The 230686-nt window shown below is 37.5% G+C and carries 205 protein-coding genes, 2 tRNA genes, 2 pseudogenes, 2 riboswitches and 1 other annotated feature (1 of these 212 cut by a window edge); of the genes and pseudogenes, 167 read left to right on the top strand and 42 right to left on the bottom strand.

Annotated features, from left to right (window positions below; all coding sequences use genetic code 11):
• Positions 1 to 6 precede the first annotated feature (6 nt).
• Positions 7 to 183: a hypothetical protein gene (locus tag IGL80_RS08435; protein WP_002357816.1), complete on the bottom strand. Its 177-nt coding sequence runs from the start codon at positions 181 to 183 to the stop codon at positions 7 to 9.
• Between the two features lie 177 nt (positions 184 to 360).
• Between IGL80_RS08435 and IGL80_RS08430 the strand changes: the two genes are divergently transcribed.
• Both IGL80_RS08430 and nagA read left to right on the top strand, forming a co-directional pair.
• Complete coding sequence (locus IGL80_RS08430; protein WP_002381942.1) at positions 361 to 1188, top strand: helix-turn-helix domain-containing protein; 828 nt, start codon at positions 361 to 363, stop codon at positions 1186 to 1188.
• A gap of 100 nt (positions 1189 to 1288) precedes the next feature.
• On the top strand, positions 1289 to 2437 hold the full coding sequence (nagA, locus tag IGL80_RS08425) for an N-acetylglucosamine-6-phosphate deacetylase (protein ID WP_002357814.1): 1149 nt from the start codon (positions 1289 to 1291) through the stop codon (positions 2435 to 2437).
• 42 nt (positions 2438 to 2479) lie between these two features.
• On the opposite strand, the gene IGL80_RS08420 is transcribed toward nagA, so the two are convergent.
• Together IGL80_RS08420 and IGL80_RS08415 are read right to left on the bottom strand one after the other, a co-directional pair.
• Positions 2480 to 2866, bottom strand: a complete 387-nt coding sequence (locus IGL80_RS08420; protein WP_002360464.1) for a hypothetical protein — start codon at positions 2864 to 2866, stop codon at positions 2480 to 2482.
• Between the two features lie 13 nt (positions 2867 to 2879).
• Positions 2880 to 3539, bottom strand: coding sequence for a DNA/RNA non-specific endonuclease (locus IGL80_RS08415; RefSeq protein WP_002357812.1), 660 nt, complete (start codon positions 3537 to 3539; stop codon positions 2880 to 2882).
• Between the two features lie 160 nt (positions 3540 to 3699).
• On the opposite strand from IGL80_RS08415, the gene IGL80_RS08410 reads away from it, so the two are divergent.
• The 8 genes from IGL80_RS08410 (at position 3700) to IGL80_RS08375 (ending at position 10222) form a co-directional block, all read left to right on the top strand.
• A complete protein-coding gene (locus IGL80_RS08410) occupies positions 3700 to 4401 on the top strand; it encodes an ABC transporter ATP-binding protein (protein ID WP_002360463.1) in 702 nt (233 codons plus the stop codon).
• 9 nt (positions 4402 to 4410) lie between these two features.
• Positions 4411 to 7047, top strand: a complete 2637-nt coding sequence (locus IGL80_RS08405) for an FtsX-like permease family protein (protein ID WP_010708220.1) — start codon at positions 4411 to 4413, stop codon at positions 7045 to 7047.
• A 183-nt stretch (positions 7048 to 7230) separates the two neighbouring features.
• Complete coding sequence (locus IGL80_RS08400) at positions 7231 to 7764, top strand: hypothetical protein (protein ID WP_002360460.1); 534 nt, start codon at positions 7231 to 7233, stop codon at positions 7762 to 7764.
• 16 nt (positions 7765 to 7780) lie between these two features.
• Complete coding sequence (locus tag IGL80_RS08395) at positions 7781 to 9250, top strand: flotillin family protein (protein WP_002357808.1); 1470 nt, start codon at positions 7781 to 7783, stop codon at positions 9248 to 9250.
• A 146-nt stretch (positions 9251 to 9396) separates the two neighbouring features.
• Complete coding sequence (locus IGL80_RS08390) at positions 9397 to 9630, top strand: DUF2969 domain-containing protein (protein WP_002357806.1); 234 nt, start codon at positions 9397 to 9399, stop codon at positions 9628 to 9630.
• Positions 9631 to 9726: 96 nt separating this feature from the next.
• Positions 9727 to 9807 (top strand) — tRNA-Tyr (locus IGL80_RS08385).
• 9 nt (positions 9808 to 9816) lie between these two features.
• Positions 9817 to 9888: transfer RNA gene (locus IGL80_RS08380), tRNA-Gln, on the top strand.
• A gap of 154 nt (positions 9889 to 10042) precedes the next feature.
• Entirely contained in the window at positions 10043 to 10222 is a 180-nt protein-coding gene (locus IGL80_RS08375) for a hypothetical protein (RefSeq protein ID WP_002357804.1), read from the top strand.
• A 55-nt stretch (positions 10223 to 10277) separates the two neighbouring features.
• Here IGL80_RS08375 and IGL80_RS08370 read toward each other — a convergent pair whose 3' ends face one another.
• On the bottom strand, positions 10278 to 10889 hold the full coding sequence (locus IGL80_RS08370; RefSeq protein WP_002357803.1) for a TetR/AcrR family transcriptional regulator: 612 nt from the start codon (positions 10887 to 10889) through the stop codon (positions 10278 to 10280).
• A gap of 175 nt (positions 10890 to 11064) precedes the next feature.
• Between IGL80_RS08370 and IGL80_RS08365 the strand changes: the two genes are divergently transcribed.
• From IGL80_RS08365 to trxB, 4 genes are all read left to right on the top strand, one after another.
• On the top strand, positions 11065 to 15312 hold the full coding sequence (locus IGL80_RS08365; RefSeq protein ID WP_085366475.1) for a 2-hydroxyacyl-CoA dehydratase: 4248 nt from the start codon (positions 11065 to 11067) through the stop codon (positions 15310 to 15312).
• A 206-nt stretch (positions 15313 to 15518) separates the two neighbouring features.
• Positions 15519 to 16226 carry a GntR family transcriptional regulator gene (locus tag IGL80_RS08360; RefSeq protein WP_002357800.1) on the top strand — a complete coding sequence of 236 codons (708 nt, stop codon included), beginning with the start codon at positions 15519 to 15521 and terminating at the stop codon, positions 16224 to 16226.
• An 819-nt stretch (positions 16227 to 17045) separates the two neighbouring features.
• On the top strand, positions 17046 to 17477 hold the full coding sequence (locus tag IGL80_RS08355) for a cupin domain-containing protein (RefSeq protein ID WP_002360458.1): 432 nt from the start codon (positions 17046 to 17048) through the stop codon (positions 17475 to 17477).
• A 168-nt stretch (positions 17478 to 17645) separates the two neighbouring features.
• Positions 17646 to 18560: a thioredoxin-disulfide reductase gene (gene trxB / locus IGL80_RS08350; RefSeq protein WP_002404505.1), complete on the top strand. Its 915-nt coding sequence runs from the start codon at positions 17646 to 17648 to the stop codon at positions 18558 to 18560.
• A gap of 41 nt (positions 18561 to 18601) precedes the next feature.
• On the opposite strand, the gene IGL80_RS08345 is transcribed toward trxB, so the two are convergent.
• The 3 genes from IGL80_RS08345 to IGL80_RS08335 form a co-directional block, all read right to left on the bottom strand.
• Complete coding sequence (locus tag IGL80_RS08345; protein ID WP_002358932.1) at positions 18602 to 19063, bottom strand: hypothetical protein; 462 nt, start codon at positions 19061 to 19063, stop codon at positions 18602 to 18604.
• A gap of 196 nt (positions 19064 to 19259) precedes the next feature.
• Positions 19260 to 19760, bottom strand: coding sequence for a plasmid sex pheromone cAM373 precursor (gene camE, locus IGL80_RS08340; protein ID WP_002358931.1), 501 nt, complete (start codon positions 19758 to 19760; stop codon positions 19260 to 19262).
• Positions 19761 to 19878: 118 nt separating this feature from the next.
• Positions 19879 to 22218, bottom strand: a complete 2340-nt coding sequence (locus IGL80_RS08335; RefSeq protein WP_002360456.1) for an ATP-binding cassette domain-containing protein — start codon at positions 22216 to 22218, stop codon at positions 19879 to 19881.
• Positions 22219 to 22342: 124 nt separating this feature from the next.
• Between IGL80_RS08335 and IGL80_RS08330 the strand changes: the two genes are divergently transcribed.
• Positions 22343 to 22852 (top strand): MarR family winged helix-turn-helix transcriptional regulator, encoded by a 510-nt coding sequence (locus IGL80_RS08330; RefSeq protein WP_002365578.1) that lies wholly within the window; start codon positions 22343 to 22345, stop codon positions 22850 to 22852.
• Between the two features lie 37 nt (positions 22853 to 22889).
• Here IGL80_RS08330 and IGL80_RS08325 read toward each other — a convergent pair whose 3' ends face one another.
• From IGL80_RS08325 to IGL80_RS08315, 3 genes are all read right to left on the bottom strand, one after another.
• The gene (locus IGL80_RS08325) at positions 22890 to 23753 is read right to left on the bottom strand and encodes a sugar ABC transporter permease (RefSeq protein ID WP_002360454.1); all 864 of its coding nucleotides are present in this window, start codon (positions 23751 to 23753) and stop codon (positions 22890 to 22892) included.
• Between the two features lie 3 nt (positions 23754 to 23756).
• The gene (locus IGL80_RS08320) at positions 23757 to 25100 is read right to left on the bottom strand and encodes a carbohydrate ABC transporter permease (protein WP_002357775.1); all 1344 of its coding nucleotides are present in this window, start codon (positions 25098 to 25100) and stop codon (positions 23757 to 23759) included.
• 85 nt (positions 25101 to 25185) lie between these two features.
• Positions 25186 to 26436, bottom strand: coding sequence for an extracellular solute-binding protein (locus tag IGL80_RS08315; protein ID WP_002395113.1), 1251 nt, complete (start codon positions 26434 to 26436; stop codon positions 25186 to 25188).
• Positions 26437 to 26694: 258 nt separating this feature from the next.
• Between IGL80_RS08315 and IGL80_RS08310 the strand changes: the two genes are divergently transcribed.
• From IGL80_RS08310 to lpdA, 9 genes are all read left to right on the top strand, one after another.
• Positions 26695 to 28461, top strand: a complete 1767-nt coding sequence (locus IGL80_RS08310; protein ID WP_002360449.1) for a glycoside hydrolase family 13 protein — start codon at positions 26695 to 26697, stop codon at positions 28459 to 28461.
• A 27-nt stretch (positions 28462 to 28488) separates the two neighbouring features.
• Complete coding sequence (locus IGL80_RS08305; RefSeq protein ID WP_002360448.1) at positions 28489 to 30114, top strand: glycoside hydrolase family 13 protein; 1626 nt, start codon at positions 28489 to 28491, stop codon at positions 30112 to 30114.
• A gap of 1 nt (position 30115) precedes the next feature.
• Positions 30116 to 31729, top strand: coding sequence for a glycoside hydrolase family 13 protein (locus IGL80_RS08300; RefSeq protein WP_002360447.1), 1614 nt, complete (start codon positions 30116 to 30118; stop codon positions 31727 to 31729).
• A 170-nt stretch (positions 31730 to 31899) separates the two neighbouring features.
• Positions 31900 to 32481, top strand: coding sequence for a TMEM175 family protein (locus IGL80_RS08295; protein ID WP_002407466.1), 582 nt, complete (start codon positions 31900 to 31902; stop codon positions 32479 to 32481).
• Positions 32482 to 32562: 81 nt separating this feature from the next.
• Positions 32563 to 32730: riboswitch (M-box (ykoK) riboswitch) on the top strand.
• Between the two features lie 223 nt (positions 32731 to 32953).
• Entirely contained in the window at positions 32954 to 35566 is a 2613-nt protein-coding gene (gene mgtA, locus IGL80_RS08290; protein ID WP_010708217.1) for a magnesium-translocating P-type ATPase, read from the top strand.
• Between the two features lie 598 nt (positions 35567 to 36164).
• Positions 36165 to 37280, top strand: a complete 1116-nt coding sequence (gene pdhA / locus IGL80_RS08285) for a pyruvate dehydrogenase (acetyl-transferring) E1 component subunit alpha (RefSeq protein ID WP_002357768.1) — start codon at positions 36165 to 36167, stop codon at positions 37278 to 37280.
• A gap of 2 nt (positions 37281 to 37282) precedes the next feature.
• Positions 37283 to 38260, top strand: coding sequence for an alpha-ketoacid dehydrogenase subunit beta (locus tag IGL80_RS08280; RefSeq protein WP_002357767.1), 978 nt, complete (start codon positions 37283 to 37285; stop codon positions 38258 to 38260).
• A 142-nt stretch (positions 38261 to 38402) separates the two neighbouring features.
• Complete coding sequence (locus IGL80_RS08275) at positions 38403 to 40022, top strand: dihydrolipoyllysine-residue acetyltransferase (RefSeq protein ID WP_002357766.1); 1620 nt, start codon at positions 38403 to 38405, stop codon at positions 40020 to 40022.
• Between the two features lie 7 nt (positions 40023 to 40029).
• Positions 40030 to 41436: a dihydrolipoyl dehydrogenase gene (gene lpdA / locus IGL80_RS08270; RefSeq protein ID WP_002357765.1), complete on the top strand. Its 1407-nt coding sequence runs from the start codon at positions 40030 to 40032 to the stop codon at positions 41434 to 41436.
• 114 nt (positions 41437 to 41550) lie between these two features.
• Here lpdA and IGL80_RS08265 read toward each other — a convergent pair whose 3' ends face one another.
• Positions 41551 to 42537 carry a PocR ligand-binding domain-containing protein gene (locus IGL80_RS08265; protein ID WP_002404508.1) on the bottom strand — a complete coding sequence of 329 codons (987 nt, stop codon included), beginning with the start codon at positions 42535 to 42537 and terminating at the stop codon, positions 41551 to 41553.
• Positions 42538 to 42697: 160 nt separating this feature from the next.
• On the opposite strand from IGL80_RS08265, the gene IGL80_RS08260 reads away from it, so the two are divergent.
• From IGL80_RS08260 to IGL80_RS08240, 5 genes are all read left to right on the top strand, one after another.
• On the top strand, positions 42698 to 43837 hold the full coding sequence (locus IGL80_RS08260; RefSeq protein ID WP_002363858.1) for a glycerol dehydrogenase: 1140 nt from the start codon (positions 42698 to 42700) through the stop codon (positions 43835 to 43837).
• A 12-nt stretch (positions 43838 to 43849) separates the two neighbouring features.
• Entirely contained in the window at positions 43850 to 44248 is a 399-nt protein-coding gene (dhaM, locus tag IGL80_RS08255) for a dihydroxyacetone kinase phosphoryl donor subunit DhaM (protein ID WP_002357762.1), read from the top strand.
• Complete coding sequence (gene dhaK, locus IGL80_RS08250) at positions 44249 to 45232, top strand: dihydroxyacetone kinase subunit DhaK (protein WP_002360442.1); 984 nt, start codon at positions 44249 to 44251, stop codon at positions 45230 to 45232. It begins immediately after the preceding gene.
• A gap of 12 nt (positions 45233 to 45244) precedes the next feature.
• Positions 45245 to 45847 (top strand): dihydroxyacetone kinase subunit DhaL, encoded by a 603-nt coding sequence (dhaL, locus tag IGL80_RS08245; protein WP_002360441.1) that lies wholly within the window; start codon positions 45245 to 45247, stop codon positions 45845 to 45847.
• Positions 45848 to 45970: 123 nt separating this feature from the next.
• A complete protein-coding gene (locus IGL80_RS08240; protein ID WP_002404510.1) occupies positions 45971 to 46753 on the top strand; it encodes a hypothetical protein in 783 nt (260 codons plus the stop codon).
• A 72-nt stretch (positions 46754 to 46825) separates the two neighbouring features.
• Here the strand turns inward: IGL80_RS08240 and IGL80_RS08235 are convergent, their stop codons facing one another.
• A complete protein-coding gene (locus IGL80_RS08235) occupies positions 46826 to 47977 on the bottom strand; it encodes a hydroxymethylglutaryl-CoA synthase (RefSeq protein ID WP_002357756.1) in 1152 nt (383 codons plus the stop codon).
• A 185-nt stretch (positions 47978 to 48162) separates the two neighbouring features.
• Between IGL80_RS08235 and IGL80_RS08230 the strand changes: the two genes are divergently transcribed.
• Positions 48163 to 50574 (top strand): hydroxymethylglutaryl-CoA reductase, degradative, encoded by a 2412-nt coding sequence (locus tag IGL80_RS08230; RefSeq protein ID WP_002360439.1) that lies wholly within the window; start codon positions 48163 to 48165, stop codon positions 50572 to 50574.
• A 20-nt stretch (positions 50575 to 50594) separates the two neighbouring features.
• Here the strand turns inward: IGL80_RS08230 and IGL80_RS08225 are convergent, their stop codons facing one another.
• The 5 genes from IGL80_RS08225 to IGL80_RS08205 form a co-directional block, all read right to left on the bottom strand.
• A complete protein-coding gene (locus IGL80_RS08225; RefSeq protein ID WP_085366477.1) occupies positions 50595 to 51647 on the bottom strand; it encodes an AI-2E family transporter in 1053 nt (350 codons plus the stop codon).
• Positions 51648 to 51663: 16 nt separating this feature from the next.
• The gene (locus tag IGL80_RS08220; protein WP_173965587.1) at positions 51664 to 52869 is read right to left on the bottom strand and encodes a YdcF family protein; all 1206 of its coding nucleotides are present in this window, start codon (positions 52867 to 52869) and stop codon (positions 51664 to 51666) included.
• Between the two features lie 155 nt (positions 52870 to 53024).
• Positions 53025 to 53225: a cold-shock protein gene (locus IGL80_RS08215; protein ID WP_002357750.1), complete on the bottom strand. Its 201-nt coding sequence runs from the start codon at positions 53223 to 53225 to the stop codon at positions 53025 to 53027.
• Between the two features lie 297 nt (positions 53226 to 53522).
• On the bottom strand, positions 53523 to 54644 hold the full coding sequence (locus IGL80_RS08210) for a hypothetical protein (RefSeq protein WP_002360437.1): 1122 nt from the start codon (positions 54642 to 54644) through the stop codon (positions 53523 to 53525).
• A 338-nt stretch (positions 54645 to 54982) separates the two neighbouring features.
• Positions 54983 to 55333, bottom strand: coding sequence for a helix-turn-helix domain-containing protein (locus tag IGL80_RS08205; RefSeq protein ID WP_002357747.1), 351 nt, complete (start codon positions 55331 to 55333; stop codon positions 54983 to 54985).
• 191 nt (positions 55334 to 55524) lie between these two features.
• Here IGL80_RS08205 and IGL80_RS08200 point away from each other — a divergent pair, with 191 nt between their 5' ends.
• The 5 genes from IGL80_RS08200 (at position 55525) to IGL80_RS08180 (ending at position 60585) form a co-directional block, all read left to right on the top strand.
• Entirely contained in the window at positions 55525 to 56958 is a 1434-nt protein-coding gene (locus tag IGL80_RS08200; protein WP_002360436.1) for an MFS transporter, read from the top strand.
• Positions 56959 to 57162: 204 nt separating this feature from the next.
• Entirely contained in the window at positions 57163 to 57837 is a 675-nt protein-coding gene (locus tag IGL80_RS08195) for a metal-dependent hydrolase (protein ID WP_002361745.1), read from the top strand.
• Between the two features lie 9 nt (positions 57838 to 57846).
• Complete coding sequence (locus IGL80_RS08190; protein WP_002357743.1) at positions 57847 to 59166, top strand: DRTGG domain-containing protein; 1320 nt, start codon at positions 57847 to 57849, stop codon at positions 59164 to 59166.
• Between the two features lie 13 nt (positions 59167 to 59179).
• A complete protein-coding gene (locus IGL80_RS08185; protein WP_002357742.1) occupies positions 59180 to 60133 on the top strand; it encodes a DHH family phosphoesterase in 954 nt (317 codons plus the stop codon).
• Between the two features lie 113 nt (positions 60134 to 60246).
• Positions 60247 to 60585 (top strand): zinc ribbon domain-containing protein YjdM, encoded by a 339-nt coding sequence (locus IGL80_RS08180; protein ID WP_002357741.1) that lies wholly within the window; start codon positions 60247 to 60249, stop codon positions 60583 to 60585.
• A gap of 60 nt (positions 60586 to 60645) precedes the next feature.
• Here IGL80_RS08180 and IGL80_RS08175 read toward each other — a convergent pair whose 3' ends face one another.
• Entirely contained in the window at positions 60646 to 61044 is a 399-nt protein-coding gene (locus IGL80_RS08175; protein WP_002382283.1) for a hypothetical protein, read from the bottom strand.
• A 55-nt stretch (positions 61045 to 61099) separates the two neighbouring features.
• Between IGL80_RS08175 and IGL80_RS08170 the strand changes: the two genes are divergently transcribed.
• The 33 genes from IGL80_RS08170 to IGL80_RS08010 all read left to right on the top strand — a co-directional run bounded on the left by IGL80_RS08170 (position 61100) and on the right by IGL80_RS08010 (position 98086).
• A complete protein-coding gene (locus tag IGL80_RS08170) occupies positions 61100 to 62281 on the top strand; it encodes a VanZ family protein (RefSeq protein WP_085366479.1) in 1182 nt (393 codons plus the stop codon).
• A gap of 53 nt (positions 62282 to 62334) precedes the next feature.
• The gene (locus IGL80_RS08165; protein WP_002404513.1) at positions 62335 to 63693 is read left to right on the top strand and encodes a DEAD/DEAH box helicase; all 1359 of its coding nucleotides are present in this window, start codon (positions 62335 to 62337) and stop codon (positions 63691 to 63693) included.
• Between the two features lie 516 nt (positions 63694 to 64209).
• Positions 64210 to 64893: a helix-turn-helix domain-containing protein gene (locus IGL80_RS08160; RefSeq protein WP_002381934.1), complete on the top strand. Its 684-nt coding sequence runs from the start codon at positions 64210 to 64212 to the stop codon at positions 64891 to 64893.
• 345 nt (positions 64894 to 65238) lie between these two features.
• Complete coding sequence (gene alaS / locus IGL80_RS08155) at positions 65239 to 67881, top strand: alanine--tRNA ligase (RefSeq protein WP_002357736.1); 2643 nt, start codon at positions 65239 to 65241, stop codon at positions 67879 to 67881.
• A gap of 202 nt (positions 67882 to 68083) precedes the next feature.
• A complete protein-coding gene (locus tag IGL80_RS08150) occupies positions 68084 to 68800 on the top strand; it encodes a tRNA (adenine(22)-N(1))-methyltransferase (RefSeq protein ID WP_002360431.1) in 717 nt (238 codons plus the stop codon).
• The gene (locus IGL80_RS08145) at positions 68784 to 69902 is read left to right on the top strand and encodes a Nif3-like dinuclear metal center hexameric protein (protein ID WP_002360430.1); all 1119 of its coding nucleotides are present in this window, start codon (positions 68784 to 68786) and stop codon (positions 69900 to 69902) included. Before IGL80_RS08150 ends, IGL80_RS08145 begins: the two co-directional genes overlap by 17 nt.
• 29 nt (positions 69903 to 69931) lie before the next feature.
• A complete protein-coding gene (gene pepT, locus IGL80_RS08140; RefSeq protein ID WP_002360428.1) occupies positions 69932 to 71161 on the top strand; it encodes a peptidase T in 1230 nt (409 codons plus the stop codon).
• A gap of 146 nt (positions 71162 to 71307) precedes the next feature.
• Positions 71308 to 71574, top strand: a complete 267-nt coding sequence (locus IGL80_RS08135; RefSeq protein WP_002360427.1) for a DUF1294 domain-containing protein — start codon at positions 71308 to 71310, stop codon at positions 71572 to 71574.
• A 19-nt stretch (positions 71575 to 71593) separates the two neighbouring features.
• Positions 71594 to 72622, top strand: a complete 1029-nt coding sequence (locus IGL80_RS08130; RefSeq protein ID WP_002360426.1) for a lysylphosphatidylglycerol synthase transmembrane domain-containing protein — start codon at positions 71594 to 71596, stop codon at positions 72620 to 72622.
• 140 nt (positions 72623 to 72762) lie between these two features.
• Complete coding sequence (gene mobA / locus IGL80_RS08125) at positions 72763 to 73338, top strand: molybdenum cofactor guanylyltransferase (protein WP_002360425.1); 576 nt, start codon at positions 72763 to 72765, stop codon at positions 73336 to 73338.
• Positions 73339 to 73353: 15 nt separating this feature from the next.
• Entirely contained in the window at positions 73354 to 74178 is an 825-nt protein-coding gene (locus IGL80_RS08120) for a formate/nitrite transporter family protein (protein WP_002360424.1), read from the top strand.
• Positions 74168 to 74749, top strand: a complete 582-nt coding sequence (locus IGL80_RS08115; protein ID WP_002357724.1) for a hypothetical protein — start codon at positions 74168 to 74170, stop codon at positions 74747 to 74749. Before IGL80_RS08120 ends, IGL80_RS08115 begins: the two co-directional genes overlap by 11 nt.
• The gene (locus IGL80_RS08110; RefSeq protein ID WP_002357722.1) at positions 74737 to 75225 is read left to right on the top strand and encodes an NAD(P)H-dependent oxidoreductase subunit E; all 489 of its coding nucleotides are present in this window, start codon (positions 74737 to 74739) and stop codon (positions 75223 to 75225) included. The genes IGL80_RS08115 and IGL80_RS08110 overlap by 13 nt, the downstream gene beginning before the upstream one ends.
• A gap of 11 nt (positions 75226 to 75236) precedes the next feature.
• On the top strand, positions 75237 to 76535 hold the full coding sequence (locus tag IGL80_RS08105) for a complex I 51 kDa subunit family protein (RefSeq protein ID WP_002360423.1): 1299 nt from the start codon (positions 75237 to 75239) through the stop codon (positions 76533 to 76535).
• A 2-nt stretch (positions 76536 to 76537) separates the two neighbouring features.
• Positions 76538 to 79258 (top strand): formate dehydrogenase subunit alpha, encoded by a 2721-nt coding sequence (gene fdhF, locus IGL80_RS08100; RefSeq protein ID WP_002404516.1) that lies wholly within the window; start codon positions 76538 to 76540, stop codon positions 79256 to 79258.
• A 17-nt stretch (positions 79259 to 79275) separates the two neighbouring features.
• Positions 79276 to 80478 carry a molybdopterin molybdotransferase MoeA gene (locus IGL80_RS08095; protein ID WP_002360421.1) on the top strand — a complete coding sequence of 401 codons (1203 nt, stop codon included), beginning with the start codon at positions 79276 to 79278 and terminating at the stop codon, positions 80476 to 80478.
• A 718-nt stretch (positions 80479 to 81196) separates the two neighbouring features.
• Positions 81197 to 81706: a cyclic pyranopterin monophosphate synthase MoaC gene (moaC, locus tag IGL80_RS08090; protein WP_002360420.1), complete on the top strand. Its 510-nt coding sequence runs from the start codon at positions 81197 to 81199 to the stop codon at positions 81704 to 81706.
• Entirely contained in the window at positions 81703 to 82677 is a 975-nt protein-coding gene (moaA, locus tag IGL80_RS08085; protein WP_002360419.1) for a GTP 3',8-cyclase MoaA, read from the top strand. Before moaC ends, moaA begins: the two co-directional genes overlap by 4 nt.
• 2 nt (positions 82678 to 82679) lie before the next feature.
• A complete protein-coding gene (locus tag IGL80_RS08080; protein WP_002357714.1) occupies positions 82680 to 83114 on the top strand; it encodes an MOSC domain-containing protein in 435 nt (144 codons plus the stop codon).
• A complete protein-coding gene (locus tag IGL80_RS08075; protein ID WP_002360418.1) occupies positions 83107 to 83589 on the top strand; it encodes a MogA/MoaB family molybdenum cofactor biosynthesis protein in 483 nt (160 codons plus the stop codon). The genes IGL80_RS08080 and IGL80_RS08075 overlap by 8 nt, the downstream gene beginning before the upstream one ends.
• Before the next feature lie 3 nt (positions 83590 to 83592).
• On the top strand, positions 83593 to 84564 hold the full coding sequence (locus IGL80_RS08070; protein ID WP_002404375.1) for a molybdopterin-binding protein: 972 nt from the start codon (positions 83593 to 83595) through the stop codon (positions 84562 to 84564).
• Between the two features lie 18 nt (positions 84565 to 84582).
• Positions 84583 to 85383 (top strand): molybdate ABC transporter substrate-binding protein, encoded by an 801-nt coding sequence (modA, locus tag IGL80_RS08065; protein ID WP_002360416.1) that lies wholly within the window; start codon positions 84583 to 84585, stop codon positions 85381 to 85383.
• A gap of 8 nt (positions 85384 to 85391) precedes the next feature.
• On the top strand, positions 85392 to 86063 hold the full coding sequence (gene modB, locus IGL80_RS08060; RefSeq protein ID WP_002360415.1) for a molybdate ABC transporter permease subunit: 672 nt from the start codon (positions 85392 to 85394) through the stop codon (positions 86061 to 86063).
• Positions 86060 to 87064, top strand: coding sequence for an ATP-binding cassette domain-containing protein (locus IGL80_RS08055; protein ID WP_085366582.1), 1005 nt, complete (start codon positions 86060 to 86062; stop codon positions 87062 to 87064). Before modB ends, IGL80_RS08055 begins: the two co-directional genes overlap by 4 nt.
• A 121-nt stretch (positions 87065 to 87185) precedes the next feature.
• Positions 87186 to 89288 (top strand): heavy metal translocating P-type ATPase, encoded by a 2103-nt coding sequence (locus tag IGL80_RS08050; RefSeq protein ID WP_002360410.1) that lies wholly within the window; start codon positions 87186 to 87188, stop codon positions 89286 to 89288.
• 268 nt (positions 89289 to 89556) lie between these two features.
• Positions 89557 to 90000: a cell division protein ZapA gene (gene zapA, locus IGL80_RS08045; protein ID WP_002357706.1), complete on the top strand. Its 444-nt coding sequence runs from the start codon at positions 89557 to 89559 to the stop codon at positions 89998 to 90000.
• A 19-nt stretch (positions 90001 to 90019) separates the two neighbouring features.
• On the top strand, positions 90020 to 90568 hold the full coding sequence (locus tag IGL80_RS08040; protein WP_002357705.1) for a CvpA family protein: 549 nt from the start codon (positions 90020 to 90022) through the stop codon (positions 90566 to 90568).
• 110 nt (positions 90569 to 90678) lie between these two features.
• Positions 90679 to 93045 carry an endonuclease MutS2 gene (locus IGL80_RS08035; protein WP_002360409.1) on the top strand — a complete coding sequence of 789 codons (2367 nt, stop codon included), beginning with the start codon at positions 90679 to 90681 and terminating at the stop codon, positions 93043 to 93045.
• Positions 93046 to 93142: 97 nt separating this feature from the next.
• Positions 93143 to 93457, top strand: coding sequence for a thioredoxin (gene trxA, locus IGL80_RS08030; RefSeq protein WP_002360408.1), 315 nt, complete (start codon positions 93143 to 93145; stop codon positions 93455 to 93457).
• Positions 93458 to 93621: 164 nt separating this feature from the next.
• Positions 93622 to 95418 (top strand): excinuclease ABC subunit UvrC, encoded by a 1797-nt coding sequence (uvrC, locus tag IGL80_RS08025; RefSeq protein WP_002360407.1) that lies wholly within the window; start codon positions 93622 to 93624, stop codon positions 95416 to 95418.
• Between the two features lie 151 nt (positions 95419 to 95569).
• The gene (locus IGL80_RS08020; RefSeq protein ID WP_002360406.1) at positions 95570 to 95827 is read left to right on the top strand and encodes a DUF3884 family protein; all 258 of its coding nucleotides are present in this window, start codon (positions 95570 to 95572) and stop codon (positions 95825 to 95827) included.
• A 104-nt stretch (positions 95828 to 95931) separates the two neighbouring features.
• Entirely contained in the window at positions 95932 to 96831 is a 900-nt protein-coding gene (locus tag IGL80_RS08015; RefSeq protein WP_002357699.1) for an ABC transporter ATP-binding protein, read from the top strand.
• Entirely contained in the window at positions 96824 to 98086 is a 1263-nt protein-coding gene (locus tag IGL80_RS08010) for an ABC transporter permease (RefSeq protein ID WP_002357698.1), read from the top strand. The genes IGL80_RS08015 and IGL80_RS08010 overlap by 8 nt, the downstream gene beginning before the upstream one ends.
• Before the next feature lie 35 nt (positions 98087 to 98121).
• Here the strand turns inward: IGL80_RS08010 and IGL80_RS08005 are convergent, their stop codons facing one another.
• Positions 98122 to 99120 (bottom strand): LacI family DNA-binding transcriptional regulator, encoded by a 999-nt coding sequence (locus IGL80_RS08005; RefSeq protein WP_002360405.1) that lies wholly within the window; start codon positions 99118 to 99120, stop codon positions 98122 to 98124.
• Positions 99121 to 99261: 141 nt separating this feature from the next.
• Here IGL80_RS08005 and IGL80_RS08000 point away from each other — a divergent pair, with 141 nt between their 5' ends.
• Positions 99262 to 100656 carry a 6-phospho-beta-glucosidase gene (locus IGL80_RS08000; protein WP_002357694.1) on the top strand — a complete coding sequence of 465 codons (1395 nt, stop codon included), beginning with the start codon at positions 99262 to 99264 and terminating at the stop codon, positions 100654 to 100656.
• Between the two features lie 25 nt (positions 100657 to 100681).
• Here IGL80_RS08000 and IGL80_RS07995 read toward each other — a convergent pair whose 3' ends face one another.
• A complete protein-coding gene (locus tag IGL80_RS07995) occupies positions 100682 to 101188 on the bottom strand; it encodes a hypothetical protein (RefSeq protein ID WP_002357693.1) in 507 nt (168 codons plus the stop codon).
• Between the two features lie 245 nt (positions 101189 to 101433).
• Between IGL80_RS07995 and abc-f the strand changes: the two genes are divergently transcribed.
• Positions 101434 to 102900, top strand: a complete 1467-nt coding sequence (gene abc-f, locus IGL80_RS07990) for a ribosomal protection-like ABC-F family protein (protein WP_002360404.1) — start codon at positions 101434 to 101436, stop codon at positions 102898 to 102900.
• A 40-nt stretch (positions 102901 to 102940) separates the two neighbouring features.
• On the opposite strand, the gene IGL80_RS07985 is transcribed toward abc-f, so the two are convergent.
• Positions 102941 to 104227, bottom strand: a complete 1287-nt coding sequence (locus IGL80_RS07985; protein ID WP_002360403.1) for an NAD(P)/FAD-dependent oxidoreductase — start codon at positions 104225 to 104227, stop codon at positions 102941 to 102943.
• 137 nt (positions 104228 to 104364) lie between these two features.
• Here IGL80_RS07985 and gdhA point away from each other — a divergent pair, with 137 nt between their 5' ends.
• Both gdhA and IGL80_RS07975 read left to right on the top strand, forming a co-directional pair.
• Positions 104365 to 105711, top strand: a complete 1347-nt coding sequence (gene gdhA, locus IGL80_RS07980) for an NADP-specific glutamate dehydrogenase (RefSeq protein WP_002360402.1) — start codon at positions 104365 to 104367, stop codon at positions 105709 to 105711.
• 181 nt (positions 105712 to 105892) lie between these two features.
• Positions 105893 to 107242, top strand: a complete 1350-nt coding sequence (locus IGL80_RS07975) for a glucose-6-phosphate isomerase (protein WP_002357685.1) — start codon at positions 105893 to 105895, stop codon at positions 107240 to 107242.
• 65 nt (positions 107243 to 107307) lie between these two features.
• Here the strand turns inward: IGL80_RS07975 and IGL80_RS07970 are convergent, their stop codons facing one another.
• Positions 107308 to 107487 carry a hypothetical protein gene (locus IGL80_RS07970; protein WP_002357684.1) on the bottom strand — a complete coding sequence of 60 codons (180 nt, stop codon included), beginning with the start codon at positions 107485 to 107487 and terminating at the stop codon, positions 107308 to 107310.
• A gap of 58 nt (positions 107488 to 107545) precedes the next feature.
• Positions 107546 to 107989 carry a class Ib ribonucleoside-diphosphate reductase assembly flavoprotein NrdI gene (gene nrdI, locus IGL80_RS07965; RefSeq protein WP_002389303.1) on the bottom strand — a complete coding sequence of 148 codons (444 nt, stop codon included), beginning with the start codon at positions 107987 to 107989 and terminating at the stop codon, positions 107546 to 107548.
• A 208-nt stretch (positions 107990 to 108197) separates the two neighbouring features.
• Positions 108198 to 108245, top strand: a sequence feature (sodium ion sensor (DUF1646 type); this cis-regulatory element may regulate processes involved in with the transportation of sodium ions).
• Positions 108246 to 108361: 116 nt separating this feature from the next.
• Here nrdI and IGL80_RS07960 point away from each other — a divergent pair.
• The 12 genes from IGL80_RS07960 (at position 108362) to IGL80_RS07905 (ending at position 119090) form a co-directional block, all read left to right on the top strand.
• Positions 108362 to 108685, top strand: a complete 324-nt coding sequence (locus IGL80_RS07960) for a V-type ATPase subunit F (protein WP_002404376.1) — start codon at positions 108362 to 108364, stop codon at positions 108683 to 108685.
• A complete protein-coding gene (locus IGL80_RS07955) occupies positions 108675 to 110654 on the top strand; it encodes a V-type ATP synthase subunit I (RefSeq protein WP_002360399.1) in 1980 nt (659 codons plus the stop codon). Before IGL80_RS07960 ends, IGL80_RS07955 begins: the two co-directional genes overlap by 11 nt.
• 27 nt (positions 110655 to 110681) lie before the next feature.
• Complete coding sequence (locus tag IGL80_RS07950) at positions 110682 to 111155, top strand: V-type ATP synthase subunit K (protein WP_002363905.1); 474 nt, start codon at positions 110682 to 110684, stop codon at positions 111153 to 111155.
• Between the two features lie 16 nt (positions 111156 to 111171).
• The gene (locus IGL80_RS07945) at positions 111172 to 111753 is read left to right on the top strand and encodes a V-type ATP synthase subunit E (RefSeq protein ID WP_002360397.1); all 582 of its coding nucleotides are present in this window, start codon (positions 111172 to 111174) and stop codon (positions 111751 to 111753) included.
• A gap of 16 nt (positions 111754 to 111769) precedes the next feature.
• Positions 111770 to 112771 carry a V-type ATPase subunit gene (locus IGL80_RS07940; protein WP_002360396.1) on the top strand — a complete coding sequence of 334 codons (1002 nt, stop codon included), beginning with the start codon at positions 111770 to 111772 and terminating at the stop codon, positions 112769 to 112771.
• A complete protein-coding gene (locus tag IGL80_RS07935; protein WP_002357676.1) occupies positions 112761 to 113072 on the top strand; it encodes a V-type ATP synthase subunit F in 312 nt (103 codons plus the stop codon). The genes IGL80_RS07940 and IGL80_RS07935 overlap by 11 nt, the downstream gene beginning before the upstream one ends.
• Positions 113073 to 113089: 17 nt before the next feature.
• Positions 113090 to 114871, top strand: a complete 1782-nt coding sequence (locus tag IGL80_RS07930) for a V-type ATP synthase subunit A (RefSeq protein WP_002360395.1) — start codon at positions 113090 to 113092, stop codon at positions 114869 to 114871.
• Positions 114864 to 116240, top strand: coding sequence for a V-type ATP synthase subunit B (locus tag IGL80_RS07925; protein ID WP_002357674.1), 1377 nt, complete (start codon positions 114864 to 114866; stop codon positions 116238 to 116240). The genes IGL80_RS07930 and IGL80_RS07925 overlap by 8 nt, the downstream gene beginning before the upstream one ends.
• Positions 116241 to 116244: 4 nt before the next feature.
• Positions 116245 to 116880: a V-type ATP synthase subunit D gene (locus tag IGL80_RS07920; protein ID WP_002357673.1), complete on the top strand. Its 636-nt coding sequence runs from the start codon at positions 116245 to 116247 to the stop codon at positions 116878 to 116880.
• Between the two features lie 74 nt (positions 116881 to 116954).
• Positions 116955 to 117344: a hypothetical protein gene (locus IGL80_RS07915; RefSeq protein ID WP_002360394.1), complete on the top strand. Its 390-nt coding sequence runs from the start codon at positions 116955 to 116957 to the stop codon at positions 117342 to 117344.
• A 138-nt stretch (positions 117345 to 117482) separates the two neighbouring features.
• Entirely contained in the window at positions 117483 to 117992 is a 510-nt protein-coding gene (locus IGL80_RS07910; RefSeq protein WP_002360391.1) for an RNA polymerase sigma factor, read from the top strand.
• Positions 117993 to 119090, top strand: coding sequence for a hypothetical protein (locus IGL80_RS07905; protein WP_002360389.1), 1098 nt, complete (start codon positions 117993 to 117995; stop codon positions 119088 to 119090).
• Between the two features lie 110 nt (positions 119091 to 119200).
• On the opposite strand, the gene IGL80_RS07900 is transcribed toward IGL80_RS07905, so the two are convergent.
• Entirely contained in the window at positions 119201 to 120088 is an 888-nt protein-coding gene (locus IGL80_RS07900) for a serine hydrolase (RefSeq protein WP_002404379.1), read from the bottom strand.
• A gap of 157 nt (positions 120089 to 120245) precedes the next feature.
• Complete coding sequence (locus IGL80_RS07895) at positions 120246 to 122123, bottom strand: fructose-bisphosphatase class III (protein WP_002360387.1); 1878 nt, start codon at positions 122121 to 122123, stop codon at positions 120246 to 120248.
• A gap of 197 nt (positions 122124 to 122320) precedes the next feature.
• Here IGL80_RS07895 and lysA point away from each other — a divergent pair, with 197 nt between their 5' ends.
• Positions 122321 to 123631: a diaminopimelate decarboxylase gene (lysA, locus tag IGL80_RS07890; RefSeq protein ID WP_002360386.1), complete on the top strand. Its 1311-nt coding sequence runs from the start codon at positions 122321 to 122323 to the stop codon at positions 123629 to 123631.
• A 147-nt stretch (positions 123632 to 123778) separates the two neighbouring features.
• On the top strand, positions 123779 to 124771 hold the full coding sequence (locus tag IGL80_RS07885) for an alpha/beta hydrolase (RefSeq protein WP_173965590.1): 993 nt from the start codon (positions 123779 to 123781) through the stop codon (positions 124769 to 124771).
• 15 nt (positions 124772 to 124786) lie between these two features.
• Here the strand turns inward: IGL80_RS07885 and IGL80_RS07880 are convergent, their stop codons facing one another.
• Complete coding sequence (locus tag IGL80_RS07880; RefSeq protein ID WP_002360384.1) at positions 124787 to 125320, bottom strand: hypothetical protein; 534 nt, start codon at positions 125318 to 125320, stop codon at positions 124787 to 124789.
• A gap of 286 nt (positions 125321 to 125606) precedes the next feature.
• On the opposite strand from IGL80_RS07880, the gene IGL80_RS07875 reads away from it, so the two are divergent.
• Both IGL80_RS07875 and IGL80_RS07870 read left to right on the top strand, forming a co-directional pair.
• Positions 125607 to 126461 (top strand): hypothetical protein, encoded by an 855-nt coding sequence (locus IGL80_RS07875; protein ID WP_173965583.1) that lies wholly within the window; start codon positions 125607 to 125609, stop codon positions 126459 to 126461.
• A gap of 212 nt (positions 126462 to 126673) precedes the next feature.
• On the top strand, positions 126674 to 127213 hold the full coding sequence (locus IGL80_RS07870) for a GNAT family N-acetyltransferase (protein WP_002360382.1): 540 nt from the start codon (positions 126674 to 126676) through the stop codon (positions 127211 to 127213).
• Between the two features lie 97 nt (positions 127214 to 127310).
• On the opposite strand, the gene IGL80_RS07865 is transcribed toward IGL80_RS07870, so the two are convergent.
• Positions 127311 to 127655, bottom strand: coding sequence for a metal-sulfur cluster assembly factor (locus IGL80_RS07865; RefSeq protein ID WP_002357660.1), 345 nt, complete (start codon positions 127653 to 127655; stop codon positions 127311 to 127313).
• Between the two features lie 275 nt (positions 127656 to 127930).
• Between IGL80_RS07865 and IGL80_RS07860 the strand changes: the two genes are divergently transcribed.
• The 18 genes and pseudogenes from IGL80_RS07860 to IGL80_RS07775 all read left to right on the top strand — a co-directional run bounded on the left by IGL80_RS07860 (position 127931) and on the right by IGL80_RS07775 (position 151213).
• The gene (locus IGL80_RS07860; protein ID WP_430598220.1) at positions 127931 to 128995 is read left to right on the top strand and encodes a dipeptide epimerase; all 1065 of its coding nucleotides are present in this window, start codon (positions 127931 to 127933) and stop codon (positions 128993 to 128995) included.
• A gap of 16 nt (positions 128996 to 129011) precedes the next feature.
• The gene (locus tag IGL80_RS07855) at positions 129012 to 130388 is read left to right on the top strand and encodes a transglutaminase-like domain-containing protein (RefSeq protein WP_002360379.1); all 1377 of its coding nucleotides are present in this window, start codon (positions 129012 to 129014) and stop codon (positions 130386 to 130388) included.
• 17 nt (positions 130389 to 130405) lie between these two features.
• Positions 130406 to 132058, top strand: a complete 1653-nt coding sequence (locus tag IGL80_RS07850; protein ID WP_002360377.1) for a peptide ABC transporter substrate-binding protein — start codon at positions 130406 to 130408, stop codon at positions 132056 to 132058.
• Positions 132059 to 132820: 762 nt separating this feature from the next.
• Positions 132821 to 133654, top strand: a complete 834-nt coding sequence (locus IGL80_RS07845; RefSeq protein WP_002357655.1) for a PRD domain-containing protein — start codon at positions 132821 to 132823, stop codon at positions 133652 to 133654.
• 36 nt (positions 133655 to 133690) lie between these two features.
• Positions 133691 to 135688: an N-acetylglucosamine-specific PTS transporter subunit IIBC gene (gene nagE / locus IGL80_RS07840; protein ID WP_002404382.1), complete on the top strand. Its 1998-nt coding sequence runs from the start codon at positions 133691 to 133693 to the stop codon at positions 135686 to 135688.
• Positions 135689 to 135928: 240 nt separating this feature from the next.
• Entirely contained in the window at positions 135929 to 137410 is a 1482-nt protein-coding gene (locus IGL80_RS07835) for a BglG family transcription antiterminator (RefSeq protein WP_085366379.1), read from the top strand.
• Entirely contained in the window at positions 137400 to 137852 is a 453-nt protein-coding gene (locus IGL80_RS07830; RefSeq protein WP_002384546.1) for a PTS sugar transporter subunit IIA, read from the top strand. The genes IGL80_RS07835 and IGL80_RS07830 overlap by 11 nt, the downstream gene beginning before the upstream one ends.
• Positions 137852 to 138169, top strand: coding sequence for a PTS fructose transporter subunit IIB (locus tag IGL80_RS07825; RefSeq protein WP_002360370.1), 318 nt, complete (start codon positions 137852 to 137854; stop codon positions 138167 to 138169). The genes IGL80_RS07830 and IGL80_RS07825 overlap by 1 nt, the downstream gene beginning before the upstream one ends.
• Positions 138170 to 138188: 19 nt before the next feature.
• On the top strand, positions 138189 to 138638 hold the full coding sequence (locus tag IGL80_RS07820) for a PTS sugar transporter subunit IIA (RefSeq protein ID WP_085366381.1): 450 nt from the start codon (positions 138189 to 138191) through the stop codon (positions 138636 to 138638).
• Between the two features lie 109 nt (positions 138639 to 138747).
• Positions 138748 to 139848, top strand: a pseudogene (locus IGL80_RS07815) (PTS fructose transporter subunit IIC).
• Positions 139849 to 139985: 137 nt separating this feature from the next.
• Positions 139986 to 140675 (top strand): annotated as a pseudogene (gene alsE, locus IGL80_RS07810) (D-allulose 6-phosphate 3-epimerase).
• A 290-nt stretch (positions 140676 to 140965) separates the two neighbouring features.
• On the top strand, positions 140966 to 141583 hold the full coding sequence (locus IGL80_RS07805; protein ID WP_002357646.1) for a lysozyme family protein: 618 nt from the start codon (positions 140966 to 140968) through the stop codon (positions 141581 to 141583).
• Positions 141584 to 141711: 128 nt separating this feature from the next.
• Complete coding sequence (locus IGL80_RS07800) at positions 141712 to 144048, top strand: cation-translocating P-type ATPase (RefSeq protein ID WP_002357645.1); 2337 nt, start codon at positions 141712 to 141714, stop codon at positions 144046 to 144048.
• Positions 144049 to 144364: 316 nt separating this feature from the next.
• A complete protein-coding gene (dnaG, locus tag IGL80_RS07795; protein WP_002360366.1) occupies positions 144365 to 146251 on the top strand; it encodes a DNA primase in 1887 nt (628 codons plus the stop codon).
• Positions 146252 to 146359: 108 nt separating this feature from the next.
• Entirely contained in the window at positions 146360 to 147466 is a 1107-nt protein-coding gene (gene rpoD, locus IGL80_RS07790; RefSeq protein WP_002360364.1) for an RNA polymerase sigma factor RpoD, read from the top strand.
• Positions 147467 to 147617: 151 nt separating this feature from the next.
• Positions 147618 to 149693, top strand: coding sequence for a cell division site-positioning protein MapZ family protein (locus IGL80_RS07785; RefSeq protein ID WP_002404322.1), 2076 nt, complete (start codon positions 147618 to 147620; stop codon positions 149691 to 149693).
• Positions 149694 to 149766: 73 nt separating this feature from the next.
• Positions 149767 to 150648 carry a CvfB family protein gene (locus IGL80_RS07780; protein ID WP_002360362.1) on the top strand — a complete coding sequence of 294 codons (882 nt, stop codon included), beginning with the start codon at positions 149767 to 149769 and terminating at the stop codon, positions 150646 to 150648.
• A gap of 115 nt (positions 150649 to 150763) precedes the next feature.
• The gene (locus IGL80_RS07775; RefSeq protein WP_002357640.1) at positions 150764 to 151213 is read left to right on the top strand and encodes a Fur family transcriptional regulator; all 450 of its coding nucleotides are present in this window, start codon (positions 150764 to 150766) and stop codon (positions 151211 to 151213) included.
• A gap of 46 nt (positions 151214 to 151259) precedes the next feature.
• On the opposite strand, the gene gap is transcribed toward IGL80_RS07775, so the two are convergent.
• A complete protein-coding gene (gene gap / locus IGL80_RS07770; protein ID WP_002357638.1) occupies positions 151260 to 152270 on the bottom strand; it encodes a type I glyceraldehyde-3-phosphate dehydrogenase in 1011 nt (336 codons plus the stop codon).
• A 287-nt stretch (positions 152271 to 152557) separates the two neighbouring features.
• On the opposite strand from gap, the gene obgE reads away from it, so the two are divergent.
• From obgE to IGL80_RS07745, 5 genes are all read left to right on the top strand, one after another.
• The gene (gene obgE, locus IGL80_RS07765) at positions 152558 to 153874 is read left to right on the top strand and encodes a GTPase ObgE (protein ID WP_002384537.1); all 1317 of its coding nucleotides are present in this window, start codon (positions 152558 to 152560) and stop codon (positions 153872 to 153874) included.
• A 138-nt stretch (positions 153875 to 154012) separates the two neighbouring features.
• Positions 154013 to 154315: a hypothetical protein gene (locus tag IGL80_RS07760; protein WP_002357636.1), complete on the top strand. Its 303-nt coding sequence runs from the start codon at positions 154013 to 154015 to the stop codon at positions 154313 to 154315.
• 26 nt (positions 154316 to 154341) lie between these two features.
• The gene (locus IGL80_RS07755) at positions 154342 to 155640 is read left to right on the top strand and encodes a PTS sugar transporter subunit IIC (RefSeq protein WP_002363934.1); all 1299 of its coding nucleotides are present in this window, start codon (positions 154342 to 154344) and stop codon (positions 155638 to 155640) included.
• Positions 155641 to 155858: 218 nt separating this feature from the next.
• Positions 155859 to 156404, top strand: coding sequence for a TetR/AcrR family transcriptional regulator (locus IGL80_RS07750; RefSeq protein ID WP_002360361.1), 546 nt, complete (start codon positions 155859 to 155861; stop codon positions 156402 to 156404).
• A 142-nt stretch (positions 156405 to 156546) separates the two neighbouring features.
• Positions 156547 to 156921, top strand: a complete 375-nt coding sequence (locus IGL80_RS07745) for a YxeA family protein (protein ID WP_002357632.1) — start codon at positions 156547 to 156549, stop codon at positions 156919 to 156921.
• Positions 156922 to 156964: 43 nt separating this feature from the next.
• Here IGL80_RS07745 and IGL80_RS07740 read toward each other — a convergent pair whose 3' ends face one another.
• Entirely contained in the window at positions 156965 to 157714 is a 750-nt protein-coding gene (locus IGL80_RS07740; protein ID WP_010708185.1) for a peptidylprolyl isomerase, read from the bottom strand.
• 181 nt (positions 157715 to 157895) lie between these two features.
• On the opposite strand from IGL80_RS07740, the gene IGL80_RS07735 reads away from it, so the two are divergent.
• The 8 genes from IGL80_RS07735 to IGL80_RS07700 all read left to right on the top strand — a co-directional run bounded on the left by IGL80_RS07735 (position 157896) and on the right by IGL80_RS07700 (position 165947).
• Entirely contained in the window at positions 157896 to 158987 is a 1092-nt protein-coding gene (locus IGL80_RS07735) for a DUF871 domain-containing protein (RefSeq protein ID WP_002360357.1), read from the top strand.
• 194 nt (positions 158988 to 159181) lie between these two features.
• Entirely contained in the window at positions 159182 to 160111 is a 930-nt protein-coding gene (locus tag IGL80_RS07730) for an alpha/beta hydrolase (protein ID WP_002360356.1), read from the top strand.
• A 168-nt stretch (positions 160112 to 160279) separates the two neighbouring features.
• Complete coding sequence (gene xerD / locus IGL80_RS07725) at positions 160280 to 161170, top strand: site-specific tyrosine recombinase XerD (RefSeq protein ID WP_002360354.1); 891 nt, start codon at positions 160280 to 160282, stop codon at positions 161168 to 161170.
• A 64-nt stretch (positions 161171 to 161234) separates the two neighbouring features.
• Positions 161235 to 162029, top strand: a complete 795-nt coding sequence (locus IGL80_RS07720; RefSeq protein ID WP_002390627.1) for a segregation/condensation protein A — start codon at positions 161235 to 161237, stop codon at positions 162027 to 162029.
• A complete protein-coding gene (gene scpB / locus IGL80_RS07715; protein ID WP_002360351.1) occupies positions 162026 to 162631 on the top strand; it encodes an SMC-Scp complex subunit ScpB in 606 nt (201 codons plus the stop codon). The genes IGL80_RS07720 and scpB overlap by 4 nt, the downstream gene beginning before the upstream one ends.
• 3 nt (positions 162632 to 162634) lie before the next feature.
• Positions 162635 to 163351, top strand: coding sequence for a pseudouridine synthase (locus IGL80_RS07710; RefSeq protein ID WP_002357624.1), 717 nt, complete (start codon positions 162635 to 162637; stop codon positions 163349 to 163351).
• Between the two features lie 152 nt (positions 163352 to 163503).
• A riboswitch (FMN riboswitch) is annotated at positions 163504 to 163623 on the top strand.
• Positions 163624 to 163694: 71 nt separating this feature from the next.
• The gene (locus IGL80_RS07705; protein ID WP_002382314.1) at positions 163695 to 164360 is read left to right on the top strand and encodes an ECF transporter S component; all 666 of its coding nucleotides are present in this window, start codon (positions 163695 to 163697) and stop codon (positions 164358 to 164360) included.
• A gap of 255 nt (positions 164361 to 164615) precedes the next feature.
• Complete coding sequence (locus IGL80_RS07700) at positions 164616 to 165947, top strand: zinc ribbon domain-containing protein (protein ID WP_002404320.1); 1332 nt, start codon at positions 164616 to 164618, stop codon at positions 165945 to 165947.
• Positions 165948 to 165969: 22 nt separating this feature from the next.
• Here IGL80_RS07700 and IGL80_RS07695 read toward each other — a convergent pair whose 3' ends face one another.
• Entirely contained in the window at positions 165970 to 166188 is a 219-nt protein-coding gene (locus IGL80_RS07695) for a ferredoxin (RefSeq protein ID WP_002357617.1), read from the bottom strand.
• Positions 166189 to 166223: 35 nt separating this feature from the next.
• On the opposite strand from IGL80_RS07695, the gene IGL80_RS07690 reads away from it, so the two are divergent.
• The 10 genes from IGL80_RS07690 to IGL80_RS07645 all read left to right on the top strand — a co-directional run bounded on the left by IGL80_RS07690 (position 166224) and on the right by IGL80_RS07645 (position 176814).
• A complete protein-coding gene (locus IGL80_RS07690) occupies positions 166224 to 167258 on the top strand; it encodes a helix-turn-helix domain-containing protein (protein ID WP_002360348.1) in 1035 nt (344 codons plus the stop codon).
• On the top strand, positions 167259 to 168701 hold the full coding sequence (locus tag IGL80_RS07685; protein ID WP_002404319.1) for a RecQ family ATP-dependent DNA helicase: 1443 nt from the start codon (positions 167259 to 167261) through the stop codon (positions 168699 to 168701).
• 75 nt (positions 168702 to 168776) lie between these two features.
• A complete protein-coding gene (locus tag IGL80_RS07680; RefSeq protein WP_002360346.1) occupies positions 168777 to 169403 on the top strand; it encodes a LysM peptidoglycan-binding domain-containing protein in 627 nt (208 codons plus the stop codon).
• A gap of 236 nt (positions 169404 to 169639) precedes the next feature.
• A complete protein-coding gene (cmk, locus tag IGL80_RS07675) occupies positions 169640 to 170320 on the top strand; it encodes a (d)CMP kinase (RefSeq protein ID WP_002357612.1) in 681 nt (226 codons plus the stop codon).
• Positions 170321 to 170433: 113 nt separating this feature from the next.
• Positions 170434 to 171645: a 30S ribosomal protein S1 gene (rpsA, locus tag IGL80_RS07670; protein WP_002360341.1), complete on the top strand. Its 1212-nt coding sequence runs from the start codon at positions 170434 to 170436 to the stop codon at positions 171643 to 171645.
• A gap of 173 nt (positions 171646 to 171818) precedes the next feature.
• A complete protein-coding gene (gene der / locus IGL80_RS07665) occupies positions 171819 to 173129 on the top strand; it encodes a ribosome biogenesis GTPase Der (RefSeq protein WP_002360340.1) in 1311 nt (436 codons plus the stop codon).
• A gap of 247 nt (positions 173130 to 173376) precedes the next feature.
• The gene (locus IGL80_RS07660; RefSeq protein ID WP_002357604.1) at positions 173377 to 173652 is read left to right on the top strand and encodes an HU family DNA-binding protein; all 276 of its coding nucleotides are present in this window, start codon (positions 173377 to 173379) and stop codon (positions 173650 to 173652) included.
• A gap of 306 nt (positions 173653 to 173958) precedes the next feature.
• A complete protein-coding gene (locus IGL80_RS07655; RefSeq protein ID WP_002360338.1) occupies positions 173959 to 174999 on the top strand; it encodes a hypothetical protein in 1041 nt (346 codons plus the stop codon).
• Positions 175000 to 175008: 9 nt separating this feature from the next.
• Positions 175009 to 176265 (top strand): tetratricopeptide repeat protein, encoded by a 1257-nt coding sequence (locus IGL80_RS07650; protein WP_173965581.1) that lies wholly within the window; start codon positions 175009 to 175011, stop codon positions 176263 to 176265.
• Between the two features lie 9 nt (positions 176266 to 176274).
• Positions 176275 to 176814, top strand: a complete 540-nt coding sequence (locus IGL80_RS07645; RefSeq protein WP_002360333.1) for a ReoY family proteolytic degradation factor — start codon at positions 176275 to 176277, stop codon at positions 176812 to 176814.
• Positions 176815 to 176851: 37 nt separating this feature from the next.
• Here the strand turns inward: IGL80_RS07645 and IGL80_RS07640 are convergent, their stop codons facing one another.
• Complete coding sequence (locus IGL80_RS07640; RefSeq protein ID WP_002357595.1) at positions 176852 to 177736, bottom strand: YitT family protein; 885 nt, start codon at positions 177734 to 177736, stop codon at positions 176852 to 176854.
• A gap of 123 nt (positions 177737 to 177859) precedes the next feature.
• On the opposite strand from IGL80_RS07640, the gene IGL80_RS07635 reads away from it, so the two are divergent.
• From IGL80_RS07635 to queG, 23 genes are all read left to right on the top strand, one after another.
• A complete protein-coding gene (locus IGL80_RS07635; protein ID WP_002363944.1) occupies positions 177860 to 178210 on the top strand; it encodes a nucleotide pyrophosphohydrolase in 351 nt (116 codons plus the stop codon).
• Positions 178203 to 178982, top strand: a complete 780-nt coding sequence (dapB, locus tag IGL80_RS07630) for a 4-hydroxy-tetrahydrodipicolinate reductase (RefSeq protein WP_002360330.1) — start codon at positions 178203 to 178205, stop codon at positions 178980 to 178982. The genes IGL80_RS07635 and dapB overlap by 8 nt, the downstream gene beginning before the upstream one ends.
• Complete coding sequence (locus IGL80_RS07625; RefSeq protein ID WP_002404318.1) at positions 178979 to 180199, top strand: CCA tRNA nucleotidyltransferase; 1221 nt, start codon at positions 178979 to 178981, stop codon at positions 180197 to 180199. The genes dapB and IGL80_RS07625 overlap by 4 nt, the downstream gene beginning before the upstream one ends.
• Positions 180199 to 180573 (top strand): thioesterase family protein, encoded by a 375-nt coding sequence (locus IGL80_RS07620; RefSeq protein WP_002357588.1) that lies wholly within the window; start codon positions 180199 to 180201, stop codon positions 180571 to 180573. The genes IGL80_RS07625 and IGL80_RS07620 overlap by 1 nt, the downstream gene beginning before the upstream one ends.
• Positions 180574 to 180662: 89 nt before the next feature.
• Positions 180663 to 181118: a hypothetical protein gene (locus IGL80_RS07615; protein ID WP_002357586.1), complete on the top strand. Its 456-nt coding sequence runs from the start codon at positions 180663 to 180665 to the stop codon at positions 181116 to 181118.
• A 488-nt stretch (positions 181119 to 181606) separates the two neighbouring features.
• On the top strand, positions 181607 to 182473 hold the full coding sequence (gene aroE, locus IGL80_RS07610; RefSeq protein WP_002360326.1) for a shikimate dehydrogenase: 867 nt from the start codon (positions 181607 to 181609) through the stop codon (positions 182471 to 182473).
• A 36-nt stretch (positions 182474 to 182509) separates the two neighbouring features.
• Positions 182510 to 183535 carry a 3-deoxy-7-phosphoheptulonate synthase gene (gene aroF, locus IGL80_RS07605; RefSeq protein WP_002363948.1) on the top strand — a complete coding sequence of 342 codons (1026 nt, stop codon included), beginning with the start codon at positions 182510 to 182512 and terminating at the stop codon, positions 183533 to 183535.
• A 22-nt stretch (positions 183536 to 183557) separates the two neighbouring features.
• Positions 183558 to 184634, top strand: coding sequence for a 3-dehydroquinate synthase (gene aroB, locus IGL80_RS07600; protein ID WP_002357583.1), 1077 nt, complete (start codon positions 183558 to 183560; stop codon positions 184632 to 184634).
• 1 nt (position 184635) lies between these two features.
• Complete coding sequence (gene aroC / locus IGL80_RS07595) at positions 184636 to 185802, top strand: chorismate synthase (RefSeq protein ID WP_002360324.1); 1167 nt, start codon at positions 184636 to 184638, stop codon at positions 185800 to 185802.
• 33 nt (positions 185803 to 185835) lie between these two features.
• On the top strand, positions 185836 to 186930 hold the full coding sequence (locus IGL80_RS07590; RefSeq protein ID WP_002360323.1) for a prephenate dehydrogenase: 1095 nt from the start codon (positions 185836 to 185838) through the stop codon (positions 186928 to 186930).
• A 54-nt stretch (positions 186931 to 186984) separates the two neighbouring features.
• Positions 186985 to 188223 (top strand): 3-phosphoshikimate 1-carboxyvinyltransferase, encoded by a 1239-nt coding sequence (gene aroA, locus IGL80_RS07585; RefSeq protein ID WP_373879082.1) that lies wholly within the window; start codon positions 186985 to 186987, stop codon positions 188221 to 188223.
• 19 nt (positions 188224 to 188242) lie between these two features.
• Positions 188243 to 188749 carry a shikimate kinase gene (locus IGL80_RS07580; RefSeq protein ID WP_002360319.1) on the top strand — a complete coding sequence of 169 codons (507 nt, stop codon included), beginning with the start codon at positions 188243 to 188245 and terminating at the stop codon, positions 188747 to 188749.
• Between the two features lie 7 nt (positions 188750 to 188756).
• The gene (pheA, locus tag IGL80_RS07575; RefSeq protein WP_002360317.1) at positions 188757 to 189605 is read left to right on the top strand and encodes a prephenate dehydratase; all 849 of its coding nucleotides are present in this window, start codon (positions 188757 to 188759) and stop codon (positions 189603 to 189605) included.
• Positions 189606 to 189748: 143 nt separating this feature from the next.
• Positions 189749 to 190921: an LCP family protein gene (locus tag IGL80_RS07570; protein WP_002404317.1), complete on the top strand. Its 1173-nt coding sequence runs from the start codon at positions 189749 to 189751 to the stop codon at positions 190919 to 190921.
• Between the two features lie 75 nt (positions 190922 to 190996).
• Entirely contained in the window at positions 190997 to 191845 is an 849-nt protein-coding gene (locus IGL80_RS07565; RefSeq protein ID WP_002404316.1) for a DegV family protein, read from the top strand.
• Positions 191846 to 192038: 193 nt separating this feature from the next.
• Positions 192039 to 192233, top strand: a complete 195-nt coding sequence (locus tag IGL80_RS07560; RefSeq protein WP_002357574.1) for a hypothetical protein — start codon at positions 192039 to 192041, stop codon at positions 192231 to 192233.
• A gap of 11 nt (positions 192234 to 192244) precedes the next feature.
• Entirely contained in the window at positions 192245 to 192721 is a 477-nt protein-coding gene (locus tag IGL80_RS07555; protein WP_002360311.1) for a hypothetical protein, read from the top strand.
• A 77-nt stretch (positions 192722 to 192798) separates the two neighbouring features.
• Positions 192799 to 193131 carry an ACP phosphodiesterase gene (locus tag IGL80_RS07550; protein ID WP_002357572.1) on the top strand — a complete coding sequence of 111 codons (333 nt, stop codon included), beginning with the start codon at positions 192799 to 192801 and terminating at the stop codon, positions 193129 to 193131.
• A 35-nt stretch (positions 193132 to 193166) separates the two neighbouring features.
• Complete coding sequence (locus IGL80_RS07545; protein ID WP_002360309.1) at positions 193167 to 195221, top strand: cation:proton antiporter; 2055 nt, start codon at positions 193167 to 193169, stop codon at positions 195219 to 195221.
• 110 nt (positions 195222 to 195331) lie between these two features.
• The gene (locus IGL80_RS07540) at positions 195332 to 197221 is read left to right on the top strand and encodes an ABC-F family ATP-binding cassette domain-containing protein (protein ID WP_002360306.1); all 1890 of its coding nucleotides are present in this window, start codon (positions 195332 to 195334) and stop codon (positions 197219 to 197221) included.
• Positions 197222 to 197238: 17 nt separating this feature from the next.
• Positions 197239 to 198186 carry a thymidylate synthase gene (locus tag IGL80_RS07535; protein WP_002360304.1) on the top strand — a complete coding sequence of 316 codons (948 nt, stop codon included), beginning with the start codon at positions 197239 to 197241 and terminating at the stop codon, positions 198184 to 198186.
• 17 nt (positions 198187 to 198203) lie between these two features.
• Positions 198204 to 198698, top strand: coding sequence for a trimethoprim-sensitive dihydrofolate reductase (gene dfr, locus IGL80_RS07530; RefSeq protein ID WP_002360302.1), 495 nt, complete (start codon positions 198204 to 198206; stop codon positions 198696 to 198698).
• Positions 198699 to 198721: 23 nt separating this feature from the next.
• Complete coding sequence (gene queG / locus IGL80_RS07525) at positions 198722 to 199891, top strand: tRNA epoxyqueuosine(34) reductase QueG (protein ID WP_002366694.1); 1170 nt, start codon at positions 198722 to 198724, stop codon at positions 199889 to 199891.
• A 13-nt stretch (positions 199892 to 199904) separates the two neighbouring features.
• On the opposite strand, the gene lexA is transcribed toward queG, so the two are convergent.
• Complete coding sequence (gene lexA / locus IGL80_RS07520; RefSeq protein WP_002357566.1) at positions 199905 to 200525, bottom strand: transcriptional repressor LexA; 621 nt, start codon at positions 200523 to 200525, stop codon at positions 199905 to 199907.
• A gap of 150 nt (positions 200526 to 200675) precedes the next feature.
• Between lexA and IGL80_RS07515 the strand changes: the two genes are divergently transcribed.
• Together IGL80_RS07515 and tkt are read left to right on the top strand one after the other, a co-directional pair.
• Positions 200676 to 200918 carry a DUF896 family protein gene (locus IGL80_RS07515; RefSeq protein WP_002384502.1) on the top strand — a complete coding sequence of 81 codons (243 nt, stop codon included), beginning with the start codon at positions 200676 to 200678 and terminating at the stop codon, positions 200916 to 200918.
• A gap of 71 nt (positions 200919 to 200989) precedes the next feature.
• Complete coding sequence (tkt, locus tag IGL80_RS07510) at positions 200990 to 202984, top strand: transketolase (RefSeq protein ID WP_002360299.1); 1995 nt, start codon at positions 200990 to 200992, stop codon at positions 202982 to 202984.
• A 51-nt stretch (positions 202985 to 203035) separates the two neighbouring features.
• On the opposite strand, the gene IGL80_RS07505 is transcribed toward tkt, so the two are convergent.
• Entirely contained in the window at positions 203036 to 204226 is a 1191-nt protein-coding gene (locus tag IGL80_RS07505) for an MFS transporter (RefSeq protein ID WP_002357563.1), read from the bottom strand.
• Positions 204227 to 204580: 354 nt separating this feature from the next.
• On the opposite strand from IGL80_RS07505, the gene IGL80_RS07500 reads away from it, so the two are divergent.
• From IGL80_RS07500 to IGL80_RS07485, 4 genes are all read left to right on the top strand, one after another.
• Positions 204581 to 205441, top strand: a complete 861-nt coding sequence (locus tag IGL80_RS07500) for a glucosaminidase domain-containing protein (protein WP_002357562.1) — start codon at positions 204581 to 204583, stop codon at positions 205439 to 205441.
• A 228-nt stretch (positions 205442 to 205669) separates the two neighbouring features.
• Positions 205670 to 206602, top strand: a complete 933-nt coding sequence (gene cysK / locus IGL80_RS07495) for a cysteine synthase A (RefSeq protein ID WP_002360296.1) — start codon at positions 205670 to 205672, stop codon at positions 206600 to 206602.
• Between the two features lie 138 nt (positions 206603 to 206740).
• Complete coding sequence (locus tag IGL80_RS07490) at positions 206741 to 207184, top strand: Fur family transcriptional regulator (protein WP_002357560.1); 444 nt, start codon at positions 206741 to 206743, stop codon at positions 207182 to 207184.
• A gap of 297 nt (positions 207185 to 207481) precedes the next feature.
• Positions 207482 to 208822 (top strand): NADH oxidase, encoded by a 1341-nt coding sequence (locus IGL80_RS07485; RefSeq protein WP_002357559.1) that lies wholly within the window; start codon positions 207482 to 207484, stop codon positions 208820 to 208822.
• A 50-nt stretch (positions 208823 to 208872) separates the two neighbouring features.
• On the opposite strand, the gene IGL80_RS07480 is transcribed toward IGL80_RS07485, so the two are convergent.
• Positions 208873 to 209481, bottom strand: a complete 609-nt coding sequence (locus IGL80_RS07480) for an NUDIX hydrolase N-terminal domain-containing protein (protein ID WP_002360295.1) — start codon at positions 209479 to 209481, stop codon at positions 208873 to 208875.
• A gap of 224 nt (positions 209482 to 209705) precedes the next feature.
• Between IGL80_RS07480 and IGL80_RS07475 the strand changes: the two genes are divergently transcribed.
• Together IGL80_RS07475 and IGL80_RS07470 are read left to right on the top strand one after the other, a co-directional pair.
• Entirely contained in the window at positions 209706 to 210158 is a 453-nt protein-coding gene (locus tag IGL80_RS07475; protein ID WP_002357556.1) for a GNAT family N-acetyltransferase, read from the top strand.
• A 19-nt stretch (positions 210159 to 210177) separates the two neighbouring features.
• A complete protein-coding gene (locus IGL80_RS07470; RefSeq protein WP_002357555.1) occupies positions 210178 to 210705 on the top strand; it encodes a GNAT family N-acetyltransferase in 528 nt (175 codons plus the stop codon).
• A 54-nt stretch (positions 210706 to 210759) separates the two neighbouring features.
• On the opposite strand, the gene IGL80_RS07465 is transcribed toward IGL80_RS07470, so the two are convergent.
• Positions 210760 to 211578, bottom strand: coding sequence for a helix-turn-helix transcriptional regulator (locus IGL80_RS07465; protein WP_002357554.1), 819 nt, complete (start codon positions 211576 to 211578; stop codon positions 210760 to 210762).
• Positions 211579 to 211714: 136 nt separating this feature from the next.
• On the opposite strand from IGL80_RS07465, the gene IGL80_RS07460 reads away from it, so the two are divergent.
• From IGL80_RS07460 to IGL80_RS07440, 5 genes are all read left to right on the top strand, one after another.
• Complete coding sequence (locus tag IGL80_RS07460; protein WP_002360294.1) at positions 211715 to 213463, top strand: ABC transporter ATP-binding protein; 1749 nt, start codon at positions 211715 to 211717, stop codon at positions 213461 to 213463.
• Positions 213456 to 215234 carry an ABC transporter ATP-binding protein gene (locus IGL80_RS07455; RefSeq protein ID WP_002360293.1) on the top strand — a complete coding sequence of 593 codons (1779 nt, stop codon included), beginning with the start codon at positions 213456 to 213458 and terminating at the stop codon, positions 215232 to 215234. The genes IGL80_RS07460 and IGL80_RS07455 overlap by 8 nt, the downstream gene beginning before the upstream one ends.
• A gap of 88 nt (positions 215235 to 215322) precedes the next feature.
• Positions 215323 to 215748: an 8-oxo-dGTP diphosphatase gene (locus tag IGL80_RS07450; RefSeq protein ID WP_002394459.1), complete on the top strand. Its 426-nt coding sequence runs from the start codon at positions 215323 to 215325 to the stop codon at positions 215746 to 215748.
• Positions 215749 to 215887: 139 nt separating this feature from the next.
• Complete coding sequence (locus IGL80_RS07445) at positions 215888 to 216898, top strand: hypothetical protein (protein WP_002360290.1); 1011 nt, start codon at positions 215888 to 215890, stop codon at positions 216896 to 216898.
• 301 nt (positions 216899 to 217199) lie between these two features.
• Positions 217200 to 218636 carry a catalase gene (locus IGL80_RS07440; protein WP_085366383.1) on the top strand — a complete coding sequence of 479 codons (1437 nt, stop codon included), beginning with the start codon at positions 217200 to 217202 and terminating at the stop codon, positions 218634 to 218636.
• A 212-nt stretch (positions 218637 to 218848) separates the two neighbouring features.
• Here IGL80_RS07440 and IGL80_RS07435 read toward each other — a convergent pair whose 3' ends face one another.
• The 4 genes from IGL80_RS07435 to IGL80_RS07420 form a co-directional block, all read right to left on the bottom strand.
• Positions 218849 to 220282, bottom strand: coding sequence for a cryptochrome/photolyase family protein (locus tag IGL80_RS07435; RefSeq protein ID WP_002404312.1), 1434 nt, complete (start codon positions 220280 to 220282; stop codon positions 218849 to 218851).
• A 132-nt stretch (positions 220283 to 220414) separates the two neighbouring features.
• Positions 220415 to 221296 carry a helix-turn-helix domain-containing protein gene (locus IGL80_RS07430; RefSeq protein WP_002360286.1) on the bottom strand — a complete coding sequence of 294 codons (882 nt, stop codon included), beginning with the start codon at positions 221294 to 221296 and terminating at the stop codon, positions 220415 to 220417.
• A gap of 272 nt (positions 221297 to 221568) precedes the next feature.
• Positions 221569 to 223497: a sucrose-specific PTS transporter subunit IIBC gene (locus IGL80_RS07425; RefSeq protein WP_002360285.1), complete on the bottom strand. Its 1929-nt coding sequence runs from the start codon at positions 223495 to 223497 to the stop codon at positions 221569 to 221571.
• Positions 223498 to 223513: 16 nt separating this feature from the next.
• A complete protein-coding gene (locus IGL80_RS07420; RefSeq protein WP_085366385.1) occupies positions 223514 to 225187 on the bottom strand; it encodes a glycoside hydrolase family 13 protein in 1674 nt (557 codons plus the stop codon).
• Positions 225188 to 225430: 243 nt separating this feature from the next.
• On the opposite strand from IGL80_RS07420, the gene IGL80_RS07415 reads away from it, so the two are divergent.
• Both IGL80_RS07415 and IGL80_RS07410 read left to right on the top strand, forming a co-directional pair.
• Positions 225431 to 226891, top strand: coding sequence for a sucrose-6-phosphate hydrolase (locus tag IGL80_RS07415; protein WP_085366451.1), 1461 nt, complete (start codon positions 225431 to 225433; stop codon positions 226889 to 226891).
• A gap of 18 nt (positions 226892 to 226909) precedes the next feature.
• Positions 226910 to 227890 carry a LacI family DNA-binding transcriptional regulator gene (locus tag IGL80_RS07410; protein WP_002404309.1) on the top strand — a complete coding sequence of 327 codons (981 nt, stop codon included), beginning with the start codon at positions 226910 to 226912 and terminating at the stop codon, positions 227888 to 227890.
• Positions 227891 to 227949: 59 nt separating this feature from the next.
• Here IGL80_RS07410 and IGL80_RS07405 read toward each other — a convergent pair whose 3' ends face one another.
• The 3 genes from IGL80_RS07405 to IGL80_RS07395 all read right to left on the bottom strand — a co-directional run.
• The gene (locus IGL80_RS07405; RefSeq protein ID WP_002361843.1) at positions 227950 to 228111 is read right to left on the bottom strand and encodes a hypothetical protein; all 162 of its coding nucleotides are present in this window, start codon (positions 228109 to 228111) and stop codon (positions 227950 to 227952) included.
• Between the two features lie 108 nt (positions 228112 to 228219).
• Positions 228220 to 229629 (bottom strand): glycoside hydrolase family 1 protein, encoded by a 1410-nt coding sequence (locus IGL80_RS07400; RefSeq protein WP_002360277.1) that lies wholly within the window; start codon positions 229627 to 229629, stop codon positions 228220 to 228222.
• Positions 229629 to 230686: the 3' portion of a beta-glucoside-specific PTS transporter subunit IIABC gene (locus IGL80_RS07395; protein ID WP_002360276.1), read on the bottom strand. It continues 817 nt past the right edge of the window; only the last 1058 of its 1875 coding nucleotides appear in the window; its start codon lies off the right edge, out of view — the gene reads right to left on this strand; it ends in the stop codon at positions 229629 to 229631. The genes IGL80_RS07400 and IGL80_RS07395 overlap by 1 nt, the downstream gene beginning before the upstream one ends.

The following is a 230686-nucleotide window of genomic DNA, read 5'->3' as shown; positions in this document are numbered from 1 at the left end:
ACAATACTATTCTGCGGTTTCACATGCTTTTTTACTAATAATCATTCGGTTGGTATATTTTTCTTCCATATCAGGACTAGGATTTGCTACTACGATGAGATAAGAATTTTCATACTCCTTCTCCACAAAGCCTGAATAATTTGTTTTTTCCCAAATGAAGTGAACCTTTTTCTCTTCGGCCATACAATAACACTCCTTTTTAATAAAAATGAACCTATTTATTTTCTAAGAAAACCTTAGATAATGTTCTTGCAGTATATTATGCAATAAAGTACAATAAAAGCATAATGCGAATTCGCATATTTTGACAAAATCCCCATTTTGCAAGGAAAATGGCCGATATAAATAGGAGCTATTGTGATGAATTCTTTAGGTGCAGTTATTAAAGAAATTAGAAAAAATAGAAAATTGACACAGAAAATGTTATCAGAAGACATCTGTTCGCAAAGTGTTTTAAGTCGCATTGAAAACAATGAAGAGTTGCCAAACGTTCTCGTAATGCAACAACTTTGTGATCGTTTAGGTGTGACTGTTGACCAGATTATGCGTTATAAATCTGGTGATGTGCACGTTGTTACGTATTCATTTGAAAAAATGGCTGAATATTTTCGCCATAAAAAATATCAATTATTATTAAATTATTTAAAGGAAAATCGTATTGAAGAACAATTGTATTTAGATACGGACTGGCAAAAATATTATTATTATTTAGGTAGTTGTGAATTGTTTGTTCTAAATGATTATGAAAAAGCTATTGCTAGCTTGCGTAAAGGGTTATCTTTCACCTATAAAGCTGATAAGTTAAATGTTTCTGATTTAGAGATTCAATTAATTAGTTGTCTAGGTGCCACTTATGGTTACATGGGCAATCGAGTAGAAGCAGAACGATTTTTAAGTTTGAGTATTCATTATTTTAATCAATTGCCAAATGAACGCAGTAATGCAGAATTAACGAAAATATTTTTTAATTATGCTGATTTCTTATTTAAAAATTATACAGAAAAAGATGCCGAAATTTATGTGGATCAAGGAATTACTTGGGCCCGCAAAAAAAATAGTTATTATTATTTAAGTGAATTATTAAATCTAAAATATTTAGTTTTAATGAGAAAGAATAAACACGAAGAAGCAGAACGTTATCTGAACTTAGCGCAACAAATGAAAAATGTGGAAAGTGGCAATCTTTAAAAAATCCTCAGAATTGCTTAAAAGGTCTACACCATTTCTTGACTTTTGTACTGATTAAGAGTACTTTTGAAGTAAGTAAAATAAAGAAAGAAGGATGAAGATGAAAACATTTATCTTTGCAGACAAGTTCTTTTTAAAAAGCGATGTTAAAGGACCTGGTTATTTAGAAATCACGGATGGTATCTTTGGTAATTATACAAAAGATGAACCGCAAGGGGACGTAAAAATTATTCGTGAGGAAGGCAAATGGATTGCCCCAGGTTTAGTGGATACTCATATTCATGGTTACATGAATCATGACGTAATGGATAACGATGCAGAAGGCATTAAAGTGATGTCTGAAGGCTTATTATCTTGTGGTGTAACTTCATTTTTACCAACAACATTAACTTCAAGTAAAGAACGTTTAACAGACGTTGCACGTACGATTGGTCAAGTCTACCAAGAAGTACCTGGTGCAAAAATTCAAGGGATTTACTTTGAAGGACCTTTCTTTACTGAAGAACATAAAGGCGCACAAAATCCAAGTTATTTTGGAGATCCAGACCTTGATACATTCCACGAATGGCAAGAAGCTTCAGGCGGAATTATTAAGAAAATTGCGTTGGCACCAGAACGTAATGGTGTGAAAGAATTTGTTGAAACCGTTACAGATGAAGGTGTCGTTGTTGCTTTAGGCCATAGTAATGCGACCTTAGAAGAAGCTGATGTGGCAGTTGAAGCAGGCGCTAGCGTTTTTGTTCATGCATATAATGGGATGCGTGGCTTAAATCACCGTGAACCAGGGATGGTTGGTGCATTGTTAACGTTACAACACGTTTTCTCTGAATTAATTTGTGATGGACACCATGTACATCCGCAAGCGGCTGAAGTATTGATGGAAAAAGCGGGCCATGATCACGTTGCGTTAATTACAGACTGCATGATGGCTGGCGGTATGCCAGATGGCAACTACAATTTAGGTGAATTTCCTGTTGTGGTAGCAGAAGGAACGGCTCGTTTGGATACTGGGAACTTAGCAGGTAGTATTTTAAAACTAAAAGAAGCAATTAAAAATGTAGTTGATTGGGGTATTGCAACACCTGCACAAGCAATTATGATGGCTTCATTAGTTCCTGCGATCAGCTGTAAAATTGATGATCAATGCGGCATGATTGCAAATGGTCGTGATGCTGACTTTATCGTATTAGAACCAACAATGGAATTAGCAGCTACTTATTTAGATGGCGTTGAACGTTATCGAGCATAAGACACAAGAAAAAGCTTGCGGAAATTTATCCGCAAGCTTTTTTTATAATTCTTTTGGTAAAATCGCAGAAGTGATTTCTTTGTTCTCGTAGGCAATAAAAAAATCGATTAATTGCTTGTCAAATTGCTCAATATCCTCTTTGTAAAGGGAGCTAGGAATCACAAAAGTTTGCTCTAGGGTGCCTGCTAGATAATCGCCATCTAAACTTTGGGCGACAACTAAAAATTCTTGTTTGCGCCAATGTTCCACATCTGTTTCAGAAATGGTTTCTGGAGAGGCTAAAAATTTACAATTTTCGACAAACTGTTCATCAATTTCTTCACTGAAAGTTAATTCAGCATCCTCTTCTTGAGGTTGAGAGAGGATTGCTTGCAAAAATGTTTGTGGTTTTGCATCGGGTAATGTTTCTTTTAGCTGTTCAAAATCCAATGAAAGTTCCTCCTTATTGTTTGTTTAAAATAGTTACTGAAAAATCAATGGGTGAATTTGTTTTAAGGCTTTTGGCTTCTAAGATGATTTTTTCAGCCAACAAATCGTTTCCGTTATATACAGGTGTCACGCGATAGCGAACGGTTTCGCCGCGATCAAGAGCTGCCCGAATCTGATTTTCATATTTCGTCATATAAGGAGTGTTGACAGGATTCTGATACAAGGTGGTTAAGTTACGTGGATCATCACCACTGCCTCCCATTTGACGGCCGATTAGGTGGCCACGCGAATGATTAGCTTTTCCTGAAATGAAACCAGCTGGTCGAATATCTTTATTAGCGGAAGTTCCTGTATTGACCATTGCGGGTTTTAATAGCGCATCAGCGCCTGTCGCTCGTTTTAGACGATCTAGAGAATGATAAGTAATCCAGCCGTTTGAGTTATCCTTTAATTCCTCTGCTGAAAATGTGGCTTTACCATTTTCGATGGGTCCGGGATTATCTCCTTTTGGTGCTGGTGTGCTTGAGGGGGTGGTTGTTTGTGGTTGAACATTAAATAAATCTTGTAAAGCATCAGGAACTTTAACGCCAACCGCGCCTAAAATTAAAATGATTAATGCGCCAATCAGCATGATGGTTGAATTAAATGGTGGTTTCTTCTTTCTGTTTGCCATAACGTGCTCCTCTAATTTTATACTTGCAATAGTCCAAATTTAAGTGGACCATCTTTTCTATTATACGTAAATTTGCTAAAAAATCAAAAAAGGCTTTTCTTTGAAAGACTTGTTTTCTCAGATATGTTACTATTTTAATGTAGAAGGGAAGGGATAGTGGATGGCCTATATTGAAGTCAAAAATGAATACAAGCGTTACCAAATGGGAGAGACAACTATTACTGCGAATGACGGCATTTCTTTTGAAGTGGAAAAAGGAGAAGTAGCGGTTATTTTAGGCCCCAGCGGTGCTGGAAAATCAACTGTTTTAAATATTCTTGGTGGAATGGACAGCTGTGATGAAGGGGAAATTATTATTGATGGCACAGATATCGCTCAGTTTTCAGAGAAACAATTAACCACTTATCGACGCAATGATGTCGGGTTTGTTTTCCAATTTTACAATTTAGTCCCAAATTTAACGGCAAAAGAAAATGTCGAATTGGCTTCGCAAATCGTTGCGGATGCGTTGGATTCGACCACTGTTTTACAATCGGTGGGTTTAGGGGAACGTTTAGATAATTTTCCAGCGCAACTTTCTGGTGGTGAACAACAACGAGTAACCATCGCCCGTGCGATTGCTAAAAAGCCCAAGTTACTTTTATGTGATGAACCGACAGGAGCGCTGGATTATGAAACAGGGAAACAAATTTTAACCATTTTGCAAAACACTGCTCGTGAAACTGGAACGACCGTCTTAATTATTACCCACAATTCAGCCATTGCAGAAATGGCCGATCGGGTAATTCGAATTAATGATGCGAAAGTTCGCGAAATGACTGTGAATGATCAGCCTAAATTGGTTGCTGAAATTGAATGGTAGGTGCCTAAAATGAAGAAAACAGCGCTAATTAAAACAAGCTTACGTGAAATTAGACAATCTACTACACGATTTTTATCGATTATGGGGATTATTTTCCTTGGTGTAATGGTCTTTGTTGGTTTGAAAGCTACTGGACCAGATATGATTAAAACCGCGAATAATTATTACCAGAAAGAGCAGCTTCCAGATGCGCGAATAATTTCTACAATGGGACTGGAAAAGAAAGATTTAACAACACTACAGTCTTTAAAAGATGTCGAAACAGTTGTGCCGCGGTATACAATAGATGCCACGATTGGGCCGCAAAATAATGCAGTAAAATTGTTTGGCTATCGAAAAAATCAAGCAGGATCGGTTAACTATCAAGTAGTTGACGGTCGGTTACCTAAACAAACAAATGAAATTGCATTAGATACATTAGCGAAAACTAGATATGACTATAAAATGGGTGATAAAATCACTTTAAACGATGCAGCGATTAAAGAAAAAGGGCTGAAACAAACTCATTTTACTGTTGTTGGATTTATCAATTCACCAGAATATATTGATAATACATCCAGGGGAACCACAACGGTCGGGTCTGGAACGTTAAATTTTTTTGGCGTGGTTTCGGAAAAAGCCTTTGACAGTCAACGGTATCCAGAATTGCTAATCTCATTTCGTTCATTAAAACATCAAAATACGTATTCCTCTGATTATGAAAAGAAAAGAGAGCAGGCCTTAAATCAAGTAAAAGAGGCACTGAAAAATCGGCCAGAAGAACAGGTTGCGGCTCTGCGTGATTCGGCTCAGCCGGACATTAACCAAGGTCGGCAAGCGCTGGAAACGGGAAAACAAGCACTTGCGCAGTTGGAGCAACAACCAGGAATTCCAGCTGAGATGCTTGAAAAGCAAAAAGACGAATTGGCTAAACAAGAACAACTGTTGGCTGAAAAAGAAACAGAGCTAGCCAATTTGAAAGCCCCAACGTATTATTATTTTACTAGGGAAGACAATCCAGGATTTTCTGAATATCAAGATAACGCTGATCGGATTTCTTCTTTAGCCACGCTGTTCCCGTTGTTCTTTTTCCTAATTGCGGCATTAGTCAGCTTAACTACCATGACACGTATGGTTGAAGAAAAAAGAATGGAAATTGGTAGTTTGAAAGCTTTAGGTTATCGTAATCGTGAAATTGCTTCGATTTTTATTACCTATGCAACGGTTGCCAGCTTAACAGGTGCATTATTAGGATTGGCAGTTGGCTATTATCTATTCCCTAAAATAATTTTTGATGCCTACGGTCAAATGTACAATATTCCTGATTTAGTTACACCGTGGTACTTAAATTACAGTTTATGGGGCATCATTGTAGCCTTAGCTTGTACTGTGGGAGCGGCCTTAGTGACATTAAGAATCGATTTATTAAGTACCCCAGCTACCTTGCTAAGACCCAAAGCGCCGAAAGCAGGCCAACGGATTTTACTAGAACGAATCCGCCCTTTATGGCAACGCATGAGCTTTATTCAAAAAGTGACCGCTAGAAATCTGTTCCGCTATAAACGACGGATGCTGATGACCGTTATCGGAATAGCTGGTTGTATGGGGCTGTTAATTGTTGGTTTTGGTTTACGCGATTCAATTGTGGATGTCGCTACAATTCAATTTAATAAAATCTGGCATTACCAAGCAGTCGTGACTTTTAAAGAGCAAACAACACCTGAAGAGACAAAAGAGTATCAAGAAACGTTGCGCAAACTGGATGGTTTGAATAAAACAATTCCGTTATATTCAGAAATCTTTAAAACGAAGGGCAAAGGCGCACCAACTCAAAATATTACTCTTTATGTGCCACAAGATCCTTCGAAAATGGCTGATTTTCAGTTATTTAATGATCGAGTCACTGGAGAAAAATATTCCCTCAACGATGACGGTGTAATCATTAATGAAAAATTAGCTAAATTATTTGGCTATAAAGTCGGAGATCAATTAAATTTAGAAAATAGTGATAATCAAACCTATCACGTGAAAATTGCCGCGATTGCAGAGAACTACACGGGTCATTTTGTCTATATGACGCCGAAACTCTACCAGACGATGACGAAACAGAAGCCGGAGTATAATACAGAATTCCTACTTTTTGACAAAAAGTTATCCTCAAAACAAGAAACCTCAATCGGAGAGGCGTTGACAAAACAGCCGAAAGTGTTGAACATTACGTTTTTAACTGCGATGAAAGGTTCGTTTGATGATATGCTGAAAAGCCTTGATATTGTCATTTGGGTACTAATTGCTGTTTCTGGTTCTTTAGCGTTAATTGTGTTATATAATTTAACCAATATTAATGTTTCTGAACGGATTCGAGAACTTTCCACGATTAAGGTTTTAGGATTTTACGATCGTGAAGTCACTACCTATGTTTACCGTGAAAACATTATTTTAACGTTCATTGGTATTATTGTTGGCTGCTTCTTTGGGAAAATTTTGCATCAGTATATTTTAGCAACCGTTGAAGTTGATTTAATTATGTTTTCGCCAATTATTCATTGGCCAAGTTATCTATATTCCGCAGTCATCACCATGTGTTTCACGTTGTTTGTGATGGTCATTATGCATCGGAAATTGAAGAAAATCAATATGATTGAAGCGTTAAAATCAAATGAATAGCACATTTTAAAAAACGAGGAGTCCGTAGAAGTTCGATAATTCTAGGGCTGCTCGTTTATTGTTGCTTCTTTTATTAAGAAAAAATAGGTCTTAAGATGTATCTTTTGAGATTTATTTGGAAATTACTACTCTTTTTATTTAAAAATTGGTACACTATTACTAGGTTATAGCACAGAAAGGAGTGTGGGAAAAGTGTTAGAAGGTCTACCATTGGAAACGGTTTATTTTTATGCATTAGTGGGGAGCGCGGTCCTCACTTTTTTACTAATTATTTTTGGGGATGTTTTTAATTTTGATGGACCGGTGGACCCAATGCTGATTATTCCATGGATTGCTTTTACCTCGCTGTTTGGGTACCTTGGGGAAGAGTTAACAGCGGTGAATAGTTGGCTTATTTTAATTGTCAGTGGTATTCTTTCAACCATTATTGTTTTCTTCCTAAATTTTTATGTGTTGGTCCCTTTGAAAAATTCGGAGGCCACAATTTCTATTTCGGAAAAAGACATGGAGGGTCGTGTTGCTACTGTGATTACCCCAATTCCTGTCCGGGGAATGGGCGAGATTCAATTGAAGAGTGTCACAGGTTCGTTAAGTCGACCAGCAGCATTTTATGTGCCACAAGAAGTGGCTGCGCCAAGAGGTAGTGAGGTATTGATTATTGAATTGAAAGAACGGGTTTGTTATGTCATTCCTTACGAAGGCAGTCTAAAAATATAGAGTAGGAGAGAAGAAAATGGGGATTTTGTTACCGATTATTATTGCAGTTTTAGTATTATTAATGTTATTAATTGTGTTTGTTTCTAAATATCAGACAGCCAAACCTGATGAAGCGTTAATTATCAGCGGGAGCTATCTAGGCTCTAAAAATGTTCATGTAGACGAAGGTGGCAACAAAATTAAAATCGTTCGTGGCGGTGGTGCGTTTGTCTTACCAGTGTTCCAACGTTCAAATCGAATTAGTTTGCTTTCAAGTAAATTAGATGTTTCTACACCAGAAGTGTACACAGAACAAGGGGTTCCTGTGATGTGTGATGGGACATCAATCATTAAAATTGGTTCGTCAGTTGAAGAAATTGCGACAGCAGCGGAACAATTTTTAGGAAAAACAACAGAAGAATTAGAAAATGAAGCACGTGAAGTATTAGAAGGACATTTACGTTCGATTTTAGGTTCAATGACAGTGGAAGAAATTTACCAAAATCGTGATAAATTTAGCCAAAGTGTACAAGAAGTTGCCAGTGTTGACTTAGCTAAAATGGGCTTAGTTATTGTGTCGTTCACAATTAAAGAAGTTCGTGATAAAAATGGATACTTGGATTCATTAGGGAAACCAAGAATCGCTCAAGTTAAACGTGATGCAGATATTGCAGAAGCAGAAGCTTTGAAAGAAACTCGCATCAAAAAAGCGGAAGCAGAAAAAGAATCACAACAAGCGGAATTGCAACGTCAAACAGAAATTGCAGAAGCTTCAAAAGAAAAAGAATTGAAATTAGCGTTATACAAACAAGAACAAGATATTGCCAAAGCCAAAGCAGACCAAGCCTATAACTTGGAAAGCGCGCGTGCCCAACAACACGTGGTGGAACAAGAAATGGAAGTCAAAGTCGTTGAACGTCAAAAACAAATTGAGTTAGAAGAAAAAGAAATTACGCGTCGTGAAAAACAATACGACTCAGAAGTGAAGAAAAAAGCAGATGCAGATCGTTATGCACGCGAACAAGAAGCTCTTGCTCAAAAGGCACGCGAAGTGGCAGAAGCCGAAGCAGAACGCTTCAAAGTTGAAGCATTAGCCGAAGCGGAAGCCAACAAAACGCGTTTAACAGGTCAAGCGCAAGCCGAAGCTATTTTAGCTCGTGGTGCAGCGGAAGCCGAAGCCAAACAAAAGATTGCTGATGCCTTCAAAGAATATGGTGAAGCAGCTGTGTTAAGTATGGTGATGGAAATGTTGCCACAATTAATGAAAGAAGCAGCACAACCACTGGGCAACATCGACAAGATTTCAGTGGTAGATACAGGCGCAGGTGGCGAAAATTCTGGCGCCAACCGTATTACCAATTATGCAACAAACTTGTTGGCTGGTACACAAGAAACACTAAAAGAAACAACGGGCCTCGACGTGAAAGAGCTAATTGAAAACTTTTCTAAAAAAGGTACCTCAAATAGCGTGAACTATCATGCAACAGAAGGTTCAGAAAAAGAATAGAAATCAGCCTTTAAGGAGTAGCGAATCGCATTTCGTTACTCCTTAATGCTGTATTGAAACGATAAACGAACAATCTGACAGAGGAATAGCGAGTGCTTGTTTTGTTTCAAAGATTCTGATAACATAGAGTTCTTGGAGGGATAGAGATGTCAAAAAAGAATAAAGATATTGAAGTACGTGTTGAAGAAGAAAAAGCCCAATACAATGGAGCAAATGTTTTAATGAACAAATTATTTATTGGTAAAAAAGAAATCGGTCGTGTCATTCCGCAAAATGATAAAAAATTCATCATTGAAATTGATGGTAAGCAAGAAGGTACAGCAAAAAATCTGGACGAAGCCTTTGAAACAATTATTCGTCAATGGAATTTAAGTGAATAAAAAATAAATAACAATTTTTTTAAAAAAAGGGTTGCTTTTTTCTGGAAAAGATTGTATTATAACTAAGTCAGGTCGTTACAGCGACAATGACTTTTTGGAGGAATAGCGAAGTGGCTAAACGCGACGGACTGTAAATCCGTTCCTTAGGGTTCAGTGGTTCGAATCCACTTTCCTCCATTTTCTTTTTGGGGTATAGCCAAGCGGTAAGGCAACGGACTTTGACTCCGTCATGCGTTGGTTCGAATCCAGCTACCCCAGTTTTCAGAACATTTCTGGTAGAGAGATGTTCTTTTTTTGTATAATTATATAACAAAAATGAAGTAAGATTTTCCTCATGTACAGGCTAGAAAAGTTTTCATTTATATAAGAATATGCTAAAGTATTAAGAAAGAATAGTCTGGAGTTGATAAGAATGAACTTTAAAGAAAAAATTACAGAAATGGTTGAAAATGTTTACGATTTAGCACGCGATGGTAAGTATGATGTCAAAGTTGACTTAATTCCTCGTAAAAAAGGCAACATCAAAAGTGGTGTTAAAGTCACTTCTTCAAGAAATACAGCCCACAATATCAAATGGCGTTCAAAAAACTAATTCGTCTTTAACAGAAACACCGGAGCAGACAACATTATTGTCTACTCCGGTATTTTTATTTTTCTAATTCGATGCCTAAGACAGTTAAATGCCCATTACCAACTAATTTGATAACTAATTGGGCTAAGTGGTTGGGTGTCATATCCGTCTCGCTAGTAATCCACCAATGAAGGGTACCGATGAAGATAGAGGTCATGTATTCAATAACAAAATCTATCGGTACATCAATATCATTTTCGGTAATACGCAACTGCGAAAAAATCGTCGCATATTTTTCTTCGATAATTTCAGCTAAGCGTTTTCGAAAGTGTTCGTTGAAATTATTGTCCATGATAGTTAAGAAGAAAGATTTGTTCTCTTGAATATTAATATAGAGTTGCGTCAGAAGTTCTTCAATGTGCTTCACGCGGACACGGTTGCCATTAACCAGTTGTTGCGAATCAAGAATAGCGGTAAAAGCACTAAGCGTAAAGGTGAAGATTGCATCATATAAATGCTGTTTGTCTTTAAAATGAGCATAAAAAGTCGCACGATTAATCATAGCTTCATCAGCAATATCCTGAATCGTCACCGCTTCGTAGCCTTTCGTTTCTACAAGTTTAAAAAAAGCTTCAATAATCATTTTTCTGGTTCGTTGTACTCTAAGGTCTGTTTTCTTTGCCATCATAAATTCCTTTCGAGATAGTCAACATTCGCGGAAACTTTGTTGTTTATCTCACAAAATAGGGTAAATTGCTTGTTGCAAATCATTTAGAACCTTTCTAAAATAGGTATATCTATTATAACAAACAGTTTGTATAATAATCAACAAACTGTTGGGAAATGAAGGGGTATTTTAATTGATGGTTATGAGAGCAGGGATTGATGTTGGGTCAACGACAGTAAAATTAGTATTTTTAAATAAACAAAATCAGCCTATTTTTACAAAATATGAACGCCATTTTTCAGATGTCAAAGCAGCAACGGAACGCATTTTAAAAGAAGGGCTAGCAAGGATCGGTGCAGACCAACCTGTGACAATGAGCATAACTGGCTCTGGTGGTATGGGGCTGGCTGAGGTATTAGGGATTCCCTTTGTTCAAGAAGTTATCGCGTGTACACGAACTGTTGAAACAATAATCCCAGAAACGGATGTTGCTATTGAACTTGGCGGAGAAGATGCAAAAATCACTTTTTTTGATGGTGCTTTAGAGCAACGAATGAATGGTAGTTGTGCAGGTGGGACAGGCGCCTTCATCGATCAAATGGCTGTTTTACTTAAAACGGATGCCAATGGAGTGAATGAATTGGCGAAGAATTATCAAACTATTTATCCGATTGCTTCCCGCTGTGGGGTTTTTGCTAAAACGGATGTTCAACCTTTAATCAATGAAGGAGCAGCGAAAGAAGATATCGCGGCGAGTATTTTTCAAGCGGTAGTTAATCAAACAATCGCCGGGTTAGCTGCTGGTCGCAAAATTAAAGGTAAAGTAGCGTTTTTAGGGGGACCTTTATTTTTCATGTCAGAATTGAGAAAACGGTTTGTTGAAACCTTAGCAATTCAGCCAGAAGATGTTATTTTTCCAGAACAACCGCAACTGTTTGTAGCAATGGGTGCAGCACTTTATTCAGAAGATGCAGCCGAATGTACATTGGAAGAATTAATTCAGCGCTTAGTGAACAGCCAGGCTACTGATTTACAGCCGAGCGACACGTTACCACCGTTATTTAACAGCGCAGAAGATTTGGCAGATTTTCGAGAAAGACACGCGCAAGCTCAAGCAAAGGAGAAACCTTTATCTCAACATACTGGCGTGACCTTTTTAGGGATTGATGCAGGCTCTACAACGACAAAAGTCACATTGATTGATGAAGATGGTCATTTGTTGTTTTCTTTTTATGGTAATAACCAAGGGCAACCTTTAGAAACCACCATGACAGTACTGAAATCACTTTATCAACAACTGCCTGAAGAAGTTTTTATCGGAAAAGCGGCTGTTACAGGATATGGAGAACAGCTAATAAAAAATGCGTTAAAAGTCGATATTGGTGAAGTTGAAACGATGGCCCATTACAAAGCAGCCAACCATTTTCAGCCAGGTGTGGATTTTATTTTGGATATCGGAGGACAAGATATGAAAGCGATGACCATTAAAAATGGCGTGCTTTCCTCGATACAATTAAATGAAGCTTGTTCTTCTGGGTGCGGTTCCTTTATCGAAACCTTTGCGCAATCTTTAAAATATAATGTGAAGGATTTTGCTTTGGCGGCTTTAGAATCGCAAGCGCCTGTTGATTTAGGTTCTCGGTGTACTGTTTTTATGAACTCAAAAGTGAAACAGGTTCAAAAAGAAGGGGCCTCTGTCGGCGATATTTCTGCTGGACTATCTTATTCAGTCATCAAAAATGCCATTTATAAAGTCATTAAGGTTCGCCGACCTGAAGAGTTGGGAGAAAAGATTGTCTGCCAGGGAGGAACATTTTACAATGAAGCGGTCTTGAGAGCTTTTGAAAAAATTAGCGGTCGTGAAGTGGTTCGCCCTTCTATTGCTGGTTTGATGGGGGCCTATGGCGCAGCGCTGATTGCTTTGGACGCTTATGAAATTGGGGAAGAAACCACGCTTCTTTCTTTAGAAGAGTTAGCGGCATTTACCTCTGAAAAGGAATTTACTCATTGCGGCTTGTGTGAAAACAATTGTCAATTAACGGTCACAGTGTTTTCAGATGGGCGCCAATTTATTACGGGAAATCGCTGTGAACGTGGTGCACGAATTAAAATTAAACGAGAAGAACGCAAAGTGAATTTGGTTGATTATAAGTACCGCAAGTTATTTAAGTACCGACCTTTGCGGGAAATTAAAGCGTTTCGTGGGCGCGTGGGTATCCCTAGAGTCCTAAACATGTATGAAAATTATCCTTTGTGGCATACATTTTTTACTGACTTGGGCTTTCGGGTCGAATTATCGCCACGTTCTAATAAGCAAATCTATGAACAAGGCCTTGAAACGATTCCCAGTGATACGGTTTGTTACCCAGCGAAAATGGCGCATGGACATATTCAAGCATTAATTGATGCGCAAGTGCCAATTATCTTTTATCCTGGTGTCGTTTTTGAACAGCAAGAAACAGTGGAAGCGGATAATCATTTTAATTGTCCAATTGTGCAAAGCTACCCAGATGTCATTCGAAATAATGTGGATGCCATCAGAGAGGGCCAAGTAGATTATCGAAATCCCTATCTTAATTTAGCGAATGAAGCAGCAGTTGCCAAAGTTTTAGCTGAAAATTTTGCTGATTTAGGGATTTCCTTAGAAGAAATTCAAACAGCGCTGCATCATGGTTATCAAGAATTAGCAGCTTTTAAAAAAGAAATTCAAGAAAAAGGCGAAGAAACGTTAGCCATGTTAACTGAAAAAGGCCAGAGAGGAATTGTCTTATCGGGACGACCGTATCACTTGGATCCAGAAATTAATCACGGCATTGCCGAAGTCATTACACAGGAAGGATTCCATGTCTTGACAGAAGACAGTATCTCGCATCTTGGAGACGTGCAGAATTTACGTGTGGTGAATCAATGGGTCTATCATTCTCGCTTATATGCCGCGGCTAAAGTAGTGGCTAAGACGAAAAATTTAGAACTTGTCCAACTGAATTCCTTTGGTTGCGGCTTAGATGCTGTGACAACCGATCAAGTAGAAGAAATCATGGATCGGTCTGGCAAAATTTATACAGTCCTCAAAATCGATGAAGGTGCGAATTTGGGCGCAATTCGTATTCGGTTGCGCTCCTTGAAAGCGGCTGTCAATGAGCGGGAGAAGCAACAGTTTGTTCCGCATATGCAAATGGAAGAGCCGGAGAAAATTGTGTTTACAAAACAAATGAAAAAAACACATACCTTACTGTTACCAATGCTTAGCCCGATTCATCAATCTGGATTAGTCGATGTAGCATTACAAGCTTCTGGCTATCATGTCGTCTGTTTGCCTGCGCAAGACAAAGAAGCTGTGAATGTCGGGTTAAAATATGTCAATAATGATGCGTGTTACCCAGCAATTATTTCCATCGGACAACTAGTTGAAGCTTTGGAAAGTGGTCAATATGATTTGGATAATGTCAGTGTCTTAATGACGCAAACAGGGGGCGGTTGTCGCGCAACGAATTACATTCCATTATTACGAAAAGCCTTAAATGATGCTGGTTTTTCTCAAGTTCCTGTAGTTTCAGTTTCGATGGGCAATAAAGGAGTCGAATCCAATCCAGGATTTAAATTTACGTTGCCAATGATCAAGCGCTTAGTAGTTGCCTTTTTATATGGTGACTTATTCGAACGAGTAGTTTATCGAACAAGACCTTATGAAACAGAAAAAGGAATGGTGGATCAACTGCACCAAGATTGGCTAAAAAGAGTGGAAGCCAATGTCCGGAATGGTTCGCTGACACAATTTAATCACTTCATGAAAAAAATTATTCGGACGTTTGATGAAATTCCTTTACAAGAGATAAAAAAACCAAAAGTCGGTGTGGTCGGGGAAATTTTAGTGAAATATTCGCCGACAGCGAATAATGATATTGTGCGTTTGCTAGAAGAAGAAGGTGCTGAAGCAGTTGTGCCAGATATTGTTGGCTTTATGAACTATTCTTTGTACAATCAAATTTGGAAATACGAAAATATGGGCATGTCAAAACAAAGCAAACGTTTAGCAGAATTTGCGATAAAAATCATTGAATTGGTAGAAAAACCAATGGATAAGGCATTGAGAAAATCTGTCCGTTTTGATGGTATTCATTCCATTTATGATATGGCAGCAGATGCAAGTAAAATTTTATCAATTGGCAATCATACGGGTGAAGGTTGGTTTTTAACAGCTGAAATGATTGAGCTCTTAAAACACGAGGTGAATAACATCGTTTGTATGCAGCCGTTTGGATGTTTACCAAACCATATTGTTGGAAAAGGGATCGTGAAAGAGCTACGACGTCAATATCCGCAAGCAAACATTGCGGCGGTGGATTATGATCCAGGGGTATCTTTGGTCAATCAGTTGAACCGAATCCGTTTGATGATGGCCACAGCGAACAAGTTGTTGAAAGAAGAAAATGTAAAAAGATAATAACTAATAGAAATTCGTTTAAAAACATTTGGCTTGATCACTTTTTACTGACTAAGCCAAATGTTTTTGTTATAAAAAGAAAGCATACAACTAGACCAACTTTGATAAAAATTCCAATTCCTCTTTTATTTATCTTTTTTTGGTTGTTTACACGGTCTATACCAGTTATAATAGAAGAGGAGATGAATGAAGAGGAGGAAGCGTAAATGGTTCAAAATATACCAATTTATATTCAAATTCACGATAAAATCAAAGAAGATATTGAAAAAGGTGTCTGGAGTATCGGGGATCGTTTGCCCTCTGAGCGAGAATTAGCCTTGAAATTTGATGTTAGTCGAATGACCTTACGCCAAGCCATTCAGACTTTAGCAGACGAAGGGATTTTAGAACGAAAAATTGGTTCAGGAACGTATGTAGCACGTAAGAAAGTTCAAGAAACAATGACAGGTACCACTAGTTTTACAGAAATTACCTTGTCTCAAAATCGCGTTCCTTCTAGTCGGACGGTGTCTTATTTTGTAGCGAAACCTAGTTCTAGTGAGATGGAAAAATTACAACTAGGTCCAGAAGATTCAATTTTACGAATGGAAAGAATTCGTTTTGCGGATGACATTCCGATTTGTTTTGAGGTGGCGAGCATTCCTTATTCATTGGTCTCGCAATATGGCAAATCTGAAATCACGAACTCTTTTTATAAAACACTTGAAGCCAAATCTGGCCACAAAATTGGCCATTCTAACCAAACAATCTCTGCTGTTCAAGCATCGGAACAGATCGCAGAATATTTAGAGATTAAACGCGGCGATGCGATTCTGCGTGTGCGCCAAGTATCCTATTTTGAAAACGGACTACCTTTTGAATATGTTCGTACGCAGTATGCAGGAAGTCGATTTGAGTTTTATTTAGAGAAGTAGAGAAATGATAAGTATGGAAAAATGCCAAGAAATAGGCTGAGGTAAGATATTTTAACCTCCAAAAGTTGTATCTGAAAAATACAATTTTTGGAGGTTATTTTTTATGAACTTATCAGGTAGAATTCAAATTAAAATTAGTGAAAGCATCTCAATTCAAATAAATATTGAATAGAGTAGCAAGTCTGAATACCAAAAAAGTGAGATGGTTTGTCCCGCTATAAATATTGTTAAAAAATAAACTTATAATAGCTGCTAGTTTATTTGATTTATTCTTTTTTTGGCTGTAGTTCATTTTTGTCCATTTTTTACATTTCTTTTTTAAACTGATAAACCGACATAAGTAATCTGGATAAAAATATCAAAAATTCAGGTTACTGACAAACATTTAATTAGCATCTAAAAAATAATCATGTAAATTAAATGAGCAACGAAAACATCTGTTAGGGTGCTATCAATTTTTTTAAAATCTACATATGATTAAAACTTGATGCTATAATGTTACTAGTAAGGTTAATGTATACCATAGCAGTATTTGAGAAAAGTAGAAGTGTTTCTGATGTTAGATATGTGGGCTGTGTGTTGACTGATTTTCCTTTGAAGTTGAATAATAAGTTCGTGAATAATCGGAAATACTATATTTTTTCTGGTGAACAGATGGATTAGTGAAGATTGATACTGAACAGTCAATTGTTTTAAAAAAAGTGATTTTCAAATGGTAATAAAAGTATATTTAAAGGAACTCGAATTTTCAGAAAGTAGCTTCAAACTTAGTTTGAAAGAATAGCTTTCGGCTATAAAAAAAATTAAAAGGAGCCTGCCATGTTACAGAAATACATAGAAATTTTAACAAGAGACGAGGCCATCTTTCGTAAAAAGCCAGATGGAACAGAAGTAAATTATTTTCTATTTCCAGAGTTTGAAATACATATAAATAGCTTGCCAGGAAAAACTGTGCAAGGTTGGCATAAGCATCACAAAATCGAGGAAGTTTTACTTGTGCAGTCGGGAAAAGTGAAAATAGAAGAGCTAGAAAATCAGCAAATTGTTTCAAGAATTTGTGCAGAAGGAGAACTTATTCGGATGCATAATAGTCTTCATCGGATTAGTAATCCTGATACGTTATCTGCATCATTTACAGTATTTCGTTTTGTTCCACAAGGGCAAAATCAACAAGAATGCATAAAAAATGATAAAGAAGAATTCTCTGATGCGGCAGTACAACGGCTTCTAAAAATCAATGATTCGTTGTGATCGTTATTTTTAAACTTTTCTTTTCCCCCTCCTAGAAAACACAAAACCGTGGTACAATAACTTACGTAATAGACACACCTACTCCGAATGTCAAAAAAGGGCAGAAAAGTAGACAAGAAATTGTTTAAGGAGTAAAGTAAACTTACTTAAAATTTTGGGGGAAATAAAATGTATGATGTAATTATCATTGGTGCCGGTCCTGCTGGGATGACGGCAGCACTTTATGCATCACGGTCCAATCTTTCTGTATTGATGATTGAACGCGGTGCGCCTGGTGGGCAAATGAACAACACTGCTGAGGTAGAGAATTACCCAGGCTTTGATTCTATTATGGGTCCAGAATTGGCCTATAAAATGTATGAAAATGTAGAAAAATTTAGTACGGAAAATGCGTATGGCATTGTGATGGGCATCGAAGACCACGGATCCTATAAAGAAGTGATTTGTGATGACAAATCTTATGAAGCTATAGCGGTAATTATTGCAACAGGCTGTGAACACCGAAAATTGGGTGTAAAAGGCGAAGAAGAATTTGCTGGCCGTGGTGTTTCTTATTGTGCTGTTTGTGACGGTGCCTTCTTTAAAAATAAACGCTTAGTAGTTGTTGGTGGCGGCGATTCTGCAGTTGAAGAAGCAATCTATTTAACACAATTTGCTTCTGAAGTAGTGATTGTTCACCGTCGTGATGAATTGCGTGCGCAAAAAATCATTCAAGATCGTGCCTTTGCAAATGAAAAGATTTCCTTTGTTTGGGATACAGTTGTCGAAGAAATTGTTGGCAATGAAATGGTTGTGACAGGTGTGAAAGCACGGAATGTCAAAACAGATGAAGTTTCTGAAATTGAAGCAAACGGCGTGTTCATTTACGTGGGGCTAGATCCATTAACAGAACCATTTAAAAAAGCTGGTATTACGAATGAGGCTGGTTGGATTGAAACAGACCAAGAAATGAGAACAAAAATTCCTGGTGTTTATGCCATTGGTGATGTCCGTGAAAAAACATTGCGTCAAATCACGACAGCGGTCGGTGAAGGCGGTATTGCTGGACAACAAGTATTTAACTATATTGAAGAATTAAAATAAAAAAATGCTTTTGCCTTTAATAATAAGGGCAAAAGCATTTTTTAATAGGTTCCTTTAATGACAAAATAAGAGCCGCGAATGGTTCCAGCTAATTTTGATTTTTGACGAGCAAATTTGAATTTTCCTTCAAATTCTGCAGGGATTGCCATACCATCTGAAAGTTTAAACCCAACGGCACGTTTGCCTTCCTCGGCTAATGTGTACATCACGTTAACTGCTAAGCCGTTTTCATAAAATACATAGGCCATTTTTATGCCATCTAAAGTGAAAGAAGAAATTTCAAGTGGCTTGTAAGGGAAATGTAATTCTCGTTCTAATAAAATTTTTTCAATCCAGGCCAATGCTTCTGGAGCTTCAGAGGCAGGGACGGTCGTAAAGCGATGTTTGTATTTATTCCAAAAATAGCGAGCTTCATTCGCTCTTAGTCCAGCAAGGGCAGGTGCCACTGGTGAACTTTCTAAACCAATAGTGGCTACTTCTTTAAAATCAACTGTATAAACCATGAATTGATACTCCCATCTTTTCTTTTAAACTAAGTATAACGGTAGCATGGGTAACGAACAATTATTATTACTTAAAAGAATGAAATTGGGACAGAACGATCGGCTTCGGAAAATGTTAAGGTTTCCTAATGCGTAGTTTCTGTCCCAAAGAGTATTTTAAGATTTGGTTATTTCGTGATAAGTTATACGCTTGTGCTTATTTATTGGCATCTAAGGTAACTTTTTCATCTGCCGTAGTTGTTTTAACATCTACTGTATAAACAAGTTTATTGTTATTTTTGGTTAACTTCCAAGTCAAAATACGTGGAGAAAGTCCTCCAACTTCTTTTTTTGCTTTGGCTAAAACGTCGTTAACAGCGCCTAATTCTTTGACTTCAGCAGCTGAAAAGGCTGTCTCGTTTTCGCCAAGTTGATTTGCTTCAGTATTTTTGGTGACTTTTCCTGTTTCAGGATTCACGTAAAGTGTTTCTGTATCGTTAGTAAAGATATAGCTGTAGTCACTTGCTGGTTCTGTATCAAATTGGACATTTACTAATGGTTTGCTGTTGCCAGCTTCTTTTTCATAGATTTCAGCAGCTTGCTGCAAACTAACTTTGTACTTAGTATCTGTGACAGCATCTTTTCCTATGCCACAACTAGCTAAAATAAAAATAGCTCCTAAAAGTGAAAAAAATAGTAAAAATGGTTTTTTTAACATGAAATTACCTCGTTTCTTTTTATTAAGCATTCACAATCATTTAGTATACGGTGGTTTTATAAAAATTACAAACAAAAAATAATCCTTTAAGAGAAATTAAAGGATTATTTTTTGTTATTTATTCTGCACGTAAAGCAACTGCCGCATCTTTTTTCGCTGCCATTCGGGCAGGAATATGGCCACCAATCATGGTTAAGATTGTGCTAATTACAATCAAAATAATCCCGTGAATTGGATTTAAGGTGGCAACATTTTCTAAATCAGTCAGGTTATAGAGCACTGCATTGATCGGAAATGTTGCGAGAAAGGCAATCACAACACCAAGAATACCAGAGGCAACGCCTAAAATAGCAGTTTCGGCATCGAACACCCGGGTAATATCTTTTTTACGAGCTCCTAACGCTTTCAGAATACCGATTTCTTTGGTCCGCTCAATGACAGAAGTATAGGTGATAATCCCAATCATAATCATACTTGTAACAAGGGAAATCCCAGCAAATGCAATCAGCACATAGGTGATTGCATCCATTAAACCACCTGTTAAGCGGGTCATTGTTCCAGCTAAATCAGAATAGATGATTTGGTCTTTTTTATCTTTTCCTTTGTTATAAGCATCTAAATAATCAAGAATTTTATCTTTTGATTTGAAATCGTTTGGATAAATCATAATACTTGAAGGAATTTCATTCGCTCCTAAATAAGACAATAGGTTTTCTTTCGCGGAAGCATCTAATGTTTCGTTAGTCATAACGTTAGTGTTGCTGGCTTCTTGCGCTTTAACAATATCAGAGGTTTTGTTTTTGGCAATCATATTAGTTGAAAGTGCATCGCTATAAGCAATTCCAGGTGCTAATAGATTCATTGTTGAAGAATCTTTAATTCGCAAAATCCCTGAAATTGTTAATTCAGTATTTTCTGGGTTATCGTAAACAGCTTGCAAATCTTGGTTAGGAATGAAGTTGCCTGTCGGTAATTTGGTGTAAAATGCATTATTATTGGCTAATTTCATTTTTGTGCCAACAATGTCTGAAAAGGCAATCTTTTGATTATCTTTCACGTCAAAGCCAAGATTTTTTAAAGCATTAATATTGGTGGTATTGTTACTATCGACGATTAAAACGACATCGGTTTCTTTTTCTGGATAATTTCCTTCAAGCAACGAGTAATTGTCTTTTAAGAAATTGTTTTTTCCATTTTCTAGTTGTTTAGGAAAAGCAGAAACGCCGACGCCAGTTTGGGCAGCCATCATAGAAGCCATCGCGTTTGATTGGCCGTCGGGTGCATCGTTTGAAAATTTGACAGCTTGTGCTTTCCCGTTGATTTCTCTTAATAAGTTCATATTGACTAGACGAGTATAGCCGATATTATTACTTAATTCAGGATCAATGTGATTGACATAGTCAATAAACTTTTGATCAATTAAATTCGTGTGTTGCGCACGGTCCGCATCGCTAATTTTAGCAGTCACTTCTTTTTCTTTCGGGAAGGTACCTTTTTTGTCCTGATTATTGAAACTTTCTGGATCTTGATCTGTCGCTATTTTAGAAATGGTAATCGGAAATTGCGCTAACGTTTCCGACTGAGTTTTATCAATTTGTTTCTGGAATCCTGTTGAAAGAGAAAGGACAATCGCAATACTGATAATTCCGATACTTGAAGCAAAGGCGGTTAAAAAAGTTCGCCCTTTTTTAGTGCGGATATTATTAAAAGATAAACGCAGCGCAGTCGTGAATTTCATTTTGGTGCGTTTCAATTCGAAAGGTTCTTTTTTTTCATGTTCAATATGAGGACGCGAGTCATGACGAATTTGGCCATCTGAAAATTCAATAATTCGATCAGCGTATTCGTGAGCTAATTCAGGATTGTGGGTCACCATAATAACTAATTTTTCTTTCGAAAGTTCTTGGATAAGTGCCATAATTTGCAGACTGGTTTCTGAATCCAATGCACCAGTTGGTTCATCACAAAGTAAAATATCGGGATCATTAGCTAAAGCGCGAGCAATGGCAACCCGTTGCATTTGACCGCCAGATAATTGGGAAGGTTTTTTATGGATATGGTCCTTCAAACCGACACGGATGAGTGCATCTTCGGCTTTTTGGCGTCTTTCTGCTTTTGAAATACCACTCAGTGTCATACCAAGCTCGACATTATCCAAAATCCCTTGATGACTAATTAAGTTGTAACTTTGAAAAATAAAACCAATTGAGTTATTCCGATAAGCATCCCAGTCGGCTTCTTTAAAATTTTTTGTTGATTTGCCGTTAATGATTAAGTCACCAGAATCGTAATTGTCCAATCCGCCAATCACATTCAACATCGTCGTTTTACCAGATCCGCTGGGACCCAGAATGGCTACAAATTCTTGTTTTCGAAAAGCGACAGAGACGCCATCTAAAGCTTTAGTGGTCGTTCCGCCGACAGTATAATATTTTTTTATCTCTTTGAGTTCTAGCATATTTTTCGCATCCTTCTTCCAATTTATCAACAACACAACCTTAAGTTAGTGTATAACGTAACATAATAGTTAACAAAAATCAATCATTACCATTTGATAATCAAGTGAATTTAGTATACACTAGGTGGGAAACGAGGGAGAACATATGGATAAAGAGAAGCATTCATCAAATTTAGATATTAGTGTCTTTACTGAAATTTTTTCATATATGAGCCAATTGCTTTTTAAAGACCTAGACTTGGAGGATCTAAAATTAACCAAGTTAGACATGTTAATTTTATTAATTGTGGCAACGAATGAAGGAATCAGTATGACAGAGTTAGCCAATCAAGTAGGAACGTCGAAAGTTCAAGTGAGTCGCTCTATTGCGGGGTTAGAAGAACGAGCGATTGTTCAACGTCGCCATAATCAAGAAAATCGCCGCGTGGTTAATGTTTATACGACAAAAGAAGGCGAGAAGCTCTTTAAGCAAAAAGAAAATCAAGTAAAACAGCAACTATCTGAAACGCTTAGTGTTCTTTCCTTAGAGGATTATCAAGAGGTCAATCAACACTTTTTGGCGGTCATGAAAATTTTGTCCAATTATCAAGCGCTACGAAGAAAAACGTGTAAGGAAAACAACGCCAAAAAATAAAAAACATCGTTTGGCTATAAACCAAACGATGTTTTTTCTAGCCTTTGACAGAGCCAGAAGTCACGCCTTCTACATAGAAACGTTGCATTAATATAAATAAAATAGTAATTGGAATGGCAATTAGCACACATCCTGCTGTAAAAGCCATGAATAGTGAATTGGCTGTTGATTTGGTCATCATCGAAAAGAGACCAATCGCAACGGTGTAATTTTCAACTTTATCACCCATAATAACTTTTGCGAAAATAAAATCCATCCAAGGGCCCATGAAGGCGGTTAAAGAAGTATAGACAATAATTGGTTTCGACAATGGCAACGTAATTTTTGTGAAAATTTGCCACTTGTTGGCACCGTCAATCATAGCCGATTCGTCTAAAGCCATCGGAATGGTATCGAAGAACCCTTTGGCGATGTAAAAACCTAGCGCCGAGCCTGCAGAGTAAACCAGAATTAAAGCGAATAAACTTTCAGTTAAATTTAAGGCTTTTAAAATATAGTAAACGGCAATCATGCTCATAAAACCAGGGAACATATTTAAAACGAGCGCCACTTTTAAAAATGGTTTTCTTAAGCGGAAACGCAACCGTGACAGCGCATAAGCCATTGCAATCGTAATAAAAGTGGATAACAGACAGCTTGCGATGGAGACGAACAAGGTGTTCAAAAACCAACGGACAAAGGGGAAGTTGCCAGTCTGATTTGTTAATAATACTTTATAATTTTCTAAAGTGAATGTTTTGGGAATGATATAGGGAACAAATGCACCGCCTTCGCCACGAAAACTTGTTAAGATAATCCACACAATGGGGAACATCCAAAAAACTGCTAAAATGGTTAGAATGATGTAAACGCTGGTAAGTGCAGTGCGTTGTTTTTTCTGGTAACTTTTTGCTTTAGCCATAAGTTACGCCTCCTTAAATGAATTCGTCCGTGTATAGGCAATTAAACTGAAGACTGCGGAGAGAATGAAGATTAAAATACCAATCACAGAGGCTAAATTGTAATCCATTGTATCGACAGTCAATTTGTATAGCCAGGTAACTAAAAGGTCAGTTGAGCCTGCACCGTAGAAGTTAGAATTGGCTGGCCCACCGCCTGTTAATAGATAAATGACATTAAAGTTATTGATGTTGCCAATAAACTGTTGAATCAGCGCCGGGGTCATCACAAATAGAATTTGTGGAAATGTAATACTTTTAAAAATTTGCCATTTATTGGCACCGTCAATTCTAGCAGCTTCGATTTGATCTTCAGGAAGATTTTGGATAATCCCTGTAGAGATTAACATCGTAGCAGGAATACCAATCCACATATTGACAACAATAATGGTTAATTTTGCCCAATTCGGATCTGTTAAGAAGGGGATAGAAGAATCGATTAAGCCCCAATTTAACAACAGAGCATTGATAGGTCCAGAACCATTTAAGAGGTTTCGCATAATTAAAAGTGAAACAAACGGAGGTACGGCCATCGTGATGACAAAAATAGTCCGCCAAAACGCTTTATATTTTAAGCCTTTTGTATTGATAAGCAAGGCTAAAATGATTCCAAAAAAGAAACAAGTTGCGGTTGCGAAAACAGCCCAAATCAAGGTCCAGCCAAGTACTGGAAAGAACGTTGAAGCCATATCGCCTGTGATTACATTACCTAGATTTGCCAATCCAACCCAAGTAAAAAGGTTTTTCGGTGGCAAATGGTTATGGTCGTAGTTGGTAAAGGCAATTGAAATCATATATAACAACGGCAAGATGGTAAAGAAAAGAACGCCTAGTAAGGGGATCGTCATTAAAGTTGCATGGAAACGTTCGTTTAACAAGCTACGTAAATCATCCATAGTTGTTGGAATTTTTTTGCCGGCTGTCTTTAATTCATATAGGTGACGGGCGCTTTTTAAATTGATTACATATAAAATGATTAGCGATAAACAGACTAAAATTGCTGCAATTCCGAATAATAATAAGAGCATTGAATTATCGCCTTCTTTTAGAACTTCAATCCCTAAAGAATCATCATATACTAATCCTTGCTGTTGGGTCCCTAGTGTTCCTAGCATCATTAATGCATGGAAACCATTACGGATTAACCAATAGATAAAGCCAATTTCAGCTGTTAAAAAGATGATTCCCTTTAACCACTGCTTGTTGGCGAAGTTTGCAGCACCCATAACTAAAAAAGATAGTTTTGTAGCGAAGTCGCCTTTTTTAAAGACCTCTCGAAATGACGTCTGGGCTTTCTTTTTCTTGAACATCTTCGTTCACTCACTTTCTACTTAAATAAAAAAGATAGAGGAAATGGGACAGCAGATTGAAGCTCGTCCCATTTCTTTACTCTTTTTATTCTTTTGCTTCTTTTGATGTGTCTTGGACTAATTTATCTAATTTTGCTTGATAATCCGCAGGTTTGATATTGCCTTTGTACGTATCATTGATCACTGCATCCATCGCAGGCCAGAATGAAACGATTTCTGGGATTTTTGGCATTACCACAGAGTGGGTTGGTTGCGCCATTTCTAAGATAGCTTTTGCAACAGTATCTTGTGTAATTTCTTCGTTTGTTTGTAATTTTTTGTTTGAAGGGACAAAACCGATTTCTTTGAAGTAAGTCATTTGTGATTTTTCACTTGTTAAATAGTTTGCTAATGTCATTGCGGCCAATGGTGCTTGTGTTTGTTGGTTGACAGCAAAACTACGAACGCCCAAGAAAGCTTTCATTTGTTTTTCTCCATTGCCAAAATCAATGGTTGGATAGGCAGCAGCCCCCATTTTGTCGCCAAGAGCTTTTTCTACATCGTTTTTAGACCAAGGACCAGAAAGGAAGGCATCCGTTTTGCCAGAACCTAGATTAGACAATGCTTCTGTATTTGATTGGATCACACCAGGATTATTTTTTTGATCGGCAATCCATTGTAATACTTCTATACCTTGTTGGTTGTTAAAGTTGGTACCTTTTGGATCTTCGCCATTTTCACCATATAAGTAATCGCCGTTACTCATAAATAGAGGACCGAAGATATAATTTGCGCCATCTTCGCCAAAATTGGTACCGATTTTGCCTTTTTCAGTTAAAGACTTCCAAGTTTTGATTTCCTCTGGAGAATACGTATCTTTGTTATAATAAAGAACTTGTGACTCTACGGCATAAGGGTAGGCATAGACTTTGTCTTTCCAAGTGACTCCTGCTACTGCCGAATCGATATTGTTTTCTTTGACTTCTTTTTCATATTTTGTGTTAGGGTAAATCAGACCAGCTTCTGCCATTTGACCAATTTGATCATGCGGCATCATGAAAACATCTGCGGCAGCTTTAGGATCTTTTGCAATGTCTTTTTTAGCATCTGCCGAATTTCCAGCAGTTAAGTTAACTTTAATATCGGGGTTTTCTTTTTCAAAATCGGCGACAACTTTTTTAAAGACGCCCATATATTCAGTATCAACCCATAATTTTACGTCACCAGCTGCTTTATTTGCTGAACCGCTTTCATTTTCAGCTTTCGTTTTTTCTGCGCCACCACAGGCAGTAAGTAAAACCGCAGAAGCACTTAAAAGTATACCGCCCATTAAAATCTTTTTCCAATTCGCTTTCATTTTTGAACCCTCCAAAAATTATTTTTTACAAGTCTTATTATGCAACCGATTGCGGAAATAATCAAGTGTTTTTCATCGAGAAAGTTAAAAAAGTTTTTTGTTATAAATAACATACTGTTTGTTTAAAGTGGTGTATACCACTAATTAAGCATTTTAAATAAAAAAATAAAAAAGGGTATACAAATGCAATCGTTTGCGCTAAAATGTGTTCGAGTATTAGAAAATACACGAAAAGCGACAATTAAAGGAGAGAATTAAATGAACACTGCTGCAATCTACCATCGTCCAGAAAGTGAATTTGCTTATCTTTATACAGAAGAAACAATGCATATTCGTTTGCGTACGGCAAAAGGCGACATTGCCTCTGTCCAATTAGTGCAAGGAGATCCTTATCTTTTAGGAAAAGAAAAGTGGTACCAACAGTCGTTAACCATGGAGAAGTTAGTATCTACGGAGTTATATGATTACTGGTTTATTGCATTAAGTGCAAAATTTAAACGCCTTTCATATGCTTTTACTTTAGTAGGGACGGATGGTTTGAGGGCGTTTTATGGCGAACACGGCATTTATCCTTTAGAAGAAAAGTATTTAGCGATGGCGAATAATTATTTTCGGATGCCGTATTTTCATGAAATCGATCGTTTTAAAGCACCTGAATGGGTAAAAGAAACGGTTTGGTATCAAATATTTCCAGAGCGTTTTGCAAATGGTGATCCCGCCAATGATCCTGAAGGGACGTTGCCGTGGGGATCTAAAAGACCAGATCGACAAGATTTTTTTGGTGGGGATTTGCAAGGGGTGCTAGATCATCTTGATTACATTGAAGATTTAGGTGTTAACGGCTTATATTTTTGCCCAATTTTTGAAGCGTTTTCTAATCACAAATATGATACGATTGATTATTTAAAAATTGACCCAGCTTTTGGTGATGGCGCTACCTTTAAGCGCTTAGTCGAAGAGTGTCATCGACGGGGCATTAAGATTATGTTGGACGCCGTTTTTAATCATATGGGGGACACTTCGCCTCAATGGCAAGATGTGTTAAAAAATGGCCAGGACTCAATTTATGCCGATTGGTTCCACGTAAATGAGTTTCCAGCTAGCTATGAAGAAAGTGCTGATTTTGAAGAAGCAAGCAACATTACTTATGATACTTTTGCATTCACTCCGCATATGCCTAAATTAAATACAGCAAATCCAGAGGTGCAAGCCTATCTTTTAGAAATTGCTCGTTATTGGATTGAGGAATATGATATTGATGCCTGGCGTTTAGATGTGGCAAACGAAGTGGATCATGCGTTCTGGAAAAAATTCCGGCAAACATGTGATGACGCAAAAAAAGATTTTTATATTTTAGGAGAAATTTGGCACTCGTCGCAAAGCTGGCTCCAAGGAGACGAATTTCATGCAGTGATGAATTATGCATACACAGATGCGATTATGGGATACTTTGTCAAGCAAGAACTGTCCTTGGAAAAGATGCTTTCTGAAATGAACAACCAGTTAATGCTTTATCGACAACAAACGAATCAAATGCAGTTTAATGTTTTAGATTCCCACGATACACCACGCTTATTGCATGAAACGAAAGAGGATAAAGAGCTGATGCGCCAAGTATTAGCGTTTACGTATATTCAACCAGGCGTCCCTTGTCTTTACTATGGTGATGAAATTGGTATGACAGGTGATATGGATCCTGATTGTCGTCGTTGTATGGTTTGGGAGGAAAATCAGCAAGATTTGGATTTGAAGGAATTTGTAAAATCATTGATTGCCCTTCGCAAAAAGTATGCGGCTGTTTTTTCTGGTGGAACAATCGATTGGACAGGAACTTCTTTTGAAACGGGGTTGATTAGACTCGCTTGTCGTTTGGAGGAACAGACGATCTATGGGATTTTTAATACTGGCCAAGAGACACAATTTGTCGATAGAACTGATCGAGAAGTTTTGCTAAGTTCTTCTATCGAAATTGCTTCAGAACAGATAATGGTTTTACCAAAAGGTTTTCTTTTATATCAAGCATAATAATTAAGCAAAGGAATGTGAAGAAGGATGGAAAAACATTGGTGGCAAGAAGTCGTGGTTTATCAGATTTATCCTCGCAGTTTTAAGGATAGCAATGGAGATGGCATTGGAGATTTACCAGGAATTATTGAAAAATTGGATTATTTGGAAACGTTAGGCATTGGGGCTATTTGGTTATCACCAGTTTATCAATCACCCAATGATGACAATGGTTATGACATTTCTGATTATGAAGCGATTATGACAGAGTTTGGGACGATGGCGGATATGGATCGTCTAATTGAGGAAGCGAAAAAGCGAAAGATTGAAATTATTATGGACTTAGTGGTTAACCATACGTCAGATGAACATCGTTGGTTTATTGAAGCGAAAAAAAGCAAGGAGAACCCCTACCGAGACTATTATGTATGGGCTGATCCTGCTTCAGATGGCGGTGTGCCTAACCGATTGAAATCTGCCTTTTCGGGTTCGGCGTGGACGTTTGATGAAGCGAGTGGGCAATACTATTTGCATTTGTTTAGTAAAAAACAACCAGATTTAAATTGGGAAAACCAACAAATGCGTCAGTCGGTTTACGAGATGATGAATTTTTGGATTGATAAAGGAATTGGCGGTTTCCGTTTAGATGTAATTGACTTAGTGGGTAAAATTCCAGGAGAAGAGATCACCGCGAATGGGCCTCATTTACATCGTTATTTACAAGAAATGAACGCCGCGACATTTGGCGGCAAAGAGCTGTTAACTGTAGGTGAAACATGGGGGGCCACACCTGAGATTGCAAAAATGTACTCTAGTCCAGAGCGTCATGAATTATCTATGATTTTTCAGTTTGAACATATGAGCTTGGATCAACAACCAGGTAAAGAAAAATGGGACCTTCAGCCAATGGAAGTTGCCAAGTTGAAACAGGTTTTTGCAAAATGGCAAACAGAATTAGGAAATGATGGCTGGAATTCTTTGTTTTGGAATAACCATGATTTACCGAGAATGATTTCACGTTGGGGAAATGATCAGGAATATTGGTTGGAAAGTAGTAAGTTATTCGCTATTTTACTGCACATGATGAAAGGCACACCTTATATTTATCAAGGGGAAGAAATTGGTATGACCAATACGCCGATTACAGATATTCGTGAAGCGCGAGACATCGAAACGATTAACATGTACCATGAGTATCTAGAAAAAGGATATTCTAAAGAAGAAATTTTGCTGAAAATTAATACTAAAGGTCGTGATAATGCACGCCGGCCTATGCAGTGGACCGCTGAAAAAAATGCGGGCTTTACGACTGGTACACCTTGGATTGATGTTAATCCCAATTATCAAACGATTAACGTCGCTGCTGCTTTGGCAGATAAAAATTCACTATTCTATACGTACCAAGAAATGATTCGTTTGAGAAAAGAACATCCTTTAATTGTTTGGGGCAACTTTGAATTGCTAGAAACAGTGGACGAAGTGATCAGTTTTTATCGTACCTATGGTGAGGAACGCTGGCTTGTTGTAACAAACTTTTCTGACAAAGTTCAGCCATTTTCTGCAGACGTTTCTGTAGAACAAGTAATGATTGAAAATATGCCGACAGATGTCACTGCTTTAGCAGACTATTCGTTAGCGCCTTGGCAAGCATTTGTTGTGAAAGTGAGTCAATAAGATGGACCAATGGTGGAAAAATGCTGTCGGTTATCAAATTTATCCTCGGAGTTTTAAAGATAGCAATGGGGATGGCATTGGTGATTTGCAGGGAATTATTGAGAAATTACCGTATTTAAAAGAACTAGGGGTCGATTTTTTATGGTTAAATCCGATTTACACTTCGCCAAACGTTGACAATGGTTATGATATTGCGGATTATCAAGGGATTCAGCCAGAATTTGGTACGATGGAAGATTTTCAAGAACTTTTGGACCAAGCGCATCAATTAGGTTTGAAGATTATTCTTGATTTAGTGGTCAATCATACCAGTGATCAACATCCGTGGTTTGTTGAAGCGAAAAAAAGTTTAGATAATCCGTATCGTGAGTATTATTTATGGGCCGATGCGACACCAGATCGTATGCCGAATGAATGGCAAAGCTTTTTTGGTGGCTCGACTTGGACGTATGACGAAGGTACAAAGCAAGCATATTTTCATGTGTTTGCAAAAGAGCAACCTGATTTGAACTGGAAAAATCCTAAAGTTCGTGAAGAGATTTATGCGATGATTCGCTGGTGGTTAGATTTGGGAATTGATGGTTTCCGATTGGATGCGATTAGTCATATCCAAAAAGAACCTTGGGATTTTAAAATTACCACGAATCCGTGGGCTCCCTTTATGAATGTAAAAGGCATTGAAGACTATATGCTGGATTTGAAAGCTATTTTTGCTGAGTATGACATCATGACAGTGGGGGAAGCTAGCGGCGTTTCAAGTAAAAAAGCGGTGGAATGGACCAATGATGCGGGCTATCTGAATATGATTTTTGAATTAGAGCACAATGTTCGAGAAGGAAACCCAGGAGAAGAACGGTTAAATATTTTAGGCTATAAAAAAGTAATGGCTCGCTGGCAAAAGCATTTAGGGACAGAAGGCTGGAATGCATTATATGTAGAAAATCATGATAATCCCAGAATCAATTCAATTTTAGGCAATGAAACCTCTCATTCTGCTAAGGCGATTGGAACAATCGCCTTGCTCTTGCGAGGAACGCCGTTTATTTATCAAGGACAGGAAATCGGCATGGTTAATTATCCGTTTCAACAGATTGACGAGTTAGATGCTAAAGATTCTCATAACCATTATCGTTTGCTTATAGAAAGTGGCTACGATGCGAAACAAGCATTGAAAGAAGTGGCGCATTGGACGCGGGACCATTCGCGTACGCCTATGCAGTGGACGAGTCAAGAGGCAAGTTCATTCACCTCGGGGCATCCGTGGTTAGCAATTCATCCCAATTTCAAAGAAATAAATGTGGCTGACCAAGAAACGGATGCACAATCCGTGTTGAATTATTATAAAAAGTTAATTGCGCTGCGGAAAGAAAATCCAGTCTTTACAGATGGACAGTTTGAACTATTAGCGCCCAATCATCCGTCTGTTTTTGCTTTTTTAAGAAAAACAACTGAGGCAACAGCGTTAGTGATTGTCAATTTAAGTGGAGAAAAGTGCCAATTTGACTTGCCGAATAAATTACTAGGCAGAAAGTGGCAACAATTATTAGGGAATCAAGATTTTACGGTGAAGAAACGGATGCAGTTAGCACCTTATCAGGCAGGCGTATTCCAATAACTGATTTGTTCTATAACGAGTGCAAGAGGCTTACTTTTAAGTGGGGCTCTTGCACTCGTTTTTAGGAACTTCAACAACCGAGAGACTTCGTAAATAATTGAATTTTTACAGAAATGCGTTATACTTACTTTGAGTAAGTTATTTAATTTTTATGAAAGTAGGGGGAAATGATGCCGAAAACACGTGTAGAAGCATTTACAGATGCAGTGATTGCGATTATTTTAACGTTATTAATTTTAGAATTAAAAATTCCTGAAAAAGCAGATTGGTCTGCTCTGACTCAATCTGGACACAAAATCATTATTTATTTAATTAGTTTTGTTACTTTATTAATTTACTGGAACAATCATCATCATTTATTTCAAAGTGTCCGTAAAATTGATGGACGTGTCCTTTGGATGAATAATTTTTTAATTTTGACGTTGACGTTTTTCCCGTTTGTTACTGGTTGGGTAGGTGAACATCCGTTTTCTTGGCCGCCACAAGCTTTGTATGGCTTAGTAGTATTAGGAGCTGATGTTGCTTATTATCTAGTGGTGCGGGCATTGATTCAGGCAAATGGGCCCAAATCCGAAGTACAACGTTTGTTTGGCCACTATCCAAAATTAACGCTTTCGATTGTGTTGAATATTATTGCGTTGATTGTGGGTAAACTGGTAGCACCAATCGCTGTCCTGATTATTGATACGATTGTTTTAGTCATGTGGTTTATTCCTGAGCGAAAAGCAGAAATAAAGGAAATTTTAAAGTAGTTATTTTTTATTTATAACAAAAAAGTCATAAATCTTTTGACAAGAATGTCAAACTCCTCTATTATAAGAAGTGGATAAAAACTGAATAATTGTTAGGTGAGGCTCCTATTTGGACAAATGCTGCTGCCGCGAAAGGATCGAGAGACCCTTAGTTGGTTGAACAGGAATAATCGTGAAGGTTATTCATAATGTAGCTGATACATGTTATCTACGCCCTATAGTGCTAAAGCTCAACGATAGAGAATCTTATTTAAAGATGGTATTTTGGGACGTACTCTATTGTTGAGTAGGTCCTTTTTTGTGTGTTTGGCAAAAAAGCAATTATTCACTGGAAGTATAAATAAGAAAAAGAAAGGATGACTGTCATGGAAGACCCTGGAAGTGAACAGAGAAACAAAATACAGTCACCAATGAAAGGAGAAGATTTTAGCGCTCTTTTCGGCAGGTGACCACAACCTTGGAGGAAAAGAAAATGATGAACAAAAAAACAATGGATATGAGAAAAGCAACCAAAGATCAAGAATTACGTAAATTGGCTTTGCTTTCTGAACGGGAATTAATGATGGAATTACGGACATCTGAAAAAGGACTCTCGAATGAAGATGCCGAAAAAAGATTAGAGGAATTTGGACCAAACGAAGTTTCTGCACAAAAGCCAACCCCAGCAATTATTTTATTTTTAAGTGCATTCAAAGATCCATTTGTCTATGTCTTAGCCTTATTGATGGTCGTTTCAACTTTAACGAAAGATTTCGAAGCCGCTATCGTGATGGGCGTGATGATTTTAGCCAGTGTCTTGATTGCTTTTATACAAGAGTATCGTTCTCAAAAAGCGAGTTTGGATTTAAAAGAATTAATTGAAAATACCGCTGCAGTGACACGGAAAGGGATTACGAAAGAAATTCCAATGGACGAAATTGTTCCAGGAGACATTGTAACTTTAGCTACAGGAGACATGATTCCTGCAGATGCCGTGTTGATTTGGACCAAAGATTTATTCGTTAATCAATCGTCGCTAACAGGCGAATCCATGCCTGTCGAAAAATTTGTGGATGCAGGTGTGGATCGTCAACAAACAGAGGTTTCTGCATTAGATATGCAAGACCTAGTGTTTATGGGCACAGATGTCTTGAGTGGACAAGGAAAAGCGATTATTTTAAAAACTGGGCAACATACATTTTTTGGTGATATTGCTAAAAATGCTACAATACAACGAGGAAAAACTAGTTTTGACTTAGGCTTAGCAAAAGTCAGTAAGTTTTTATTACGAATGGTAATGATTTTGTTTCCAATCGTTTTCTTGATTAATGGTTTAACTAAAGGTGCTTGGGGCGAAGCGTTTTTCTTCGCGATTGCCGTTGCAGTTGGTTTGACACCAGAAATGTTGCCAATGATTGTTACGAGTAACTTAGCCAAGGGTGCATTATCCTTATCGAAACATAAAGTCATTGTTAAAGAATTAGCGGCTATCCAAAATTTGGGTGGTATGGATGTGCTCTGTACAGATAAGACTGGAACGATTACCGAAGATCGTGTAGTTTTGGTTCAACATTTGAATCCATTAGGTGATTTGAGTGACGAGGTTCTAAATTTAGCCTACTTAAATTCTTCTTATCAAACAGGTTGGAAAAATTTAATGGATATTGCCGTTATTAATTTTTATGAAGAGCATCAATGGAAAACGCCGTTTAAAAATGTCACTAAAATTGATGAAATTCCTTTTGATTTTTCCAGACGCCGCTTAACGGTTGTCGTAAATGCAGATGATCATCAATTGATGATTACGAAAGGCGCCGTGGAAGAAATGGAAGAAGTGTGCACGCATGCGCAAATTAATGGCGAAATTGTACCATTAAGCAGTGCTGTACGAGAAGAACTACGCCGAGTAAATGTTCAAATGAACAAACAAGGGATGCGTGTGTTAGCGGTAGCTGTAAAAAAAGATGTCCACAAAGAAGCAGTTTATTCAGTTGAAGATGAAAAAGAGATGACATTGATTGGATTTATGGGTTTTCTTGATCCAGCAAAAGAGTCAGCCGTCAGCGCTATCCGCTCCTTACATGAACATGGTGTCAACGTGAAAGTGCTAACGGGCGATAATGACATTGTCGCCAAAAAAGTCTGTAAAGATGTAGGCATTGAAGTTTCCCATGTGTTATTAGGTTCTCAAATTGAAGCAATGACAGATGAAGAGTTGCGGGCGCAAGTAGAAGAAACTAATTTATTTGCCAAATTAAATCCGATGCAAAAATCTAAAATTATTGAATTGCTACAAGCAAAAGGTCATACGGTTGGTTTTATGGGGGATGGCATTAATGATGCACCGGCATTACGAAAAGCTGATGTGGGCATTTCAGTAGATACTGCAGCTGATATTACTAAAGATGCTAGCTCGATTATTTTACTGGAAAAAAGTTTAAATGTACTGGAATCTGGTGTGATTGAAGGACGAAAAGTATTTAGCAATATGATGAAATATATTAAAATTACCATCAGTTCCAATTTTGGGAATGTCTTTTCAATTTTAGTAGCCAGTGCCTTTTTACCATTTCTACCAATGCTTTCCTTACAACTCTTGATTCAAAATTTGATTTATGATGTGGCTCAGTTGACAATTCCTTGGGATAATGTCGATGAAGAAGAGTTATTAAGCCCTGTTCGGTGGGAAACGAACGGACTAGCGAAATTTACAGTATGTATTGGCCCGGTAAGTAGTATTTTCGATATTCTAACGTATCTTGTCATGTGGTTTGTGTTTAGCGCCAATAGTTTGGCAACTCAACATTTATTCCAAACAGGTTGGTTTATGGTGGGACTTGTTAGTCAAACGTTAGTTGTTCATATGGTCCGGACGCGGAAAATACCATTCATTCAAAGTCGTGCGTCAATGCCTGTGATGTTAAGTAGTTTAGGCGCAATTTTACTCGGTTTCCTGATTGTAGCAACGCCTATAAGAGAGGTTTTTGACTTTGTGAAACTTCCGGCTAACTACTGGCCATGGTTCTTTGGAATCATCATTGCGTACATGTTAACTGTTGAAGTAGCTAAACGTTTATATATTAAAATTACTAAGGAATGGATTTAGTAAAATCTACTGAAAGAGAAAAGAAATTGCTAAGCTGTATTACTCGTTTTGCGAAAATTTGGTGATTTTAAGCAATGAATGTTCGTGATAAAACCTAAGGCAAAGTATTTGGCAAAAAAACGAGCCAAAAAAAATAAAAATTAACGAAAAAAACTTTGTTCTCTAAAAAATAAAAAACCGCATGCTGAGTAGGTTACTCGGCTGACGGTTTTTATTTTTTGGTTTTTTCAAGATAATTTTCATGAAAACGCAAAGTTCGGAAATCAGATTACTAGCCAGCTCGGGGATGAGGGGGCTCGAATTAATAGAACTGTTATATAATATTTTCAAAATAGAATATAACAGTTAGGAGAAAAATAGTACAGAAGAAGTGTGGAACAGAAACCGTTTTCTTGTTTGTGAAAATTATCACTAAACCGCAAAAACATGCGGTTTTGCTCTTTTGTGAAAAAATGAAGAAATTAGAGTTTTTTTCTTGCGCTTTTTCGAATTTAGTGATAATTTGTTAAGTGTAGTCGATAAAAAGTAATACAGTTTCGCACTCTGTTTTACTTTTATCGAAATTAAAGAAACGTAATAGAGAGGATTGTGTGACAAAATGGCAAAGGCTAAGAAACAAAAACCTATTGACTTTAAAGAGCTAATGGCTAAAGTCGACGCTGATTTCCCAACTTTCCAAATCTTGGATCAAGATGGAAAAATTGTGAATGAAGATTTAGTACCTGATTTATCGGATGAGGAATTAGTTGAATTAATGACACGCATGGTTTGGTCTCGTGTGTTAGACCAACGTTCTACTGCATTAAATCGTCAAGGACGCTTAGGATTTTTCGCGCCAACAGCTGGACAAGAAGCAAGCCAATTGGCAAGTCAATTTGCAATGGAAAAAGAAGACTACTTACTACCAGGTTACCGTGATGTACCTCAATTAGTACAACATGGTTTACCATTAAGAGAAGCTTTCTTATGGTCTCGTGGTCACGTAGCAGGGAACTACTACGCGGAAGATTTAAATGCATTACCACCACAAATTATCATTGGTGCTCAATACATCCAAGCAGCTGGTGTTGCTTTAGGATTGAAAAAACGTGGAAAAGAAAATGTTGTCTTCACTTATACTGGTGACGGCGGTTCTTCACAAGGGGACTTCTATGAAGCAATTAACTTTGCTGGTGCTTACCAAGCAAACGGTGTCTTCATTATCCAAAACAATGGTTTTGCGATTTCTACACCTCGTGAAAAACAAACAGCGGCTAAAACTTTAGCTCAAAAAGCTGTTGCAGCAGGAATTCCTGGTATTCAAGTTGATGGTATGGATCCGTTAGCAGTTTACGCAATTGCAAAAGAAGCACGTGATTGGTCAGCTGCAGGAAATGGTCCAGTTTTAATTGAAACATTAACCTATCGTTATGGTCCACATACTTTATCTGGAGACGATCCAACACGTTACCGTTCAAAAGAAATGGATGACGAATGGGTACAAAAAGATCCATTGACTCGTTTCCGTAAATATCTAACAGATAAAGGCTTATGGTCTGAAGCAAAAGAAGAAGAAATTATTGAAAAAACAAAAGAAGAAATCAAAGTAGCGATTGCAGAAGCGGATAAAGCGCCAAAACAAAAAGTTTCTGATTTCTTGAAAAATATGTTTGAAGTTCAACCTCAAACAATTAAAGAACAAATTGCATTTTATGAAGCGAAGGAGTCGAAATAAAAATGGCACAAAAAACTATGATCCAAGCAATTACAGATGCCTTAGCTCTTGAATTAGAGAAAGACGAAAATGTCTTAATCTTCGGTGAAGACGTTGGTAACAACGGTGGGGTTTTCCGTGCAACTGAAGGTTTACAAGAAAAATTTGGTGAAGACCGCGTCTTCGATACACCTTTAGCTGAATCTGGTATCGGTGGATTGGCTTTCGGTCTTGCCTTGCAAGGTTACCGTCCAGTTCCTGAAATCCAATTCTTTGGTTTCGTTTTTGAAGTATTTGACGAAATCGTTGGTCAAATGGCTCGTACGCGTTACCGTATGGGTGGAACTCGTAATATGCCAATTACTGTTCGTGCCCCATTTGGTGGTGGTGTTCATACACCAGAACTTCACTCAGATAACTTAGAAGGATTAATCGCACAATCACCAGGTGTTCGTGTTGTTATTCCATCAAACCCTTACGATGCAAAAGGACTATTAATTTCATCTATTCGTAGCAACGATCCAGTTGTTTACTTAGAGCACATGAAATTATACCGTTCATTCCGTGAGGAAGTGCCAGACGAAGCTTATGAAGTGCCTTTAGATAAAGCGGCTGTAACTCGTGAAGGAACAGACGTATCAATCATCACTTACGGCGCTATGGTTCGTGAAGCGATTAAAGCAGCTGATAGCTTAGCGAAAGACAATATTTCAGCAGAAATCATTGACTTACGTACAGTGGCTCCTTTAGATGTGGAAACAATTATTAACTCTGTTGAAAAAACTGGCCGTGTGGTTGTCGTTCAAGAAGCACAAAAACAAGCTGGCGTTGGCGCTATGGTTGTTTCTGAAATTTCTGAACGTGCCGTATTATCATTAGAAGCACCAATCGGACGTGTATCTGCTCCAGATACAATCTTCCCATTCGGACAAGCAGAAAATATCTGGTTACCAAATGCGAAAGATATCGAAGCAAAAGCTAGAGAAATCGTCGAATTTTAATAGTTATTCGAAGTAGATAAACGAAGAATTAAACAGGTGGAATACGGCTATAGGCATGAAATGTTCAGCTACTATAGTCGTTTCCCCGCGTTTTGCTCCTAAGAAAATAGACAGATCCAACGAAGAAGGGAAGACTTAAAAAATGGCTTATCAGTTTAAATTACCGGATATCGGTGAAGGGATTGCCGAAGGCGAAATCGTTAAATGGTTTGTAAAACCTGGCGATACAATCAACGAAGACGATACGTTATTAGAAGTACAAAATGACAAATCAGTGGAAGAAATTCCATCACCAGTAACAGGTACTGTAAAAAATATCGTTGTACCAGAAGGAACAGTTGCAAACGTTGGTGACGTGTTAATCGAAATCGACGCACCTGGTCACGAAGATAACGATGCAGCACCAGCAGCTCCTGCACAAGAACAAACACCAGCACAACCTGCTGCTGTACCAACAACCGAAGCAGCTGGCGGATTTTTCCAATTCAAATTACCAGACATCGGTGAAGGAATTGCCGAAGGCGAAATCGTTAAATGGTTCGTTAAAGCTGGCGACACAATTAATGAAGATGATTCATTATTAGAAGTACAAAATGACAAATCAGTAGAAGAAATTCCATCACCAGTAACAGGTACTGTAAAAAATATCGTTGTACCAGAAGGAACAGTTGCAAACGTTGGTGACGTGTTAGTTGAAATTGACGCACCTGGTCATAATTCAGCAGCACCGGCAGCCGCAGCACCAGCTACTGACGCTCCTAAAGCGGAAGCATCAGCTCCAGCCGCTTCAACAGGCGTAGTTGCAGCCGCTGATCCAAACAAACGCGTTTTAGCAATGCCATCTGTTCGTCAGTATGCGCGTGAAAAAGACGTTGATATTACACAAGTAACTGCAACTGGTAAAGGTGGCCGTGTCATTAAAGCGGATATTGATGCCTTTGTCTCTGGTGGTTCTCAAGCAGCACCAGCTACTGAAGCTGCCGCAACAGAAGCAGCACCTAAAGCGGAAGCAGCTGCACCTAAAGCAGCGCCAAAAGCCTTTACTTCTGATTTAGGCGAAATGGAAACACGTGAAAAAATGACACCAACACGTAAAGCAATTGCTAAAGCAATGGTTAACAGCAAACACACTGCTCCTCACGTAACATTACATGATGAAGTAGAAGTTTCTAAATTATGGGATCACCGTAAGAAATTTAAAGATGTTGCTGCTGCAAATGGTACAAAATTAACATTCTTACCATACGTTGTAAAAGCATTGACTTCAACTGTTCAAAAATTCCCAATCTTGAATGCATCAATCGATGACGCAGCACAAGAAATTGTTTACAAAAATTACTTTAACATTGGTATCGCTACTGATACAGATCATGGCTTATATGTACCAAATGTTAAAAATGCTAATACGAAGAGCATGTTTGCTATCGCTGATGAAATCAACGAAAAAGCAGCATTGGCTATCGAAGGTAAATTAACTGCACAAGATATGCGTGATGGTACAATCACAATTAGTAACATTGGTTCAGTCGGTGGCGGCTGGTTTACACCAGTAATCAACTACCCTGAAGTTGCTATTTTAGGCGTTGGTACAATTGCACAAGAACCAGTTGTTAATGCAGACGGCGAAATCGTTGTGGGACGCATGATGAAATTATCATTAAGCTTTGACCACCGTATCGTTGACGGCGCAACTGCTCAAAAAGCAATGAACAACATTAAACGCTTATTAGCTGATCCAGAATTACTATTAATGGAAGGATGATTAACAAATGGTAGTAGGAGATTTCGCCATTGAACTAGATACAGTCGTAATCGGAGCTGGTCCTGGAGGATACGTTGCCGCAATTCGTGCCGCAGAAATGGGTCAAAAAGTTGCGATTATCGAACGTGAATACATCGGAGGCGTTTGTTTAAATGTTGGATGTATTCCTTCAAAAGCTTTAATTGCTGCTGGACATCATTACCAAGAAGCACAAGATTCTTCAACTTTTGGTGTAACAGCTAAAGGAGTCGAATTAGACTTTGCAAAAACACAAGACTGGAAAGATAACACAGTTGTTAAATCATTAACAGGCGGCGTTGGCATGTTATTGAAAAAACACAAAGTAGAAATTATTGAAGGCGAAGCATTCTTCGTTGACGAAAATACATTGCGTGTTATTCACCCAGACTCAGCACAAACTTACTCATTCAATAATGCTATTGTAGCAACAGGTTCTCGTCCAATTGAAATCCCAGGATTCAAATTTGGCGGACGCGTGTTAGATTCTACAGGCGGTTTAAACTTAAAAGAAGTTCCTAAAAAATTCGTTATTATCGGTGGCGGTGTCATCGGTGCTGAATTAGGTGGCGCTTATGCTAACTTAGGTTCAGAAGTAACAATTTTAGAAGGTAGCCCATCAATTTTACCAACTTATGAAAAAGATATGGTTAAAGTTGTCACAGACGATTTCAAGAAGAAAAACGTAACAATCGTGACTTCTGCAATGGCTAAAGAAGCTGTTGACAATGGCGATAGCGTCACTGTTAAATATGAAGTTAACGGAAAAGAAGAAAGTGTTGAAGCAGATTACGTAATGGTCACTGTTGGACGTCGTCCAAACACAGACGACTTAGGCTTAGAACAAGCGGGCGTTGAAATTGGCGAACGTGGTTTAATCCCAGTTGACAACCAAGGACGTACTAACGTGAAAAACATCTTCGCAATCGGCGACATCGTACCAGGTGCTGCGTTAGCGCATAAAGCAAGCTACGAAGCAAAAATTGCTGCTGAAGCAATTTCTGGTAAGAAAGTTGCAGTTGATTACAAAGCAATGCCAGCTGTTGCCTTTACTGATCCAGAATTGGCAAGCGTTGGTATGACTGTTGCAGAAGCAAAAGAAGCGGGAATCGAAGCAAAAGGCTACAAATTCCCATTTGCTGGTAACGGCCGTGCAATCTCTTTAGATAAAACTGAAGGATTCATGCGTTTAGTTACAACTGTAGAAGACAATGTCATCATCGGTGCACAAATTGCCGGTGTCGGTGCAAGTGACATGATTTCTGAATTAGCTTTAGCTATTGAATCTGGCATGAATGCAGAAGACATTGCTTTAACAATCCACCCACACCCATCATTGGGCGAAATTACTATGGATACAGCTGAATTGGCTTTAGGTTTACCAATTCATATTTAATAGTATCACTTTGTCGCACGACAGATATAATGCGCCTTTTGCACTTGTTGCATTAGCCACAGCAAGTGCAAAAGGTGTAAAAAAAACAACGACTTCTCGGAGTCGTTGTTTTTTTTATGCTCTGTTCTTTCTTTTACGGTATTTAAGAGGTGTTTCACCCGTTTCTTGTTTAAAGATACGGACAAAATAGCTATCTTCAACAAACCCTAAATCTTCACTGATTTGGGCGATCGTTTTATCTGTCTCCAAAAGAAGCTGTTTAGCCCATGTGATTTTTAATTGTCGATAAAATTGACTAAAGGGAATACCAAACTCCTCTTTTAATAAACGACTTAAATACGTCGGTGTCAAATGAACAAGGTCTGCCAGTTCTTGTAAATTTAAACGCAGCGATTTGTTTTCCCAAAGGGCATCTAAAACCGGTTGTAATTGCTTATTTTTAGTTTGATAGGCACTTGAAGGAGTTAATTGAGCAGTTAATAAAGTTTGTTGAATATCTTTTTGGATCATATTCAATGGCTCCAGCTCTTCTTTTCGCGAACTAATCTGTAAGGATTGTTTGTACGTATTGATTAAATAATCTTTTTTGATGGCTTCAGAAATAATATATTGGCTTAGATCAGCGATTAATGTCGCGCTCTTTTCTAAGTCTGCTAGTTCTAAAACAGGGTATTGTTGATACAGCACTTGGTGTGTTACTAAAAATTCTTGAATGAAGGCATCATTCATGGTTAAAACCTGTTCTAACTCTTCTTGGTGATCTTCGAGCAAAACTTCACCAGCCATAATGGCTCCTACATACTGGTCATCAACAATAATGGGGATGGCCATATCAACGATGTTAAAGTGACAACGGTAGATAAAAGGCTGACCAGTGCGAACAGCTTCCAAGCCACCACGAGCATCACATTTTTCACAAAGTTTCGAGAGCTCAGGGGAGTGACGTACCAGTTGGCAAAAGGGTTGAACTTGACTATGTTTCGTCACAGGTCGCCCTTTATAATCGACTAAAATAATGGCTAAACGAGTGCTTAAGGCCAATGATTCTTGCAATTTTTCCCACTTTTCTAAATCTAAAATATTTTTTAATTCTACAGTCATAAGGCAATCCTTCAATCTAAAGTTTAAAAATCATAATATTTTATTATTTCACAAAATAATTCTATCATTTTTTGCAAGAAAACGATACCAAAAGTTCAATGCTTTTTTGATGAAAGCGTTTTATACTATGTATGTAAACAAAATATAGGAGGCTATCAACATGAGAAAAGCATTGATTTTACCAACGAAATATGTTCAAGGGGAAGATGAATTACTAAACTTAGGTTACTTCGTTTCAACTTTTGGAAAAAAAGCGTTACTAATTGCAAATCCTGCTGACGTTGATCGTGTACGTCCACAATTGGAAGAAACAGCGAAAAAGTTTGACATTACCTTCGTAGAGGGTGGCTTTAGTGGAGAAGTAACGCGTGAAGAAACAAAGCGCTTGCAAAACGTTGGACAAAAAGAACAAGCAGACTGTATCATTGGTTTAGGTGGCGGTAAAGCAATCGATGCTTCAAAAGTCGTAGCAGAAGGTGAAAACTTAATTATTGTACCAACGATTGCGGCTCAAGATGCACCAACTTCGCATTCAGCTGTACTATATCATGAAGATGGCTCATTTGATGATTATGCTTACTTTAAACAAAGTCCAAGCGTCGTGATGGTTGATACAAAAGTGGTTGCCAAAGCGCCAACTAGATTTTTAGTTGCTGGAATGGGGGATGCCTTATCCACATATTTTGAAGCACGCGCAACACACAATTCATATTCTCGGGTTAATGCTAGTTTGCCAATGGGTTCAAGAGAAGGCTTAACGCCTGCTGCTAGCGGCACATATGCAGCTTTGGCCATGGCAAAACTTTGCTGGGAAAACCTCCAGGAAGATGGGTTAAAAGCGAAATTAGCTTGTGATGCAAATGTGGTTACTGAATCATTGAATAAGATTATCGAAACAAATATCTTACTTTCAGGCTTAGGTTTTGAAAGTGGCGGTTTAGCTGCAGCTCATGCGATTCATAACGGTATGACAGTCTTACCTGGTGCGCACAGTTATTTACATGGTGAAAAAGTAGCCTTTGCAACGATTGCACAACTTGTATTAGAAGATGCAGCAAAAGACGAATTAGAAGCTGTTTTAGACTTTAGCGCTTCTGTAGGTTTACCATTAACGCTTTCAGACATTGGTGTCGATGAAATCACTTATGAAGAAGCGTTGGAAGTAGCCAAAATTGCTTGCATTCCAGAAGAATCAATTCATTCAATGCCATTTCCAATTGTCGTTGAAGAAGTAGCGAATGCAATCATTGTTGCAGATAAAGTCGGACAAGAATATAAAACAAGACATAAATTAGATTAAGGAAGTGTCCACATGAAAGCAGATATTTTACTCGTTTCACATAGCAAAATGATTACAGATGGTATTAAAGAGATGATTGAACAGATGAACGCCAGTGAAGAAATTACAATTCATTCACTTGGTGGTACATCAGATGGTTCATTAGGTTCAGATCCAATGAAAATCATTGACACGATTAACGAAGCGGACTCTGACCGAGAATTTTTAATTTTTGCCGATTTAGGCAGTGCCGTTTTAAGTTCAGAATTAGCTTTTGATATGCTAGAAGAAGACCAACAGAAACATTATCATTTAGTCGATGCACCATTGGTTGAAGGTGCCTTTGCGGCAGCAATTACTGCAGGTGTCTCAGATGATTTGACGCAAATTTTAGCAGAAGCTCAAAATGCTGGTAAGAAAGGGTGGAACTAAATGAAAAAAATTATTAATGAACCTGGTAAAATTGTCGAAGAAATGCTCCAAGGAATTGTGAAAAGCTATGGAAAGCTTGTTCATCAAGTCGAAGATTCTCGCGTGATTGCTCGCAACGACTCAAACAAACAAGTTGGGTTAGTATCTGGTGGCGGAAGTGGTCATGAGCCTGCACATGCTGGGTTTGTTGGTGATGGAATGTTAAATGCCGCAGTTTTAGGTGATGTCTTTACTTCACCAACACCAGATCAAATTTTAACAGGGATCCAAGCGGCAGACCAAGGGGCCGGTGTTCTGTTAATCGTAAAAAATTATACAGGCGATATTTTGAACTTTGAAATGGCCAAAGATATGGCTGATATGGAAGACATTCATGTAGAAATGGTCGTTGTCGATGACGATATTGCTGTCGAAGATAGCACCTATACCGCTGGAAAACGCGGCGTTGCCGGGACTGTTCTTGTCCATAAAATTTTAGGACACCATGCCCGCCAAGGTGCTTCTTTAGAAGAGCTCGTTTCTTTAGGAGAAAAGATTGTAGCAGCCACGAAAACAATTGGAGTGGCTTTAAAAGCAGCCACTGTGCCTGAAGTTGGCAAACCAGGTTTTACTTTACCAGAAGATGAAATTGAATTTGGCGTAGGGATTCACGGAGAACCAGGCTATCGTCGTGAAAAAATCCAACCATCGAAAGAGTTAGCGAAAGAATTAGTTGAAAAAACATTAAGTAGCTATGAGCAACAACCACAAACAGTGGGGGTACTTGTCAATGGCATGGGCGGCACGCCATTAATGGAACAATTTGTATTTATGAACGACGTGCTAACATTATTAGAAGATAAAGGTGTTCAAGTGACCTTCCATAAAGTGGGTAACTATATGACGTCTATTGACATGCAAGGATTATCTTTAACGATGATTGACTTGGCGACAAAAGACTGGCAAACAGCGCTAGAAAGCAATGTAACAACAATTTCTTGGTAAGGGTGATAAAAGATGGAATTAACAGTAAAAGACATTCAAACATGGTTAGACAATTATTCAAAAGTTATTGAAGAAAAAAAAGACTATTTAAGTGAATTAGACACGCCGATTGGTGATGGGGATCACGGTAACAACATGGCTCGTGGTATGGCTGAATACAAAATTGCGTTTGACAAAAAAGTACCAACAACAATCACGGAGACATTTAAAGTCCTATCCATGGCTTTGATTTCAAAAGTTGGCGGAGCTTCTGGTCCTTTATATGGTACTGCGTTTATGAATATGACTAAAGCGACAAAAGATTTGGAAACCATCAGTTCGCCAGAGCAATTAAAAGAAATTGTTCAGCAAGGTCTAGCTGGGATTCAGATGCGTGGCAAAGCTGAACCAGGAGATAAAACGATGGTTGATGTCTGGGCACCTGTTGCTGAAGTAATTGGAACGGAACAATTTAATGAAGAAAAAATTGAACAATTTGCTGAAGCAACAAAAGATTGGGTGGCGAAAAAAGGACGTGCCTCTTATTTAGGGGAACGAGCAATTGGTCATATTGATCCAGGAGCAGCATCTAGTGCATTATTATTTGAAGAACTAGTCAAAGTAATCAATCAATAACAGTGAGAAAAAAGTTTAGCAAGTGCCTCTCTTGAAGCGCTTGCTAAGCTTTTTTATAAATAATGGTTTCTTTTGTTCATCTATGGGATAATTTAAGTAACAAAAAATAACAAAGATAGACAAATGGGGGATTTAAAAATGAAAAAGCATGTGATTGTGGGATGTTTATTAATCGTTAGCTCAATGTTTGTAAGTGCTTGTGGAAATTCATCAGACGTGACCACAGAAAAAACCAGTGTCACAAAACAAGTCGAAGCTACGGGACAAAGCACATCCTCTTCCGTAGACCAAACCAAGTATGATGCCATTATTACAGAAGCTAAAAAGTTAACGGCAGAGGGGCAATATAAAGAATCAGAAGAAAAATTAGCTACGATCCCTGTTAGCGATTTAGGGAAACCTCATTATTCGATCGTTAAAGAAACGGTTGAGAAACTAAATAATCAAAATAATGAAGGCTTAAAAAGACAAGAAGAAGTTGCGGTTGAAAAGCAAACGAAGTCGAGTCCGGCACCAACGGAATCACTTAAACCGATTCCAGATGAGTTTGCTAAATGGGCAACCACGTATCTTTTTTATTATCCACGAGGAGATCAAAAGCAAGCGGGGTTAATCATTGAAGCGAATGGAGCGGTCACGCAGACGAATACGAATGACGAAATTTACACAGGAAAAGCCGAAATAAGTGGAGCTTCGGGCACTATTTTAAGTTATGATACGACTAGTTATCGCCCGACGACCCAACCAGCTACAAAATCGATTACTCCAAATGTTAAAATCACTGTTACTTGGAACAATGGCGGCGGTGTTGATGTTTATTATGGCTACGTTTCTTATTCACAACGTTTAGCTTTGACAGATGGTATCGCCGTGACAGACGGGGTCAAAGAAGTTTGGCTTTCATAAAAAGAGCTAGACATTCAAGTTTTTGCTTGAATGTCTAGCTCTTTTGTTGATTGAATCGGGGGATTTAAATACTTAGTTTCGATAAGAACGAACGGTATTATTAATAGCAGAAATACTATATTTTAATTCATCTTCTAACGTTTGATCAATGTCTGTGTCTAAAGTTTCTGCAAACATGGCTTCATATTCAGCGATAGAAAGTTCTGTCCGATTATCCAGCAGTGCTAAATGAGTTTCTTTTTGTAAATGATTTTGATAACCAGCTACTAATTCACCAGTGAAAAATTCAGCGACAGCACCAGAACCATAACTGAATAACCCAATTTGATTGCCTGCGGTTAAAGTCGTTGCATTTTCTAAAAGGGAAATGAGTCCCAGATAAAGTGAACCCGTATACAAGTTTCCTACGCGACGACTATAGATGATGCTTTCTTCATAACGGGCTAAAATTCGTTCCTGTTCTGCTTCAGTTTGGTCGGAGATTTTTGCTAATAAGGCTTTTTTGCCCATTTTTGTGTAAGGAATATGGAACGCTAAAGCATCATAATCTGCAAAATCAAGACCGGTTCGTTTTTTATGTTCATCCCAGACTTGGGCAAAAGATTGGATGTAGGTTTCGTTTGACAAAGGACCATCGACCATAGGATATGGATGGCCTGTTGGACGCCAAAAGTCATAGATATCTTGCGTCAGCATCACATTATCCTCTTTTAAAGCCAAAATGCGCGGTTCACTAGCAACTAACATTGCAACCGCCCCAGCTCCTTGTGTAGGCTCACCGCCAGAATTTAAGCCATATTTTGCAATATCTGCCGCTACGACCAAGACTTTTTTATCTGGATGTAAGGCTACGTGATTCTTAGCTAACTGTAAGCCTGCTGTTGCTCCGTAACAAGCTTCCTTGATTTCGAAAGAGCGAGCGAAAGGTTGAATCCCCATTAAACGATGTAAGACAACTGCGGCCGCTTTTGACTCATCGATACTGGACTCAGTCCCGACAATCACCATATCAATGGCCTCTTTATCTTCTTTGGTCAAGATCGCTTCTGCGGCATTGGCTGCAAATGTCACAATATCTTGGCTGATTGGGTTCACCGCCATTTGGTCTTGCCCAATACCAATATGAAATTTTCCAGGGTCTACATTTCTGGCTTCAGCCAGTGCCGTCATATCAATATAATAAGGGGGCACAAAAAAACTAATTTTATCAATCCCAATTGTCATTTCTTTAACTCCTTTACGATAAATAGATTCATTATATAAAATAGCACGAAATGAACCAAAATGGGGAATTTTTGTATTAACTTCATAGATTATTAAAAAATATCTTATAAGTCTGTTAACATTCAGTAATTGGCACTTGTGATTCTGGGATTTTATGATATATTTCAAGATGGAGGTGCATTTAGTTGAAAACAGTAGTTATTATTGATGCATTACGAACACCAATTGGAAAATATAAAGGCAGCTTAAGTCAAGTAAGTGCCGTAGACTTAGGAACACATGTTACAACACAACTTTTAAAAAGACATTCCACTATTTCTGAAGAAATTGATCAAGTAATCTTTGGAAATGTTTTACAAGCTGGAAATGGCCAAAATCCCGCACGACAAATAGCAATAAACAGCGGTTTGTCTCATGAAATTCCCGCAATGACGGTTAATGAGGTCTGCGGATCAGGAATGAAGGCCGTTATTTTGGCGAAACAATTGATTCAATTAGGAGAAGCGGAAGTTTTAATTGCTGGCGGGATTGAGAATATGTCCCAAGCACCTAAATTACAACGTTTTAATTACGAAACAGAAAGCTATGATGCGCCTTTTTCTAGTATGATGTATGATGGATTAACGGATGCCTTTAGTGGTCAGGCAATGGGCTTAACTGCTGAAAATGTGGCCGAAAAGTATCATGTAACTAGAGAAGAGCAAGATCAATTTTCTGTACATTCACAATTAAAAGCAGCTCAAGCACAAGCAGAAGGGATATTCGCTGACGAAATAGCCCCATTAGAAGTATCAGGAACGCTTGTGGAGAAAGATGAAGGGATTCGCCCTAATTCGAGCGTTGAGAAGCTAGGAACGCTTAAAACAGTTTTTAAAGAAGACGGTACTGTAACAGCAGGGAATGCATCAACCATTAATGATGGGGCTTCTGCTTTGATTATTGCTTCACAAGAATATGCCGAAGTACACGGTCTTCCTTATTTAGCTATTATTCGAGACAGTGTGGAAGTCGGTATCGATCCAGCCTATATGGGAATTTCGCCGATTAAAGCCATTCAAAAACTGTTAGCGCGGAATCAACTTACTACGGAAGAAATTGATCTGTATGAAATCAACGAAGCATTTGCAGCAACTTCAATCGTGGTCCAAAGAGAACTGGCTTTACCAGAGGAAAAGGTTAACATTTATGGTGGCGGTATTTCGTTAGGTCATGCGATTGGTGCCACAGGTGCTCGTTTATTAACGAGTTTAAGTTATCAATTAAATCAAAAAGAAAAGAAATATGGAGTGGCTTCTTTATGTATCGGCGGTGGCTTAGGACTCGCTATGCTACTAGAGAGACCTCAGCAAAAAAAAAACAGCCGATTTTATCAAATGAGTCCTGAGGAACGCCTGGCTTCTCTTCTTAATGAAGGCCAGATTTCTGCTGATACAAAAAAAGAATTTGAAAATACGGCTTTATCTTCGCAGATTGCCAATCATATGATTGAAAATCAAATCAGTGAAACAGAAGTGCCGATGGGCATTGGCTTACATTTAAAAGTGGACGAAACTGATTATTTGGTACCAATGGCGACAGAAGAGCCCTCAGTGATTGCGGCTTTGAGTAATGGTGCAAAAATAGCACAAGGATTTAAAACAGTGAATCAACAACGCTTAATGCGTGGACAAATCGTTTTTTACGATGTTGCAGATCCCGAGTCATTGATTGATAAACTACAAGTAAGAGAAGCGGAAATTTTTCAACAAGCAGAGTTAAGTTATCCATCTATCGTTAAACGGGGCGGCGGCTTAAGAGATTTGCAGTATCGTGCTTTTGATGAATCGTTTGTATCTGTCGACTTTTTAGTAGATGTTAAGGATGCAATGGGGGCAAATATCGTTAACGCTATGTTGGAAGGTGTGGCCGAGTTGTTCCGTGAATGGTTTGCGGAGCAAAAGATTTTATTCAGTATTTTAAGCAATTACGCAACGGAGTCGGTTGTTACGATGAAAACGGCTATTCCAGTTTCGCGTTTAAGTAAGGGGAGCAATGGCCGGGAAATTGCTAAAAAAATTGTTTTAGCTTCACGCTATGCTTCATTAGATCCTTATCGGGCAGTCACGCATAACAAAGGAATCATGAATGGCATTGAAGCTGTAGTTTTAGCTACAGGAAATGATACACGCGCTGTTAGCGCTTCTTGTCATGCTTTTGCGGTGAAAGAAGGTCGCTACCAAGGCTTGACTAGTTGGACGCTGGATGGCGAACAACTAATTGGTGAAATTTCAGTTCCGCTTGCGTTAGCCACGGTTGGCGGTGCCACAAAAGTCTTACCTAAATCTCAAGCAGCCGCTGATTTGTTAGCAGTGACGGATGCAAAAGAACTAAGTCGAGTAGTAGCGGCTGTTGGTTTGGCACAAAATTTAGCGGCGTTACGGGCCTTAGTCTCTGAAGGAATTCAAAAAGGACACATGGCTCTACAAGCACGTTCTTTAGCGATGACGGTCGGAGCTACTGGTAAAGAAGTTGAGGCAGTCGCTCAACAATTAAAACGTCAAAAAACGATGAACCAAGACCGAGCCATGGCTATTTTAAATGATTTAAGAAAACAATAAAAAAAATAGTTCAGCAGAAATTATTCTGCTGAACTATTTTTTTTCACACTAGGTAGCCGTTTCAGGCCACGAATTGGTTTTACTTTTAAGACATCTAAGAAGAAAGTGAACACAGGGATTCCTACAATAAGTCCCCATACACCAAAGAGACGCTCACTAACTAATAAAATGACAAACGTATAAAAGATTGGTAACTCTGTTTTACTAGACATGAATTTAGGATTTAGCACGTAAGATTCAAATAAATGGACGATTGTAATTAAAGCTAAGATATAAATCACATCGTTCAAGCCACCTTGGGAATAAGCGATGAAACTTAGCGGAATGCAGGAAATAATCACACCAGCAACTGGGACTAAGCTCAAAATGAAGATCATAATGGCTAAACTAGGTAGCTGAGTAAAGCCGATTATCGCCAAGGCCAAGGTAGTAATGACTGTATTCACCACAGCAATGAAAAACTGAGCTTCCATTACGACACCAAATGTGTTGACGAACTTGTTGGCAAAATAATAGATATCCTGAAAAAACCAATCAAAATCACTTTTTAAAAATAACTTAGAAAAATCAGCCATTTGCTTCTTCTCAATCATAAAGAAGAAACTTAAAATAAAGGACATGACAAATGATAAGCCGACAGCGCCAATATCTTGAATGTAGCGTAAAATCATTGAAGCGCCATTCTGGAGTTGAGAGAGTAAGTTAGATTTTTCCAAGTATTGATCAATAAATTGCAATACTTGATTTGTATCTGTATGTGGGCTTTGATAAAAATCAACTACAGAATTAATCATTTGAGTCGTTTGGTTAACTAGAACGGGAACATATTTAGTAATCGCTAAATAGATTAGAAAAACAACCAATGCATAGGTTAAGAGAACGATGACAATCGTCGGGATTTTCATATAGCGTTGAACAAAATGAACCAAACGAACAGCTAAATAGGTAAAGATAAATGTTAAAAGAATTGTTGTAATCATGCTTCTGGATAAATAAAGCACAAAAATAATCAAAGCAAGGACGCAAAAACGTCGCAAACGTTCATTTTGAATAAATTTTTGATACAAACTCATAGGGGAAACTCCTTCTTTACTGAATAATCAATCCTGTTAAGAATAACATAACCATACCGATGGCAGCTAGGCCGCAAACAATAATATGGCGGCGTTGGTACATCACTACAATGGCGATGAACTCTCGAATAAACGCGTTAGGTAAAAAATAAAAAGCGGTTTTTGCACCAATGCCATCAGCTTTTAAGCCAGCCATTCGAGCGAAAAGACCCGCTCGGAAAAGGTGATAATTGTTTGTAGTAAAAATGGCTTGGAAATTAGCATTTCCAAAATCCTCAATCATTGTTTCTTTGGAAAAACGCATATTTTCTAGTGTGTTTTTTGAATGAGCTTCTACTAAAATATCATCATCAGGAATACCTTGTGTCAAAGCATACATTTTCATCGCGACACTTTCAGGAAGTAATTCATCAGGGCCTTGGCCACCAGACATGACGATTTTTGGTGGGTTTAACGTTGCGCGATTTTGAGCCTTGTAAAATTGAATGGCTTTGTTGATGCGGGCTTGCAATAACGGCGGCACAATCTCACCATTGATTAACCCCGAACCTAACACAACAATATAATCCTGTGTATATTTTGGCTGATTAAATTGATACAACGTAGAAACAGTTAAAAAATTATAAAAAACAAACGCGAAATAAGTCAAAATAAATGGCGCGATAGTTAATGGTAAGGAGAGCCACGTTGGTAACAACGATTGAAAAAAGAAATTATAAATTAATAGTAATGTTAAGCCAATTGCCAGCAACAACGTCAACAAGTTCCCTAGAGACCGACCTTCTTTTCTCATAACAACGACCGCATTCCAATAGAGGAAAATAATTAAGGCATAGAGTCCTAAAGCCAAAGCGATAAAAATCGCCAGCAGGGCAATAATTGCTAAGGTGATTAGAAAGTAGTTGTTTGTACGAATCGCAGTAATCCCTAAATAAGTCGCTAGAACCACAAGAAAAATATTAAATAATGTTCCATTCAGTAAACGCCTTTTTTCTTTGAAGTAGAAGAGCGCAAACAAGCCAAAAAAAGCAACGGGAATTAAAAAGAAGGCTGTGCCACGAATGATTTCTAAATATAAAACATATGAGAAGAACATAAAGACAGTCCAGCCAAACATCCACGGCAACCAATCGTGTTCTTTTTTCTTTTTCCGCCACGAGGGAATGAAAAAGAGACCCAATAAATAAACACCTAAAAAGGTTAAATCACCATAAAATTGCATAAATAAACTCCTTTAAAACATTTTTCCTCTTCAGTATAACGAAAACTCTTCAAAAAAAATAGAGGAAGCACTTAGTTTCAGAAAGTTTTCTTGTTCTTTTTTTTATAAAAAAAACCTGACGATTAACGTCAGGTTTTTGAGTCAGTATTGTTTAATTAAGCTTTAGTAACGTTAGTTGCTTGAGGGCCACGTTGACCTTCTTCGATTTCGAAAGTTACTGCTTGACCTTCTTCTAAAGTTTTGAAGCCGTCACCTTGGATAGCTGAGAAATGTACGAATACATCGTTTCCGTTTTCTGCAGTGATGAAGCCAAAGCCTTTGTCTGAGTTAAACCATTTTACTGTACCTGTTTCCATAATAAATATCCTCCTAGATGTGTGTTATAACACATTCATATTTTGCAATTACTTGAAAGGTGAAAAATGTGGAAGATGTTTATTTGAAACAGCTACCCATATTACCGAACAAAAACTACATCTATTACTATAGCATACTAACTGGTTTTTGTATAGCGATAACCTTATTTTCTTTTTTATCGGATGTTTTTTAAAAACTAGAAAGTGAAGATAAGGCTGTTATAGTGCTGTTTCAATAAGTCTCAGAAAAAAAGCCCATTGTAAGGCGCTTTCTTACAATGGGCTTTTTGCCTGTTTTTAATAACGGAGGATAGCCGTTAAAGACTTTTCATCTGGTGCAGCTTTTTGGTCTAAAACAAAAACTTGACCGCCGTTTTGAATGACTTGGTAAGCAATGGTGTTTAAAAGTTTGCGGCGATCGTACTCTTCAGATGACATTTCATTGTTTTCGGTAACAAAGAGTGACGTTGCAATAAAAAGATGGGAAATTTTACCGTCAGCTGCCGCTGGCGAAATATCTGTAAATTGATCTAAGAATTTACGATCTAGTAATTTGTTATAAGAAGCTGTTTCTTTTTCTGTTAACTCTGCAGCTATTTTTTCACTAGCGCTGCGGATATCTTGAATGGTTGCTTGTGCAGGTGAAGCAGCAACTGAAATTGAGCAATCATAATAAGGATTTTTAGCAATCTTTTTAAAGAGTGTTTGGTTTTCTGGTAAAGCATAAAGATAAAGCGGTAATTTTTCAGGATTATCCAGTTGATCTTTTAAGAAAGTATCGACTGCTTGATAGTAGTTCACCCAATCAATTTCAACTTCTTTATCTTTAGTATTGATGCTATGATAAGCGACACCTTCTTTAGAACCGTTAGAACTACCTTGAGTTGAAAAGTTTAAATTACCACCCGTTAATTCATCACCTAAAGCTGTGACCACGTCTGTTGGCGCGTCTTTAGGCAATTCAACAGGAGTCACAGTCGTATGATCGACTTTGTAAAGTTTCATTGAATCGCGATTTAGAGCAAGTAGGTAATAATGGTAGTTAAATTGTTTGTCTTTGACTAGTCCAAGTAAATAAGGGATCGTGTCCACGTAATATTGATCGTCAACGGGCACATCTAATCGTTGAACAAAGGTGTTTTCTGGAGATAAGATGATTGAAACACTTGCTGTGCCGTTGCGCCAGAAGGAAGCATCAGCTAGAAGTGCGTCAATTTTTTCTTGGAAAACAGCCCATTTTTCCTCAGGAAATTTTTTTTCAAAGCGTGTTTTTGCCGCTTTTGCAAAATTTTTCAAAACAAGCGAATCTTTTTCTACGTTTTGATGAGCGACATGGGTGTTAAACAAGAAAGTAACAAACGGTCCATGAACTTCTTCAGAAAATAATGTTGATAAGCTATCTTTTTTTTGATTTGCCATAATAAAATCCCCCTTCTAAAAGTAAGTGTAGCACAGGAAATCGAATGTTTAAAACAATATGTTCAATAAAAGAAAACGCTTTAAAGAATCTAAATAAAGGACTGTTAATGGTGTTCTAATAAAAGTTTTATAAAAAATATAGCTGAAACTCATGATAAAAAAGGCACAAACTACTATACTTACGTTATGCCAATTATCCCGAATTGGTTTTTTCATACTTACTCCTACCAAGAGTAAATAACAACCTTCATTTCCACCACAGACGACGGTCGTGGTGGTTTTTTTTGTTTAGGTGCTAGTTTTTTTGCTATCAATTGACTAGGAGAAGTGAACGTTCTTTAAGAATTTGTCATTTCAAATTTACGGAACCGCAAGAAACGATTTGCTTCTTCCTCTAACTGAGTAATTTCTTCTTCTGTTAACTCTTCCGTAGTAATGTGAATATGTAACTCTTTTTGTGTGCTTGTCATAGGTGCCTGATGATTGATCTCTGTTTGTTGGGTGCGGCCCATTAAATAGTCCAAGGAAACAGAAAAATAGTCTGCTATTTTTAAAAGATTCTCTACTTTAGGCGAAGAGGTATCCCAACGACGAATTTGTCCATTGGAAATGCCGACGTTTCTTTCTAATTGGGCGAGGGTTAATTGCTTTGACTGAGCTAGTTGTTTAATGCGAGAAATTAAGGTCATTTCAAGTCCTCCTTGCGTTTTCCGTTTGCTAATTTTAAATTAGCGTAAAAGCGAATGGTTGTCAATTGTGAGCGTGTAATAAGAAGGTGAACATCTCATGAGTGATTTTTTAGAAAATTTCCGATGAAAAAAAGAAGAAATAGAGTTATTATTAGTAAGTAAACTGTTTTGGAGCGAGAGGGGATGAATCAATGGAGAAAATTAAAAGTTACCAAGAGGATTCTGAAGTGCAGAAAAATCGTTGGTGGATCTTAGTTTCTGTGGCTATGTTTACCTTCATGTCTACATTAGATTCCAGCATTGTAAATATTGCTTTACCGACTATTTCAAAAGAAATGTCCGTACCCATGAATCAAGCGGAATGGGTCGTATCTATTTATTTAATGGATGTCTGTGCTTGTTTATTATTATTTGGAAAAATTGGCGACAGTTTTGGAAAAATAAAAGTTTATCGAATTGGCACGGTTATTTTTACGATTGGTTCATTACTTTGTGGCTTTAATCAATCGCTGAGCTTTCTATTATTTGCGCGAGTCTTTCAAAGTATTGGTGCTAGCATGACCATGGCGACCAATTCAGGAATTATTACGGAAGTATTCCCTTTAAATGAAAGAGGACGGGCGCTTGGTGCAGTAGGAGCCTTTGTCTCTTTAGGCGCGATTGCTGGTCCTGGGATTGGTGGATTGATCTTATCAAACTTTTCTTGGTCGTATATTTTTTGGATTAATGTTCCTGTGGGGCTAGTTACAATTTTAATTGGTGAAAAGTTTCTACCAAAAGATATTACAAAAACAAAAGAAAAAATCGATTTTTCAGGATTTGCTTGTATTGCCATTGCGATTATGACGTTCTTCGGCGGGATTTTCCTCGGACAAGAGAGCGGGTTTGGCTCGTTACAATCCTATTTATTGTTCATTATTGCAGTAATCGCATTAGGATTATTTATAATGGTTGAACGAAAAAGAAAAAGCCCACTTATTAAGTTCGCAATTTTTAAAAACAAAATTTTTACTTTAAGTTTATTGTCCGCCGTTTTAATTTTTGCCTCAAACTTTTTTGTAAATGTTGTCATTCCATTTTATTTGCAGGATGCACGCAAACTAAGTGCTAGTTATGCTGGTCTATTAATGATGGTATTTCCGTTATTAATGGTGGTTGGGGCTCCTCTGAGTGGCTATTTGACGGATAAAATTGGCCCAGGTATTTTAACATTTGGCGGATTGTTGCTCTTGTGCTGTACGTCGTTAATGTATATGTTTTTAGATATGAATTCGCCTATCTGGTATTATGTGATTGCAACAGCCATTATGGGCTTGGGAAATGCACTTTTCCAGTCTCCAAACAATACAATGGTTATGAGCAGTGTTGAAAAGCAAGATTTAGGTGTAGCAGGAAGTATGAATTCTTTTGCTAGAAACTTAGGAATGGTCATTGGGATTGCGTTGTCAACGACCATTTTATATCGTGGTATGAGCGAAGCCTATGGTGAACGAGTAACCACGTATCTGGCTAATCGCCCAGATATATTTATTGTGGGAATGCGTGAAACCTTTTTTGTCGCCTTTCTATTATGTGTGGCGGCCTTTATATTAACGATTTTACGTTTTCGGAAAACAACCAAATAAGTAAAAAGAAGCAGACGAGAAAGATTCATGATTTTTCTCGTCTGTTTCTTTACTAGCTAAGAAAATAAGCAAATGCGATTGTATATTTCTAATTCTCTGTTACAATAAAGAAAGTAAACTGTACTAAACTGTACTACTTTTAAGAATGAATTTGACGATTAATTATCATAAGAGTGTGTAGAAAATACTGTAGGAGGAATACAAATGGAACTGATAGGACATGGACATTCATGTATTGAAATTCGTCTAAACGACGGCACGAACCTTTTATTTGATCCTTTTATTAATGGCAACCCTTTAGCGGACGTTTCACTTGAAGATTTACACCCTGATTACATCTTAATCACCCACGGACACAGCGATCATATTGGCGATATGCTAGCAATTGCTCAAGCCAACAAGGCAACGATTATTGCGATAGCTGAAGTGGCTACGTATGCACAGTCGCAAGGGGTAAAAGCGCATGGAATGAATCTAGGTGGGCGTTATGTCTTTCCTTTTGGTTCGGTTAAATTTGTGCCAGCTTTGCATAGTTCCGGTTATGAAATAGACGGCGTAATGACCTACATGGGCGAAGCAAGTGGGATTATTTTAGAAGCAGAAGATAAAAAAATTTATCACGCTGGTGATACGGCGTTGTTTTCAGATATGCGCCTTTTTGCAAAAGACAAATCCATTGATGTAGCGTTCTTACCAATTGGCGATAATTATACGATGGGACCAGAGGATGCGCTAGAAGCAGTCTCTTACTTAAATCCCGAAATAACCATTCCAATTCATTACAATACCTTTCCTGTTATCCAACAAAATCCAGCAATATTCGTAGAGCAAGTAGTTGGCGGGAAAGTATTAAACCCAGGAGAGACGATCCTAGTTTAGGAGGAAATTATGGCGACGAAACATGATCAAATTTTAAAACATATTGAAGAATTACCAATTGGCGATCGAATCTCTGTTCGAAGCATTGCCAAAAGTTTAAGTGTTAGTGAAGGAACAGCGTATCGGGCCATCAAAGATGCAGAAAATATTGGGCTTGTTTCCACCATTCAACGTGTTGGTACGATACGAATTGAGCGGAAGTTAAAAAAACATATTGAAAAATTAACATTTGGTGAAGTGGTCCGGATTATTGAAGGGGATGTGTTAGGCGGTAGCTCTGGTCTAGACAAAGTCCTTAATAAATTTGTAATTGGTGCGATGACAGAAACCGCGATGACGCGATATATTACTCCCGGATCCTTAATGATTGTTGGTAACCGCCAAGGCGTGCAAAAGCTTGCTTTAGAAAATGGGGCAGCTGTTTTAATTACAGGTGGATTTGAAACATCTGAAGAGATTGCGCAGTTAGCAGATCGTCTGGGTATGCCTGTCTTGAGAACCACATATGATACATTTACTGTGGCTACTATGATTAACCGTGCTTTAAGTGATCAGCTGATTAAAAAAGACATTTTACTCGTCAGTGATATTTATACAGCGCTTGAAAAAACCAATTATTTGTTGACAACTCAAACGATTGCAGATTATCAGGCATTATCTGAAAGTACCCATCATTCTCGTTTCCCAGTAGTAAATAAGAAATTACGTTTAGTGGGGATTGTCACAGCCAAAGATGTCATTGGTAAAAGTGAACATTTAACCGTGGATAAAGTCATGACAAAGGACCCCAATGTTGTGAAAAAGATGATGAGTGTAGCGAGTGTCAGTCATCAAATGATTTGGGATGGTCTAGAAGTCATGCCGGTGGTGGAAGATGATTTAGCGCTTGTTGGAATTGTTTCTCGCCAAGATGTGATGAAAGCCATGCAATTGGTGCAACGACAACCACAAATTGCAGATACAATTTCAGATCAAATTTCCGGGGAAGTGATGCCTGTTGAAGAAAATGGCAAAGAAACAACCCGTTTTCGTTTTTCGGTTGCGCCCCAAATGGTTAACAGTGTTGGTACCATCTCGTTCGGTGTCCTAAGTGAAATTATTTCTAACGTGACACAACGAACAATGTTGATGAATCAAAAAAGAAATGTACTAATTGAACAAGTGAATCTACATTATTTGCGGCTAATCCAGTTGGAAAGTGAATTGGACATTCGTCCACGGATTTTAGAAATTGGTCGTCGCTCTGCAAAATTAGATATTGAAGTTTATTTAGAAAATGTCATTGTGGCAAAAGCAATTGTTGTTTGCCAAGTGATGGAGAGAACGTAGGAGGCTACAAAGAATGGACGTAGTAAAAGAAATTATGGCAGCAATTAAACAATATGAAACAATTATTATTCATAGACATCAAAGGCCCGACCCAGATGCAATTGGCTCACAGGTTGGGTTAGCAGAACTCTTAAGAGCGAGCTTTCCTGAAAAAAATATTTATCAAGTAGGCGGACCAGTGGAAGGCTTAGAGTTTTTAGCTGAAATGGACGTTATTACTGACGATGTCTATCGAGGTGCATTAGTCATTGTAACAGATACTGCAAATGCTCCACGAATTAGTGATGCGCGTTTTTCTTTAGGCGATCAATTAATTAAAATCGATCATCATCCGAATGATGAACCTTATGGAGATTTAGTTTGGGTGAATACAAATGCAAGTAGTTGTAGTGAAATTATTGTTGATTTTTGGCAACAGCATTTAGCAGAATTAACGATGACAGATAATGCAGCTCGTTTATTGTATGCTGGGATTGTGGGGGATACAGGACGTTTTCTTTATCCTTCCACTTCGGCGCATACACTCGCTGTCGCTGCGCAATTGCGTACGTTTAACTTTAATGCCGCAGACTTAAATCGTGAGTTAGACCAAATGCCTTTAAAGGTTGCTAAATTAGCGGGTTATATTTATCAAAATTTAGAAATCGACGCAAATGGCGCTGCTCGTGTCGTTTTACCACAAAGTATTTTAAACAGTTATGATATTGTCGATTCTGAAACGGCAGCCATTGTTTCAATGCCAGGAAAAATTGAAGATGTTCTCTCATGGGCAATCTTTGTTGAACAGCCAGAAGGTTATTATCGCGTTCGATTACGTTCCAAAGGACCAATCATTAATACAATTGCTAAAAAACATCATGGCGGCGGCCATCCTTTGGCAAGTGGCGCTAATGCACGTGATGCGGCTGAAATTGAAGTGATTTACCAAGAAATCCAAGCAGCTTGCCAAGAGTGGGCTCAAAAATAAATAAGTAATTAGAAAGTAGTTATCGGACGTTGATAAATCATTAGGACTACTTTTCATTCACTAGAAAATAAGGTAAAATGAAAAAGAATTATTTTTTACAAAGGAGAACGTTAATGACAGAGCAATTACCAAACTGCCCTGAATGTGGGTCGGCATATGCCTATGAAGATCGCGGATTATTTATTTGTCCAGAATGCGGTCATGAATGGTCACCAACAGAAGAAGTTGCAGAAGAAGGCTTAGTAGTCAAGGACTCAAATGGTAATCTTTTAGCGGATGGTGACAGTGTTACTGTAATCAAAGATTTGAAAGTTAAAGGTGCCAGTGGCGCAATTAAACAAGGCACAAAAGTGAAAAACATTCGTTTAGTGGAAGGTGATCATAACATCGATTGTAAGGTAGATGGCTTTGGTCCAATGAAGTTAAAATCAGAGTTTGTTAAGAAAAATTAAATTTCATTTGAATGATGAGACAGTAAGAGTCTAGGACACAACCATCGTCCTAGACTCTTACTAATGTTTATCGGTCTTGTATTTTATCATTGTACGAAGGCCGTGCCAAGCGTTGTAAAGTGTGAGGATTAACCCGATACCTAAAGGAATCCATAACCATTGCGGAGAATAAGCGGCATCTTTTAACGTTTCAGGGTTGATGGTCCATGATTCTTGCAATACTTGGAAACTAAAAACCATGAGAAATGTTGAAATAAGTAACAAAATAAACCGTAAATAATGAATCGTTGTTTGACGGTGAATCAGTGCAAAGAGCAAGTAGAGCACAAGTAAAAATAGCGGCACTCCAAACGCAAAATATGGCTGTAACATGAGAACGTCCTCCTTTTTCTTAATGATACTGCAAAGGAGAGGATTTGCAAAATAAAATTTATTGTTGGTACATTTTTTTAGAAACAAGTATAGTGTTATTGAGGCATTCATACTTGAAATTGTTTATCTTGGAGGAATTTTTATGGCAGTATATAGCGAACCAATTAAATGGGCAATCATTATTTTCCCGTTTCTAGCATTTTTTATTTCTGGGGCATTATTAATCTATGAATACCGCAAATATGGTTCATTTGTTTGGACACGAGCAATGATTTTGTATTCATTTGTTTTTTATTTATTATGTGCCTATTTCTTGGTAATTTTACCGTTGCCATCTCGGGCAGAAGTGGCTCAATACACAGGACCAACAATGGAACTGCGGCCTTTTCATTTTATTTCAGGGATTTTAAATGAAACTGTTTTTTCGCTCAAAGATCCTAGTACGTATTTGCCAGCATTAAAACAGCATGCCGTTTTAGAACCACTGTTTAATGTTTTATTAGTTTTACCTTTTGGTGTGTATTTACGGTATTATTTCAAATGTTCATTTTTAAAAACAGTTCTTGCGAGTTTTTTATTGTCATTATTTTTTGAATTAACACAGTTATCTGGCCTTTATTTTATTTATCCACGTTCGTATCGCTTGGCGGATGTCAATGATTTAATTAATAATACCGTCGGAGGCATGGTCGGTTATTGGTTGACGCCACTCTTTACCTTTTTATTGCCAACACGAGAAGAAATTGATGCCACCTCTTATGAAAAAGGGCAGACAGTTAGCCTGTTGAGACGTTTCTTTGCATGGGGGATTGATTGGTTGGTGATTGGCTTTGTGCAAGGCCTGCTCGTTTTTGGACTAAATTTCATTCCAGCTTATAAAAATTGGGCAACCAATTATCCGATTTTTTCAGATCGGATGTGGTTCTTTATCATGGTGTTTGCGGTCTTTATCGTCATGATGAAACTGACAAATGGTCAAACGTTAGGGAAAAAAGTTGTTCGCATTCGGGTGGTTGAATCAGGACATGAAAAAATTCGTTTAAAAGCCTTGTTTGTTCGCTATGGTTATTTGTATTTTGTGTATGGTTTAATTAGTATTTATCTAGCTAATGCCACTGATTTATTGAATTCTTCTAATCGGATGTTGCAAATGGTGTCACTGCTTCTGTATTTGTTCTGTTTAATTTTATATTTATTGTTTTTGATCAACGTTTTGTTAACCTTGATTCGTAAAAAACGGCGTTTGTTTTATGAAAAAGCCAGCCACACTTATACAGTCAGTACATTAGAAGTTGCGAAAACAAAGGAATCAGCAGGTGAGTAAAAGTTGTTTTTGTGTTATAATGCCAAAGTGCATAAAGAATTTAACGAGAAGAGGTGAGGCAAGTGCCTTCATTTAAACAATTTCAATTTCAACCTTTTATCAACGAAGCACTCGCAGAAAAAGGGTTTGAAGAACCAACAGAAGTCCAAGAAAAATTAATCCCAATCATTAAGAAAGGGAAAAGTGTCATTGGACAATCGCAAACAGGAAGTGGAAAGACGCATACTTTTTTACTTCCATTAATGGATAAAGTTAAGCCAACTATCGACGAAGTACAAATTGTGATTACTGCGCCTAGTCGTGAATTAGCCAATCAAATTTATCAAGAAGCGCAGCAACTGGCTCGTTTCAGTCAACCAGAAATTCAAGTGTCAAATTTTGTTGGCGGAACAGATAAACAACGTCAATTAAATAAATTAAAGCATCAGCAACCTCATGTGGTGATTGGTACACCAGGGCGTATTTTAGATATGATGAATGAACAAGCCTTGAAAGTGCATACGGCTTTTGCCTTTGTTGTCGATGAAGCAGACATGACATTAGATATGGGCTTTTTAGCAGAAGTCGATCAAATTGCCGGTCGTTTGCCAGAAAAATTACAAATGCTCGTTTTTTCTGCAACCATTCCAGAAAAATTACGACCATTTTTAAAAAAATATTTAGAAAATCCAGTGATTGAACATATCAAACCAAAAGCAGTTATTTCAGAAACAATTGACAATTGGTTGATTTCCACCAAAGGAAAAAACAGCAATCAAATAATTTATCAATTATTGACTATCGGGCATCCTTATTTAGCGATTGTTTTTGCAAATACTAAACAAAGAGTTGATGAAATCACCGATTACTTAAAAGATCAGGGCCTAAAAGTTGCCAAAATTCATGGAGACATTACACCACGCGAAAGAAAACGTGTGATGCGTCAAGTTCAAAATCTTGACTACCAATATGTAGTAGCTACTGATTTAGCCGCACGTGGGATTGATATTGAAGGGGTTTCACATGTCATCAATGCAGAAGTTCCACATGAATTGGACTTCTTTATCCATCGGGTTGGCCGCACAGGACGTAATGGATTGAATGGGACTGCCATAACATTATATTCACCAGCAGATGATGAAGCGATTACTCAGATTGAGCAGTTAGGTGTTTCTTTCAAACCAAAAGAAATTAAAAATGGTGAGATTGTAGAGACGTATGATCGTAATCGTCGAACAAAACGAGAAAAATCTCGAGAAGAATTAGACCCAACGTTAATTGGTTTAGTGAAAAAGAAAAAGAAAAAAATTAAACCAGGATACAAGAAAAAAATTAATTGGGCAATTGAAGACAGCAATAAGAAAAAACGTAAAATTGAACGTCGTCAAAAAGATCGTTCTGCTAGAAAAGCAAAAAAGAATTCTTCTAACTAAAAACGTTGTGGATTATAAAAAGTAAGGGACTAGAATCGTAAAGATTTTAGTCCCTTACTTTTTATATGATAAATATTTAAGTCACTTTTAAAATAACTCTTTTTTAAAAGTAGTTATCGTTAAAAGTAGAGAAAATTACCGATTAATTGTAAAGATTTTTGTCGAAAACATCAAAATGTTAGTGTTAAACATCAACATTTTGATGTTTTCTCGAGAAAAAAATAATAAAATTACAGAAGTTTCGGCACTTTTTTTGTTAAAAAATCAGCTTTATTAGTTGATATTAAAGGAAATTCATTTTTTTTTACGGAGGATAAAAAAATTTTACACACAAAAAAAATCATTTTCTAATATAATATAAATAACCACCAAAATAAAGAATAAAGGAGCGAAGAGAGATGAAGATAAAAAGGTGTTTATTAACCAATCGATGGAGAAAACACGCGATTTGGTAACGTATTTTGATTGGTGCGTTTAGTTATTGGTAGCAGAAAGAGTTCTAGGAGGAAAGAAGAAATGAGAAGGATTTTGGTATTAACAAAGAACATTTTAGTTGAGCAAACATTTCAGCAGCAATTACAACATTTAAATTATGAAGTCTTTTGTACGAACTGCTGTGAAGAAACTATAGAACATGAGTTAACTTTTTTTAATTATTTTGATGCAATTGTATTAAGCGAAACACTATCTCAGAACGATTGCTTGAGATTATTAGGAAGTCTTTCATCGTTAGAGAAGCCGATTTATCGACGTTCACAATCGATGTGTAATAAACGTGAAGCGGAGATTTGGCAGGAAAGAGGTATTATCCGGTGGTTAGGCCTCAAAGATTCATTGGAAGATATTCGTGAAAAAATTGACACTGTCGATCAAAGTTTTGCCGAAGTCACAGCCGAGCTACTTGATGACCAAGTAAAAAAGATTCGCTTTACAAAAAACGAACAACGCTTTTTAAAAATCTTGTATCAGCATGCCCACGAAGGGTTGGATCGTGATCAAATTTGTCGCTTGCTTTGGCAGAAAGAACCAGATGCTTCTACAAAATCGCAGCTGTCTTTCGTATGTAAACGAGTGAAACAAAAATTTAGTGATGCAGGTATGAACGAAGAGATTATTACAACCTCTTGGGGAAAAGGGTATCAAATAAATGAACAAATTTTGCCTTATTTAGAGCAAACGTTATTTGAAACAGCTCAGTAAGGAAAGATTCCTACGAAAACAATTGACTTTTTAGCAGATCTTTCTTATACTTTTGACTATAAGCTAAAGGATATGAGGAATCTTATTTTGATCACAGAAAGCCGTTCATTGCTGAGAGAAGGGCATCAGATAAATTTACTTGCTCCCTTTAGATGGACTTGATAGAAATATCAACGCGACTCTGCGTTATAGAGCTTAAGAGGTAATGATCCAACATCATTGCAATCAAGGTGGTACCGCGAGCAATCGTCCTTGACTGCAATGGTGTTTTTTGTGTTCACAATCTGCCACTTAAGAGGGTACAAAATATAAATAGTTAATTATTAATAGAAAGTAGGAAAATCAATGAAAGAATTAACAAGTAGTCAAGTTCGCCAAATGTATTTAGACTTCTTTAAGTCTAAAGGACATTCAGTAGAACCAAGCGCTTCTTTAGTACCAGTAAACGATCCAACATTATTATGGATTAACTCTGGTGTTGCAACCTTGAAAAAATATTTTGATGGCTCTGTTGTGCCAGAAAATCCAAGAATTACGAATGCTCAAAAATCTATTCGTACAAATGATATTGAGAATGTTGGGAAAACGGCTCGTCATCATACAATGTTTGAAATGTTAGGGAACTTCTCAATTGGAGATTATTTTAAAAATGAAGCGATTCACTGGGCCTGGGAATTTTTAACTGGTGCTGAATGGCTTGCTTTTGACCCAGAAAAATTATATGTGACTGTTTATCCGAAAGATACAGAAGCAAAACGCATTTGGCGTGATGAAGTTGGTTTATCTGAAGACCATATTATTGATGTAGAAGATAACTTCTGGGATATCGGTGCTGGTCCAAGTGGTCCGGATACGGAAATCTTTTATGATCGCGGCGAAGAATTTTTAGATATTCCAGAAGATGATCCAGAAAATTATCCTGGTGGCGAAAATGAACGCTATTTAGAAATTTGGAACTTAGTGTTCTCTGAATTTAACCATACACCAGAAGATACGTATGAACCATTACCACATAAAAACATTGATACGGGCATGGGCTTGGAACGTGTTGTATCTATCATTCAAGATGCACCAACAAATTTTGAAACTGATTTATTTATGCCAATCATTCATGCGGTAGAAGCTTTAGGAACCAACGTGAAATATGGAGATGCACCACAAACGGATGTTTCCTTTAAAGTGATTGCTGACCATATTCGTGCCTTATCCTTTGCAATTGGTGATGGTGCGCTTCCTTCAAATGAAGGTCGTGGCTATGTGTTACGTCGTTTATTACGTCGTGCGGTAATGCACGGGAAAAAATTAGGCATTAATGAAGCCTTTTTATACAAATTAGTGCCTGTTGTTGGCGAAATCATGGTAAGCTACTATCCAGAAGTATTACAACAAAAAGACTTCATCGAAAAAGTGGTTCGGACAGAGGAAGAACGTTTCCATGAAACCATCAATGAAGGTTTAAGCATGTTAAATGAGGTTATTAAAGAAGTTAAAGATGCAAAAGGCGATACATTAGATGGAAAAATTATCTTCAAACTTTATGATACTTTTGGCTTCCCAGTAGAATTAACGGAAGAAGTTGCAGAAGATGAAGGCTTGAAAGTCGACCATGCTGGGTTTGAAACAGAAATGGAAGCACAGCGTGAACGCGCTCGTTCTGCCCGCAGTAAAGAAACTTCAATGGGTGTTCAATCTGCTTTATTAACAGATATTAAAGTAGAAAGTAAATTTGTTGGCTATACAGAATTAACACATGATAGTGAATTATTTGTTATTATTCAAGGTGACGCACTAGTAAATGAAGCATCTGCAGGAACAGCCGAATTAATTTTTGCTGAAACACCATTTTATGCTGAAATGGGTGGACAAATTGCTGACCGCGGCTATGTAAAAAATACCGCAGGGGAAGTCGTTGCCAACGTGGTGGATGTGAAAAAAGCACCAAATGGTCAATTTTTACACAAAGTAGAAGTTTTGGCGCCATTAGCTGAAGGCCAAATTTATCAATTGCAAGTGGACGAACGGATGCGGACACGTATTTTGAAAAACCATACGGCAACCCATTTATTGCATCGTGCTTTAAAAGATGTGTTAGGGGAGCATGCCAACCAAGCAGGCTCATTAGTTGCACCAGGACATCTACGTTTTGACTTTACTCATTTTGGGCAAGTTACATCAGAAGAACTAGCGCGGATGGAAGCCATCGTTAACGAAAAAATTTGGGAAGCTATTCCTGTTGTCACAATTGAAACAGATATTGATACAGCGAAAAACATGGGCGCAATGGCGTTATTTGGCGAAAAATATGGCAAAGAAGTCCGTGTAGTTAATATTGGGGATTACTCTATCGAATTATGTGGTGGAACACACGTTGCTAATACAGAAGATATCGGGATTTTCAAAATTGTTTCTGAATCTGGAATTGGTGCAGGAGTACGCCGTATTGAAGCAGTGACGAGTAAAGAAGCGTATCAACTTTTACAAGAAGAAGAACGTCAATTGAAAGAGATTGCTACATTAGTTAAATCACCTCAATTAAAAGAAGTGGTTACCAAAACAGAGCAATTGCAACAACAATTACGTGATCTACAAAAAGAAAACGAACAATTGGCAGGCAAATTAGCGAACCAACAAGCTGGTGACATTTTTAAAGATGTCAAAGACATCAATGGTGTTCGTTATATTGCCGCTCAAGTCAATGTTAAAGACATGAATCAATTACGCCAATTGGCTGACCAATGGAAACAAAAAGAATTGTCTGATGTACTAGTTCTAGCAACTGCACAAGATGAAAAAGTAAGCTTGTTAGCGGCTATGACAAAAGACATGAACGGAAAAGGCTTAAAAGCCGGTGACTTAATCAAAGCAATTGCGCCAAAAGTTGGCGGTGGCGGCGGTGGTCGTCCTGATATGGCTCAAGCTGGTGGGAAAAATCCAGCAGGGATTGCGGATGCCTTAGCAGAAGTTGAAAACTGGTTGGCAAATGCCTAATTAAAAATGTTTTCCCTATTATTAATATAAGGAGAATGCTCTTTATAGCAATAATGACAGCCCTCTTCAAAGTTATGAAATTGATTTTGAAGGGGGTTCTTTTTTATAAGTGATTAAGGAGAGAAAACAGTAGATTGCACGAATGTGTAAGTTTTCATCTTCAATTGACAATGGTATAATAAGCAACGGAGGAATCAAAAATATGAATGAAAATCAATTATCAAAACGTCTCGCAACGGTTGGTGATTTAATCCCTAGAGGAAGTCGCTTAGCAGACATTGGTTCAGACCATGCTTATTTACCAGTTGCTTTAATGTTAGAAAATAAACTGTCTTTTGCTGTGGCTGGGGAAGTGGTAGAAGGACCTTATCAATCTGCCAAAACCCAAGTCAGTAAATCCAATTTGACGGATAAAATTATCGTACGTTTAGCGAACGGGCTAGATGCAATTGAACCTGAAGATCAAATAGACGTCATTAGTATTTGTGGAATGGGCGGCACATTAATCCGAGATATTTTAGAAGCTGGACGCAAAAAAAATCGTTTAACAGGGAAGGAACGCCTTGTTTTACAACCGAATATTGGTGAACCAACTTTACGACGCTGGTTAATGGCAAACGACTACAGTATTATTGATGAAACAATCGTGGAAGAAAACCGTAAGTTGTATGAAATTATCGTAGCCGAAAAAACAGAGCAATCCGTTTCTTATACGGACCAAGAATTACTATTTGGGCCAGTTTTAATTAAAAAACAAGGACCCGTTTTTACCAAAAAATGGCAACGAGAATTAAAACAGCGCAAAACTGTTCTTGCACAACTAGCAAAAGCAAGTGGAGAACATATTGAAAAACAAGTGAAACTACAGCAAGACCAACAATTAATTGAGGAGGTGCTGGCCAATGGCTGTGAACGGTAAGACATTGATTCGACGCTTCAATGACTATTGTCCCGAGTGGCTAGCTGAAACGGGAGATCCTGTGGGCTTGCACATTGGTACGTTAGATAAACCAATTGAAAATGTGATGGTTACCTTAGATGTTCGTCCTGAGGTCGTTGCAGAAGCAATTGAGAAGCAGGTTGATTTAATTATTGCGAAACACCCACCTATTTTCCGCCCAGTTAAGCGATTAACCACAGATAATTTTCAAGAAAAAATGTACGCTGATTTATTAAAACACGATATTGCTGTTTACGCAGCGCATACTAACATGGATATTATTGACAATGGGCTAAATGATTGGTTTTGTGAATTATTGGGAATTAAACAGACCACCTTTTTAACTAAAACACATACTGTTCCTTATAAAAAATTAGCCGTTTTTGTGCCAATTGATGAAGCTCAGCAAATGAGAGAAGCTTTAGGTCTAGCTGGCGCCGGGTCTCAAGGTGATTATTCTAAAACAAGTTACTCTTTAATTGGAACAGGACGTTTTACACCAACACAAGGAGCAAATCCAACGATTGGCGAAATTGGTCAAGAAAGTGTCGTCCAAGAAGCAAAAATCGAAGTGATTTTCCCTGAAACTAAGCAAGAACAAGTTCTTGAAGCTATGTTACAGGCGCATCCTTATGAAGAACCGGCGTATGATGTTTATACCATTGAAAATCAATCAAAAGAATTTGGTTTAGGTCGGGTTGGAGTATTAGACAAGCCTGTGAGACTCTCTGATTTTGTACAGCAAGTCAAGGAAGCTTTCCAATTGGACGGCTTGCGGGTCATTGCAAAAGATGACACTAAAATGATTCAACGGGTAGCCATTTGTGGTGGAAGTGGTGAAAAATTCTATCATGATGCATTACGTAAACAAGCCGATGTCTATATTACTGGTGATGTGTATTATCATACGGCACATGACATGATTGCTGAAGATTTACCAGTTATCGATCCTGGTCATTACATTGAATCGCTTTGTAAGCCAAAACTTGTGGAATTAATGAATCAATGGAAACAAGAAAATGAGTGGGCTGTATCCATTTTTGAATCAGAAGCGAATACCAACCCATTTCGTTTTAAATAAAAAAATGAAGATTAAAGGAGTGTTCTTTTATGTATGAAAATTTATTACCTCGTTTTTTACGCTATGTGAAAACAGAAACACGCTCAGATGCAACAAGCACAACGACACCATCAACACAAACACAAGTAGCCTTTGCACAAACCTTAAAAAAAGAATTAGAAGAATTAGGGATGAGCGATGTTATTTATAACGAAACAAATGGTTTTGTGATTGCTACGTTACCTAGTAACGTGGAGAAAGATGTTCGTTCAATCGGCTTTATTGCCCATATGGATACCGCTGATTTTAATGCAGTGAATGTTTCTCCGCAAATTGTTGAGAACTATGACGGAGAATCAACGATTCCTTTAGATAAAGAAGGCAAATTCACTTTAAATACGAAAGACTTTCCTAACTTAAAAAATTATCGTGGTGAAACACTTATTACAACCGATGGTACCACTTTATTAGGAGCTGACGATAAATCAGGTATTGCGGAAATAATGACAGCAATGGAATATTTAATTAATCACCCAGAAATTAAACATGGCACCATTCGTGTGGCTTTCGGTCCTGACGAAGAAATTGGTGTAGGTGCCGACAAATTTGATGTCGCTCAATTTAACGTGGATTTTGCTTATACAATGGATGGCGGACCAGTAGGTGAATTACAATTTGAAACGTTTAATGCGGCGCAAGCAGAAATTACAATTCAAGGGAAAAACGTTCATCCAGGAACAGCAAAAAATACAATGATTAATGCGTTACAATTAGGAATTGATTTCCATAATGCCTTACCTGCTGACGAAGTTCCAGAAAAAACAGCAGGTGAAGAAGGCTTTTATCATTTAGCAGCGTTTGCTGGAACGCCAGAAGAAGCTACAATGACGTATATTATTCGCGATCACAATCGCGAGATTTTTGAAGCACGTAAAGCTAAAATTAAAGAAATTCAGCAAACATTGAATGCACCATTTGATGAAGAACGAATCAAAGTTGATTTATTTGATCAATACTATAATATGCGAGAAGTGATTGAAAAAGATATGTCCATTGTCGAAATTGCTAAACAAGCAATGGAAGAATTGTCAATTCAACCAATTATTGAACCTGTTCGCGGTGGAACGGATGGCTCAAAAATTTCTTATTTAGGGATTCCAACACCAAATATCTTTGCTGGTGGCGAAAATATGCATGGCCGTTTTGAATTTGTTTCATTACAAGCCATGGAAAAAGCGACCAATGTGATTATTAAAATTGCTGAATTAAATGCAAAATAAATGAGGCACTCAATAGGAAAGTAAGAAAACGGGCAACCGAGAACTTACTTTCCTGTTGTAGTTTCATGAGTCATTGAAAAATTTTTTTGCAATTAGAATCAGAACAAGGTATCCTAGTACAGTAACTAGTTAGGAGGCCAGAAAGAATGCTTCAGTGGATAGTAATCATTTATTTCCTCGTCATTAATTTAGTATTGTTTAGTATGATGGGTTATGATAAAAAACAAGCAAAACGTGGGAACTGGCGTATTCCAGAACGCCGCTTATTGACGATAGGACTTGTCGGTGGCGGTCTAGGTGGGCTAATGGGACAAAAGAAATTTCATCATAAAACCCAAAAACCAGTTTTTGCATTGTGTTATTCAATTGGCGTAATCGCGATGATTAGTTGCATCTATCTAACGTTTAAGTAAGAACAAAAAAGGAGAAGCGATGAAAGGAAAAGTAAAAATTGGCTTAAATATGTTGTTAATGATTATCGTTTTAGGCGTAATCTTTTATGTCATGGATAATTCATTAAGTGATATTTTTGCTCAACTGATGGAAACGAGTTGGCTGGTGCTGATTGCTGTTATTTTTTTTGGTGTAGTTTATCAATTTGCAGAAGGGCGCTCAATCAAGGAAATAGCTCGTTATTTTAACAAAGACTTTACAACAGTGGATGGTTTTTTTACTTCTTGTTATGTAGCATTTTATCGGATTATTTCGTTTGGCACGGGAACCTTGCTTTCAGAAATTTATTTTTATAAGAAAAAGGGAATTCCTGTTTCTAAAAGTGTGGGGATAACGGCATTACATATGATTATGTACAAAGCAGCCGTGATTTTTTTAGCAATTATTGGTTTGATTATTCAATTTTCCCTGTTTTATGAAAATGCGCCTAAGATGATTCCATTCATTTTAGCAGGTGTTATTTTAACATTAGTAATAATTGCAGCATTACTTATTTTATCTAGTAGCTTAAAGTTGCAAGTTTTATTGGTTAAGTTTGCCAATCGTTGGTTTAAACGACCAAAACTAAGAGATTGGGTGGATAATTGTAATTTACAAATCTATTCCTTGCGTGCGGCTGTCCAAACAATTACACAAGATCGCTCAGCGTTGCTTCGAATCTTTTCATGGAATGTATTTAAATTATTATTTTGGTACATTATTCCTTACATTGTTTTAGTAGAAAATCACCCGAATATTGATTTATTATTAGTGATGTCCTTTACCAGTTTTGCTGTTATTCTTTCAGGAGTTATTCCAACACCTGCTGGCATTGGTCCATTTGAATTTGTTTACTTATTGTTGTTTAAACCATTGGTCGGCAATGTTGATGCTGTAGCATCTGTTTTACTGTATCGATTTGGTAGCTTTGTGTTACCCTTTTTGATTGGCTTGGTTTATGTCGCCATTGAGAAACGAAAATCATTACGCATTGAGATTGAAGAAATAAAACGTCAAACAGATGAATAAGGTAGAACGAGAAAAAGAGCGACTCTTTTTCTCGTTCTTTTTTTTTAAAAGGAATTGACTTGTACGAGGGATGTCTTATAATAGACTTAATACATGACTAAAAAATATTTTTTTGAACTAATAAAAATTATGGTAAAGGGGTGGCGAAAATTATTGCTGATTGTACAGCAGTGCTGTTATGCGGCGGGAAAAGTTCACGGATGGGATTTGATAAAGCATTATTGAAAATTCAAGGGCAATACGTGATCTTGCAAACAGCTGAAAAGTTAATGGAACTGTTCGAAGAGGTTATTTTAGTAACGAATGCTAGTCAAAAATTTCCTAAGGCGTTTAGAAAATGTACAATCATTCAAGATATGTATCTTGGAAAGGGGCCATTAGGTGGGATTGTGACAGCAATGAACTATACTCAGAAAGCTGAAGTGTTTGTAATTGCCTGTGATATACCAACTTTTTCTCCTAAACTTGTGTATCAGTTAGCCTCTAAGCGTGGACAAAATCAAGTAACAATCTTTGATTTTGAAGGTCGTCAAGAACCATTATTTGGCTTTTATCGATGTTCTTGTTTACCAACATTTCAAAAACAGCTTGCGCAAAATAACTATCAGATTCGGCAAGAATTTGAGCATCTATCTGTAAAAACGGTGCAACTATCAAAAGAGAATCAACTTAAAAATGTCAATCGAAAAGAAGAATTGTCTCAGTGGTATCGATAAAAAGGAGTAATCGTAATGGATTTTTTCAGTAGTGAAGAAATAGTTGCAAGCTTAGGTGATAAGGCAGAAATGAAAGGGAAATTATCGTTTGTTCGACTCTGTATTTTAGGCATCATGGCTGGTTTTTGTATTGCACTAGGTTACTTGGCGTTTATTCGTATCACTGGAACCGCCCCCACAGAATGGGGAAGTTTTAACAACTTTCTGGGTGGAGCTTTATTTCCAGTTGGATTGATAGCGCTTACTTTTGTTGGTGGTGAGTTAGCAACAGGCAATATGATGGTAATGACATTAGGCGTATTACAGAAAAAGGTTCGAGTGGGCGCTCTTTGTTATAACTGGCTAGTTGTTTTATTGACCAATTGTCTAGGCGGATTTCTTGTGGCGTATTTATTTGGCCATATTGTTGGGTTAACTGAAGGTGCGTTTCTGGATAAAACAGTCGCAGTTGCTCAGGCGAAAATTGCTGATCCACCGATAGTTGCTTTTGTTTCAGGGATTGGCTGTAATATTTTTGTTTGTTTAGCGGTTTATCTCGGAGCGTTGGCAAAATCATATTTAGGTAAAATGTTTGGATTATGGTTTCCTGTCATGGTTTTCGTTGTTTGTGGGTTTCAACACGTGGTCGCCAATGCATTTATTATTCCAGCGGCAATTTTTTCACAAAGTACCACAATCAGTTGGTGGGATTATTTGCAGAATACATTATGGGTATTTTTAGGCAATGCAGTAGGTGGCAGTCTTTTTATGGCCGTACCATTGATCTTTATGACAAAACCAGCAACTGTCAAACCAAGAGTTGAGAAAACGATTCAGACGGAGGAGCTCTATGGCAATTGAGATACCAAACATGATTCAAATTGGTTCTACTGGTCGGAATAGTGGCAAAACGACATTAGCCGAAGCCCTTATTAAACAGTACCAAGAAGTCTATCCAATTTATGGCTTGAAGATTATTACGATTAGTGGTCAACGAGGGGTGTGTCAACGAGGCACAAAAGGATGCGGAATTTGTACCAGTATTACAGCTGGTTATGAATTAGTAGAAGAGCAAGAGACGATTGGCAATAAAGATACCATGAAATTATTAGCTGCAGGTTGTCAAAAAGTTTTTCTATTGAAAGTTTTTCAAGAAAATTTGGCGGAAGCCATTCAGCAATTTCTGAAAGCTGTGCCGGCCCAAGCATTAATCATTTGTGAATCAAATTCATTACGTAATGTTGTGCAGCCAGGACTATTTCTTATGATGAATAACCAGAATCGCCAAAAAGAATCAGCAAAAAAAGTCATAGATAAAGCCGATTTTTGTTTACTATCTGCTGAAATACCAAAAGAATTGCGTATCTATTATCAAGGAGAACAACTTCAAGTTTCACTAAAAAGGGGGAATAAAAAGGAATGTGTGCATTAAGCTTAATTGAAAAAGAAGCGATTATTCTAGAAAACGATGCTGATCCACAACGAATTTTAAATATTTTAATTGAATTACAATTTGCTTCAGAGGAAGGGTATATCGATCAGGAGACAGCTCAATTAGTTGCAGAGCATCTACATTTAACGGAAGCGCGAGTCTATGAAATCGTCAGTTTTTATGCCATTTTAAAGACGGAACCGCAAGCGAAGTATGTCTTGAAGATTTGTAACAGCACACCGTGTCATTATACTGGTGGGGCGATGGTTGCCGAAGTTTTAGAAACCATTTTAGAAGTGCCAGAGAATCAGCCGACACCAGATGGCTTATTTATGTATCACAGTATTCCTTGTATCGGGGCTTGTGATTTAGGTCCAGTAATTAAAATTAAGGACACCGTTTTTAGTCAACTAACAGAAGAGAAAATTTATCAATTAATTCAACATTTACAAAATGATTGCTATGAAGGACTGTAGGAGGTGAGTCAATGCTTAAGAGAAACCAACCAATGTTATTAGAGAGAATGGGAAAAATGCAATCTGCGACCGATGTTGCTGAATATTGTAAATACGATGGATTTGATGGTTTAAAAAGAGCAATTTCACTATCGGATGAAGAAATTTTAAACGAACTGGATGTTGCTCACTTAAGAGGTCGCGGTGGAGCAGCCTATCCTTTAGGAAAAAAATGGCGCCATCTTTATCATGCAAAAGGAACCACAAAGTACATTGTTTGTAATGCTGATGAAGGCGAACCAGGGACCTTTAAGGATAAAGTACTTTTATCTGAAGATCCATTGAGTGTGATTGAAGGAATGATCATTGCTGGCTATTTATTTTCAGCAAAAGCAGGTTATATTTATATGCGAGGAGAATATCGCAGAATCCAAAAAACATTTCAAGAAGCACTCGATAATGCACGACAAGCTGGCTTTTTAGGGGAAAACATTTTAGGAATTGAAGGATTCAATTATGATATTACGATTATTTCTGGTGCTGGCGCCTATATTTGTGGGGAAAATTCAGCACTTTTAAATTCAATTGAAGGAAAAACGGGGCGGCCGCGTGTCAAACCTCCACACTTAGCAGATGTTGGTTTATATTTGCAACCAACATTAGTGAATAATGTTGAATCATTTGCAAGTGTTCCTATAATTTTACGAGAAGGTGGACAAGCCTTTTTAGAGATGGGTACGGCCGATGGTGGCGGCACAAAGCTAATTTGTTTGTCTGGACATATTAAAAATCGGGGCTTATACGAGGTCAATCTTGGAACACCATTAGAAGAAATAATTTATGGCGAGCAATACGGCGGAGGCTCTGCAACTGGTCGAGCATTGAAATTTATTCACTTCGGTGGACAATCCGGTCCAATTGGTGCTGTCGCAACGTTAACGGATTGTTTGTATTCCTACGAAGATTTATGGGCCCATGACTTATCTGTCGGCTCTGGCGCAATTGTAGTAATGGATGATTCAGTCAATGTTGTGGACTATTTAGTACACGTGGCGGCCTTTTTTGCTCATGAGTCCTGTGGTAAATGCACCCCTTGTCGATTGGGAACAACTAGGATTTTGGAATTATTGAGTAAATTCAATCGGAACGAGGCAACAGCTAGTGATTTGCCACGATTGGAAAAGATGCTCACACATGTCACGCGATTATCAGCTTGTGGTTTGGGCCAATCCGTCGCAAATCCAATGAAGAGTGCATTGGCTTTGTTTCCAGAAGAATTTGAAACGACTGCTGAAACAGAAATCTATGCCACCAGCAAAGGAGGTTGGTAAAAATGAAAACAAAGTTGCATACGCAAACAGTTACGTTGTCTATTGATAACCAAGAAGTAACTGTGCCTAAAGGGACTACTATTCTCGAAGCAGCGAAAGGGCTAGGTGTTGAAATTCCAACGCTCTGTCATTTAAAGGAATTAGCACCTGATGGTTCTTGTCGGATGTGCGTGGTTGAGGTGGAAGGCGGCCGACGTGGTGGCTTAACAACTGCTTGTACGGCACATTGTCAAGAGGACATGGTTGTGGCAACACATTCTGAAAAAGTTGCTGATTCCAGACGTTTTATTCTTGATTTATTATTGAGTAATCATAAATTAGACTGTTTTTCTTGTGGAAAAAACGGGGATTGTCAATTACAACAGTATGCGCTAGATTATGGGATTGATGCCACTAGCTTTACCGAGGGAAAAAGAATGCCTTGCCATCAAGAAGATACCAGTAATCCATTTTTCTCTTATGATCCAGAAAAGTGTATCATGTGTCGTCGTTGTGCTCGTGTCTGTCAATTGCGGCAGGGAAGAGATGTACTCAGTATTGCTAATCGTGGCTTTGAAACAAAAATGATGCCGAGTTATGGGCAGGCGTTTGATCAATCTATCTGTGAATCATGTGGCAATTGTGTCTCTTCCTGTCCTACGGGAGCGTTAACAGCAAAAGATACGAAAGAGTACCGCAAATGGGAAACCCAGAAAATTCCTACAACTTGTCCGCATTGTGGGACAGGCTGTCAGATGAATTTACTCGTTAAAAATAATCGTTTGGTGGGTGTTGAACCCCTGGATGGACCAGCTAATAAAAATTTACTTTGTGTGAAAGGAAAATTTGCTTCATATAAATTTGTTGGGTCAGGAGATCGCTTAACGGAGCCATTAATTAAACGGAATGGGATTTTTGAACCTGCTTCTTGGGAAGAAGCCTTAACGCTTGTTTCGTCAAAATTTAACGAAATTAAAGCAGAAAACGGTCCGGATGCTCTTGCTGGTTTTTCGTGCTCTAGAGCGACAAATGAAGATAATTATGTCTTTCAAAAAATGGTGCGTGCTGCTTTTGGTACCAATAATGTTGATAACTGTGCCCGTGTTTGTCATTCGGCTTCAGTCCATGGTTTAGCCCAAACCTTAGGCTCTGGTGCGATGACTAATCCTATTGCTGATATCACTGAAGATGTCGACATGATTTTATTAGTAGGTTCCAATCCAGAAGAAGCTCATCCAGTTATTGGTGCGCAAATTCGCCAAGCCATCCAAAGAGGAACGCAAGTTGTTGTTGTTGATCCGCGGAAAATTAACTTAGTGAAGGATATTGCGCTGCATTTACAAGTTCAGGCGGGAACGAATGTCGCATTTGCTAATGGCATGATGCATGTGATTTTGAAAGAAGGTTTAGCAGATCGCCATTTTATTGAAGAACGGACAGAAGGATTTTTAGATTTAGAAAAAATGGTGGCTGATTATACGCCGGAAAAAGTCGCAGAAATTTGTCATATTCATCCAGAAGATTTAATTCAAGCAGCACGCATGTATGCAAAAGCAGAGAAAGCACCAATCATTTATTGTTTAGGCGTAACGGAACACTCGACAGGAACTGAGGGTGTTATGAGTATGTCTAATTTGGCAATGTTGGTTGGTAAAGTTGGAAAACCAGGCTGTGGTGTCAATCCTTTGCGAGGTCAAAATAATGTTCAAGGTGCTTGCGATATGGGCTGTATGCCTTATGATTTCCCAGGCTATCAAAAAGTCAACAATCCAGAAGTAATCGACAAATTTGAAAAAGCTTGGCATGTGCCGTTAAATCGAAACACAGGTTTAACTTCTACTAAAGTCTTACCAGCAGCAACGGCAGGAAACGTCAAATGCCTTTATATTTTTGGAGAAGATCCAATTGTTACGGATCCAGACACAGGACATGTTCGTCAAGCTTTAGAAAGTTTAGACTTTTTAGTTGTTCAAGAATTATTTATGACCGAAACGGCTGCTTATGCAGATGTCGTTTTACCAGGCATCAGTTATGCAGAAAAAGACGGGACATTTACAAATACAGAACGGCGCGTGCAAAGAGTCCGTAAAGCTGTTGAACCAAGAGGACAAGCGCGAGAAGACTATGAAATTTTTTGTGAAGTCATGACACGAATGGGCTATCCTTGTGCGTATGAATCTGCAAAAGAAATTATGGAAGAAATTTCAGCTGTGACGCCTTCGTTTGGTGGAATTAATTATGAACGATTAGAGAAGGAGAGCTTACAATGGCCTTGTCGTAGCTTGACAGATCCAGGTACGCCGATTATGCATGTGGGCAGTTTTGCTCGTGGGAAAGGTTTATTTAAAGCAATTCCGTATAAGCAAGCACAAGAATTACCAGATGAAGAGTACCCGTATTTAATGTCGACAGGCCGAATGCTTTACCATTACAATACCCGAGCAATGACAGGACGAACGGAAGGGATTAACCAAATAGCGAATCACTCTTATATTGAGATAAATGCAGTCGATGCACAAGCTCTGGGAATCCAAGAAGGTGACAAAGTTGAAGTTCATTCTCGACGTGGCAAAATCGAAACCTATGCGGCTGTCGGAAATCGAGTATTTCCGCAAGAAGTCTTTATGACATTCCACTTTCCAGATGGGAATGTTAACGAAATCACCAATGCTGTATTTGATGATATCGCCACAATTCCTGAATATAAAGTTTGTGCCGTTGCGATTAAACCAGTGAATAAATAAAAAAGGATGGTTAAAACATGATCGAGTTGGAAGAAGCACGAGAGAAAATGACCCAACATATGAAGAGTCAATGTGAAACAGAAGAAGTGGCGCTGCTTGATTCTTTGGGACGGATTAGCGGAGAAACCATTTTTGCAGAGACAGCGATTCCTCATTTTCCTCGTGCCGGGATGGATGGGTATGCCGTTCGTGCAGTAGAAACACGAGGTGCGACTGCTGAAAGCCCAAGTTGTTTAAAAGTCGTCGGTTCTTTAGTGGCAGGGGATTCCATGTTTTATTGTAATCAGACGAATAACTGTGCGATTAAAATAACGACAGGTGCTTTTATTCCAACCGATTTTGATGCTGTAGTACCACAAGAATGGACGGATTTTGGGCAGGACCATGTTAAAATTTTTCGCTCTGTCACTGCGGGCCAAAACTATGCGGAAATTGGAGAAGATATTGCTTTTCAGCAAAAAATTTTAGCAAAACATCAACAGATTAATAGTCGCATGATTGGTCTGTTGGCAATGCAAGGGATTGATAAAGTTGTTGTTTTGAAGCGCATGAAGGTGGGGATTTTAGCGACCGGTAGTGAGTTAGTTTCTTTGGAAGAACCACTGTCAGTTGGGAAAATTTATAATAGTAATCTCTACATGTTAGCAGCTTTTGTCAAAGCGAGTGGTAATGAAGTAATCCACCTAGACCATTGTTCAGATGACCCTGAAGAATTAGCGAAGAGGCTGATTGAGATTTCACCAAAACTTGATGTATTAATTACTTGTGGTGGTGTTTCGGTAGGTGAAAAGGACAATTTACCTTTAGCGATTAAACGTATCGGAGGAACAGAGTTGTTTCATTTTGTAAATATGAAACCTGGAACCCCAGTTATGGGAAGTCAATTTCAAGAAACACTCATTTTAAGCGTTTCAGGCAATCCGTTTGCGGCAATGGTTAATTTACATCTTTTTTACTGGACATTATTAGCTACTTTTTTTAATTGTGTCGAGTTAAATCTCAAGGAACGAACAGTAATTTTAGCGCATGAATTAGCCCCCAGTAGACTACGTCGATTTTACCGAGCGAAAGAAATAGATGGCAAAGTAAATTTAGTGACAAAAAGTCATCTTTCATCCAATTTATCAAATACTTTAGAAACAAATTGCCTGCTAGAACAACCAGCTGGTGTACTACTCAAAAAAGGCGCGCTTGTAAAAGTCTATTATTGGCAAACTTGATGACAACCTGACCTAAGATTAGTATGAAAGTAAGAGCCTGGAACAAAAATCACTTTGGATTTTTGTTCCAGGCTTAAAAATTGATAAACGGCGGGAACAGAAGCAACACTACGCGTTGCTCCGATCTCAACAACTTCTAAGGTGTTTTCTCGACATGCGTCTCGTCACAGTACAGCCTTCAAAAGAGCTACAGCTCTAAGAGTTGCGATGTTTCACTGTGAAGCATGAACAGATGAAATCATCGTACCTACTTGGTGAAGGTCCTTCGGAAATAAGCCGAAATTGTTGAGAATCACGAAGAACGTAGTGATTCGATGATGAACAATACCTACTTGGTCTCCAAAAATTAAAGAACACCGGGTAGGTATCATGCAACATCAACTCGTTCCTCGTTGTGTTTTATGACAATTTTCGGAAATTTCTTCTTATTGCTGAGAAACACTATTTGCAAAGCAAATAGATGTTGAACAGTACCTACTTGGTTCTCGGAGTTAAGCACTTCTGTCCCGACCTCTTATTACTTATCAAGTTTTAAGACTTAGACAAAAGTCTGGTCAGGCTAAGCGAATCACGTAATTTTTGTCGCTTAACATTTTTAACTTCGATTTCTCACTAAAAAAAATTATGGATGCCAGATTGTTTTTTTGATGCAAGAGTGATACACTTGAAAAAGAAGTATTGTGTAAACGTTAACAAATGTCAAATGTGAGGTGGAGAAATGGTTCAAAGTAAGGAATTTACGCACTTGAATACACAAGGAGAAGTGCATATGGTTGATATTTCGGAAAAAAATGACACTCAAAGAACAGCCCTCGCTTATGGAGAAATTCACATGTTGGAAGCGACAGCAGAAGCGATCCAGACCCAAATGATTAAAAAAGGTGAAGTATTACAGGTAGCAAGAGTCGCTGGGATTACCGCGGCAAAACGAACGTTTGAATGGATTCCTTTGTGTCATTTGGTTGCTTTGACAAAGTGTGAAATTCAGTTTAATTGGCGCAATCAAACTTGTTTAGAAGTACGTTGCTTTACAAAAACAGTGGGTTCAACTGGCGTTGAAATGGAAGCGCTAACAGGTGTGCAGGCAGCACTCTTAACAATTTATGACATGTGTAAAGCAATTGATCGCGGAATGACAATGACAAACATTGGTTTATTAGAGAAAAATGGTGGACGCAGTGGTCATTTCATTCGTTCTTCAATTAAATCAAAGGAAAGTGATGAGTGAACAGCATGAAAGATGCATTTAACCGTGAAATTGATTATGTTCGTTTGTCTTTAACAGATCGTTGTGACTTACGTTGCACGTATTGCATGCCAGCAACAGGTCTTTGCTTTTTAAAAAAAGAGCAGCTTCTAACAGATGATGAGATTATTTTTTTATTGAGGATACTAGCGAAAGAAGGCATCAAAAAAGTTAAATTAACAGGTGGTGAACCGCTTGTTAGACCGAATTTACTCTCTTTAATTAAAAGGATAAAGCAAATCTCAGGCATCGAAAAAGTAACCCTAACGACTAATGGCATGAAGTTAGCTCGTGAGGCTCAAGGATTAAAAGAGGCGGGCTTGGACGGCATTAATATTAGCTTAGACACTTTGGATCCAGAAGAATTTCGAGAAATAACAAGAGTTGGTCAGTTAAGGAATATTCTGGCGGGCTTAGAACAAGCGATTGATGTGGGATTACCTAATATCAAAATTAATACTGTAGCTAGGAAAGAGCTAAGTGAAGCAACAATTGTAGAACTGGCTGAAATCGCTAAGAAAGAGACTGTGCATCTTCGTTTCATTGAAATGATGCCAATTGGATTAGGGAAGGAGCATCCAGGTAAGCAACAAGAAGAAGTAGAAGCCATTTTAACCAAATATTATGGAACGTTGCAACCATACCAAAAACCATTGGGCAATGGCCCTGCTAGTTATTACGCCTTAAAAGATTTTAAAGGGAAAATAGGTTTTATTAGTGCATTAGGGCATTGTTTTTGCGAGACGTGCAATCGAATCCGAATTACTGCAGACGGCCATTTAAAAACGTGCCTGCATTCTGCAGACGGCTACTCGTTAAAGGAAGCTTTAGCTAAGGAACAAACAGCAGAATTGTTAGGGATTATCAAGAGTGGCATTGCCTGTAAGCCTGAAAAACATCTTTTCTTGGAACAACAAGGAGAACAACGATTTATGTCACAAATAGGAGGGTAAGTATGAAAACAGGAGAAATTATTGCAATAAATATTAGCCCGCGAAGAGGCACACAGAAAAAGGAAATTCCTGAAGTCAACTTAATTAAAGGTTTCGGATTAGAAAATGATGCGCACGGCGGGAATTGGCATCGACAAGTCAGTTTGTTATCTTTTGAAGAAATAACGGCTTTCAATGAAAAAGGAGCTCGGGTTGGCAATGGTGCTTTCGGGGAAAATATTATCGTCTCAGGGATTGATTTACGTCAATTACCTGTTGGAACGAAAATGAAAATAGGCGATTCCGAATTGGTGGTTACTCAAATTGGGAAAGAGTGCCATAAACACTGTCAGATTTACGCGCGAGTGGGCGATTGCATCATGCCTAGAGAAGGAATCTTTGCAGTCGTTGTGACAGAAGGTCATATTAAAAAAGGAGACCAGTTAGACGTTGTTTAAAGTGGGCATTGTAACATTAAGTGATCGTTGCTTTCAAGGGCTTGCTGTCGACCAATCGGGTCCCTTGATTCGTGAACAGTTACCTGTGCTCTACCAGGTAACGAAACAAACCATTTTACCAGATGAAGAAAATCAATTAGTAGAGCTATTGCAAGAGTGGTCTAAGACCTGTGATTTGATTTTAACAACAGGCGGCACAGGATTGAGTGAACGAGATCGGACCCCAGAAGCAACCTTACGTGTAGCAGAACGAGTCATTCCTGGAATCAGTGAGGGCTTGCGTCAACTTAGCTTGGAAAAAACACCATTTGCTATGTTAAGTCGAGGCGTTTCTGTTCAAAGAGGACGCACGCTCATTGTTAATTTGCCTGGTAGCCCGAAAAGTGTAACAGAACATTTGCATTTTTTGTTGCCTGTTTTGCCCCACGCTTTGGATTTAATCACAAATAAAAAAATCATACATGATGAGGAATAAACCATGAAAACAATTCGAACAGAAGAGGCAGTTGGCCTTCCGTTGAGTCATGATATTACGCGAATTGACTATGGAAAGACCAAGGAAGTGTGTTTTAAAAAAGGACATATAGTTGTTCAAGAAGATATTCCAATTCTTTTATCATTAGGGAAAAAACATCTGTTTGTTTCCTTGGATCCAGCAGAAATACATGAAGAAGAGGCAGCGACATTTTTGTATAACCTGTTAACAGATGACTCATGTCAGCCGAGTGAAGTCCATGAAGGAAAAATTGTTGCTAAAGCTTGCACGAGAGGTCTTTTAAAAGTCAATCGAGAAAAATTAATTGCTTTAAATGAAATTGAAGGTCTCGCCTTGTCAACTAAAGTTACCAATATAGAAGTTCAGAAAGATGAAAAAGTTGCAGCCTTCCGAGTGATTCCACTAACAATTTCTAAAAGCCAATTAGAAAAGGCACGCCAGCTCAGCACGTCTGAGCCACTAATCTCTGTGAAACCTTTCAAAAAAATACGGGTCGGGATTGTAACTACTGGCAGTGAAGTTTACACAGGATTGGTTGAGGATGCTTTTTACCCTGTGTTAAAAGCCAAGTTCTCCGCGTATCCTTTAGTTACGATTGTCAAGCAAGAAATTGTCGATGATCAGCCGCAAAAAATTACTGTTGCGATCAAAAAGATGTTAGCACAAGGGCTTAATCTGATTGTTTGTACAGGTGGTATGAGTGTAGATCCTGATGATTTGACCCCGTTAGCAATTAAGCAGACAGGTGCTGAAATCGTAACCCATGGGACACCAGTCTTACCAGGCTCAATGTTTTTGCTAGGTTATAAAGGAGAGCAAACGATCATTGGCTTACCAGGTGGTGTTTTATTTTCAGAAAAAACTGTTTTTGATTTGTTGTTACCAAGATTAATGGCCAAAGAAGTGATTAAAAAATCTGAAATTATTGATTTGAGTTATGGCGGGTATTTATAAAAGAAAAGAGGCGTTCAAATGTCTAAACAAAAAAAGGCTGTGTTCCTGCTTAGTTTATTCAGTTTAGTTGCCCTAATTGCTGCATGTACAAATCAGCCGCAAAAAGAAACAGTTTCAACAAAAAAAGAAGAAATAACCCTTGCGGCAGCAGCTAGCTTAGAATCAGTCATGGAGAAGAAAATTATTCCAGCCTTTGAAAAAGAGCATCCAGATATTCAGGTAACTGGAACCTATGATAGTTCTGGAAAATTACAGATGCAAATTGAAAAAGGCCTAAAAGCCGATGTATTTTTCTCAGCTTCGACAAAACAAATGAATGCATTGGTTGCAGAAAAACTAATTAATAAAAAAAGTGTCGTTCCTTTATTGGAAAACCAGCTCGTTCTTATTGTGCCTAACCAAGATCAAGCAAAGTGGCATGATTTTTCTGATTTAAAAAAAGCCCAAATGATAGCAATTGGTGATCCTGCAAGTGTTCCAGCTGGTCAATATGCCGAAGAAGGCTTAAAAGCTTTAGGCGCTTGGTCTTATGTAGAAAAACACGCAAGCTTTGGCACGAATGTAACAGAAGTTCTTGAATGGGTAGCTAATGCAAGTGCAGAAGCTGGCTTAGTTTATGCGACAGATGCAGCAACCAATTCAAAAGTAGCGATTGTTGCGGCCATGCCTGAAGCTGCTTTGAAAAAGCCAATTATCTATCCAGTTGGTAAAGTTGCCGCCTCTAAGAAACAAAAATCAGCAGATGCTTTTTTAAATTTTTTACAGAGTCAACAATGCAGAAAATATTTTGAAAATATTGGCTTTAAGTTAACAAAGTAGGTGGGAAAATGGATGTTCGACCAATTCTTTTATCTTTTCAGACAGCAATAATCGCCATTTTATTTACTTTTATTTTAGGAACAGGCGTTGCGTATATTGTTTTTCGTTTGAAAAATCGTAAATTAAAAATTCTTTTGAATAGTTTATTTACGTTGCCATTAGTTTTACCGCCGACTGTTTTTGGTTTTTTTCTCTTAACTATTTTTGGTGTTCAGCAACCAGTGGGCCAGTTTTTACTTGATTTTTTTGCCATTCAAGTTGTTTTTTCGTGGCCAGCTACGGTTATTGCTGCCGTTGCTGTTTCATTTCCTTTAATGTATCGTTCAGCCTTAACGGCGTTTGAACAAATGGATAGTGAATTGTTGGCTGTGGCCCAGACACTCGGATTTTCGGAAAGTCGATATTTTAGAAAAATTGCGTTACCTTTGTCGATGAACGGTCTCTTGGCCGGTGGCGTGTTAGCCTTTGCCCGTGGGTTAGGCGAATTTGGAGCGACGACAATGTTAGCAGGGAATATTGCTGGTAAAACAAGAACGCTTCCTTTAGCTATCTACTCTGCTGTAGCAAGTGGGGATTGGCGTTTAGCCAATCAATATGTTGTAATTATGTTATTACTTTGCCTGATTATTTTATTTTTTACGGAATTTTTTAGTCAGCGCGCTTGGAGAAGATCGGAATGAGATTAATTGTTGATATTCAAAAAGAATTGAAAAGTCATACTTTGCAAATTCAGTTTGAAACAAAGACTCAAACAACAGGAATTTTAGGTGCTTCTGGTTGTGGCAAGAGTATGTTATTAAAATGTATTGCGGGTGTTGAGACTGCGGATAAAGGTCAGATTGTTTTAAATGATCAAGTCTTATTCGATGCTGAACAAAAGATCAATTTGTCGCCGCAACAACGAAAAATTGGTCTTTTGTTTCAACAGTATGCGTTGTTTCCTCATTTGTCGGTAGTAGAAAATCTGACGTGCGTGACAAAAGATTTACAATTGGTCACTCAATTGCTTGCATCTTTTCACTTAACTAAAGTCCAAGAACAATATCCTAGTCAACTTTCTGGAGGACAAAGACAGCGAGTGGCTTTTGCGCGAATGCTAGCGGCTCAGCCGGCTTACCTGTTATTAGATGAGCCATTTTCCGCATTAGATGCACCCTTAAAGGAAGAGCTGCAAATTGAACTTCAACAGCGATTAAGTAATTTAAATCAACATGCCTTAATTGTGAGTCATAGTTTAGATGAACTGTATAAGTTATGTCAGAGTTTAGTGATAATCACAAAAAACCAAACACTTTTTGGTGCAACAAATCAATTATTTAACCAACCTCAAACGATTGAAGCAGCTAAACTCACTGGTTGTAAAAATATTTGGCCTGTCAAACGCATAGATGCGCACAGAGTCCAAGTGATTGGCTGGCAACAAACACTAACGGTTACACAAGAAGTTCCTATTTCTTGTCATTCTATAGGTATTCGGGCCCATGATTTCACAACAGAACCGCAGGCAACCAATCAAATCGAAGTGCATCACTTACAAACATTGTCAGCACCTTTTGAACAAAGTGCTTGGTTTCAACACCAACAAATCAAAATTTGGTGGAAAGGGAGCAATAGACTCAATCCGAAAGTTATTACTCAGTTATCCATTCCACCTACAGCAATTATGCCATTATGTCTATAAAATAGAAAAAGATTACGTGAAGCGGTTGACATATGATTGCATCTTCATTTATAATAGATTCATGAAAGGTTATTCATGTAAACGGAATAAACGCTATTATATAGGGAGTGAAGGTGTTTAAATGCAAAAGAGTTATAAACTAGAAGGACTTGATTGTGCAAGTTGCGCAGACAAAATTGAAAAATCTGTCCAAAAAATTCACGGAGTAGAAAAAGCGCGTGTGGACTTCATGGCTGAAAAGATGACACTGGAAGTTGAATCAGGACATGATTTAGAAGTCGAAAATGAAGCGCGTGCAGTGATTGGTAAGTTAGAACCAGATGTCAAAGTTATTTCTTTAAAAGATGTCAAAGAAGAAGAGGGACGTAATCCAAATAAGAATCGCTTAATTCGTATCATTATTGCATTTGTTTTATTTTTAGCACTTATTATCATTAAACCAAGTAATAATTGGGTTGCTTTGGCATCTTATTTAGTCGTTTATGTCTTAATTGGTGGCGACATTGTCAAACGAGCGGTAACGAATATTTTTCGTGGGGAAGTGTTTGATGAAAATTTCTTAATGTCTGTGGCAACGATTGGGGCATTCTTTATTGTGGAATATCCCGAAGCTGTGGCAGTAATGTTATTCTACCAAGTCGGCGAATGGTTCCAAAGTGCTGCAGTTGATCAATCCAGAAAATCAATTGCCAAATTAATGGATATTCGTCCAGATTCAGCAAATCTTTTAGTAAATGGACAAATAAAAGCGGTCGCTCCAGATACAATTGAAATTGGGCAACAAATATTAGTGAAACCAGGTGAAAAAGTTCCATTAGATGGTCAAATTATTGATGGATCAAGCATGGTAGATACCTCTGCGTTAACTGGTGAATCCGTTCCAAGAACGGTCAAAGTCGGCGATGAAATCTTAGGTGGTTTTATCAATAAAAATGGGGCCTTGACCATTAATGTTACGAAAAAATTTGGGGATTCAACAGTTAGCAAAATTTTAGATTTAGTTGAAAATGCTAGCAGTAAAAAAGCCCCTGCAGAAAACTTTATTTCTAAATTTGCTCGTTACTATACACCAGTTGTCGTTGTTTTAGCTGTCTTATTGGCAGTGATTCCACCATTTATTTTCCCTGATACTTCTATTAATGAATGGGTTTATCGGGCATTAACGTTCTTGGTTATTTCTTGTCCATGTGCCTTAGTCATTTCTGTTCCTTTAAGTTTCTTCGGTGGAATTGGCGGAGCCAGTAAACTAGGTGTTTTAATTAAAGGAAGTAACTATTTAGAAATTTTAGCGAATACGAAAACGATTGTTTTTGATAAAACTGGTACGCTAACAAAAGGAAATTTTGTGGTTCAAAACATAACTAGTGTTGTTTTACCTGAAGAAGAGTTGTTACGTTTAACAGCAACAGCAGAACAATTATCCACTCATCCTATTGCTATTTCTATTAAAGAAAGCTATGGCAAAGAAACTGTTCCAGCAACAGCAATTGAAGAGGTTGCCGGACACGGTATCAAAGCCACAATTGAAGGTAAAACAGTTTTAGTCGGTAATGCGAAGTTAATGAAACAATTTGGTATCGAAGCACCAGAAGTGAAGGAAGCGGGAACTTTAATTTTTGTCGCTATTGATAATCAATTTGCAGGCTACTTAGTGATTGCGGATCAATTGAAACCAGACGCCATTTCAGCAATAAAAGAATTAAAAGCTGAAGGGGTCAAACAAACTGTTATGCTGACTGGAGACAATCAACAGGTTGCAGAAGCTATTGCAAAAGAAGTTGGTGTTGACAAAGTTTATGCAGAACTTTTACCAGATGGCAAAGTGGATCGTTTAGAAGAGTTGTTAAAAGCATCTTCACCTAAAAACAAAGTTGCCTTTGTTGGTGACGGCATGAATGATGCACCTGTTTTAGCTCGGGCTGATGTTGGGATTGCCATGGGTGGTTTAGGAAGTGACGTGGCAATTGAAGCTGCTGATGTGGTGATTATGAATGATGAACCAAGTCGTATCGCCTCTGCGATTAAATTATCAAGAAAAACATTGAGAATTGTTAAACAAAACATTATCTTTGCGATTGCTGTTAAAATCATTGTTTTGGTACTAGGTGCATTAGGCTTGGCTTCAATGCAAGCAGCAGTGTTTGCTGATGTTGGTGTAACTATTATCGCTGTATTAAATGCTATGCGTTGTTTACGTGTAGAAAAGATGAAAGATAATAACTAAGCCTTAAAAAGTACAGCTGAAACAAACATTTTTAGCTGATTATCAGAGTTTGAGCGTGGGACAAAAATCACTTTGACTTTTTGTTCCACGCTTTTTCTCCTACACAATTTCTATTCGTTCTTAAATTGCCAGAGTTCTTGTAAAGAAATCTTTAAATTTTTTGCTTTGTGGCATATAATAAGAGAGAATTTGTACGAAAATTGCGCTTCGCTTTTTTTTCATGGTACAATAAGCAAGAATGGATTGATTTACAGGAGGGAACCTCAACATGGCATCAAATGAAAAAACACGATATAAAGCAATCATTGCAGACCATACGTATACAATTATTGGCCAAGAGTCAAAACAACATATGGATTTAGTCACAAAAATTGTCAACGAACAACTGGCGGAAATTAAACATCTTTCTCCGCAAACTGATACGGAACAAGCTTCTGTTTTATTAGCAATTAATGCAATTTCAGATCAACTAAAAAAACAAGAATATGCTTTAAAATTGGAAAAACAAGTAGCAGATTTAAAACAGAAAACCATTCGTTTGGCTGAATTAGAGAATCGTGTGCGCCGAATGGAAATTATCGAAGAAGAAGCACGGGATGTTTTGAAAAAGAATGGACAAGAAGATGTAGAAATTCATAATCATGTGGAAGCCCAACAAATTTTGAATGAAAATCGAAAACAGCAGATTCAAAATAAAGGTGTTTCGGAGTAGTTCCTGAAAGGATGACAAGATGTTAACAATACTTATTTTATTACTTTTAGCCTTTGGATTTTATACAGGAGCTAAACGAGGCTTGATTTTACAAGTGCTCTATTCGGTAGGTTACTTAATTTCATATTTTGTTGCTCGAACTTATTACAAAGAGGTCGCCTCTCATTTAGAATTGTATATTCCATATCCATCGGTTACGCCAACGTCAAAGCTTGTCTTTTTTAATCAAGAGATTTCTTTAGACTTGGACAAAGCCTTTTATTCAGCGGTTGCGTTTTTATTATTGCTGTTTGCAGGCTGGTTGGTCGTTCGTTTTTTAGCGATCTTTTTACATGGATTAACATTTATTCCAGTTTTGAAACAGGTAAATGGACTATTAGGTGGCGTATTAAGTGTTCTTGTGTTATACGTGGGTCTTTTTCTAGTGTTAGCTACGGCGTCAATGATTCCGTCAGATATTGTCCAAAATCAGTTTCGATCAAGTGGCTTGGCACGAGGCATTGTAAAAAATACCCCAATTCTAACAAAACAAGCATATGAATTATGGGTTGAACCAATTACGAAATAAAGCTGAATGGGACTGAGATAGAGATAAGAAGTAAGTGAGCAAAGCGAAACTTCTTATGTTATGTCTCAGTCTTTTCAACAAATGAAAAAGTTAGAAAAGTAGGTGGAAAAATGAATCAGCGTATTCTATCAACATTAGGGTTTGATAAAGTAAAACAACAGTTGTTGCAATTTATTGTGACAGCTCAGGGGACAAACGAAGTTTCGGAATTATTACCGATTGCTGATGAAAATAAAATTCAAGCATGGCTAAATGAAACACAGGATGGTTTAAAAGTTCAACGATTACGTGGTGGAATCCCCATTCCTAAATTAGAAAATATCCAACCACACATGAAACGGATTGAAATTGGTGCGGATTTAAATGGTGTAGAATTAGCACAAGTAGGTCGTGTCTTATCGACTACTTCAGAACTGACTCGTTTTTTTGATGAGTTAAGTGAAAATGAAGTGGATTTTGAACGTTTATATATGTGGCGAGAGCAACTAGAAGTTTTGCCTGAATTAAATCGCCAACTCAAACAAGCCATTGATGATGATGGCTACGTCACAGATGAAGCTTCGCCAGCCTTAAAGGCAATTCGACAAAATATTCGTCGTAGTGAGCAGACCATTCGAGAAGAACTAGATAGTATTATTCGTGGGAAAAACGCACGTTATCTGAGTGATGCCCTTGTTACTATGCGAAATGAACGCTACGTGATTCCAGTCAAACAAGAATATAAAAATATTTTTGGTGGCGTGGTTCACGACCAAAGTGCTTCAGGTCAAACCTTATTTATTGAACCTAAACAAATTTTAGAAATGAATAATCGTTTGCGACAACAACAAATTGCCGAAAGAAATGAGATTACTCGCATCTTGGCAGAACTGTCGGCTGAGTTGGTCCCTTATCGCCGAGAAATTACGCATAATGCTTATGTCATCGGTAAACTTGATTTTATTAATGCTAAGGCGCGACTTGGAAAAGAACTAAAAGCAGTTGTTCCAGAAATTAGTCAAGCAAATCATGTAGTTTTTAAACAAGCCCGGCACCCACTATTGGATCCAGAAAAAGCTGTAGCCAATGACATTGTGATTGGAGAAGAATATCAAGCAATTGTGATTACAGGGCCTAATACCGGCGGGAAAACCATTACTCTGAAAACGTTAGGTCTTTTACAATTAATGGGTCAAGCTGGATTACCTATTCCGGTTGAAGAAGAGAGTAAAATGGGGATTTTTACAGAAGTATTTGCGGATATCGGGGATGAACAATCGATTGAACAAAGTTTAAGTACTTTCTCTTCACATATGACGAATATCGTGTCTGTCTTAAAGAAAGTCGATCATCAAAGTTTAGTACTATTTGATGAATTAGGTGCTGGGACAGATCCGCAAGAAGGGGCCGCTTTAGCGATTGCCATTTTAGATTCATTGGGCGCTAAAGGAGCCTATGTGATGGCAACAACCCATTATCCTGAATTAAAAGTGTATGGCTATAATCGAGCTGGAACAATCAATGCCAGTATGGAATTTGATGTAGATACCTTGAGTCCAACCTATCGTTTATTAATTGGCGTGCCTGGCCGAAGTAATGCTTTTGAAATTTCGAAACGTCTTGGATTAGACAACAGTATTATTGAGGCTGCAAAACAAATAATGGACGGTGAAAGTCAAGATTTAAACGAAATGATTGAAGACTTGGAAAACCGTCGCAAAATGGCCGAAACTGAATATTTAGAAGCTCGCCACTATGTCGATGAATCGGCCGCTTTGCATAAGGAACTGAAAGAAGCCTATCAAGTGTTTTTTGAAGAACGAGAAAAAGAATTACAAAAAGCGCGGAAAGAAGCGAATAAGATTATTGCAGAAGCGGAAGAAAATGCGGAAACCATTATTTCTGATATTCGCAAAATGCAATTGGAAAGTGGCCAACAAGGTGGTGTCAAAGAACATCAGTTAATTGATGCGAAAACACAACTTTCTCAATTACACCATGAAGAAACCAAGCTTGCTAAAAACAAAGTGCTGAAGAAGGCGAAAGAACAGAAAAAATTAAAAGCTGGCGATGAAGTAATTGTCAATACTTACGGCCAACGAGGGACCTTATTAAAAGACAACGGCAAAGGACAATGGCAAGTCCAATTAGGCATTTTAAAAATGAACGTATCTGAAGAGGATATGACGCCTGTCGCTCCACAAAAAGAAGCAAAACCAAGAGTTACAACGGTTCGTTCTGCAGAAAGCAGTCATGTTGGCACACAACTAGACTTACGTGGCAAACGCTACGAAGAAGCATTGGCAGAAGTTGACCAATACATTGATGCTGCGATTCTAGCGGGCTATCCACAAGTAACCATTGTTCACGGCAAAGGAACAGGTGCATTAAGAACCGGAATAACGGAATTTTTAAAACATCACCGTAGTGTGAAAAGCTATGAATTTGCGCCACAAAACCAAGGTGGTAATGGTGCGACTGTCGTGAAATTCCAATAAATAAGGACTTACAATAAGTAAGCAGAACACTCGCTATCTTAGAGATGACGTGTTATACTAAGCATGTAATAAGAGTAAAGAGTAGGAGGTTTGTGAAATGACACAAGCAATTACCGATAAAGATTTTACAACAGAAACAGATGAAGGATTAGTCTTAATCGACTTTTGGGCAACTTGGTGTGGCCCTTGTCGTATGCAAGCACCCATCTTAGAACAATTATCTGAAGAATATGATGAAGACGAAGTAAAAATCGTCAAAATGGATGTGGATGAAAATCCTGCAACACCAGCAAGTTTTGGAATCATGAGCATCCCAACATTGCTATTGAAAAAAGATGGCGAAGTTGTTGAAAAAGCAGTCGGTGTTCATACAAAAGACCAATTGCAAGCAATGATTGCCAAACACTTATAAACGTTGATTAGTCATTACGAATAGTCTGATTCAGTCTGAAGAGAAATCATTAGCGATTGTCTTTTCAGGCTGTTTCTTTCGTACATAAAGTAGCGGCTTTTTTTGTTTAATTACAAAAAGAGGTGTATAATAGACGAAGCATTTTGTTAGAAAGGAAGTATCGTATGAACGAACGAATAAAAAATAAATTAGCACTGCTTCCTGATCAACCTGGTTGTTATTTAATGAAAGATAAAAACGGCACGATTATCTATGTTGGGAAAGCCAAAATTTTGAAAAACCGTGTCCGGTCTTATTTTCGTGGTAGCCATGATACTAAGACAGAACGATTAGTCAGTGAAATCGATGATTTTGAATATATTGTGACAGAATCGAATATTGAAGCACTTTTATTAGAAATTAATTTAATCCATAAAAATAATCCCAAATATAACATCATGTTAAAAGACGATAAAACCTATCCTTTTATCAAAATCACAAACGAAAAATATCCTCGTTTAATGATTACTCGAAAGGTTTTAAAAGACAAAGCGTTATATTTTGGCCCATATCCAGATGTAAATGCAGCGAATGAAACAAAGAAACTGTTAGATCGGCTTTTTCCTTTGCGAAAATGTAATCCGTCGCAAAAAACACCTTGTTTGTATTATCATTTAGGACAATGTCTGTGTCCCTATGCTTTTGATGTGGATCCGCAAGTCTACAAAGATATGGTGGAAGAGATTAAAGGGTTTCTCTCTGGTGGACATACAGAAATTCAGGACCGCTTACAAGAAAAAATGGCTTATGCAGCTGCACATATGGAATTTGAAAAAGCTGCAGAATTTCGCGATCAAATTAAAGCGATTGAAACAGTTATGACCCGCCAAAAAATGACGAATGTAGATTTAATTGATCGTGATGTGTTTGGTTATGCTGTTGATAAAGGCTGGATGTGTGTCCAAGTATTCTTTGTCAGACAAGGAAAATTAATCGAACGTGATGTATCGATTTTTCCATTTTATGATGATGCCAGTGAAGCATTTTTAACTTTTATTGGACAATTTTATCAAGAGAATGAGCATTTTGTGCCAAAAGAAGTCTTGATTCCTGATGACATTGATAAAGAAAGCGTTGAAGCTTTATTAGCTACGAAAATCTTGCAGCCGCAACGGGGAGAAAAGAAAAAACTGGTTAAATTAGCCAGTAAAAATGCTGCAGTTGCTTTAAATGAAAAATTCGATTTGATTGTACGGAAACAAGAACGAACAATTGGTGCAGTTGAAAAATTAGGCAATGCGATGAACATACCTGTGCCCATTCGAATTGAAGCATTTGATAATTCAAATATTATGGGAACAAACCCTGTTTCTGCGATGGTTGTGTTTATTGACGGACGGCCAGCTAAAAATGAGTATCGAAAATATAAAATAAAAACTGTCCAAGGTCCTGATGATTACGCTTCTATGAGAGAAGTCATTTATCGCAGATATTCACGAGTTTTAAAAGAAGGCTTGCCTTTTCCTGATTTAATTTTAATCGATGGTGGTAAAGGTCAAGTCGATGTTGTCAAAGATGTGTTAGCCAATCAACTAGGAGTCGATATTCCTGTAGCTGGATTAGCCAAGAACGACAAGCACAAAACGAGTGAACTTTTATTTGGTCCAAACTTAGAAGTTGTACCATTGGAAAGAAACTCACAAGAATTTTTCTTGTTGCAACGAATCCAAGATGAAGTCCATCGTTTCGCCATCACATTCCATCGTCAATTACGTAGTAAAAATAGTTTTGCTTCCAAATTAGATAACATTGAAGGCTTGGGACCGAAACGCAAAAAAAATCTTTTAAAAGAATTTAAATCGCTTAAAAATATTACGGCAGCCAGTGTTGAAGAATTAAGAAAAGCTGGGTTACCTGAAACTGTCGCGAAGAATGTGTATCGTCATTTGCATCAAGAAACAACCTCTGAGATAGAAAAATAAATGAAAATGAACCAGACCAATTAGGTGCTTTTCCTAATTTGTCTGGTTTTTTTATTCAATTTTTTCATGAAAAGTTGAACTCTCAAGAAAATATGATAACGATTTCTTTCGTGATATACTAATACTAACTTAAAAGAGAGGACGTCTGATCATGAAAATACTAACGCCCGTTTATCAAATAAAATTTAAAAAAGTACCAAATCAATTACTGATTGATGAGCGTTTAATAAATGAATTGGGTACGTGGTTGAATCGTACAGGTCGAATTTGGGCCTGCCAATCATCAAAATCGGCAAAGGAATTTAAAAATAAATTTTATGAAAGCACAGGCTTGACCGCAAATGAAGTGCATATTTCTGCCGAGACGGATGGCCTTTTTCGCTTAGCAGAAAATAAAGCGTCTGATTAAAGTGCAGCATCTTTCCATAACAATTGTCATTGACAAGCCAACACAGGAAAGATACGATATGAGTAACTAAACAGCGGTTTAGAAAAAGTGAAGGGGGCGTTTATGTGTTAGAGGTAAAAGAGTTAGTCAAAACCTTTGGGGATTTTAAAGCAGTTGATCATGTATCCTTTACGATACCGGACGGGAAAATTTTAGGATTAATTGGCCAAAATGGTGCCGGGAAAACAACTACGTTTCGCTTGATTTTAAATTTTTTAACACAAGATAGCGGGTCAGTTTTATGGAATGGTCAACCATTAAACGAAAAAGAATACAATATTATTGGTTATTTACCAGAAGAACGGGGTTTATATCCTAAAATTACGATTGAAGACCAACTAATTTATTTCGCTTCATTGCGGGGGAAAACTAAAAAAGAAATTGAACCTAAAATTGACTTTTGGATGGAAAAATTTCAAGTTAAAGGCAAAAAAACGGATAAAGTTAAATCTTTATCAAAAGGAAATCAACAAAAAGTTCAATTGATTGCGACACTTATTCATGAACCGAAGTTAATTATTTTAGACGAACCATTCAGTGGCTTGGATCCAGTTAATGCAGAATTATTAAAAGACGGCATTATTGAATTGAAAAATCAAGGTTCTTGTGTCATTTTTTCCAGTCATAATATGGACAATGTGGAGAAAATCTGTGACCATTTAGTCATGTTAAAAAATGGACGCATGGTTTTAGATGGTCAGGTTCATGAAATTCGACAACAATTTGGTCGAACAAAATTATTTTTAGAATCACCGTTATCTGTTGAGGAAGTTGCTGCTACAGCAGGTGTGAAAGAAGCACACTTGCGACAAGATGGCGTCTTAGAAGCGACATTAGAAAACGCTGAAGTGGGCAAAGTGTTGTTTGATAAAGCGACAGCCAACGGCTACATTCCAATGTTTAATCAACAACCACCAACATTGGAAGAAATTTTCAAAATGAAAGTAGGTGGGCAAGATGAGTAAATTTTGGATTATTGCGACTGATGTCTATAAGAAAAATGTGAAGTCGCTGTCTTTCTTAATCATGATTTTAGCGCCATTTCTTCTTGTAGGAATTGTTTACTTAGCGGGCTCTCTAGCTAGCGGTTTTTCAGGAGATACTACCATTGGTCTGGTTTCGGAAAACCAAGCGCTGGTTAAAGAGTTGACAAAGAATAAAACAGAGGACTTTTCTTTCAAAGCTGTTTCTTCTGAGAAAAAGGCCCAAGAACAATTAAAAGACGAGAAAATTGATGCCTATTTACTTTTGGACACTACAGATAATCAGATTTCTGGTCAGCTTTACTCTGAACGCTCTTTAGGAAATGCAACCGAGATGCTAATTCCTCAAATGTTAAACCAATTACAAACAATGGCGAATGCCAATCGTTTAAACCTAACAGCTGAGCAAGTTGCCATGTTGAATCAACAAGCAACATTTAAAAAAGCCAAAATTAGTTTTGATGAAAATGGTAAAATAAAAACAGGAGAAGATAACACAGGGATTCAAATGGCGTTAGCAATGGGGATAACAATTTTGTTATTTGTCTTCATCAGCAGTTATTCTTCAATTATTGCCCAAGAGATTGCTTCTGAAAAAGGCACTAGAATCATGGAAGTTATTCTCTCTAGTACAAAAGCGCAAACCCATTTTTATGGCAAATTAACTGGGGTTATTCTAGTAGCTTTAACACAAATTTTTATTTACGGAGTGGCGTTTGTTCTCGGCTATTCTCAATTGAAAAATCTTGATTTTATGAAAAGTCTATTAAGTGGTATTTCACCACAAAGTATTTTTTCATCAACCTTTATTTTTACATTAGGCTTTTTCATTATTGGTATTCTCGTTTTTGCTGTTTTGGCAGCACTTTGTGGTTCTCTTGTTTCCAAACCAGAGGATACAGCAAAAGCAGTTCAGCCCATCATGTATATTGGTTTAATCGGTTATATGATTGGCATTACGTTTGGGACGAATGATCCACAAAATATCGTGGTGAAAGTGACTTCCTTTATTCCGCTGATTTCGTCATACATTATGCCAGTACGCTTGGCGACCGAAACGGCATCAACAATGGAAGCAATTGTCTCATTAGTGATTTTGGCAGTTTTTGGAATTATTTTAACAATCTTCTCTGCTCGTTTATACAAATCAAACGTTCTTGTATACAGCGAAGGCGGCATGATTCAATCCTTAAAACAGTCAATTTCTATTTTAAAAAATGAACAAAAGCATAAATAATTTTTGTTTAACTCTAAAAGGACCCGGTAAATCAGTCAAAGTGACTGATCTGCCGGGTCTTTTTTAGGCACCGTTCGTCGTTCAACTAGACGAACGGTTAATTTTTTTTCAGGAATGTTCGTCTGATTTAATTGGTTGTATAGGTAAATAAATGAGTTTTCGGCTTGATACTGAATGGCATAATCAACAGTCGTAATATGCATCAATTCACTGACATAACTATTATCAAAGCCAATGACAGCGACATCGCGAGGAACGGCATAATTTAGATTTTCAAGTTCTGAAATAAACTCAGCTGCTACGTGATCATTATAAAAGGCCAAAGCTTCTGGCTTTTCGGTTAATTGTTGCCAGTAATGGGCAATTTTGCGACCAGAATGGTTAGTATACTGATCATTAATCAGCCACTCAGCTTGCCAAGGTGCCTGAGTGTTTTCATAAAAATCTTTCATTGCACGTTTTCGTGCGTGCGTGTTTAAATTTTCGGGATTACCGAGGACATGACCGATTTTTTGGTACCCTTGTTGTTGCAAATATTCTAAGGAACGATAATAACCAGAGTAATGATCAATGTAGGAAGAGTATATATTAGGTGAATCGATACGATGCCAGGTTGCTAAAGGGCCATACGCGCTGTAAGGCTCAATCACTGACCATTCATTTGTTCGTGTCAATAAAAACAAGCCATCTAATTGTTTGTATTTTAATTGGTTCAAGGCATCAATTTCTTTCTGCTGATCGCCATCTGTAAAAAATAAGGTTACGGAATAATTGTATTTTTTGGCAATTGAAATAAAGCGATTCAAGAAAATACCTAAGGAACCTAAATAGCTAGGGGCTAAAAAGCCAATGGTTTTTGTGGCACCTGCTCGTAAATTCCGCGCCACATAATTCGGGGTATAATTTAATTCTTTCATTGCTTTGAGAATTTTTTCTTGACTATCGGCACTCACATATCCTTTTCCAGAAATTAAGCGAGAAACAGTCGATTTCGAGACACCGGCAACTTTTGCTACATCAATGATAGACGTCATTTTTTACCTCCAAAGTGGAATGTATTCTTATAAGAAGTATAGCATACATTTTTTTGAAAATAGTGCTTGACATGGGAACATTCCCATAATTTATCCTAAAGATGTAAACGATAACAATTTAATCAAGGAGGAAGAAGACGGATGACAAGAGGAGCATTAAAAATTGCAACAATTGGTGGCGGTTCTAGTTATACACCTGAATTAATTGAAGGATACATTAAAAGAAAAGATGAACTGCCAATTAAGGAAATTTGGTTAGTCGATATTGAAGCTGGTAAAGAAAAATTGGAAATCGTTGGGGCAATGGCGAAGCGCATGATTAAAGCTGCTGGTTTAGATTGGGAAGTTCATTTAACATTGGACCGTGAAGCAGCCTTAAAAGGGGCGGATTTTGTTTCAACACAGTTTCGTGTAGGATTATTAGATGCTCGCATTAAAGATGAACGGATTCCTTTGTCCCATGGAGTATTAGGCCAAGAAACAAATGGCGCGGGAGGAATGTTTAAAGCATTTCGAACAATTCCTGTCATTTTAGCTATTATTGACGATATGAAACGCCTTTGCCCAGATGCTTGGTTAGTGAATTTTACCAATCCAGCTGGAATGGTTACGGAAGCTGCAATTAAACATGGCGGTTGGAAAAAAACAGTTGGCTTATGTAATGTGCCGATTGGTCATAGAAAACAAGCGGCCGAAATGCTGGGAATTCCAGAAGAAGACTTATTCTTTAAATTTGCTGGAATTAATCATTTCCATTGGCACCGCGTTTGGGACAAAGAAGGACAAGAGCGAACACAAGAACTCATTGATTTAATTTACGGGCCTAAGCAAGAGCAAGAAAGTCATTTGAAAAATATTTTTGATGCGCCGTTCCATTATGAACAGTTAAAAGATTTAGGAATGTTACCATGTGGTTATCATCGCTATTATTATATTGAAGATGAGATGTTGAAGCATTCCATCGAAGAGTATGAACGGGGCGAAACAAGAGCACAAGTGGTTAAAGAAACGGAAGGTCGTTTGTTTGAATTGTATAAAGATCCCAAACTAGATTACAAACCAAAAGAATTAGAAGAACGGGGCGGCACACACTATAGCGATGCAGCTTGTGAAATGATCGCATCAATCTATAATGATAAACGAACGGATATGGTTGTTTCTACTGAAAATAATGGGACAATTACTGATTTGCCGTATGATTGTGTTGTAGAAGTATCTGGACCTGTGACAGCACATGGCCATGAACCTTACAACTGGGGGGCCTTTCCGCCAGCAGCACGAGGAATTATTCAAAATATGAAAGCTATGGAAGAAACGGTTATTCGAGCAGCCATCAATGGTGATTACGGCGCAGCATTGCATGCTTTCACTATTAATCCATTAGTTCCTGGCGGCGTCATGGCGAAGACCTTGTTGGACGAATTATTAATTGCCCACAAAGCGCATTTACCGAATTTTGCAGATGCGATTAATAAAATTGAAGAAACACAACCAGAAACAGTCACATATGTGGCCGAATTAATGAAAAGTAATTAAAAAATATCGCACGCTAAAGATTCGTTTAGTGTGCGATACTTTTTTTAGAATAGGAAGCAAAGGATTCCGTTTTTTTCTTGACAGTAAAATGATAGGTTTGTTGCCGGAACAGCCACTGAATACCAGAGTAAATTAAAATTTCAGCAATAATAAACGTCGAAAGTTTCTGTGCGGAAAGGAATAATAGCGTTAAAATTAAAAATAAGACGACACAGGTATAAAAAACGTGTTGCAATTTTTTAGAATTGATAATCGTGATTTCTTTGGTATCTTCAGTAACTTCAATGCGCCGATAAAACTGGAACCAGCCTTCATAGAACGTTAAAACATCCCCAGGATCAGCCTCAATTTCAATAGGTACATTAGTAAAAAGTTTCCCTTGATGCACACCATTTTTATAAAATGTAAAATAGCGTAACGCGCCCCAAGCTGATGTTTTTCGTGTCAATGTAATCTTCATGGTTTTCACCTCCGTCTTTATTTTGCCATAGTTTCGGTAAAATTGTATCCTACTAAAGTCCGATTCTCTCATTTTAGGGGCAGAATTGACAAAAGAAAGCAGAGGTGTTAGTGTGGGAGTAATTAAACGAGGAGGTATAATTGTATGTTGGCATCTATCAGAATTTGGATTGACTTTTTGACAAAATAAATTGAATAAATTTTATCAAAAAGTCTGAAATTAAAATTCATGGGTGGCGTGTGTACTTTTATACGAAACTACAAGGATAGCGATTAGGCTGTCCTTTTTTGCGTACCCAAGATTCTTTCGTTTCAGAAATGAAAGAAGAAGGCAAAATGAAAAAATTAAGTATTCATCTGAAAGACGTAAGTATTCACTTTTCGGGAAAACCAATTCTAGAAATTGATGAATTATTTGTATATGAAAATGAAAAAATTGGGATTATTGGTAAAAACGGCGCAGGAAAATCAACACTGCTCAATTTAATTATGGGTAAGATTCAATCAGACAAAGGAAAAGTTCAAAGATTGAACGACTTTCATTACTTGGCACAAGTAGCTGAAGAAATAACGAATGAATCAGAGAAAACTGACAAAAACTGTTTGCTAAATCAGAAAAATCAAAAACTAAGTGGTGGCGAAAAAGTCCAAAAACGCTTAGCAACATTATTTTCAGAGTATCCAACCGGGGTTATTTTAGATGAACCAACCACACATTTAGATAAAGAACATCGTCAGTTGTTAGTGGCAGATTTAACGTATTATTATGGGACCGTTTTGTTTGTTAGTCATGATCGCTTTTTCTTGAATCAATTAGCAGAGAAAATTTGGGAAGTTTCGGATGGACATGTCAAAGAATATTTAGGGAACTACGATGCGTATTGTCGTCAAAAAGAATTGGAACAGCAAACACAATATAATGTCTATCATCAATATCAAAAGGAAAAGAAAAAATTACAGGAATCTTACACAAAGAAACAAGCACAAGCGCAAAAATCTAGTCATGTTTCAAAAAAACAAAAACAAAAGCAAATTAAACCTAGTCGTTTAGCTGGTTCTAAACAAAAAGATACCGTACAAAAAGCACTCCAAAAACAAGCGAAAGCGATTAATGCCAGAATTGACAGATTACCCGATGTTGCGCAAGCAAAACAAGAGCGAAAAATTATTTTTCCTACTAATAATCAGTTCTCTTTATACAATCCATATCCAATTAGAATTGAAAATTTAACTTTCGCTTATGAGAATCGAACAATTCTTAACCAAGTGAACGTTCAAATTCCTTTAAACGAAAAAATAGCACTTTGTGGAAAAAATGGTGCTGGGAAGAGTACCTTCCTTCAACAAATTGAAGCTCGTCACCCGGCCATTTACTTTTCTCCCAAAGTCCGGTTAGGAACGTATCATCAATTAGATTATCGATTAAAAAATGATGAACCACTGTTGACTTATTTATTGAAGCGGACAAATTATTCTGAAAAGATTGTGCGTTCACTTTTATATCGGCTAGGTTTTCAACAAGAAAATTTACAGACAAAGATATCTTCTCTAAGTGGTGGCGAAGCCATAAAAATTACTTTGGCGCAATTATTTATAGAACCAAATAATATCATCTTATTGGATGAACCCACCAATTTTCTTGATTTAGACACAATCCAAGCACTTGAAGAATTTATAAGTGCCTATCAAGGAACAGTAATTTTCACCTCACATGATGAAACGTTTGTGGAAAAAGTAGCCACCCGCACTATTTATTTAGAAAACGGGAAAATTATTGATAAATAAAAAAAGTAAACAAAAAGTCGCTATTTTAGCGACTTTTTGTTTAGACTTCTTCAATTGGTAAATAGGTGTATTCTGCAATTTCTGCGGCATGGGAGCCAGCAACATGTCCAGTGACAAATGCAGCTGTAACATTGTAGCCTCCAGTATAGCCATTAATATCTAAAAGTTCACCAGCAAAAAATAAACCATTGACTAATTTGCTCTCCATTGTTTTAGGGGTCACTTCTTTGAGGGAAATCCCACCGCCTGTGACAAAAGATTTTTCCAAAGGCAATGTTTTCGTAACAGTGAACTGAAAGTCTTTCAGTAGTTCCACAAAGGAAAGACGTTGCTTTTCTGTTAGTTGTTTGGCAGGCACTTCTTCAATTGCTAGTTTCTCTAGATAAAAAGTAAGCAGCCGTTCTGGTATTAAAGAATGAAAGGCATTTTTTGCCACTTTATTTGGCTGTTCCTCAATCATGTAATCAACATTTTTCAGCACTTCTTCAAAAGATTTTGTCGGAAACACATCCAAGGCTACCGTGACAGGTTGATTACCGTTGCGAGTTAATTCTTGGTTAATAAAACTAGAACAGCGGAGCGCGGCAGGTCCTGAAATGCCAAAATGTGTAAACAGCATATCCATTTGATGATTAACTAAAGGTTTTACTTTTTGGTTCAAAACAGTTAAATTAACATCTTGTAAAGAGAGACCTTGCAACGTTTTATCAAGGATAAAAGGTTCTTCAGAAATAACAGGCGATTCGGTAGGGTAGAGCGGGCTGATGGTATGCCCCATTTTTTTGGCTAGTTTATAGCCATCACCAGTTGCTCCTGTGGAAGGATAAGTGCGGCCGCCAGTTGTTAATACAACACACGGTGCATAAATTTTTTCCAGTTCGGTTTCAACGCCAATTATTTGATCGTCTTTTCGTAGTAATTTTGTGACCTGTGTTTTTGTAAAAACAGTGACTCCTAATTCGTTAATGCGGTTAAATAGCGCATCAACAATTGACTTCGATTTATCTGTAACAGGGAACATGCGTCCGTGATCTTCTTCTTTTAAGTGAATACCATTGGATTCAAAAAAGTTCATGATATCATAGTTATCAAATTGTGAAAATGCGCTGTATAAAAATTTTCCATTCCCAGGAATAAATGAAATGATTTCTTCTGCGGGCCGATTATTAGTTACATTACAGCGGCCGCCACCAGTCATTAATAATTTTTTCCCAACACGGCGATTTTTTTCAATCAATAATACTTGAGCGCCAGCTTCTGCGGCCGCAATCGTGGCCATCATACCACTCGTCCCAGCACCGACAATAATTACATCAAATTTCTTCATAGTTCTCCTCCAATTCAATAGGTAGTGTACCATAATTACGGGATTTTTTCTGGATTTAAGGAAAAAATAAACGTTTGACTATGGTAATTTTTGAATTTTCAGTTAAAATAAACCTATAACAATGAGAGGATGATTAAATGGACGCAAAACAATATGTTAAAAATATTCAAGAAAAGATTCACCAATTAGACCAAGGTCAAACAGAATATTTACAAGCAGTCGATGAGTTTTTACCAACCGTAGAAGGTTTTTTAGAAAAAAATCCTCAATACATTGAAGCAAATGTTTTAGGTGTCTTGATTGAACCTGAACGTATTTTTCAATTTCGTGTGCCGTGGCAAGATGACCAGGGCAACTGGCATGTGAACAGAGGCTATCGTGTCCAATATAATTCAGCTATTGGACCATACAAAGGTGGTTTGCGGTTTCATCCAAGTGTGAATTTAAGTGTGATGAAGTTTTTGGCCTTTGAACAAATTTTTAAAAATAGTTTAACTGGTTTGCCAATCGGTGGCGGCAAAGGCGGTAGTGATTTTGATCCAAAAGGTAAGTCAGATGCTGAAGTGATGCGCTTTTGTCAAAGTTTCATGACCGAACTTCAAAAACATATTGGTCCAAGTACAGATGTTCCAGCAGGCGATATTGGCGTAGGCGCTCGTGAAATTGGTTATTTGTTTGGCATGTATAAACGCTTGCGCAACTATGATGCAGGAGTGTTGACTGGCAAACCTTTAGGATACTGGGGAAGCCAAGCAAGAACAGAAGCGACGGGTTATGGAACGGTTTATTTTGTTAAACATTTATTAGCAGATAAAAACGATACGTTTGAAGGCAAAAAAGTCGCTGTTTCTGGTAGCGGGAATGTCGCAATTTATGCCATGGAAAAAGCAACTGAGCTAGGCGCCACAGTAATCACATGTTCCGATTCGTCTGGTTTTGTTTATGATCCAGAAGGAATTGATGTGGCGTTAGTAAAAGAACTAAAAGAAAAAAATCGTGAACGCATTTCAAAATATGTTGAAACACGTAAAGGCGCAACTTATTATGATAAAGAATCTGTTTGGGATTTCGAAACAGCGTATGACATTGCGTTACCATGTGCAACACAAAATGAAATCAACGAAAAGCAAGCTGCTATTTTAGTGAAAAACGGAGTGAAAGTCGTGGCAGAAGGCGCAAATATGCCTTGTACACTAGAAGCAGTCGCCGTTTTTGCTAAATCAGCTGTAATTTATTGTCCAGGTAAAGCCGCTAATGCAGGTGGTGTTGCGGTTTCTGCATTAGAGATGAGCCAAAATGCTGAACGTTTAGCTTGGTCCTTTGAAAAAGTTGACGGTATGCTAGATCAAATTATGCAAAACATTTATGAGACTTGTCGTGATACAGCTAACGAATATCAGGCACGAGATAACTTTGTTTTAGGTGCGAATATTGCTGGCTTCGAAAAAGTAGCGGCAGCGATGCTAAGTCAAGGACTCGTTTAATAACAAAAAATGCTAGGATTTCCTAGCATTTTTTATTGGTTTGTTTGATTAAGAGAATAAATATCTCTAATTAAATAGTTAAAATTAAACAATTGGTCTATCCAAAAGAATTTGCTTGAAAAAATGTCTAAAAACACGTAAAGTATACATGTAGTAAGTTTACTTTCGAGGAGGAAAAGGAATGTCACACATTCAATTAGATTATTCCAAATTAGCACCATTTGTTGCTGACCATGAATTGGAATACATGCAAACACAAGTCACTGCAGTGGACAAAGCATTACGTGAAGGTACAGGAGCTGGTAATGATTTTACTGGCTGGATTGATTTACCAGAAAACTATGACAAAGAAGAATTCGCGCGCATTAAAAAAGCAGCAGCAAAAATTCAATCTGACTCTGAGGTATTAGTAGTCATTGGTATCGGTGGTTCATATTTAGGTGCCCGTGCAGCAATTGAATTTTTGACACATTCATTTAATAATCTATTATCAAAAGAAGAACGGAAAGCGCCACAAATCTTCTTTGCTGGAAATAGCATCAGCTCAACTTATTTAGCTGATTTAATCAATGTGATTGGTGATCGTGATTTTTCTGTCAACGTTATTTCAAAATCTGGAACTACGACAGAACCAGCGATTGCTTTCCGCGTCTTTAAAGAGTTATTAATTAATAAATATGGCAAAGAAGAAGCCAATAAACGTATTTATGCGACAACTGACCGTGCTAAAGGAGCAGTAAAAGTTGAAGCTGATGCGGAAGGTTGGGAAACATTTGTGATTCCTGATGATGTGGGCGGCCGTTTCACTGTTTTAACGCCAGTAGGTCTTTTACCAATCGCTGTTAGCGGTGCGGATATTGATCGTTTAATGGAAGGTGCAAATGATGCACGTAAAGAATACGGCGCAACGAGCGACTTAAAAGAAAACCAAGCCTATCAATATGCTGCGTTACGTAACATTTTATATCGTAAAGGTAAAACAACTGAAATGTTAATTAACTATGAGCCTGGTATGCACTATTTCTCTGAATGGTGGAAACAATTATATGGTGAATCAGAAGGAAAAGATGGCAAAGGTATTTTCCCAGCAGCCGCAGACTTTTCAACTGACTTACATTCTATGGGTCAATATGTTCAAGAAGGTATGCGTAACTTATTTGAAACAGTGGTTAAAATTGAAAATCCACGCCATAGCATTTCAATTCCTGAACAAAATGAAGATCTAGATGGCCTAGGCTATTTACAAGGAAAAGAAATTGACTTCGTCAATACAAAAGCGTTCGAAGGTACGTTGCTTGCTCACACAGATGGTGGTGTGCCAAACATGATCGTTAAAGTACCAACAATGGATGCTTATTCATTAGGTTATGTTATGTACTTCTTCGAAATTGCGGTAGGTATCTCAGGTTACTTAAATGGGGTTAATCCATTTGACCAACCAGGTGTTGAAGCTTACAAACGCAACATGTTCGCTTTATTAGGTAAACCAGGTTTTGAAGAATTAGCAAAAGATTTAAATGCACGTCTATAATTTGTAAATAACAGAAGAAAAGAGCCAGAAACACTTACGTTTCTGGCTCTTTTCTTCTGTTTAAATTATTTTTCCAATGGTTCGTTCCATTTTTTAGGACTCCAAATGGTTCCTTCCAATGCAACTTGAAGACTTTCATTATCATCTTCTAATTGTTCAATATATTTGATGGTTTCCTCGATAATAAAAGAATTGGGTTCTTCACTGATTGACTGAAGTTGTTCTGCTAACCATGTATTTCTCATTTTTCTTCACCTCAAAATGTAGTCTATCATAGGTGAGCTTTTTAGTAATGAAACTTGCTTATTGGTTTTCTTTTAAAATAGCATAAATTCGTTCAATATCCGCTTGGGTACCTCTTAATTCATAGTCAGCTAAGAAGGGGAAGTTAAATTGTTCCGCATACTGTTTAGCTGTCAGGCAGTATTGGTGGTTAAAGTTTTTATTGCCGCTGCCCACCACGCCAGAGCAATAACGATAATTATTTTCAAAAGCAAGATATTCTCGCATGACTTCTGTTAAAATTTCGGTATTGCCATTGTTGATGCCATCGCCACCATCTAAATAGGTAGGCACAAAGGTAAAAAATGGTTCTGTTTCTACTTCTAACGGAGAATTTTCCGAAATTTCTTTGAAAGTAATCGTAGGATTTTTTTCGTTTTGCTGATGTTGCTCTTCAGCATAAGTTGTTAAACGTTGAACAAATGAGCGTGTATTACCAGAGATTGAAATATATCGTATATTCATCAGAGATCCCTCCAAATAAATTTAATTGTTTACGTAAGTATAGCACATCTATGTGAAAAAAATTCAAGATCAATAATTATAAAGCGAAAAAAATAATGCCTTTTTATTACCTATTATAAAAGTGAAAATTTGTTATTTTAATTCATTTGGGTAAGTATTGAATTTTGCGAAAAACTTTGCTAAGATGGTAGAGTATTGAATAAAGAATGGTTGGGCGAAAGCTTCAAGGATTCAGTTCTTCAAGGGGTGAGAAGAACAATTTTTGAGTTTGCGCCTTTTTGCATACCTAAAACAAAAGGGCTGAGCGTATCTCTATTTCGCTAGTCCTTTTTCTTATATGCTAAAGGTGTAAAAACTAAGGAGGTGGAGACAATGGTACAAGAAGTACTAGAGCAAATCAAGGCAGCGGAAGATGCGGTGGAAGAGCATCGGCAACAAGCTAAGATGAATTGTCGTTTATATGAAGAACAGAAGCAAGAACGTTTAGCTGAACTACGTCAAGAGAGTGAAGAAGCTGTTGAAAAAGTGCTGACGGATTCACTAGCAACGCAAGAAAAGATGTTACAACTTGAAAAAGAACAACTTTTAGATGAAACAAAGCGCACTGAACAAGCGCTTCACGAACGTTACGAAACGAACAAAGAACAAGTCATTGATTCAATTATTGAGAGGGTGAAAGACGTTTATGGCAGTTAGTAAAATGGAAAAAATGACAATAATTGCCGCTGCCGAAAAAGAAGCAGCAATTCTACAAGCCATTCAAGGCTTGCAAATTGTCGAAGTAAAACGGATTTTTCATTCGCCTGAGGAAGAACAAGCCTTAAAGAGTCAATATTCTTTTTTACAAGCAGAACAGTCAACTGAACAGCTACGTAAATATGAAACGATGCTACAACAATTGCAAGAGCTTCTTTTATTTTTGACACGCTCTTCAGGAAAAGGGTTAAAGATAAAAAGAAAAGTCTATACCTTAGAAGAGTTGGAACAAACCTTTGATGAAGAAACATTACAAAGCTATTTGACGGAATTAAAGAATATTCAAGAATCTTTGAAACAAATTCAAACGGATCGTCAAGGATTAGAAGCTGAAGAAGAATTATTAGGCCGCTGGCAATATCTGGATATTTTACCGCACAAACAGCAGTTAAAAAGTAGTTATGTCGTTCATGGTTCGATAAATCTAGCCAATAAAGCCAGTTTCTTGAGCGCTTTGTCTCAATGGCCAACGGTTTATTTTGAAGAAATTTATCAAAGTATGCATCATAGTTACTTTACACTCGTTTACCTGAAGGAACATCAGCAGAGTGTAACCGAGTTATTAAACCAATATAGCTTTGAACCACTCCAATACCGTTATGATGTTCCGCCTAAAGAGGCATATCAACAAGTCAAAGAACGATATGAAATTTTACAAAAAGAAGAAAAAGCCTTAAAGCAACAACTGGCTTCTTATCATGATTTCTATGAAACGTTTTGCTTGGCTGAAGAAGTCTTATTGGCGGTTATCCAAAGAGAACAAGCACGTCAACATTTGTTAAATGCTTCATCATTTTTCATCTTGCAAACGTGGATTCCAGTCGAAGAAAAAGCCGATATTTTGACAGCGATTGAAGAAAAAGTTCCTAAGGACGAAATAGCTCTTACTTTTGAAAATCCTACGAAGGCGGAAATTGAGACGGATATACCAGTTAAACTAGCGAATAATAAATTGGTGCAGCCGTTTGAAATGTTAACAGAGATGTATAGCTTACCAAAATATGAAGAAGTTGATCCGACACCTGCGATGATGCCGTTTTATCTAGTCTTTTTTGGCATGATGGTAGCGGATATTGGCTATGGCTTACTGATGCTACTCTTGTCTATTATTGCTCTGAAAGCATTTGTTTTACCGAGAGGCATGAAACGTTTTGCCGACTTTTTCTTGATTTTATCATTTCCAACAATTATTTGGGGTTTCATTTACGGTTCGTTTTTCGGTGCAGCATTACCGCCAACAATATTTGGAATCAAATCACCATTTCCGATTTTATCAACGACCGAAGATGTAAATACGATTCTTATTTTATCGGTTATTTTTGGGTTTATCCAATTGGTTGTCGGTTTAATGATTAATGGGATTCAGTTATCAAAACAAAAGCGCTATTTAGATAGTATTAACGAAAGTTACGCTTGGTTAGGGATTTTGTTTGGTTTAGCATTGTTAGTCGTTGGTAAATTAGTGGTTAAAAATGAAGGCTTATTTACAGCAGGTGCGATTTTAGCTAGTCTTTCTGCCATTGCAATTATTGTGATTCCAATGATTCAATCGAAGGCCAAATTAAAAGGCTTAGCCAAAGGACTGTATGGACTATACGGCGTGACAGGTTATGTCGGTGATTTAGTTAGCTATACACGTTTGATGGCGTTAGGAATTGCTGGGGGAAGTATTGCTTCAGCGTTTAATATGCTCGTTGAGTTCATGCCGCCAGTTGCCCGTTTTAGCGTGGGGATCTTGCTGTTAATTGTTTTACATGCGTTAAACATATTCTTATCGTTATTAGGTGCTTATGTTCATGGCGCACGTTTGCAATATGTTGAGTTCTTTGGAAAATTTTACACAGGCGGTGGCCGGGCGTTTAATCCGCTAAAAACAAAAGAAAAGTATGTCAATGTTGAGAAAAAATAGAAAATTATTTATTGGAGGAAAATAGAGATGATGGATTACTTAATTAATAATAATGGTGGAATTGTTTTTGCAGTATTAGGAATGGCGATGGCGACAATTTTTGCTGGGATTGGATCAGCCAAAGGGGTTGGCTTTACTGGGGAAGCAGCAGCAGCTTTAACGACGGAGCAGCCAGAAAAATTTGGTCAAGCGTTAATTTTACAGTTATTACCAGGTACACAAGGACTATACGGTTTCGTTATTGCTTTCTTAATTTATATTAACTTAGGAAACGATATGAGTATGGTTCAAGGATTGAACTATTTTGTAGCAGCTTTACCGATTGCCTTTGCTGGATTGTTCTCTGGGATTGCCCAAGGTCGTGTAGCCGCTGCGGGGATCCAAATTTTAGCGAAGAAACCAGAACATGCAACAAAAGGAATTATCTATGCTGCCATGGTTGAAACTTATGCCATCTTAGGGTTCGTAATTTCCTTCTTACTTGTATTGAACGTCAAATAATTGAGGAGGCAGATGGATGGATGCCATTGAAAAAATCATCAGTGAAATTAAGCAACAAGGAAAGCAAGAAGTCGAAGCCTATGTCACCAGTGAACAAACGCGCATCGATCAAGAATTCCAAGCAGCACAACAAGAAATTTTGCTGAAGCAAGAACATGAAATAGAAAAACGACAACAACAATTATTAAAAGAATTTAAACAACGCCAACAACGGCAAACACTAGAAATTCGTCAGGATGCATTAAATAAAAAACAAGCATATCTTAACCAATTATTTGATGAAGTGGTCTTAAAGATGAGTGAATGGTCAGCGGAAGAATTTCAACAATTTATGAAAGCACAATTAGGTTCACTTGAATTAACAGGAAAAGCGACCATTCTTTTAGGCGAGTATTCTCAAACGAAAGTGACGAAAGAATGGCTGACCGCCCTTTCTGATGCTACTGTTCAATGGGAGCTTTCAGAGGAAGTTGTTCCAAAAGAAAGTGGCTTTATCGTTGCAAAAGACGGTTTGGATTATAATTTTCTCTTTTCAGCATTAGTTGAAGAGATTCAAAAAACAGAAGGCTTTAAAGTAGCAGAAAAACTTTTCAGTTAAGAAGGGAGGACGTAGCATGAGAAAACCAACGTATCATCAAATTAATCCGCTGATTCGTTTAAAAGAAACGGAGCTGCTTTCTGAGCAACAGTTTCAACAACTTTTAGAAGCGGAAACAGTTGAAGACGTTAAAAATATGTTAAAAAGTACGGTTTATCAACCTTATTTAACCGAAACTTTTGAAGAAAAATTTGACTACCATTCTTCTGAAGCGCTGGGAAGTCTTTATCGCTGGTTATATGAAATGGCTCCAGAACCAGCTGTAGTAACGTTGTATACGATGCGTTTTACCTTCCATAACTTGAAAATTTTGACGAAAGCTGAGCGAACAGGTAAAGATTTTGATTATCTTTATTTAGAAGATGGTCGTTATTCTCTAAACACAGTCAAAAGTGCCATTCATACAAAAAACTCTTCCGAACTTGAGCCAGCATTATTAGAAGTGATCCGTGATGTTTTTGCCTATCTGGAAGAGGGCGGTTTGCCGCAAGCAATTGATATCCTTTATGATCGAGCATTTTTAAAGCAACAACGAAAATTGGCGGATGAATTGGGCTATGAAGAGTTAACGAAGGAAGTCATCGCTTTTATTGATTTAACCAATCTATCAACGATGGCTAGAGGGATTGTTCAACATCAAAACAGTAACTTTTTATCAACCGTGATTTCTAGCGCTGGCAGTCTCTCAAAGAAAGAACTGTTGACCTATGCGGAAAAGTCACTTGTAGAATTTACAGCATTTGTCAGAACAACGAATTACGGACAACTATTAGAAAAGATTATCAATAAAGAAACCAATGAATTAAATTTATTGGCTTTTGAAAAACTCAAAGATGATTACCTGACCTCAATGTATGAAAACGGTCGGACGGTTGCTTTTGGGCCGCTCCCATTACTAGCCTTTTTGAATGCGAAAGAAGTTGAATGGAAAAATTTGCGTTTAATTTTGGTCGGAAAACATAGTGGGTTTTCAAATGAAAAAATTCGAGAAAGGATGCGAAAAGTCAATGGGTTATAAAATTGGTGTCATTGGAGACAAAAATTCAATCTTACCATTTAAACTGTTTGGCTTTGAGGTCCATCATGCCATTTCAGAAATGCAAGTTAGAGAAGCCATTGAAACTATGGCAAAAAATAAGTTTGGGGTCATTTTCATAACGGAAGAAGCCTCTACTTTAGCAGAAGAAACGATTGAACGATACAAAGAACAAGTGACACCAGCGATTATTTTAATCCCAAGTCATAATGGTACAATCGGAATCGGTTTAAGTGAGATTGAAAAAAATGTTGAAAAAGCAATTGGACAAAATATTTTATAATGCAAAGGAGAATGAGCGTGCAAATTGGAAAAATTGTCAAAGTTTCAGGTCCTTTGATTTTAGCTGAAAACATGTCAGATGCTAGTATCCAAGACATTTGTCATGTAGGAGATTTAGGCGTTATCGGAGAGATTATTGAAATGCGAGGCGATGTCGCTTCGATTCAAGTATATGAAGAAACAACAGGCATTGGACCAGGAGAACCAGTTATTTCAACAGGAGAACCATTATCTGTTGAATTAGCCCCAGGTTTAATTGCCGAAATGTTTGATGGTATTCAACGACCATTGGATACATTTCAAGAAGTAACCCACAGTAACTTTTTAGGTCGTGGCGTTAAAATTGATGCGTTAGATCGTGAAAAAAAATGGACGTTTGAACCGACTGTGGCAGTTGGTGAAGAAGTGTCGGCAGGTGACATCGTCGGTGTGGTTCAAGAAACACCGATTATTCAACATAAAATTATGGTGCCTTTCGGCGTTTCAGGAACGATTGCCGAAATTAAAGCAGGTGACTTTGCCATTGATGAAACAGTTTACTCAGTGGAAACGGCTAAAGGAGCGGAAAGTTTTAGCATGATGCAAAAATGGCCCGTTCGGCGGGGACGTCCCATTTTAGAAAAACTAAGTCCCAAAGTACCGATGGTGACCGGACAACGCGTAATTGATACCTTTTTCCCAATTACGAAAGGCGGAGCGGCAGCAGTTCCAGGACCATTTGGCGCTGGAAAAACAGTCGTTCAGCACCAAATTGCTAAGTGGGCCGATGTCGACTTAGTCGTTTACGTTGGTTGCGGGGAACGCGGGAATGAAATGACAGATGTTTTAAATGAATTTCCAGAATTAATTGATCCAACAACTGGTGAGTCTTTGATGAATCGGACAATTTTAATTGCGAATACGTCAAATATGCCGGTAGCGGCACGGGAAGCCTCGATTTATACAGGGATTACCATTGCAGAATATTTCCGTGATATGGGTTACTCAGTCGCAATTATGGCAGATTCTACTTCTCGTTGGGCAGAAGCGTTACGAGAAATGAGTGGCCGGTTAGAAGAAATGCCTGGTGATGAAGGCTATCCAGCCTATTTAGGTAGCCGCTTAGCTGAATATTATGAACGAGCAGGACAAGTCATCGCGTTAGGAAAAGATCATCGTGAAGGAAGCATTACGGCGATTAGTGCGGTTTCGCCATCTGGTGGGGACATATCAGAACCTGTCACCCAAAATACGTTACGCGTTGTTAAAGTATTCTGGGGCTTAGATTCCCAGTTAGCACAAAAACGTCATTTTCCTTCTATTAACTGGTTGCAAAGTTATTCTCTTTACTCCACAGAAGTAGGGCAATATTTAGACTTGGAATTGCAAGGAAACTGGGCCGCTATGGTAGCTGAAGGGATGCGGATTTTACAAGAGGAATCTCAACTGGAAGAAATTGTTCGCTTGGTTGGGATTGATTCCTTGTCGGATAAAGACCGTTTAACGTTGGAAACAGCCAAATCATTACGGGAAGACTATTTGCAACAAAATGCTTTTGATGACGTAGATACGTTCACTTCTCGATCCAAACAAGCGAAAATGTTGCAATTGATTCTAACTTTTGGTGAAGAAGGTCAAAAAGCCTTAAGTTTAGGCACTTATTTCTCTGAGTTAATGGCGGGAACAGTTGAAATCCGTGATCGCATTGCTCGTAGCAAGTATTTACCAGAAGAAGAATTAGAAAAATTGGATCGTTTACAAGCAGAAATTAAAACAACGATAAAAGAAATCATTGCTGAAGGAGGAATGACGAATGATTAAAGAATATCGCACAATCAATGAAGTCGTTGGTCCTCTGATGATTGTTGAAAAAGTGGCAGGCGTAAAGTACGAAGAATTAATTGAAGTACGCATGCAAAATGGCGAAATTCGCCAAGGGCAAGTTTTAGAAATCAATGGAGATAAAGCGATGGTCCAAATTTTTGAAGGAACGAGTAACATCAATATTCGTGATTCAAAAGTTCGCTTTCTGGGACATCCTTTAGAATTAGGGGTTTCGCCAGATATGATGGGGCGCGTTTTTGACGGCTTAGGTCGCTTAAAAGATAATGGACCAGAATTATTACCTGAGAAAAAATTAGATATTAACGGCGAAGTTATCAATCCAGTTGCTCGTGATTATCCCGATGAGTTCATCCAAACAGGGATTTCAGCGATTGACCATTTAAATACCTTAGTTCGTGGTCAAAAATTACCTGTTTTTTCAGCATCTGGCTTACCTCATAAAGAATTAGCGGCACAAATTGCCAGACAAGCCAACGTGTTAAATAGTGAAGAAGAATTTGCCGTAGTTTTTGCGGCCATTGGGATTACCTTTGAAGAAGCGGAATATTTTATGGAAGATTTCCGTCAAACAGGCGCAATTGATCGTTCAGTCTTGTTTATGAACTTAGCGAATGATCCAGCCATTGAACGGATTGCAACACCTAGAATGGCGTTGACAGCCGCTGAATATTTAGCTTATGAAAAGGGCATGCATGTCTTAGTTATCATGACGGATATGACAAATTATTGCGAAGCGTTGCGAGAAATTTCAGCAGCACGCCGTGAAGTTCCAGGACGTCGTGGTTACCCAGGTTATCTTTACACGAACTTAGCAACGTTGTATGAACGAGCAGGCCGAATTCGTGGCTCAAAAGGTTCCGTAACACAGATTCCTATTTTAACAATGCCAGAGGAGGATAAAACACATCCAATTCCCGATTTAACTGGCTATATTACAGAAGGGCAAATTATCTTGTCCCGGGAACTATATAAGAGTGGTATCCAACCACCAATTGATGTATTGCCATCACTTTCCCGTCTTAAAGACAAAGGAACTGGCGAAGGCAAAACGCGCGGGGATCACGCAGCGACGATGAATCAATTGTTCTCAGCCTATGCACAAGGGAAACAAGCCAAAGAATTAGCTGTCATTTTAGGAGAATCAGCTCTTTCTGATGTCGATAAAATTTACGCAGCTTTTGCCCAACGTTTTGAAGAAGAATATGTCAATCAAGGATTCGATACAAACCGTTCGATTGAAGAAACGTTAGATCTTGGGTGGGAACTATTAAGTATGCTACCGAGAACAGAACTAAAACGAATTAAAGAGGATATGCTCGATCAATATTTAACTGAAGGGAAGTAGAAAAATGGCTCGATTAAATGTTAATCCAACCCGTATGGAACTTTCCCGATTGAAAAAACAGTTAACTACGGCCACGAGAGGTCATAAGTTGCTGAAAGACAAACAAGATGAATTGATGCGACGGTTTATTGCGCTAGTCAAAGAAAACAATGAGTTACGTATTCAGGTTGAACAAGAAGTGACGGATGCGTTATCAAATTTTGTATTGGCAAACGCAACGTTGAACGAAGCCTTTATTGAAGAGTTAGTGGCAATTCCAGCCGAAAAAGTTGAATTAGAAATTATTGAACAGAACATCTTAAGTGTGCCAGTTCCTAAAATGATTTTTGATTACGATGAATCGGTTCAAGAAGCACCCTTAGATTATGGCTACGTGAATTCAAACAGCGAGCTTGATCAAGCTTTTGCTAAAATTTCAAGCATTTTACCGAAATTATTAGCACTTGCAAATGTTGAAAAGACGTGCCAATTATTATCAAAAGAAATTGAAAAAACGCGTCGTCGTGTCAACGCCTTAGAGTATATGACGATTCCGCAATTAGAAGAAACAATTTACTACATTCAAATGAAATTAGAAGAAAATGAACGTGGCGAAATTACACGTTTAATTAAAATTAAAAGCATGAACAAAGAAAATTAGTGGTTAGAAAGAACGAGTGCGAAGCCAGTTGGTAGCTTTCGTGCTCGTTTTTAATAAAAAAGGGAGTGGAAAAAATGAAAAATGAAGAACGCCGCAAAGCGATTGCACTGAATTGTCAAAAATACGAAAGTGACTATGCTCGCTTGGTGGAACCAATCAATGAACTACTGTTAAACTTGGGAGCGGCTATTTCAGAAGAAGCCGCGAAGCAAATCATTCTGAATGTAAAACGATATCATCACGGCGTGAAATATCTTCCTGAGTGTCATTTAGATGAAAGTAACCAATTTATCGAAGATGGGCTTGAAGCTCTTAAAAAGGGAGATTTAGGCAACGGTGCGTTACAACTATTTGGGGCTGGCTTAAACTTTGCTAGTTTTGTAGCAAAAGCACAAGGAACCAAAAAAATTGATGCCCACCAAATGTTGGCAGAACGTTTTACGAAGTTGTTGTCTGTAAAGTAGCCAGCTACTCATTGTGAATTTTAGTATCTGGGACAGTAGTCAAAATGACTTTTGTCCCAGATATTTTTTTTATAAAAATATGAAACCTTTTACAGATACTTAACGTCTAATAGTTAGTTAAATGAAAAGAGGTGTTTTATGGATAAAATTTCAACAAAAAAATTAGTTCAGAAAGCAAAAAAAGGAGATGGACAAGCATTTGTTCACCTTTGTCAAAAATATGAAACAGTTTTATACAATGCTGCATATAAAATGCTATTAAACGAAGTCGACGTTGCTGATTGTTTACAAGAAACTGAACTATGTGCATGGGAAAAAATAACAACATTAAAAAATGAATATGCGTTTAATTCATGGATTTTTAAAATAATGTTAAACCAAGTTCAAAATATTTTTAGAGAAAAGCAGAAAACAACTCACTGGATGGATACTTATTCTCCTGTTCCTGCTTTTGATGATTTATATGATTTGGATAAAGGATTACATAAATTACCTGATAATTATCGCGTTCCGTTAGTTATGTACTATTATGTTGGCCTTAGTATAAAAGAAATCGCTCAGCAACTTGATGTTTCAACAAATACCATCAAAATTCGTCTTTCTCGTGGTCGAAAAAAATTAAGGACATATTTAAAGGAGACATGGTAAATGGATAGAAAACAAAGTGATATATTAAAATATGAAAAAAAGATGCCTTTAGAAACAGTGGAACGTTTAAACACACAAAGAACTAAGATATTAATGGGAGAAATAAAACAATACAGACAGCCAAAGAAAAAGATATCGCGTAAACATTTAATTATAGGGCTAATTAGTATTGCTACCACTTTTACTTTGATAGTAAAAACACCCATTGGACGTGCCATAGAAGAGGTATTGGGGATTAGTCAAGATACAGGTGTTCAAACAGTAGAATCTTCTGGTGTTCCAACAAAACTAGAATTGCGGAGTGTACAAAATGAGCGAGAAATCGTATTAACAAAATTTGTATCGACAAAAAATAAAATGGCGTTTGATTATCAATTTAAGATTAAAGATCAGAAATTAAAAGAGTTATTACAGAAAAAAATCGCTAGAAATAATTATTCTCAAGATATTCAACTAGGGTTATTTAGAGAAGGAAGCAAAGAAGATTTATTTGGGGGTGTAAGTTCAACATCGTTATATAGAATCGAGAAGGATGTTTTTTATGGTTCAGTGATTTCAACTTTCAATAAGCAAAAACTTGTTAGTCAAGATCAATTAACGCTTCATATCTACCGATTAGCTTTGGAAGATCAAGAACAGCATGATAATGAATTAAAAGAAGCAATCAAAGCAAGTAGCCGATCTTTTAGTGTTGAGAATGCATTAGAGTATCAAGGCGATTGGACGTTTAAAATTCCTTACCAACCCATTATGAAAGAAACGATACCTAGCATTAAAAACGTGAAAAAAATTAAAAATATTAAGGCCCAAAGTGATGCGCTTCAAACTACGCTGATTATGGACATTCCAAATCCAGAAAAAAATAAAAAAAGTCGTGATATTCTAATTTCAGTTTATAAAAACGGTCTTGAGATACCTATTGCACGTCAAATTGGTAGTGGCTTTAATAAAGGGGAAGATGCTACAATTAACATTTCTTTTGACTTAAGTAGTTTGGATCATAAGTCATTATATAAAGTAATCGTTAGAAATTCTTATGAAGATGATGCAGCAGGAAAAGAATTAGGTTCGTTGGAGTTAAAAAATACTCAGAAATAATTGCTAAAAAGGTTATGGGAAATACAAATATTTTAATTAATATAACTACTAATAAAAGCATCTTTTTTATTGAGCGTTGTCATTAAAAAAAGATGCTTTTATTTTCATTATCAATGGTTATCATTAGGATATTCAGACACCTGTAATTGCCATAACTTATCTGTCACTGAAGCAATAAACGCAGCACTCTTAGCATTATCAGGTCCTTTAGTAAAAATTGCTAAAGCAAAGGGGTGAGGTGTTTCTAAAATCCCCATATCATGAATAAATTCATCATAGGAACCAATTTTATGAGCAACTTTTCCTTGAGTTGTGGGAGTTTCCATTCTTTCATGGAAAACACTTTGTTTCATAGAATCATAAATCGCTTGGTAATCTGGTTTTGTTGCTTTTTCAGTATATAATTTTTGTAGAATAACAAGCGCATCTTCCGAAGAAAATTGTGGCTCTTCAATCGAAGGTGTCTTGTGCAAATAACGCTGATACATTTCTCGTTTTGCTTTTGCATCACCACCCAATGTATCATAGAGCATATTTTTAGCGATATTATCAGAATAGGTGATGGCATATTCTTGTAACGTTTTTAATGGATATTCTGGTTGGATATTATAGGCAATGATCCCAGTTCCTTCTTCATAATCTTCTTCGGCGTTATAGGGAATCAGGTCTGTCCATTTTTTTTGACCAGAAGCAACCGTGTCGGCGACTAGCATCGTCAGTGGCACTTTAATAGTACTAGCTGTATAAAATTCATGTTGGCCATTCACAGAACGTTGTTCGCCAGTTTCCAAATCTAAATAACTAATCCCGACCGTTCCTTCAAATTCTTTGACAGAAGCGACGAGCAGGTCATTTATTTTATCAAAAAATACTGTATTTGCTGAATTATTTTCTTCCTTGTCTTTCGTATGCTTCTCATGTTTGGTGGAATCAATTGTAACTTTTTGTTCAGATTCTTTGGCATAATCTTCGCCACGACTTGAGAAGAAGAAGCCCACAATTAGGAAAAAGCAAAGAAAGAAAATGGTGCCGTATAGTGAGAGTTGCTGTTTCTTCAATGTAAAACCCTTTCCGTTTCTCTAATAGATATTTTTCTCAACTCCTCCATTTAATCATTTTTCGGATAAGAGCGCAAGCGTCTTTTTAACGCCACTACTAGTTTTGTTTCATTTGTTTTTGGAGTGCTTGCGATTGCTTTAATAGCTCTTTGCCGATAGTGGTATCTTTCACCAATAGCCGCTGTAAGGGACGATCGATGACTTGTTTGATGGAATGAATGTCTTGATTATTTAAAATGGCTGTTTCTTTACTAGAAAAAGATTTATGCGCGGTCAGTTGTAAACCAAACGAGTTGTACAACAATGTATAACCAGCAATTCCAGTAATTGTCTGATAAGATTTTGAAAAGCCGCCGTCAATTACGAGAAGCGTGCCATTTGCTTTGATTGGCGATTCGCCTTTTGTTCGTTTAACTGGTGTATGGCCGTTAATGATATGTCGATTTTCACCAGTCACTTCAAATTCATCTAGGATTCTTTCACAAACTTCAACCGTATCACGCAAAGAGTAGTAAGGATTCTTTTCTTCATGATGTGTTTCTTTTTCAGCGAGAAAATAACGCTCAAAGGTTTTCATAGCTCGTTTGCCAAATAATGAGGAACCTTCGCCACACCAAAGATACCATAAACAATCTGTCGCATAGTCATCTGTAATAGCAGGCTGAGCGTATGCTTCTTCTAACATTTTCTGAAAGAAGTCAACTAAAGCTTTTCCTGAATAGGAGTGGCCTTTAAATGTGTAAGCTTGAAAAGTACCGTCCGCATTCAGAGGCAGACAGCCATGAATCAATAAATTTTGATTATACACAAGGTAAAGAGAAGCTTTTTCCATTAGAAAGCGCATGTGTTTTGTTAACCGCGGCGAAGACTGAAATTGCGTTAATAAATCATCAATTATCTGTTTTTCCTCACGTGTTAATTGGTAAGGCTGCTCTTCAGAAACGGTTTGGAAACAGCTGTTAATTAATGTATAACGACATTCGTCAAAAGTAATAGTTTCTCCTTGAATCTTATCTAAGCGTAGCCGATGTGCCAAGTTAAAATCAGGGCGTCGACCAATAATTTGGCCTTCTAGTTTTTCTTGAATAATGGCAATGGCTTGTTGCACACGCATCGCTACTTGTTTTTCAGCTTCAGTTAACGCACGATAGGGATTTTTCTTGGGTGCAAAAGCAGGATTTTCTTTATACGTTTCTAAACTAAATTTTTTTAAGGCGGTTAAATCGATAGCATAACGTTCTTCTAACAAATCTAAATTTCCATAGCGAGCACAAATACGTACTACATTGGCTAAACAAGCCAGTGAACCACTATAAGCAGCCAGCCAAATCATATCATGATTGCCTAGTTGAATATCCAAGGAGTGATAGGACATTAATCGGTCCATAATTTTATCTGGTGCTGGCCCCCGGTCATAGATATCCCCAATAACATGTAGGTGATCGATAATCAGACGTTGGATTAGATAAGCTAATTCTGTTACGAAACGTTTGGCTTCACCTAGTAAAATAATTTTTTCAATAATTTGTTGATAGTAACCGTTTTTGGTTGTTGTTTCATCATATTGATAAATCAATTCTTCGAGAATATACCCATAGGTTTCAGGAAGGGCTTTGCGAACTTTAGAACGTGTGTACTTCATCGAAGAAGAACGGACGATTTCAACCAGACGGCGAATCGTTAATAGCCACCATTCATAAGAGAGGGCGCTTTCATTTTCTAAAAGTGTTAATTTTTCTTCTGGATAGTAGATAATAAAACAAAGCTCGTCCATCTGATGGGCATTTAATTCTTGTTTAAATAAAAATTGAACTTTTTCTCTGATTCGCCCAGAACCATTTCTTAAAATATGGTCAAAAGCTTCAAATTCACCATGTAAATCACTGACAAAATGTTCTGTTCCTTTCGGTAAATTCAAAATTGCTTCCAAATTAATAATTTCTTCAATTTGTTGATCGCGGTTCAGTGTAGCCAAGTCATCTGCCTTCTTTCTTTTTCGTATATACCAATTTTTATTTAAAAGATTAAAGTCTTGATAATAAAGGTTTTTTATTCGTATGCCAATTATTGTAGGCTATTTGGCGAAAAAAAGCAACAGGAGAAAGTCAGAGAAAAATGTGGAAAATTATAGGAAGCTACTGGGTTTTATGCTATGATTTTTAATAAAACAAAATGAAGGGGCGGGAAAACATGTTATTTGGTACAGCAAAAATGAATCGGGAAAATCATTTAGAAATCGGTGGTTGTGACACCGTAAAGTTGGCGCAAAAATTCGGGACGCCGTTATTTGTCTATGATGTCGCTCATATTCGCGCACAAGCACGTGGTTTTAAACAAACGTTAAATCAATTAGGTATCAAAAATAAAGTGGTTTATGCAAGTAAAGCATTTAGTTGTTTAGCTATTTATCAAGTGTTAAAGGAAGAAGATATTGCTTGTGATGTTGTCTCTGGTGGAGAACTATTCACAGCTTTAAAAGGGGGCATGGAGCCAGCGGAAATTGAATTCCATGGAAATAACAAAACCCCTGAAGAATTACGTTACGCCTTGGATAACAAAATAGGTACAATTGTCATTGATAATTTTTACGAAATTGACTTGTTGGAAGAATTATTAGCTACACGAAACCAAACACAAAAAGTTCTTTTTCGGGTGAGTCCTGGTGTGGATGCAGAAACACATGATTACATTTTGACAGGCCAAGAAGATTCAAAATTTGGTTTTGATGTTGCAAGTGGCCAGGCGACAGAAGCACTCGTTCGTCTTTTATCAAACCCCTCTTTTGATGTGCAAGGGGTCCATTGCCATATTGGCTCGCAAATTTTTGCTGTGGAAGGCTTTTTAGCTGCTGTTGAAAAAATGTTCACTATTTTAGAAGACTGGCGGCAAGTCCATCAATTTACAGCACGTGTTTTAAATATGGGTGGTGGTTTTGGTGTGCAGTACACGCAGCAAGATGAGCCATTAGCACCAGCAACATTTGTTGAAAAAATTGTTTATTCCTTGAAAGGTCATTGTGAACAATTAGGGTATCCACTGCCTGAGCTTTGGATTGAACCAGGCCGCAGTTTAATTGCCGAAGCGGGCACAACGATTTATACAGTTGGCGCGCAAAAAGAGGTTCCTGGTGTTCGTCATTTTGTTTCCGTAGATGGTGGCATGGGTGATAATATACGGCCTGCTTTGTATCAAGCAGTTTATGATGGTTTTCTAGCGAATCGTGAGGGACATGATTCAGTCAAGAAAGTCACAGTGGTTGGTAAATATTGCGAATCAGGAGATGTCTTACTTCGAGATATTTTATTGCCAGAAGTTAAAGCAGGGGATTTATTGGCCATTAGTAGTACGGGGGCTTACGGTTATTCAATGGCAAGTAATTACAACCGAAATCCTCGACCAGCGGTGGTTTTTGTCGAAGATGGACAAGCAAAATTAGTTGCTCGCCGTGAGACATATGAAGATATGACAACGTTGGATTGTTGATAGATTAAAAGTAGCCGCCTCTTTTTGAGACGGCTGTTTTTTTTTTCAAAAAATAACAAAATGTAAGGGTGATTTCTTTCAGAAATGAAAAATCCATAGTATATTAAATGAAGAAGGAAATACTTTAGAAGAGGGTGTGATTTGCAGATGAAATGGCTCCTCGGGTTACTGATCATTTTTGCAATAATTGGCGTTATTTTTTCTTTTTACATTGCCAATTATTTTTTGAAAATTGCGTTGCTTAAAGACAACCCTTGGTATCATAAAAAAGGGCATCGGTTATTAAATCCTGATAATTTTCAAGAACGTGAAACAAGATATACAAAAATAGAAGAACAACAAAAACAAGAAGGCGAAGCTTTTTGGACAGAGTCTTTTGCTGAAGATCGTTGGTTGAAAATTAAAGATGAAATATTGTATGCACGGTGCTTTATTCCTTATCCAGATAACCATCGTTGGGCGATTTGTGTGCATGGTTATCGTTCAAACGGAAAACGCGATATGGCATATACTGCATTACGTTTTGCAGAAGAAGGCTACAATGTTTTAGTTCCCGATTTGCGTGCGCACGGGAAAAGTTCAGGGAATAAAATTGGGATGGGATGGCTGGATCGGTTAGATTTATTAAGTTGGATTAGTGAAGTTCTTGCCATTGATATGGAAGCAGAAATTATTTTAGTGGGCGGTTCCATGGGAGCGGCTACTGTCATGATGGCAAGTGGTGAAAAGTTACCAACGAATGTCCGCGGATTAATAGTGGATTGTGGCTACACTTCTGTTTATGATGAATTTAAATATGTCCTACATGAATCTTTTCATTTACCCGCTTTTCCTATTTTAACAATTGCTAATCAATTAGCATTAAATAACTATGGCTTTCAATTGAAAACCGCTTCTTCCGTGAGACAATTACACAAAAATACGTTGCCCACATTCTTTATTCACGGTACAGGTGATCGCTTTGTTCCAATGATAATGTTTGAAGAAAATTTAGCGGCAACTCAGGGGATAAAAAAAGGTCTCATTGTTGCTAAAGCACCACATTTATCTTCAAGTGTCTACGAACCTGAAAATTATTACAGTAGTATTTTTGAATTTTTGGAAGAAAACTGTCCTGCGGTAAAAACAATATCCGACTAAAAAAGACATGGATTTTCATGATTCCATGTCTTTTTTTTGTCTGACTCGTTTAGTTAAATTTAAAGTGCTTAAAAAGAAAAATAACGGCGCCAAACTACCAAGGCAAAGAAACCATTTCATTGAATAAGTTAACTCTTGCTGTAAAAGAGATTCTCGTATATAGCTGAAACCTTCGCCATGGACCCGCAAATAAATATAAATGTAAGCAAAAAGAATCACTAAAGGCAAAATACAGACTTCTAATATTTCCAAAAGATAAGGAAAGGTTTTATTTAATAATTTGAGGCGTGTCTTATTCAATAGATAAGCAAAAATGAAAATTGACCATAAAAAACCAAAAAAACTAATCAAATAAAAAATCAGATTCGCACTTCCTGCATTCATAAAAGCTTTCGGGAAAAGTAGTCTGCCGATGAATGTATTTTTAATTGTAAAAGGAACATCAAAAATGGAAATATAAAGACAAAAAAGTACTAATGTTAACAAGGCATGCCAAATCTTTTTCTCCATTTCATTTAAAAAATATCTAATTACTTGGTACATTTCCATAAACTGTCGCTCCGTGTTTGAAATAATCGTAGTTTTGACTATACCATAGCTGTTCTCAATTTTCTTGAAAAAAATACACGCAACCAGCCTCGACTATACGAAACACACAGAGTGTCTAAAAAATAAGTTGCCGATCGCATTTTTTCGCATGCTAGTGTTGCACTTCTGTTTCGTTGGTGTTTTCTAATTGCTGATTTGTTGATTAAAAAAGGGCAGGAGGGAGCGTTTTTCTAGTATAATAATATAAAAGAATATAGAGAAAATCGTAGGATGGGAGTTATTCAAAGTGGCGGAGATTACAGTTAAGACAATTTCAGAGAAAGATGATTTAAAGAAGTTGCTTTTGGGTCAAGAGTATGACCACCAGCAGCCGGTTAAAAATATTTTAAAAGCTAGAACATCGAATGTCCATATTGAAAAGTACGAGGTTGTGGAGGATGTTTTTTTAAAGTTAACTGGGAAGGCGACCATGCACAAAGATATTATGAACTCATTTTGGACAACGTATAAAATTATGTTACAACTTGTTTATCCCGATTTCTTTAGACCAGCGGAAGTAATTGGGGAAAATCAAGAAAGCTATTTAGAAAAATCTTCTGAACAGAATTTGCTTGCAGTAAATAGCAAGTATCCGCCTCATGATTCCGGGACATCGGCTGTGATTTCGGACCGATATTTAACTTATTTTGACCAAGTTTTTCCTGACTATTTACCAAATCCTGTACCAAAAAAATATACATGGAATGAATTTCTTCTCGACAATTTTACTAAATTTGATCGAGTCCATCAGGACCCACAATTAAAGCGTTTTGCCGAACTTACCCATTCAATTAGAAACATTACAGTAGTTCCACTAGGATTTAACAGTGGAAGAAGTTTATCGTTTAAAGATTATTGGGATTATTCCTTAGAACAACTTTCGATATTTTTAGCTTCATTTCATTCATGGGAAAGCTACGTTCATACGTATGAGATGCAACCATTTTTAAATGAACAGTATCAACCAGTAGCGCTATGGAAAAATCATTTGAAAAAAGACTCGTTTATCTTACCTCAGAATATAGAGGAGATAAATGAATATTTAGTTCAAGTAAATCAACGAATAGAAAAAAGAGGGCAGCGAATAGTGAATCGGTTGTAATGAAATAAGAATCGCCTTTTCGCTAAATGTTGAAAGACTCGAATCGTGTGCTCTTTTATTGACTCAGAAACAGAGAACAATTAAACTACTAGATTAGTATCAAAAAATAATTGCGTATAGGGATAACCAGTCGCATGTTTAAATGACTTTTAGGTCTTATGTAAGTAACAAAAGTTATTAGTACGAAGCAATCATTTTAGAAAGGAGCTTTTATGCAATTCACATTATTAAATCAAGAAAATCAAGCCTATTGGGAAGCAACCTACATAGAAGCTTTTCCAGAAGAAGAGAGACTGCCGTTTGATCAATTATTGATGTCTTCTCAAGCAGGAAAATTTCATTTGTTTGTTATTCAAGAGGCGGATGAGAACGTGGGGATTTTGTTAAATAGTCCAATTGCACCTGAAGCAACCTATGTCTTTTTCTTTGCAATTGATCAGCACCACCGAAACCAACGATTAGGCTCAACCGTGTTAGCGTTATTGAAGACACGTTATCCTAAGGGGGTTCTTTTGGAGAGTGAAGAAATTGGCAAAAATGCAGCGAATGAAGCCCAAAGAGAAAAACGTTATCAGTTTTATGAAAGAAATGGCGTGCTGGATACAGGGTATCTGATTATGGATAGAGGGCTCACTTTTCATATCATGTTTGCTGGAGCGTCAGGCTTCGGTGGAACGCAGCTACAGTTTTTATTAGACTTCCATCCAGTAGCAAAAATTTGGAAAAAACCAAGTATTGATGGCATTAGGTAATTTTTATCAAATAAGTAAATTAAACAAACAAAAAAACATATGAAAGAACGGACCAATCGGTTCTTTCATATGTTTTTTATCATTAGCCTCGAAATAACTAGCGAATACCCAAAGCAATTCGTGCGTAACGGCTCATTTTATCCGTTGTCCAAGCAGGGTACCAGACTAATTTTACTTCGATATTATTCACTTCAGGAATATCTTTTAAAACACCATGGATTTGTTCTGTTAAAACATCTGCTAACGGACAACCCATTGTGGTTAAGGTCATTTTGATGACAGTATCACCAGTTTCTTCTGCAAATTCAACTTCATAAATTAGTCCTAAATTAACAATATCGATGCCTAATTCAGGGTCAATCACTGTTTCTAATGCAGTTAAAATATCTTCTTTAATTGCTTCAACTTCTTCGGTTGAACGTTGTTGAGGTTGTTCACTCATTCGTCTTCTACTCCTTTGCAAGTTGCCTCTTTACTATCATACCTTTTTTAAGAATGTTTGTAAATGAGAAGTATCTCACATGTCATGGAATTTACTGATTTATTAAAAAAGCTCATAAAATTCGAAATTCATTTTATTTTAATCGAAATCTCATTATTTTGTTGACATTAGAAAACAATGAGTTTAGAATGATCGATAACAATCTAAATTTAATTTTTGGATATTTTTAAAAAACTGAATTTTCAGTCAATTGGAAATATCAAAGGGAGGATTTTATGAAAATTAAGCAGGTACATGTTAGGGCATCGAAAATTAAACTGAAAGAAACATTTACGATCGCTTTGGGGACGATAGAATCAGCGGATAGTGCAATTGTGGAAATTGAAACAGAAGAGGGATTAGTTGGATATGGAGAAGGAGGGCCAGGCATTTTTATTACCGGTGAAACGTTGGCTGGCACGATTGAAACGATCGAATTATTTGGCCAAGCAATCATTGGCTTAAACCCCTTTAATATTGAGAAAATTCATGAAGTGATGGATAAAATATCTGCTTTCGCTCCAGCCGCAAAAGCAGCAATCGATATTGCTTGTTATGATTTGATGGGTCAGAAAGCTCAACTGCCTCTTTATCAATTGTTAGGCGGCTATGATAACCAAGTAATAACGGATATTACACTAGGTATTGATGAACCAAATGTGATGGCACAAAAAGCCGTCGAAAAAGTCAAACTAGGTTTTGATACATTAAAAATTAAAGTCGGAACAGGAATTGAAGCTGATATCGCAAGAGTAAAAGCGATTCGTGAAGCAGTTGGCTTTGATATCAAGCTCCGCTTAGATGCGAATCAGGCTTGGACGCCCAAAGATGCAGTTAAAGCGATTCAAGAATTAGCAGATTATCAAATTGAATTAGTGGAACAGCCAGTTAAAAGACGCGATTTAGAAGGTCTAAAATACGTTACTTCACAAGTTAATACGACAATTATGGCTGATGAAAGCTGTTTTGATGCTCAAGATGCGTTGGAATTGGTTAAAAAAGGCACAGTCGATGTTATCAATATAAAATTAATGAAGTGTGGCGGCATTCATGAAGCGCTGAAAATTAATCAGATTTGTGAAACAGCAGGCATCGAATGCATGATTGGTTGCATGGCGGAAGAAACAACCGTTGGCATCACGGCTGCTGCCCATTTAGCTGCTGCTCAAAAGAATATCACACGAGCAGATTTAGATGCGACATTCGGTTTAGAAACTGCGCCCGTAACTGGGGGCGTATCCTTAGAAGCAAAACCATTATTGGAATTAGGAGAAGCAGCTGGATTAGGCATTTCTCATTAAAAAAGGAGTAAAGCAAATGAAGTATGATTTAAAGTATCTTAGTGTTCCTTTGCCTGAGGAAATTCAAAGGGTGAAAGAATTTGGCGATTTTGCAAGTGCGGATATTGCCATTGATTTTTGGTTGACAAAAGAACTTCCGCAGGCATTAAAAGAACGTTTGATAATTGAAAAAGATGTCATTAAAATGATGCGTATGAATGAGTATCCTCATAGCTTTGCAAAAGCTGATCAAATGATGAGAGACACTTTTCAGGATTATCAAACAGAGGAATTAATTCGTTTAAAAGACACGGGATTAGTGGACTGGGTTTATATTGATGGTGAACCGTATTTCCAACTTCGATTTTTGGCCAATTTAATTAAAACAAATGCGGCATATGTTGCACGTTTGCGGGAAGCAGAAAGCAATCAATTAGAAATTCTCCGCAAAAAAGAACTAAAAGAGAACATCGAACAAATGCAAAAAAACGGTGGTAGAAAAGTGAGAACAACAATTAAAGCCACCATTCAGGTGAAAAAAGAATTTGAGCGTCCAGGTGAGCGTGTTCGTGTCCATTTGCCGCTGCCCAAAGCGTGTCAACAACAATCAGAAATTGAAATCCTAGCTACGTCACCTGAAGCAACCTATATTGCGGCAGAAGATGCGCCTCAACGAACACTGTGTTTTGAAACAATCTTAAAAGAAAATCAAACGTTTACAGTTGAATATTGTTATGTTAATCGGATGGTTTACCAACAGTTAGAAGAAAATAACGTAGACAAAATGCAACCAAGCTTTGATTTAGAGGAACAGTTACCGCATATTCGATTCACGCCTTATTTAAGAAATTTAGCAGATGAGATTGTGGGCGATGAAAGTAATCCCTTAAAAAAGGCACGCTTGATTTATGACTTTGTGACGACAAAGATTCATTATTCTTTCATGCGTGAATATTTTACAATTTCCAATATTTCAGAGTATGCTGCAACTAATTTAAAAGGTGACTGCGGCGTGCAAGCGATTTTGTTTATCACGCTTTGTCGGATTGCAGGGATACCAGCCAAATGGCAATCGGGATTATATGTTTCTACACATTATACAGGCTGTCATGATTGGGCACAATTTTATATAGAACCGTACGGCTGGCTCTTTGCGGATTTATCTTTTGGCGGAGGTGCTTACCGAGACGGGGATAGACAGCGGTGGAATCATTATTTCGGCAATTTAGATGTTTTTAGAATGGTCGCAAATAGTGAGATCCAGGCAGACTTTCAGCCGGCAAAAATGCAATTGCGTGCAGACCCAATTGACAACCAGCGGGGAGAATTTGAGTACGAAAATGAGGGCTTGCCCTACGCATGCTTGATAGTTTCGCAAGAACGGCTTTCCATGGAAGAGTTGCCGTTTGATTGACACATAGGGGGAATAGTATGAAAAAGTTAAAAATGATGGGGATTATGTTATTTGTTAGTACGGTCTTGGTAGGTTGTGGCACAACAGCAGAAACAAAAATAGACGAGAAAGCAACTGAGAAAACCAGTGTCTCGAAAAAAGTTTTAAATTTAATGGAGAACTCGGAAATCGGTTCAATGGATTCTATTTTTACACAAGATGAAGCCAGTATTAACGCACAGTCCAATGTCTTTGAAGGGTTATATCAATTGGATGAAAAAGATCAACTAATACCTGCTGCTGCTAAAGAGATGCCAGAAATTTCTGAGGATGGCAAACGATATACCATTAAACTAAGAGAAGATGGCAAGTGGTCCAATGGTGATGCTGTAACAGCCAATGATTTCGTTTTTGCTTGGCGTAAATTAGCGAATCCCAAAAACCAAGCCAATTACTTTTTCTTGTTAGAAGGAACGATTCTGAACGGAACAGCTATTACAAAAGAGGAAAAAGCACCAGAGGAATTGGGTGTCAAAGCGCTTGATGATTATACTTTGGAGGTTACTTTAGAAAAGCCTGTACCATATTTTACGTCGTTATTGGCATTTTCTCCATTTTTCCCACAAAACGAAGCATTCGTGAAAGAAAAAGGACAAGCCTATGGCACTTCTAGTGAAATGATTGTATCTAATGGTCCGTTTTTAATGAAAAATTGGGATCAGTCAGCGATGTCGTGGGATTTTGTGCGTAATCCCGACTATTACGATAAAGAAAAAGTAAAATCAGAAACGATTCATTTTGAAGTTCTTAAAGAAACCAATACCGTTTATAATTTGTACGAATCAGGTGAATTAGATGTGGCTGTCTTAACAGGAGATTTTGCTAAACAAAATCGAGACAACCCAGACTATGAAGCAATCGAACGGTCAAAAGTCTATTCCTTACGTTTAAACCAAAAAAGAAACGAAAAACCATCCATTTTTGCAAATGAGAATGTCCGCAAAGCTTTAGCTTATGCTTTGGATAAAAAAAGTTTAGTCGACAATATTTTAGCAGATGGTTCAAAAGAAATTTATGGGTACATTCCAGAAAAATTTGTATATAACCCAGAAACGAATGAAGATTTTCGTCAAGAAGCAGGCGCCCTTGTCAAAACAGACGCCAAAAAAGCCAAAGAGTATTTAGATAAAGCAAAAGAAGATCTAAATGGAGATGTAGCCATTGAACTTCTTTCAAGAGATGGTGATAGTGACCGAAAAGTTGCTGAATTTATCCAAGGCCAGTTACAAGAAACGTTGCCTGGTCTCACTATTAATGTCAAAACAGTTCCTTTAAATAATGCGATTGAATTAATGAGAAAAGGGGATTATGAATTGTCTGTTGGCATGTGGGGACCCGATTATCAGGATCCAATGACTTTCTTAGAAAGCTCAGTTAGTGGTAACCGTATGAACTATTCTAGCCCAACGTTTGATCAACTAATTGAAGAAGCAACAACTAAATACGCAAATGATCCTGAAACTCGTTGGCAAACATTAATTAAAGCTGAAAAAGTATTGGTGGAAGAAGATGCCGCTTTAATTCCTTTATACCAAGAGGCCCGTAGTCAGCTTGTACGACCAGGTGTCAAAGGTATTCAGTATCATAACTTCGGTGCAACGAGCACATATAAGTATGCCTATAAAGAATAAATTAGTGAACGAGCGTGGGACAAAAATCACTTTGGATTTTTGCTCCACGCTCAAAAACTGATAAACGGCGGGAACAGAAGCAACACTACGCGTTGCTCCGATCTCAACAACTTCTAAGGTGTTTTCTCGACATGCGTCTCGTCACAGTACAGCCTTCAAAAGAGCTACAGCTCTAAGAGTTGCGATGTTTCACTGTGAAGCATGAACAGATGAAATCATCGTACCTACTTGGTGAAGGTCCTTCGGAAATAAGCCGAAATTGTTGAGAATCACGAAGAACGTAGTGATTCGATGATGAACAATACCTACTTGGTCTCCAAAAATTAAAGAACACCGGGTAGGTATCATGCAACGTCAACTCGTACCTCGTTGTGTTTTATGACAATTTTCGGAAATTTCTTCTTATTGCTGAGAAACACTATTTGCAAAGCAAATAGATGTTGAACAGTACCTACTTGGTTCTCGGAATTAAACACTTCTGTCCCGACCTCTTCCCGATAAGAGCTTCTTTTTTGTTAATAGTCAACAATTAATAAAAAAATAATTGAAAAAGGTTGACAAAAATAATGATACTCGTTAGAATAAGCACTGTTAACAAATGAATAGCGTTTTCATGTGACTAGATAATACTAGGCATGGAAGAATTTCGTAATACAATGTGGTGTACAATGGTTACGCAACATGTTTAACGGGATTGTTCTATGCTTTTTTTGTTGTTTTCACTGAAAATGTTAGAATTACTTCTGCAGAAGAGGGTCATTTATGAAAATTAAAAAGGTGCTAAATCAAAATGCTGTACTTGTTCTTGACGAAGGACAGGAGAAAGTAGCTGTCGGTAAAGGCGTCGGGTTTAATAAGACTAAAAATGATGTCTTATCTCGACAATTGGTGGAGCGGATGTTTGTGATGGAGCCAGAAGGACTGAAAAAACTTCAAGTATTGCTATCACAAATCGAAGACAAATACTTTTTAGCGAGTGAAGAAATTATCCAACATGCTGAAACGGTATTGGGTGAAAAGTTGAATGAACATATTAATATTGGGTTGAGTGATCACATTGCTTTTGCAGCTGAAAATATTCAAAATAATATTATTGTTCGGAACAAGCTTTTAAGTGAAATTGAGATTTTATATAGTGAAGAATTTGCTATTGCTCAATGGGCTGTAGAATATTTAACACAAACCTTAGAGATTCCATTTAGTTATGATGAAGCGGGGTATATTGCAATTCATATCCATAGTGCTCGTAGCGGGCGTACTGATAATAGTAAAAGTATCCGTGAAGTTACAATCGTTTCTGAAATTATTCATTTAATCGAGCAGGAATTGGCTATTGATATTCATGATGATAAAAATAGTCTCAGTTATTCACGTTTGGTGAATCATTTACGTTTGTTTATTCATCGCTTCCAACAAAATCAATACGCTGTTTTAGATGAAGAAATTTTGGAAGTCGTAAAGAAAAAGTATGCTGAAAGCTATGAAATCTCAAAAAAAGTACAAGTCTTATTAATGAGAAATTTTCATTATCAAGTACCAAATGAAGAACTTGGTTATTTATCGATTCACATTGAACGATTAAGAATGACCAAATAATAAAAATTAAATAGTTTATGTGAGGAGTTACGTATAATGAAAGCGTATATGCAAAGAATGGGGCGTTCGTTAATGTTACCAGTTGCTGTATTACCAGCGGCTTCTTTATTAGTCGGTATTGCCAACTGGATCGTGGGAACAATCGGCGCTAGTCCAGCCACAACTTTTCTAATGAATGGTGGTTTGGCTATCTTAAACAACTTAGCATTATTATTTGCAGTTGGTTTAGCGTTAGGAATGTCAAAAGATAAAGATGGATCGGCAGCATTAGCTGGTTTAGTCGCTTATTTAGTGCCAAAAACTGTTTTAGCGCCTGCTTCTATCCAAGCCATTAAAGGCTTCAAGGATATTGCTGAAGTAAACCCAGCCTTCAACAGCATGGACAACAATGTCTTTGTCGGGATTGTCGCTGGTTTAGTTGCTGCGGCAATGTATAATCGTTTCTCTGGTGTGAAATTGCCAATGGCTTTATCATTCTTTAGTGGAAAACGTTTAGTTCCTATTATGTCAGCTATTTCGATGTTAGCAATCTCAGCTGTCTTATTCTTCTTCTGGCCAGTTGTTTATAACGGATTAGTTGCTTTTGGTAAAGGAATCTCTAGCTTAGGTTTCGTAGGAGCTGGCTTGTATGGTTTCTTTAACCGACTATTAATTCCAACAGGCTTACACCATGCCTTGAATTCTGTTTTCTGGTTTGATGTTGCTGGTATCAATGATATTGGGAACTTTTTAGCTGGTCAACAAGCGTTAGATACTGGTAAAGCAATTGTAGGACAAACAGGGATGTATCAAGCTGGTTTCTTCCCAGTAATGATGTTTGGTTTACCAGCAGGCGCGTTTGCTATTTATCAATGTGCGCGTCCTGAGAAGAAAAAAGTTACAGCTTCATTAATGTTAGCTGCTGGTTTTGCAGCTTTCTTTACAGGCGTTACTGAACCTTTAGAATTCTCATTTATGTTCGTTGCTTGGCCTTTATATGTTTTACATGCAGTCTTTACAGGTATTTCTTTAGCATTCGCTGCGTTTATGCATTGGACAGCTGGCTTTGCCTTTAGTGCAGGTTTTGTAGACTTCTTCTTAAGTTTGAAAAACCCAGTCGCGAATCATCCAATGATGTTGGTGGTTCAAGGACTTGTCTTTGCAGCAATTTACTACTTCGGTTTCCGTTTTGCAATCACTAAGTTTAACTTAATGACACCAGGACGTGAAGAAGGCGATGGCGAAGAAACGCCAGATGTTGCAGAAGGTGACAACAAATTTGCTTCTCTAGCTCGTCGTATTTATGATGGTTTAGGCGCTGATGCTAATGTAACTTCTATTGATAACTGTACAACTCGTTTACGCTTAACAGTGAAAGATACAGGCAAAGTGGATCAAGCAAAAATTAAAGCAACTGGGGTTCCTGGTGTGAAAGTCATTGATGACACCAATATCCAAGTGATTGTTGGTACGGAAGTACAATTTGTTGCTGACGAAATGCAACGATTATATAACCACCAAGCGCCAGCAACACCAGTCAAAGAAACACCTGTTTCTCAACCAGTTGTTGAAAAAAAAGCACCAGTTTCAACAAAAGAAACTGAATTATATTCTGTAGCGAATGGGAAAGTTATTCCTATTTCTGAAGTACCAGATGATGTTTTCTCAGCAAAAATGATGGGTGACGGTTTTGCTGTCGTACCAACAGACGGCGAAGTTTCAACACCCGTTGCTGGTAAAATTACTAGCATTTTCCCAACAAAACATGCGTTAGGTATCCAAACAGATTCAGGCATTGAAGTATTATTACACATGGGTCTAGATACTGTTGAGTTACAAGGTGGACCATTTACATTACATGTTGAAGAAGGCCAAGTTGTAAAACAAGGCGATAAAATTGCAACCATTGATTTAGCGGCATTAGAACAAGCTGGCAAAAAATCAGATTTAATTGTTGTTTTCACAAATCAAGATATTGTTGCTCAATACGATTTACAAAAAGCAGGTCAAACGACTTCAATGAATGATGTAATCGGAAATGTTACCGTAAAATAAAAGTAAAAAAGGGCTAGCCGTAAGGCAGCCCTTTTTTGTATTCTTTGAAAGTATTAGTGTCTGTAGAGCCAGTAATTCAAAATCGCTTGCTCTACAGATTTTTATTTATAAATAGCCTTAGAAAGTTTCGCATAATTGAACACTTTAACCACTCACAAAAATGGCCAATGTAACGGACAGAAAACAAGGAAGCGTTTTCTTTTATATGGATTATAATAAATATATCAAGGAGGGGTTGCTATGAGTTCGAAAAAAGAACGTGGACAAAAATTGTTGTTACTTCTCTCAAAAAAACAAGATTATATGACTGCAGAAGAATTGGCAAACTGCCTAAGTACTTCTCCTAAGACAGTTTATCGTTTGATAAAAAAAATTAACGATGAATTTTCAGAAGGTTCACTCATATTATCTGAGAAAGGACGAGGATACAAGCTAGACTATGAACGATTTATGGAACAGAATCGACATTTAGTCGAAAAAGAAAGTGATTTTTCGCCAAGGGAAAGACGCAATCGAATTCTGGAGGAATTGTTTTTAGCTTCTCCACAAGCTAAAAATGTTTATGAATTATTTGCAAGATATTATGTTGGCGATTCTGTGATATTTAGCGATGAACAACAATTATCCGAAGATTTAAAGAAATATGATTTAACACTCAAACGGAAAAATCGAACGTTGGCAATTATCGGTGAGGAAAGAGCTATCAGGAAAGCCATTTCCGATAGAATACAACTGTTGAACATTATCGATATTGAGGATCTTCGAAACAACAAAGCATTAAATTTTAATAATTATGATGTCCTTTTTACGTTAGATCAAGTCAGGAACATTGAAAAAAAACTGGATATTACTATTCCACATCCATATAACGTAAACATCTTTTCGCATCTTTATATCTTAATTAGTCGTTCACGAAAAGTAGCTATTTCTGAAAAATACCAATTATCTAACGAAGAAGAACAAGAATTAACAAAGGACTTAGTACTCAAAAAGGTCGCGCAAACAACGATTCAACAGATTGAAACTTATTTAAATAAGAGACTGCCTAACGTTGAAATTTATTACTTATATCAATATTTGGTTTCTTCTAGGATGCAAGGTTCGTTTAGTAAAGTAACTAATTTTTCTTTCAAAGTAATGCAAGTTACTCAATTTTATTTAGAGGAAATGAGTGCACAACTAAAAATTTTAACTGATAATGATCAGCTACTTCTTGAATTGGCTAGTCATATAAAACCAATGATAAATCGTCTTGAAAACGGCATACATGTTAAGAATAGTTTATTGGATCAAATAAAAATGACGTATGAAACAATTTTCGGAAAAATTGCGCAAGTTTCTAAGCAAGTAAGTAAAAACTATCAACTGCCGGCTATAAACGAAGATGAGAATGGGTTTATTACATTGTATTTTGCGCGAATGATTGAAACCAATCAGTTACCTATTCGTACTTTGATTATGTGTACCACTGGAATTGGAACTTCAGAACTATTGAGAGTAAAAGTTGAAAAGAAATTCCCTGAATTACAAATTGTTGAAATTATTGCCACACGAAATATAAAGAAATCATTAAAAGATTATTCTGATATTGAATTGATTCTTACAACGATTCATTTACAGGAAAAGGTCCCCATTAAATCATTGTTGGTAAGTGCCATGTTTACAATGGATGATCAGTATCGATTACAAAGAAAAGTTGAGGAAATCTATCATGAACGTTAATCCTTTATACCAAGTTTTCCTAAACCAAGAACTTCTTTCAAAACAGCAAGTATATCAATTCATTGCAGAAACAGCAGCACCTTTGTTAACGCCCGAAGAAAAAAAGCAGATTGAGGAATCTTTGGTAAATCGTGAGAAGATGGGAAGTAATCAGATTGCAGAGCAAATTGTCTTGCCACATTTAGAAAATGCACTCTTGAAAAAAAGTGAAATATATCTGATTGGCTTAAAAACAGAAATCCAAGAATGGACGGCAGACATTAAGCAAGTGAAATTAATTATTGTCATCTTACTAAAAGAAAATGAACAGTTAAAAGTAAAAAAAGAAATCAGTCGATTTACTAGAAAATTAGCAAATGAAGACTTCTTAGAAAAGTTGTTGCGTTTAAAAACAGAAACAGATTTTTATAAAATTATAGAAAAATTTGAGGAGGAAAAATAATGAAGATAGTCGGCGTAGCAGCCTGCACAGTAGGAATTGCTCACACATATATCGCACAAGAAAAATTGGAGAACGCTGCAAAAAAAGCAGGAGTTGAGATCCATGTAGAAACACAAGGGACCATCGGGATTGAAAACAAACTAACGGATGAACAAATTAAGGAAGCGGACATTGTTATATTAGCCATTGATGTAAAAATTTCTGGAAGAGAGCGTTTTGATGGGAAACGAATCATTCAAGTACCTACAGAAGTTGCTGTAAAATCACCCACTAAACTAATTGAAAAAGTAGAAGAAGTTATGACACAAGAAAAGTAATCTTCTAGGAGGAATTGTAATGGAAGTAAAGGATATCATTGACTTAAAAACCGTTAAAACGAATATGAATGTAAATACAAAAGAGGAAGCGTTAAAAGAATTAGCCAATCTTTTGCTTGAAAATGGCAATATTTCAGATGAAAAAGGCTTTATAAAAGATATCTATGTTAGAGAGGCGGAAGGCCAAACAGGCATCGGAAACTATCTAGCCATTCCACATGGCAAAAGTGCGTATGTAAAAAAAATAGGCGTGGCCATTGGTATTAATAGTACAGAAATTCCTTGGGAATCTTTAGATGATAATGGCGTAAAAGGAATCATTCTTTTTGCTGTGGGTAATGATCATAAAGAAACAACTAGCCATCTTAAACTATTATCATTGTTTGCCAGAAAACTCGGAAATGATGAAGTAGTGAGAGAATTCCTTCAATCAAAATCGCCAGAGGATGTAGTGAAGGCATTCTCTTAATGAAATTACTAAGACAGCATATTGTGGATATTTTCTACAGAAGAATCCACAACAGTAATTTTTTTAAATAGAAAATAAAATGAAAAGAACAATGTTTAGGAGGATAAAAATGAAAAAACTAAAAGAGTTAAATCTTAAAGGTCATTTATTAACAGCAATCTCATATTTAATTCCAATCGTCTGTGGCGCTGGCTTTTTAATTGCAATTGGTATGGGGTTTGGTGGCTCAAGTCAAGGAAACTTGGTACCAGGTGAATTTTCGCTTTGGGATGCTTTAGCTACTATGGGTGGCGCTGGCTTAGGCTTACTGCCGGTTGTTATATCTACTGGCATTTCCTTTTCAATCGCTGGTAAACCTGGAATTGCTCCAGGCTTTATTATTGGTTTAACTGCGAATGCAGTTGGCGCAGGCTTTATTGGTGGTATCTTAGGTGGTTACTTGGCAGGATATCTTGTATTAGCTATTTTAAAATATGTGAAATTACCCAATTGGGCGAGAGGGTTAATGCCAACATTAATTATTCCATTTTTAACCTCAATTACTGGTGGATTAATCATGGTATATATTATCGGGACCCCAATAACGGCATTTACTTCATTATTAACGAACTTTTTAGATAGCTTAGGTAACTCGTCATTATTAATTTTTGGTGGTGTAATTGGTTTATTAAGTGGTATAGACTATGGCGGACCCATTAACAAAACTGTTTTTGCCTTTGTTTTGACAATGCAAGCGGAAGGACTTAATGGACCAATTACAGCATTGCAATTAGTAAATACAGCAACGCCAATAGGCTTTGGATTAGCTTTCTTCTTTGCTAAATGATTTAGAAAAAATATTTATACAAAACTAGAAGTTGAAACGTTAAAGTCTGCCGTACCAATGGGCGTGATTAACATTGTTGAAGGTGTTATTCCTTTAGTTATGAATGATATTGTCCGAGGAGTCATTGCTACAGCGATTGGCGGCTTCGTGGGTGGCGCAACAACAATGATCTTAGGGGCAGATGCGACAGTTCCATTTGGCGGTGTTTTAATGATTCCAACAATGAGTAAACCGCTGGCTGGCATTATTGCAATTGTTGTAAACGCTGTGGTTACCGGTTTAGTTTTAGCTATTATTAAGAAAGATATAACTGAGAAAGATATGGAAGCTTTAGTAGAAAAAGAAGAAGAGGAGATAAACTTGGAAGATATTCAGATTTTCTAAACAAAATGAAAAAGCGTAACAAAATTAATGCAATTTATATTGCCTATCAGAGATGAATCAACGTCTGAATATAACGAGTTAGAAAAATTTTCAAAAACATCAACCAAATAATCAGATAGAAAGAGTTGAAAATTAGAATGAACAAAGTTGAATTTTCTCCGTCACTAATGACGATGGATTTGGACAAGTTTAAACAACAAATCACCTTTTTAAATGATCATGTTGCTTCGTATCATATAGACATTATGGATGGTCACTATGTGCCAAACATTACATTATCTCCGTGGTTTATTGAGGAGTTAAGAAAAATTTCGAAGCTCCCAGTATCTGCCCATTTAATGGTTACGAATCCAAGTTTTTGGGTACAACAACTAGTAGATATCAAATGTTAATGGATTTGTATGCATGCAGAGGTTTTAGATGGTCTAGCATTTCGCCTAATTGACCAAATTCACAATGCTAATCTTAAAGCAGGGATCGTCCTTAATCCCGAAACGCCTATTGAATCAATCTTTCCATATATTGAATTGTTGGATAAAATCACAATCATGACCGTTGATCCAGGCTTTGCTGGCCAGCGATTTATTGAAGGAACACTTGATAAAATTGTTGCTCTTCGTAATTTACGTGAAGAAAAAGGGTATCGTTATGTAATTGAAATGGACGGCTCATCGAATAGAAATTCATTTAAGCGAATTGATGCTGCAGGACCTGATATTTATATTGTTGGTAGAAGCGGATTATTTGGATTAGATGAAGATATTGAAAAAGCTTGGAGAATGATGAGTAGAGACTATGAAGAAATGACTGGGAAAAAAATTCCATAAAACATTTGACTGTTTGTTAAAAGAATAGATAAGTTGTATAAAGTCAAGCCTAGAAAAGAATTTTGTTCATTCTTATCTGGGCTTTTTTGATGCAATAAATAAGCGTCAATAGAAGAAAATTACTTGTTATTCTATTCTAGGTGAAAACGTTCAATCTTGCGAAGTTACGGTTTGTTCACAAAAAAGTTACTTTTATTAAATAAAACTAAAGAAGTAACAAAAACTTCGCTTTTTTCAGTTATTTCAAGTAACATAGAACGTATCTTAAAAGAAAAAGTTTGGATGATTCGATGCGTAGAGTAAGAAAAATAATTTATAAAATCATGCTACTTTTGTTTGTTGGTTTAGTTGCTGGTCTTGGCTATCTTGGCTATAAAATACATCAAAATGTTGAAACGGTAATGACCTTTGAAAAACAAGTAGAAGCAGAAGTCAAAAAAAATAAAATACCTGAATACAAAACATTAGCTTTAGCGATTATCTATACAGAATCTAAAGGGAAATCTGGCGATATTATGCAGAGCAGTGAAAGTGTTTATGGACAACAAGAAGTGATTGAAACACCAGAGGAAAGTATCGCACATGGCGTCAAATTTCTCGCGGAAGCGTTAGCGAAAGCAAAAGAAGCTGGCTGTGATGAGTGGACAGGCGTACAAGCATATAATTATGGACTGGATTATATTCAGTTTGTTAAAGAACGCGGCGGGAAACACACGACAGAGTTAGCAGAAGAATATTCAAGAGAAGTCCTTTCACCGTTGCTAGGAAATGACCAAAATACGAAATATCGTTATTATCGTTGGCAAGCGTTAGTTTACAATGGTGGTTACCTTTATCAAAATGGTGGCAATATGTTCTATGCGGAAATTGTCAAAATGAATCGTTGGTTTATTGAAAAGTTAAATTAAAACGAGAAAAGTCTAAAGAATTCTTTCAACTTACAGGAATTTTTTAGGCTTTTCTTGCAGTTTCATGAAAATGCAAGTAAACTAGAAGGGATGTAACTGATTAATTGAAAAGGTAGGGAAAGAGCTGGATGTTGAATAAAGTCGACCTGAAAAAAGGGTTAAGTACAGAAGAAGTTGCCAAGCAGAAAGAGTTAGGCCTTCAAAATAATTATGAGGAAAATGTAGCAAAATCTACAAAAGATATTATTTTTGATAACGTCATGACGTTATTCAACTTTTTAAACTTTGCAATCGCTGTTTGTTTACTATTTGTCGGAGCCTATTCCAATCTGGCTTTCTTAGCGATTATTATTGTGAACATGTCAATCGGAATTTTCCAAGAAATTCATGCCCGTAATTTAGTTCAAAAATTATCTATTGTGGCAAAAGAAAATGTTCATGTTGTTCGAAATGGCGTACAACAAGAAATTGATACAAAAGAACTAGTTATGGAAGATATTGTTATTATCTCTGCAGGGGAACAAGTTCCTTCTGATATGGAAGTTATTGACGGTAAAGTCGAAGCGAATGAAGCGTTGTTAACAGGTGAATCAGATTTAATTGAAAAGGAAATCGGCGATACCTTGCTTTCTGGAAGTTTCATTGTTAGCGGACAAGCCTATGCCCGTGTTATCCACGTTGGTGCCGAAAACTATGCTGTGAAAATCACCCAAGAAGCCAAAGTGCATAAACCAATTCAATCAGAGTTAGTCAATTCGATTCGTAAAGTCTCTAAATTTACAAGTTGGGTGATTATTCCTCTGGGGATTATTTTATTTGTTGAAGCTTTTTGGTTAAGAGATGCTGGCATTAAAACATCTGTTGTTGCTTCTGCAGCTGCTTTGTTAGGGATGTTACCAAAAGGATTAGTACTATTAATTAGTATTGCGCTGACAACAGGTGTCATTAAGTTAGCCAAAAAACGTATTCTAGTACAAGATATGTACTCAATTGAAACATTGGCCCATGTGGACACTTTGTGTTTAGATAAAACTGGAACGATTACAGAAGGTAAAATGAAAGTGCAAAAGGCGATTATCTTGCATGACAAATATGAAGAACTTTTCCCGCAGATTATCGGAAGCTACCTATCTGAAAGTACGGATAATAATATTACAATGCAAGCAATTCGTGATCATTATGAAGTATCCAATCGATTTGGCGCAAAAGAAGTCTTGGCTTTTTCTTCTGAACGAAAATGGGGAGCTATTGAATTTCCAGAAATTGGGACAGTTTATTTAGGGGCTCCTGAGCGTTTGGTAGACGATAGTCGGTTGCCAGAAGCTGTTTTTACAGCACAAGAGAATGGTTATCGCGTCTTGATGTTAGCCATTGCGGAACAACAACCGTTAAACGAAACCAAAATGCCTTATTTAGAGCCATTAGCAATTCTAGAAATTGACGATCCAATTCGCCAAAATGCCAAAGAAACACTGGCTTATCTAAAAGAAGAAGGAATCGACTTAAAAGTAATTTCTGGTGATAATCCGGTGACTGTTTCAAATATTGCTCGTCGTGCTGGGCTACCCGGTTATGAGTCTTATATTGATTTGTCGACCAAAACGACAGAAGCAGAAGTGCGTGAAGCAGTTCAGCAATACACAGTGTTCGGACGTGTATCGCCTCAGCAAAAAAGAACCATTGTACGTGAGTTGAAAGACACAGAGCATGTGGTGGCGATGACCGGCGATGGCGTCAACGATGTTTTAGCGTTACGAGAAGCGGATTGTAGTATCGCCATGGCAGAGGGAGATGGCGCTACTCGGCAAATTTCTAATCTAGTTTTGCTAGATTCTGATTTTACAACGTTACCAGATGTCTTGTTTGAAGGACGGCGTGTGGTAAATAATGTAACCCGAGTTTCCAGCGTTTTCTTCATTAAAACGATTTATTCGTTTATTCTCTCAATCATTTGTGCCTTAACGGCCATTGCGTTCCCGTTCATTCCGATTCAAGTGACCTTGATTGATTTAGCAATTGAAGGATATCCAGCCTTCTTCTTATCTTTCGAAGGGGACAAACGAAAAGTTGTCGGGAAGTTTTTACCAACGGCTTTGAAAAATGCGTCTGTTAATGCGCTTTTAGTTGTAGCGAATATCATTGCTGTTTATCTGATTGGACAAAATCAAGGATTTTCTTCTTTAGACACCACGACGTTAATGTATTATTTATTAGTTGGAATTAGCTGTATGGCTGTTGTTCGAGCATGTCTGCCTTTAAATCCACTACGCATTTTCTTGGTTTTCAGTACCATTATTGGTATTTATGTAGCAGCTATGTTATTCCACAACATTTTAGAAATTGGTTTCTTAACTTCGCAAACAATGGGTCTCTTCTTTATTATGATGGCCATTAATATTGTGGTGCGTGTAACAATTGGTTTCGTACAAATGAAACGTGCTGGAAAAACAATTAAAGATTTATAAAAAGCAGAGGTTGATCTAAAAGCATTCGTCTCCAAAAATGCAGTTCTTCTTTAAATCTTGAAGGAAGTCGGAGCAAGCTTGATGTTTAACTGATTATTTTAAGAGTTAGTGTCTGGGGCAGGAGTCAGGATGACTTTTGTCCTAGATACTTTCTTTTTTTGTTGAGTTGAAACAAGATACTTGAAAAACAGCGATTATGTGATACAATAAATCATGTGTAAATGTGTCCATTGGAATTCGCACTGAAATGACAGTGCGTTTTTTAAACGGTCAATCACATGAGTTAGCACAATGCTATTCTTAGGAGGTGAGGACAATGGCACAACGCATTCCTCAGGAAGTCATTGAGGAAGTTCGTCACCGAACGAATATAGTAGATATTATTGGGCAGTATGTCCAGTTAAAAAAATCCGGTAAAAATTATATGGGTTTATGTCCGTTTCACGAAGAACGTTCCCCTTCATTTTCAGTAGCAGAAGACAAACAAATTTTTCACTGTTTTGGCTGCGGGAAAGGTGGAACTGTTTTTAATTTCTTGCAAGAAATTGAAGGCATTAGTTTTCCAGAATCCGTGAAACGTGTTGCAGATTTGGAACATTTATCTGTGGACTTTGATTGGTCAGAGCCGCGTGAAGTAGCGGATACCCCAGAAAACCAACAAAGACGGAGTTTGTTACAACTGCATAGTAAAGCCGCAGAACTTTACCATCATATTTTAGTGAATACTAAAATTGGCGAACCCGCATTAAACTATTTATTAGAGCGGGGGTTAACACAAGAACTAATTGAGACCTTTCAAATTGGATTTGCGCCGCAAAAACGTGATTTCTTAAGTCAAGTTTTTAAAAACGAACAACTGGATGAAACGCTTTTTGAGCCTTCTGGGCTGTTTGTCCAAAGAGATAACGGTACGTTTTTGGATCGTTTCTATCAACGAATCATGTTTCCAATTAATGATCCCCAAGGCAATGTCATCGCCTTTTCTGGTCGCTTGTTAAAAACAGCTGATTTTCCAGGGGATGAGATGCCTAAATACTTGAATAGTCCTGAAACAACACTTTTTAATAAGCGAGAAACGCTGTTTAACTTTGATAAAGCCAGAAAAGAAATTCGTAAAGAAAATACAGTCTTGCTTTTTGAAGGATTCATGGATGTTATCGCTGCTTGGCAATCAGGCGTAAAAAGTGGGGTGGCTTCAATGGGGACTAGTTTGACCAATGAACAAATTCGGCGTTTGGAACGGGTCGCTAAGGAAGTAGTTATTTGTTACGATGGCGATAATGCCGGTGTTCAAGCCACAAACCGTGCGATTCAATTATTGCAAGAAAACAGTCATTTTGACTTGAGTATTGTCAGCATCCCTGAAAAGCTGGATCCTGATGAATATGTGCGGAAATATGGCGCAGAAGCTTTTCAAAATTTAGCCAATCATGGCCGAGAAACAGTTTTTAGTTTTAAAATGAATTATCATCGGTTAACTAGAAACATGAATAACGAAAAAGAACAATTGGATTATGTGAACGAATTGTTACGGGAGTTAACCAATGTTCAATCTCCCTTGGAACGTGATCGTTATTTAAACCAAATTGCTCAGGAATTTCAACTTTCTGTTCATAGTTTGGAAAAGCAATTCAATCAATTGAAGCAAGAGCAACGTTCAGTCCAACGGCAAGAAAGGCAACAATTTTATCAAGATGAAATGATGCCACCACCAATGGAAGAACCTGTTTTTGAAGAGAATCACGTCCAGAACAAGTTACCGTTAACACAAGTTCAAAAAGCAGAACGTTCCTTATTATTTCGTTTAATGAATGAACAAGGAGTACGGCAAACCGTTCAACAATTGCCAGATTTTTCGTTCGCTCATGATGAATACCAAGAATTATATTTCTTGCTAGAAAGTTATGCGACACTGCATCAAAGTTTCGACATTGCCGATTTTATTAATTTCTTGCAAGATAATCAAACCAAACAATTAGCAATTGAAATTGCGTATCAGAATTTATCGGAAGAAAGCTCTGAGCGAGAAGTTGCCGATTTATTACATGTAATTGCCTTATCAAGTATTGCAGAGGCAATTGAGCAGAAAAAGATTCAACAGCAAGAAGCAAAACGAGTGGGCAACCAACAGCTTGAAGCCGAATTAACAATGGAGATTATCCAATTGGCTCGACAGCTTAAAGCTCAACGAACATTTACTTAAGCAATATAATGAATAGAACTAAGCGTTTTGTTCATTTTATTTTGATAAGTCCCAGTGATTTATCAGTTATTTCAAGCGTGAACCGAAAAATGAAGGGGGCCTTCTTTCATGGAAAAAGAAACAAGTAAAAAATATGAAGCTGCAGTGGCAGCATTTATCAAAGAAAACAAGCCTAAAGGAACAGTGGTTTATGATGATTTAGCGAATCAATTAGCCACACCGTATACTTTGGATGCAGAAGCTATGGAAAAATTGATCCAAAAAGTTGAAGATGCTGGTATCAGCGTGGTCGATGAAAATGGAGACCCAAGTGAACATAGCTTGAAAAAAGATGAAAAAGAAGCGGAAAAGGCCCAAGCAGAAGACTTATCTGCGCCAACAGGTGTTAAAATTAATGATCCCGTGCGTATGTACCTAAAAGAAATTGGGCGCGTTCAATTATTAACTGCCGCAGAAGAAGTTGAATTGGCACTTAAAATTGAAGAAGGCGATCAAGAAGCAAAACAACGTTTAGCAGAAGCTAACTTACGTTTGGTTGTTTCAATTGCCAAACGATATGTAGGTCGTGGTATGCAATTCTTGGATTTAATTCAAGAAGGTAATATGGGCTTAATGAAAGCTGTTGAAAAATTTGACTACCGTAAAGGGTTCAAATTCTCTACGTATGCTACTTGGTGGATTCGTCAAGCGATTACGCGGGCAATTGCGGACCAAGCTAGAACGATTCGAATTCCTGTTCACATGGTTGAAACAATCAATAAATTGATTCGGATTCAACGCCAACTATTGCAAGATTTAGGTAGAGAACCAACGCCAGAAGAAATTGGTGCGGAAATGGATTTACCAACAGAAAAAGTTCGTGAAATCCTAAAAATCGCACAAGAGCCAGTCTCTTTAGAAACACCAATTGGTGAAGAAGATGATTCACATTTAGGTGATTTCATTGAAGACCAAGATGCTACCAGTCCTGCTGAACATGCAGCTTACGAATTGTTAAAAGAACAACTAGAAGATGTTCTGGATACTTTAACAGACCGTGAAGAAAATGTTTTACGTTTACGTTTTGGTTTAGATGATGGTCGGACACGTACGCTAGAAGAAGTCGGAAAAGTTTTCGGTGTCACTCGCGAACGTATTCGTCAAATTGAAGCAAAAGCGTTAAGAAAACTAAGACATCCTTCTCGTTCAAAACAATTAAAAGACTTTTTAGAATAAACATACCGTTTAGCGGCTCTTTTCGTGCATGCGAGAAGAGCCGCTTTTGTTTTTTAAAAAGTCTCTAAATGTCATTGCTAGTTATTGGAAGAAGGCGCAAGTTATGGTAAATTAGAAGTAATGGAATATTAGCAGAATGTGAGGCGGAAGAATGACAAAGAAATGTCCGAAGTGCGGGAACGAATTCGATGCAGAATTAACGACCTGCCCAACATGTGGCTATTCACTAACTGACACAACAGTTGATAAAGAAGAAGCGGAAACGACTTCAACAAATATAGATTTTAAAACACAGGAAAATGAACAACATGAAGATCAATTAAATGAGAATATTGAATGGTCTGAGTTAAAAGATATGAGCTTAGGCCATGTGATGGAACTGTTTGGCGAATCACCAGAAGAAGAAAGCAATGATGACAAAAAAGAGGAGTCAACAGAAGATAACTTAATAGTCTCTGATTCAGAGGATGTTTCTGGTCTAGAAACATCGCTTCAAGAAGGGGCTAGTGAGGAGACTCATGATTCGGTGGAGGAATCGACACCAGCGACAGAAGAGACGCCTACTCATTCAACAGAAGAAAAACTAGCAACGGACGAAGCAGTTAATTTAGAGGAAACAACAGAAGAAACAACGGAAGAAACAACTACTGTTGAAGCAGAAACAGCTGAGGTATCTGAGACAGTGAAGTCAGAAGAGGAAGCTTTAACAGAGATTTCAGGAACTGAAGTTATCTCTACTACTTCTGAAGAAGAAATTTTTTCACAACCACCGATAGAAGATCAAGATGTAACACCAAACGAAACTTTGCAAGCTTATATTCAAGCGCATCGAGCAGATACAGAAATGTCCGAAAATCCATTAGAAAAAACAGCAGAGACCCAAGAGTTAGAAAACAGCGGTGAGGCAGTATTAACCCAAGCCGAAACACCAACTGAATCCATTTCAGATTCTGAAGAAGGGTTAACAAGTGCAGCGTCGCTAGAGGCACCGAGTGAAGCTGACGTAACCGAGGAAAAAGTTTCAGATTCAGGTGTGATACCACCGATGAATGAAACTGGGAATGCTCAACCAGCGCCTGCTCCGAAGAAACCATCAAAAAAAGTAGTTTTCGTTGCGCTTGCGGTTGTTTTATTAGCTGGAGGTAGTGCTTGGGCGTATCATGATCAAACGCAAAAAGCTGCCGCGCAAGAGGCGGCGGCACTAACCAAGAAAACAGATACGCTGAAAGATGAACTAGCAGCCTTTTATACCACGAAGGAGCAAGTTTTTATTAAACCAGATATGGTGACTGTTAGTCCAGAAAAACTCTCAAAACAAGTCGCGGAAATTAAAGATTCAGAAGAGTATTCTCAATTAAATAAACAAATTCAAACATTGAAAGTGAAGCAACAAACCATTCAACAAATCAACCAATTATTTGAGGCGCCGATTGTCAATGGCAATGAGTTGAAACCGGCGATTTTAGCTGCTGATCAACCAATTTCCGTAAAGAAATTAACAGGAAATGATCCATTTGACCAATTGATGAACCAAGCAATCGATCAAGCGAACCAACAATACAACCAATTACAAAAAGCTAAAAAAGCGGTTGAGGTCATTTATAAAGATGGAAAAACTACCAATCAGCTGAATCGAGACACGTATCAAGCTGCTAAGGCAGAAGTAGATAAAGTAACAAGTGATAAGCTGAAAAAAGAACTGGTCAAACAAGTCACGACAGCTGACCAAGCGTTAACCAAGGTTGAAGAAGAACAGAAAAGAATTGCAGAAGAACAAGCTGCCGCAGAGCAAGCAAAACAAGCAGAAGAACAAGCGAAACAAGCTGCTGCCGCAAAAAAAGAGGACGCTAAGAAGGAAGAAACAGCAAAAACAGAAGCGAATGGCTACACGGCGCCGAATAGTGACGGGGTTTACACTAGTCCGCTTTATGCGCCAGATGCTGCCGATATCGCTGATAGTAGCAATCCAGCGTGGACATGGGCACCAGGTGTGAAAGAAAAAGTCTTAGACACAGTGATTGCTCGAGGCTATGTGGTTCCTGGCGGATATTCTTTAGAACCTGCCAAAATTGTGAATGGCGAAGGTTACTACAATCTTTATGCAACAAACAATCAATCAAAATTATTAGAAGGCACTACAGAGAAAAATGTTCACATGTATTTAGTTACAATCAATGCTAAAACAGGTTGGTTCAAAGGGAACGCTTCTCGTAATGCAGGGCAATAAAAGAAAATAGAAACAATCGAACAAAAGCGGAAATCTTTTGTTCGATTGATTTTCCTTGAGGAGTTAATGATAAATGAGAGAATTACTAGCAACAACATTTACCGGCATTGTGGTCGATGAAAATGAACAATTTTATTTTGTTCAAAAAAATGGCATCACATTCCGTTTAAAAAAAGAAGAAGGTACGCATGCCATAGGAGAGGCTGTAGAAGGCTTTGGTTATTTAAATCAAAAACAAGAGCCAGCACTGACAACTACAATTCCTACTGTGCGCATTGGTAGCTATGGCTTTGGTACTGTCATAGGAACGAGACGTGATTTAGGTGTCTTTGTGGATGTTGGCTTACCAGATAAAGATGTCGTTATTTCGTTGGATGAATTACCAACTATGCGGGAACTTTGGCCTAAAAAAGAAGACCGAGTAATGGTTACTTTAAAAGTGGACAGTAAAGACCGCATTTGGGGCGAATTAGCAGATGAAAAAGTCTTTAAAGCAATGGCAAAACGCGGGAATGCTGAAATGCAAAACCAAAACTTAACCGGGCATGTGTATCGTCTGAAACTTGCAGGAACGTATATTTTAACTGATGATTTATACATTGGATTTATCCATCCTTCTGAACGATTCCAGGAACCACGTTTAGGTGAAAAAGTAGTGGGACGTGTGATTGGCGTGCGGCCGGACGGCGTATTGAATCTTTCATTAAAACCAAGAAGTCATGAAGTAATCAGCGATGATGCGTTAATGATTCTAACTTTCTTAGAAAGAGCAAACGATCACCAAATTCCTTTCACCGATAAATCAAGCCCTGATGAAATTAAACAAACCTTTGGCATTAGTAAAGCTCAATTTAAACGCGCCTTAGGCCATTTAATGAAACAAAAATTAATTAAACAAGAAGATGGTAAAACAATTCTAATTGGCTCGTTGGAACAATCAAAAGAAAAAAATTAAGGTAGCTAATTGAGAATATCTTGCAAATTACAGTTGTTTCTTTTATAATTATTTTAATTTGATTGATAAATTAAGTTTCTTAATTTATAATCATTCTAAACAAGGAGCTGTAATAATGGATTCGACTGCTGCTTTAAAAAAGACAAAAAAACAATTACATGAATCAGGCTTTAAATTAACACCACAACGGGAAGCAACCGTACTTGTATTATTGGAAAATGAAAAAGATCATTTATCAGCAGAAGAAATTTACTTCTTGGTAAAACAAAAAAGTCCGGAAATTGGTCTAGCAACAGTCTATCGAACGCTAGAAATTTTAACAGACTTAAAAGTCGTTGATAAAGTGAGCTTTAACGATGGTTTAGCTCGCTATGATTTAAGAAAAGAAGGCGCCAAACACTTTCACCACCATTTGTTATGCTTAGAATGTGGCACAATTGAGGAAGTGGAAGAAGACTTGCTTGGTGAAGTAGAGCAAATTGTTGAAAGTCGGTATCATTTTTTAGTCAAAGATCATCGCTTAACTTTTCATGGTATTTGTCAAAGTTGTCAAAGTAAACATTAAAAAAACTGCCTTGCATTAATTTATGCAAGGCAGTTTTTTATTGGCATTATAAATTAGCGAATTTTTCCAATAAGCGAATCATTTGGCAAGTAAAACCATATTCATTGTCATACCAAGCCACAGTTTTCACCAATTGGAAATCGCCAGCTGTCGTTACTTCTGTTTGCGTTGGGTCAAAAATCGAACCTTCTGTCGTGCCGATTATGTCCCCAGAAACAATTTCACGATCATCATAACCGAAAGAAGGGTTATCAATGGTGTGTTTTTTCATTGCTTCATTTACTTGATCAGCTGTTACTTTTGTTTTTAAAATGCTAACTAATTCTGTTAAGGATCCATCCACAACGGGAACACGTTGGGCATGGCCTTGTAATTTTCCATTAAGTTCTGGAATAACTAAGCCAATTGCTTTAGCAGCACCAGTTGAATGGGGAATAGTATTGTCTGCAGCAGAGCGTGCCGCACGAAGATTTCCGCCACGAACAGGGCCATCTAATAGCATTTGTGTTGATGTGTAGGCATGGACAGTTGTCATGGTACCAACTTCAATACCGAATTCATTATTTAAGAAGTAAGCCATCGGTGCTAGACAGTTTGTCGTACATGAACCAGCAGAAATGATTTTATCGTTGGCATCAAGTGTATCATCATTGACGTTGTAAACGATTGTTTTCATTGCGCCTGCAGGAGCAGAGATAACCACACGTTTCACACCTGCATCTAAATGAGCTTGTGCTTTTTCTTCAGAGGTATAAAAACCTGTACATTCAAGGACAATGTCTACTCCGTTTTCTTTAACCCAAGGGATTTTACTTGCATCTGGTTCTGCGTAGACACGGGTTTCTTCGCCGTCAACCACAATGCCATTTTCAGTGGCTGTCACGGTGCCAGGATAGGTGCCATGCGTAGAGTCAAATTGTAATAAGTGAGCCAACATTGTTGGGCTAGTCAAATCATTGATAGCCACAACTTCAATATCATCAGAAACTTCTTTTATTCGGCGAAAGGCTAAACGACCAATTCTTCCAAAACCGTTAATTCCTACTTTGACTGTCATAACAAAAATTCCTCCTTTAGATGTTTGTGTTTCTTTGGACCCTTGCTGAAAAAGTGATTTTCTTCAACTATCTATAGTATGAACCTCTAAAATTTTTTTGTCAAAAGACTGATAGCGAAGCGACAAAAAGAAAGCGAAAGATTCATGAGAAATTTTGCTTTTTCCAACGATAACTAACTAGAATTGCTAGACAAACGGTTGTTTTCCCGATACAATAATAAAGACTTTCGAATCACGCTTTTTGAGGTGATTAAAGATAGTAGAAGTAGAATAGGAGGACAAATTATATGTCCATGTTTTTAGATCAAGTGACGATTGATGTCAAAGCTGGTAAAGGCGGCGACGGAATGGTTGCTTTCCGTAGAGAAAAATATGTACCAGACGGGGGTCCCGCTGGTGGTGATGGCGGTCGCGGTGGCGACGTTGTTTTAGTTGTTGAAGAAGGATTACGCACATTAATGGATTTCCGGTTTAATCGTCATTTTAAAGCGACACCTGGAGAAAATGGTATGAGTAAAGGAATGCACGGTCGTGGTTCAGAAGATTTACTTGTCAAAGTTCCACCAGGTACAACAGTTCGTGATGCAGAAACTGGAGCTTTAATTGGGGATTTAATTGAGAATGGTCAGACCTTAGTAGTAGCAAAAGGCGGACGCGGTGGTCGCGGGAATATTCGCTTTGCTTCCCCAAGAAACCCTGCACCAGAAATTGCCGAAAACGGCGAACCGGGTCAAGAACGTAAAATCGAATTAGAATTAAAAGTTTTAGCAGATGTTGGCTTAGTTGGGTTTCCTTCTGTAGGAAAATCAACATTACTCTCTGTTATCTCGTCCGCTCGTCCGAAAATTGGTGCCTATCATTTTACGACGTTAGTTCCAAACTTAGGGATGGTGACTACTAGTGATGGTCGAAGCTTTGCTGCAGCAGATTTGCCAGGCTTAATTGAAGGAGCTTCTCAAGGTGTCGGCTTAGGAACACAATTCTTACGCCACATTGAACGGACGCGTGTTATTTTACATGTCATTGATATGAGTGGCATGGAAGGACGCGATCCCTACGAAGATTATTTGGCAATCAATAAAGAATTGGCTTCACACAATTTACGTTTGATGGAGCGACCTCAAATTATTGTTGCCAATAAAATGGACATGCCTGAAGCAGAAGAGAATTTAGCGAAATTTAAAGAGCAACTTGCGAAGGAACGCACCGATGAGTATGCCGATGAGCTACCTATTTTCCCAATTTCTGGGGTTACTCGTAAAGGTATTGAACCTTTATTAAATGCAACAGCTGACTTGTTGGAAGTAACGCCTGAATTCCCATTATATGAAGATGAAGTGGTAGAGGAAGAAACCGTTCGTTATGGCTTCCAACCAGAAGGTCCAGAATTTACGATTGATCGTGAACCAGATGCTTCATGGGTTTTATCTGGTGAAAAATTAGAAAAATTATTTGAAATGACGAATTTCGATCATGATGAAACAGTAATGCGTTTTGCACGTCAATTACGTGGTATGGGTGTCGATGAGGCATTACGAGCACGTGGCGCGAAAGACGGCGACATTGTTCGGATTGGTAATTTTGAATTTGAATTTGTCGAATAAGCATAAAACCAGTTCACTCAGTGAACTGGTTTTTTATTTTAAAATTAGTATTAAATTAGCGAATAGATTGAAATAATATTTTTAATAGCTTATAATTTTAAATGTAACAAAATAACAAACGAAAGGAGCGAAATTGAAATGGAAAACAATCAAGCAATGGTTCCTAAGTTTTCAGTTAAAAGTGCCGGTTTTCTTTTTAGTATGGGGCTCTTATGTGGTGTCCTGTTGCCGAGTGTTTTATTATGGACTTTCAATCTGCCGTTTAATATTGGTGCCATGATTTTTTTGCCTGTTGGGATTGCTTTTGCGTTAGCGTATAGTCATTATTTTATTGAAACGAAAACAGGTTTTTGTAAGCGTTTTATTTGGTTGTTTTTAATTTCTCTTATTTTATTAGAGCTTATCTCTTATTTATGGCTGATTAAAGGAGTTATTTTTTAAGAGAAAAACAGAGGAGAGTGTTATTTATGTTAGATAAACTGACTGTTTGGATTGAAAATCATCTAGCTGGACCAATGGCTAAAATTGCCAATCAGCGCCATTTACGTGCGGTGCGGGATGGGATTATTGCGACATTACCTTTAATTATTGTCGGTTCTTTTTTTCTAATTATTGCGTTTCCGCCGTTACCAGAATCTTGGGGCATTACTCAATTTTTAACAAGTAATGCTGCTACAATTTTATTGCCTTACCGAATGACAATGTACATTATGGCGTTATATGCGACTTTTGGCATTGGCGCTAGTTTAGCGAAATCATATAATCTTGATCAAGTCTCTGGAGGGATTTTGGCTACGATTGCTTTTTTATTAACATTAGTACCTGTGGCGATTCCTGAAGAAGCCAGTAAAGCAGCTGGCGTTTCTGGGTTTGTTTTACCAATGGCTAATTTGGGTGGTGCAGGGATGTTTGTCGGGATTGTGACGTCAATTATTGCTGTCGAAATCTATCGAGTAACAGATAAGTCTAAGTTCAAAATTACAATGCCTGATAACGTTCCACCTGCTGTTGCTCGTTCATTTGAATCGTTGACTCCGACGTTAATTGTCATGTTATTGATTGGTTCAATCACTTATTATTTAGGCTTTGATTGGCACACATTTGTAGGGAACTTAGTAGGACCACTAGTTCAAGCAGCGGACTCTTTATTGAGTGTCTTGCTGTTGGTCTTTTTAACCACATTTTTCTGGTTCTTTGGGATTCACGGCGCTTCAATCGTAGGATCGTTGGCGCGTCCTCTATGGCTACAACTATTAGAGGAAAACACGACTGCTAAAGCAGCTGGCGAAGCATTACCTCGGATTGCGGCAGAACCTTTTTACCAATGGTTTATTTGGATTGGTGGTGCTGGAGCCACAATTGGTTTAGCTATATTATTAGCCTTTCGGGCAAAATCAGAATATGGTTCAAAACTAGGAAAAGCTATTTTAGCACCGTCTATTTTTAATATTAATGAACCAGTTATTTTCGGTGTACCGATTGTCTTAAATCCGATTTTAATGATTCCTTTTATCTTTGCACCAATGGTTTTAGCAACGATTGCTTGGTTTGCCACAAAATTAGGTTTAGTAAGTGAAGTTGTCTTTACCGCTCCTTGGACCTTACCAGGACCAATTGGCGCCTTTATGGCGACAGGCGGCGATTGGCGTGCTGCTGTTTTGAATATTGTTTTAATTCTAGTGGCCATTTTGATTTACTATCCGTTCTTTGTAGCTTATGATAAAAATGAGCTTGCCAAAGAACAAGGCAAACAAATAGAAGAATAAAGAGTGCAGCCGTTTAGTGTCCAGAACAAAAGGTGATGACCTTTTGTTCTGGACCTATTTGTTTATAAGCGTTAAAAATTCTCAATTTTTTTGAAATGTATAGAAAATTTTGAGAAAAGAAACGCATAAAAAAGTGTAAAATATTATATATATAATGAAAATGGTTTTCTTTTGTGTGAACATAATAAAGTTATTGTTAACTAAAAGAGAAAAGGGGTATGAAAATGGTTAGAACGAAGGTATATACAAAGGAAAAAATCTTAAACGTAGCTGAAAAAATTTTAGTAGATAAAGGTTTTTCTAATTTAACTGCTAGAAATATTGCAGATACTATGGGGATTTCTACGCAGCCAATTTATTTAGAATTTGTCAACATGGACGATTTAAAACGAACCTTAATTAAATCGTTATTTCATCGTATGCAATTATTTTATAAAGCAGATGTCGGTGCCTCAGACCCAGTGATTGCATTGGGTCTGAACTTTATATTATTTGCCCAAAAACATCAAAAAATCTATACGGCGTTATTTATGAAAGCACATGGTTATGAAGAAGAATTGCAGCAAATGCTTCAAACTTTTTTTGAAGAGCGTTTATTATTGGATAAAAAATATGTACAAATGGACAAAGGAAAATTTGTCGAATTATTTCCTAAAATGGTGGTAATCTATTTAGGTTTAGCCACAGCGGTTACAATGAAAACAATTGACTTAACTAAGAATCAAGAAATTCAATTATTAAGTCAATTATTGATAGAAGAGTAGTGTTTTGTTATTTATTCAAAATAACAAAAATACGACATAAGTCTGAGGAAAAACTGGTCGTTGCGCCCGAGGAAGGATTGTTTAAAACTTGCTATACTTTGGAAGAAGTAACAGAGAATAATTACTCGGGAGGATTTATGTGATGAAATTTATTAAATTTTTAGTGGTGACAGCAATTGTTATTGGTGGTGGTTTATTTGGGGCCAAGTTTTACGCAGAGAAGAACTCTGGCGAATTAGCTGGTGTGTTAGATCAATTAAATCCATTGGTTAAAGAAGGAAATGTGTATGTTAAAACAAAGAAAGCCGATAGCGTTAATGGCTATGGAATTGCTAGTTATACGCAAGTAGCCGCAGATGAGGAAGGCAAAACACGAGAAATAACTTTTACAGCGGACCATGAATTAAAAACAGATCATTATCTAAAAGTCTCAAATAAAGGGGCCCACATCAATACGTATGAAGAGGTCAATCAAGACCAAGTACCAGAAAAGGCATTACAAGCAATTCAAAAATAACAAAAAGTCAGAACGTATCTTCAGCGTACGTTCTGACTTTTTGTTATTTTTTTGCTTCTTGAAGAATATTGATTTTTTCAATTTTAACATCAGTTTTTGGTTTATCGTTGGCACCAACTTCGACTTTGGCAATTTTATCGACAATATCCATTCCTTTGGTTACTTGACCGAAAACAGTATGTTTTTTATCAAGAGAAGGATAGCCGCCTTTTTTGTAAGCATCAATGATTGCTTTTGGATAATCATCATATAAAAGACCATCAGATTGATCATCTGTATTTTGGACAATAAAGAACTGACTGCCGTTAGTATTAGGTCCTGCATTCGCCATTGATAATGCGCCACGAATGTTATATAACTGGTTTGAAAATTCATCTTCAAATGGTTTATTCCAGATGCTGTTTCCGCCAGTTCCATCACCGCTAGGATCGCCACCTTGGATCATAAAGTTATTGATGACGCGGTGGAAAGTCAAGCCATCATAATAGCCATCTTTGGCATGTTTCATAAAGTTCTCGACAGTTTTTGGAGCCTGTTTAGGAAATAGTTTGATTTCAATATTTCCCATTGAAGTAACCATTTGGACTAAGTCTTGATCTTCGGCAACTTTGTCATCTAGTTGTGGTAAATCTAGTGAATTTAAGTCGACCGAATCCTTTGTTTTGCTTTCACTGGATTTAGCGACAGAATCACTCGTTGCGGTCGTGCCTTTATTATTGGTTGTGTTACAGCCTGCTAAAAGCAAGGCGAATGCTGCAACTGAAGCAACAGCAAGCATTTTCTTATGTTTCATCTGTTTTCCTCTTCCTTTCACACTGACAATTAGGTTCTTTTTTATCATAACAAAAGAGAAGATAACAAACCAGTGGAATTTTTATAAGATTTCCTATAGGAAAGGTGTAGACCACTTTTGTTTTTTTTGTTACAATGTAAGCAGATACATTATTATGTTTTACAATTTAGGAGGCAATCACATGGGAAAATTAGGTATTTCAATTTATCCAGAACGTTCAACATTTGAAAAGGACAAAGCATATTTGGATTTGGCTCATAAATACGGCTTTAAGCGTGTCTTTACTAGTTTATTGCAAATCAATGATGATCGGGAAAAGGTATTAGCAGAGTTTAAAAAAGTCGTAGATTACGCCAACCAATTAGGTATGGAAGTGATGGTCGATATTAATCCTGCATTGTTCGAACAATTAGGCATCTCTTATGATGATTTATCATTTTTCCATGATATGGGCGCTTACGGTATTCGTTTAGATCTTGGTTTTACTGGGCAAGAAGAGGCGAATATGACAAGAAACCCTTATGGTATTAAAATTGAAATTAATATGAGTTCAGGGACAAGTTATGTAGATAATATTATGGCCTACTCACCAAACACAGAAAATTTACTAGGCTCACATAATTTCTATCCACATCGCTATACCGGCTTAGGCTATGAGCATTTTGTTTATTGTTCAGAAAAATTTAGAAAATATAATTTAAATACGATGGCGTTTGTGAACTCACACGATGCTACATTTGGGCCATGGCCGACACAAGATGGGTTATGTTCTTTGGAAGACCACCGCGATTTAGAAATTGCAACGCAAGTTAAGCATTTAGTTTTAACAGGATTAATCGATGATATTTCTGTCGGAAATGCTTATGCCTCAGAAGCAGAATTAGCAGCAATGGCAGAAGCCTTTCATGCACCGTATCCTTCGATCAAAGTGGATACAGAACCAGAAATCACAGAAGATGAAAGAATTGCATTGTTCGATAACTTACACAGTTATCGTGGAGATCGTTCTGATTACGTTTTGCGTTCAACAATGACACGTGTTTACTATAAAGATCGTCCTTTCCCAGCTCATACAACGAGAGATATTGTTCGAGGCGATGTCTTGATTGACAACGTTGGCTATGGACAATACAAAGGGGAAACACAAATTGCTTTAAAAGAAATGAAAAATGATGGCCGTGTAAATGTGGTTGGTCGTATTTCTGATGACGAACGTTTCTTATTAGAATTTTTGAAACCATGGTCAAGTTTTAAACTTATTGAAAATAAATAATTTTTAGTTTCCTATAAATAGATAAGTGGAGCATAGCGTAAAAGGTAACATTTTTGTGCTATGCTTTTTTTGTCGCAACAAAATTGTCTCATTGTAGTGGTAAAGAAAGATGGCTGAATCTTTGAATGGTAGTTGTCAAAAAAAGGGCGACAACTTATAATGAATCATACAGTTTAAATAAAAGGAGTACGTAGATGAATCGATGGTTAAAAATTTTGATTGCGCTTATTGTAGTAATTGCAATTGGTTTAATTGCGGCAGGCTTATATTTTTATAATTATGCAGTAGTTCCAGGAAAGAAAGACTTTATAAATGAGAATACCCCAGGGTCAAAAGTGGTCCAGACACCTGAAGGCGCGTGGTTTAAAGATGACAAAAATCGACAAGAATGGTCAATTACTTCGGAAGACGGGCTACGTCTAAAGGCCATTTATTTACCAGCCGACAAAAAAAGTAATCGTACCGTTATTATGGCGCATGGTTATATGGGTTCGGCAGAAACGATGTCTGTCTTTGCGAAAATGTATCATGATTGGGGATACAATGTGTTAGCGCCAGATGCGCGTGGTCACGGGAAAAGTCAAGGAGATTATATTGGGTTCGGCTGGCCCGATCGTAAAGATTATGTCCAATGGATTGAGAAAGTTTTAACCGAAAATGGTCAGCAAGAACAAATCACTTTATACGGTGTCAGTATGGGTGCTGCTACAGTCATGATGACGAGCGGGGAAAAATTACCAGATAACGTGAAAGCCATTGTGGAAGATTGTGGCTATTCTACAGTCAATCAGGAGTTGCAATATCAATTGAAAGAGCTTTTCAATTTACCAAGTTTCCCATTAGTTAATGTTACTAGCGGGATTACGAAACTTAGAGCTGGCTATTTCTTTGGGGAAGCAAGTGCTGTTAAGCAATTGCAAAAGAATCATTTACCAGTGCTCTTTATTCATGGTGAAAATGATACGTTTGTGCCGTTTAGTATGTTAGACGAAGTTTATAATGCAACCCAAGGACCTAAAGAGAAATATGTCGTGCCTGGAGCAGAGCATGCGAAAGCTTATAATAAAAACCCAGAAAAATATAAGGAAACAGTAGCTGCTTTTCTAGATAAATATATAAAATAACAAATTTATTCTTTACTAATAGTAGCAACAACAAAAGACTTGTTCTTAAGTTAACGACTTAGTGAACAAGTCTTTTGTTGTCAGTTGATTTTTTTTAATAAGTTGGAATTTACCCATGCAATCTAGGGCATAATCTGATAGGATAGTACTAGAAATGAGGGAAGGATAATGGAAGAACAATTAGTCGATTATTTACACTATTTACAAATAGAGCGGGGCTTATCAAATAACACACGACGGAGTTACGAACGAGATTTAAAAAAATACGTAGCCTTTTTACAAGAACAAGGCCTGCATTCTTGGGACGAAGTTGACCGTTACATGATTACAGAATTTTTGCAATCCCTTCACGAAGAACAGCAAGCTTCAGCAAGTGTGATTCGGATGATTTCTAGTTTGAGAGGATTTCATCAATTTTTACGTCAAGAACGCTTAAGCGAACATAATCCGATGCAACATATTGACTCCCCCAAGAAAGTTCAAAAATTGCCAAGTACATTATCTGTTGACGAAGTGACTCGATTAATTGAAACGCCTGATACAAGTAAACCACTAGGTATGCGGAATCGTGCTATTTTAGAAGTGATGTATGCAACGGGCCTGCGAGTTAGTGAGCTAATTGAAATAAAATTAGGGGATCTGCATTTATCCATTGGTTTATTGCAAACAATCGGAAAAGGGGACAAAGAACGAATTATTCCTTTAGGCGATTATGCGATTCAATGGATTGAGCGCTATATGAACGAAGCCAGACCTCAATTGATTAAAAATCATCCGAATGAAACACACCTGTTCGTTAATCATCATGGCGAACCGTTATCTAGACAGGGCATTTGGAAAAATTTAAAACAGATTGTCCGAGAAGCCCAGATAGAGAAAAATATTACGCCGCATACATTACGGCATAGTTTTGCGACACATTTGTTGGAAAATGGCGCAGACCTTAGAATCGTTCAAGAATTATTAGGACATGCAGATATCTCCACGACACAAATTTATACACATATTACCAAACAACGAATGGCAGATGTTTATAAGGAACATTTTCCTCGGGCTTAATTTGCGAGAATGCCCACAAACGAATAAATTTATGGTAAACTAGGAAGTCGAGAAAAGAAAGTAGGTGTCGTTTTTGCAAGAAATTAATTTAAAACTAGATGTCTTTGAAGGACCACTGGATCTTCTACTACATTTAATTCAAAAATTAGAAATCGATATCTATGACATTCCCATTACAGCAGTAACTGAACAATACATGTCTTATATTCATGCGATGCAAACCTTAGAGTTAGAAGTCGCTGGAGAATATCTAGTCATGGCTGCCACCTTAATGGCTATTAAAAGTCAGATGTTGCTTCCAAAACAAGAGCTTGAAATCATTGATGATGAAGATTTTTTTGAAGAGGAAGACCCACGGGAAGCTTTAGTAGCTCAGTTATTGGAGTATCGGAAATTTAAATATGCAGCGACTGTTTTACATGAAAAAGAAGAAGAACGTAAACTCTATTATACAAAAGAACCAATGGATATGGATGATTATAAAGAGGAAGATACAACACTACCGCCTAATCAAATTAATACAATTGATTTATTTCTAGCCTTTCATGCCATGTTAGAAAAGAAAAAAAATCGCCAGCCTGTTGAAACAACTGTTGCTAGTGACGATGTTTCCATCGAAGAAAAAATCACCGCTATTTCAGAACGTATGCGTCAAGTACAGAAAGGGAAGGCAGTGTCGTTTGATTCTTTCTTCGATTCTTATTCCAAACAAGAAATTGTGACAACGTTCATGGCTCTTTTAGAATTAATGAAAACAGGCGTGATTTATGCTGAACAAGAAAATAATTATAGTGAAATTTTGTTATTTAATACAGAAACCCAGCAGGAAGATACAACAGAGGTGGAGGAAACACAGTGACATTAGTTAGTCAAATTGAAGCAATTTTATTTGTGGTTGGCGAAGAAGGAATTGGCTTGGAAGAGCTTGCGTACTTATTAGAGAAGTCAACAGCAAAAACCTATGAAGAATTAACGAAATTGAAAGAACATTATGTTTCTGACAATAAATCGGCGTTGAATATTTTAGAAGTCGGCAATCATTTTGTCTTAACAACGAAGAAAAAATATGCCTCATTACTAAAAAAATATGCGCAATCGCCTATGTCGAACGCCTTATCACAAGCGGCGCTAGAAACATTATCCATTATTGCTTATAAGCAACCAATTTCGCGTATTGAAATTGATGAAATTCGTGGCGTACAGACTTCTGGCTCTATCCAAAAGTTAGTTGCCCGTCAGTTGATAGAAGAAAAAGGCCGCGTCGATGGTCCTGGTAGAGCGATTTTGTATGGCACAACGAAGTATTTTATGGATTACTTTGGGTTGAAAAGTTTAGATGAATTACCAGATATCCAACAAATGGAAGATGAATTAGAAGAAGAACTACCAATGGATCTATTTTTTGATCGTTATCAAGAAACGAACCCAATGTCTGAAACAACAGAAGGCGAGGAAGCTTAAACAATGGAAAGATTACAAAAAGCAATTGCTCATGCTGGGGTGACTTCGCGTCGCAAAGCAGAGGAATTAATTGTCAAAGGTCGCGTAAAAGTCAACGGCCAAGTGGTCAAAGAATTAGGAACACAAGTAAGTAAACAAGATACCGTTGAAGTTGATGGTGTACCAATTTATCAAGAAGAATATGGTTATTATTTATTCTATAAACCAAGAGGGGTTATTTCTGCGGTGTCTGACGATAAAGGCCGTAAAGTAGTAACGGATTATTTTACAGATGTTACTGAGCGAATTTATCCAGTCGGTCGTCTGGATTATGATACTTCTGGGTTGTTACTTTTAACGAATGATGGAAGTTTTTCACAAAAATTAACCCATCCTAAACATGAAGTAGATAAAGTCTACGTAGCAAAAATTAAAGGTGTACCAACTAAACGGGATCTATTGCCATTAGCCAAAGGCATTCGCATTGATGGCAAACGCACAGCACCAGCCAATTTTCAAATTCTTTCAGCGGATATTAAAACAGGTAGCAGTGTCGTGGAATTAACGATTCATGAAGGACGTAATCATCAAGTGAAGAAAATGTTTCAAGCTGTTGGTTTCCCTGTTCAAAAATTAAAACGTGAACGTTACGGTGAGTTGACCTTACAAGGTTTGCGACCAGGACAATATCGTGATTTAACTAAAAAAGAAATCAGTCAATTATTAAATCAAGCTAAATAAGATAAAATGACTCGATCTCTTCGCGCTTATGGCGAAGGGATTGTTTTTTTTTGAGAAATGAAACAATCAATGAAATTTAATAAAAAAGCTTAGTTAGTTGCATTCATTGTTCAAATGGGTTACACTAAGTAAGTAAAAAAATATAATACAAGGTTCGTCTTCAGGGGCAGGGTGTAATTCCCGACCGGTGGTTATAGTCCACGACTCGTTTTTAACGATTGAATTGGTGTAATTCCAATACCGACAGTATAGTCTGGATAAAGAAGATAGGGCTTATTTGAGACGCTTTTTCATCAGATAATCCTACTCTATTTTTCCCTGCAGAAAAATAGGGTTTTTTTGTATGACAAAGAAGCGAATCAAAAAGTTCGTTGAAGATGGGTCCTTAATTGGAGGATTTCAGATGAACAACAAGGTACAAAAAATGGTCAGCATTGCAATGTTGGCCGCAATCGGTACAGTATTACAATTTGTGGCATTTCCGATTATGCCGGCGTTTAGTTTTTTGAAAATCGATTTTAGTGATATTCCGATTCTACTCGGAATGTTCTTGTACGGACCGTTAGCAGGAGTAATTACTGCTTTTGTTCGTTCGTTGCTACACCTGTTCTTAACCGGACTAGCACCGCAAAATATGGTGGGAGATTTCGCTAGCTTTTTAGCAAGTAGTATCTTCACCTTGCCAATTTTTTATTTCTTTGGTAAAAAGAAAAATATCCGTACAAATCGGATAGTGGGCTTAGTAAGTGGGATCTTAGCCTTAACAATTTTCATGAGTATTGCGAATTATTTTGTCATTACACCCATTTACTTACAATTATATGGTGTGACCACACAACAATTTTTAGGAACATCTTTAGCAAGCTATGTGGCGATTGGTATTGTGCCATTCAACCTTATTAAAGGCCTCTTAGTCAGTGGTGTTTTTCTAGTACTACATGCGAAGTTATTGCCATGGCTATCAAAAAAACAACATACTATTCAGAAAAAAACACCGTTAACAAAATAAATGATAAAAAACCTGCTGTTGAACAATGTTTGACAGTGGGTTTTTAAAATTTACGCCTAAAAGAAAAGAGGTTGTCATAATCTGTCATCATTCTGTTAAAAAATACTAAACCATCTGCATTGTAATTTTAACTTTCCCTTGGTATGATAGAAATCATCAAAGAAAGAGGAGTTTTCCTGAGTGAAAAAGTGTAAAAATTGTCGTCACGTGAATCGTGATACGGAGTCCTTTTGTGAAGAATGCGGCGCTCCGCTAATGAATGAATCAATGCATCAAGAGGAAAACCAAGCACAACCATCAATGAATAAAGGGAACGAATCTACTCCTCTCAGATCAAAAAGAAGCTGGATCTGGGTGTTTCTTTTTGTGTTCATCGTTCTTGGAGCGGGTAGCTATTTTCTCGGGACGCATTATTTTTCTAAGGAACAACAAATTTCTCATTTTATTGAAGCGATTGAGAATGGTGATGCCCAAGAATTAAGTAAAAAAATGAGGACGAACGAGTCTGAATTTCAAGTGAATCCGCAAAGCATTAAGCCTTTAATCACTTATTATCAAAAAAATCCAACTGAGCTAAAAAAATTAGAAAAAGCGCTATTAAAGGATAAAAAGCTACATGGTTTAACTATTCGTGAAACAAGTCAAACAGCATTTTTCTTTCACCGTTATCAATTCATTTTAACGCCTGTTTCTGTTCAGTTAACGACGAATCAGCGCGGTGTGACGCTGGCAATGAACGGGCGGGAAGTGGGCACTTCCGACTCAACCACTTATCAAAAGGAATTGGGACCCTTAGCGCCAGGACAATATACCTTTACAGCCACAGTGAAAGATAGCACCGGTGAACCTGTTATCACAGAAGAGTATCGTTTATTAGAAGAGGAAAATTATATTTCTAGTATTCCTTTAGATTTTAAACGAATGAATTTTGTTGTGGAGAGCAATCTGCCAGACGCAGATATTTATATTAATGATCGGAAAGTTGGTACGCTAACGAATGGAAGCAAAACGATTGGCCCTTTGTTCTGGTCCAAAGGGATGACGATTCAACTTAAAAAGACGATTAATGGAGAAGAAATTCAAACATCAAAAGAAACGATTGGTGAAAATGATTTTGTCGAAGCGCTCTCCGATAATCCAACGCTACAATTGAATTTTCCGTTAGCTAGCGACTATGATGCCCGCAAAGCGCTAGAAACCTTTTATCAAGCATTTGCCAAACAAGTGAAAAGTCATACGGATAGTACAGAATTTGCTAAAAAATATCTCGTTGGTGGGGAAAATAATCCTCAATTTCCTTCTTTTATTGAAGCAATTGAACGATTACGTGAAAAGAAATCGACCGATGTTTCACCAGATTTTGAAGTGACCATTAATACGCTACAATTGGATGGTAAAGAAAATTACCATGTCAATTATTATTTAGAAGCTAAAAATTCTAAAGCAAAAGAAAATGGTCTTCGTTATGAATGGATCAATGGCCTAAATGATCAAATTCATTTAGTCAAAGAACCGCTAAAAGAAGGACAATTACAGTTTGTTTCGATAGATGAGCAAACACTTGCTTGGCTCGAAAAAATACTCTAAGCAAAAATGAGTGCTAAATTATTTAGCACTCATTTTTGCTTATTTCTATTGCACGCGTGGGACATTTGCGGTACGCTTTTAACACATTCTCGCGTTCGTTTTCTGGAATAAATTGTTGTCGAGCATGCGGCTCGTCTTTAAAAAGGACAATCCCATGATCATCATAATCAAATATATTGGGCGCATAAACTTGACAAAGTCCACAAGCAATACATTTTTCAGGAACTAAACGTGATTGCATAAACAGTGACACATCCTATCTAAAAGAGGTTTACTATGGAAGCAACTTTTATTTTAGCGTTATTATCTCATGGATACAAGGTACGTGCATCAACTTTGTATCATCTTTTAAAAGGCAAACGGACTAGCTCTGTTTTGATTTATGGGTTTTTATATGATTGTTTACGATTCATTGGCTGGTGGCCAACGATTTCCGAACAAGCCTATTTTCAATTTCTTGAAAAACTTTCGAAGGCGAAACAAATTCAGTATCACAAAGAGACAAATGAGATTCAACTAACAAAAGAAGGGCAACTATTTTTAAAGGAGCACCATTTTTCGTTGCTGGATTATCCTGCAATTGATCTTTATCGTTTTGGCAGAAGTGATCGAGAAAGTTGGCAACTCATTCAATTTGCCGTGCAAGTGACTTCGTATTTATCATTTGAGGAAAAACAGTATATTCCACTTTTATCAACACCGATTCCGCAACTATATTTGAAACGATGGTTACAACAAGACAAGAAAGAGCAGCGCGTTCAATCAATCAAAGAAGAACTGTTGCGAGGGTTTGAGTTACTACCTGAAGCAGAAAGCGACTATTTGGTTGCGCAACTTTCTGGTTATCAGCAAACTGGCAAAGTTCCTCAGCAATTAACAAGCCATAAGACAGTTCTTGAACAGCGTTTATGGCATACGCAAGCGGTTCATCATTTACTGCAGTTGATAATGTACGGAGGAAACTATCCTGCTTTACAAACGCTTGTATGGCCGTATCTAGAAAAAAATCTAAACCAAAGTATGCAAGAAACCCAACGATTGTTAACGGAAGGCAAGACGCTTCAAGAAATTGCTGAGCAGCGAAAAATAAAACCGAGTACCATTCATGACCATCTATTAGAGTTGGCTATTCAAGGGCAGCTGCAGGCGTCTGTTTATCTTGAAAAGGAGGCAATACTCCAAAACTTGGCTCAAACAGAACAAGATCCGCGGTTGTGGGTGTATCGGGATTGGCGAGCGCAAGAAGCGACGCTTTCTTATTTAGATTTTCGGTTATATCAAATCCAACAAATTTGGCAAAAAAAGGAGTGAGTGTTGTTGACATTAGAACAAGAATTATTCACTCGATTTGGTTACGCAGCGTTTAAGCCTGGTCAAAAAGAAGTGATTACAAACTTACTTGACGGTATGAATACATTGGCTGTTTTGCCAACAGGCACTGGCAAATCATTGTGTTATCAATTTGTGGGCCAAAAGTTAGAGGGACTAACGGTAATTGTTTCTCCCTTACTTTCGTTAATGGAAGATCAGGTGCGTCAATTACAAAGACAAGGAATTAAAGGTGCGGTTGCCTTAAACAGTACGTTACAGTATTCAGAAAAGCGTTATATTTTAGCGAAAATGTTCCAATACGATTATCTGTTTTTAAGCCCAGAAATGCTTTTGCAGCAAGAAGTACTTAGTGTGTTACAACGCCAAAAAATTGCATTATTTGTGGTGGATGAAGCCCATTGTGTTTATCAGTGGGGCGTCGATTTTCGCCCTGAATATAGTAAATTAGATCTGGTCCAAAAACAGCTAGACTTTCCTTTGACCTTGGCGTTAACTGCCACAGCGACACCCGTTGTACAGCACGCAATTATAAAACAATTATTTTCTCATGGTAGCTATCAAGAAGTTCTTTCTTCAGTGAATCGAAAAAATATTGGCTTGTTCGTGAAGGGAACGTCAGAAAAAGAAGAAGTATTACTAGATTACTTATCTAAAACGGCTGGTAAAATCATTATCTATTGCGCCACGCGCAACAAAACAGAACAAATCAGTCAACTTATTCAGGCAAAAACCAGTTTTAAGGTAGCCTATTATCATGGGGGCTTGGAGGCTAGTGAACGTAGTCGCTTGCAAGAACAATTTATTGATAATCAAATCGATATTCTTTGTGCAACGAATGCTTTTGGGATGGGAATCGACAAACCTGATGTTCGTGGAGTGATTCATTTTGATTTGCCTGATAGCTTAGAAAATTACCTACAGGAAATCGGGCGAGCTGGACGTGATGGTCAAAAAAGTTGGGCGCTATTATTGTATAAAAAAGGGGATGAATTTATTCATCGGTTTTTCTTAGAAGAGACAAGAGCGAATCGAGCGACCTTAAAATCGCTGATTGAAGGAGAAGAACAAGCAGGTTTGTTAGAAAATGCCACCGAGTTACAACAAAAATGGGTCCAAGGCTATTTAGCCAAGGATTATTCTTTTGAAGAGCTAGAGCATCGTTTAGAGGAGAAAGAAAAAGATCGTCAAGCGCAATTAAGAGGGATGCTGACGTATATTGAAACCACAACCTGTCGAAGAACGTTGATTCAAACTTATTTTCAAGAATCGATTGTAAAACAATCACCGGAAACTTGTTGTGATAATTGTGCGTTATTCTTTGACATTTACCAAGATTCAATAGTAAAATCGAACAAGACCAGCAATCAAAATGAAGAAGATTGGCGTTCTAAATTTCTAAAATTATTTAAAGAACGTGATTAATTCATTTTTTTAGTCGGCAGTTGGCAAAAGCTATGATATAATAACAAGCGAGAGAAGTTTAGGAGGAAATTAGCAGTGAGTAAAAAGGACAAAAAGAAAAACCAAGCTCGTGAGCCATGGGAACAATCAATTTATGAACCTGATCAAAATGGTGGTGGTTCTCGTTTAGCAAAACGCCAACAGCAACGAGGAAATTCATTATTTCTAACTGTTTTAGTTATTTTGCTATTATTAATTATTGCCATTCCAATTGGGACTTTCTTATGGATGATGCAAGACAAGAAACCGAACGAAAGTGCTAGCAAAAATAGCCAGCCATCTTCTTCATTAGTCCAATCATCATCAAAAGAGAAGAAAAAAGAAAGTACGTCAAAATCAGTGGAAAGCTCAGAACCAGCAAGCAGCCAACCAGCTGAAAATACAACACCTTCAAGTTCTGATGCTGCTGCACAGCAACAACAGGACCAACAAGCACAACAACAGCAACAGCAACAACAAGAGCAGCAACAACAACAAGAAGCTCAAAATCAACAACAGCAACAAGCGCAGAACCAACAACCTGTTTATGATACCGTTCAAAGTGGTGAAGGGGCACGTCAAGTTGCCGAACGTAACGGAATGACATTAGAACAAATTTTAGCGTTAAATCCTGGGATTGATACATCTGTGTTTTATCCGGGACAACCATTACGTATTAAATAATCCAGAAAAAGAGGTTTGGACAGCACTTTCAAGGGCTAAACCGCGACGGATGATTACATGAGAATGCCAATAAGCAGAAATTTCCGAAAGATGGTTTGCGTCTTTCGAGGGATTTCGGCTTATTGCTTTTTCGTTAGAAACTCGTCATCAGTTTAAATCCAAGTTCTTTTCTTCTGATTTTAATATAAAAGAAGAAGCGCATTTTAAAGGATGCATATCAGTTAAGGAGTTTTTTCATGGGGAAAATCAGTATTGCTATTGACGGACCAGCTTCGTCAGGCAAAAGTACAGTTGCAAAAATTTTAGCAAAACAATTGAATTATGTGTATTGTGACACGGGTGCCATGTACCGAGCGATTACGTATCTGGCCTTGCAAAATCAAATCGACATTCAAGCGGAAGAACCATTAGTAGCGCTTTGTGTCAACCACACTATTTCTTTTCAGCAAGCAGAGAATGGCCAACGTGTTTTTATCGACGGTCATGAAGTGACCGAAGCGATTCGCCAGCCAGATGTAACGAATGCTGTTTCAGCTGTTTCAAAACATGCAAAAGTTAGAGAAGAAATGGTGGCGTTACAACAGAAAATTGGTCAAGCCGGCGGAGTTGTCATGGATGGTCGAGATATTGGTACTGCAGTTTTACCAAAGGCCGAAGTAAAGATATTCTTGGTGGCTAGCGTTGAAGAACGTGCAGAACGTCGTTTTAAAGAAAATCAAGAAAAAGGGATTGAGACGGATTTTGAAACCTTGAAGGCGGAGATTGAACGTCGGGATTATTTAGATTCAACCAGAGAAGTATCACCCCTTGTCCAAGCAAGTGATGCTGTGAAAATCGATACAACAGGGTTGACGATTGAAGAAGTCGTCGCCGCCATACAAAATGTGATTAAACAAAAAGGTTTTGAACTTTTTTAAAGAATTTTAAGAAAAATAGAAGAAATCGCTTTATTTTTTTACAAAAATCTCGTACTATGTAAGTATATATAGCTAAGTTTTGGAATTTTTGTTGGCATAGGAGGATAAGAGGCATGACAGATTTTGAAGACAAACAAGTAGCAAACAACGAAACAATGGAAGATGCAATGAACAGCGTTCAAGAAGTCAGTGTTGGCGATATTGTTAAAGGCGAAGTTTTAGCCATTGAAGACAAACAAGTTGTTGTCGGCATTGAAGGAGCGGGCGTTGAAGGCGTTGTTCCTGCAAAGGAATTATCGACTTTACCAGTTGAAGATGTACACGAACTTGTGAAAGTCGGTGATGTGTTAGATTTAGTTGTTATCACATCAATTGGCAAAGATAAAGAAAACGGCAGTTATTTACTGTCAAAACGCCGTTTAGATGCTAAAAAAGTTTGGGAAGAAATTGAACAAGATTTCCAAGCGGGCAAAGTAATCGAAGCACCTGTTACAAATGTTGTTAAAGGTGGTTTGGTTGTTGATGTCGGTGTTCGCGGATTTGTTCCTGCCTCAATGGTTGAAGATCATTTTGTTGCAGATTTTTCTGAATATAAAGGTCAAACACTAGCATTTAAAATTATTGAAATCGAACCTTCAGAAAACCGCTTAATTCTTTCACATAAAGCAGTTGTTGAAGCTGAAAAAGAATCGAAAAAAGAAGAATTACTTTCTTCTTTACATGACGGAGACGTTGTTGAAGGGAAAGTAGCTCGTTTAACAGATTTCGGTGCATTCATTGATTTAGGTGGCGTGGATGGTTTAGTTCATGTTTCTGAAATTGCTCATCAGCATGTGGGCAAACCAAGTGATGCGTTAACTGTTGGCGAAGACGTTCAAGTAAAAATTCTTTCAATTAATCCAGAAGAAGGACGTATTTCTTTATCTATTAAAGAAACATTGCCTGGACCATGGACAGATATCGAAACAAAAGCAGCCGCTGGGACTGTTTTAGATGGCACAGTAAAACGCCTAACAAGCTTCGGTGCCTTTGTGGAAGTTTTCCCTGGTGTGGAAGGATTAGTGCATATTTCTCAAATTTCTCACAAGCACATTGCAACGCCTCATGAAGTCCTTCATGAAGGGGATCAAGTACAAGTGAAAGTTTTAGAAGTTAATCCAGAGGAACATCGTATTGCTTTAAGTATCAAAGCGTTAGAACCAAAACCTGAGTCTCAAGAAGAACCAAAAGAAGAACAGGAATATGAATTGCCTGAAGAAAATACTGGTTTTACCATGGGCGATATTTTAGGTGACGCTTTATCTGATGCGAAAGAAGAGGAATAACACGTTACTTTCTTGAAATTTATGAGTTTGACATAGCCGTAAACAGATCGGCTATGTCAAACTCATTTTTTCTTGAATTGGTTAGAAAATCAGCAGAAACTAAAACTTTTCTTGCACTTTAAGGTTTGATTAGGTAAACTAGTAAGGATTGAAATTCTCAAGGAGGGAATCAAATGGCAAATCCAACTATTGCGATTGTCGGTAGACCGAATGTCGGTAAATCGACTATTTTTAACCGCATTGCCGGTGAGCGTATCTCGATTGTAGAAGATACTCCTGGCGTAACACGCGACCGTATTTATACAACTGGAGAATGGTTAGGGCGTGAATTTAGTATTATTGATACAGGTGGGATTGATTTAGGTGACGAACCATTTATGGATCAAATCAAACACCAAGCAGAAATTGCGATTGATGAAGCAGATGTGATTATCTTTGTTGCTAGTGGCCGTGAAGGAATTACTGATGCAGATGAGTTAGTAGCAAAAATTTTATATCGTAGTAATAAACCAGTGATCTTAGCTGTTAATAAAGTTGACAATCCTGAAATGCGTAATGATATTTATGAATTTTATGCTTTAGGACTAGGGGATCCTTTCCCAGTTTCTGGTAGTCATGGTTTAGGCATTGGCGATGTGTTAGACGAAGCAGTTAAACATTTTCCTAACACTTCAGAAGAAGAGGACGAAGATACAATTAAATTCAGTTTAATCGGGCGTCCAAATGTCGGTAAATCATCATTGATTAATGCTATTCTTGGTGAGGATCGCGTGATTGTTTCAGATATTGAAGGAACAACGCGAGATGCAATCGATACGTATTTTGAATCTGAAGAAGGTCAAAAGTTCTTAATGATTGATACAGCTGGTATGCGTAAACGTGGAAAAGTATACGAATCAACTGAAAAATATAGCGTCATGCGCGCAATGCGGGCGATTGAACGCTCAGACATTGTTTTAATGGTCTTGAATGCAGAAGAAGGTATTCGTGAGCAAGACAAGCGTGTGGCGGGCTATGCCCATGAAGCAGGTCGCGGTATTATTATCGTGGTCAACAAATGGGATACAGTCAAAAAAGATACAAATACAATGCGTGATTTTGAAGCGGAAATTCGTGATGAATTCCAATATTTAGATTATGCACCCATTATTTTTGTGTCTGCATTAACCAAACAACGTTTAAACAAACTGCCTGAACTAATTGAAACAGTAAGTATGAATCAAAACTTACGGATTCCTTCAGCGTTGTTAAATGACGTTATAATGGATGCTGTAGCAATTAATCCGACACCAACTGATAAAGGAAAACGTTTGAAGATTTTTTATGCAACACAAGTGGCAGTCAAACCACCTACATTTGTTATTTTTGTCAACGAAGAAGAACTAATGCACTTTTCTTATGCCCGGTTTTTAGAAAATCAAATCAGAAAAGCATTTACGTTTGAGGGCACGCCGATTAAAATCATTCCGCGACGCCGAAAATAGTGCATTCTACCATACTTTTTTTAGATATTCAAATAAATTTATCAACTTTGAGAAAAAATGATTATTTTTTGAAAAAACTGGTTAAAATACACTAAAAACCTTGCTATTACAACTTTCTTATGCTATCTTGTTAACAGAATATTGAACCAGATCAATATTTGCTGTCTGTTTTTGGACCACTCAAAAATAGACGGAACTTTAGGTGTGTAAAAACATCGTATCTCTTATAGAGGAGGTGAAATGATCCATGGCAAATAAAGCAGAATTAATCGAAAACGTTGCATCTTCAACTGGTTTAACTAAAAAAGATGCTACTGCAGCAGTAGACGCTGTCTTTTCAACAATTCAAGAAACTCTTGCTAAAGGTGAAAAAGTTCAATTAATCGGTTTTGGTAACTTTGAAGTTCGCGAACGCGCAGCTCGTAAAGGACGTAACCCACAAACTGGACAAGAAATTCAAATCGCTGCAAGCAAAGTACCTGCATTCAAACCAGGTAAAGCATTGAAAGATGCAGTGAAATAAGACAGACAATTAGAACCCTTGGTTTCCAAGGGTTCTTTTTTGAATCATACATAAAAAATGTTATTTTAAGAGGTGGTCGAGACAGTACGCTAAAAGGCTAAATTGTAACGAGCCTTGGGTGAGAAAAACGTGCTTCGCTCCGAGAATCAAGCGGGAACGGTTCGACACTCGCTCCTTGCTTTTTTGATAAAAAGAGAAAGATTTATGAATGAAGGACAAAAATAAGTTGTTGCCAGTAGCTGTTTTTTAGTGGTTATGCTAGACTTGGGGTGAAGGAAGAGGAAACAGTCTTAAGGTGGTGAATCAATGAAATACAACTATTCTAGAGGGGAAAACAAGGTCGCTATTATTTATGGAGAAACATTTGCTTCCGTCCTAAAAAAACGACCAGTAACGACGGAGTCAATCGTTGTTTTGGCGAATCAGCGTTACTATGATCTTTTTTCGGAGAAGATTAATTATGCCTTTGGGGAACAGTTGGGATTAAACTGGTATATTTGTCGCAATGATGTTCATTGCAATGACTTATCAGAATTAGAAAGTGTGTTACGTTTCTTAGCTGATTGGCCAGAAAATCAGGATGTTTTATTGATTGGTTTAGGTAATGAAGGGGTACTACAATTAACCGCATTTTTGCACCAAGTAAGTAAGTGTTCCTCCAAATGTTGGCTGATGCCTGTGTCTGTTCAAGCGTTACGGCAAGGACTTTTACCAAGTGTCACAATTCAGCAAGCACAGCATGCAACCATGCATATAGAAAATCATTCAGAAGAAATTTTGTTTGATAGTACCTTGACCAATAAAAAAGGTGCCGCTCCTTTAATTGATTTGCTCGTTTTTATTCGAGCGGGTCTTGTCTGTGATTATGCTTATTTACAAATGCTATACCAAACGTATCCAGATAAAAAACGGTTGAATCAAACGTCATTTAATGGTATTTTAGACGAGTTGTTATCTTTTTATGAACAAGCAGGGGAAAAAGTGGATCAATTTGGCCGAGTTTTTGAAGCGGCCTTTGCTACAACCGAAAATGGCCATTTGTTATCAGGTCCCATGAAACGATTATTGGGATTATTGTTACAAGTTTTATGGAGCCAGCAAGTCAATCACTTTGACTTTCAATTTAAAAATTTTATCGTTTGGTTTATTCGCTTAGGTTTTCCGGTGGCGTTTCCAAAAGAAATTTTAAGTGCTGATTACGCAGAACAAGTCTTGGCTCACACAGAAACACTAGGTCCTCCTATGGTGTTGGGAAAAATCGGTCAACTAGGAGCAGCTTTAAAGCCAACGCCCGATCAACTGTTAACAACGATTGAAAGATACCAAGAAATTTTAAAAGAGATTTGAGGGGAAATTATGTCATATAGTGAAAAAATGGTTCAAGCATTACAAGCTGAAAATTTAGCAGAAGCACAGTTAATGTTTGAAGAAGCATTAAAGAAAGATGATGAAAATACCTTAGCTGATTTAGGGGAAACGTTATTATCTTTAGGTTTTCTAGAAGAAGCCAAACAAATTTTCCAACAATTGTTGGAACAATTTCCCGATGCAGATGGCTTAAACATTCCATTAGCAGAAATCGCCATTGAAAATAATGAAATAGATGACGCATTCATCTATTTAGAAAAAATTCCAGAAACTAGTGACAGTTATGTCCAAAGCCTCTTAGTTACTGCGGATTTGTACCAAGTTTTAGGGATTCCAGAAGTCAGTGAAGCGAAATTAAAAGAAGCAGCCAATCTTATGCCAGAAGAGCCGTTAATTCAATTTGCTTTGGGAGAACTATACTTTACAAATGGTCAATTTGTCGAGGCTATTACTCGTTATCAAAGCATTGTAGAAAGCGGGACAGCGCAAATCTCTGCTATTTCCTTGAATGAACGCTTAGGAAGTAGTTACAGCATGTTAGGTGATTTTGAAGAAGCAGTTCCTTATTTGGAAGCCGCGGTCAAAGAAGAACAAACAGACGATCGTTTATTCCAGTTAGCTTTCACTTATTTACAGTTACATGAGAATCAAAAAGCCATTGCGTTGTTCCAGCAATTAAAAACACTAAACCCACATTATCAATCACTTTATCTATATTTAGCGGAAGCGCTCCAAGAAGAAGAGCAATTAGAGGAAGCAAAAGCGGTGATCGAAGAAGGAATTGCGGAAAACCCCTTCCAAGTAGAGTTATACCAATTTGCCTCTGAAAATGCCTATCGCTTACACGATATTGCTGGTGCTGAAAACTGGTTGTTAAAAGCTTTGGAATTAGGTGAGAAAACAGATGAAAGTCGTTTGACCTTAAGTAATCTCTACATCACGGAAGAGCGTTTTGAGGAAGTAATTACTATCTTAAATGATTTAGAGGAAACGGATCATCCTTATGCTGAATGGAACTTAGCAAAAGCGTACAACGAATTAGAAGACTTTGCCGTCGCTAAAGTTCATTATGAACAAGCAGCGCAAGAATTGTCTCACGAACCAGAATTTCTAAAAGAATACGCATTGTTCTTACGAGAAGAAGGCGAACTTGAAAAAGCAAAACACTTGTTATACCACTATTTGGAACATGAACCTAGTGATGTCGACATGCAATCTGTGCTAGCAGATATGGAAGAAAGATAGGAAACGACGATGTTTGTTAGTTTATCAGAAAAGAAAAAATTTTTAACTTGGTTAGTGAATACCGTGCCTTTTGGAAGAAGAGAAGTACTGTGGATTTTAAATTACTTATTAACGCACGATGCGATTTTAAATAATGTTCATTTTGTTGAGAACGTAGAAAAAACCGATCGGGGGATTCGTGTGGTAGCGGATGGTTTAGGTAAGGAGCCGTTATTGCTTTTTATCCAAGCACAAGAATTTACAGATCCGGAACAAATTTTTCACGAGATTCGGATGAATTGGCGGAAAGCTCTTTATTTAGAATGTGTATTTCCAGAGGCTTGGCAAACGAGCCAGTATTTATCTGTTTTAGAAGATAATCCGTTTGCGCCATGGAATGAACAAGTGGATCAGGAAGTTGCCAGAGCGATTGATCAATACTTTAAGCAAGAAGAACAAACGCAACGAATGGCATTACTTAAAGCTCAAATTGATGATGCTTTAGAAACAGGCAACAAAGAAGCGTTTTTAGAATTATCCGATGAATTAAATCGTTTGAAACAACAATAAATAAAACCCAGCATTTTCAATAAATGCTGGGTTTTATTTATTGTTTTAATTTAAAGCGCCGTTGTTTGCTGGGTTTTGCATAAGTAAAGCCTTCGCCAATTGCTTCATGTACGTTAATGATGGACACAAAGGCTTTTTCATCTATTTCATTAGCAATCCGTTTGACTTCCATTATTTCTCGAGGACTGACTACCGTGTAGAGAACCCGTTTTTCCACTTGTGAATAAGCACCTTCACCATTTAAATATGTTACCCCACGTTCTAAAGAAGCCATTAAACTTTGACCGATTTCTTCGGAATGATTGGAAACAATTAAAATTCCTTTCGCAGCATAGGCTCCATCGAGTACAGAATCAACAACACGACTGAAAACAAAGGACACAATTAAAGTATACATCATTCGTTTGACATCAATATAGGTCAACGAGAGGAGTAAGACTGCAACATCAAAAAGTAACAACGAACGGCCCATGCTAATCCCAAAGTATTTTTCGAAAATGCGGGCAATGACGTCGGTCCCACCAGTGGTTCCGCCTACGCGGTAAACAAGGCCACTCCCGAATCCTGCGGCCAAACCAGCTAGGAGAGCAGCAATCAATAAATCATGATCTAAATTAATTTCAACAGGAAATTTTTGCCAAAACCACAAAAATACCGATAACGACACGGTACCAATTAGCGTATAATAGAGGGAACGTTTGCCTAAAATTTTCCCACCAATTAATAAGAGCGGAATATTGATTAATAATGTCGTATATGCTGGGTTAAAATGAAATAAGGCTCTTAAAATCAAAGTAATCCCCGTGACACCACCTTCGGCCAGGTCATTGGCAATATTGAAAGTAACCAAACCAAAGGCATAGATACAGCTTCCTAATACAATAAATAACACATCTTTAAAATAAAATCTTTGTTCTTCCATTTAATCACGTCCTTTTACAGTATAAACTGTATCATTCTCTATATAAAACAACAAGTAGAACCTTTCCAGATAGCCAAGTTTTTGATAAGATGTAGGAGGTAGAGTAAGAAAGGTTGGGGTAAAATGTCAGAATCAGAACAACGTAGTTTGCAATCGATGCAAACGGAAGTTGATGATTATATTCAACAGTTTAAAACAGGCTATTTTTCACCATTAGGACAAATGGCTCGTTTGACGGAAGAGGTCGGAGAATTAGCCCGTGAAGTCAATCATTATTATGGTGAAAAACAGAAAAAAGCAGACGAAAAACCAAAGACAGTATCAGAGGAACTTGGAGATGTCTTTTTTGTATTGATTAGCATGGCAAATTCTTTAGAGATTGATTTAACCGAAGTTTTTGAAGAAAATATGGCTAAATTTAACAAGCGGGATCGCTATCGCTTTGAAAGAAAGGATGGGAAAACACATGATTAAAATAATTGTCGCTGGGTTTAAAGGACGGATGGGCAGTACTGCTACACAAATGGTCTTAGAAACCGCAGACTTTGAATTAGTAGGTGTGTATGATCCTCATGAAGCACAAGAAACTGTTTCTTTCAATGATGAAACAGCAATTCCCGTTTTTCAGCGCTTAGAAGAAGTCCTAGCTGTCAAACCAGATGTTTGGATTGATTTTACGGTTCCTGAAGCCGCCTATCCAAATACACGTTTTGCGTTGGAACATGGTATGGCGCCAGTTGTTGGGACGACAGGCTTTACGGAGGAACAAATCAACGAATTGACAAACCTATCTCGAGAAAAAGCCATCGGCGGCTTAATTGCGCCAAATTTTGCAATTGGGGCAGTTTTAATGATGCAATTTGCCCAAAAAGCGGCGCAGTATTTTCCAGATGTGGAAATCATTGAATTACATCATGATAACAAATTGGATGCACCGAGCGGAACGGCTATAAAAACTGCAGAAATGATTCAAGAAGTTCGGCCAGCAAAAAAACAAGGGAATCCGCAAGAGGTAGAATCAATACCAGGGGCACGCGGGGCTGATTACGAGGGTCTGCGAATCCATAGTGTCCGCTTACCTGGTTTAGTGGCACACCAACAAGTCCAATTTGGCAGTGTAGGTGAAGGGCTCACTATTCGGCATGATTCTTATGATCGGCGTTCATTCATGACAGGAGTGGCGTTAGCTTGTCGGCAAGTGGTACAGAGAACAGAACTACTTTACGGATTGGAACAGATGCTATGAAATTGACAACTATTCCAAACGAATTTAAAGAAGCCGCTCCCGTTATTCGTGAAATCAATGCACAGGGCTTTGAAGCGTATTTTGTCGGGGGCAGCGTCCGTGATGCTTTATTAAATAAACCAATCCATGATGTCGATATTGCGACAAGTGCCTATCCAGAAGAAATTAAGCAAATTTTTAAACGAACCGTTGATGTGGGTATCGAACATGGTACAGTCCTTGTATTGATGGAAGACCAACAGTATGAAGTAACAACCTTTCGTACCGAGTCAACTTATCAAGACTTTCGCCGACCAGATGAAGTCACCTTTGTTCGCTCCTTGAAAGAAGATTTAAAACGGCGAGATTTTACGATTAATGCCTTGGCTCTTGACAGCACAGGCGAAATCATTGATTTATTTGACGGTATCGAAGATTTAACTAATCAAACCATTCGTGCAGTCGGCAATCCCCATGAGCGGTTTCATGAAGATGCTCTGCGGATGATGCGGGGCTTACGCTTTGCTAGCCAATTAGATTTTAAAATTGAAGAAAAAACCTTAGCCGCTATCGCTGAATTTCATCCTTTATTGGAAAAAATTTCAGTAGAACGCATTACAATTGAATTTGTAAAAATGCTTTTAGGGGTTAATCGACAAGGTGGCTTAGCTCCGTTTATTGAAACAGAATGCTATCAATACTGTCCAAAATTACGAGAACAAGGGGCTGGACTTTTTCGTTTAATGGACTTGCCTGCTCGTCAAATTGAAACAGAAGCAGAAGCGTGGGCGTTACTTATCCAATCGTTGAATTTACCAGAAGCAGAAATTCGCTCCTTCTTAAAAGCTTGGAAACTTTCAAATCAATTAATTCAAAACGTTTCACAATTAGTACGCGGTTTGCGTTTTCGCTTGAGTAACGACTGGCAGCCAATGATGCTTTATGAATTAGGCGAAGAATCAGCAGTACTTGTTGAAAGGCTTTTATATTATTACCAACAAGAGAGTCAAGTACAAGTAACAAAAGAGTTAGTTAAGGCATTACCCATCCATCAAAGACATGAATTGGCCATCACAGGAAAAGACCTTTTAGCCATCTTAGAAGAAACACCAGGCAAATGGTTAGGGGAACTGATTGCTGAAATCGAGCAACACGTTGTTGAAGGTAGCTTAGAGAATAAACAAGAAGTTCTGCTTTCGTTTGCCAAAAAACAACGTTCAAAAGGAGAGAAAGCATAATGCCAACAGAAATGTTTACAAAAGAATTCTTGGTGAAAGAATCACAAACGGCTAAAATGCTCGGTTCTGGTGACTTAGAAGTTTTAGGAACCCCTGCTTTAGCTGCCATGATTGAACAAACAGCCAAAGAAGCTGTGAAGGACCAATTATCAGTTGGGGAAACAACTGTCGGAACGGTGTTAGAATTGCGCCACTTATTTCCATCCGCGGTAGGGGCGACAATCGTTGTTACGATGACCAGCATTGAACAGACTGCACACAAAATACGCTATGAATTTGTTGCTTATGAAGGAGAACGACAAATTGCCAAAGGTTCTCACCAACGTGCAGTAGTTGAGATTGATTCTTTTTTAAAAAGAATAACAAAAGATTAAGAATCTACAGCGAAAGTTTGTGACCGTTTATCAAAAGTATGGTAAACTAATAATGTAAGAAATTATTTTTAAGTAAGGAGATTTGTGCTATGGCTAGAGAAATGACAGGACTTAAATTTTATTTCAGAAATGGTGAAACTTGGACGATTGATCGTCGTTTTATTGGTGATTTATGGATCAAACATATTACAACAAGTTTTGGCCGTATCCATGGTAGTGAATTTGTTGAAATTCATCCATGTGAAGGGTTCAAAATTGAAATTTTCCAAGAAGGAGATCATGTTCAAACCCACGATATTAACTTAGGTGGCTTAGAATTAGGGATGTTCTCTCGTGCTTTAAAATATGAAGATATCGAACGTATGGAAATTCTTTACAAAAATGGCACACCAGATTTAGTTTATTTCCCTTACAAAGATAAAACAGATGAGGGCTTGGATAACATCTATCAATCTACAAAAGTCAGCGAAAAAACTAAAAACTTATACATTGTTATCGACCCAACACAAACAGTTGACGATGTATACGCTGAAGAATTAAAATAATTTTTGCCCCACAGGAATCAGTGAAATGACTGGTTCCTGTGGCTTTTTTCAGTCTTTTGACGAATAAAATAACATTGTTTTTAATGGAATAGTCGAAAAAATAAGCGAATAAGTGTTGACACATGTTTTTTCTAGCGGTATACTGTTAACAATTCTTAATTAAATCAGTTTTGGAGTGATTCTTATGACAACAACGAAGAAAAACCATACACAACTGAATAACTTTTACTTTAGCTATTTTAGATAGGTTTGTATTCATAACATTATGGGTACAGACAACAAACGTTTGTATCTATAATGGCTAGGGAAATTTAAGATGACTTTCAGCCATGTAGATTTAAGAAAATCTATAGTGGCTTTTATATTGCTTTTTTGTAGGGTATTCACTGTAGATTTTTCTTAAAATTTACTGTGAATATCCTTTTTGTTTGGCCAAAAATTAGGATTTCAGAAACTTACTAAAAAAATTTCGTAAAGGAGCACACAGGATGAAAGAAATAACTGGAGCCACTCGTTTAGCTGGGCTATTCGCGAAACCCAGCCAACACAGTATTTCACCGTTGATTCATAATACAGCATTTCAAAATTTAGGAGTTGATGCTCGGTATCTGGCGTTTGACGTTGGACAAGAGACATTGCCACAAGCAATTGAAGCGATTCGAACGTTTCACATGTTAGGGGCCAACTTATCAATGCCCAATAAAGTGGCGGCTGTAAGTTATATGGATGAACTAAGTCCTACCGCTCAACTGGTTGGCGCAATTAATACGATTGTCAACAAAGATGGAAAACTTTACGGAGACAGCACGGATGGTACTGGTTTTATGTGGAGTTTGAAAGAGAAAAAGGTTGACGTTTTTCAGAATAAAATGACCATCTTAGGAACAGGTGGTGCAGCCTTATCAATCATTGCCCAAGCTGCTTTAGATGGCGTGAAAGAAATCGCCGTTTACAACAGGAAAAGCTCGGGGTTTAACGACAGTCAAAAAAAACTGGCAAATTTCACTGAACGAACCAACTGTGTAATCCATTTAAACGATTTAGCGGATACTGAAAAACTAGCAAAAGATGTTGCTGAAAGCGTCTTGTTAGTTAATGCAACGAGTGTGGGTATGCATCCACATGCACATAGTAGTCCTATAGAAAATTATGCAATGATTCAACCGAAGTTATTCGTGTATGATGCTATTTATAATCCCAGAGAAACACAGTTATTAAAAGAAGCCCGTTTACGTGGCGCAGAAACAAGCAACGGCTTGGACATGCTACTTTATCAAGGAGCTGTTGCTTTTGAACAATGGACAGGACAAAAAATGCCTGTATCAGTCGTGAAACGTAAAATTGAAAATAGATAAAAAGAGCGCCGTTTAAAGGCATGAGGAGAGAATATAATGATCGTAATTATGAAAGAAAATGCAACCGAAAAGCAAATGAAACAAGTCATTGATTTAGTAACAGGTGCAGGCTTAACTACTCAAACAAGTCAAGATAATGGAAAAACAGTGATCGGCTTGATTGGTGATACAGAAAAATTAGTTGAAGCAGAGTTAACAGCATTAGAAGGCGTGGAGAAAAGTGTACGCATTTCGTTGTCTTACAAACTAACGAGTCGTTTATTTCATCCAGAGAATACAGTGGTTGATGTGAACGGTGTTAAAATCGGTGACGGCAGTATGACCATGATGGCGGGCCCTTGTTCAATCGAAAGCTTAGATCAGATTCGTGAATGTGCGCGAATTGCTAAAGCTGGCGGTGCAACAATTTTACGAGGTGGTGCATTCAAACCTAGAACGTCGCCATACGCTTTCCAAGGACTAGAAGAAGAAGGACTAAAATACATTCGCCAAGCGGCTGATGAATTAGATATGCAAGTCATTACAGAAGTGATGGATGAAGCGAATTTAGAACTTGTCGCAAAATACAGTGACATTTTACAAATCGGTGCGCGCAACATGCAAAATTTCAAGTTATTACAAGCGGTTGGTAAAACTGGAAAACCTATCGGCTTAAAACGCGGGATTGCTGGTACGATTGATGAATGGCTAAACGCAGCTGAATACATTGCTGCGCAAGGAAATTTCAATGTGATCTTCATTGAACGTGGGATTCGTACGTACGAAACCGCTACGCGCAATACACTTGATTTAAGTGCGGTGCCTTTAATTAAAAAATTAAGTCATTTTCCAATTATTGTTGATCCGAGTCATGGTGTTGGTATCTGGGATTTAGTACCGCCAATGGCCCGAGCAGGTGTTGCTTCAGGTGCGGACGGCTTGATTGTAGAAATTCACCCAGACCCAGCGAATGCGTGGTCAGATGGGCCACAATCCTTGAATGAAAAAACTTACCTACGTATGATGAAAGAAGTTCATATCATCGAAAAAGCAATGAAAGAAATTAATGCTTTAGAAGATTAGTAAAGACAGAGGAGTAGAGGACATGAAATTAACCGTAACGTTACCTACACATTCATATGATTTAACCATCGAAACAGGTGCCTTAGATAAAATTGGCACCTGGGTACGTAGCCTGTGGCAGCCACAACGGGTAGCGATTATTACCGATGAAACGGTGAATAAATTATATGGCGCAGCTGTTGAGAAAGAATTGCAAGCTGCTGGTTTTGAAACATCATTGATTGCTGTAGCGGCAGGTGAACAAAGTAAGAGCCTCGAAACAGCTCAGCTGCTTTATGATTTTTTAGCGGAACAGCAATTGACTCGAAGTGATGGTCTAATTGCTCTAGGTGGAGGCGTTGTGGGAGATCTAGCTGGATTTGTCGCTTCAACCTATATGCGCGGTATTCACTTTTTGCAAGTACCAACAACCTTACTGGCACAAGTAGATAGTAGCATTGGAGGTAAAACAGCGGTTAATACTAAAAAAGCCAAAAATCTTGTCGGTACTTTTGCCCAACCAGATGGGGTTTTAATTGATCCTAATACACTTAAAACATTAGAACCTAGACGTGTTCGTGAAGGAATTGCAGAAATTGTAAAATCAGCAGCTATCGCTGATGTTGAATTGTGGCACCGTTTATCCTCTTTGGAAAATGAACAAGATTTAGTGGCACATGCAGAAGAAATTATCACGGCCTGTTGCAAGATTAAACGTGATGTCGTCGAAGAAGATGAATTAGATTTGGGCTTACGTTTGATTCTGAATTTTGGGCATACGATCGGCCACGCATTAGAAAATACAGCTGGTTACGGGGTGATTGCTCACGGTGAAGGCGTTTCTTTAGGAATGATTCAAATAACTCAAGTCGCAGAACAACAAGGGCTTTCTCCACTTGGGACTACCCAAGAGTTGGTCACCATGCTAGAAAAGTTCCATTTACCAGTAACGACAGATCGTTGGTCAGAAGAACGTCTCTATCAAGCCATTACACATGATAAAAAAACACGTGGGGGACAGATTAAAATCATTGTCTTAGAAAAAATTGGTCAAGCGAAAATTGTCTCTTTACCAACGGAAGAAATTCGAGCATTTTTAAACAGAGAAGGAGGAATTTAAGATGCGCTTTATTACAGCAGGCGAATCACATGGACCTGAATTAACTGCTATTATTGAAGGCTTACCAGCCGGCTTGCCTTTAAGTAGCGAAGAGATTAACCGAGAATTAGCAAGACGTCAAGGCGGTTACGGTCGTGGAGGACGGATGAAAATTGAAAAAGACCAAGTACGTATTACTTCGGGTATTCGGCATGGTAAAACACTTGGCTCACCAGTAACGTTGATTGTCGAAAACAAAGACTGGAAAAATTGGACCTCCGTGATGTCAGTAGAGCCAGTTCCTGAAAAACAAAAGAAAATCCGCCGCGTCAGCAAACCACGTCCAGGACATGCTGATTTAGTCGGTGGCATGAAATATCAACATGATGATTTACGGAATGTTTTAGAACGGTCTTCGGCACGAGAAACAACGATGCGTGTGGCGATTGGTGCGGTTGCTAAAAAACTCTTAGCTGAACTGGATATCCAAGTCGCTGGGCATGTCACGGTATTAGGTGGGATTGAAGCTACGATCCCTGAAAATTTAACGATTCGTGAAATTCAAGAACGATCTGAACAATCTGTCGTTCGCGTATTAGATCCTTCCGTAGAAGAAAAAATGAAAGAACTAATTGACCAAACCAAGAAAAATGGCGATACAATTGGTGGGGTAGTAGAAGTACTTGTGGGTGGCGTTCCAGCTGGCTTAGGTAGCTATGTTCAATGGGATCGTAAACTAGATGCCAAAATTGCGCAAGCTGTTGTAAGCATCAATGCTTTTAAAGGTGCTGAGTTTGGCATTGGATTTGAAATGGCGCAACGCCCTGGTAGTCAAGTGATGGACGAGATTGTTTGGGACGAAAGTACAGGTTATACCAGAACTTCCAACAATTTAGGCGGTTTTGAAGGAGGAATGACCAATGGAATGCCAATCATCGTTCGTGGTGTCATGAAACCTATTCCAACCCTTTATAAACCATTACAAAGCGTGAATATTGATACAAAAGAGCCTTATAAGGCCAGTGTTGAGCGCTCTGATAGCACGGCGGTACCGGCCGCTAGCGTTGTTTGTGAAGCCGTTGTTGCAACGGAAGTAGCGAAGGCTATGCTCGAAAAATTTGATAGTGACTCATTTGAACAAATGAAAGAAGCAGTGAAACGTTATCGCCTATATACTCAAAACTTTTAATGGAAGAAAGTCGCAAGTATATGGAGGGAAAAAATGAAGAAACGTATTTTAATCGTAGGATTAGGGCTAATCGGGAGTTCACTGGCTTTGTGTATCAAAAAAGGACATCCCAGCAGTGAGATTATCGGTTTCGATAATCAAGCGGATACAACTGGATTTGCTAAGAAAACGGGTCTAATTGACGAGGTAGCTGAATCTTTAACAAGTGGGGCAAGACGAGCAGAGATTATTTTTCTTTGTTCCCCAGTTAAAGCAACTTTAGTACAACTAGAAGAATTAAACCAATTATCACTAGAAACTGCTCTGATCACAGATGTGGGTAGTACCAAGGTGGAAATTAATCAGTTAGCAACAAAGCTTAACATGAAAAATTTTATTGGTGGTCATCCAATGGCTGGTTCACATAAATCCGGCGTAACAGCCGCTGATGAACGTTTGTTTGAAAATGCCTACTATATTTTTACCGATGACCATGGCGAAAAAAACAAACAGATTCAGGAGTTACAAACGTTACTAAAAGGAACGCATGCGAAGTTTATTACGATGCCTGCACAGGAACATGATGAAATTACTGGTGCTCTAAGTCACTTGCCACATATTGTTGCCGCAGCTTTAGTGAACGAAAGTCAGCAACTGAATACCACTTACCCTAGAGCGCAGCAGCTAGCGGCTGGAGGATTCAGAGATATTACTCGAATTGCTTCCTCTGATGCAACGATGTGGACGGATATTTTATTAAGCAATCGCTTAGTATTATTGGACTTACTAGAAAATTGGCAAAAAGAGATGACTACTGTTTGCCAATGGTTAACAGAAAAAAATGCCCCAGCCATTCGTAATTTTTTTGATAAGGCCAAAGAAACACGTGCTCAGTTGCCCATTCATAAAGAAGGCGCAATCCCAGCTTTCTATGATTTGTTTGTTGATGTACCAGATCAACCAGGAATCATTGCTGAAATTACGCAAATTTTAGGCGAAGCGGACCTTTCTCTTACAAATATTAAAATTTTAGAAACGAGAGAAGAAATCTATGGGATTCTTCAATTGTCTTTTAAAAATCAATCAGACTGCCAAGCTGCAAAACAAATTTTATCTAAAAAAACGAACTATACGTGTTACGAAAAATAAGAGGTGATGAGGGTGCAACTACGTACAAATGTGAAACATTTACAAGGGACTCTGATGGTTCCTAGCGACAAATCGATTTCCCATAGAAGTATTATGTTTGGAGCGATTTCTTCTGGAAAAACGACGATTACAAATTTTCTAAGAGGCGAAGATTGTTTAAGTACCTTAGCGGCGTTTCGTTCTTTAGGTGTGAACATTGAAGATGACGGGACGACAATCATCGTTGAGGGGCAAGGATTTGCAGGCTTAAAAAAGGCGAAGAATACAATTGATGTTGGAAATTCAGGGACAACAATTCGTCTGATGCTGGGCATTTTAGCTGGCTGTCCCTTTGAAACGCGCCTAGCTGGTGATGCGTCTATTGCCAAACGACCGATGAATCGTGTGATGCTTCCTTTAAACCAAATGGGAGCGGAATGTCAAGGGGTTCAGCAAACGGAGTTTCCGCCAATTTCTATTCGCGGGACTCAAAATTTGCAACCTATTGACTACACAATGCCTGTTGCGAGTGCTCAAGTGAAATCGGCTATTTTATTCGCCGCTTTGCAAGCCGAGGGCACTTCTGTAGTGGTTGAGAAAGAAAAGACACGTGATCATACAGAAGAGATGATTCGACAATTTGGTGGGACACTTGAAGTAGACGGTAAAAAAATTATGTTAACTGGACCGCAACAATTAACAGGTCAAAATGTGGTAGTTCCTGGTGATATCTCTTCTGCAGCTTTCTTTTTAGTTGCGGGTTTAGTAGTCCCAGATAGCGAGATACTTCTGAAAAATGTTGGCTTAAATCAAACGCGGACAGGTATTTTAGATGTGATTAAAAACATGGGTGGTTCCGTCACTATTTTAAATGAAGATGAGGCCAATCACTCTGGCGATTTACTTGTAAAAACGAGTCAATTAACAGCTACAGAGATTGGTGGCGCTATTATCCCACGTTTAATTGATGAGTTACCGATTATTGCTTTGTTAGCTACTCAGGCTACTGGCACGACAATCATTCGAGATGCAGAAGAATTGAAAGTCAAAGAAACCAATCGGATTGATGCAGTAGCGAAAGAATTAACAATTTTAGGCGCCGACATCACGCCTACTGATGATGGCTTAATTATACATGGACCAACTTCTTTACATGGTGGAAGAGTTACCAGTTATGGGGATCATCGTATCGGGATGATGTTACAAATTGCTGCATTACTTGTAAAAGAAGGCACTGTTGAATTAGATAAGGCTGAAGCAGTTTCAGTTTCTTATCCAGCATTTTTTGACGACTTAGAACGTTTAAGTTGTTAACGAAGGAGGATAACGAACCATGGAAAGCATTGTTTTAATTGGTTTCATGGGTGCGGGTAAAACAACTATCGGCCAAAGTTTGGCCAATAAACTAAAGATGCCTCATCTTGATTTAGATACAGCGTTAATTGAAAAAATAGGACGCTCAATTCCTGACTATTTCGAAAAATATGGTGAAGCAGCTTTCCGAGAACAGGAAACCCAACTTTTAAAGGAGCTGTCAAAAAATACAGCCGTCCTTTCAACTGGGGGCGGGATTGTTGTCGGACCAGAAAATCGTAGCTTATTAAAATCTTTTCAGCAAGTGATTTATTTACATGCGACACCAGAAGAGCTGTTAAAAAGAATCGCAGAAGATACTGAAAACCAACGCCCCTTAGCTATAGAACGTTCTTCAAAAGAAATCATTACTTTATTTGAGTCTCGTAAAAATTTTTATGAAGAATGTGCGAAGATGACAATTGATACGACCAATCGCTCACCAGAAGAAATTATCAATGAAATTCTGCAACAATTAAAGGAGTAGAGAAACGATGAAAGTTGGTTATTTAGGTCCGATTGGTTCCTTTACGTACAGTGCAACGTTGGCTGCTTTTCCTGATGCTACATTGATACCGTACGCATCGATTCCAGCTTGCTTGAAAGCAATTGAACAGCAAGAAGTGACATGTAGCATTATTCCAATAGAAAACACGATTGAAGGAACTGTTAACGCATCGATAGATTATTTGTATCATCAAGCGCAGTTACCTGTCCAAGCAGAGTTAGTTTTACCGATTCAACAACAATTAATGGTGGCAAAAGAGAATCAATCGATCTGGCAACAAAGTCAGAAAATTTTATCACATCCGCAAGCATTAGCTCAATCGCAGATGTTTCTAGAGAAAAACTTTCCAGAAGCGATTTTAGAAGCAACGCCTTCAACAGCTTACGCCGCCAAATACATTGCAGAACATCCAGAATTACCTTTTGCAGCTATTGCACCAAAACTTTCTGCGGAAATGTATGATTTGACCATTGTTGAAAAAAATATACAAGATTTATCGGTAAATCAAACCCGATTTTGGGTTCTTGGTTCTGAAAATTTAGCGATTTCTTTCCCGCTATCTGAGAAAAAAATAACGCTGGCGATTACGATGCCAAGTAATGTTCCTGGCTCTTTACACAAAGCATTAAGCGTGTTTAGTTGGCGAGGGATTAATCTTAGCAAAATAGAATCGCGGCCGTTGAAAACAAAGCTAGGAGAGTACTTCTTTTTAATGGACTTAGTGAATGATCAACCAGAAAAATTAATTGAAGCAGTCTTAACAGAACTGGAACTCATTGGCGCAGAAATAAAAATTTTAGGGGATTACCCGATCTATGTTTTGTCCACACTTTAAAGAGTTAAAAATGAAAATGAAGCTTACTTATTAGATAAAGTGAGTTTCATTTTTTATTAAATTACATATTTGTAATAGGAATTTCCTGCGAAATGAGGTATCCTAAGAAAGGTGATAAAACACAGAGGTAAAGGAGTGACACGATGAGTCGTGTAGATCGTTATAAACATATTCATGAAAAATCGAGACCAGCAGAGCATAAAAAGACCTTTAATCCCCGAAAATCAATGGGTGAACATAGAGAAGAAGAACCAGAAGAACTAGCTGAAAGCCTTCAAGAGCCAGTTTACGAAGACAGCTATACTGAGGACAGTCGCAGAAGTGAGAGGCGACATCAAACAGATTCAGGTGGTGGCAACGGTTCTGACCAACCACCCCGCGGAAAAAAAGACAAGAAACCAAAAAAGAAACGTAAAAAATCAAAAACAAAACGCTTTTTCAAATGGCTAGTGATCCTATTGATTCTGTTATTTGCCTATAGTACAGTCATGTTTTTAAAAGGAAAATCTGCAGCAGAACATGATGACTCGTTGCCTCAAGAAAAAGTAGAAACATTTAATGGTGTCAGAAGTAGCAACGGGGCTAAGAATATTTTAATTCTTGGCAGCGATACACGTGGGGAAGATGCTGGACGAGCCGACACAATAATGGTTCTCCAACTAAATGGACCATCAAAAAAACCGAAATTAATTTCATTTATGCGTGATACATTCGTGGACATTCCTGGTGTCGGGCCGAATAAAATTAATGCCGCATACGCTTATGGCGGTGCTGAATTGGTTCGTGAAACGTTAAAACAAAACTTTAATTTAGATACGAAATATTATGCTAAGGTAGATTTCCAATCATTTGAAAAAATTGTTGACTCTATGTTTCCAAAAGGTGTCAAAATCGATGCAGAAAAATCACTGAATTTAGATGGTGTTGATATTGAAAAAGGGCAACAGGTCATGGATGGACATGTCTTACTTCAATACGCTCGCTTTAGGATGGATGAAGAAGGCGACTTTGGTCGGGTTCGTCGCCAACAACAAGTTATGTCAGCTGTAATGAGCCAAATGAAAAACCCAATGACTTTATTAAGAACCCCAGAATCACTTGGGAAATTAGTCGGCTATATGTCGACAGATGTGCCTGTTAGTTTCATGTTAACGAATGGACCATCATTGTTGATTAAAGGAAAAGCAGGGGTTGAGTCATTATCGGTTCCGGTACCAGATTCTTGGAATTTTGGTGAATCCTCTTATGCAGGCAGTATTTTAGAAGTAGATGAACAAAAAAATGCTGACGTCATCGAAAAATTCCTGAACGAATAAGGAAAGCATTTTAAAATATCCTTTTTTATGCTATATTAGAAACAACGTGGAAAATTAGTGAAACGAGGTTACAAAATGAAAATTGCTATTGTGACAGATAGTACAGCTTATTTACCCGAGCGCATTAAAGATCATCCGAATCTTTTTGTAATTCCCATCCCAGTCATTTTAGATGGAAAAATATACAACGAAGGCATTGACATTGAAGCAGATGAATATTATGCATTGCTAAATAATAGTAAAGAATTTCCGACGACTTCACAACCTGCTTTAGGAGAAGTGTTAGAGCTTTACAAATCAATCGCTGAACAAGGGTACGACACCATCATCAGCATTCATCTTTCTTCAGGAATCTCTGGTTTTGTTCATACATTGCACGGACTTACTGATGAAATCCCAGGCGTTGCTTTGTATCCATATGACTCAAAAATTACAAGTATGCCAATGGGACACATGGTAGAAGCTGCTTTAGATTTAACAGAAGAAAAAGCCAGCTTAGAAGAAATTTTTGCCAAATTAGATTTAATTCGTGACAATACGTATGCATATCTAATTGTAGAAGATCTGAACAACTTAGTTCGTGGCGGTCGCTTAACGAATGGCGCAGCCTTGATCGCTGGACTATTGAAGATTAAACCTATCTTGACTTTTGAAGATGGAAAGATTGTATTATTTGAAAAAATCCGTTCAACAAAGAAAGCTTTTGCTCGTGCAGAAAAGATTATTGGTGAACGAAACGCAGGGATTGAAGCACCAGTTAAACTGTATGTGATTCATGCCAATAACCGCATCGTTGCTGAAAAAGAACAAGCAAAATTACAAAAGCTATACCCAAATGCAGAAATTGAAATCGGTCATTTTGGTCCAGTTATCGGGAGCCACCTAGGGGAAAAAGCAATTGGTTTAGCGATTTCAGCTCAATAATAAAAGATGAGACAAAAGTAAACTACTTCTGTCTCATCTTTTATTCTATTATTTTGTCGTTTGCTGCTGTTACTCAGCCGAATACTTTTTGTTTATAAGAAAATGTAAAATTACTCCTTTTTATTAGAAAATATCTTGCAAATTAAGCAATTCCTTACAAAGTAATGTATACTAAGGAAGAGGAGACGGTTAAATGAAAAGAAATATAGCCTTGTTGCAAAGCGAAAAAATGAAAAAAGTTCAAGCTTTAGCAAACTACTACCAAGAATCAATTGACTTACCGCCTGGAAAAAACCGTGAGGCGGTTATCAAAAAGATTAACGAATCAAAAAAAGAAATTAAAGAAATAAATGATATATTAACAGATATTCAAAAGAAAAAGAAATAAAGGAGTCGTTTGTGATTATCGATGGATTTACGTTATTGCTATTTTTATTTGTCGTCGTTATGTATGGTTACTTTTACTTCGTACGTAAAAGTATTGTAATTCCGGCTGCAAAACATCCTACAACAAAATATTTAGTTGCTTTTTTTAGTTTAATGATTCTGGCCAATGCATTTTCGGCAGGAGATAAAATTGAAATGATTCGAAGTGTGTTATATATTTTGATTATCTTCAGTTTTCTTTACGATGCAAGAGGTTTTGCGGAGGACTGTATTATTACGCATCCTTTTGACAATCGGGGCACGACCTTTAAAGATATCGAAAAGATTGTCCTTGTTCAAAAGCCGAACGGTATTCGTTTAGGGTATTTAAAAAAAGGCAGAAGAGGGGTGGTTTTACGCTTTTCTGCGCCACTAGAAGAAATAGTTCTTTTTCTTTCAACACGGATGAATGAAGAGGCAGAAATTGATATTATTGTTAATGAAGATTAACCATGTTCAGCTCCTAGAAATCAGCTTTTCCCGCGTTAAGTTTTGTCTGAATTTCTTTTGAAAAAAAGAAAGCAATTTTGCTTGTACTTTTGGTAAAATTTGTTATAATTAGTCAGATTAAATTTTGGAAGGAAGTTGTTTCGGTGAGTGAAGAATTTGAAAAGTGTGTCGCTGACTTGAAAAAGAAATATCAAGCAATCCCTGAAGAAAAACGACAACACTTTGCAGAACGTATGCAAAAGAAAAATTTCTTACGCTACAAAAAAATTGAATTAATTAAAGGAGAACTTCTTCGTTTAGAAGCACGACGCGCTCAATTGGAACTTTGCGAACGCAGTTCTGAGTTAGAAGAAGTCGAAAAGAAAATTATTCTTAAAAAGAAAAAATTACTTAAATGTTTTGATCGGTAAGTCAATAAAAATTTAATATAGAAGGGAATGATAGGATGGAATTTACCTTTCTAATCATTGTTTTTGCACTGTCTATTACCTTCTCAAACATATTCAACCGGATTGTTCCCGTCATTCCGCTGCCAATTGTGCAAATTATTGTAGGCGTTCTAATTGGTTTAACTAAAATGGGGCAGGAAATTGAATTTGAGCCTGAAGTGTTTTTAGTAATGATTATTGCACCGCTTTTATTTAGAGAAGGGGAGCTAATCAATCTGAAAGCAATGATGAAAAATTTCGGGATGATTCTTTTCTTGGCCTTTTTTGGTGTGTTAATTACCTTAGTCGGAGTCGGCTGGACCCTGCATATGATTTTGCCTACTTTACCATTAGCCGCTTGCTTCGCTTTTGGAGCGGCTCTAGGGCCAACGGATGCGGTGGCGGTAGGTTCGTTATCAGGACGAATTGACATTCCTGAACGTTCGATGAACATTTTATCTGGTGAAGGGCTCATTAATGATGCATCAGGCGTTACAGCCTTTCAATTTGCGTTAGCGGCTTTATTAACGGGGTCATTTTCGCCGGTGGAAGCGGCAGGGACCTTGGTTATTTCCAGTATTGGTGGAGCGGTAGTCGGAATCGTGTTAGTTTTATTAAAACAGCAAATTGTTCATTTGCTTGAAACCGCAGTGGCAAAAGATGTTACAGGCTACTTGTTGATTGAATTACTCTTGCCATTTATTGCTTATTTAATTTCAGAGTTGATTGGCGTTTCTGGAATTATTGCTGCTGTGATTGCTGGAATTATGCAAGCATCTAGTTTGAAAAAAGTTTCGCTTTTTGAAGCAGAGCTGTCAAATGTTGGCGAAAGTATTTGGAGTATGATTGAGTTCACTTTAAATGCCTTAGTTTTCTTATTCTTAGGAATTGAACTTTCTCAAGTGTTTTCGCCAATTTGGATTGACCAACAATATTCAAACTGGTTCCTACTAATGGTTGTTCTAATTATTAGCGCCGTTGTCTTTTTGATTCGTTTCTTAGCCATTTTCAGTGTTTACACGCTTCAACATGGCCTTAAGAAAGTTAAAAACGCAATGAATGAAATGCTGATTTTAACTTTTGGCGGTGTTAAAGGAACAGTGAGTTTAGCCACCATCTTTATTTTGCCAACAGCGATTAACGGCGAGCATTTTAAAGAACGACCGTTATTACTATTCATTACGGCTTGTGTTATTTTGGTGACTCTGATTGGCGGGATTCTAGTTTTACCATTTTTAACTGATTCAGAGACGGAAGTGGAAAATGAAGAGTCAGTCGAAATTGATTTATTACGTGATGTCATTGATGTCTTAAAACAGCAAAATGAAGAGAATCCTCGTGGTGAAATGAATGCGGTCATTGAAAATTATCAAGATCGTTTAAAAGAATTGTATACCGAGCAGCTAAGTGCGGAACGAAAACAAGAAGTGCAAGAGTTGCGGACGTTAATTGTGTCCATTGAACGAGACGGCTTAGAAGAAAGTCTGAAACAAGGAGAAATTAGTGTCAGAAGTTATCGTATGTATCAACGCTTGATTACACGGATGCAACGGTCGATTGCCAAACAATTATTATCGATTGTAGGCTTTTGGTTATTATTTGCTCGACAAATCATTTCGATTCTTTTACATCCTAAGCTATTTTTCAATCGTGGTGAAGCTTCTGAAGAAGAAAAAGAATTACGAAATGAAGAACTAGAAAATATTCGCCAAGTTTTTCTAAGAAATTCTCAAGTTATTCTGAAGAGTTTAGATAATTTGCGCGGTGTCTATGATGATGATTTAATTGATTTCTTCATTGACGGACGCTTGGATTTAGCCCATAAGTTTGAAAAAGGCGAATTTATTGATTCGTATATTGTTCATACGGAGACAGACTATGTCAAAGACCTATTATTAGGCTTCCAAGAAGAACGACGGATGATTGATCATTACGAACAATCTGAACGCATTTCAATTATCGAAGCGAACGAGTTACGAAAAAATGTCAATTTATTAGAGAGTTATTCGATTAGCGGCGAAGTGAATAATGTTCCGCTGAAACGATTTGTTAAAAATTTTAATAAAGAATAAGTAATAGTGTATGAGATGAAACCAAGACGATTTTTATCTCATGCACTTTTTTTATAATCCAATTTTTGATACAATAAGCAAGACCAAAATAGAAGGAGTTGGTAGTGTCGGTGAAAGAATTAAAAGTAACAGATTTAACCAAAACATATGGGGAAAAAACACTATTTGATCATCTTTCTTTTTTGATTCATGAAAAAGATCGCATTGGTTTAATTGGGATTAACGGCACAGGGAAAACCAGTTTATTAAATATTATTGCTGGCGTAGATAGCGGTGATGGTGATCTTGCTGCGATTCAGCAGCCAAGTGATTATCAAATTGGGTACCTTTCCCAGAATCAAACATTTGACGAGAATATTACGATTGCAGAAGCCGTGTTTCAGGGAGACAGCCCGATCATAAAAGCAGTCAAAAATTATGAATTAGCGTTAGCTGCTTTAAGTGAGAATGGTTTAGACGAAGGGGTTCAAAGACGTTACACGCAAGCAGAAGAAGCCATGAATAAACAAGATGCTTGGACAGCAGATACCAATGCAAAAATTATTTTACAAAAATTAGGCATTCCCACATTGGAAAAGAAAATAGGTGAGCTTTCTGGTGGGCAGTTAAAACGAGTAAGCTTGGCGCAAGTCTTAATTGAAGCGCCCGATTTACTGTTATTGGATGAACCAACGAACCATCTGGATTATGAAACGATTGAATGGCTGGAAAACTTTTTAAATAACTATCGTGGCGCGGTTTTAATGGTGACCCATGACCGCTACTTTTTAGATCGAGTAACCAATCGGGTTTTCGAACTTTCTTTTGGAAAACTGTATGAATACAAAGGAAACTATGAAACGTATGTGATGGAAAAAGCCGAACGTGAACGTGTCGCTGTAGAACAAGAAGAAAAAAGAAAACGGCTCTTCAAACAAGAACTTGCGTGGATGCGAGCAGGCGTTCAAGCACGAGGAACGAAACAGCAAGCAAGAATTGATCGGTTTCAGGATTTAAAAGAAAACTTGCATCAGGTACAAACCAATGGCACCTTAGAAGCAGACTTTGCCACGCAGCGTTTAGGGAAAAAAGTTCTGGAAATCAAGGAAGGAAATTATGCCATTGATCATAAACAGCTTTTGAAAGACTTTAATTTACTCATTCAAGCAAACGATCGAATTGGCATTACTGGTAAAAATGGTGCAGGCAAATCCACATTATTAAATATTTTAGCTGGCCGCATTCCTTTAGAGAGTGGTCTATATAGTATCGGTGAAACCGTCCGAATTGGCTATTATACCCAGCAAAACGAAGAAATGGATCCTAATCAACGTATGATTGCTTATTTGCAAGAAGCAGCAGAAGAAGTGAAACGCAGTGATGGAAGCAGCGTTGGGGTCGCTGAAATGTTAGAGCGCTTTTTATTTCCTCGTTTTATGCATGGCACACTGATTGGCAAACTGTCTGGTGGAGAAAAACGCCGGTTATATCTCTTAAAATTATTAATTAGTCAGCCTAACGTGTTATTATTGGATGAGCCAACCAACGATTTGGACATTGATACGTTGACCATTTTAGAAGATTATATCCAAACGTTTAAAGGAGCGGTAATTGCGGTTTCTCATGACCGTTATTTCTTGGATAAAACAATGGATAAATTGTTAGTTTTTCAAGGAAATGGTCAGATCCTATCATTTTATGGCACGATGAGTGAATATTTGGCGAACCAAAAAGAACAAGAAAAGGTCAAAGAAAAACCGCTCAATAAACCAGTAAAAGAAGCATCGACAGAAAAGAAAGAAAAAACAAAGCTGACTTATATGGAACAAAAAGAGTGGGCAACAATTGAAGAAGACATCACACAATTAGAAACGAAATTAGAAACATTAACTGAAGAAATGAATCATCAGGGTGATGATTTTGTTCGTTTACAAGAATTGCAAGAAGCAGTAACAGCAACGGAACAATTGTTAGAAGAAAAAATGAATCGTTGGGAATACTTGAGTGAATACGCGGATTAAGAGACGGAGGGAATAAGATGGAAGAAGCATACTTAGCGCTAGGAAAAAAGATTTTAGAAGAAGGTCATTTTAAAGAAGACCGTACAGGAACTGGTACGTATAGTTTATTTGGCTATCAAATGCGTTTTGATTTGACCAAAGGATTTCCCTTACTAACAACCAAACGAGTACCGTTTGGCTTGATTAAAAGTGAGTTATTGTGGTTTTTAAAAGGCGACACGAATATTCGCTATTTGTTAGAGCGAAATAATCATATTTGGGATGAATGGGCGTTTGAACGTTACGTAAAAAGCGCAGATTATCAAGGACCAGACATGACGGATTTTGGGCATCGTGTCTTACAAGATCCAGCGTTTGCAGAACAATACAAAGAAGAACATCAAAAATTCTGTGATGCCATTTTAAATGATGCAGAGTTTGCAGAAAAATATGGTGAATTAGGGAATATTTATGGTGCGCAATGGCGTCACTGGGAAACCAAAGATGGTAGCTTTATCGATCAATTAGCTAATGTGATTGAAATGATTAAAACCAATCCTGATTCTCGCCGTTTAATTGTTTCTGCTTGGAATCCAGAAGATGTGCCTTCAATGGCGTTGCCGCCTTGTCACACTATGTTTCAATTTTATGTAAATGAAGGAAAATTAAGCTGTCAACTTTATCAGCGCAGTGCCGATGTTTTTTTAGGTGTTCCTTTTAACATTGCAAGCTATGCTTTATTGACACATCTAATTGCACATGAAACAGGTTTAGCAGTGGGCGAGTTTGTACACACGCTAGGAGATGCCCACTTATATCAAAATCATGTGGAGCAAATGCAAGAACAATTATCACGAGAAGTTCGTTCTTTCCCAACGCTCGTTTTGAATCCAGACAAGGCTTCTGTTTTTGATTTTGATATGGAAGATATTAAAGTAGAAGGCTATGACCCACATCCAACGATTAAAGCGCCGATTGCCGTATAAAAAAGGAGAGAGAAGCTATGTTAGCAGCCATTTGGGCCCAAGATGAACAAGGAGTGATTGGTAAAGAAGGCAAATTGCCTTGGCATTTACCCAACGACTTGAAATTTTTCAAGGAAAAAACAATTCATAATACATTGGTCTTAGGACGTGCAACTTTCGAAGGCATGGGATGTCGTCCGTTACCAAATCGAACAACGATTGTTCTTACCAGTAATCCGGATTACCAAGCTGAAGGCGTTTTGGTTATGCATTCCGTAGAGGAAATTCTTGCGTATGCTGACAAGTATGAAGGCGTGACCGTTATTGGTGGAGGTTCTGTCGTTTTTAAAGAACTGATTCCCGCATGCGATGTCTTATATCGGACAATGATTCATGAAACGTTTGAAGGCGACACTTTCTTTCCAGAAATCGACTGGTCTGTTTGGGAAAAAGTTGCCACTGTTCCCGGCGTCGTGGACGAGAAAAATCTCTATGCACATGACTATGAAACGTATCATCGAAACGATAAATAATAAAATGAAGGGAGGCATGAGCAATGCCGACATTGAAAGAAAAAATTATTCAAGAGAGTCAACGTTTAGGCATCGATAAAATCGGCTTTACTCATGCTGAACCATTTATTGAATTAGAAGATTCTCTACATGAACAACGAGAGCGAGGATATAACTCGGGGTTTGAACATCAAAATGTGGAAGAACGAATTTACCCAGAAAAAACGTTTGAGCATCCTAAAAGTATTATCTCCATTGCTTTAGCTTATCCCACCAAAGCTCAGGAAAAAATGCCTAGAGATGAAAAGCGTGGCCAATTTGCGCGAGCCTCTTGGGGAATTGATTATCATCACATTTTGCAGGATCGGTTGCAAAAATTAATTGCTTTTATTGAAGAGCAAGCTGCCACTGAAGCAGAAAAAGAACACTGGCGCTTTCGGCCACAAGTAGATACTGGCGAATATGTTGACACCGCTGTTGCTCAGCGGGCGGGTTTAGGATTCATTGGTAAAAATGGTCTACTGATTACCGAAGAATTTGGTTCCTTTGTATATTTAGGTGAGGTGACCACCAACATTCAGTTTGAACCAGATGAACCTGTTCCAAATGGTTGCGGTGATTGTACTCGTTGTATCACAGGGTGTCCTACAGGGGCTTTGTTAGGGGACGGTCGAATGAATGCTCAAAAATGTTTGTCTTATCAAACGCAAACAAAAGGCATGATGCCTGAAGAGTATCGGAAAAAAATGCGTAACGTCATTTATGGTTGCGACATTTGTCAGCTGGTTTGCCCTTATAATAAAGGAAAAGATTTTCATTTTCATGAAGAGATGGAACCAAAGATTGAAGAAGTCTATCCCAAATTGGCACCGTTATTAACTATTTCCAATAAAGAATTTAAACAGCAATTCGGACACTTAGCAGGCTCTTGGCGTGGTAAAAAACCATTGCAACGGAATGCTTTAATTGCGTTAGCGAATTTGGGCGGCCGTGAAGCTATCCCACAAATTATTCTCTGTTTAAATGATCAGCGTCCTGTCATTCGCGGAACAGCTGCTTGGTCGTTAGGTCAGCTCGCAAAAAGAGAACCCGAGCAAAGTTTAGAAGCTTTAAATTATCTACTTTCTGTAGAAACTGAAGAAGAGGTTATCGAGGAAGCCCAAAAGGCTATTCACTTGTTAACAAGCAAAAAAGGAAGCCGCTCAACGGAGTGACTTCCTTTTTTTATTAAATATGATTGCGATATAAACCAACAACTTTACCTAAAATTGTAACGTTATCTAAAAGAATAGGCGCTAATGCATCATTTTCAGGCTGCAAGCGGATATGATCTACTTCTCGGAAGAATCGTTTACAGGTTGCTTCATCTTCATCGGTCATTGCGATTACGATGTCGCCATTATTGGCATTCGATTGCTTACGAACAATCACTTGGTCGCCATCTAGAATACCTGCGTTAATCATACTTTCTCCTCGAATCGTCAACATAAATAAAGCATTTTCTTCTGTACGTAAATCAGGAGGTAACGGGAAGAAATCTGATGCTTCTTCCACCGCTAAAATTGGTTCACCAGCAGTTACGACACCTAACATCGGAATAGTTGTCGGTTGAATTCCGATCTTTTCCAAGCCTTCTGGTGTTAATTCGATTGCTCGCGGTTTTGTTGGGTCACGTAAGATTAGACCCTTTTTTTCAAGACGAGCTAAATGTCCGTGAACGGTAGAAGTTGAGGATAAATCAACAGCCTTCCCAATTTCGCGAACGGTTGGCGGATAACCCTTTAATTCGACTTGTTCGTATATATATTTAAGTACTTCTAATTGTCTTGTTTCTGTACGTTTCGCCAAAACCCGCACCTTCTTTCAATTGATAAAATTAGTGTACCATAAAATGCGAACGAAATCAAACAAGCGTTCGTGTTTTATAAATATCAGAATATAGTTGTTTTTTTAAGGCAGTTCTTATAATATAGACAGTGAGAGTAAGGAGGGATTTTGATGTTATCGAAAGAAAAAATTGCCCGTATAAATGAATTAGCGAATAAAGCAAAAGTGGAAGAACTTAGTGCGAAAGAAAAAGTCGAACAACAAGAATTACGTAAAGAGTATTTAGAAGCATTTCGTGGAGGGATGCGTCACCATATCGAAGGAATGAAGGTCGTGGATCAAGAAGGGACCGATGTGACTCCTGAAAAACTAAAACAAATTCAACGTGAAAAAGGACTTCACAACAGAAAGTAATTGCTTTCATTGTCGAAATAAGCTACACTATGAATAAAGGTAAAAAAAACCTAAATTAGGAGATGATTTTTTTGTTTGACAAGACAGATCAATTGGGCGTTAATACAATCCGGACATTAAGTATTGAAGCCGTACAAAAAGCGAACTCAGGACATCCTGGTTTACCAATGGGTGCTGCCCCAATGGCGTATGCACTTTGGACAAAACATTTAAAGGTGAACCCAACAACTTCTAGAAACTGGGTTGATCGTGATCGTTTTGTACTTTCAGCAGGCCACGGCTCTGCAATGTTGTACAGCTTATTACATCTATCAGGATACAACGTAACAATTGACGATTTGAAAAATTTCCGTCAATGGGATAGTAAAACACCAGGGCATCCAGAAGTGCACCACACAGATGGTGTTGAAGCAACAACAGGACCTCTAGGACAAGGGATTGCTATGGCTGTTGGTATGGCAATGGCTGAAGCGCATTTAGCTGCAACTTATAATCGTGATAGTTTCCCTATTATGGATCATTATACGTACGCAATTTGTGGTGACGGCGATTTAATGGAAGGTGTTTCTCAAGAAGCAAGTTCAATGGCTGGTCATATGAAATTAGGTAAATTAATTGTCTTGTACGATTCAAATGACATCTCATTAGATGGACCAACTTCTAAAGCCTTTACTGAAAATGTTGGGGCTCGTTATGAAGCATACGGATGGCAACATATTTTAGTTAAAGACGGCAATGATTTAGATGAAATAGAGGCTGCGATTGAAGCGGCTAAAGCTGAAACAGATAAACCAACACTGATTGAAGTTAAAACAGTCATTGGTTACGGAGCACCAAAAGAAGGAACATCTTCCGTTCACGGCGCGCCAATTGGTGAAGAGGGCATTACAGCGGCTAAAGCTGTTTATGGTTGGGAATACCCTGACTTTACTGTGCCAGAGGAAGTCGCTGCTCGTTTTAAAGAAACGATGATTGACGAAGGCCAAAAAGCTGAAGAGGCTTGGAATGAGATGTTTAAGAACTATGAACATGCGCATCCAGAATTAGCCAAACAATTTAAAGAGGCTTTTGCCAACCAATTACCTGAAGGTTGGGAACAAGAATTACCTAAATATGAACTAGGAACAAGTGCCGCAAGTCGTGTAACAAGTAAAGAAACGATTCAAGCTATTTCAAAAGTTGTTCCAAGTTTCTGGGGCGGTTCAGCTGATTTATCAGCCTCAAATAATACAATGGTTGCTGCAGAAAAAGATTTCGAACCTGGTCAATACGAAGGCCGTAATATTTGGTTTGGTGTTCGCGAATTTGCAATGGCTGCAGCAATGAACGGGATTCAATTACACGGTGGTAGCCATGTTTATGGCGGGACATTCTTCGTCTTTACTGACTACTTACGTCCAGCAATCCGTTTAGCCGCTTTACAAAAAGTTCCTGTAACTTACGTCTTAACGCATGACTCTGTTGCGGTGGGTGAAGATGGACCAACACACGAACCAATTGAGCAATTAGCAAGTGTTCGTTGCATTCCAAATGTTCATGTGATTCGTCCAGCTGACGGCAATGAAACGGTTGCTGCTTGGAAAATTGCTATGACTTCTACGGAAACACCAACTATTTTAGTTCTAAGTCGTCAAAACTTACCTGTTTTAGAAGGAACGTTAGAACACGCTTCTGATTCTGTTCAAAAAGGTGCTTATGTATTGTCACCACAAAAAGGTGAACAACCAGCAGGGATTTTAATTGCGACTGGTTCTGAAGTAAATCTAGCAGTGGAAGCACAAGCGAAATTAGCGGAAGAAGGCATCGATGTATCTGTCGTGTCAATGCCAAGTTTTGATTTATTTGAAAAACAATCTGCTGAATATAAAGAAAGTGTGTTACCTAAAGCTGTGACAAAACGTGTGGCGATTGAAGCTGCAGCAAGCTTTGGTTGGGAACGCTATGTAGGAACAGAAGGCAAAACAATCACAATTGATCACTTCGGCGCTTCTGCACCTGGCGGTCTAGTTCTTGAAAAATTCGGCTTTACTCCTGAAAATGTGGTTAATACCTATAAATCACTATAAATAAAGATTAAAAAACTTGAATGCTTGTGATAGCATTCAGGTTTTTTTGCTTCATTTCTTTTTGGGAGCAAAGAGCATAAAGTGAAAAAATAATGCGAACAATTGGAACCCAATACCAGTTAAAGTAACACCAGACCAACCATAGTTTTGCCACATTAATGTACCAATCAATGAACCCAGTGAACCGCCGATGAAATAGAAAAACATAAAGACGGTATTGTTACGATTGCTGGCTTCTTCTCCCAAATTTTGGACGCGTGTTTGATTGGCTACTTGCCCAAATTGAGTACCGATATCTAAAACAATAATTGCTAAGATTAGTAAGACCACATGTGTTCCACCTAGAAAAAGTAAGATAAAACTACCGAACTGCATCAACAGGCCAATCAAAACAATCTTCCGTTCTGGATAATAATCGGATAGACGACCAATGATAGGTGCTACAAAAGCCCCTGATAACCCAAAAATAGCTAGAATACCGACTTCTTTCGGTCCCCAATAATAAGCTGGACTACTAACAAAGAAAATTAATGTAGACCAAAAGATTGAAAAGGTTGCAAACATAAAAAAGCCATTGACAGTTGCTTCTCTTAACAAAGGTTGCGATTTGATTAGCTTAGGAAGACTTTTCAAAGAACCCAAATAAGTTAATCGATTTGAAGTTTGAGTATGTATCACTGTTTTGGGCAATTTTAATTGGAGTAGAACAACCAATGCTAACACGAATATTACGGCGATTAGGTAGACTGTTCGCCAAGAAGCTGCACTAGCAATGAAACCCGAGATAGTTCGAGACAATAAAATTCCTGTCAATAGTCCGCCCAGCATTCGACCTGTTACTTTACCACGGTTCGCTGGCCCCGCCATGACCGCTGCATAAGGAATAATAATTTGGGCGACAATAGAGAGCAACCCAATAAAAAAAGAAGAGAGTGCAAACAGGAGAAAACTTGGGGCAAAAAATGCAGCACTTAGAGACAGCGAGGAGAGCGCGGCTACTCGAATGATTAATTTGCGACGATCAACGACATCGCCTAATGGAACAAGAAAAAGTAAGCCTAGCGCATACCCTAATTGGGTCAGCATAGTAACAAAACCAATAGAACCAATACTGACTTGAAAGGCCTGAGCAATTTGGGTGCCAATTGGTTGAATATAATACATATTGGCGACCACGACCCCGCAAGTTAACGCTAATAAAAACGTCACTTGATTTGTTAAACCCGATTGTTGTTTCTTCATCTAACCACCTACATTTCTATGTAATTCATTTTGTAATACAACAACTACTCGGCAATAGTTGTTTTGACTACAAAAACAGACTTCTCTTATAAAGTTTGTTCAAAAAGTGACAAGTCCATTAAAAAGTTTATCACAATAAATAAAGAAAAGTAAGAGGATAAATAACAAAAATCTCATCAAAATGAAAAGAAGAAGTGGTTATTTTCACAAGTGTGAAGAGGGTTAATTAAATACAAACAAGATTTCAATTACATTACAGAAATTTTAAAACTCAAAATTTAATACGTTTATTTCTTGTTTCAATAGGAAATTAACGGTAAAATAGAAAAGTGAGACAGTGAGGAGGAAAAATGAATGAGCGAACAGTTAACAAGAAGTAGTAAACATATTCAAAAAGCTCTTAAAAAGCAAAAAGCTTATAAACGTGCTACCGCCGTTGCGGGGACTTCAATGATTTTAGCACCTGTGGTTGGTGCTGCGGTACCTGCCCAAGCAGAATCAAGCCAGCAAGCATTTATTAATGAAATCGGAAATTCAGCAGCAGCCGTTGCCAATAGCAATGATATGTATGCTTCCGTCATGATTGCTCAAGCGTTGCTAGAAAGTAGTTATGGTAGTTCTGGGTTAGCATCTGCACCGAACTATAACTTGTTTGGTGTAAAAGGAAGTTATAATGGACAATCTGTTTATATGCCAACAAAAGAATATTTAGACGGACAATGGGTGACCGTCACAGCAGCATTTAGAAGTTATAATTCTTATGCGGAATCGTTCCAAGATCATGCCAATGTTATTCGTTCCACTGCTTTTGGGGATACATACCATTATTCAGGCGTTTGGAAGAGTAATACTAGCAGTTATCGCGATGCAACAGCCGCTTTAGCTGGAAGTTATGCAACTGATCCAGGCTATGCCGAAAAATTGAATTGGTTAATTGAAGCATATAATTTAACTCAATATGATTGGGGAGCACCGGTCGCTCAAACCACTAGTTATTCAGATACAACGGGAACCGTTGATACAACAATCGATACAGCGGCTTCTGCAACAGCAACAGCAGAAACTGTAGCTAGTCAAAGTTACACTGTCGCAAACGGCGACACATTGTGGGACATTGCTGCACGTTTTGGAACGACAGTTGATAATTTAATGTCACTAAATGGATTAACATTGGATTCTGTTTTATCGGTGGGTCAAACCATCCAAATCGGTTAATTTTGCAATTATTTAGTTGAAGAAAGACCTTACAAAAGCAGTAGTTTTTGTAAGGTCTTTTATCGTGAAAATAGGTAGGGCTAGCAGCAATTATTTGATGAGCCTAATCCGTTTTTTTATTTAATTTTTCACAAACTAAAATTCGTTTTTCTGGTAGAAATCGTTTTTTTGAGCTATGCTTAGAGAAAGAATTATTATATTGTTTGTAAAATTGGAGGATGTAGGATTATGACTAAAGGTTATGTAAAATCAGTAACAGAGTTAATTGGTCAAAGCCCAGTTGTGAAATTAAAACGGATGGTACCAGAAGGAGCTGCAGATGTTTTTGTTAAACTAGAGTTCTTTAATCCTGGTGGCAGTGTGAAAGATCGAATTGCTTTAAGCATGATCCAACAAGCCGAAGCAGATGGTCGCCTAAAACCTGGACAAACGATTATTGAGCCGACTAGTGGTAATACAGGCATTGGGTTAGCAATGGTAGGTGCTGCGTTGGAATATCCAGTTAAGATTGTGATGCCAGATACTATGAGTATTGAACGCCGCAAATTAATGCAAGCATATGGGGCTGATCTATTATTAACCCCTGGTGCCGAAGGAATGAAAGGGGCAATTGCAAAAGCTACAGCATTAGCAGAAGAACACGGGTACTTCATGCCTTTGCAATTTAATAATCCAGCTAATCCAATGGTACATGAACAAAAAACAGGAAAAGAAATTGTTGATGTCTTTGGTAAACGTGGCTTAGATGCGTTTGTTTCTGGTGTTGGCACTGGAGGAACCGTTACAGGAGTTGGCCATGAATTGAAACGGATTTTTCCAGATATTGAAATTGTTGCAGTAGAACCAACGGAGTCGCCTGTTTTAGAAGGTGGCGAACCAGGTCCACATAAAATCCAAGGAATAGGCGCTGGTTTTGTCCCAGAAGTTTTAGACACCACCGTTTATCAAAAAGTTGCCGCTGTTTCTAGTGAAGACGCATTAGAAACTGCTCGTTTAATGGGGCCAAAAGAAGGTATCCTTGTGGGGATTTCAGCAGGGGCAGCAATTAAAGCTGCCATTGATTTGGCAGTCGAATTAGGCGCAGGCAAACGTGTCTTAGCGCTGGTTCCAGATAACGGTGAACGTTATCTTTCGACAGCTCTTTACGAATTTCCAGAATAAAAAACACGCCAAAAAACGAGCATTTCTCTTAGTTTAGTAAAATGCTCGTTTTTTCCACGAGAATCCTACAATAATTCTTGTCAATCGTAATAAGAAATAGTATTATTTAAGAAAGATAGACAGGGGAGGGATACAAAGATGGACAACGTATTGGTTAAAAATGCACTTGCTGAATTAAAAGAAGCCAATATCCGAATTACTCCGCAACGTTATGCTATCTTGGAATATTTAATCGAAAATCATACACACCCAACAGCTGATGAAATTTATCGCGCACTAGAAGATCATTTTCCAAATATGAGTGTAGCAACGGTTTACAACAATCTACGTTTATTTACTGAAATCGGTTTCGTTCAAGAAATGAGTTATGGCGATGCATCTAGTCGTTTTGATTTTAGTTCGAAGAAACATTATCACGTGATTTGTCAAAAATGTGGTAAAATCGTTGATTTTCATTATCCAGGGTTAGAGGACGTTGAAATGGCCGCTAGTAAATTAACAGGCTTCGAAATTAATGAACATCGTTTAGAATTATATGGATTATGTCCAGATTGCCAACAAGCACAACAGGAGAATGTGTAAAAAATTACATACTGTTAAAAATTTATCAAAAGATAAGTCACTTGTCTAGGCAAATTTCACAAGCGTAAGAGTTTTCACTCTTATGCTTGTTTTTTTGTGTGGTTATTGACTTTTAAATTCTTAAAAACAAAAAATTAACTAGCTATTATTAAGAATTAGCAACAGTTTGTGAATTTTTTTATATGCGATTCACAAGCATAGAACTCGAATAAGCTTGATTCCTCTGATATATTTTAAACAGACAGAGGGAGACGTCACCTCTGCAAAACAAAGATTGTGAAAGAAGGGATTTACAACATGAAAGTCGTAGTCGTAGGATGTACCCATGCTGGAACTTCAGCAGTTAAAAGTATTTTAGCAAATCACCCGGAGGCGGAAGTCACTGTATATGAAAGAAATGACAATATTTCCTTCCTATCTTGCGGAATTGCCTTGTACGTTGGAGGCGTAGTTAAAAATGCTGCTGATTTATTTTATTCAAATCCAGAAGAACTGGCTTCTTTAGGAGCAACAGTGAAGATGGAACACAATGTTGAAGAAATCAACGTGGACGACAAAACTGTTATAGCGAAAAACTTACAAACGGGTGCAACTGAGACCGTTTCTTATGATAAATTAGTGATGACAACTGGTTCTTGGCCAATTATTCCACCAATTCCAGGAATTGATGCTGAAAATATTTTATTATGTAAAAACTATTCACAAGCCAACGTGATCATCGAAAAAGCGAAAGATGCCAAACGTGTCGTTGTCGTTGGTGGCGGTTATATTGGTATTGAATTAGTAGAAGCTTTTGTAGAATCAGGTAAACAAGTTACTTTAGTTGACGGGTTAGACCGCATTTTAAATAAATATTTAGATAAGCCATTCACAGATGTTCTAGAAAAAGAATTAGTTGATCGTGGCGTTAATTTAGCTTTGGGTGAAAATGTCCAACAATTCGTAGCAGATGAGCAAGGAAAAGTAGCAAAAGTCATTACACCAAGTCAAGAATTCGAAGCAGATATGGTGATTATGTGTGTTGGTTTCCGTCCAAATACAGAATTATTAAAAGATAAAGTTGACATGTTACCAAATGGTGCAATTGAAGTCAATGAGTATATGCAAACAAGCAATCCTGATATTTTTGCTGCGGGTGATAGTGCAGTTGTTCACTACAACCCAAGTCAAACAAAAAATTATATCCCATTAGCAACGAATGCTGTTCGTCAAGGTATGCTAGTAGGTCGTAATTTGACTGAACAAAAATTGGCTTATCGTGGCACACAGGGAACTTCTGGCTTATATTTATTCGGTTGGAAAATTGGTTCAACAGGTGTGACAAAAGAAAGTGCCAAATTAAACGGACTAGATGTCGAAGCAACTGTTTTCGAAGATAACTATCGTCCAGAGTTTATGCCAACAACTGAAAAAGTTCTGATGGAATTAGTCTATGAAAAAGGAACACAACGCATTGTTGGTGGTCAATTGATGTCTAAATATGATATCACACAATCTGCCAATACTTTATCATTAGCGGTCCAAAATAAAATGACTGTCGAAGATTTAGCGATTTCTGATTTCTTCTTCCAACCACATTTTGATCGCCCTTGGAACTACTTAAACTTATTAGCCCAAGCCGCTTTAGAAAATATGTAATTAATAATAATAGAAAAAGGATGAAGAACTTCTGTTCTTCATCCTTTTTGTTAGTCACTAAGCGCTCCAGTTGTTTGGTTCATTAATGCCATTAATTGCTCTTTCGTTGTTCGTTTGATAGAAAGAGGGGGGAGATTATCTAAAGAAAAATAAGCACAATTCGAGGTTTCAATGTTTTTTTCAAAGGGATGGTTTTCTAAAATCTCACAAGAAAAGATCATTTTATAGTACTGAAATAGTTGAGGAATGTCTTTTCGTTTATCTGTATCATAAACAGCAAGCAATTCTTTTGCTGTAACAACTAAGCCAGTTTCTTCCAATACTTCTTTTTCAATATTTTCTTTAGGGGAGCAGCCAATTTCGGCATAGCCACCAGGTAATGACCATTCTTTGGTCCGTAAATCTTCAACTAATAAAAAACGATTCTCTTTTTTTATCAAACCGCGAACATCTACTTTCGGTGTTGGATAACCTTCCTCTTTAGTTAAGATTTTTTCTAAGTCGGGCAAGACAGTCGCTTCGTGTCCGGTTGCGCTAATAAGTTGTAACGTAAGTTCCCGTAGTTCTTGGTAACGTTCTTGATCAAAAGCATCTTTCCCGTAAAAAAGACCTGCATCTGCCAATGCTAGCAACCGCTTATAGGTGTTCAGATAATCCATATACGCACGCTCCTCATAGACTTAATACGTTTAGTTTAACAGAAAAAAATAAAGGAAGGGCAGATTTAGCGAGAAAAGGCGTCGTTTTAAGGAAATAATAAAGAATAAATGACTAACTTACATTTTTAAACTACCTATGCTATTATTTAATAAAAAAGATTGGGTATACAATAATTTTGTTATGTAAACAAAAAGGAGGTTGTAAATTGAAAGAATTCACAATTATGAGAGAAAAAAATGCAGATAAAAAGACTCAGATAGCACAAGAAGTATTGTTTAATCTTCCAGAATGGTTTGGCCTTGAAAAAGAGACCCGCAAGTATATCGATATAGCTAGTACTTTACCTATGTGGGTGGCAAAGGATGTAGAGAATAAAATACTCGGTTTTATAACACTTTCAGAAACAAGTAAAGATACAGTAGAAATCCATTGTATGGCAGTTAAAAAGCGGTATCATCGCAAAGGTATCGGCAAGTTATTGATAGAAAGCGTGGAAACGTATTCTAAAAATAACTATTTTTTTATTCAAGTCAAAACAGTTGACGAAGGAAATTATTCCGTGTACGATCATACTATTCGTTTTTACGAATCATTGGGTTTTAAGCGCCTTGAGGTTTTTCCGACATTATGGGACGCTTGGAATCCTTGTTTAATTTTAATTAAACAGTTGATTTAATCTACAAAGGAGTTTTAGTATGTCAGTATTTATTAGAGAGTGTACCGTCGCAGACGTACCAGAATTAGAGGCCATTTGCCAAGAGACTTTTGCAGATACTTATGGAGATGGCGAAAACGAAGAGGATTTACAGGCACATTATGAGAGGAAATTTAGTCCAGCAGTTTTAGAAAGCGAAATCTTACATAAAGATTCGCAATATTTCTTTGCTTTTTATAATAATGAACTTGCAGGTTATGTGAAATTAAATCACGGTGATGCTCAGATTACCTATCAACATCCACAAGCGTTACAAGTTGAGCGCATTTATATTCGTAAATCTTTTAAGCGTTTAGGCTTAGGCAAACATTTGATTACGAAAGCAATTGAATTAGCAGAAGAAGCAGAAAAAGAGACGGTTTGGTTAGGTGTTTGGGAACATAATCATCCAGCGCAAAAATTTTATCAATCATTGGGCTTCGTCAAAACAGATGAACATGATTTTTATATGGGAAATGAACGCCATACCGATTATACAATGACAAAACAGTTAAAAGAGTCAACGTAAAGCAAAAACAAGGAAACGGACGCAATGAAGCCGACGATTCCTTGTTTTTTTATCTTAAAATTGTGAAGGGGATTTTCCATAATATTTTTTGAATAATTTACTAAAATGATAGGCATCTTCGTAACCAACCGTTTTTGCCACTTCTTTGACACTTAAGGAATCATTTTTCAGCAATTCTTTCGCATGGTTTAAGCGGATTTGAATTAAATAATTGATTGGCCCAACGCCTGTGGCCGCTTTAAAGGTTTTCGACAAATAAGTCGGGGTCACATATAACATTTCAGCTAACTGTTCCAAAGTAATTTCTTCGTCATGGTGCGTTTCCAGATAATAAATCGTATGATTGACTAAATTTCGTTTTCTTTTTTCCGTTTTCGATAGCCGAGTTTCAATTTTATTTTCTTGATCAACTGCTAAACTTCTTAAAATATAAACCAATAGTTCAATAACTAAAGCTTTAATTTGTAACGCTGATTCAACTTCTTGATGGTTTAATTCATGAACAATTTGCCAAGCTTTTTCTAAAAAAGCACCATGTAAATGACTTAAATCTAATAAAGCTGATTTATTTGGAAATACGTTTCGCGCTAAGCCTTCTAAATAGAGATTTGAAATGCCAATGTGTAGTTGATGTGAGTAAGTTCCTGCTTTTTGTTGCTCACCATGTTCCGTTCGCGGATTAAAAAGAAACACCGTACCAGCAGTGGCATGGTACTGTTGCCCTTGAACAATATATTCAGATTCACCTTCTAAAAGAATAGATATTTCCAGAAATTCATGATGATGACAATTATAAGGGTGGGTCTCTTCGTTCCAAGGATCGAAGGCATATAAAATTTCAGGATTAAACGTTCGACTATTTGTGTAGTTCATAAAAAATCACTCCTACTTGTATCCGCTTTCTATACTATATTGTACATCAAAATATACAAGAATGCCCATTTCTTTTCCTATAAAAAAACAGTAATCTTATACACGTCCATAAAAACAAGAGAGAGTAGGGGAGAAAATGAATAGTTTTGAATGGATTTGGCAATATGCTAAAAAAAATAAGAATAAGTTACTGCTAGCTGTTATTTTTGTCGTTATTAACGCTATTTTAATTGTTATTATTCCATTGTTATCTGGCAGAATTGTAGACCAAGTAATCAATCAGGGGAAAACTGAAGAGCTTGTCCCAATTCTTGGGATTATGATTGGGGTGACCGTTATTCGGACAGTTGTTCGTTATAGTTATCAAGTCTTGTTTGAATCGGTTGGACAATCTGCGTTATTTGACTTAAGAAAAGATATGTATGTCAAACTTCAAGAATTAGATTTTGATTTCTTTAATCATACACGTGTTGGCGACATTATGGCGCGAATGACAGGGGATACAGACGCTATCCGCCATTTCGTTTCTTGGGTCACTTATAACCTCTTAGAATGTATTTTATGGTTCATCGCAGCCGTGATTGTGATGGGGACGATCAATTGGCAATTGATGCTAGCATTAATTTTAATTACACCTTTGATTTTTCTGTTAACACAAAAAATGTCGAAGGAATCGCATCCGGTATTTTTTGAGATCCGGGAAAGTTTTTCTCGGCTAAATTCGATGGTCGAAGAAAATATTGGTGGAAATCGGGTGGTTAAAGCTTTTTCTCAAGAACCTTATGAAATTGAAAAGTTTAACAAGCACAATGAAGACTATAAAAAATGGAATATGGCTTCTGCAGATGTCTCAAAAAAATATTTACCGTGGTTAGACGGTTTTGCAGGTAGTTTAAATGTTATTGCCTTAGTTCTTGGTGGCCTCTTTGTGATTCAAGGTCGAATGACAATTGGTGATTTAGTGGCCTTTAACGGCTTTCTCTGGATGTTGAACATGCCGATGCGAATGAGTGGCTGGTTGATCAATGATGTGCAACGCTTTACGGCATCGTCCATTAAAATTCGTCAGTTATTAGCAACGAAACCGAAGATTCCCATTGCTCGGGAAAAAGAAGCAGAACCAATCCAAGGTTATGTGACGTTTGATCACGTGTCCTTTCATTTTTCAGATGATCCAGAAACCCCCATTTTATCGGATGTTTCATTTTCAGCAAAACCTGGTGAAACAATTGGTATTTTAGGGGAAACTGGTTCAGGAAAAACCACTTTAGTTAACTTAATCGCTCGGTTCTATGATCCAACAAAAGGCACTGTTTATATTGATGGAAAAGATGCTAAAAGCTATTCTGTTCGTAAATTGCGAGAAAATATCTCCATGGTTATGCAAGATGTCTTTCTTTTTTCCAATACGATAGAAGATAACATTGCTTTTGGTAATACACTGGCTAACTTGGAACAAGTGCAAATGATGGCTGAAATTGCTGATGCCCATAGCTTTATTTCCAGAATGCCCGAAGGTTATGCAACAATTGTTGGTGAACGCGGCGTTGGCCTATCTGGTGGCCAAAAACAGCGGATTTCACTGGCCCGTGCCTTAACCAAAGATCCAGCTATTTTAATTTTAGATGACACAACTTCCGCTGTTGATATGGAAACAGAATCAAAAATTCAAAAAGAACTAGGTCGTTTGACGGAAAAGAAAACGACATTTATTATTGCCCACCGAATTTCTTCTGTGAGAGAGGCCAATTTAATTTTGATGATGGAAAAAGGCCGTGTGGTGGAAAGCGGTACGCATAGCGAATTAGTCGAACAAAAAGGCAAATATTTTGACGTATATCAAAAACAATTAGGTCTGAAAAAGGAAGGTGAGTCGCGTGGCTAGAAATACGTTTGATGTAGATGAGACTTTAGAAAAAGAATTTAATTGGTCCCACTATAAACGATTAGGCGCCTATATTAAGCCTTACAAAAAAGCTGTTTTTAAAACATTATTTGTCATCATATTAGCTAATCTGGCAAGTATGTTAGGCCCTTACTTTACTAAAATTGCGATTGACCAAGTAATTCCACAAAAGAATCTCTCGTTACTCTTGATACTAGGGGCTATTTTCCTATTTTCCTTGGTGATTATTGGTTGGTGTATGCGTTATCGGATATATGCCATCACAGAAATTGGACAAGATATTTTAAAAGATATGCGTTTTTCAATTTTTGAGCATCTACAAAAATTACCATTTTCTTATTTTGACAGTCGGCCGCATGGAAAAATCTTAATTCGGGTGGTCAATTACATCAATACGTTAAGTGATTTACTAAGTAACGGATTGATCAATTTAATTTCTGATTTATTTAATGTGATTATCACCTTAATCTTCATGTTATTTATTGATGTGAAATTAACCTTATACAGTTTACTGCTATTGCCTGTGTTGTTCGTGATGGTTCTGTTTATCCAAGGGAAACAACGGAAAGCTTACCAAGAGCTTAGCAATAAACAATCAAACTTAAATGCCTATATTCATGAAAGTATTTCAGGAATTAAAATTACACAATCTTTTGCACGAGAAGATGAAAATTTCCAGATTTTTAACGAGGTAAGCGAAGAATATCGTCAATCCTTTATGAAAGCTGTGCGTGTCCAGTATTTATTATGGCCAGCAGTGCAAAATATATCCGTCATTACGACTTGTTTTATCTATTTCGTAGGAATCCGTCAATTAGGTGTGTCCGTTACTACTGGGACGCTAATTGCTTTTATCGGTTATATCAATAACTTTTGGAATCCGGTCATCAATATTGGTAACTTCTACAATTCTCTGATTACTGCAACTGCTTATTTGGAAAGGATTTTTGAAACGATGGATGTTGTTCCAGAAATTCAAGATGCGCCGCACGCTATTGAGTTGCCGCCAATTAAAGGAACCGTCGACTTTCAGCATGTTTATTTCCGTTATGAAGAAGGAAAAAATATTTTGACCGATGTTAGTTTTCATATTGAGCCAGGACAAACAATCGCCTTGGTTGGGCCAACAGGTGCGGGTAAAACAACAATCATCAATTTATTAAGTCGTTTTTATGATGTGAATGAAGGGGCCGTTAAAATTGATGGTTATGATGTTCGCGATGTGACACTACGTTCGTTAAGAAAACAAATGGGGGTAATGCTTCAAGATACGTTTATTTTTTCAGGAACGATTATTGAAAACATTCGGTACGGAAATTTAGCAGCCACAGAGGAAGAAGTCATCCAAGCCGCAAAAATTGTTCGTGCGCACGACTTTATCAAGGATTTAAAAGATGGCTATGAAACAGTTGTGGAAGAGCGGGGTAGTACACTCTCGGCAGGACAACGCCAATTAATTTCATTTGCTCGTGCTTTACTGGCAGATCCCAAAATTTTAATTTTAGACGAAGCAACCTCAAGTATTGATACAAAAACAGAAGAGTTGTTACAAGAGGGACTACAACAACTTCTAAAAGGACGGACATCGTTTATTATTGCTCATCGGCTTTCTACCATCAAAAATAGCGATAAAATTTTCTATATTGATGGTGGTCGTATTGTGGAAGAAGGATCTCATGATCAACTAATGGCAAAACATGCGTTATATCATCATTTATATCAATCGCAATACGACTTATTAAAGAGTTAGATGATAAAACAGAGAAAATTCTTAGTTGAATCTTTCTCTGTTTTTCTGTATCGTAACCTTAACAAAGGAAAAAATGATGAGGTGCCAAATGAAACGGAATTTTGAAGTGGAATTAACAACATTATGTATGATTAGAAATCAGAAAAATGAAATCCTTGTGCAAGAACGACAAAAAAAGGATTGGCCTGGTTGGACGTTCCCTGGCGGACATGTTGAAAAAAACGAGGGCATGGAAACAGCCATGGTTCGCGAACTCCTTGAAGAAACAGGATTAGTGCTGAAGCCACAATTAGTAGGTGTTGCAGAATGGCTGAATGATTGTTCAGGTGCGCGGGAATTAGCCACATTATTCATTGCAGAAACAGCGGATGAACTACCAGAAGAAACGGAACAACCCTTGTTTTGGGTCACTGAAAAAGAATTGCGAGAAGGTCCTTTAGCTGGCAGTTTAGCAGAACTTTTCCCAGTATTTTTTGGCGAAAAGCAATTTTATTTTAAAAATAATACAGCTTAATGATTCAAACCTAAAAGATTAAATCAATCCCACTTATTAAAAGAGAGGAAATCTAAAATTAAACATTGCTATTTATAAGCAATGTTTGCTATTCTTAATAAAAGGGAATTAATTTTTTATATAATGAGGGGGAAAAAGTGTGTTAAAAAGAAAAGTGGGGATTGTCGTAGGCGTTTTCTGTTCAGCTTTGTTACTGACAGGTTGTGGCAAAAGTGCGAAAGATGAGTTCATTCAAGGAATCGGCAATCAAAACGCACAAGAATCTGGGGTTTGGGATTTCTCTATGTCAATTAGTGACATGAAATTTTCACAAGAAGATGGTGCACAAACGAATCCTATGATTGGGATGCTCATCACGCAAATCAAAGACGCATCGCTTTCTGGGAAGATTCAAGTAGATGCCAAAAAAGAAAAAGCATTCAACTTAGAGATGAAATTAAAAGCGATGGGAATGGATGTACCGATTTCATTGGTTGGATCGTTAGATAACGAGGGCAAAGAGCCAAAACTCTATTTAGCAACAGATATGATGGAATATATTGTCGCTGTCGCAGACTCAATGACTGACGGTGCTATCGATAGTTCTCAGTTAGATACAGAAAAACTAAAAGGAAAATACATTGATCTTTTAGCCATGAACGAGGAAAGTACGAAAGAATGGCAAGATACAATCAAAGAGTATCAAGAATCGGAAAAAGAACGAAAACAGTCTGCTAAGGAATACAAAGAGTTTTTAGAAGGATTAGACAAGGATACGTTCGAGAAAAAAGGGGACACCATTACCCATACGTTTACAAAAAAAGAATTACAAAAGTTAATCAAAATTACGACAGAAGCATCTGAGAAAGGTAAAGAACAAGATCCTTTCGAAAAAGTCAAAGATGTTTCTGCCAAAGTTTCTGTTAATACAAAAGAAAATAAAACAAATATGTTGATTAATGTGAAACCGCAGCAAGACAAGAACGTTGACATGGGACTTGAATCATTATCTAGTAAAATTAGCATTACACAAAAAGCCAAAAAAGCGACGATTTCAATGCCTAAGAAAGAAAATATTTTATCAGAACAAGAAGTTGAAAAAATATTTTCCGATAGCACCTCTATGACAGGTCTATCGACTGAAGACACGACTGTTGCGATCAATCAATAACGCTGAATGACCAATAAAAACGGTCCCTCAAAAAAAGTAACGAAAGACCTAGCATGATTGGGATGCTAGGTCTTTTTTGAATAAAAAAACAGCATTTTAGTTTTCTTTGAATTATTGGTTGTTATTTTAGATGGTGTAAACAGTTTAAAATTAATACATTTGCTTTTGATTTAAATTCTACTGCTATTTTTAATCATTCTATTAAATAACAAATGTTTTCGAGTGTTTTTAAGCATTATTTTTGTTATGCAGAGTGGTTTTTTATACAATGAGTATAATTTTAGATGAAGGAGTGTTTTAGGTGAAAAATCAACATTTAACTACGTCACAAGGAAGTCCAGTTGGCGATAATCAAAATTCGCTAACTGCAGGAGAATTTGGACCTGTCCTAATCCAAGACGTTCATTTATTAGAAAAATTAGCTCATTTTAATCGTGAGCGCGTACCAGAACGGGTTGTTCATGCCAAAGGTGCTGGTGCTCATGGTGTTTTCAAGGTGAGTCAATCAATGGCACAATATACTAAAGCCGATTTTTTATCTGAAGTTGGCAAAGAAACACCTTTATTCGCTCGTTTTTCAACTGTAGCTGGAGAGTTAGGTTCATCAGATACATTGCGTGATCCTCGCGGTTTTGCGCTTAAATTCTATACAGACGAAGGAAATTACGACTTAGTTGGCAATAATACGCCCATTTTTTTCATTCGTGATGCAATTAAGTTTCCAGATTTTATTCATAGCCAAAAAAGAAATCCACGGACGCATTTGAAAAGTCCAGAAGCTGTTTGGGATTTTTGGTCTCATTCACCTGAAAGCCTTCATCAAGTAACAATTTTAATGAGTGATCGTGGCATTCCGTTGTCGTTCCGTCATATGCATGGTTTTGGTAGCCATACATTCAAATGGGTCAATGCTGCTGGAGAAGTATTTTTTGTTAAATATCACTTCAAGACGAATCAAGGAATCAAAAATCTAGAGAGTCAATTAGCAGAAGAAATTGCTGGGAAAAACCCAGATTTCCATATTGAAGATTTGCATAATGCAATTGAAAATCAAGAATTTCCTTCTTGGACATTATCTGTGCAAATTATCCCGTATGGAGATGCGTTAACAATGAAAGAAACTCTTTTTGATGTAACAAAAACGGTTTCTCAAAAAGAATATCCGCTGATTGAAGTTGGCACGATGACTTTAAATAGAAATCCAGAGAATTATTTTGCAGAGGTTGAACAAGTAACCTTTTCACCAGGGAATTTCGTTCCTGGTATTGAAGCTTCTCCAGATAAATTATTGCAAGGACGTTTGTTCGCTTATGGGGATGCACATCGTCATCGTGTGGGCGCTAATAGTCACCAATTGCCGATCAACCAAGCAAAAGCGCCTGTAAATAACTACCAAAAAGACGGCAATATGCGTTTTAACAATGGTAATAGCGAAATTAATTACGAACCAAATAGTTATACTGAAACACCAAAAGAAGATCCTAAGGCGAAAATTAGTTCCTTTGAAGTTGAAGGAAATGTTGGTAATTATAGCTATAATCAAGATCACTTTACACAAGCAAACGCTTTGTATAATTTGCTGCCAAGCGAAGAAAAAGAAAACTTAATTAACAATATAGCGGCATCTTTAGGTCAAGTGAAAAATCAAGAAATCATCGCGCGTCAAATTGATTTGTTCACTAGAGTAAATCCGGAATATGGAGCACGTGTCGCACAAGCAATTAATCAACAAGCATAATTTATATAACGTACGTGACAAAACCAGTCTAGATAAACTAAGGACTGGTTTTGTTTGCTTTTCAATGCTTTTTACTCTACTTTGTATAATGTATATTATGTAAACTAGAATAAAATAAAAAACTTTAGACGATAAATTGCACTTCTCTTTCGACTAATTAATTTACCCAACTAACCTTACAAGTTGTTTGCTAAGCTAGTTGGGTTTACTGTTTATTTAAACCTTGGATTGTTCATTTCTTGATGAATTTCTTTGCTCGCTTCATATAGAAACAATGTTTGTTTTTTACTTGATGCATAATCGACAATGGGTTTTGGATAATTTTCTCCTAAATGTACATGATATTGCGTTTGTAAGGCTTCGTTCATTAGATTTGGTTGATGAATATACTTTTGTGGCACTTGCTTAAGTTCTGGAACATATTTTTTGATGAACTGGCCGTCATTATCAAATTTTTTTGACTGGATAATTGGATTAAAAATCCGAAAATACGGGACAGCGTCCGTTCCTGTCGAAGCAGCCCATTGCCAGCCACCGATATTATTGGCGGCATCATAATCAATCAACATTTTTTGAAAGTATTTTTCACCCCAACGCCAATCAATGTGTAAATTTTTAACTAAAAAAGAGGCAGTAATCATTCTTAAGCGATTGTGCATCCAACCAGTTTGATTCAGTTGTCGCATTGCGGCATCAATTATAGGGTACCCCGTCTCCCCTTTTTGCCACTTGGCAAACATTTCTGGGTCATTTGTCCATTGAATATAACGAAATTTTTCTTGAATAGCTTCCTCTTTTTGTTGTGGAAACGTACTATAGATCATATTGTAAAAGTCGCGCCAAGCTAATTCTTTTTTGAAGGTTTCTTTACTTAAGCTAGAAGGCATAGATGCGAGCTCTTGCCAAATGGTGCGAATCGAAAGTTCTCCCGTTCTTAAAAAAGTAGACAGATGACTCGTTTGATCCTGATAAGGGAAATCACGCTTATTTTCATAGGATCGAAGTTTTTGATCAATAAAAGTATTTAAGCACCTTCTGGCTGTTTTTTCGCCGACACTATAGTGTTTTAAAGGAATCCTCGCAATCTGTTCACGATAAGCTGCTTCCTCTTCTGGAAAAAGACACGCACTAAAAATTTTTTCAGCTGTATAGGAAACAGGAATCGGTGTTTCTTTAGGCGCCTCTTTCCATTTATTGTAATAGGGCGTAAACACTTGGTACTTGCTGCCATCGTTCTTCTTAATTTCTTCAGAGCCATGCAAATAGGCATCTTGAAAAGAGAAAGACTGAATATTATTTTCTTCAAAAAAGCGCATAGCTTGCTGGTCCCGCTTTGCCCCAAAACCACAAGTATCTTCATTAAAATAAATGGCCTGCCAATCGGGTAATTTGCGTTTCAAACGTGAAAATAAATCTAATGGTTCGCCGACCATGATTTGTAAATGTGCCTCTTGATCGATTCGTTCTTTAAACGAGGCTAAACTTGCAAAAAAAGCGTTATGATTAGCACTTTCTTGAATAAATTGTTGAGGATTCATTTGGAATAATAAAATCAATTCATCAGCTGCAGAATTTTGTAACGCGTGTGCTAATGCTTTATTATCCTGTAATCGTAAATCACGTCTAAACCACATTACTCTTTTCATTTTTAAATCCTCCTAAATACTTCGTCTTGCTTATCGTAACCGTGACTGCTGATTTTTAAAAGCAACTTGCCTATATTTTTCAAAAAGCCGGTAAAAACTGAGTTTTCAGCTTTTATCGGCTTTTTGATTAAATTAATAGGAAATATTAAAAGCTTTCATATCTTTCTCAATATATTGCAGGACTTCCGTATTGCCAAAAAATTGTGTAAAATAATAGGCTTGGCGATAGTCATCGGCTGTGTCTTCCCCGAGCATTTGTTTGTTAAAGGCTTTTTCATATAAAAGATAATCTAGCAAATAAATGGAGTGTTTGTCACGACAAATCTGAATCCCTTTTTCGCTTAAAATGACACTTTTTTGGTAATCTTTTATTTCCGAGTAGAATTTAGCAGAATTATAATAAATTCTACAGCGCTCCAAGGAACATTCTAATTTAAATTGTTCCAATTCTTGTAATGATTTTTCGTAATACACTTGCGCTTTTCTCATATCTTTTTCCAGTTCATATAGCGTACCTAGCGCATTCAGGCTTAAAATGTTGTAAATATTGACTTTACGGTCAATTTCCGCGCCCCGGTATAGGTAAAACAAGGCCTCTGCTTTATCTTTTTTTCCTAATAAACAAGTAATTCCCTTATAATATAACAATTTAGTCGTTAGTTCATTATTAGATAAGATAAGACCTTCAGGCACTTCTTGTAATAAATTGTAGGCCTCTAAGTGAAATAACCGTAAAGATAAATCCTCGACTTTGTTTAGTAGATTTTCAATTTTCTTTTCTTCAGAAATCATCATGCATTCTTCTACTTCTAAATCTAATAGGAGGCAAATAGATGAGAAAATATCTAAACTGTCACATAGATTACGGTTTTCAATATTACTAATTGTTGCTTGCGTACAGATGCCGTTAGCCAGCTCTGATTGTGTGATTTTTTTAAGTTTTCTCGCTTGTTTTATTTTGTCTCCTGCTACCTTCACGAACAGACCTCCACTTGTATTATTATGTAAATTCATTAAAAAATGTTATACTTTGATTATCAATTAAAGGAGGTACATGCTATGTTTGATTTACTTGCATTATTGACTGGAACATCAACTTATGGCAACGTTCCCCATGTTTAATTAGTCAATGCGTGTCAAGTATGGTCTTCCATACTTGGCATGTTTCCTTTAAAACTGACTCAATCATACTACAAACGGATAGACAAATACAACCGAAAATCATTGGTTTTTTATTAAGAAAAAGAACAGCAAGAAGTGATAACTACTTCTTGCTGTTCTTTTGTTTAGTTAGGTGTATTTAGATTTAAAATGATTTGTTCCGGCGTAATTTCATTATGATCTGACATCATTGGCTCTACGCTTAAATAACTTGAAGTATTTGTAATGATAACCATGACAGTTGAGTCAAGCCCAGCTTCTTTAATGGCTTTTCGATCGAACGTTCCTAAAAGATCTCCTTTTTTAACACGGTGACCTTGGGTTACTTGTGTCTGAAAGACCTCCTGCCCCAATGTGACAGTATCAATTCCTATATGAATTAATACTTCAGCTCCTGCGTCCGTTTGGATACCATAAGCGTGCCCAGTTTCTGCAACCAAGTTTAATAAACCATCTGCAGGCGCGTAAACCTTGTTCGCTGTTGGCATGATTGCTAAACCTTTGCCCATCATCTCGCTTGAAAATACTGGGTCATTAACAGCAGTAAGATTCATGGCGTAACCAGTTACCGGAGAAAAAAGTTGTTCATCTAAGGTATTGTGTTGCATTTCAAAGACTTCGCGTTCTTCCTCTTCGATTACTTTATCTGAAATCAAAACTTCTTGCGGAATTGCAAATAGACTGGTTAATGCATAACATACACCGACAGATAAAAGTGCGACTAATAAATAGATCACTAATTGATGTGCACTATAGATATACATTAAGAAAGAAGGAATAACGGCTAAGCCATAAGAATTTGATTGAATATGAAAAATAGCTAAAATTGCTCCGCCTAAACCTGATGTAAACAAGACACATAGCAGCGGTTTTAAGTTCCAACGAATAAGTAATCCAAATAACACAGGCTCACTAACTCCAAATAATTGAGACAACATAGAACCAATGGCTGTCGACTTCACTTTGCTATCTTGCGCTTTTTTCGCAAAGGCTAAACAACTGCCAACGTTGGCAAACCCATACATGGCACATATTGTAATCAATGCATTAAATCCTGTATTTGCTAATAATGATGTTTCTACCATAGTTAGTGTATGATGAATACCAATCAAAACCATTAAAGGATATGAGGCACCAATCACGAAACCACCTAGTCCTAAGGGCAACCCAATCAACCATTGGACAACATCTACCATGCCTAACTCAACGGTATGCAAAATTGGGCCAATTCCGAGAATCATGATTAAAAAAGTAATTAACATAGTCATAAAAGGTGTAAAAATTTGATCGAGAATATTCGGCATCTTTTTTCGGAAAAAAAGTTCAATCTTTGCGCCAATTATACCAGCAGCAATTGCACTTAAAACGGATCCTTGTGCACCGACAACTGGGATAAAACCAAAAGCCATAATAGCTTTCACGCCAGAATCTGGTGTTGCAACTGCATAAGCGTTTGGTAAAATGGGTGATACCATCATTAAACCAATAACAATCCCGATTACAGGCGTCGCATTAAATGCTTTAAAGGTAGACCAAACAATCAAAGCTGGCAAAAAGGCAAAGACGGTATCTGTAATGACAGAGACAATTTGTTGAAAGCTTTCAGGAATATTGGCTACACTTGCTCCGAATAATTGTAAAAAAGTATCGTTAAAAATAACACCTTTTAACCCTAGGAACAATCCTGTTGCTGCAATTACTGGAACAATTGGAATGAATATTTCACTTAAAATGCGCATTGTTTTGCGCATGCCCGTTTCATTATTTTTTAAAATTGCTGTTTGCTCTGCTTTTGACACAACATTGATTCCAAGTTTTTCTATTTCATCATACACTTTAGTCACAATACCAGTTCCTAAAATCACTTGGTATTGACCGCCATTATAAAAGACACCTTTTACTAAATCAATTTTTTCTAGTTGTTTACCATCTACTTGTTCGTGGTCCTTCAAAATAAAACGTAACCGCGTTTGACAATGGGTGACCGATATAATGTTATCCATACCGATTAATTGAATAATGTCTTTGGCTGCCTGCTGATAATTTTCTGCCATGTTATACTCCTCCTAGCTACTCATTTATAGTAATCAATAGTCCTTGATAGCTTTTTAATAATGTTCCCTGCTGAACTAACTGCTCTCGTTCTTCAGACTGTGTATCAAAAATAACTGTGCCATTAACTAAATAATGAGGGATTGGAACCGCCTCACCAAAATTAAAAAAGGCGTAAATTGTTTTTTCATTTAATTTGCGTTTATAAGCAATAACATTATCTGGAAGATTTGATAGTCCCTCAAATGTTCCATAAAGTAAGATGTCTGTATAGGGACTCTTTTGACGAAATGCAATCATCCGCTTATAGAAATGAAAAATACTTTGACTATTTTTTATTTCTGCTTCGGCATTGATTTCTTTATAATTATCCACCATTCCTAACCAAGGTTTGACGCTTGAAAAACCGCCATACATAGAATCATTCCATGGAAAAGGCGTGCGGGCATTGTCTCGACTACGCAAATTGACAAGTGACAAGGCTTCTTTGGGTGTAAATCCTTCTTTTATTGCTCGATAGTATTGATCAATGCTAGAAATATCATCGAATTCATCAATCGAACCCCTTTCAAAATTGGTCATTCCTAATTCTTGTCCTTGGTAAATAAAAGGCGTACCCCTTAAAAAGAAATACATGGCGCCGAATGTTTTAACCGCATTTGGCTGTTGAGCCTGTTCTTTTAAATATTTCGTTGTCGCTCGAGGTTGATCATGATTTTCAATAAAATTTGCACTCCAACCAGCCTCTTGCATGGCTTCTTGCTGTTTGAAAATTAATGTGCGTAAATCATTCCAAGACCAATCGATTCTATAAAACCATTCGCTTCCTGATTTCACATCCAAATCAGCCCATTTGAAGTCAAAAATCATGTCGAAATACCCTGTTTCTCCAATAAATTCTGATAAATTTGGATAATTGACGCCGGCCGCTTCGGCAACTGTGACAATATCAAAGCCAGCAAAAGCTTTTTCTTTTAATTCGTTCAGAAAGTCACTCATTCCTGGCATGTTTCTACTAGCTTTTGTTACTTTGGCTAATTGATCTGACCCATCAGCAGGTAAGTTTGTCCAAGTCAAATCTTTCTTAATAAAATTAATCGCATCTACACGAAAACCAGCAATTCCTTTGTTTAACCAAAAACGAATCATTTGATAGATTTCTTTGCGTAGTTCAGGATTTTCCCAATTTAAATCCGGCTGTTTTTTATGAAAGGCATGAAAGTAGTAGGCATCTTCCCCAGGTAATTTTTCCCAAACACTACCACCGAAGTTAGACCGCCAATTTGTAGGTGCTTCTCGTCCTTCTTTTATAATATAAAAGTCTCGAAAACGACTTTGAGGATTTTTTAAAACATCTTGAAACCAAGCATGTTCATCAGATGTATGGTTTACCACCAAATCTAAAATAACTTTTATGTTTCGTTTTTTTGCTTCTTCAATGAGTTCATCGAAGTCTGCCATTGTACCAAAATCGCTAGAAATACCATAATAGTCTGAAATATCATATCCATTGTCAGCCATTGGCGACGGGTACATTGGACTCAGCCAAATCAGCGTAATTCCTAAATTTTCTAAGTAATCCAGTTTTTGAATAATGCCTTGTAAATCACCAATTCCGTCATTATTACTATCCGAAAAGCTACGTGGATAAATTTGATAGGCCACTTCTTTTTGCCACCAATTTCTGTTCATTCTGGTTCTCCTCACTCTTAAACTAGTCCTGTTAATTTTTTTCTGTAACCGTTTTTACATTTTGTATGATACTCGTTTTTGCGTAATATGTCAAACGTTTATCATAAATAAATGTAAATTATAATATTATTTTGATTTAAATAGATTTATATATGTTATACGTTTGACTTTTTTCTGATTTGTTTATACTATTAGACTAACTACTATTTTCTAATAAAGGAGACATTACTTATGTCAAGCATCATGAACCAATGGACTGATGAATTACGTTATGCGCCTTATTCTTCTTGGACATCTGCTCACCTCGAAAATCTAACTTCTATTATCGCGCAATCTAGTTGGCGTTTTAAGTATCATATTCAACCACAGACAGGACTACTAAATGATCCCAACGGTTTTTCGTATTTCAATAACCAGTGGCATTTATTTTATCAAGCGTTTCCTTTCGGGAGTGTTCACGGACTAAAAAGTTGGGCCCACTTAACTTCCTCCGACTTAATTCACTGGGATTATGAAGGAATTGCCCTTTATCCCGACTCTGAATATGATTCTCATGGCGTCTATTCAGGCTCAGCTTTACCAATAGATAACCAACTATGTTTATTTTATACAGGAAATGTTCGTGATCAAACTTGGCAACGATTTGCATATCAAAATATTGCATGGCTGAATTCTTTAGGTGCGATCACAAAGGAATCAACACCATTCCTACCTATTGCCCCCAATTATTCTTCCCATTTTCGTGATCCGATGGTATTTCCTTATCAAGAAGGACTTGTTTTATTAATTGGTGCTAGTGATTTAAATGGACAAGGAAAAATTGTGGTCTATTTTTCTAAAGATCGAAATGTACACAATTTTCATCAACTTGGCGAATTGACGTTCACCGACCAAGAATTAGGCTACATGGTTGAATGTCCTAATTTGGTATTTATTGATGGCCAGCCTGTCTTATTATTTTGCCCACAAGGTCTATCTCCATCTGTAAAAAGTTATCAGAATATCTATCCGAATATGTACACATTGGCCGAAACGTTTGATTTGGAAAATCTTTCTTTAGTTCAGGCTGGGCCTTTTGAAAATTTAGATGAAGGATTTGATGTCTACGCCACTCAAGCCTTTAATGCGCCAGATGGTCGTGCACTTGCGGTCAGTTGGATTGGGTTGCCAGAAATCACTTACCCAAGTGATGTGGAGGGTTGGGCAAATGGCTTAAGTCTGGTTAAAGAACTCACAATTCACAACGGGAAACTATTTCAATATCCAGTTTCTGAAACAGAAATGCTTCGTCAATCCGCCACTATTTTATCAAATGGCTGCCATTTTTTATCTACTGCTTCTTTTGAATTAGAAGTGGATATTTCCAAAAATGAGATTGCTTTTATTCGGCTTTTAGCGAACGAAACGGGTTCAAAAGGACTTTTAATTACAATTGATACGATTCATGGTAAAATAACCCTTGATCGAACATTTGCTGGCCAACCTTTTGCTGAAAAGTATGGCACAATTCGTGAAACTAAAATTAGGAAAAATAAGTCAGTTCAGTTAACTATTTTTGTTGATTGTTCTGTTGCAGAAATCTATGTAAATAAAGGTGAAAAAACGATGACTGGTCGCTTCTTTCCAGATAAAGCGCAACAGTATCTTCATCTATCCAAGACGGCAAAAGCTTGTTTTTATGAGCTGGAAAATACGAATAATTAGGAATGATGGTGAATTTTGATGGTGGTTAAATTAACGGATGTAGCTAAGCTTGCTGGGGTGAGCCCGACAACGGTAAGCCGCGTGATTAATAATTATGGTTATCTTAGTCAAAAAACAATTGATAAAGTTCATCAAGCGATGGAAGAATTAAATTATCAACCTAATGGATTAGCCAGAAGCCTCCAAGGAAAAAGTACGCAGCTGATTGGTTTAGTCTTCCCTTCTGTTAGTCATCCATTTTTTGGTGAATTAATTGAAACACTGGAAAGAAAGCTCTTTGTTCAAGGATATAAAGTGATTTTATGTGATAGTGAAAAAGATCCAGAAAAAGAGCGCGCCTATTTACGAATGCTCGCTGCAAATAAAGTGGACGGTGTAATCACTGGTAGCCATAACTTAGCTATTAACGAATATGAAAATGTTTCACTACCTATTGTTTCCTTTGACCGTTTCTTGGCACCTGGCATTCCAATTGTCTCTTCGCAAAACTTTCAAGGTGGCCAAAAAGCCACTGAAGCCTTATTTGCAAGTGGTGCACAAAAGATTGCAATTATTACTGGTGCTAATAACACAGGCGCACCTAGCGATTATCGATTGGCTGGTTATAAACAAACGATGGAAAAATATGGCGCAGAAAAAACGATTCTACAAATTGATAATGGAACCTCAATAACATTAAAAAATCTAGAAATCGAACGTTTGCTTCAAAATAAAACTGTAGACGGCATCTTTTGTACCGATGATTTGACAGCAATTACAGTTATGAATATTGCTCAAAAATTGAAGATATCCATTCCTGAAGAATTAAAAGTAATTGGTTATGATGGGACAAAATTAATCAAAAGAATTGCCCCACAACTATCAACCATTGTGCAGCCAATCGACGAGATGTGTGACGTTATGATTGACTTACTGCTTCGTAGAATGAAGGATCCTGATGTTGCACTCGAGGAAAATTATCCTATTCCAATTCAGCTATCATTGTCTGAATCCTGTTAAAAAAGACACCTTTTCAGGTGTCTTTTTTTATTCTTAATTCCTCATTTGCCTATTTTCCCTTAATTCCAAAGTACAGAGATTAAATAATACAACAACATGATCCCTACAAATACACCGAGCATTAGTAAAACATACCACCAATTTTTGGCGCTATAGGTTTCATTTTTATCTTTTTCGGTTCGTTTCCCGGCAGCCCATTTCCATAAATCGTAATTATTCATCTCTCTCACCACCTTTAATGGGTTTATTAACTTAAATCTAACACGGAATGACAGAACTTGAAAACAAAAGGATCACCCGCGTATGCAATGGATGATCCTTTTTGGGCACTATTCTTCTGGTAACCCATTATTTTTAATTACTGATTGGTACCAATAAAAACTATCTTTTTTAATGCGTCGTAAATCTTTTAACTCATGGTCTTCACGATTGACGTAAATAAAACCGTAGCGTTTTTTGAATCCTTGATGAGAACTTAAAATATCCATGACCGACCAAGGGCAATAGCCAAACAACTCAACACCGTCAGAAATAGCCGCATGACAAGCAGCAATATGATCATGCAAATACGCAATTCGATAGTCATCATGAACTTTTCCGTCCTCTGTTAGGTGATCGGGTGTGCCTAAACCGTTTTCTGTAATGATTAATGGCAAACGGTATTGACGATAATAATCATTTAAAACTAAACGTAGACCAGTTGGATCAATTTGGGCACCATACTTAGAGGTTTTTAAATGTTGATTTTTTTCGATTTTAAAATAACCGTATAGATCAAAATCAATGTCCTTTTCTTTCGTACCCAATGGGTGTTGCTCATCTGTCGGTAAATAGCTAGCGACTAACGTCCGATAATAATTAAGAGCGATAAAATCTGGTTTAGCGGCTTTCAAAATTGCTTGATCTTCTGGCTGTGTTTCGGGATAAATGCCGCATTTGGTCAAATACTCTTGATAGTAACCTGGGTATTCGCCAAAACAATACATTTCTAGAGCGTAATTCGTTTTAAAGTTATCATTCATACGAGCCGCCCAAACATCTTCAGGCTTATTAGAACTAGGATAAGTCATCGTTGAGGAAACAGAGGGACCGACTTTTCCCCCAGCGACCAATTGGTGACAATCATTCGTCGCTAACGCATGGGCAACAAACATATGGTAATCCATTTGTGCACGAATTTTTTCAGCATTTTCTGGTGCAACATCGTACATATTCATTCGTTCATCAACACGAATCATTAAGTTTTGTTCGTTTGTAACTTGCCAATTTTTGACTCGATCACCAAACGCTTGATAACAAACTTGCGCATAGCGTTGAAATGCGGAAACGCAGCGACGATCCGCCCAACCATTGTATTTTTCCACCAATGCAAAAGGTAAATCAAAATGATAAAGTGTGACAAACGGCAAAATATCGTTTTCTAAAAGTGTATCAATGACGGCATTATAAAAATCGATGCCGGCTTGATTGATTTCGCCATCACCTGTTGGAATGATTCGTGCCCATGAAAGAGAAAAACGATAGGTTTTTAAGCCTAATTCTTTCATTAACGCAATGTCCTCTTTGAAATGATGATAAAAATCGCTGGCGACTTTCGTATCTGCTTGTACAGCTGACTTTTTAAAAGAATTGTAATCAGCAACTGTTAGGCCTTTGCCGTCCTCATTCCAAGCGCCCTCAATTTGAAAAGCGGATGAAGAAGCGCCCCATAAAAAATCGTTCTTAAATTGTTTAACCATTAGTTTTGCTCCTTTACTTGCATGAAAAATAAATTTGTTTGTGGTGTAATCTCTGTTTGTTTGGTTGTCTCAATTACAGCCATTTCCGCAGTATTTGTTACGATGACTAAGACGGTTGGATCATAACCAGCAGCTTGGATGATTTGTTTATCAAAAGAAAGCAGCTTTTGTCCTAGCCTGACTCTTTCTCCTACTTTTACGAACGTTTCAAATCCCCGCCCTTTTAATTCGACTGTATTGATTCCAATGTGAAGGAGGATTTCAGCACCATTGTCTAACTTTAAGCCAATTGCATGATGAGTTGGATATAAAGCCGTCACTTGCCCATTTCCTGGTGAAACAATTTGTTCCTCTGTCGGATAAATAGCTAGCGTTTTTCCCATTTGTTGAGAAGCAAAGACTTCATCGTTGATTTGGTCTAAAGATACGAGTTGTCCTTGAACAGGTGCTTGAATCCGTTGCTTTTCTTTGACTGTCTCTGTCTTTAAGCTGGGTTCTTGACGTGACTCGTCAAGCGGTAAATCATTAAAGCCTAGAAAAATCGTTAATAGAAATGCACCAAAAAAAGCAATGCCACAACCTAATAAATAACAAATAAAGGCTTTGGTTCCTGCTTCTGCGTAAACTGGGATGGTCAAGAGTCCTTGGTTAGCGAAGGCTGTCCCGTAGGAACCGCCCCAGCCCATTAAGGCCCCGCCTGCTGCTCCGCTAGCCACCGCATAAATCATCGGTTTTTTTAACCGCAAGTTTGCCCCATAAATGGCTGGTTCTGTGATACCAAATAATGCAGTCACTGTTGCAGAGGCAGCAACAGCTTTCAAGTCTTTATTTTTTGTGCGGACAAACACGCCAAATGCGGCGCCCGCTTGAGAAAAGTTCGCTGCACCAGCAAACGCTAGCAAATTTTGCCGTCCTGTTCGAGCGACATCATTAATCCCAATTGGCACAAGCCCACGGTGAGCCCCAAAAATGACTAAGACACACCAAATTCCCCCGATAAAACCGCCTAACAAGATGGGACTCAAATTCATTATATAATAATACAACCAATTCACGC

This window comes from Enterococcus sp. DIV2467a, from assembly GCF_050532945.1.
Classification (GTDB): domain Bacteria; phylum Bacillota; class Bacilli; order Lactobacillales; family Enterococcaceae; genus Enterococcus; species Enterococcus faecalis.
The sequence above is the reverse complement of the archived record's forward strand: the minus strand, read 5'-3'. Positions and strand labels throughout refer to the sequence as shown.

Bases quoted from the DNA above. Each gene is read 5' to 3' on its own strand.
- IGL80_RS08435 (WP_002357816.1), bottom strand. From the start codon at position 183: ATGGCCGAAGAGAAAAAGGTTCACTTCATTTGGGAAAAAACAAATTAT.
- IGL80_RS08430 (WP_002381942.1), top strand. From the start codon at position 361: ATGAATTCTTTAGGTGCAGTTATTAAAGAAATTAGAAAAAATAGAAAA.
- nagA (WP_002357814.1), top strand. From the start codon at position 1,289: ATGAAAACATTTATCTTTGCAGACAAGTTCTTTTTAAAAAGCGATGTT.
- IGL80_RS08415 (WP_002357812.1), bottom strand. From the start codon at position 3,539: ATGGCAAACAGAAAGAAGAAACCACCATTTAATTCAACCATCATGCTG.
- IGL80_RS08410 (WP_002360463.1), top strand. From the start codon at position 3,700: ATGGCCTATATTGAAGTCAAAAATGAATACAAGCGTTACCAAATGGGA.
- IGL80_RS08405 (WP_010708220.1), top strand. From the start codon at position 4,411: ATGAAGAAAACAGCGCTAATTAAAACAAGCTTACGTGAAATTAGACAA.
- IGL80_RS08395 (WP_002357808.1), top strand. From the start codon at position 7,781: ATGGGGATTTTGTTACCGATTATTATTGCAGTTTTAGTATTATTAATG.
- IGL80_RS08390 (WP_002357806.1), top strand. From the start codon at position 9,397: ATGTCAAAAAAGAATAAAGATATTGAAGTACGTGTTGAAGAAGAAAAA.
- IGL80_RS08375 (WP_002357804.1), top strand. From the start codon at position 10,043: ATGAACTTTAAAGAAAAAATTACAGAAATGGTTGAAAATGTTTACGAT.
- IGL80_RS08370 (WP_002357803.1), bottom strand. From the start codon at position 10,889: ATGATGGCAAAGAAAACAGACCTTAGAGTACAACGAACCAGAAAAATG.
- IGL80_RS08365 (WP_085366475.1), top strand. From the start codon at position 11,065: ATGGTTATGAGAGCAGGGATTGATGTTGGGTCAACGACAGTAAAATTA.
- IGL80_RS08360 (WP_002357800.1), top strand. From the start codon at position 15,519: ATGGTTCAAAATATACCAATTTATATTCAAATTCACGATAAAATCAAA.
- IGL80_RS08355 (WP_002360458.1), top strand. From the start codon at position 17,046: ATGTTACAGAAATACATAGAAATTTTAACAAGAGACGAGGCCATCTTT.
- trxB (WP_002404505.1), top strand. From the start codon at position 17,646: ATGTATGATGTAATTATCATTGGTGCCGGTCCTGCTGGGATGACGGCA.
- IGL80_RS08345 (WP_002358932.1), bottom strand. From the start codon at position 19,063: ATGGTTTATACAGTTGATTTTAAAGAAGTAGCCACTATTGGTTTAGAA.
- camE (WP_002358931.1), bottom strand. From the start codon at position 19,760: ATGTTAAAAAAACCATTTTTACTATTTTTTTCACTTTTAGGAGCTATT.
- IGL80_RS08335 (WP_002360456.1), bottom strand. From the start codon at position 22,218: ATGCTAGAACTCAAAGAGATAAAAAAATATTATACTGTCGGCGGAACG.
- IGL80_RS08325 (WP_002360454.1), bottom strand. From the start codon at position 23,753: ATGGCTAAAGCAAAAAGTTACCAGAAAAAACAACGCACTGCACTTACC.
- IGL80_RS08320 (WP_002357775.1), bottom strand. From the start codon at position 25,100: ATGTTCAAGAAAAAGAAAGCCCAGACGTCATTTCGAGAGGTCTTTAAA.
- IGL80_RS08315 (WP_002395113.1), bottom strand. From the start codon at position 26,436: ATGAAAGCGAATTGGAAAAAGATTTTAATGGGCGGTATACTTTTAAGT.
- IGL80_RS08310 (WP_002360449.1), top strand. From the start codon at position 26,695: ATGAACACTGCTGCAATCTACCATCGTCCAGAAAGTGAATTTGCTTAT.
- IGL80_RS08305 (WP_002360448.1), top strand. From the start codon at position 28,489: ATGGAAAAACATTGGTGGCAAGAAGTCGTGGTTTATCAGATTTATCCT.
- IGL80_RS08300 (WP_002360447.1), top strand. From the start codon at position 30,116: ATGGACCAATGGTGGAAAAATGCTGTCGGTTATCAAATTTATCCTCGG.
- IGL80_RS08295 (WP_002407466.1), top strand. From the start codon at position 31,900: ATGCCGAAAACACGTGTAGAAGCATTTACAGATGCAGTGATTGCGATT.
- mgtA (WP_010708217.1), top strand. From the start codon at position 32,954: ATGATGAACAAAAAAACAATGGATATGAGAAAAGCAACCAAAGATCAA.
- pdhA (WP_002357768.1), top strand. From the start codon at position 36,165: ATGGCAAAGGCTAAGAAACAAAAACCTATTGACTTTAAAGAGCTAATG.
- IGL80_RS08280 (WP_002357767.1), top strand. From the start codon at position 37,283: ATGGCACAAAAAACTATGATCCAAGCAATTACAGATGCCTTAGCTCTT.
- IGL80_RS08275 (WP_002357766.1), top strand. From the start codon at position 38,403: ATGGCTTATCAGTTTAAATTACCGGATATCGGTGAAGGGATTGCCGAA.
- lpdA (WP_002357765.1), top strand. From the start codon at position 40,030: ATGGTAGTAGGAGATTTCGCCATTGAACTAGATACAGTCGTAATCGGA.
- IGL80_RS08265 (WP_002404508.1), bottom strand. From the start codon at position 42,537: ATGACTGTAGAATTAAAAAATATTTTAGATTTAGAAAAGTGGGAAAAA.
- IGL80_RS08260 (WP_002363858.1), top strand. From the start codon at position 42,698: ATGAGAAAAGCATTGATTTTACCAACGAAATATGTTCAAGGGGAAGAT.
- dhaM (WP_002357762.1), top strand. From the start codon at position 43,850: ATGAAAGCAGATATTTTACTCGTTTCACATAGCAAAATGATTACAGAT.
- dhaK (WP_002360442.1), top strand. From the start codon at position 44,249: ATGAAAAAAATTATTAATGAACCTGGTAAAATTGTCGAAGAAATGCTC.
- dhaL (WP_002360441.1), top strand. From the start codon at position 45,245: ATGGAATTAACAGTAAAAGACATTCAAACATGGTTAGACAATTATTCA.
- IGL80_RS08240 (WP_002404510.1), top strand. From the start codon at position 45,971: ATGGGGGATTTAAAAATGAAAAAGCATGTGATTGTGGGATGTTTATTA.
- IGL80_RS08235 (WP_002357756.1), bottom strand. From the start codon at position 47,977: ATGACAATTGGGATTGATAAAATTAGTTTTTTTGTGCCCCCTTATTAT.
- IGL80_RS08225 (WP_085366477.1), bottom strand. From the start codon at position 51,647: ATGAGTTTGTATCAAAAATTTATTCAAAATGAACGTTTGCGACGTTTT.
- IGL80_RS08220 (WP_173965587.1), bottom strand. From the start codon at position 52,869: ATGCAATTTTATGGTGATTTAACCTTTTTAGGTGTTTATTTATTGGGT.
- IGL80_RS08215 (WP_002357750.1), bottom strand. From the start codon at position 53,225: ATGGAAACAGGTACAGTAAAATGGTTTAACTCAGACAAAGGCTTTGGC.
- IGL80_RS08210 (WP_002360437.1), bottom strand. From the start codon at position 54,644: ATGGCAAATCAAAAAAAAGATAGCTTATCAACATTATTTTCTGAAGAA.
- IGL80_RS08205 (WP_002357747.1), bottom strand. From the start codon at position 55,333: ATGACCTTAATTTCTCGCATTAAACAACTAGCTCAGTCAAAGCAATTA.
- IGL80_RS08200 (WP_002360436.1), top strand. From the start codon at position 55,525: ATGGAGAAAATTAAAAGTTACCAAGAGGATTCTGAAGTGCAGAAAAAT.
- IGL80_RS08195 (WP_002361745.1), top strand. From the start codon at position 57,163: ATGGAACTGATAGGACATGGACATTCATGTATTGAAATTCGTCTAAAC.
- IGL80_RS08190 (WP_002357743.1), top strand. From the start codon at position 57,847: ATGGCGACGAAACATGATCAAATTTTAAAACATATTGAAGAATTACCA.
- IGL80_RS08185 (WP_002357742.1), top strand. From the start codon at position 59,180: ATGGACGTAGTAAAAGAAATTATGGCAGCAATTAAACAATATGAAACA.
- IGL80_RS08180 (WP_002357741.1), top strand. From the start codon at position 60,247: ATGACAGAGCAATTACCAAACTGCCCTGAATGTGGGTCGGCATATGCC.
- IGL80_RS08170 (WP_085366479.1), top strand. From the start codon at position 61,100: ATGGCAGTATATAGCGAACCAATTAAATGGGCAATCATTATTTTCCCG.
- IGL80_RS08160 (WP_002381934.1), top strand. From the start codon at position 64,210: ATGAGAAGGATTTTGGTATTAACAAAGAACATTTTAGTTGAGCAAACA.
- alaS (WP_002357736.1), top strand. From the start codon at position 65,239: ATGAAAGAATTAACAAGTAGTCAAGTTCGCCAAATGTATTTAGACTTC.
- IGL80_RS08150 (WP_002360431.1), top strand. From the start codon at position 68,084: ATGAATGAAAATCAATTATCAAAACGTCTCGCAACGGTTGGTGATTTA.
- IGL80_RS08145 (WP_002360430.1), top strand. From the start codon at position 68,784: ATGGCTGTGAACGGTAAGACATTGATTCGACGCTTCAATGACTATTGT.
- pepT (WP_002360428.1), top strand. From the start codon at position 69,932: ATGTATGAAAATTTATTACCTCGTTTTTTACGCTATGTGAAAACAGAA.
- IGL80_RS08135 (WP_002360427.1), top strand. From the start codon at position 71,308: ATGCTTCAGTGGATAGTAATCATTTATTTCCTCGTCATTAATTTAGTA.
- IGL80_RS08130 (WP_002360426.1), top strand. From the start codon at position 71,594: ATGAAAGGAAAAGTAAAAATTGGCTTAAATATGTTGTTAATGATTATC.
- IGL80_RS08120 (WP_002360424.1), top strand. From the start codon at position 73,354: ATGGATTTTTTCAGTAGTGAAGAAATAGTTGCAAGCTTAGGTGATAAG.
- IGL80_RS08115 (WP_002357724.1), top strand. From the start codon at position 74,168: ATGGCAATTGAGATACCAAACATGATTCAAATTGGTTCTACTGGTCGG.
- IGL80_RS08110 (WP_002357722.1), top strand. From the start codon at position 74,737: ATGTGTGCATTAAGCTTAATTGAAAAAGAAGCGATTATTCTAGAAAAC.
- IGL80_RS08105 (WP_002360423.1), top strand. From the start codon at position 75,237: ATGCTTAAGAGAAACCAACCAATGTTATTAGAGAGAATGGGAAAAATG.
- fdhF (WP_002404516.1), top strand. From the start codon at position 76,538: ATGAAAACAAAGTTGCATACGCAAACAGTTACGTTGTCTATTGATAAC.
- IGL80_RS08095 (WP_002360421.1), top strand. From the start codon at position 79,276: ATGATCGAGTTGGAAGAAGCACGAGAGAAAATGACCCAACATATGAAG.
- moaC (WP_002360420.1), top strand. From the start codon at position 81,197: ATGGTTCAAAGTAAGGAATTTACGCACTTGAATACACAAGGAGAAGTG.
- IGL80_RS08080 (WP_002357714.1), top strand. From the start codon at position 82,680: ATGAAAACAGGAGAAATTATTGCAATAAATATTAGCCCGCGAAGAGGC.
- IGL80_RS08070 (WP_002404375.1), top strand. From the start codon at position 83,593: ATGAAAACAATTCGAACAGAAGAGGCAGTTGGCCTTCCGTTGAGTCAT.
- modA (WP_002360416.1), top strand. From the start codon at position 84,583: ATGTCTAAACAAAAAAAGGCTGTGTTCCTGCTTAGTTTATTCAGTTTA.
- modB (WP_002360415.1), top strand. From the start codon at position 85,392: ATGGATGTTCGACCAATTCTTTTATCTTTTCAGACAGCAATAATCGCC.
- IGL80_RS08055 (WP_085366582.1), top strand. From the start codon at position 86,060: ATGAGATTAATTGTTGATATTCAAAAAGAATTGAAAAGTCATACTTTG.
- IGL80_RS08050 (WP_002360410.1), top strand. From the start codon at position 87,186: ATGCAAAAGAGTTATAAACTAGAAGGACTTGATTGTGCAAGTTGCGCA.
- zapA (WP_002357706.1), top strand. From the start codon at position 89,557: ATGGCATCAAATGAAAAAACACGATATAAAGCAATCATTGCAGACCAT.
- IGL80_RS08040 (WP_002357705.1), top strand. From the start codon at position 90,020: ATGTTAACAATACTTATTTTATTACTTTTAGCCTTTGGATTTTATACA.
- IGL80_RS08035 (WP_002360409.1), top strand. From the start codon at position 90,679: ATGAATCAGCGTATTCTATCAACATTAGGGTTTGATAAAGTAAAACAA.
- trxA (WP_002360408.1), top strand. From the start codon at position 93,143: ATGACACAAGCAATTACCGATAAAGATTTTACAACAGAAACAGATGAA.
- uvrC (WP_002360407.1), top strand. From the start codon at position 93,622: ATGAACGAACGAATAAAAAATAAATTAGCACTGCTTCCTGATCAACCT.
- IGL80_RS08020 (WP_002360406.1), top strand. From the start codon at position 95,570: ATGAAAATACTAACGCCCGTTTATCAAATAAAATTTAAAAAAGTACCA.
- IGL80_RS08010 (WP_002357698.1), top strand. From the start codon at position 96,824: ATGAGTAAATTTTGGATTATTGCGACTGATGTCTATAAGAAAAATGTG.
- IGL80_RS08005 (WP_002360405.1), bottom strand. From the start codon at position 99,120: ATGACGTCTATCATTGATGTAGCAAAAGTTGCCGGTGTCTCGAAATCG.
- IGL80_RS08000 (WP_002357694.1), top strand. From the start codon at position 99,262: ATGACAAGAGGAGCATTAAAAATTGCAACAATTGGTGGCGGTTCTAGT.
- IGL80_RS07995 (WP_002357693.1), bottom strand. From the start codon at position 101,188: ATGAGAGAATCGGACTTTAGTAGGATACAATTTTACCGAAACTATGGC.
- abc-f (WP_002360404.1), top strand. From the start codon at position 101,434: ATGAAAGAAGAAGGCAAAATGAAAAAATTAAGTATTCATCTGAAAGAC.
- IGL80_RS07985 (WP_002360403.1), bottom strand. From the start codon at position 104,227: ATGAAGAAATTTGATGTAATTATTGTCGGTGCTGGGACGAGTGGTATG.
- gdhA (WP_002360402.1), top strand. From the start codon at position 104,365: ATGGACGCAAAACAATATGTTAAAAATATTCAAGAAAAGATTCACCAA.
- IGL80_RS07975 (WP_002357685.1), top strand. From the start codon at position 105,893: ATGTCACACATTCAATTAGATTATTCCAAATTAGCACCATTTGTTGCT.
- IGL80_RS07970 (WP_002357684.1), bottom strand. From the start codon at position 107,487: ATGAGAAATACATGGTTAGCAGAACAACTTCAGTCAATCAGTGAAGAA.
- nrdI (WP_002389303.1), bottom strand. From the start codon at position 107,989: ATGAATATACGATATATTTCAATCTCTGGTAATACACGCTCATTTGTT.
- IGL80_RS07960 (WP_002404376.1), top strand. From the start codon at position 108,362: ATGGTACAAGAAGTACTAGAGCAAATCAAGGCAGCGGAAGATGCGGTG.
- IGL80_RS07955 (WP_002360399.1), top strand. From the start codon at position 108,675: ATGGCAGTTAGTAAAATGGAAAAAATGACAATAATTGCCGCTGCCGAA.
- IGL80_RS07950 (WP_002363905.1), top strand. From the start codon at position 110,682: ATGATGGATTACTTAATTAATAATAATGGTGGAATTGTTTTTGCAGTA.
- IGL80_RS07945 (WP_002360397.1), top strand. From the start codon at position 111,172: ATGGATGCCATTGAAAAAATCATCAGTGAAATTAAGCAACAAGGAAAG.
- IGL80_RS07940 (WP_002360396.1), top strand. From the start codon at position 111,770: ATGAGAAAACCAACGTATCATCAAATTAATCCGCTGATTCGTTTAAAA.
- IGL80_RS07935 (WP_002357676.1), top strand. From the start codon at position 112,761: ATGGGTTATAAAATTGGTGTCATTGGAGACAAAAATTCAATCTTACCA.
- IGL80_RS07925 (WP_002357674.1), top strand. From the start codon at position 114,864: ATGATTAAAGAATATCGCACAATCAATGAAGTCGTTGGTCCTCTGATG.
- IGL80_RS07920 (WP_002357673.1), top strand. From the start codon at position 116,245: ATGGCTCGATTAAATGTTAATCCAACCCGTATGGAACTTTCCCGATTG.
- IGL80_RS07915 (WP_002360394.1), top strand. From the start codon at position 116,955: ATGAAAAATGAAGAACGCCGCAAAGCGATTGCACTGAATTGTCAAAAA.
- IGL80_RS07910 (WP_002360391.1), top strand. From the start codon at position 117,483: ATGGATAAAATTTCAACAAAAAAATTAGTTCAGAAAGCAAAAAAAGGA.
- IGL80_RS07905 (WP_002360389.1), top strand. From the start codon at position 117,993: ATGGATAGAAAACAAAGTGATATATTAAAATATGAAAAAAAGATGCCT.
- lysA (WP_002360386.1), top strand. From the start codon at position 122,321: ATGAAGGGGCGGGAAAACATGTTATTTGGTACAGCAAAAATGAATCGG.
- IGL80_RS07885 (WP_173965590.1), top strand. From the start codon at position 123,779: ATGAAATGGCTCCTCGGGTTACTGATCATTTTTGCAATAATTGGCGTT.
- IGL80_RS07880 (WP_002360384.1), bottom strand. From the start codon at position 125,320: ATGGAAATGTACCAAGTAATTAGATATTTTTTAAATGAAATGGAGAAA.
- IGL80_RS07870 (WP_002360382.1), top strand. From the start codon at position 126,674: ATGCAATTCACATTATTAAATCAAGAAAATCAAGCCTATTGGGAAGCA.
- IGL80_RS07865 (WP_002357660.1), bottom strand. From the start codon at position 127,655: ATGAGTGAACAACCTCAACAACGTTCAACCGAAGAAGTTGAAGCAATT.
- IGL80_RS07860 (WP_430598220.1), top strand. From the start codon at position 127,931: ATGAAAATTAAGCAGGTACATGTTAGGGCATCGAAAATTAAACTGAAA.
- IGL80_RS07855 (WP_002360379.1), top strand. From the start codon at position 129,012: ATGAAGTATGATTTAAAGTATCTTAGTGTTCCTTTGCCTGAGGAAATT.
- IGL80_RS07850 (WP_002360377.1), top strand. From the start codon at position 130,406: ATGAAAAAGTTAAAAATGATGGGGATTATGTTATTTGTTAGTACGGTC.
- IGL80_RS07845 (WP_002357655.1), top strand. From the start codon at position 132,821: ATGAAAATTAAAAAGGTGCTAAATCAAAATGCTGTACTTGTTCTTGAC.
- nagE (WP_002404382.1), top strand. From the start codon at position 133,691: ATGAAAGCGTATATGCAAAGAATGGGGCGTTCGTTAATGTTACCAGTT.
- IGL80_RS07835 (WP_085366379.1), top strand. From the start codon at position 135,929: ATGAGTTCGAAAAAAGAACGTGGACAAAAATTGTTGTTACTTCTCTCA.
- IGL80_RS07830 (WP_002384546.1), top strand. From the start codon at position 137,400: ATGAACGTTAATCCTTTATACCAAGTTTTCCTAAACCAAGAACTTCTT.
- IGL80_RS07825 (WP_002360370.1), top strand. From the start codon at position 137,852: ATGAAGATAGTCGGCGTAGCAGCCTGCACAGTAGGAATTGCTCACACA.
- IGL80_RS07820 (WP_085366381.1), top strand. From the start codon at position 138,189: ATGGAAGTAAAGGATATCATTGACTTAAAAACCGTTAAAACGAATATG.
- IGL80_RS07805 (WP_002357646.1), top strand. From the start codon at position 140,966: ATGCGTAGAGTAAGAAAAATAATTTATAAAATCATGCTACTTTTGTTT.
- IGL80_RS07800 (WP_002357645.1), top strand. From the start codon at position 141,712: ATGTTGAATAAAGTCGACCTGAAAAAAGGGTTAAGTACAGAAGAAGTT.
- dnaG (WP_002360366.1), top strand. From the start codon at position 144,365: ATGGCACAACGCATTCCTCAGGAAGTCATTGAGGAAGTTCGTCACCGA.
- rpoD (WP_002360364.1), top strand. From the start codon at position 146,360: ATGGAAAAAGAAACAAGTAAAAAATATGAAGCTGCAGTGGCAGCATTT.
- IGL80_RS07785 (WP_002404322.1), top strand. From the start codon at position 147,618: ATGACAAAGAAATGTCCGAAGTGCGGGAACGAATTCGATGCAGAATTA.
- IGL80_RS07780 (WP_002360362.1), top strand. From the start codon at position 149,767: ATGAGAGAATTACTAGCAACAACATTTACCGGCATTGTGGTCGATGAA.
- IGL80_RS07775 (WP_002357640.1), top strand. From the start codon at position 150,764: ATGGATTCGACTGCTGCTTTAAAAAAGACAAAAAAACAATTACATGAA.
- gap (WP_002357638.1), bottom strand. From the start codon at position 152,270: ATGACAGTCAAAGTAGGAATTAACGGTTTTGGAAGAATTGGTCGTTTA.
- obgE (WP_002384537.1), top strand. From the start codon at position 152,558: ATGTCCATGTTTTTAGATCAAGTGACGATTGATGTCAAAGCTGGTAAA.
- IGL80_RS07760 (WP_002357636.1), top strand. From the start codon at position 154,013: ATGGAAAACAATCAAGCAATGGTTCCTAAGTTTTCAGTTAAAAGTGCC.
- IGL80_RS07755 (WP_002363934.1), top strand. From the start codon at position 154,342: ATGTTAGATAAACTGACTGTTTGGATTGAAAATCATCTAGCTGGACCA.
- IGL80_RS07750 (WP_002360361.1), top strand. From the start codon at position 155,859: ATGAAAATGGTTAGAACGAAGGTATATACAAAGGAAAAAATCTTAAAC.
- IGL80_RS07745 (WP_002357632.1), top strand. From the start codon at position 156,547: ATGAAATTTATTAAATTTTTAGTGGTGACAGCAATTGTTATTGGTGGT.
- IGL80_RS07740 (WP_010708185.1), bottom strand. From the start codon at position 157,714: ATGAAACATAAGAAAATGCTTGCTGTTGCTTCAGTTGCAGCATTCGCC.
- IGL80_RS07735 (WP_002360357.1), top strand. From the start codon at position 157,896: ATGGGAAAATTAGGTATTTCAATTTATCCAGAACGTTCAACATTTGAA.
- IGL80_RS07730 (WP_002360356.1), top strand. From the start codon at position 159,182: ATGAATCGATGGTTAAAAATTTTGATTGCGCTTATTGTAGTAATTGCA.
- xerD (WP_002360354.1), top strand. From the start codon at position 160,280: ATGGAAGAACAATTAGTCGATTATTTACACTATTTACAAATAGAGCGG.
- IGL80_RS07710 (WP_002357624.1), top strand. From the start codon at position 162,635: ATGGAAAGATTACAAAAAGCAATTGCTCATGCTGGGGTGACTTCGCGT.
- IGL80_RS07705 (WP_002382314.1), top strand. From the start codon at position 163,695: ATGACAAAGAAGCGAATCAAAAAGTTCGTTGAAGATGGGTCCTTAATT.
- IGL80_RS07700 (WP_002404320.1), top strand. From the start codon at position 164,616: ATGAATGAATCAATGCATCAAGAGGAAAACCAAGCACAACCATCAATG.
- IGL80_RS07695 (WP_002357617.1), bottom strand. From the start codon at position 166,188: ATGCAATCACGTTTAGTTCCTGAAAAATGTATTGCTTGTGGACTTTGT.
- IGL80_RS07690 (WP_002360348.1), top strand. From the start codon at position 166,224: ATGGAAGCAACTTTTATTTTAGCGTTATTATCTCATGGATACAAGGTA.
- cmk (WP_002357612.1), top strand. From the start codon at position 169,640: ATGGGGAAAATCAGTATTGCTATTGACGGACCAGCTTCGTCAGGCAAA.
- rpsA (WP_002360341.1), top strand. From the start codon at position 170,434: ATGACAGATTTTGAAGACAAACAAGTAGCAAACAACGAAACAATGGAA.
- der (WP_002360340.1), top strand. From the start codon at position 171,819: ATGGCAAATCCAACTATTGCGATTGTCGGTAGACCGAATGTCGGTAAA.
- IGL80_RS07660 (WP_002357604.1), top strand. From the start codon at position 173,377: ATGGCAAATAAAGCAGAATTAATCGAAAACGTTGCATCTTCAACTGGT.
- IGL80_RS07655 (WP_002360338.1), top strand. From the start codon at position 173,959: ATGAAATACAACTATTCTAGAGGGGAAAACAAGGTCGCTATTATTTAT.
- IGL80_RS07650 (WP_173965581.1), top strand. From the start codon at position 175,009: ATGTCATATAGTGAAAAAATGGTTCAAGCATTACAAGCTGAAAATTTA.
- IGL80_RS07645 (WP_002360333.1), top strand. From the start codon at position 176,275: ATGTTTGTTAGTTTATCAGAAAAGAAAAAATTTTTAACTTGGTTAGTG.
- IGL80_RS07640 (WP_002357595.1), bottom strand. From the start codon at position 177,736: ATGGAAGAACAAAGATTTTATTTTAAAGATGTGTTATTTATTGTATTA.
- IGL80_RS07635 (WP_002363944.1), top strand. From the start codon at position 177,860: ATGTCAGAATCAGAACAACGTAGTTTGCAATCGATGCAAACGGAAGTT.
- dapB (WP_002360330.1), top strand. From the start codon at position 178,203: ATGATTAAAATAATTGTCGCTGGGTTTAAAGGACGGATGGGCAGTACT.
- IGL80_RS07625 (WP_002404318.1), top strand. From the start codon at position 178,979: ATGAAATTGACAACTATTCCAAACGAATTTAAAGAAGCCGCTCCCGTT.
- IGL80_RS07620 (WP_002357588.1), top strand. From the start codon at position 180,199: ATGCCAACAGAAATGTTTACAAAAGAATTCTTGGTGAAAGAATCACAA.
- IGL80_RS07615 (WP_002357586.1), top strand. From the start codon at position 180,663: ATGGCTAGAGAAATGACAGGACTTAAATTTTATTTCAGAAATGGTGAA.
- aroE (WP_002360326.1), top strand. From the start codon at position 181,607: ATGAAAGAAATAACTGGAGCCACTCGTTTAGCTGGGCTATTCGCGAAA.
- aroF (WP_002363948.1), top strand. From the start codon at position 182,510: ATGATCGTAATTATGAAAGAAAATGCAACCGAAAAGCAAATGAAACAA.
- aroB (WP_002357583.1), top strand. From the start codon at position 183,558: ATGAAATTAACCGTAACGTTACCTACACATTCATATGATTTAACCATC.
- aroC (WP_002360324.1), top strand. From the start codon at position 184,636: ATGCGCTTTATTACAGCAGGCGAATCACATGGACCTGAATTAACTGCT.
- IGL80_RS07590 (WP_002360323.1), top strand. From the start codon at position 185,836: ATGAAGAAACGTATTTTAATCGTAGGATTAGGGCTAATCGGGAGTTCA.
- aroA (WP_373879082.1), top strand. From the start codon at position 186,985: ATGGTTCCTAGCGACAAATCGATTTCCCATAGAAGTATTATGTTTGGA.
- IGL80_RS07580 (WP_002360319.1), top strand. From the start codon at position 188,243: ATGGAAAGCATTGTTTTAATTGGTTTCATGGGTGCGGGTAAAACAACT.
- pheA (WP_002360317.1), top strand. From the start codon at position 188,757: ATGAAAGTTGGTTATTTAGGTCCGATTGGTTCCTTTACGTACAGTGCA.
- IGL80_RS07570 (WP_002404317.1), top strand. From the start codon at position 189,749: ATGAGTCGTGTAGATCGTTATAAACATATTCATGAAAAATCGAGACCA.
- IGL80_RS07565 (WP_002404316.1), top strand. From the start codon at position 190,997: ATGAAAATTGCTATTGTGACAGATAGTACAGCTTATTTACCCGAGCGC.
- IGL80_RS07560 (WP_002357574.1), top strand. From the start codon at position 192,039: ATGAAAAGAAATATAGCCTTGTTGCAAAGCGAAAAAATGAAAAAAGTT.
- IGL80_RS07545 (WP_002360309.1), top strand. From the start codon at position 193,167: ATGGAATTTACCTTTCTAATCATTGTTTTTGCACTGTCTATTACCTTC.
- IGL80_RS07535 (WP_002360304.1), top strand. From the start codon at position 197,239: ATGGAAGAAGCATACTTAGCGCTAGGAAAAAAGATTTTAGAAGAAGGT.
- dfr (WP_002360302.1), top strand. From the start codon at position 198,204: ATGTTAGCAGCCATTTGGGCCCAAGATGAACAAGGAGTGATTGGTAAA.
- queG (WP_002366694.1), top strand. From the start codon at position 198,722: ATGCCGACATTGAAAGAAAAAATTATTCAAGAGAGTCAACGTTTAGGC.
- IGL80_RS07515 (WP_002384502.1), top strand. From the start codon at position 200,676: ATGTTATCGAAAGAAAAAATTGCCCGTATAAATGAATTAGCGAATAAA.
- IGL80_RS07505 (WP_002357563.1), bottom strand. From the start codon at position 204,226: ATGAAGAAACAACAATCGGGTTTAACAAATCAAGTGACGTTTTTATTA.
- IGL80_RS07500 (WP_002357562.1), top strand. From the start codon at position 204,581: ATGAGCGAACAGTTAACAAGAAGTAGTAAACATATTCAAAAAGCTCTT.
- cysK (WP_002360296.1), top strand. From the start codon at position 205,670: ATGACTAAAGGTTATGTAAAATCAGTAACAGAGTTAATTGGTCAAAGC.
- IGL80_RS07490 (WP_002357560.1), top strand. From the start codon at position 206,741: ATGGACAACGTATTGGTTAAAAATGCACTTGCTGAATTAAAAGAAGCC.
- IGL80_RS07485 (WP_002357559.1), top strand. From the start codon at position 207,482: ATGAAAGTCGTAGTCGTAGGATGTACCCATGCTGGAACTTCAGCAGTT.
- IGL80_RS07480 (WP_002360295.1), bottom strand. From the start codon at position 209,481: ATGGATTATCTGAACACCTATAAGCGGTTGCTAGCATTGGCAGATGCA.
- IGL80_RS07475 (WP_002357556.1), top strand. From the start codon at position 209,706: ATGAGAGAAAAAAATGCAGATAAAAAGACTCAGATAGCACAAGAAGTA.
- IGL80_RS07470 (WP_002357555.1), top strand. From the start codon at position 210,178: ATGTCAGTATTTATTAGAGAGTGTACCGTCGCAGACGTACCAGAATTA.
- IGL80_RS07465 (WP_002357554.1), bottom strand. From the start codon at position 211,578: ATGAACTACACAAATAGTCGAACGTTTAATCCTGAAATTTTATATGCC.
- IGL80_RS07460 (WP_002360294.1), top strand. From the start codon at position 211,715: ATGAATAGTTTTGAATGGATTTGGCAATATGCTAAAAAAAATAAGAAT.
- IGL80_RS07450 (WP_002394459.1), top strand. From the start codon at position 215,323: ATGAAACGGAATTTTGAAGTGGAATTAACAACATTATGTATGATTAGA.
- IGL80_RS07435 (WP_002404312.1), bottom strand. From the start codon at position 220,282: ATGAAAAGAGTAATGTGGTTTAGACGTGATTTACGATTACAGGATAAT.
- IGL80_RS07430 (WP_002360286.1), bottom strand. From the start codon at position 221,296: ATGAATTTACATAATAATACAAGTGGAGGTCTGTTCGTGAAGGTAGCA.
- IGL80_RS07425 (WP_002360285.1), bottom strand. From the start codon at position 223,497: ATGGCAGAAAATTATCAGCAGGCAGCCAAAGACATTATTCAATTAATC.
- IGL80_RS07420 (WP_085366385.1), bottom strand. From the start codon at position 225,187: ATGAACAGAAATTGGTGGCAAAAAGAAGTGGCCTATCAAATTTATCCA.
- IGL80_RS07415 (WP_085366451.1), top strand. From the start codon at position 225,431: ATGAACCAATGGACTGATGAATTACGTTATGCGCCTTATTCTTCTTGG.
- IGL80_RS07410 (WP_002404309.1), top strand. From the start codon at position 226,910: ATGGTGGTTAAATTAACGGATGTAGCTAAGCTTGCTGGGGTGAGCCCG.
- IGL80_RS07405 (WP_002361843.1), bottom strand. From the start codon at position 228,111: ATGAATAATTACGATTTATGGAAATGGGCTGCCGGGAAACGAACCGAA.
- IGL80_RS07400 (WP_002360277.1), bottom strand. From the start codon at position 229,629: ATGGTTAAACAATTTAAGAACGATTTTTTATGGGGCGCTTCTTCATCC.